The 199,567-nt window shown below is 58.3% G+C and carries 177 protein-coding genes and 3 pseudogenes (1 of these 180 running past the window's edge); 99 read left to right on the forward strand and 81 right to left on the reverse strand.

Annotation, left to right across the window (positions count from 1 at the left end; all coding sequences use genetic code 11):
• From ACM6G4_RS26525 to ACM6G4_RS26545, 5 genes are all read right to left on the reverse strand, one after another.
• Positions 1-789 carry the 5' portion of a GGDEF domain-containing protein gene (locus ACM6G4_RS26525; RefSeq protein WP_414914936.1) on the reverse strand. The gene continues 138 nt to the left of window position 1, outside the view, so only the first 789 of its 927 coding nucleotides appear in the window; the start codon lies at positions 787-789; its stop codon lies beyond the left edge, outside the window.
• Positions 790-1,166: 377 nt separating this feature from the next.
• On the reverse strand, positions 1,167-1,907 hold the full coding sequence (locus ACM6G4_RS26530) for a YciK family oxidoreductase (RefSeq protein ID WP_414914937.1): 741 nt from the start codon (positions 1,905-1,907) through the stop codon (positions 1,167-1,169).
• Between the two features lie 112 nt (positions 1,908-2,019).
• Positions 2,020-2,691, reverse strand: coding sequence for an N-acetylmuramic acid 6-phosphate phosphatase MupP (mupP, locus tag ACM6G4_RS26535; RefSeq protein ID WP_056727168.1), 672 nt, complete (start codon positions 2,689-2,691; stop codon positions 2,020-2,022).
• A gap of 4 nt (positions 2,692-2,695) precedes the next feature.
• Entirely contained in the window at positions 2,696-3,394 is a 699-nt protein-coding gene (ubiG, locus tag ACM6G4_RS26540; protein ID WP_033055822.1) for a bifunctional 2-polyprenyl-6-hydroxyphenol methylase/3-demethylubiquinol 3-O-methyltransferase UbiG, read from the reverse strand.
• A gap of 57 nt (positions 3,395-3,451) precedes the next feature.
• Positions 3,452-4,786 (reverse strand): TRZ/ATZ family hydrolase, encoded by a 1,335-nt coding sequence (locus ACM6G4_RS26545; protein ID WP_414914938.1) that lies wholly within the window; start codon positions 4,784-4,786, stop codon positions 3,452-3,454.
• Positions 4,787-4,894: 108 nt separating this feature from the next.
• Between ACM6G4_RS26545 and mtnA the strand changes: the two genes are divergently transcribed.
• The 21 genes from mtnA (at position 4,895) to ACM6G4_RS26650 (ending at position 33,058) form a co-directional block, all read left to right on the forward strand.
• Entirely contained in the window at positions 4,895-5,971 is a 1,077-nt protein-coding gene (mtnA, locus tag ACM6G4_RS26550) for an S-methyl-5-thioribose-1-phosphate isomerase (RefSeq protein WP_150753948.1), read from the forward strand.
• 424 nt (positions 5,972-6,395) lie between these two features.
• Positions 6,396-9,050: a DNA gyrase subunit A gene (gyrA, locus tag ACM6G4_RS26555; protein ID WP_056727165.1), complete on the forward strand. Its 2,655-nt coding sequence runs from the start codon at positions 6,396-6,398 to the stop codon at positions 9,048-9,050.
• A 219-nt stretch (positions 9,051-9,269) separates the two neighbouring features.
• The gene (gene serC / locus ACM6G4_RS26560) at positions 9,270-10,355 is read left to right on the forward strand and encodes a 3-phosphoserine/phosphohydroxythreonine transaminase (RefSeq protein WP_056727164.1); all 1,086 of its coding nucleotides are present in this window, start codon (positions 9,270-9,272) and stop codon (positions 10,353-10,355) included.
• On the forward strand, positions 10,355-11,449 hold the full coding sequence (pheA, locus tag ACM6G4_RS26565; protein ID WP_007939916.1) for a prephenate dehydratase: 1,095 nt from the start codon (positions 10,355-10,357) through the stop codon (positions 11,447-11,449). The genes serC and pheA overlap by 1 nt, the downstream gene beginning before the upstream one ends.
• Before the next feature lie 13 nt (positions 11,450-11,462).
• Positions 11,463-12,575, forward strand: coding sequence for a histidinol-phosphate transaminase (gene hisC, locus ACM6G4_RS26570; RefSeq protein WP_223541097.1), 1,113 nt, complete (start codon positions 11,463-11,465; stop codon positions 12,573-12,575).
• A 28-nt stretch (positions 12,576-12,603) separates the two neighbouring features.
• Positions 12,604-14,811 (forward strand): bifunctional prephenate dehydrogenase/3-phosphoshikimate 1-carboxyvinyltransferase, encoded by a 2,208-nt coding sequence (locus tag ACM6G4_RS26575; protein WP_056727162.1) that lies wholly within the window; start codon positions 12,604-12,606, stop codon positions 14,809-14,811.
• Entirely contained in the window at positions 14,808-15,497 is a 690-nt protein-coding gene (cmk, locus tag ACM6G4_RS26580) for a (d)CMP kinase (RefSeq protein ID WP_007973641.1), read from the forward strand. The genes ACM6G4_RS26575 and cmk overlap by 4 nt, the downstream gene beginning before the upstream one ends.
• Positions 15,498-15,617: 120 nt before the next feature.
• Positions 15,618-17,309, forward strand: a complete 1,692-nt coding sequence (gene rpsA, locus ACM6G4_RS26585; protein WP_007973639.1) for a 30S ribosomal protein S1 — start codon at positions 15,618-15,620, stop codon at positions 17,307-17,309.
• 373 nt (positions 17,310-17,682) lie between these two features.
• A complete protein-coding gene (gene ihfB / locus ACM6G4_RS26590; protein WP_414914939.1) occupies positions 17,683-17,943 on the forward strand; it encodes an integration host factor subunit beta in 261 nt (86 codons plus the stop codon).
• Positions 17,944-18,209: 266 nt separating this feature from the next.
• Positions 18,210-19,253, forward strand: coding sequence for an LPS O-antigen chain length determinant protein WzzB (locus ACM6G4_RS26595; RefSeq protein WP_414914940.1), 1,044 nt, complete (start codon positions 18,210-18,212; stop codon positions 19,251-19,253).
• 480 nt (positions 19,254-19,733) lie between these two features.
• Positions 19,734-21,011, forward strand: a complete 1,278-nt coding sequence (gene tviB, locus ACM6G4_RS26600) for a Vi polysaccharide biosynthesis UDP-N-acetylglucosamine C-6 dehydrogenase TviB (protein WP_414914941.1) — start codon at positions 19,734-19,736, stop codon at positions 21,009-21,011.
• A 63-nt stretch (positions 21,012-21,074) separates the two neighbouring features.
• Positions 21,075-22,124, forward strand: a complete 1,050-nt coding sequence (locus ACM6G4_RS26605; protein WP_414914942.1) for an NAD-dependent epimerase/dehydratase family protein — start codon at positions 21,075-21,077, stop codon at positions 22,122-22,124.
• A gap of 5 nt (positions 22,125-22,129) precedes the next feature.
• On the forward strand, positions 22,130-23,353 hold the full coding sequence (locus ACM6G4_RS26610) for a hypothetical protein (RefSeq protein ID WP_414914943.1): 1,224 nt from the start codon (positions 22,130-22,132) through the stop codon (positions 23,351-23,353).
• A 115-nt stretch (positions 23,354-23,468) separates the two neighbouring features.
• Complete coding sequence (locus ACM6G4_RS26615; protein ID WP_414914944.1) at positions 23,469-24,680, forward strand: oligosaccharide repeat unit polymerase; 1,212 nt, start codon at positions 23,469-23,471, stop codon at positions 24,678-24,680.
• Positions 24,681-24,714: 34 nt separating this feature from the next.
• Positions 24,715-26,640, forward strand: a complete 1,926-nt coding sequence (asnB, locus tag ACM6G4_RS26620) for an asparagine synthase (glutamine-hydrolyzing) (protein ID WP_414914945.1) — start codon at positions 24,715-24,717, stop codon at positions 26,638-26,640.
• Between the two features lie 24 nt (positions 26,641-26,664).
• The gene (locus ACM6G4_RS26625; protein WP_414914946.1) at positions 26,665-27,801 is read left to right on the forward strand and encodes a glycosyltransferase family 4 protein; all 1,137 of its coding nucleotides are present in this window, start codon (positions 26,665-26,667) and stop codon (positions 27,799-27,801) included.
• Positions 27,802-27,804: 3 nt separating this feature from the next.
• Positions 27,805-29,049 carry a glycosyltransferase family 4 protein gene (locus ACM6G4_RS26630; RefSeq protein ID WP_414914947.1) on the forward strand — a complete coding sequence of 415 codons (1,245 nt, stop codon included), beginning with the start codon at positions 27,805-27,807 and terminating at the stop codon, positions 29,047-29,049.
• Entirely contained in the window at positions 29,046-29,903 is an 858-nt protein-coding gene (locus ACM6G4_RS26635; RefSeq protein ID WP_414914948.1) for a dTDP-4-dehydrorhamnose reductase family protein, read from the forward strand. Before ACM6G4_RS26630 ends, ACM6G4_RS26635 begins: the two co-directional genes overlap by 4 nt.
• 33 nt (positions 29,904-29,936) lie before the next feature.
• Entirely contained in the window at positions 29,937-30,947 is a 1,011-nt protein-coding gene (locus ACM6G4_RS26640) for a polysaccharide biosynthesis protein (protein WP_223456234.1), read from the forward strand.
• Positions 30,940-32,067 (forward strand): non-hydrolyzing UDP-N-acetylglucosamine 2-epimerase, encoded by a 1,128-nt coding sequence (wecB, locus tag ACM6G4_RS26645; RefSeq protein WP_414914949.1) that lies wholly within the window; start codon positions 30,940-30,942, stop codon positions 32,065-32,067. Before ACM6G4_RS26640 ends, wecB begins: the two co-directional genes overlap by 8 nt.
• A 19-nt stretch (positions 32,068-32,086) precedes the next feature.
• Positions 32,087-33,058, forward strand: a complete 972-nt coding sequence (locus ACM6G4_RS26650; protein ID WP_414914950.1) for a UDP-glucose 4-epimerase family protein — start codon at positions 32,087-32,089, stop codon at positions 33,056-33,058.
• Here the strand turns inward: ACM6G4_RS26650 and ACM6G4_RS26655 are convergent.
• On the reverse strand, positions 33,047-33,268 hold the full coding sequence (locus tag ACM6G4_RS26655) for a hypothetical protein (protein ID WP_414914951.1): 222 nt from the start codon (positions 33,266-33,268) through the stop codon (positions 33,047-33,049). The genes ACM6G4_RS26650 and ACM6G4_RS26655 overlap by 12 nt on opposite strands.
• On the opposite strand from ACM6G4_RS26655, the gene ACM6G4_RS26660 reads away from it, so the two are divergent.
• The 3 genes from ACM6G4_RS26660 to ACM6G4_RS26670 all read left to right on the forward strand — a co-directional run bounded on the left by ACM6G4_RS26660 (position 33,261) and on the right by ACM6G4_RS26670 (position 36,683).
• Positions 33,261-34,139 (forward strand): MraY family glycosyltransferase, encoded by an 879-nt coding sequence (locus ACM6G4_RS26660; RefSeq protein WP_414914952.1) that lies wholly within the window; start codon positions 33,261-33,263, stop codon positions 34,137-34,139. The genes ACM6G4_RS26655 and ACM6G4_RS26660 overlap by 8 nt on opposite strands.
• A gap of 101 nt (positions 34,140-34,240) precedes the next feature.
• Positions 34,241-36,235, forward strand: coding sequence for a polysaccharide biosynthesis protein (locus ACM6G4_RS26665; RefSeq protein WP_414914953.1), 1,995 nt, complete (start codon positions 34,241-34,243; stop codon positions 36,233-36,235).
• Between the two features lie 112 nt (positions 36,236-36,347).
• Positions 36,348-36,683, forward strand: coding sequence for a ComEA family DNA-binding protein (locus tag ACM6G4_RS26670; protein ID WP_414914954.1), 336 nt, complete (start codon positions 36,348-36,350; stop codon positions 36,681-36,683).
• Between the two features lie 122 nt (positions 36,684-36,805).
• Here the strand turns inward: ACM6G4_RS26670 and ACM6G4_RS26675 are convergent, their stop codons facing one another.
• Positions 36,806-38,572: a hypothetical protein gene (locus ACM6G4_RS26675; protein ID WP_414914955.1), complete on the reverse strand. Its 1,767-nt coding sequence runs from the start codon at positions 38,570-38,572 to the stop codon at positions 36,806-36,808.
• Between the two features lie 271 nt (positions 38,573-38,843).
• Between ACM6G4_RS26675 and ACM6G4_RS26680 the strand changes: the two genes are divergently transcribed.
• The 3 genes from ACM6G4_RS26680 to ACM6G4_RS26690 are packed head-to-tail and all read left to right on the forward strand — an operon-like array spanning position 38,844 to position 43,307.
• Positions 38,844-40,589, forward strand: coding sequence for a type I secretion system permease/ATPase (locus tag ACM6G4_RS26680; protein WP_414914956.1), 1,746 nt, complete (start codon positions 38,844-38,846; stop codon positions 40,587-40,589).
• 13 nt (positions 40,590-40,602) lie between these two features.
• Positions 40,603-41,925, forward strand: coding sequence for an HlyD family type I secretion periplasmic adaptor subunit (locus tag ACM6G4_RS26685; RefSeq protein WP_414914957.1), 1,323 nt, complete (start codon positions 40,603-40,605; stop codon positions 41,923-41,925).
• Positions 41,922-43,307, forward strand: coding sequence for a TolC family outer membrane protein (locus ACM6G4_RS26690; RefSeq protein ID WP_414914958.1), 1,386 nt, complete (start codon positions 41,922-41,924; stop codon positions 43,305-43,307). Before ACM6G4_RS26685 ends, ACM6G4_RS26690 begins: the two co-directional genes overlap by 4 nt.
• A gap of 91 nt (positions 43,308-43,398) precedes the next feature.
• Here the strand turns inward: ACM6G4_RS26690 and ACM6G4_RS26695 are convergent, their stop codons facing one another.
• A complete protein-coding gene (locus tag ACM6G4_RS26695; protein WP_414914959.1) occupies positions 43,399-44,817 on the reverse strand; it encodes a GNVR domain-containing protein in 1,419 nt (472 codons plus the stop codon).
• A gap of 123 nt (positions 44,818-44,940) precedes the next feature.
• Between ACM6G4_RS26695 and ACM6G4_RS26700 the strand changes: the two are divergent.
• The 8 genes and pseudogenes from ACM6G4_RS26700 to ACM6G4_RS26735 all read left to right on the forward strand — a co-directional run.
• Positions 44,941-45,149, forward strand: a pseudogene (locus tag ACM6G4_RS26700) (SDR family oxidoreductase); the annotation flags it as partial.
• 59 nt (positions 45,150-45,208) lie between these two features.
• Positions 45,209-45,378 (forward strand): annotated as a pseudogene (gene rpsA, locus ACM6G4_RS26705) (30S ribosomal protein S1); the annotation flags it as partial.
• 174 nt (positions 45,379-45,552) lie between these two features.
• The gene (locus ACM6G4_RS26710; RefSeq protein ID WP_414914960.1) at positions 45,553-45,831 is read left to right on the forward strand and encodes a hypothetical protein; all 279 of its coding nucleotides are present in this window, start codon (positions 45,553-45,555) and stop codon (positions 45,829-45,831) included.
• A gap of 146 nt (positions 45,832-45,977) precedes the next feature.
• Complete coding sequence (gene ihfB, locus ACM6G4_RS26715) at positions 45,978-46,274, forward strand: integration host factor subunit beta (RefSeq protein WP_414914961.1); 297 nt, start codon at positions 45,978-45,980, stop codon at positions 46,272-46,274.
• Positions 46,275-47,193: 919 nt separating this feature from the next.
• Positions 47,194-47,313, forward strand: a pseudogene (locus ACM6G4_RS26720) (UDP-N-acetylglucosamine 2-epimerase (non-hydrolyzing)); the annotation flags it as partial.
• A gap of 193 nt (positions 47,314-47,506) precedes the next feature.
• The gene (locus ACM6G4_RS26725) at positions 47,507-49,501 is read left to right on the forward strand and encodes a polysaccharide biosynthesis protein (RefSeq protein WP_414914962.1); all 1,995 of its coding nucleotides are present in this window, start codon (positions 47,507-47,509) and stop codon (positions 49,499-49,501) included.
• 167 nt (positions 49,502-49,668) lie between these two features.
• Entirely contained in the window at positions 49,669-50,646 is a 978-nt protein-coding gene (locus ACM6G4_RS26730; protein ID WP_414914963.1) for an NAD-dependent epimerase/dehydratase family protein, read from the forward strand.
• Entirely contained in the window at positions 50,643-51,761 is a 1,119-nt protein-coding gene (locus ACM6G4_RS26735) for a glycosyltransferase (protein ID WP_414914964.1), read from the forward strand. The genes ACM6G4_RS26730 and ACM6G4_RS26735 overlap by 4 nt, the downstream gene beginning before the upstream one ends.
• 8 nt (positions 51,762-51,769) lie before the next feature.
• On the opposite strand, the gene ACM6G4_RS26740 is transcribed toward ACM6G4_RS26735, so the two are convergent.
• From ACM6G4_RS26740 to ACM6G4_RS26750, 3 genes are read right to left on the reverse strand one after another with little or no spacing between them, the layout of a single operon-like run.
• Positions 51,770-53,467, reverse strand: coding sequence for a hypothetical protein (locus ACM6G4_RS26740; RefSeq protein WP_414914965.1), 1,698 nt, complete (start codon positions 53,465-53,467; stop codon positions 51,770-51,772).
• On the reverse strand, positions 53,464-54,375 hold the full coding sequence (locus ACM6G4_RS26745; protein WP_414914966.1) for a glycosyltransferase: 912 nt from the start codon (positions 54,373-54,375) through the stop codon (positions 53,464-53,466). The genes ACM6G4_RS26740 and ACM6G4_RS26745 overlap by 4 nt, the downstream gene beginning before the upstream one ends.
• A 10-nt stretch (positions 54,376-54,385) precedes the next feature.
• Positions 54,386-55,735, reverse strand: a complete 1,350-nt coding sequence (locus ACM6G4_RS26750; protein ID WP_414914967.1) for a lipopolysaccharide biosynthesis protein — start codon at positions 55,733-55,735, stop codon at positions 54,386-54,388.
• A 604-nt stretch (positions 55,736-56,339) separates the two neighbouring features.
• On the opposite strand from ACM6G4_RS26750, the gene ACM6G4_RS26755 reads away from it, so the two are divergent.
• The 3 genes from ACM6G4_RS26755 (at position 56,340) to fabF (ending at position 58,978) form a co-directional block, all read left to right on the forward strand.
• Positions 56,340-56,672: a ComEA family DNA-binding protein gene (locus ACM6G4_RS26755; protein ID WP_414914968.1), complete on the forward strand. Its 333-nt coding sequence runs from the start codon at positions 56,340-56,342 to the stop codon at positions 56,670-56,672.
• A 206-nt stretch (positions 56,673-56,878) separates the two neighbouring features.
• Positions 56,879-57,673 (forward strand): SDR family NAD(P)-dependent oxidoreductase, encoded by a 795-nt coding sequence (locus ACM6G4_RS26760; protein WP_414914969.1) that lies wholly within the window; start codon positions 56,879-56,881, stop codon positions 57,671-57,673.
• A 30-nt stretch (positions 57,674-57,703) separates the two neighbouring features.
• Positions 57,704-58,978 (forward strand): beta-ketoacyl-ACP synthase II, encoded by a 1,275-nt coding sequence (gene fabF, locus ACM6G4_RS26765; RefSeq protein WP_056727140.1) that lies wholly within the window; start codon positions 57,704-57,706, stop codon positions 58,976-58,978.
• Here the strand turns inward: fabF and ACM6G4_RS26770 are convergent.
• From ACM6G4_RS26770 to rfbB, 6 genes are all read right to left on the reverse strand, one after another.
• Positions 58,975-59,532 carry a TetR/AcrR family transcriptional regulator gene (locus ACM6G4_RS26770; protein ID WP_056727139.1) on the reverse strand — a complete coding sequence of 186 codons (558 nt, stop codon included), beginning with the start codon at positions 59,530-59,532 and terminating at the stop codon, positions 58,975-58,977. The two genes, fabF and ACM6G4_RS26770, sit on opposite strands and share 4 nt — an antisense overlap.
• 165 nt (positions 59,533-59,697) lie before the next feature.
• Positions 59,698-59,865 carry a DUF2897 family protein gene (locus tag ACM6G4_RS26775; protein WP_007985427.1) on the reverse strand — a complete coding sequence of 56 codons (168 nt, stop codon included), beginning with the start codon at positions 59,863-59,865 and terminating at the stop codon, positions 59,698-59,700.
• A 140-nt stretch (positions 59,866-60,005) separates the two neighbouring features.
• A complete protein-coding gene (gene eat / locus ACM6G4_RS26780; RefSeq protein WP_056727138.1) occupies positions 60,006-61,370 on the reverse strand; it encodes an ethanolamine permease in 1,365 nt (454 codons plus the stop codon).
• A gap of 259 nt (positions 61,371-61,629) precedes the next feature.
• Positions 61,630-62,499: a dTDP-4-dehydrorhamnose reductase gene (gene rfbD / locus ACM6G4_RS26785; protein ID WP_414914970.1), complete on the reverse strand. Its 870-nt coding sequence runs from the start codon at positions 62,497-62,499 to the stop codon at positions 61,630-61,632.
• A gap of 46 nt (positions 62,500-62,545) precedes the next feature.
• A complete protein-coding gene (rfbA, locus tag ACM6G4_RS26790; protein ID WP_056727136.1) occupies positions 62,546-63,421 on the reverse strand; it encodes a glucose-1-phosphate thymidylyltransferase RfbA in 876 nt (291 codons plus the stop codon).
• Positions 63,418-64,500 (reverse strand): dTDP-glucose 4,6-dehydratase, encoded by a 1,083-nt coding sequence (gene rfbB / locus ACM6G4_RS26795; RefSeq protein WP_223541086.1) that lies wholly within the window; start codon positions 64,498-64,500, stop codon positions 63,418-63,420. The genes rfbA and rfbB overlap by 4 nt, the downstream gene beginning before the upstream one ends.
• Positions 64,501-64,844: 344 nt before the next feature.
• Here rfbB and kdpF point away from each other — a divergent pair, with 344 nt between their 5' ends.
• The 6 genes from kdpF (at position 64,845) to ACM6G4_RS26825 (ending at position 72,945) form a co-directional block, all read left to right on the forward strand.
• Positions 64,845-64,934, forward strand: a complete 90-nt coding sequence (gene kdpF, locus ACM6G4_RS26800) for a K(+)-transporting ATPase subunit F (RefSeq protein ID WP_007899818.1) — start codon at positions 64,845-64,847, stop codon at positions 64,932-64,934.
• An 8-nt stretch (positions 64,935-64,942) separates the two neighbouring features.
• Positions 64,943-66,646: a potassium-transporting ATPase subunit KdpA gene (kdpA, locus tag ACM6G4_RS26805; protein ID WP_414914971.1), complete on the forward strand. Its 1,704-nt coding sequence runs from the start codon at positions 64,943-64,945 to the stop codon at positions 66,644-66,646.
• Positions 66,647-66,664: 18 nt separating this feature from the next.
• Positions 66,665-68,731 (forward strand): potassium-transporting ATPase subunit KdpB, encoded by a 2,067-nt coding sequence (kdpB, locus tag ACM6G4_RS26810; protein WP_056727134.1) that lies wholly within the window; start codon positions 66,665-66,667, stop codon positions 68,729-68,731.
• A gap of 149 nt (positions 68,732-68,880) precedes the next feature.
• Positions 68,881-69,426 carry a potassium-transporting ATPase subunit KdpC gene (gene kdpC / locus ACM6G4_RS26815; RefSeq protein WP_056727133.1) on the forward strand — a complete coding sequence of 182 codons (546 nt, stop codon included), beginning with the start codon at positions 68,881-68,883 and terminating at the stop codon, positions 69,424-69,426.
• A 120-nt stretch (positions 69,427-69,546) separates the two neighbouring features.
• Positions 69,547-72,198: a DUF4118 domain-containing protein gene (locus ACM6G4_RS26820; protein ID WP_414914972.1), complete on the forward strand. Its 2,652-nt coding sequence runs from the start codon at positions 69,547-69,549 to the stop codon at positions 72,196-72,198.
• Positions 72,199-72,246: 48 nt separating this feature from the next.
• Positions 72,247-72,945 (forward strand): response regulator, encoded by a 699-nt coding sequence (locus ACM6G4_RS26825; protein ID WP_414914973.1) that lies wholly within the window; start codon positions 72,247-72,249, stop codon positions 72,943-72,945.
• A 40-nt stretch (positions 72,946-72,985) separates the two neighbouring features.
• Here the strand turns inward: ACM6G4_RS26825 and ACM6G4_RS26830 are convergent, their stop codons facing one another.
• Positions 72,986-74,023, reverse strand: coding sequence for a patatin-like phospholipase family protein (locus tag ACM6G4_RS26830; protein WP_056727130.1), 1,038 nt, complete (start codon positions 74,021-74,023; stop codon positions 72,986-72,988).
• Between the two features lie 221 nt (positions 74,024-74,244).
• Between ACM6G4_RS26830 and ACM6G4_RS26835 the strand changes: the two genes are divergently transcribed.
• From ACM6G4_RS26835 to ACM6G4_RS26845, 3 genes are all read left to right on the forward strand, one after another.
• Positions 74,245-74,523, forward strand: coding sequence for a hypothetical protein (locus ACM6G4_RS26835; protein WP_007973587.1), 279 nt, complete (start codon positions 74,245-74,247; stop codon positions 74,521-74,523).
• A 100-nt stretch (positions 74,524-74,623) separates the two neighbouring features.
• Entirely contained in the window at positions 74,624-75,382 is a 759-nt protein-coding gene (locus ACM6G4_RS26840) for a CHAD domain-containing protein (protein WP_056727129.1), read from the forward strand.
• A 132-nt stretch (positions 75,383-75,514) separates the two neighbouring features.
• Positions 75,515-76,312 (forward strand): acyl-CoA thioesterase, encoded by a 798-nt coding sequence (locus tag ACM6G4_RS26845; protein ID WP_414914974.1) that lies wholly within the window; start codon positions 75,515-75,517, stop codon positions 76,310-76,312.
• Here the strand turns inward: ACM6G4_RS26845 and ACM6G4_RS26850 are convergent, their stop codons facing one another.
• From ACM6G4_RS26850 to ACM6G4_RS26860, 3 genes are all read right to left on the reverse strand, one after another.
• Positions 76,313-76,678, reverse strand: a complete 366-nt coding sequence (locus ACM6G4_RS26850) for an Mpo1-like protein (RefSeq protein ID WP_056727127.1) — start codon at positions 76,676-76,678, stop codon at positions 76,313-76,315.
• 213 nt (positions 76,679-76,891) lie between these two features.
• Positions 76,892-78,373 (reverse strand): methyl-accepting chemotaxis protein, encoded by a 1,482-nt coding sequence (locus ACM6G4_RS26855; RefSeq protein WP_414914975.1) that lies wholly within the window; start codon positions 78,371-78,373, stop codon positions 76,892-76,894.
• 125 nt (positions 78,374-78,498) lie between these two features.
• Positions 78,499-79,308: a TatD family hydrolase gene (locus ACM6G4_RS26860; RefSeq protein ID WP_056727125.1), complete on the reverse strand. Its 810-nt coding sequence runs from the start codon at positions 79,306-79,308 to the stop codon at positions 78,499-78,501.
• A gap of 237 nt (positions 79,309-79,545) precedes the next feature.
• Between ACM6G4_RS26860 and ACM6G4_RS26865 the strand changes: the two genes are divergently transcribed.
• From ACM6G4_RS26865 to ACM6G4_RS26875, 3 genes are all read left to right on the forward strand, one after another.
• Positions 79,546-80,967, forward strand: a complete 1,422-nt coding sequence (locus tag ACM6G4_RS26865) for a transglycosylase SLT domain-containing protein (RefSeq protein WP_056727124.1) — start codon at positions 79,546-79,548, stop codon at positions 80,965-80,967.
• 103 nt (positions 80,968-81,070) lie between these two features.
• A complete protein-coding gene (locus tag ACM6G4_RS26870) occupies positions 81,071-81,505 on the forward strand; it encodes a DoxX family protein (RefSeq protein WP_056727123.1) in 435 nt (144 codons plus the stop codon).
• Positions 81,506-81,750: 245 nt separating this feature from the next.
• A complete protein-coding gene (locus tag ACM6G4_RS26875) occupies positions 81,751-82,059 on the forward strand; it encodes a hypothetical protein (RefSeq protein ID WP_056727122.1) in 309 nt (102 codons plus the stop codon).
• 3 nt (positions 82,060-82,062) lie between these two features.
• Here the strand turns inward: ACM6G4_RS26875 and greB are convergent, their stop codons facing one another.
• The 3 genes from greB to ACM6G4_RS26890 are packed head-to-tail and all read right to left on the reverse strand — an operon-like array spanning position 82,063 to position 85,782.
• Positions 82,063-82,560 carry a transcription elongation factor GreB gene (gene greB, locus ACM6G4_RS26880; protein WP_007973570.1) on the reverse strand — a complete coding sequence of 166 codons (498 nt, stop codon included), beginning with the start codon at positions 82,558-82,560 and terminating at the stop codon, positions 82,063-82,065.
• Between the two features lie 34 nt (positions 82,561-82,594).
• Entirely contained in the window at positions 82,595-85,099 is a 2,505-nt protein-coding gene (locus ACM6G4_RS26885) for an ABC transporter permease (RefSeq protein ID WP_414914976.1), read from the reverse strand.
• On the reverse strand, positions 85,099-85,782 hold the full coding sequence (locus tag ACM6G4_RS26890; protein WP_046043370.1) for an ABC transporter ATP-binding protein: 684 nt from the start codon (positions 85,780-85,782) through the stop codon (positions 85,099-85,101). The genes ACM6G4_RS26885 and ACM6G4_RS26890 overlap by 1 nt, the downstream gene beginning before the upstream one ends.
• Before the next feature lie 10 nt (positions 85,783-85,792).
• Here ACM6G4_RS26890 and ACM6G4_RS26895 point away from each other — a divergent pair, with 10 nt between their 5' ends.
• The 3 genes from ACM6G4_RS26895 (at position 85,793) to ACM6G4_RS26905 (ending at position 88,714) form a co-directional block, all read left to right on the forward strand.
• Complete coding sequence (locus tag ACM6G4_RS26895) at positions 85,793-86,398, forward strand: arylesterase (RefSeq protein WP_414914977.1); 606 nt, start codon at positions 85,793-85,795, stop codon at positions 86,396-86,398.
• Positions 86,399-86,454: 56 nt separating this feature from the next.
• Complete coding sequence (locus ACM6G4_RS26900) at positions 86,455-86,748, forward strand: hypothetical protein (protein ID WP_007991769.1); 294 nt, start codon at positions 86,455-86,457, stop codon at positions 86,746-86,748.
• A 991-nt stretch (positions 86,749-87,739) separates the two neighbouring features.
• A complete protein-coding gene (locus tag ACM6G4_RS26905; RefSeq protein ID WP_056727119.1) occupies positions 87,740-88,714 on the forward strand; it encodes a L,D-transpeptidase family protein in 975 nt (324 codons plus the stop codon).
• Positions 88,715-88,837: 123 nt separating this feature from the next.
• On the opposite strand, the gene oprI is transcribed toward ACM6G4_RS26905, so the two are convergent.
• Positions 88,838-89,089, reverse strand: coding sequence for an outer membrane lipoprotei OprI (oprI, locus tag ACM6G4_RS26910; protein WP_003199355.1), 252 nt, complete (start codon positions 89,087-89,089; stop codon positions 88,838-88,840).
• A 638-nt stretch (positions 89,090-89,727) separates the two neighbouring features.
• Between oprI and ACM6G4_RS26915 the strand changes: the two genes are divergently transcribed.
• Positions 89,728-90,015 (forward strand): GNAT family N-acetyltransferase, encoded by a 288-nt coding sequence (locus ACM6G4_RS26915; protein ID WP_414914978.1) that lies wholly within the window; start codon positions 89,728-89,730, stop codon positions 90,013-90,015.
• An 85-nt stretch (positions 90,016-90,100) separates the two neighbouring features.
• On the opposite strand, the gene ACM6G4_RS26920 is transcribed toward ACM6G4_RS26915, so the two are convergent.
• Complete coding sequence (locus tag ACM6G4_RS26920) at positions 90,101-91,177, reverse strand: 3-deoxy-7-phosphoheptulonate synthase (protein WP_007973561.1); 1,077 nt, start codon at positions 91,175-91,177, stop codon at positions 90,101-90,103.
• Positions 91,178-91,364: 187 nt separating this feature from the next.
• Complete coding sequence (locus tag ACM6G4_RS26925) at positions 91,365-91,808, reverse strand: PilZ domain-containing protein (protein ID WP_082563014.1); 444 nt, start codon at positions 91,806-91,808, stop codon at positions 91,365-91,367.
• Between ACM6G4_RS26925 and ACM6G4_RS26930 the strand changes: the two genes are divergently transcribed.
• From ACM6G4_RS26930 to cysB, 5 genes are all read left to right on the forward strand, one after another.
• Complete coding sequence (locus ACM6G4_RS26930) at positions 91,807-92,193, forward strand: thioredoxin family protein (RefSeq protein ID WP_056727117.1); 387 nt, start codon at positions 91,807-91,809, stop codon at positions 92,191-92,193. The genes ACM6G4_RS26925 and ACM6G4_RS26930 overlap by 2 nt on opposite strands.
• Positions 92,190-93,143 (forward strand): putative 2-dehydropantoate 2-reductase, encoded by a 954-nt coding sequence (locus ACM6G4_RS26935; RefSeq protein WP_414914979.1) that lies wholly within the window; start codon positions 92,190-92,192, stop codon positions 93,141-93,143. Before ACM6G4_RS26930 ends, ACM6G4_RS26935 begins: the two co-directional genes overlap by 4 nt.
• Positions 93,144-93,168: 25 nt before the next feature.
• The gene (locus tag ACM6G4_RS26940) at positions 93,169-94,074 is read left to right on the forward strand and encodes a 5'-nucleotidase (RefSeq protein WP_110659447.1); all 906 of its coding nucleotides are present in this window, start codon (positions 93,169-93,171) and stop codon (positions 94,072-94,074) included.
• Positions 94,075-94,169: 95 nt separating this feature from the next.
• Positions 94,170-94,673 carry a universal stress protein gene (locus ACM6G4_RS26945; RefSeq protein WP_056727114.1) on the forward strand — a complete coding sequence of 168 codons (504 nt, stop codon included), beginning with the start codon at positions 94,170-94,172 and terminating at the stop codon, positions 94,671-94,673.
• 113 nt (positions 94,674-94,786) lie between these two features.
• Positions 94,787-95,761: an HTH-type transcriptional regulator CysB gene (gene cysB, locus ACM6G4_RS26950; protein WP_015094029.1), complete on the forward strand. Its 975-nt coding sequence runs from the start codon at positions 94,787-94,789 to the stop codon at positions 95,759-95,761.
• 15 nt (positions 95,762-95,776) lie between these two features.
• Here the strand turns inward: cysB and ACM6G4_RS26955 are convergent, their stop codons facing one another.
• Positions 95,777-96,259 (reverse strand): GreA/GreB family elongation factor, encoded by a 483-nt coding sequence (locus ACM6G4_RS26955; protein ID WP_414914980.1) that lies wholly within the window; start codon positions 96,257-96,259, stop codon positions 95,777-95,779.
• Between the two features lie 2 nt (positions 96,260-96,261).
• Positions 96,262-96,672 carry a hypothetical protein gene (locus ACM6G4_RS26960; RefSeq protein WP_223541079.1) on the reverse strand — a complete coding sequence of 137 codons (411 nt, stop codon included), beginning with the start codon at positions 96,670-96,672 and terminating at the stop codon, positions 96,262-96,264.
• Positions 96,673-96,796: 124 nt separating this feature from the next.
• Here ACM6G4_RS26960 and earP point away from each other — a divergent pair, with 124 nt between their 5' ends.
• Positions 96,797-97,939, forward strand: a complete 1,143-nt coding sequence (gene earP, locus ACM6G4_RS26965) for an elongation factor P maturation arginine rhamnosyltransferase EarP (protein WP_414914981.1) — start codon at positions 96,797-96,799, stop codon at positions 97,937-97,939.
• A gap of 48 nt (positions 97,940-97,987) precedes the next feature.
• Positions 97,988-98,557: an elongation factor P gene (locus ACM6G4_RS26970; protein WP_007943632.1), complete on the forward strand. Its 570-nt coding sequence runs from the start codon at positions 97,988-97,990 to the stop codon at positions 98,555-98,557.
• 90 nt (positions 98,558-98,647) lie between these two features.
• On the opposite strand, the gene ACM6G4_RS26975 is transcribed toward ACM6G4_RS26970, so the two are convergent.
• From ACM6G4_RS26975 to ACM6G4_RS26990, 4 genes are all read right to left on the reverse strand, one after another.
• Positions 98,648-99,664, reverse strand: a complete 1,017-nt coding sequence (locus ACM6G4_RS26975) for an alpha/beta hydrolase (RefSeq protein ID WP_056727110.1) — start codon at positions 99,662-99,664, stop codon at positions 98,648-98,650.
• A gap of 33 nt (positions 99,665-99,697) precedes the next feature.
• On the reverse strand, positions 99,698-100,117 hold the full coding sequence (locus ACM6G4_RS26980; RefSeq protein ID WP_056727109.1) for an organic hydroperoxide resistance protein: 420 nt from the start codon (positions 100,115-100,117) through the stop codon (positions 99,698-99,700).
• Between the two features lie 349 nt (positions 100,118-100,466).
• Entirely contained in the window at positions 100,467-100,928 is a 462-nt protein-coding gene (locus ACM6G4_RS26985; RefSeq protein ID WP_414914982.1) for a MarR family winged helix-turn-helix transcriptional regulator, read from the reverse strand.
• Positions 100,929-100,995: 67 nt separating this feature from the next.
• Positions 100,996-101,952 carry a LysR family transcriptional regulator gene (locus ACM6G4_RS26990; RefSeq protein WP_414914983.1) on the reverse strand — a complete coding sequence of 319 codons (957 nt, stop codon included), beginning with the start codon at positions 101,950-101,952 and terminating at the stop codon, positions 100,996-100,998.
• Between the two features lie 126 nt (positions 101,953-102,078).
• Between ACM6G4_RS26990 and ACM6G4_RS26995 the strand changes: the two genes are divergently transcribed.
• Positions 102,079-102,813, forward strand: coding sequence for a sulfite exporter TauE/SafE family protein (locus ACM6G4_RS26995; protein ID WP_056727107.1), 735 nt, complete (start codon positions 102,079-102,081; stop codon positions 102,811-102,813).
• Here ACM6G4_RS26995 and ACM6G4_RS27000 read toward each other — a convergent pair.
• Positions 102,803-103,657 (reverse strand): LysR substrate-binding domain-containing protein, encoded by an 855-nt coding sequence (locus ACM6G4_RS27000; protein WP_056727106.1) that lies wholly within the window; start codon positions 103,655-103,657, stop codon positions 102,803-102,805. The two genes, ACM6G4_RS26995 and ACM6G4_RS27000, sit on opposite strands and share 11 nt — an antisense overlap.
• 95 nt (positions 103,658-103,752) lie before the next feature.
• On the opposite strand from ACM6G4_RS27000, the gene ACM6G4_RS27005 reads away from it, so the two are divergent.
• Positions 103,753-103,968: a DUF1127 domain-containing protein gene (locus ACM6G4_RS27005; RefSeq protein WP_008049076.1), complete on the forward strand. Its 216-nt coding sequence runs from the start codon at positions 103,753-103,755 to the stop codon at positions 103,966-103,968.
• 64 nt (positions 103,969-104,032) lie between these two features.
• Positions 104,033-105,262, forward strand: a complete 1,230-nt coding sequence (locus ACM6G4_RS27010) for a winged helix-turn-helix domain-containing protein (RefSeq protein ID WP_414914984.1) — start codon at positions 104,033-104,035, stop codon at positions 105,260-105,262.
• A 161-nt stretch (positions 105,263-105,423) separates the two neighbouring features.
• Here the strand turns inward: ACM6G4_RS27010 and ACM6G4_RS27015 are convergent, their stop codons facing one another.
• A complete protein-coding gene (locus ACM6G4_RS27015; RefSeq protein ID WP_056727104.1) occupies positions 105,424-106,770 on the reverse strand; it encodes a class II 3-deoxy-7-phosphoheptulonate synthase in 1,347 nt (448 codons plus the stop codon).
• A 150-nt stretch (positions 106,771-106,920) separates the two neighbouring features.
• Between ACM6G4_RS27015 and ACM6G4_RS27020 the strand changes: the two genes are divergently transcribed.
• Positions 106,921-107,676, forward strand: a complete 756-nt coding sequence (locus ACM6G4_RS27020; RefSeq protein WP_414914985.1) for a spermidine synthase — start codon at positions 106,921-106,923, stop codon at positions 107,674-107,676.
• Positions 107,677-107,765: 89 nt separating this feature from the next.
• On the opposite strand, the gene ACM6G4_RS27025 is transcribed toward ACM6G4_RS27020, so the two are convergent.
• Complete coding sequence (locus tag ACM6G4_RS27025) at positions 107,766-108,557, reverse strand: crotonase/enoyl-CoA hydratase family protein (RefSeq protein ID WP_056727102.1); 792 nt, start codon at positions 108,555-108,557, stop codon at positions 107,766-107,768.
• Positions 108,558-108,979: 422 nt separating this feature from the next.
• On the opposite strand from ACM6G4_RS27025, the gene ACM6G4_RS27030 reads away from it, so the two are divergent.
• Positions 108,980-110,653: a DEAD/DEAH box helicase gene (locus ACM6G4_RS27030; RefSeq protein WP_034150150.1), complete on the forward strand. Its 1,674-nt coding sequence runs from the start codon at positions 108,980-108,982 to the stop codon at positions 110,651-110,653.
• Positions 110,654-110,822: 169 nt separating this feature from the next.
• Here the strand turns inward: ACM6G4_RS27030 and ACM6G4_RS27035 are convergent, their stop codons facing one another.
• Positions 110,823-111,590 (reverse strand): DODA-type extradiol aromatic ring-opening family dioxygenase, encoded by a 768-nt coding sequence (locus tag ACM6G4_RS27035; RefSeq protein ID WP_414914986.1) that lies wholly within the window; start codon positions 111,588-111,590, stop codon positions 110,823-110,825.
• A gap of 102 nt (positions 111,591-111,692) precedes the next feature.
• On the opposite strand from ACM6G4_RS27035, the gene ACM6G4_RS27040 reads away from it, so the two are divergent.
• The gene (locus tag ACM6G4_RS27040) at positions 111,693-112,349 is read left to right on the forward strand and encodes a thiopurine S-methyltransferase (RefSeq protein ID WP_056727099.1); all 657 of its coding nucleotides are present in this window, start codon (positions 111,693-111,695) and stop codon (positions 112,347-112,349) included.
• Positions 112,350-112,537: 188 nt separating this feature from the next.
• Here ACM6G4_RS27040 and htpX read toward each other — a convergent pair whose 3' ends face one another.
• Together htpX and ACM6G4_RS27050 are read right to left on the reverse strand one after the other, a co-directional pair.
• Positions 112,538-113,428, reverse strand: a complete 891-nt coding sequence (htpX, locus tag ACM6G4_RS27045; protein ID WP_007973520.1) for a protease HtpX — start codon at positions 113,426-113,428, stop codon at positions 112,538-112,540.
• Between the two features lie 315 nt (positions 113,429-113,743).
• Entirely contained in the window at positions 113,744-114,955 is a 1,212-nt protein-coding gene (locus ACM6G4_RS27050) for a pyridoxal phosphate-dependent aminotransferase (protein ID WP_007973513.1), read from the reverse strand.
• A gap of 226 nt (positions 114,956-115,181) precedes the next feature.
• On the opposite strand from ACM6G4_RS27050, the gene msrB reads away from it, so the two are divergent.
• The 3 genes from msrB to ACM6G4_RS27065 all read left to right on the forward strand — a co-directional run bounded on the left by msrB (position 115,182) and on the right by ACM6G4_RS27065 (position 116,719).
• Complete coding sequence (gene msrB / locus ACM6G4_RS27055) at positions 115,182-115,577, forward strand: peptide-methionine (R)-S-oxide reductase MsrB (RefSeq protein WP_046043423.1); 396 nt, start codon at positions 115,182-115,184, stop codon at positions 115,575-115,577.
• Positions 115,578-115,775: 198 nt separating this feature from the next.
• Positions 115,776-116,261 carry a glutathione peroxidase gene (locus ACM6G4_RS27060; RefSeq protein WP_056727098.1) on the forward strand — a complete coding sequence of 162 codons (486 nt, stop codon included), beginning with the start codon at positions 115,776-115,778 and terminating at the stop codon, positions 116,259-116,261.
• Positions 116,258-116,719, forward strand: coding sequence for a MarR family winged helix-turn-helix transcriptional regulator (locus ACM6G4_RS27065; RefSeq protein ID WP_223541075.1), 462 nt, complete (start codon positions 116,258-116,260; stop codon positions 116,717-116,719). The genes ACM6G4_RS27060 and ACM6G4_RS27065 overlap by 4 nt, the downstream gene beginning before the upstream one ends.
• On the opposite strand, the gene ACM6G4_RS27070 is transcribed toward ACM6G4_RS27065, so the two are convergent.
• Positions 116,703-119,066 (reverse strand): response regulator, encoded by a 2,364-nt coding sequence (locus ACM6G4_RS27070; RefSeq protein ID WP_056727096.1) that lies wholly within the window; start codon positions 119,064-119,066, stop codon positions 116,703-116,705. The two genes, ACM6G4_RS27065 and ACM6G4_RS27070, sit on opposite strands and share 17 nt — an antisense overlap.
• A 123-nt stretch (positions 119,067-119,189) precedes the next feature.
• On the opposite strand from ACM6G4_RS27070, the gene ACM6G4_RS27075 reads away from it, so the two are divergent.
• Entirely contained in the window at positions 119,190-120,080 is an 891-nt protein-coding gene (locus ACM6G4_RS27075) for an ATP-binding protein (protein WP_095944936.1), read from the forward strand.
• Positions 120,077-120,559, forward strand: a complete 483-nt coding sequence (locus tag ACM6G4_RS27080) for a GAF domain-containing protein (protein ID WP_414914987.1) — start codon at positions 120,077-120,079, stop codon at positions 120,557-120,559. Before ACM6G4_RS27075 ends, ACM6G4_RS27080 begins: the two co-directional genes overlap by 4 nt.
• Here the strand turns inward: ACM6G4_RS27080 and ACM6G4_RS27085 are convergent, their stop codons facing one another.
• The 8 genes from ACM6G4_RS27085 to ACM6G4_RS27120 form a co-directional block, all read right to left on the reverse strand.
• A complete protein-coding gene (locus ACM6G4_RS27085; RefSeq protein ID WP_414914988.1) occupies positions 120,560-123,505 on the reverse strand; it encodes an HD domain-containing phosphohydrolase in 2,946 nt (981 codons plus the stop codon).
• Between the two features lie 49 nt (positions 123,506-123,554).
• Complete coding sequence (locus ACM6G4_RS27090; protein WP_414914989.1) at positions 123,555-127,196, reverse strand: transporter substrate-binding domain-containing protein; 3,642 nt, start codon at positions 127,194-127,196, stop codon at positions 123,555-123,557.
• A gap of 8 nt (positions 127,197-127,204) precedes the next feature.
• Entirely contained in the window at positions 127,205-127,831 is a 627-nt protein-coding gene (locus tag ACM6G4_RS27095; protein WP_056727435.1) for a response regulator transcription factor, read from the reverse strand.
• A 245-nt stretch (positions 127,832-128,076) separates the two neighbouring features.
• Positions 128,077-128,469 (reverse strand): response regulator, encoded by a 393-nt coding sequence (locus ACM6G4_RS27100; protein ID WP_414914990.1) that lies wholly within the window; start codon positions 128,467-128,469, stop codon positions 128,077-128,079.
• A 178-nt stretch (positions 128,470-128,647) separates the two neighbouring features.
• The gene (locus ACM6G4_RS27105; RefSeq protein WP_056727090.1) at positions 128,648-129,976 is read right to left on the reverse strand and encodes a deoxyguanosinetriphosphate triphosphohydrolase; all 1,329 of its coding nucleotides are present in this window, start codon (positions 129,974-129,976) and stop codon (positions 128,648-128,650) included.
• A gap of 216 nt (positions 129,977-130,192) precedes the next feature.
• A complete protein-coding gene (locus tag ACM6G4_RS27110) occupies positions 130,193-130,537 on the reverse strand; it encodes a hypothetical protein (protein ID WP_056727089.1) in 345 nt (114 codons plus the stop codon).
• Entirely contained in the window at positions 130,534-130,923 is a 390-nt protein-coding gene (locus ACM6G4_RS27115; protein ID WP_223542441.1) for a phage holin family protein, read from the reverse strand. The genes ACM6G4_RS27110 and ACM6G4_RS27115 overlap by 4 nt, the downstream gene beginning before the upstream one ends.
• A gap of 1 nt (position 130,924) precedes the next feature.
• Positions 130,925-131,239 carry a DUF883 family protein gene (locus ACM6G4_RS27120; protein ID WP_056727087.1) on the reverse strand — a complete coding sequence of 105 codons (315 nt, stop codon included), beginning with the start codon at positions 131,237-131,239 and terminating at the stop codon, positions 130,925-130,927.
• A gap of 328 nt (positions 131,240-131,567) precedes the next feature.
• Here ACM6G4_RS27120 and ACM6G4_RS27125 point away from each other — a divergent pair, with 328 nt between their 5' ends.
• The 4 genes from ACM6G4_RS27125 (at position 131,568) to ACM6G4_RS27140 (ending at position 134,570) form a co-directional block, all read left to right on the forward strand.
• Positions 131,568-132,776: an ammonium transporter gene (locus ACM6G4_RS27125; protein WP_414914991.1), complete on the forward strand. Its 1,209-nt coding sequence runs from the start codon at positions 131,568-131,570 to the stop codon at positions 132,774-132,776.
• 105 nt (positions 132,777-132,881) lie between these two features.
• Entirely contained in the window at positions 132,882-133,118 is a 237-nt protein-coding gene (locus ACM6G4_RS27130) for a glutaredoxin family protein (RefSeq protein WP_008049107.1), read from the forward strand.
• A gap of 172 nt (positions 133,119-133,290) precedes the next feature.
• The gene (locus tag ACM6G4_RS27135; RefSeq protein WP_008020364.1) at positions 133,291-133,608 is read left to right on the forward strand and encodes a hypothetical protein; all 318 of its coding nucleotides are present in this window, start codon (positions 133,291-133,293) and stop codon (positions 133,606-133,608) included.
• Positions 133,609-133,679: 71 nt separating this feature from the next.
• On the forward strand, positions 133,680-134,570 hold the full coding sequence (locus ACM6G4_RS27140; protein ID WP_056727084.1) for a pseudouridine synthase: 891 nt from the start codon (positions 133,680-133,682) through the stop codon (positions 134,568-134,570).
• An 84-nt stretch (positions 134,571-134,654) separates the two neighbouring features.
• On the opposite strand, the gene ACM6G4_RS27145 is transcribed toward ACM6G4_RS27140, so the two are convergent.
• Both ACM6G4_RS27145 and mobA read right to left on the reverse strand, forming a co-directional pair.
• Positions 134,655-134,876 carry a YgdI/YgdR family lipoprotein gene (locus tag ACM6G4_RS27145; protein ID WP_007994800.1) on the reverse strand — a complete coding sequence of 74 codons (222 nt, stop codon included), beginning with the start codon at positions 134,874-134,876 and terminating at the stop codon, positions 134,655-134,657.
• A gap of 77 nt (positions 134,877-134,953) precedes the next feature.
• Entirely contained in the window at positions 134,954-135,556 is a 603-nt protein-coding gene (gene mobA / locus ACM6G4_RS27150) for a molybdenum cofactor guanylyltransferase MobA (RefSeq protein WP_056727083.1), read from the reverse strand.
• Between the two features lie 81 nt (positions 135,557-135,637).
• Here mobA and moaB point away from each other — a divergent pair, with 81 nt between their 5' ends.
• Together moaB and glp are read left to right on the forward strand one after the other, a co-directional pair.
• Positions 135,638-136,177, forward strand: a complete 540-nt coding sequence (gene moaB, locus ACM6G4_RS27155) for a molybdenum cofactor biosynthesis protein B (RefSeq protein WP_223541692.1) — start codon at positions 135,638-135,640, stop codon at positions 136,175-136,177.
• Entirely contained in the window at positions 136,161-137,387 is a 1,227-nt protein-coding gene (gene glp / locus ACM6G4_RS27160) for a gephyrin-like molybdotransferase Glp (RefSeq protein WP_056727081.1), read from the forward strand. Before moaB ends, glp begins: the two co-directional genes overlap by 17 nt.
• 64 nt (positions 137,388-137,451) lie before the next feature.
• Here the strand turns inward: glp and ACM6G4_RS27165 are convergent, their stop codons facing one another.
• Positions 137,452-137,766, reverse strand: coding sequence for a hypothetical protein (locus tag ACM6G4_RS27165; protein ID WP_414914992.1), 315 nt, complete (start codon positions 137,764-137,766; stop codon positions 137,452-137,454).
• Between the two features lie 404 nt (positions 137,767-138,170).
• Between ACM6G4_RS27165 and ACM6G4_RS27170 the strand changes: the two genes are divergently transcribed.
• From ACM6G4_RS27170 to ACM6G4_RS27180, 3 genes are read left to right on the forward strand one after another with little or no spacing between them, the layout of a single operon-like run.
• Positions 138,171-138,998 carry an IclR family transcriptional regulator gene (locus tag ACM6G4_RS27170; RefSeq protein ID WP_414914993.1) on the forward strand — a complete coding sequence of 276 codons (828 nt, stop codon included), beginning with the start codon at positions 138,171-138,173 and terminating at the stop codon, positions 138,996-138,998.
• Positions 138,995-140,011 carry an alpha/beta fold hydrolase gene (locus tag ACM6G4_RS27175; protein WP_414914994.1) on the forward strand — a complete coding sequence of 339 codons (1,017 nt, stop codon included), beginning with the start codon at positions 138,995-138,997 and terminating at the stop codon, positions 140,009-140,011. Before ACM6G4_RS27170 ends, ACM6G4_RS27175 begins: the two co-directional genes overlap by 4 nt.
• 45 nt (positions 140,012-140,056) lie before the next feature.
• Positions 140,057-141,370, forward strand: a complete 1,314-nt coding sequence (locus ACM6G4_RS27180) for an MFS transporter (protein ID WP_056727078.1) — start codon at positions 140,057-140,059, stop codon at positions 141,368-141,370.
• A 129-nt stretch (positions 141,371-141,499) separates the two neighbouring features.
• Here the strand turns inward: ACM6G4_RS27180 and ACM6G4_RS27185 are convergent, their stop codons facing one another.
• Both ACM6G4_RS27185 and ACM6G4_RS27190 read right to left on the reverse strand, forming a co-directional pair.
• Positions 141,500-142,159 (reverse strand): response regulator transcription factor, encoded by a 660-nt coding sequence (locus tag ACM6G4_RS27185; protein WP_056727077.1) that lies wholly within the window; start codon positions 142,157-142,159, stop codon positions 141,500-141,502.
• Positions 142,156-143,049, reverse strand: a complete 894-nt coding sequence (locus ACM6G4_RS27190) for a sensor histidine kinase (protein ID WP_056727076.1) — start codon at positions 143,047-143,049, stop codon at positions 142,156-142,158. The genes ACM6G4_RS27185 and ACM6G4_RS27190 overlap by 4 nt, the downstream gene beginning before the upstream one ends.
• 248 nt (positions 143,050-143,297) lie before the next feature.
• Between ACM6G4_RS27190 and ACM6G4_RS27195 the strand changes: the two genes are divergently transcribed.
• Positions 143,298-143,546, forward strand: coding sequence for a hypothetical protein (locus ACM6G4_RS27195; RefSeq protein WP_414914995.1), 249 nt, complete (start codon positions 143,298-143,300; stop codon positions 143,544-143,546).
• Here ACM6G4_RS27195 and ACM6G4_RS27200 read toward each other — a convergent pair.
• Entirely contained in the window at positions 143,525-143,995 is a 471-nt protein-coding gene (locus tag ACM6G4_RS27200) for a hypothetical protein (RefSeq protein WP_056727075.1), read from the reverse strand. The two genes, ACM6G4_RS27195 and ACM6G4_RS27200, sit on opposite strands and share 22 nt — an antisense overlap.
• A gap of 463 nt (positions 143,996-144,458) precedes the next feature.
• Here ACM6G4_RS27200 and ACM6G4_RS27205 point away from each other — a divergent pair, with 463 nt between their 5' ends.
• Positions 144,459-145,394, forward strand: a complete 936-nt coding sequence (locus ACM6G4_RS27205) for a chemotaxis protein CheV (protein ID WP_056727074.1) — start codon at positions 144,459-144,461, stop codon at positions 145,392-145,394.
• Positions 145,395-145,492: 98 nt separating this feature from the next.
• Positions 145,493-146,299: an MOSC domain-containing protein gene (locus ACM6G4_RS27210; RefSeq protein ID WP_414914996.1), complete on the forward strand. Its 807-nt coding sequence runs from the start codon at positions 145,493-145,495 to the stop codon at positions 146,297-146,299.
• Between the two features lie 82 nt (positions 146,300-146,381).
• Here ACM6G4_RS27210 and ACM6G4_RS27215 read toward each other — a convergent pair whose 3' ends face one another.
• The 8 genes from ACM6G4_RS27215 to ACM6G4_RS27250 all read right to left on the reverse strand — a co-directional run bounded on the left by ACM6G4_RS27215 (position 146,382) and on the right by ACM6G4_RS27250 (position 155,656).
• Positions 146,382-146,666 (reverse strand): pyrimidine/purine nucleoside phosphorylase, encoded by a 285-nt coding sequence (locus tag ACM6G4_RS27215; RefSeq protein WP_007940055.1) that lies wholly within the window; start codon positions 146,664-146,666, stop codon positions 146,382-146,384.
• A 69-nt stretch (positions 146,667-146,735) separates the two neighbouring features.
• Complete coding sequence (locus ACM6G4_RS27220; RefSeq protein WP_056727072.1) at positions 146,736-147,278, reverse strand: exonuclease domain-containing protein; 543 nt, start codon at positions 147,276-147,278, stop codon at positions 146,736-146,738.
• 70 nt (positions 147,279-147,348) lie between these two features.
• The gene (locus tag ACM6G4_RS27225; protein ID WP_414914997.1) at positions 147,349-149,310 is read right to left on the reverse strand and encodes an acetyl-CoA carboxylase biotin carboxylase subunit; all 1,962 of its coding nucleotides are present in this window, start codon (positions 149,308-149,310) and stop codon (positions 147,349-147,351) included.
• 64 nt (positions 149,311-149,374) lie between these two features.
• Positions 149,375-150,172 carry an enoyl-CoA hydratase/isomerase family protein gene (locus tag ACM6G4_RS27230; protein ID WP_414914998.1) on the reverse strand — a complete coding sequence of 266 codons (798 nt, stop codon included), beginning with the start codon at positions 150,170-150,172 and terminating at the stop codon, positions 149,375-149,377.
• Positions 150,169-151,326, reverse strand: coding sequence for a citronellyl-CoA dehydrogenase (gene atuD, locus ACM6G4_RS27235; protein WP_223541684.1), 1,158 nt, complete (start codon positions 151,324-151,326; stop codon positions 150,169-150,171). Before atuD ends, ACM6G4_RS27230 begins: the two co-directional genes overlap by 4 nt.
• Before the next feature lie 25 nt (positions 151,327-151,351).
• On the reverse strand, positions 151,352-152,968 hold the full coding sequence (gene atuC, locus ACM6G4_RS27240) for a geranyl-CoA carboxylase subunit beta (RefSeq protein WP_414914999.1): 1,617 nt from the start codon (positions 152,966-152,968) through the stop codon (positions 151,352-151,354).
• Positions 152,969-152,971: 3 nt separating this feature from the next.
• Positions 152,972-153,841 carry an SDR family oxidoreductase gene (locus ACM6G4_RS27245; RefSeq protein WP_056727067.1) on the reverse strand — a complete coding sequence of 290 codons (870 nt, stop codon included), beginning with the start codon at positions 153,839-153,841 and terminating at the stop codon, positions 152,972-152,974.
• Positions 153,842-153,853: 12 nt separating this feature from the next.
• Positions 153,854-155,656 carry an acyclic terpene utilization AtuA family protein gene (locus ACM6G4_RS27250; protein ID WP_414915000.1) on the reverse strand — a complete coding sequence of 601 codons (1,803 nt, stop codon included), beginning with the start codon at positions 155,654-155,656 and terminating at the stop codon, positions 153,854-153,856.
• Positions 155,657-155,834: 178 nt separating this feature from the next.
• Here ACM6G4_RS27250 and ACM6G4_RS27255 point away from each other — a divergent pair, with 178 nt between their 5' ends.
• The 3 genes from ACM6G4_RS27255 to ACM6G4_RS27265 all read left to right on the forward strand — a co-directional run bounded on the left by ACM6G4_RS27255 (position 155,835) and on the right by ACM6G4_RS27265 (position 158,461).
• The gene (locus tag ACM6G4_RS27255; RefSeq protein ID WP_223541681.1) at positions 155,835-156,461 is read left to right on the forward strand and encodes a TetR/AcrR family transcriptional regulator; all 627 of its coding nucleotides are present in this window, start codon (positions 155,835-155,837) and stop codon (positions 156,459-156,461) included.
• 92 nt (positions 156,462-156,553) lie between these two features.
• Complete coding sequence (locus ACM6G4_RS27260; RefSeq protein ID WP_056727064.1) at positions 156,554-157,372, forward strand: substrate-binding periplasmic protein; 819 nt, start codon at positions 156,554-156,556, stop codon at positions 157,370-157,372.
• A 75-nt stretch (positions 157,373-157,447) separates the two neighbouring features.
• On the forward strand, positions 157,448-158,461 hold the full coding sequence (locus tag ACM6G4_RS27265; RefSeq protein ID WP_056727063.1) for a GNAT family N-acetyltransferase: 1,014 nt from the start codon (positions 157,448-157,450) through the stop codon (positions 158,459-158,461).
• Between the two features lie 75 nt (positions 158,462-158,536).
• Here the strand turns inward: ACM6G4_RS27265 and ACM6G4_RS27270 are convergent, their stop codons facing one another.
• The gene (locus ACM6G4_RS27270) at positions 158,537-159,085 is read right to left on the reverse strand and encodes an RNA polymerase factor sigma-70 (RefSeq protein WP_095946262.1); all 549 of its coding nucleotides are present in this window, start codon (positions 159,083-159,085) and stop codon (positions 158,537-158,539) included.
• 377 nt (positions 159,086-159,462) lie between these two features.
• Between ACM6G4_RS27270 and ACM6G4_RS27275 the strand changes: the two genes are divergently transcribed.
• Positions 159,463-172,461, forward strand: coding sequence for a non-ribosomal peptide synthetase (locus ACM6G4_RS27275; protein ID WP_414915001.1), 12,999 nt, complete (start codon positions 159,463-159,465; stop codon positions 172,459-172,461).
• Between the two features lie 203 nt (positions 172,462-172,664).
• Positions 172,665-173,483, forward strand: coding sequence for an alpha/beta fold hydrolase (locus ACM6G4_RS27280; protein ID WP_414915002.1), 819 nt, complete (start codon positions 172,665-172,667; stop codon positions 173,481-173,483).
• Positions 173,484-173,590: 107 nt separating this feature from the next.
• On the opposite strand, the gene dsbG is transcribed toward ACM6G4_RS27280, so the two are convergent.
• From dsbG to ACM6G4_RS27300, 4 genes are all read right to left on the reverse strand, one after another.
• Positions 173,591-174,358: a thiol:disulfide interchange protein DsbG gene (dsbG, locus tag ACM6G4_RS27285; protein ID WP_056727059.1), complete on the reverse strand. Its 768-nt coding sequence runs from the start codon at positions 174,356-174,358 to the stop codon at positions 173,591-173,593.
• The gene (locus ACM6G4_RS27290; protein ID WP_414915003.1) at positions 174,334-175,188 is read right to left on the reverse strand and encodes a prolipoprotein diacylglyceryl transferase family protein; all 855 of its coding nucleotides are present in this window, start codon (positions 175,186-175,188) and stop codon (positions 174,334-174,336) included. The genes dsbG and ACM6G4_RS27290 overlap by 25 nt, the downstream gene beginning before the upstream one ends.
• Positions 175,188-176,930 carry a protein-disulfide reductase DsbD gene (gene dsbD / locus ACM6G4_RS27295; protein WP_414915004.1) on the reverse strand — a complete coding sequence of 581 codons (1,743 nt, stop codon included), beginning with the start codon at positions 176,928-176,930 and terminating at the stop codon, positions 175,188-175,190. Before dsbD ends, ACM6G4_RS27290 begins: the two co-directional genes overlap by 1 nt.
• Positions 176,931-177,047: 117 nt before the next feature.
• On the reverse strand, positions 177,048-178,016 hold the full coding sequence (locus ACM6G4_RS27300) for a tetratricopeptide repeat protein (RefSeq protein ID WP_414915005.1): 969 nt from the start codon (positions 178,014-178,016) through the stop codon (positions 177,048-177,050).
• Between the two features lie 197 nt (positions 178,017-178,213).
• Between ACM6G4_RS27300 and ACM6G4_RS27305 the strand changes: the two genes are divergently transcribed.
• The 4 genes from ACM6G4_RS27305 (at position 178,214) to ACM6G4_RS27320 (ending at position 182,199) form a co-directional block, all read left to right on the forward strand.
• Positions 178,214-178,894: a response regulator gene (locus tag ACM6G4_RS27305; protein ID WP_414915006.1), complete on the forward strand. Its 681-nt coding sequence runs from the start codon at positions 178,214-178,216 to the stop codon at positions 178,892-178,894.
• Positions 178,891-180,216, forward strand: coding sequence for an ATP-binding protein (locus ACM6G4_RS27310; protein WP_414915007.1), 1,326 nt, complete (start codon positions 178,891-178,893; stop codon positions 180,214-180,216). The genes ACM6G4_RS27305 and ACM6G4_RS27310 overlap by 4 nt, the downstream gene beginning before the upstream one ends.
• A 273-nt stretch (positions 180,217-180,489) precedes the next feature.
• A complete protein-coding gene (locus tag ACM6G4_RS27315) occupies positions 180,490-181,890 on the forward strand; it encodes an aspartate aminotransferase family protein (protein WP_409079365.1) in 1,401 nt (466 codons plus the stop codon).
• An 81-nt stretch (positions 181,891-181,971) separates the two neighbouring features.
• Positions 181,972-182,199 carry an MbtH family protein gene (locus tag ACM6G4_RS27320; protein ID WP_056727052.1) on the forward strand — a complete coding sequence of 76 codons (228 nt, stop codon included), beginning with the start codon at positions 181,972-181,974 and terminating at the stop codon, positions 182,197-182,199.
• A gap of 191 nt (positions 182,200-182,390) precedes the next feature.
• Here ACM6G4_RS27320 and ACM6G4_RS27325 read toward each other — a convergent pair whose 3' ends face one another.
• The 9 genes from ACM6G4_RS27325 to ACM6G4_RS27365 all read right to left on the reverse strand — a co-directional run bounded on the left by ACM6G4_RS27325 (position 182,391) and on the right by ACM6G4_RS27365 (position 189,379).
• A complete protein-coding gene (locus tag ACM6G4_RS27325; protein WP_414915008.1) occupies positions 182,391-183,293 on the reverse strand; it encodes a metal ABC transporter substrate-binding protein in 903 nt (300 codons plus the stop codon).
• Positions 183,294-184,193 carry a metal ABC transporter permease gene (locus tag ACM6G4_RS27330; RefSeq protein WP_056727050.1) on the reverse strand — a complete coding sequence of 300 codons (900 nt, stop codon included), beginning with the start codon at positions 184,191-184,193 and terminating at the stop codon, positions 183,294-183,296.
• Positions 184,193-185,038 (reverse strand): metal ABC transporter ATP-binding protein, encoded by an 846-nt coding sequence (locus ACM6G4_RS27335; protein WP_056727049.1) that lies wholly within the window; start codon positions 185,036-185,038, stop codon positions 184,193-184,195. The genes ACM6G4_RS27330 and ACM6G4_RS27335 overlap by 1 nt, the downstream gene beginning before the upstream one ends.
• On the reverse strand, positions 185,035-185,961 hold the full coding sequence (locus ACM6G4_RS27340; RefSeq protein WP_414915009.1) for a metal ABC transporter substrate-binding protein: 927 nt from the start codon (positions 185,959-185,961) through the stop codon (positions 185,035-185,037). The genes ACM6G4_RS27335 and ACM6G4_RS27340 overlap by 4 nt, the downstream gene beginning before the upstream one ends.
• A gap of 34 nt (positions 185,962-185,995) precedes the next feature.
• A complete protein-coding gene (locus ACM6G4_RS27345; RefSeq protein ID WP_414915010.1) occupies positions 185,996-186,568 on the reverse strand; it encodes a DUF6162 family protein in 573 nt (190 codons plus the stop codon).
• Positions 186,565-186,894 (reverse strand): hypothetical protein, encoded by a 330-nt coding sequence (locus ACM6G4_RS27350; protein ID WP_056727046.1) that lies wholly within the window; start codon positions 186,892-186,894, stop codon positions 186,565-186,567. Before ACM6G4_RS27350 ends, ACM6G4_RS27345 begins: the two co-directional genes overlap by 4 nt.
• Positions 186,891-187,433, reverse strand: a complete 543-nt coding sequence (locus ACM6G4_RS27355; RefSeq protein ID WP_414915011.1) for a thiamine pyrophosphate-binding protein — start codon at positions 187,431-187,433, stop codon at positions 186,891-186,893. Before ACM6G4_RS27355 ends, ACM6G4_RS27350 begins: the two co-directional genes overlap by 4 nt.
• Entirely contained in the window at positions 187,430-188,632 is a 1,203-nt protein-coding gene (locus tag ACM6G4_RS27360) for a PepSY-associated TM helix domain-containing protein (protein WP_223541670.1), read from the reverse strand. Before ACM6G4_RS27360 ends, ACM6G4_RS27355 begins: the two co-directional genes overlap by 4 nt.
• Before the next feature lie 288 nt (positions 188,633-188,920).
• Positions 188,921-189,379: a VOC family protein gene (locus ACM6G4_RS27365; protein ID WP_414915012.1), complete on the reverse strand. Its 459-nt coding sequence runs from the start codon at positions 189,377-189,379 to the stop codon at positions 188,921-188,923.
• Positions 189,380-189,670: 291 nt separating this feature from the next.
• Here ACM6G4_RS27365 and ACM6G4_RS27370 point away from each other — a divergent pair, with 291 nt between their 5' ends.
• The 4 genes from ACM6G4_RS27370 to ACM6G4_RS27385 all read left to right on the forward strand — a co-directional run bounded on the left by ACM6G4_RS27370 (position 189,671) and on the right by ACM6G4_RS27385 (position 193,895).
• The gene (locus ACM6G4_RS27370) at positions 189,671-189,940 is read left to right on the forward strand and encodes a hypothetical protein (RefSeq protein ID WP_414915013.1); all 270 of its coding nucleotides are present in this window, start codon (positions 189,671-189,673) and stop codon (positions 189,938-189,940) included.
• A 101-nt stretch (positions 189,941-190,041) separates the two neighbouring features.
• Positions 190,042-190,656, forward strand: coding sequence for a LysE family translocator (locus tag ACM6G4_RS27375; protein ID WP_414915014.1), 615 nt, complete (start codon positions 190,042-190,044; stop codon positions 190,654-190,656).
• A gap of 207 nt (positions 190,657-190,863) precedes the next feature.
• On the forward strand, positions 190,864-192,021 hold the full coding sequence (locus tag ACM6G4_RS27380; protein WP_409079363.1) for a cysteine desulfurase family protein: 1,158 nt from the start codon (positions 190,864-190,866) through the stop codon (positions 192,019-192,021).
• A 65-nt stretch (positions 192,022-192,086) separates the two neighbouring features.
• The gene (locus ACM6G4_RS27385; protein WP_414915015.1) at positions 192,087-193,895 is read left to right on the forward strand and encodes an aminopeptidase P family protein; all 1,809 of its coding nucleotides are present in this window, start codon (positions 192,087-192,089) and stop codon (positions 193,893-193,895) included.
• A 17-nt stretch (positions 193,896-193,912) separates the two neighbouring features.
• Here the strand turns inward: ACM6G4_RS27385 and ACM6G4_RS27390 are convergent, their stop codons facing one another.
• Positions 193,913-194,833 (reverse strand): LysR family transcriptional regulator, encoded by a 921-nt coding sequence (locus ACM6G4_RS27390; protein WP_414915016.1) that lies wholly within the window; start codon positions 194,831-194,833, stop codon positions 193,913-193,915.
• Positions 194,834-194,937: 104 nt separating this feature from the next.
• On the opposite strand from ACM6G4_RS27390, the gene ACM6G4_RS27395 reads away from it, so the two are divergent.
• Positions 194,938-195,936 (forward strand): zinc-dependent alcohol dehydrogenase family protein, encoded by a 999-nt coding sequence (locus tag ACM6G4_RS27395; RefSeq protein WP_414915017.1) that lies wholly within the window; start codon positions 194,938-194,940, stop codon positions 195,934-195,936.
• Here ACM6G4_RS27395 and ACM6G4_RS27400 read toward each other — a convergent pair.
• Complete coding sequence (locus ACM6G4_RS27400) at positions 195,933-196,523, reverse strand: 2-hydroxychromene-2-carboxylate isomerase (protein WP_056727038.1); 591 nt, start codon at positions 196,521-196,523, stop codon at positions 195,933-195,935. The genes ACM6G4_RS27395 and ACM6G4_RS27400 overlap by 4 nt on opposite strands.
• Before the next feature lie 36 nt (positions 196,524-196,559).
• On the reverse strand, positions 196,560-197,288 hold the full coding sequence (locus ACM6G4_RS27405; RefSeq protein ID WP_414915018.1) for an SDR family oxidoreductase: 729 nt from the start codon (positions 197,286-197,288) through the stop codon (positions 196,560-196,562).
• A gap of 93 nt (positions 197,289-197,381) precedes the next feature.
• Here ACM6G4_RS27405 and ACM6G4_RS27410 point away from each other — a divergent pair, with 93 nt between their 5' ends.
• Positions 197,382-197,942, forward strand: a complete 561-nt coding sequence (locus tag ACM6G4_RS27410; protein ID WP_223541664.1) for a TetR/AcrR family transcriptional regulator — start codon at positions 197,382-197,384, stop codon at positions 197,940-197,942.
• 14 nt (positions 197,943-197,956) lie between these two features.
• Here ACM6G4_RS27410 and ACM6G4_RS27415 read toward each other — a convergent pair whose 3' ends face one another.
• Both ACM6G4_RS27415 and rhtA read right to left on the reverse strand, forming a co-directional pair.
• The gene (locus ACM6G4_RS27415; protein ID WP_008054256.1) at positions 197,957-198,238 is read right to left on the reverse strand and encodes a hypothetical protein; all 282 of its coding nucleotides are present in this window, start codon (positions 198,236-198,238) and stop codon (positions 197,957-197,959) included.
• 168 nt (positions 198,239-198,406) lie between these two features.
• Positions 198,407-199,294 (reverse strand): threonine/homoserine exporter RhtA, encoded by an 888-nt coding sequence (rhtA, locus tag ACM6G4_RS27420; RefSeq protein ID WP_056727035.1) that lies wholly within the window; start codon positions 199,292-199,294, stop codon positions 198,407-198,409.
• Between the last annotated feature and the right edge of the window lie 273 nt (positions 199,295-199,567).

The following is a 199,567-nucleotide window of genomic DNA, read 5'->3' on the forward strand; positions in this document are numbered from 1 at the left end:
GTGACCATTGGCCAGGTACTCTTCAGACTGCACTGCAAACCGCAGCCGCTCACCGACCATGGCCGCGGCCTCGCGACAGGTATTCGACAGCAGGATCAGGAATTCCTCGCCGCCATAGCGGAACACCATGTCCACGTTGCGCAGCTGGTTTTTGATCGAGGCAGCGACCGCCTTGAGCACGTCATCGCCAGTGCTGTGGCCGTGGGTGTCATTGACCAGCTTGAAATGATCAATGTCCAGCATCAGCACCGACAATGGTTGCAGATGGCGCCGGGACAGTTCGATTTCCCTTTGCAGCGTCTGGTCCATGGCGATGCGGTTACCGGCGCCCGTCAGTGGGTCGCGCAGTGCACTTTGGGTGGCGGTGCGGTACAGCAGCGCGTTGCGCATCGGGAAAAGCAGCGCGGCCAGCAGTGATTCGAGATGGCCCTGTTCCAGTTCGCTGAAACGCTGATTGCGACGAAAGATCAGCTCACCCAGGTGTTCGCCTTTGTGGCTGAGGCTGTAGCTGATGGAGTGGTGGCCGCGCTGGCCGAACTCCAGGCGCAGGTCACTGCTCTTGTGCAGGTAGCACAAGGCGTCCAACGGTACCAATCGCTGAATCTCGCGATAGAAAGTCCCAAGAATGCGTTGCGGCTCCAGACTGGTTTGCAACTGCAGGCTCAACTGCTGGCGCAATTGCGCAAGACTGACAGGTCTTTCCAGAAGGGGCGGCTGCTGACCAAAGCCCAGGCGTTGCAATTTGGCGCTATCGAAGTCAATTGCGTTGGTCTGGGAAGGTGGTTTCATAAGGCGTGCGCCCCTAAGCAGTAAGGCTGTCTTACAAGCAGGGTGAGAGCGGCTTAGGGCTGCGCGTCGTACTGGTCCGTCAGTCCCGTAGGACATTTCGTACAAGTTTAATCCGCTTTGTAGAAGATGAGTAATCTCTGCGCTCAAGCTTCACCCCCGTTTGCTTTCACGTTACGTGTCTGAGCAAACTTAGAGCGAAAGTCGTGCCATTCGGTTCATCCGAATAAAATCTGTTGTGAATCAATCGGTTGTTGTTCGTCTTCTACCTGTACGGCACAGCGTGTGACGTTTGTTTGACAGGTGCCTGGCTCTAATCCGAGAGCCTTCGAGTGCCGCGACAGGAAGCTGGCGCGGCACCAGAAAGCGACGTACGGTCGTTACTGGGCGTTGAACGCCTGGCCATTGATGCCGGTGCTGTCCGGGCCCATCAGGTAGAGGTAGACCGGCATGATCTCCTCCGGCGTCGGGTTGTTCAGTGGGTTTTCACCCGGGTAGGCCTGGGCGCGCATGCTGGTGCGGGTGGCGCCCGGGTTGATGCTGTTGGAACGTACAGGGGCCACGGTATCGACTTCGTCAGCCAGTGTTTGCATCAGGCCTTCAGTGGCGAACTTGGAGACACCGTAAGCGCCCCAGTACGCACGTCCTTTGCGGCCGACGCTGCTGGAGGTGAACACCACCGAGGCATCCTGCGACAGCTTGAGCAGCGGCAGCAGTGTGCTGGTGAGCATGAACATGGCATTGACGTTGACTTGCATGACCCGCATGAAGTTTTCGCCGGAAAGCTGCTCGACCGGCGTGCGCGGGCCGATGATCGAAGCATTGTGCAGCAGGCCGTCGAGATGCCCGAATTCGCTTTCGATCATCGCTGCCAGCTCATCGTATTGATGGGGCAGGGCGGTTTCGAGGTTGAACGGGATCACCGCCGGTTGTGGATGGCCGGCGGCTTCGATTTCGTCGTAGACCTGGGTCAGGTTGGCTTCGGTCTTGCCCAGCAGCAGCACGGTTGCGCCGTGGGCCGCATAGGTTTTTGCCGCTGCTGCGCCGATGCCGCGCCCTGCGCCGGTGACCAGGATGACCCGATCCTTGAGCAGTTCGGGGCGGGCGGAATAATCAAACATAAAAAAACCTCAATCCATTACAAAGCTGGAAAAGATCGCAGCCTGCGGCAGCTCCTACGTCGATCGCGGTCCCCTGTAGGAGCTGCCGCAGGCTGCGATCTCTTGACTTTAATCAGCAGCTGCAAAGCGCGCTATCAAGCACCTTGCGCAACTCCAGTGGATGATCGACCACCACGTCAGCACCCCAATGCCGCGGATTATCATCCGGGTGGATATAGCCGAAGGTCACGGCCGCAGTCTTGGTGCCAGCATCACGGCCCGACTCGATGTCGCGCAGGTCATCGCCGACGAACAGCACGCTGGCCGGGTCCAGGTCGAGCATCTTGCAGGCCAGGATCAGCGGTTCCGGGTCCGGTTTGCTGTTCTTCACATGATCCGGGCAGATCAGCAGCGCCGAGCGTTCAGCCAGACCCAGCTGTTGCATGATCGGCTCGGCGAAGCGCAGCGGCTTGTTGGTGACCACGCCCCAGATCAGGTTGGCCTTCTCGATGTCCGCCAGCAGCTCGCCCATGCCGTCGAACAGCTTGCTGTGGACGGCACAACCGACGAGGTAGCGCTCCAGGAACTCCAGGCGCAGTTCCTCGAACCCCGGCGATTCCGGGTCCATGGCGAAGGTCACCGCGACCATCGCCTTGGCTCCGCCGGAAATCTCGTCGCGAATGTGCTTGTCGTTCATCGGTGGCAAGCCACGGTCGGCACGCATCGCCTGGCAGATCGCAATGAAGTCTGGCGCGGTGTCGAGCAGGGTGCCGTCCATGTCGAAAAGAACTGCTCTGATTGGCATCGGCTTATTCCTCGCGCAGGGTCTGGATCATGTAGTTGACGTCCACGTCGGAGGCCAGTTTGTAGTGCTTGGTCAGCGGGTTGTAGGTCAGGCCGATGATGTCCTTGACGGTCAGGCCGGCCATGCGGCTCCAGGCGCCAAGTTCGGAAGGACGGATGAATTTCTTGAAGTCGTGGGTGCCGCGCGGCAGCAGCTTCATGATGTATTCAGCGCCGACGATGGCGAACAGGTACGCCTTCGGGTTGCGGTTGATGGTCGAGAAGAACACCTGGCCGCCGGGCTTGACCATGCGGAAGCAGGCACGGATGACCGACGATGGGTCTGGTACGTGCTCAAGCATTTCCAGACAGGTGACCACGTCGAACTGCTCGGGCATTTCCTCGGCCAGGGCTTCGGCGGTGATCTGCCGGTATTCGACGCTCACGCCCGACTCCAGCTGATGCAGTTGGGCAACCGCCAGCGGCGCTTCGCCCATGTCGATGCCCATCACGGTCGCGCCGCGCTGAGCCATGGCTTCGCTGAGGATGCCGCCGCCGCAACCGACGTCGAGGACCTTCTTGCCGGCCAGGTTGACCCGCTCGTCAATCCAGTTGACCCGCAGCGGGTTGATGTCGTGCAGCGGTTTGAATTCGCTTTCGCGGTCCCACCAGCGATGGGCCAGGGCTTCGAATTTGGCGATTTCGGCGTAGTCGACGTTGCTCATGGTCTAGTCCTCTAAAACTTGAAAAATCCTGTTGCCCCGGGTTGTGCTCCAGGGTGCTTACGATTCGGTGCTGCCGCTGATGCGCTGGCCCCAGGCCTTCGCGATCGTGCTTAGCTGTTGTTCATCCAGGCGTGTCAGGCGACGGTCGTCGAGCAACTGTTTGCCGGCAACCCAAAGGTGTTTCACGCAGTCCCGGCCGGTGGCGTATATAAGTTGCGAAACCGGGTCGTAGACTGGCTGCTGGGCCAGGCCCGAGAGATCGAATGCCACCATGTCCGCCGCCTTGCCGATTTCCAGCGAGCCGGTTTCGGCCTCGATACCCAGTGCCCGGGCCCCGTTGAGGGTGGCCATGCGCAAGGCACGATGGGCATCCAGCGCGGTGGCCGAGCCGGCGACAGCCTTGGCCAGCAAGGCCGCGGTGCGGGTTTCGCCGAGCAGGTCCAGGTCGTTGTTGCTGGCCGCGCCATCGGTGCCGACCGCGACATTGACCCCGGCCTGCCACAGACGCTCGACCGGGCAGAACCCGCTGGCCAGCTTCAGGTTCGATTCCGGGCAATGAATCACATTGCTGTTGCTTTCTACCAGCAGCGCCAGGTCTTCTTCGCTGATCTGGGTCATGTGAACCGCCTGGAAGCGCGGCCCCAGCAAGCCCAGGCGCGCCAGTCGGGCGAGTGGTCGTTCACCGCGCTGCTCGACCGATTGCTGCACTTCGAATGCTGTTTCATGTACGTGCATGTGAATCGAGGCGTCCAGTTCTTCGGCGATCACCCGGATTTTTTCCAGGTTTTCGTCGCCCACGGTGTAGGGTGCATGGGGGCCGAAGGTGACTTTGATGCGCTCGTGGTGCTTGAGGTCGCCAAACAGTTCAACGCCCTGACGAATGGCTTCGTCCGCCGTAGCGGCGCCCGGAATGGGGAAGTCGAGGATCGGAATCGCAATCTGCGCGCGAATGCCGCTGTTGTGCACGCGCTCGCTGGCAACCTTCGGGAAGAAGTACATGTCAGAGAAACAGGTGATGCCACCTTTGATTTGCTCGGCGATGGCCAGATCGGTGCCGTCGCGCACGAAGTCCTCGTCGACCCACTTGGCTTCGGCGGGCCAGATGTGGTTTTCCAGCCAGGTCATCAATGGCAGGTCATCGGCCAGGCCACGGAACAGCGTCATCGCCGCATGCCCGTGAGCGTTGATCAGGCCGGGGCTGAGGAGCATGTCGGGCAATTCGCGGGTTTCGATTGCGTTAAGCTTCAGCGCAGCGGAACGTGGGCCGATAAACACGATGCGTCCATCACGGATGCCCACGCCATGTTCCTTGAGGACAACACCAGCGGGTTCGACGGGTACCAGCCAGGTCGGCAGCAATAACAGGTCGAGCGCAGCGGCAGTGTTCGGCATCGAGGGTCGGTTCCAGTGCTTTTGTATAGGATGGCGAAGTATACCCGAGCGTCTTCGCGGGGGGATCGCTATAATCGGCGGCTTTTGTTCATGAGTGCGGGGTGAGGGATGCGCGATCGACTGTTGGCTGCGGAAAAGGTAAAGGCCATCGATTGGCGTGATGGCGCTCTTCATCTGCTGGATCAGCGTATTTTGCCGTTCGAGGAAACCTGGATTGCCTACACCAGTGCAGCGGGTGTGGCCGAGGCAATCCGCTCGATGGTGGTGCGTGGCGCGCCGGCCATCGGCATTAGCGCCGCTTATGGCATCGTGCTCGCGGCCCGGGCCCGGATTGCCGAAGGTGGCGACTGGTACGCGGCGCTGGAAGAGGATTTCATGCTGTTGGCCGATTCCCGTCCTACAGCCGTCAACCTGTTCTGGGCGCTGGGCCGCATGCACGACCGTCTTGATCGCCTGAAGGACAATGCCGATCCGCTGGCGGTGCTGGAGGCCGAGGCTATCGCCATTCATGAAAGTGATCGCGAAGCCAACCTGACCATGGCGCAACTGGGTGTCGACCTGATCCGCAAGCATCAAGGCAACGCCCAGGCGATCCTGACCCATTGCAACACCGGCGCGCTGGCCACGGGCGGCTTTGGCACGGCGCTGGGGGTGATTCGTGGCGCATTCATCGAGGGCATGGTCGAGCAGGTCTATGTCGACGAAACCCGCCCATGGCTGCAAGGCTCGCGGCTGACCGCGTGGGAGCTGGCCAATGAAGGCATTCCCGTGACCCTCAATGTCGATTCCGCCGCGGCGCATATCATGAAGACCAAAGGCCCTACCTGGGTCATTGTCGGCGCTGACCGAATCACCGCCAATGGCGACGTGGCCAACAAGATTGGCACCTATCAGCTGGCGGTCAACGCCATGCACCACGGCGTTCGCTTCATGGTGGTGGCGCCGAGTTCGACCATCGACATGAACCTGGCCAGTGGCGATGACATTCCGATTGAGGAGCGTGATGGTCGCGAGTTGCTGGAGGTCGGTGGCAAGCGAGTCGGCGCTGATGTCCATGCCTTTAACCCGGTGTTCGACGTGACGCCGGCGGACCTGATCGATGCGATCGTCACCGAAAAAGGCATCGTCGAACGCCCGGATACGGCGAAAATGGCGCAATTGATGTGCCGTAAGCGTCTGCATTAAATCATTAAGGTTGCACGAAATCCCTGTAGGAGCTGCCGAAGGTTGCGATCTTTTGATCTTCCCGGCATAAGTCGGTAGCGGTCCTGAAAAGATCGCAGCCTTCGGCGGCTCCTACAGGTCGGTGTTTACAAGTGAAAAATACGGTTGAATGCCGGTTGATCGCAGCTCTAAGCCTCTCTCGTCCCCCTCAAGCCTGTCACCGGTCAACTAACTACTCTCCATGCGCGTCTGGGGGATAGGTGCGTGGCGGCTCTTGTGATAACATCCGGCGGTTTCCAGGGTTGCCCGAAGTGGCGACCCGTACTGCGCAGATCCATGGCATAACTCGTTGATTTGTTGTAAGCCAATGCATGGCACTGAGCCTGCAGCGGCGAGCTTCGTTGGTCCTGACGAAGTTTCACCAGAAAAAGGAATCAGGCTTCTCATGGGCGAACTGGCCAAAGAAATCCTCCCGGTCAATATCGAAGACGAGCTGAAGCAGTCCTACCTCGACTACGCGATGAGCGTAATTGTCGGGCGGGCACTGCCGGATGCGCGCGATGGCTTGAAGCCCGTGCACCGGCGCGTGCTGTTCGCGATGAGCGAGCTGGGCAACGACTTCAACAAGCCGTACAAGAAATCTGCCCGTGTTGTCGGTGACGTGATCGGTAAGTATCACCCGCACGGTGATACCGCGGTGTACGACACCATCGTTCGGATGGCGCAGCCATTCTCCCTGCGCTACCTGCTGGTAGACGGCCAGGGCAACTTCGGTTCGGTGGACGGCGACAACGCCGCGGCCATGCGATACACCGAAGTGCGCATGACCAAGCTGGCGCACGAGCTGCTGGCTGACTTGCATAAAGAAACCGTGGACTGGGTGCCGAACTACGACGGCACCGAAATGATCCCGGCGGTCATGCCGACCCGTATTCCCAACCTGCTGGTCAACGGCTCCAGCGGTATCGCCGTGGGCATGGCGACCAACATTCCGCCGCACAACCTCGGTGAAGTCATCGACGGTTGCCTGGCGCTCATCGACAACCCGGAACTGACTGTCGACGAGCTGATGCAATATATCCCCGGTCCGGACTTCCCGACCGCCGCGATCATCAACGGTCGCGCCGGCATCATTGAAGCCTACCGCACCGGTCGCGGTCGCATTTACATGCGCGCCCGCTCGATGATCGAAGATATCGACAAGGTCGGTGGCCGCCAGCAAATCGTCATCACCGAACTCCCTTACCAGCTGAACAAGGCGCGTCTGATCGAGAAGATCGCCGAGCTGGTAAAAGAGAAGAAGCTTGAGGGCATCACCGAACTGCGCGACGAGTCCGACAAGGACGGTATGCGCGTCGTGATCGAGTTGCGTCGCGGCGAAGTGCCTGAGGTCATCCTCAACAACCTCTACGCCCAGACCCAGCTGCAAGCGGTGTTCGGTATCAACATCGTTGCGCTGATCGACGGCCGTCCGCGGATCCTGAACCTCAAGGACCTGCTGGAAGCCTTCGTCCGTCACCGTCGCGAAGTGGTAACCCGTCGTACCGTGTTCGAACTACGTAAAGCACGCGAACGTGGTCACATCCTTGAAGGTCAAGCGGTTGCCCTGTCGAACATCGACCCGGTCATCGCCCTGATCAAGGCCTCGCCAACCCCGTCGGAAGCCAAGGAAGCGCTGATCAGCACCCCTTGGGAGTCCTCGGCCGTGGTGGCAATGGTTGAGCGTGCCGGCGCCGATTCGTGCCGTCCGGAAAACCTCGATCCGCAATACGGCCTGCGCGATGGCAAGTACTTCCTGTCGCCAGAGCAGGCGCAAGCCATTCTGGAACTGCGTCTGCACCGCCTGACCGGTCTGGAGCACGAAAAGCTGCTGGCCGAGTATCAAGAGATCCTCAACCAGATCGGCGAGCTGATCCGCATCCTCAACAGCGCCACGCGCCTGATGGAAGTGATCCGCGAAGAGCTGGAAGTGATTCGCGCCGAATACGGCGACGTGCGTCGTACCGAAATCCTCGATGCCCGTCTCGACCTGACCCTGGGTGACATGATCCCGGAAGAAGAGCGCGTCGTGACCATTTCCCACGGTGGCTACGCCAAGACCCAGCCGCTGGCTGCGTACCAGGCCCAGCGTCGTGGCGGTAAAGGCAAGTCGGCGACCGGCGTCAAGGATGAGGACTACATCGCTCACCTGCTGGTTGCCAACAGCCACACCACGTTGCTGCTGTTCTCCAGCAAGGGCAAGGTGTACTGGCTGAAAACCTACGAAATCCCTGAAGCGTCCCGCGCTGCCCGTGGTCGTCCGCTGGTCAACCTGTTGCCGCTGGATGACGGTGAGTACATCACCACCATGCTGCCGGTCGAGGAATACACCGAAGGTCACTACATCTTCATGGCTACCGCCAACGGCACCGTGAAGAAGACCCCGCTGGAATCCTTCAGTCGTCAACGCAGTGTCGGCCTGATCGCACTGGAGCTGGACGAAGGCGACGTGCTGATTTCCGCGGCCATCACCGATGGCGAGCGTGAAGTGATGCTGTTCTCCGACGGCGGCAAGGTCACCCGCTTCAAGGAATCCGACGTTCGCGCCATGGGCCGTACCGCCCGCGGTGTGCGCGGCATGCGTCTGCCGGAAGGCCAGAAGCTGATTTCCATGCTGATCCCGGAAGAAGGCAGCCAGATCCTCACCGCTTCGGCGCGTGGCTATGGCAAGCGCACGGCGATCACCGAGTTCCCTGAGTACAAGCGTGGCGGTCAGGGCGTTATCGCCATGGTCAGCAACGAACGTAACGGCCGTCTGGTCGGTGCGGTCCAGGTGCTCGACGGCGAGGAAATCATGCTGATTTCCGACCAGGGCACCCTGGTGCGCACCCGTGTCGACGAAGTGTCCAGCCTGGGTCGTAACACCCAGGGCGTGACCCTGATCAAACTGGCCAACGACGAAACACTGGTCGGGCTGGAGCGGGTTCAGGAGCCGTCGGAAGTCGAGGGTGAAGAACTCGAAGGCGAAGAGGGTGAAGGGTTTGTCGGTGAAGTCGTGATCGACGACGTTGCCGAAGACCAGCAACTCGACGCTGCCGCTGACGAAGAGCCACAGGAATAAGCGGGTAAGCAGGGGGCGGATGAAAATTCGCCCCCTTGTTGTTTGTCCTCAAGGAACTGTGGAATTGATTTTAATGTAGGAGCTGTCGAGCGAAGCGAGGCTGCGATCTCTTGATCTGGCTCTTGCTATCACTTGGCATTAAAAGATCGCAGCCTCGCTCTGCTCGACAGCTCCTACAGATTTACTGCGTGATACCACCAAATCAGAGCGAGATTGGATGTGAGCAAGAGAGCCTATAACTTCTGTGCCGGTCCTGCGGCGCTTCCCGAAGCTGTCCTGCAGCGCGCCCAGGGTGAACTCCTCGACTGGCACGGCAAGGGTCTGTCGGTCATGGAAATGAGCCATCGCAGCGATGAGTTCGTGTCCATTGCCACCAAGGCCGAGCAGGATCTGCGTGATCTGCTGAATATCCCCTCGAACTATAAAGTGCTGTTTCTGCAAGGTGGCGCCAGCCAGCAATTCGCTCAGATTCCTCTGAACCTGTTGCCGGAAAACGGCTCGGCCGACTATATCGACACCGGTATCTGGTCGCAGAAAGCCATCGAAGAAGCGTCGCGCTACGGCAATGTCAATGTTGCCGGCACCGCCAAGCCTTACGACTATTTCGCCATTCCGGGCCAGAACGAATGGACGCTGTCGAAAGACGCGGCCTACGTTCACTACGCGCCGAACGAAACCATCGGCGGTCTGGAGTTCCAGTGGATCCCGGAAACAGGCGATGTTCCGCTGGTCGCCGACATGTCCTCGGACATCCTGTCGCGCCCGGTGGATGTGTCGCGCTTCGGCATGATCTACGCCGGCGCCCAGAAAAACATCGGCCCGAGTGGCATTGTCGTCAACATCGTTCGCGAAGACCTGTTGGGCAAGGCCCGTTCCCTGTGCCCGACCATGCTCAATTACAAGGTCGCGGCCGATAACGGCTCGATGTACAACACTCCGCCGACCCTGGCCTGGTATCTGTCCGGCCTGGTGTTCGAGTGGCTCAAGGAGCAGGGCGGCGTCGAGGCCATCGGCAAGCTCAATGAAGTCAAGCAGCGCACGCTGTACGGCTTCATTGATGCCAGCGGCCTGTACAGCAACCCGATCAACAAGTCGGACCGCTCGTGGATGAACGTACCGTTCCGCCTGGCTGATGATCGCCTGGACAAGCCATTCCTGGCCGGTGCCGACGAGCGTGGCCTGTTGAACCTCAAGGGGCACCGTTCCGTGGGCGGCATGCGCGCCTCCATCTATAACGCCGTCGACATCAACGCCGTCAACGCGTTGATTTCGTACATGGCAGAGTTCGAGAAGGAACACGGCTAATGTCTGAGCAAGAACTCAAGGCACTGCGCCTGCGCATTGATGCCCTGGACGAAAAGGTCCTGGAGCTGATCAGTGAGCGTGCGCGCTGCGCCCAGGAAGTCGCGCGGGTAAAGATGGCCTCGCTGGCCGAAGGCGAAGTGCCGGTGTTCTATCGTCCTGAGCGTGAAGCTCAGGTGCTCAAGCGAGTCATGGAGCGCAACCAGGGGCCGCTGGGCAATGAAGAGATGGCGCGGTTGTTCCGCGAAATCATGTCTTCGTGCCTGGCGCTCGAGCAGCCGCTGAAAGTGGCCTACCTCGGCCCTGAAGGTACGTTCACCCAGGCGGCGGCCATGAAACACTTCGGCCACGCGGTGATCAGCAAGCCGATGGCGGCGATCGATGAAGTGTTCCGTGAAGTGGCGGCGGGGGCGGTGAATTTTGGCGTGGTGCCGGTGGAGAACTCCACCGAAGGCGCGGTCAACCACACCCTCGACAGCTTCCTTGAACACGACATGGTGATCTGCGGCGAAGTCGAACTGCGTATCCACCATCACCTGTTGGTCGGTGAAAACACCAAGACCGACAGCATTAGCCGCATCTACTCCCACGCCCAGTCCCTGGCCCAGTGCCGCAAGTGGCTGGACGCCCATTACCCGAATGTCGAGCGCGTGGCGGTGTCCAGCAACGCCGAAGCGGCCAAGCGGGTCAAGGGTGAGTGGAACTCGGCGGCGATCGCCGGCGACATGGCGGCCGGCCTGTATGGCTTGACCCGTCTGGCTGAAAAAATCGAGGACCGTCCGGATAACTCCACGCGCTTCCTCATGATCGGCAACCAGGAAGTGCCGCCGACCGGCGACGACAAGACCTCGATCATCGTTTCGATGAGCAACAAGCCGGGTGCGCTTCACGAGTTGCTGGTGCCGTTCCACGACAATGGCATCGACCTGACGCGAATCGAGACTCGTCCATCGCGCAGCGGTAAATGGACCTACGTGTTCTTCATCGACTTCGTCGGCCACCACCGCGACCCGCTGGTCAAGGGTGTGCTGGAAAAGATCAGTCAGGAAGCAGTGGCACTCAAGGTGCTGGGTTCCTACCCGAAAGCAGTTCTTTAAGGGGCGGTAGCAAATGAGTGGCAATTTCCTCGCTCTGGCACAGCCGGGCGTGCAACAACTTTCGCCTTATGTTCCGGGCAAACCCGTGGACGAACTGGCGCGTGAGCTGGACCTCGATCCAGCCAGCATCGTCAAACTGGCGAGCAACGAAAACCCGCTGGGTGCCGGCCCCAAGGCGCTGGCGGCGATCCGCGATGCGTTGGCCGAGCTGACCCGTTATCCGGACGGCAACGGTTTTGCCCTCAAGAGCCTGCTGGCCGAGCAGTGCCGCGTCGAACTCGACCAAGTCACGCTGGGCAACGGTTCCAACGACATCCTGGAGCTGGTCGCGCGTGCCTATCTGGCGCCGGGCCTGAATGCCGTGTTCAGCGAGCATGCGTTCGCGGTCTACCCGATTGCCACTCAGGCGGTCGGCGCCCAGGCCAAGGTGGTTCCAGCCAAGGATTGGGGGCATGACCTGCCTGCCATGCTGGCGGCGATCGATGCCAACACCCGCGTGGTGTTCATCGCCAACCCGAACAACCCGACCGGGACCTGGTTCGACGCCGAGGCGCTGGACGAATTCCTGCAGGATGTGCCGGAGCATGTGCTGGTCGTGCTGGACGAGGCTTACATCGAATACGCCGAAGGCAGCGATCTGCCGGATGGCCTGGACTTCCTGGCGGCTTATCCGAACCTGCTGGTTTCCCGTACCTTCTCCAAGGCCTATGGCCTGGCTGCGCTGCGCGTGGGTTATGGCTTGTCCACGGCGGTGGTTGCAGACGTGCTGAACCGTGTGCGCCAGCCGTTCAACGTCAACAGCCTGGCCCTGGCCGCGGCCTGTGCGGCGTTGAAGGACGAAGAGTATCTGGCGCAAAGCCGTCAGTTGAACGAGTCCGGCATGCGGCAGCTGGAAGCCGGTTTCCGTGAGCTGGGGCTGAGCTGGATCCCGTCCAGGGGCAATTTCATCTGCGTCGATCTCGGTCAGGTCGCGGCCCCGGTGTTCCAGGGCTTGCTTCGTGAAGGCGTGATCGTGCGCCCGGTGGCCAACTACGGCATGCCGAACCACCTGCGCATCACCATTGGCCTGCCGGCAGAGAACAGCCGCTTCCTTGAAGCGCTGACCAAGGTTCTGGCTCGTGGTTGATGTCACTGCGCTGCAATCTGCCGGACCTATGATCGGTCGCCTGGTGGTGGTCGGCCTCGGATTGATCGGCGGTTCGTTTGCCAAGGGTTTGCGTGAAAGCGGTCTGTGCCGCGAAGTGGTCGGGGTCGATCTCGATCCTCAATCGCGCAAGCTCGCGGTCGAGTTGGGTGTGGTGGATCGCTGCGAGGAGGACCTGGGCGTTGCTTGTCAGGGTGCCGACGTCATCCAGCTGGCGGTGCCGATCCTGGCCATGGAAAAATTGCTCGTGCGTCTGGCGGGCATGGATCTGGGGCAGGCGATCCTGACCGATGTCGGCAGTGCCAAGGGCAATGTGGTGCGTGCGGCCACCGAAGCATTTGGCAAGATGCCGTCATGTTTCGTGCCGGGGCACCCGATTGCCGGTTCCGAGCAGAGCGGGGTGGAAGCCTCCAATGCCGAACTGTTCCGTCGCCATAAAGTGATCCTGACGCCGCTGGATCAGACCGATCCCGCAGCCCTGGCGCTGGTCGACCGTTTGTGGCGCGAGTTGGGTGCCGATGTCGAGCACATGCAGGTCGAACGTCACGACGAAGTGCTGGCCGCGACCAGCCATCTGCCGCACTTGCTGGCGTTCGGCCTGGTCGACTCGTTGGCCAAGCGCAATGAAAATCTTGAGATCTTCCGTTACGCTGCGGGCGGTTTCCGTGATTTCACAAGAATCGCCGGAAGCGACCCGGTCATGTGGCACGACATCTTCCTCGCCAACCGTGAAGCTGTCCTGCGCACACTCGATACATTTCGCAGCGATCTCGACGCCTTGCGCGACGCGGTCGATGCAGGGGATGGGCACCAATTGTTGGGCGTTTTCACTCGCGCCCGGGTTGCCCGCGAGCATTTCAGTAAAATCCTGGCCCGCAGGGCCTATGTGGACGCTATGAATTCCAACGATCTGATTTTCCTGGCTCAACCTGGTGGCCGCCTTTCCGGTCGGATTCGCGTACCAGGCGACAAATCGATTTCCCACCGTTCGATCATGCTTGGCTCCCTGGCCGAAGGCGTCACCGAAGTCGAAGGTTTCCTGGAGGGCGAAGATGCCCTGGCGACCTTGCAGGCGTTCCGTGACATGGGCGTGGTCATCGAAGGTCCACACCACGGTCGCGTGACCATTCACGGCGTTGGCCTGCATGGCCTGAAGCCGGCACCGGGCCCGATCTACCTGGGCAACTCCGGTACTTCGATGCGTCTGCTGTCCGGCCTGCTGGCTGCGCAGAACTTCGACAGCACCCTGACCGGCGACGCTTCGCTGTCCAAGCGCCCGATGAATCGCGTGGCCAATCCGCTGCGTGAAATGGGCGCAGTGATCGAAACCGCCGCCGAAGGTCGTCCACCGATGACCATTCGTGGTGGCCATAAACTCAAGGGCCTGACCTACACCATGCCGATGGCCAGCGCCCAGGTTAAGTCCTGCCTGCTGTTGGCCGGTCTGTATGCCGAAGGCAAGACCACGGTCACCGAGCCTGCTCCGACCCGCGACCATACCGAGCGCATGCTGCGCGGCTTTGGCTACCCGGTAACGGTCAATGGCGCAACCGCATCGGTCGAGTCTGGCAACAAGCTGACAGCGACCCACATTGAAGTCCCGGGTGATATTTCGTCCTCGGCGTTCTTCCTGGTGGCGGCATCGATCGCCGAAGGTTCGGAGTTGGTACTGGAGCACGTCGGCATCAACCCGACCCGTACCGGTGTGATCGACATCCTGCGCCTGATGGGCGCCGACATCACCCTGGAAAACCAGCGTGAAGTGGGTGGCGAGCCCGTGGCTGACTTGCGCGTACGTGCAGCTAAACTCAAGGGTATCGAGATTCCCGAGGCGCTGGTTCCGCTGGCGATCGACGAGTTCCCGGTGCTGTTCGTCGCCGCCGCCTGTGCCGAAGGGCGCACCGTGTTACGTGGCGCCGAAGAGTTGCGGGTCAAGGAATCGGATCGTATCCAGGTCATGGCTGATGGCTTGCTGGCATTGGGCGTCAAGTGCGAGCCAACCCCGGATGGCATCATCATCGACGGCGGCCAGATCGGCGGCGGTGAAGTGCACGGTCATGGTGATCACCGTATCGCCATGGCGTTCAGCGTTGCTTCGCTGCGCGCCAGTGCGCCGATCCGTATTCATGATTGCGCCAACGTCGCGACGTCGTTCCCGAACTTCCTGGCGCTGTGCGCGCAGGTCGGTATTCGCGTGGCACAAGAGGCACAGTCGTGAACAACATTGCACCGGTCATCACCATCGATGGACCAAGCGGTTCGGGCAAGGGCACGGTAGCCGGGATTCTGGCCAAGCGCCTGGGCTGGAACCTGCTGGACTCCGGTGCGTTGTACCGATTGCTGGCCTTCGCCGCGCATAACCACGGTGTCGACCTGACCAATGAAGAGCTGCTGAAGAAACTCGCCGCTCATCTGGATGTGCAGTTCATCGCCGCGACGGACGGTCAGTTGCAACGCATCATTCTGGAAGGTGATGAAGTCAGCGATGTCATTCGCACCGAAAGCGTCGGTTCCGGCGCTTCCCAGGTGGCTGCGCTGCCGGCTGTACGCGAGGCGCTGCTGCAACGCCAGCGGGCTTTTCAGGAAGCGCCGGGCCTTGTGGCGGACGGTCGCGACATGGGCACAGTGGTATTTCCCGACGCGCCGCTGAAGATTTTTCTGACGGCCAGCGCCGAGGAGCGGGCACGCCGCCGATATTTGCAGTTGAAGGGCAAAGTCGAGGGTGTTAGTCTGTCGAGTCTGCTAGATGAGATACGTGCGCGCGATGAGCGTGACACCCAGCGAGCGGTAGCCCCGCTCAAACCGGCGGCTGACGCCATACAGCTGGATTCCACGGAATTATCCATCGACCAGGTGCTGGAACGCATCATGAGCGAGATCGCCATTCGCGATATCGCCGGGTGACCAAGAAGGTCGCAGGGGACCAGTCATAGTCCTGCGGTGGCTTCTTTTAAATGAAACTAACCCACACCGTCTGGGGTGTGGAGATGGGCGTATTCTTCGCCCTCATCAACAGGAATTAAAATGAGCGAAAGCTTTGCGGAACTCTTTGAAGAAAGCCTAAAAACCCTGAACCTTCAGGCAGGCTCCATCATCACCGGTGTTATCGTTGATATCGATTACCAGGCTCGCTGGGTAACCGTTCACGCTGGCCTGAAGTCTGAAGCACTCATCCCGCTTGAGCAGTTCTACAACGACGCTGGCGAACTGAACATCAACGTCGGTGACGAAGTTCACGTTGCTCTGGACTCGGTTGAAGACGGCTTTGGCGAAACCAAGCTGTCCCGTGAAAAAGCCAAGCGCGCTGAATGCTGGATTGTTCTGGAAGCAGCCTTCGCAGCCGAAGAAGTGGTCAAGGGCGTTATCAACGGTAAGGTTAAAGGCGGCTTCACTGTCGACGTTAACGGCATCCGTGCGTTCCTGCCAGGTTCTCTGGTTGACGTCCGTCCAGTGCGCGACACCACGCACCTGGAAGGCAAAGAGCTGGAATTCAAGGTCATCAAGCTGGACCAGAAGCGCAACAACGTTGTCGTTTCCCGTCGTAGCGTCCTGGAAGCCGAGAACTCCGCCGAGCGCGAAGCTCTGCTGGAATCCCTGCAGGAAGGCCAACAAGTCAAAGGTATCGTCAAGAACCTCACCGATTACGGCGCATTCGTCGATCTGGGTGGCGTCGATGGCCTGCTGCACATTACCGACATGGCTTGGAAGCGTATCAAGCATCCTTCCGAAATCGTCAACGTTGGCGACGAGATCGATGTCAAGGTTCTGAAGTACGATCGCGAGCGCAATCGTGTTTCCCTGGGCCTGAAGCAGCTGGGCGAAGATCCATGGGTTGCTATCAAAGCCCGTTACCCAGAAAGCACTCGCGTTACCGCGCGTGTAACCAACCTGACCGACTACGGCTGCTTCGCTGAGCTGGAAGAAGGCGTTGAAGGTCTGGTACACGTTTCTGAAATGGACTGGACCAACAAGAACATCCACCCTTCGAAAGTCGTACAAGTCGGCGACGAAGTGGAAGTTATGGTTCTGGACATCGACGAAGAGCGTCGTCGTATCTCCCTGGGCATCAAGCAGTGCAAATCTAACCCATGGGAAGATTTCTCTGGCCAGTTCAACAAGGGCGATAAAATCTCCGGCACCATCAAGTCGATCACCGATTTCGGTATCTTCATTGGTCTGGACGGCGGCATCGACGGCCTGGTTCACCTGTCCGACATCTCCTGGAACGAAGTGGGCGAAGAAGCCGTTCGCCGCTTCAAGAAGGGCGACGAGCTGGACACCGTTATCCTGTCGGTTGACCCAGAGCGCGAGCGCATCTCCCTGGGTATCAAGCAACTGGAAAGCGATCCGTTCTCCGAGTACGTTCAAGAGAACGACAAAGGCGCCATCGTTAAAGGCATCGTGAAGGAAGTTGACGCTAAAGGCGCCATCATCACTCTGGCCGACGATATCGAAGCGACTCTGAAAGCCTCCGAAATCAGCCGTGACCGCGTTGAAGACGCGCGCAACGTTCTGAAAGAAGGCGAAGAAGTAGAAGCCAAGATCATCAGCGTTGACCGCAAGAGCCGTGTAATTCAGCTCTCGATCAAGTCGAAAGACGTTGAAGACGAGAAAGAAGCAATCCAGAGCCTGCGCGACAAGCCAGTAGCTACTGATGCTCCTGTGGCCACCACTCTGGGTGACCTGCTGCGTGCACAAATGGAAAAGCAGAACTAAGTTCTGACTTTCTGTAAAAAAGGGCGACTTCGGTCGCCCTTTTTTGTGCCTGGATTTTACCTGGGTTGAATAGAATATTGGCCTGCAGGGGAGGGGACGTGGAAACTCAGGGCGATTAACGTTGTCTCTTTCTTTAATCGGATCAATCGTTTATTTGCAGCTAGTCTTATGTCTGAAGGAGAACGACAGTCGGGCGGGGTACCTGGCATAAGAATGTGAATGAAAAGGTTCGTCGTGATTGTCGTACTGTACATTGGCGGGTTATACGACTAATGCAAGGACCCATGCGGTAGCGGGGGCTGTTCAAAATCTTCCGGGCGTGCAAAAAGCTCTTTGAAGCGCTGATCTAGCTGGCTGAAAAAGAAGGGGAAGTATGACGAAGTCGGAGTTGATCGAACGAATTGTCACCCATCAAGGGCTGCTCTCATCAAGGGATGTGGAGCTGGCCATCAAGGCCATGCTTGAGCAAATGTCGCAATGCCTGGCCACCGGCGATCGCATCGAGATCCGTGGCTTCGGCAGTTTTTCACTGCACTATTGCGCACCGCGCGAGGGGCGCAATCCGAAAACCGGTCAGTCAGTCGGCCTCGATGGCAAGTTCGTTCCGCATGAGGAAGGTTTCAGTGACGATTAGTTGGCGAGACAGCAGTCGCTTCAGGGGGTTCGTAATCACAGGAATTGTGTTGTTTTTATCAATTGCATGTCTGCTCTTTGTATTGGAACACCAACAGCTTGTTGTCGTCTCCTGGGGGGGCAGTAATACAGGTATTCTGCGCGATCGTTGAGAGGGAGGGGGTTGCTGTTCGGGTTCTGGGTGTTAAATTTTTTCGTTGATGACTCACAAGTGGTCTACATTCATGGAAGTAATTTAATTATTTAAGTATGAAAGGCTAAAAGCATATGCATGTCGACTCAAATAAAAAAACCGGTCTCGATGATTTTGAGTTTCAAAGATTTGTTTGCGCTATTTTTCGGCAAAAGTTTGTTGTTTTAGGTTTTACGATTCTGGGTGCTGTGCTTGCAACTGCCTATGCGTTTCTTGCTACGCCAGTCTATGAGGCGAAGGTGTATGTAGTGCCGCCAACTCAGAATGATGTTGCTAACTTTAATTATGGTCGAATGAAAGAGTCGGAGTTAGTGCCTTACAGTGTTAAATTTGTCTACGATATTTATACGCGGCGTTTGCAGGCAGAGTCGCTGCGTCGAGATTTTTTTCGTAAAGTTTATCTTCAGAGTTTAACTACGGACGAGCGCAAGAGCTCCCAGGATGTTTTGTATTCGAAATTTTCTCAGGTGCTTCGTGTGGTTCCGCCGCTCAAGGAGTCCTCTGACAGATATTCTGTTGTCGTTCAAGCTAATAACCCTGAAAAAGCCAAGGCATGGGTCACTGCGTACATTGAGCAAGCTGGCGATTTGGCCAAGAGCGAAATGATCAAGAACATTGCAACTGAATCTGAAGTTCGTGCACGTAATCTGGAGCAGCAAATAAGTGCCGCCAGAGATAGGAGCCGCAATGAGAGAGAGGATTCGATTGTCAGGCTAGGGGAGGCGCTGCGGATAGCTGAGTCAATTGGTCTGGAACGGCCCCCTGCAATCACGGTGAACCAATCAGCTATTGCGGGGGGAGAAACAGGCCAGCTTACGTACATGCGTGGCTCGAAAGCACTAAAGGCTGAAATAGAGAATTTGCAGGCTCGCAAGTCGGATGACGCGTTTACGGATCGCTTGCGTGATTTGCAGGTTAAATACAATTTTTTCAAGGGGTTGAGGGCTGACGCTGCGCTTGTAGCTGTCTATCGGCAGGATGGGGTGGTCGAACTGCCAGATTACCCTGTCAAGCCTAATAAGGTGCTGATCCTGATGTTGGGTGTGATTTCTGGCCTGATCCTGGGTTTAGCCTTCGTGTTGTTTCGTGGGTTCTTTACCGCAAAACCGAATAGTTGAGTTTCGGTTCGGGGTTTGCTCCGTATCAGTGCTGCGTCACCCAGAGGGGAGGCACAGCGTTTTTTTAGGGGGGGGGCGGCAGGTGCGTTAACTGATCGTCAAGCCGAAAAACAGTTATTCTGCTGGGTCTACTGTTCTGGCAGTTTTGTTAGTGTCAATTTTGACAAGATTTTTTCAGCGGTCTACCTTCTCGCCGGGCTCGCTTCTTTTCAAGGTCCGGGATGTGATCGAGTGTGTGCCCGCAAGCGCTGATCGTAAATTGATTGCTGCGTGCACCAGTCCTCTGCAGCCCAAGGCGCCCAGCGGCTACGCAAGCGAAAAGTGGGACGCTTCTTACGCTTCTTGTTGAAAACGCTTATGGTTCCCAGCGGAGCTTTCGGTATAATTTACAGTTTACGCAGCTATGGCGCTGATTTTTGAGGCGCGAGATGTGAAGTGGTTTGCGATCGACTTAATATTGATGAACGGCAAGGGTAGACAATGCTTAAACTCGAAGATGTAAAGCTGGCTATAGTGGGTCTCGGTTATGTGGGCTTGCCGCTGGCGGTTGAGTTTGGCAAAAAAATGCAAGTAGTTGGATTTGATATCAGTCAACGACGCATCGAAGCGTTGAAAGCAGGTCATGATACTACTCTCGAGGTATCCGACGATGAGTTGTGCTCGGTATCAGGGTTAAGTTTTAGCTACGCATTGGATGAGTTGTCTACATGCAATGTATTTATTGTTACCGTGCCTACCCCGATTGATGACCACAAAAGACCGGATCTTACGCCGTTGGTTAAGGCAAGTGAGTCCATCGGTCGTATTTTGAAAAAAGGCGATATCGTTATTTATGAATCAACAGTCTACCCTGGTGCGACCGAGGAGGATTGTGTTCCTGTGCTGGAAAAAGTATCCGGTCTGAAGTTCAATGTTGATTTTTATGCGGGCTATAGCCCGGAACGGATAAATCCGGGCGACAAAGAACATCGTGTCACTACCATAAAAAAGGTCACTGCCGGATCCACTCCAGAGGTAGCGGATCTGGTCGATGCGCTATATAATACCATTATTGTTGCTGGCACTCATAAAGCCAAAAGCATCAAGGTTGCCGAGGCAGCGAAGGTTATTGAAAATACCCAGCGCGATTTGAACATTGCGTTGATCAATGAATTGGCGCTCATCTTTAACAAGATGGGTATCGATACTCAGGCGGTTTTGGAAGCAGCAGGGACGAAGTGGAATTTCTTGCCATTCCGTCCGGGCCTGGTAGGTGGACATTGCATCGGTGTAGATCCCTACTACCTTACTCACAAGGCACAGTCCATCGGTTATCACCCTGAGATCATTTTGGCGGGTCGCCGTTTGAATGATAGTATGGGGGCCTACGTCGTATCGCAACTTGTCAAGGCGATGCTCAAGCGCAAAATCCACGTTGATGGTGCGCGCGTTTTGATCATGGGCCTGACATTCAAAGAGAATTGCCCGGACCTGCGCAATACTAAAGTCATCGATATTGTGAATGAACTTGCAGAGTTTAATATTACTGTTGACGTGTATGATCCGTGGGTAGACGCGGCTGAAGCAATGCATGAGTACGCGATCACGCCTATCAGCCAGCCACAGGTTGAATCTTACGACGGTATTGTTTTAGCTGTCGCACATAACGAATTCGCTGCCATGGGTGCTGAAAATATTCGGAAGTTGGGTAAGGCTGAACATGTGCTCTATGACCTCAAGTACTTACTGGATGTCTCTCAGTCAGATCTGCGTCTTTAAATTTTAGTGTGTCTGAAAGCCCGGATTCGTTACCGCTGATTAAAGTATCAAGTCGAGAATTACATGACCCATTTCGAAAAAATCAAGGCTGAAATCCAACAATCCCCTAAGGTTTGGCTGGTTACGGGGGTGGCCGGATTTATTGGCTCCAATATATTGGAGGCGCTGCTGCTATTAGATCAGCGCGTTGTAGGGCTTGATAATTTCGCAACCGGACACCAGCGTAATCTCGACGAAGTGCAGTCGGTAGTGAGCCCTGAACAATGGGCGCGATTTGTACTGGTAAACGGCGATATCAGAAATATTGAAGATTGCAGAAATGCGATGGCTTTTCCTGCTGCTACCAATATTTCTGTGGACTATGTTTTACATCAGGCTGCACTCGGGTCGGTTCCTCGTTCCATCAATGATCCAATTACAACGAATAGCACCAATATTGATGGTTTTCTGAATATGCTGGTTGCAGCAAAGGATGCGCAGGTTAAGAGTTTTACCTACGCCGCTTCCAGTTCAACCTATGGCGATCATCCTGCACTTCCAAAAGTGGAAGGCGTTATCGGAAAACCTCTTTCTCCCTATGCTGTCACGAAGTATGTAAACGAACTGTATGCCGAGGTTTTTTCGAGCACATACGGTTTCAATACTATCGGACTACGCTATTTTAACGTTTTCGGTAAGCGTCAGGATCCAAATGGCGCTTATGCAGCTGTTATTCCTAAGTGGACAGCGGCCATGATCAATAACGAAGAAGTTTTCGTTAATGGTGATGGTGAAACGAGTCGGGATTTCTGTTTCGTGGAAAACGCGGTCCAGGCCAATATACTGGCTGCTTGCGCAAGCTCCGAGGCAAAAAACAATGTTTACAATGTCGCCGTGGGTGACAGAACAACTTTGAATGAGGTTTTTGCTTGTATCAAGGGTGCGTTATCCTGCGTCGGTGTCAAGTCTACATCTGAAATGGTCTATCGGGATTTCCGAGCAGGCGATGTAAGGCACTCACAGGCTAATGTTGATAAGGCAAAACAATTATTGGGTTACAGTCCACTTTTTAATGTTGGTGAGGGGATGTTGAAGGCGGCAAGCTGGTATGTCTCGTTCTTTGCAAGAAGTTAATTTCTGTGATTAAAGAGATCTGCGCGCTCACTGTTCTTGCAAACAAACTTTGTATGTTTGTATTGCTTTTCAGCCTGGCACGAATTTTTGGGGTCGAACTATACGGCATATTTTCTTACCACTACGCGATCGTAACTGGCATCGCGGCAGTTGTAGGTGAATGCTTGAGCGTGGCGTTGAGTCGTTATGCGGTCTTGAATGCCGAGAAAGTAGATTACCGAACTTCCCTAAGTCTCATGGCATGGGGCGGCATTGTTGTGGGTGCCCTCTGTGTCGTTGTGTTTTCAGTTTTTCCGGCTCCCGCTTCATCCTATGAAACGAGTACGGGCTACTTAATGGTCGGAGAGTTTTTCCTGGGCTTCGCTTGTGTTTGCAATCTAACCATAACTGGACTGATGTTTTCCCTTAATACCTCAGGGAAATGGGCAGCTGCGCTGGCTGCTCACGGGCTGTTTGGACTGCTGCTGGTACTTGTCATTGCCAGGATCGGGGGCCGAATAGAGGGGGTCGTTCTAGCACTCGCAGTCTGTACGTTGATCGCTCCTGCCTGCGGCTTCTTTATGATAAAGAAAAGCAAATTCGGTCAGGAGAATGGGGGCGGGCAGGAGTCCTTCGCGTTTCGCAAAATAATGGCTTTGCTTTCTGCCTCAGGGGCGCCGGCAATTGTCGGAAGTATGCTTTTGCAGGCGCCTGTCCATATCGTGTGTTTGATGATATTTGCCAGTTCAAGTTTGAATGTGTCTGAGGTTGGTTACTTCAATCTTTTCTTCCTGTTTTATATTCTTGTGACCGTACTGCCAAGCTCGCTTACGTCCTATGCAATTGTGAGGTTGGCAGGGCGCGGCAATAGCAGTAGCAAGTTGTATCTCATGCTTGGGGTGTCAATTTCAGTTTGCCTGCCCTTGTTGATGATCGTTTTACAAGGTTACTGGTTATGTTTCCTCGGTAGTGCTTTTTGCAGTAAAAGTGATCTACTGACTTATGCAGTGCTGGCGGGCGGCATAGGTCTTACGACAACGATAGTCACTCAGATATTGCATAGCAAAAATATGACCAGAGTTGTTTTTTTGGGTAGTTGTGTCTATGCCGTTGTTTATTTGTTGTCGACGCTGTTTGTGGGGCTCAAAGGTGACATGTTAGCGATTGATCTTTTCAGGTCTTTTGTATTGGCGCTTGCGGTTCAAATTATTACGCTTTTGGCCCTTGGCGGGCGTAGGCTAATACAGTGACAGGTGCTCTTGGTGCAGGTTGTTTATGCGCGAGGAGCATGGCTGAAAGTAACATGGGGGCCAGTATTAAATCTGGTTTGCAGTCCTGTTGTTTTGTCTTTGTCGGTTAAGACTAATGGTCATATTTCTGGTTTCGACATGCTTACTGATTTTGATCGCGCAATGCATCCTGTGTCTGATATCCAAGAAGTATCTGGTTGCATTGTACGCCGTGTGTTATTCGGTACCATTTCTTGGTCTTGTGAGCTGCCTGTGGGGCGAGACTATTACGCTATGGCCTATCGGAGACTATGATTTTTACCTGGATGATTTGTTGGTTTACAGGCTCTCGCTCGTCTGGTTTCTTGGCGTCGTTGGCGGACTGGTTGCCTATCTTCTGTCACTCCTGGTGCCTGGCAGAAGCCTGGAGCCACGCGAGACTGCTTTCTTCTCCGCGATAGACTTCAAGCTGGCGGGATTGATCTTTCTTGCATTGGCCATCTTTTTTATTGCTTTCAGGTTCATCAACGCAGACGCGCTGCTCGAGATGTTCGCAGGCGTAGAGTCGGTAGTGGTTTTTTCGATCATCGCGATCACCGCATTGGCATTCGCCTTTCCATCGAAGTTGATGCTCTGGGCTTCTGTGGTGCTGGTGATGGCTTATTGTGTTGCCAACGCGATGACCGGAGATCGTGATTTTGTCGTGCTGGTTGTAGCCTATATTCTTGGTTTGATGTTTCGTTATAACAAGTTTGTCAAACTCAAGGTATTGTTATTGATCACGGCTTTTTTGGTGTTTGTACTGGTCTCTGGTGTGTTTGTTTCAATGAGTCGTATGGATGTTGATTTAACATCGGATAATATTACTCAGTATTTTTTGTTCAACTCATGGAACGCGATAATTCTGCCGTTGGTTCAGCAGTTGACCAGTTTTTGGGATGGCGAGCACCTGCGATATGGTCAGACATATCTCGATATGTTCCTTTCGTTGGCGCCCTCACCAATCTATTCGGCTTTTGGTGTAGAGAAGCCCATCATGATGGATAATCCGGCCCTCTGGTATTACATAACCGGTCTCGGCGGAATACATGTTGCGGGTGTGGCTTTTGAGAACTTCGGCTTGTTCGGTGTTTTTCTCAATGGATTCATAAGCGTCTGCTTCTTGCGTTTGATTGATTCGCGCTGCCGTGATGACGATTTCTTGCGGATTTTTCTATATATGCTTTGTGCGGCATCGGTTATGCATTGGGTTTGGTATGGTGAAATTTACTTGCTGAACTCGTTGGTTTTTTATGTGATGTCATTAGGGTTATTCTTCGCGATGAAACTCGTTCGGGTTTTGAAGTGAGTTTAAAGATTTTCACTGGAGTGAGAAAGTAGGTATGTGCGGAATTGCGGGAGTTGTCGGCTGGAAGCTGGATCAGCAAAGCGCCGTTGCCGTTGGCAAAATGGTGGATGCACTGATACATCGCGGGCCTGACGATGGAGCAGTTTGGTCAGATGCCGCTAGCGGGGTTTCGCTGGGTCACCGGCGGCTTTCCATTCTGGAGTTGTCGGTACACGGCAGTCAGCCGATGGTTTCCGATAGTGAACGGTTCATTATCATCTTCAATGGCGAAATATATAATTTTAATGAGTTGCGTGAAAAACTGATTGAAGCGGGTCTGAAGCGTGTTTGGCGCGGTCACTCTGATACTGAAGTTTTGTTGGCGGCGATAGAAGCGTGGGGTGTGCAAAGAACCCTCGAAAATCTGGTGGGTATGTTTGCCTTTGCCGTCTGGGACAAAGTTAACAAGACGATTACATTGGCACGAGACAGGATGGGCGAAAAGCCCCTCTATTATGGCATCGTGGGCAGCCGCTTTGTTTTTTCCTCCGAGTTGAAGGCAATCAAGGCAGCGTTTAGGAGCGAGTTGCGCATTGACCGTCATGCATTGGCGAAGTTTGTAAGATATGGCTATGTTCCCGCTCCTGAATCAATCTATGAAGGCATTAAAAAACTGGCGCCAGCGCATTATTTGAGTATTGACTCTTTTTCTTGCCAGCAGACACCTGTTTCGTATTGGTCGTTACCGCAAGCCAGTGAGTTAAGGAGTGAACTGTCTCGGGCCAGCGACAAAGAGGTTGTGGACATTGTCGGTGAGCGATTGTCTGCCGCTGTAAAATCGCAAATGATCGCCGATGTTCCTCTGGGGGCATTTCTGTCCGGTGGGGTCGACTCAAGCCTGATTGTTTCGTTGATGCAGTCGCAAAGCACTTCGAGTATCAATACTTACACGATTGGTTTCAACGAGCCTGAGTTTGATGAGGCACCTTATGCAAAGGCGATTGCCAAACACTTGGGGACCAATCACACCGAATTTTATCTGGGGGCCGACGACGCCGTTTCCATAATTCCGCATTTACCGGAAATATACGACGAGCCTTTCGCTGACTCCTCTCAGATCCCAACTATCCTAGTCTCCAGGATGACAAAGCAGCATGTATCGGTTGCACTGTCCGGAGACGGCGGAGACGAACTTTTCGCCGGCTATCCTCGCTATCAAATTACCGCTGGCTTATGGGCGCGGATAGAAAAGCTGCCATTGCCGGCACGGCGAATCATGGCTTATTCTCTGCGGTCGCTTTCGTCCCGAGGTTGGGATAACGTCTGCTCTGTTTTGCCAGGCACCCTGCGAGCAAAAGTGAATGGTCGGCGCATCTACAGAATGTCCGAACTACTCGCCTCGGAGAATCTGGCGCAAATGTACACTGGTTTGATGTCGCAATGGCAACCTACAGACAATGTGGTGCTGGGTATTGACGGTCAGGATCAGGGCGACGTCTCTTGGGAGTCGATGGGCGATTACATCGAAGAAATGCGCCGCTGGGACGTTTCTCAGTACCTGCCGGATGATCTGCTCGTAAAAGTCGACCGTGGTGCCATGAGCGCGAGCCTCGAAACCCGAGCGCCCTTGCTCGATCATCGCGTCGCGGAACTGGCATTTTCTTTGTCTTCAGAGCAGTTGATCAAAAGTGGCGTCGGGAAATGGCCGCTTCGCGAACTGCTTAAGAGATACGTGCCTACCTCGTTCTTCGATAGGCCAAAGACGGGCTTCTCTATTCCACTGGCACAATGGTTGCGTGGGCCGCTGAGAGAGTGGGCAGAGGACTTGTTGGCTGAGGAACGAATCAGGAGTGAGGGCTATTTCGATTGTCAGAAAATTCACTCGGCGTGGCTCCAGCATCAAAACGGAACGTATGATCGTAGTCTTCATTTGTGGAATATTCTGATGTTCCAATCCTGGCTTGATAAAAATAGCCGCTAATTCAGATTGAGCAAAAGGTTTTCCATGAAGATAGTTTTCAATGCGCTCTCTGCCCGCCTAGGTGGAGGTCAGACATATCTGATTAATCTTTTTCAGTTCGTACCCTTCGACGAGGATCTTGATATCCTCGTGTTCGCCCCTTCGTCACTCAAACTGCCGGATCACCCAAGGATCCGTCGAGTCGAACCTGCCTGGCCGACAGAAAATCCGCTTGTCAGAGCCTTGTGGGAAAAGTGGGTGTTACCGGGTATCTTGAAGGCTGAAAAGGCTGATCTGCTGTTTTGTCCCGGGGGAGTAGTGGGCACTCGTGCACCAGCCGGTTGCAAGGTTGCAACGATGTTTCGGAACATGATTCCATTTGATTTGCGCGTACGAAAAAGTTTACCGCTCGGGTTGCAACGGGTCAGAAATTGGTTGTTGAACCGCATTATGCTCAAGAGCATGTCTGAAGCTGATTTAACGATCTTTATTTCAAATTATGCACGAAGTGTCATCGAATCGCTGACCAAGGTTAAAAATGCCGTTACTATTCCTCATGGAATTGGTTCTGTGTTTCGAACACACGGCAAAAGTACTGTTCGCCCGGATTTTTTACCTGGAAGCGAGTACATTTTATATGTGTCGAGATTTGATGTTTACAAGCATCATTTTCAAGTGGTCAGTGCTTACGAGAAGCTACCCAAAGAGCTTCGCGAAAGGTTCCAGCTGATTCTTGTCGGGGAAACAAATCTGCCGGAAGCTGAGCGCGTAAAGGCTCTGATTTCAACGCTAGGCCTTGAAGGCCAAGTCCTGCTGCTGGGCGCTATTCCTTATCAGGAACTTCCTCCTCTGTATCACCACGCTTATCTGAATCTCTTTGCCTCGTCGTGCGAGAACTGCCCGAACATACTTCTTGAAGCGCTCGCTTCAGGTCGGCCAATGATCTGCTCCAATGTTATGCCCATGCCGGAGTTTGGCGCGGACGCAGCATTGTATTTTTCGCCGTTTGATTCCCAAGACATAGCAGGCGTATTGACAGAAGTTTTAACAAATCCGGAACTCTTGAAAAAACTGGCCGTTGCAGCGGTTGCGCAAAGTGATAAATTTGATTGGGAGCAAACCTCAAAAAAAACGTGGTCCGAGTTGCTGGCGCTGGCCAAGTTGCGAAAAGCAGGTGTTTGATAAATGAGAGTTCTCGTGGTGTCGCAGTATTTTTGGCCGGAGTCATTTATTATCAACGACCTGGTCAAGAGCTTGTCTGCTCAGGGACATGCCGTAAAAGTTCTTACCGGCAAGCCGAATTATCCGGATGGTGTTGTGTTCGACGGCTACCATGCTTCCGGATATCAGGAAGAAAGTTACGAAACGACAGTTAGCGTATGCCGTGCACCGCTTAGACCTCGCGGCTCTTCGGGCGCAAAAAACCTGATACTGAATTATTTGTCTTATATCGTAAATGGGCTGAAATTTTATCCGGATGCTGTAAAGGGCGAGCGTTACGACGCAATTTTTGTGTTTGCACCTTCTCCAATTACGTCGGTCATTCCTGCCATCTATTTGAAATGGAAACTCAAGAGTCATCTGGCTGTATGGGTTCAAGATCTCTGGCCAGAGAGTTTGAGTGCGACAGGATTCATCAGGAATAAATCGCTCTTGCGCGTGGTAGGGTGGATGGTCAGAGGCATTTACGCCTGCGTTGACACGTTACTCGTTCAGTCGAGGGCATTCCGCGAGCCGGTTGCTCGCTATGCAGATCCCGGCAAGGTCGTGTATTACCCAAATTGTTATCAGGATACTCCGCCAGGCTCCGAAGAGACCCGGATTCCTGCATCGCTGCTCGCGGAGCTCGAAAACCATTTCTGTCTCGTTTTTGCTGGCAACCTGGGGACCGCACAATCGGTCGAAACCCTGGTTGAGGTAGCAGACAGGCTTCGCCATCTATCCAATCTCCGAATTGTGCTGGTCGGCAGCGGTAGCATGCTGAGCTGGATCGAAAGCCAGAAAAAATCCCGATCATTGGACAACCTTGTCCTCGCCGGCCGGTTTCCGGTAAGTGAAATGCCACATTTTTTCAGTCGTGCCGCGGGATTGTTGGTGACGTTGAAGCAAGATGAGGCGTTCTCCTATACCATTCCCAGTAAAGTCCAGGCTTACCTGGCAGCGGGGAGGCCGATTGTCGCCGCGCTGGATGGCGAAGGGGCTCGGGTCATTCAAGAGGCCAATGCAGGCCTGACGAGCCCGGCGCAAGATGCCGAAGGTATGGCCAGGTGCATTGAGCAACTTTTCCACATGAGTCCGGATGAACGGGAGTCATTGGGGCAGTCGGGCAGGGCGTACTACCTCGAGCATTTCGAAATGGAGCGTCAAAGCCAGCGTCTCGTCGAAATCCTCTGTACCAGGATCAATGAATTGAAAGGTAACTCAAAATGAAAGTACTAGTGTTAGGGGGCACCGGGATGCTGGGGAGCACGGTGTTCAGGCAATTCCATGGAAACCCACGCTATGAGGTGTGGGGCACTTTGCGTAACCCAGGTGGCGCAAAATACTTTTCAGACGAAACTCGCAGTTCGTTGATCAGCAATGTTGACGTGCTGGACCAGGACTCGCTGGTTTCGGTGCTGGCACGGGTCAAGCCGGATGTCGTCATCAACTGCGTCGGCTTGATCAAGCAGCTGGCCGATGCCAAGGATCCCCTTTCAGCGCTTCCCATCAATGCCATGTTGCCGCATCGCATTGCCAAGTTGTGCGAACTGTCTGGCGCTCGCTTGATTCACATCAGTACCGACTGCGTGTTTTCCGGACGTAAAGGGCGTTACACTGAAGAGGATGTCTCCGATGCGGAGGATCTCTACGGCAAGTCCAAGTACATTGGCGAGCTTCATGCCCAGCCGAATGCAGTCACTCTCCGGACTTCAATCATCGGTCACGAACTGGGAAGCCAGTACTCGCTGGTGGATTGGTTTCTATCCCAGAGCGGGTCCGTCAAGGGCTACGAAAAGGCCATTTTTTCGGGGCTCCCTACCGTGGAGCTGGCGCGTGTCATTCGAGATTATGTGATCCCGAACCCGGAGCTTAAGGGCCTTTATCATGTATCGGTGGCACCTATTGATAAATTGTCTCTGCTGAAATTGGTGGCAGAAGTTTATGAAAAGGAAATCGATATCGTCGCTGACAGTGATCTTTCTATTAATCGTTCGCTGGACTCATCAAAATTCCAATCCGCGACCGGTTACGTTCCACCTTCATGGTTGGAATTGGTCAAATCAATGCGCGCAACGCGTTGATCATTAAATACAATCAAGTCTTGGATGGTAGTTATGTTTGATAATAAAATTTTGATGATCACGGGCGGCACAGGGTCATTTGGTCATACAGTGTTGAAGCGTTTTCTTGATACCGACGTAAAAGAAATTCGTGTATTCAGCCGCGATGAAAAAAAACAGGAAGATATGCGCATTGCCCTGTCGAACGACAAGGTGAAGTTCTATATCGGTGATGTTCGCGATCGCGATAGCCTTGATCAGGCCATGGTCGGTGTGGATTACATTTTTCACGCTGCCGCTTTGAAGCAGGTGCCTTCCTGCGAGTTCTACCCTATGGAAGCCGTGCGTACTAACGTCATCGGCACCGAAAACGTTCTGAATGCGGCGATTGCTTCGGGTGTTAAGCGCGTTGTCGTGCTAAGTACCGACAAGGCTGTTTATCCAATCAATGCCATGGGTATTTCCAAGGCCATGGCTGAAAAACTGATGGTGGCCAGGTCGCGGATGATTCCGGCAGCGGGACCTGTGATCTGCGCAACTCGTTACGGCAATGTCATGGCTTCGCGCGGGTCAGTGATCCCGTTGTTTATCAACCAATTGCAAAATGACGAGCCGCTGACTGTCACTGATCCGAACATGACCCGCTTTCTGATGTCACTGGAGGACTCTGTCGACCTGGTGCTGCACGCTTTCGAGCATGCCGAGCAAGGCGATATTTTTGTTCAGAAAGCACCTGCCTCGACAGTCGCGGACCTGGCACAAGCGCTCAAGGAACTGTTCTCCCGTGACAATACTGTCAAGGTCATTGGCACCCGTCATGGCGAAAAACTCTACGAGTCGCTGATTTCCCGTGAAGAAATGGCCAAAGCCGAAGACATGGGGCGTTACTATCGAATCCCGGCGGACAATCGCGATCTGAACTACAAGAAGTTCTTTGTTGAAGGTGAGCAGGAGATTTCCGATCTTGAAGATTACACCTCGCATAATACCGAGCGTCTCGATGTTGAAGGCGTGAAGAAAGTTCTTTTGAATCTGGAATACATTCAGGAGAAACTTGATGCTTAAGGTCATGACGCTGGTCGGCACGCGACCAGAGCTTATCAAGATGAGTCGTGTCATTGCTGAGCTGGATAAGCAAGTCAACCATGTGTTGGTCCACTCCGGCCAAAACTACGACTTCGAATTGAATCAGGTATTTTTCGACGATCTTGAAATTCGAAAGCCCGATCACTTTCTGGGCGCCGCCGGCGATACGGCTGCCAAGACCATCGCCGAGGTGATTTCCAAGGCGGATGAAGTATTTGAAGTTGAAAAGCCGGACGCGCTTTTACTCTATGGCGATACTAATACCTGTCTTGCAGTCATAGCCGCCAAGCGCCGCAAGATTCCCGTATTCCATATGGAAGCCGGCAATCGCTGTTTTGATCAGCGAGTTCCCGAGGAGCTGAATCGCAAGGTGCTCGATCACCTGAGCGATATCAATATGGTCCTGACCGAGCATGCCCGGCGTTATTTGATCGCTGAAGGGATTCGTCCTGAAACCATCATCAAGACCGGTTCGCATATGCAGGAAGTGCTCGACTACTACATGCCGAAAATTCTCACTTCCGACGTGCTGGTTCGAGAGGGACTGGAGCAGGATAAATTCTTCATCGTCAGCGCTCACCGAGAGGAAAACGTCGATACGCCGGAAAACCTCCGGGATTTGCTCAAGACGCTGCGAGCCTTGGCCGACGAGTATAAGTTTCCGATCATCGTGTCCACTCACCCCCGCACCCGCAAACGTCTGGAGGCGATAGGCGAATCGCTGGATCACCCGTTGATCCGCTTTTCCAAACCATTCGGTCTGCTTGACTACATCAAGTTGCAGATGTCGGCGTTTTGCGTCCTGTCCGATAGTGGCACCATCACTGAAGAAGCCTCTCTGCTGAACTTGCCTGCCATTACCATCCGTAATGCACATGAGCGTCCGGAGGGGATGGACGAAGGGACACTCATTATGAGTGGCCTGAAAGTGGATGGCGTTCTCAACGCCGTACGTGTGGTGACCAGTCAGCATGATCGTGATCAGCGTGTCATCCCCGTAGTCAGGGATTACCAGGCGGGTCCGGTGTCCAAGCAGGTGGTTCGGGTCGTATTGAGTTACACCGACTACATCAACCGTACTGTCTGGTCGAAACCCTGAGCGGCGTCGAGGTTTGAAAATGCGTGTTTTGTTGACAGGTGCCACTGGTTTCGTAGGCCGTGCTGTCCTGGGCCGGTTAGCGGCTTCTGAAGATCTGGAGCCGGTGGCCGCCATTCGCGGGCATGCCCTGCCTGACTGTCCGGCGCGCGTTACAACTGTTCAAACCACCGGGCTCGATAGTGATGCCGACTGGTCGCAAGCGCTGGATCGGGTGGAGGTCGTCATTCACAGCGCGGCGCGTGTCCATGTGATGAATGACACCGAGTCCGATCCGCTGGTGGCGTTTCGCAAAGTGAATGTCGAAGGCACACTGAATCTTGCCCGGCAGGCGGCTGACCAGGGGGTTCGACGTTTTGTGTTCATCAGCTCGATCAAGGTGAATGGTGAAGGTACGCCGCTCAATGAACCTTATCTTGCAGATGCTCCACCCGCGCCAGCGGACCCCTATGGCGTTTCAAAAATGGAGGCCGAGCAAGGGTTGCGCGAAATCGCGACCGATTCAGGGATGGAGGTCGTGATTATTCGTCCTGTGCTCGTTTACGGCCCGGGTGTCAGGGCCAATTTCCTGAACATGATGCGCTGGCTGGACAAGGGGGTGCCACTGCCATTCGGGGCTATCCATAATCGACGCAGTCTGGTCGCGCTCGACAATCTTGTTGATTTAATAGTGACCTGTATTCGTCACCCTGCTGCAGCGAATCAGATTTTCCTTGTTAGTGATGGGGAAGATCTGTCCACTACGCAGCTGTTGAGGCGTATGGGGCAAGCGCTGGGCAAGCCTGCACGGTTGTTGCCTGTTCCGAGCGTGCTGCTTGAGCGAGGAGCGCAGCTTTTAGGCAAGCGGGCTTTATCGCAACGGCTTTGCGGGTCGTTGCAAGTCGATATAAGCAAAACTCGAAAACTGCTGGGCTGGACTCCTCCCGTTAGCGTCGATGAAGCTCTGGTGTCGGCTGCGAACTACTACAAGGACAGGCAGCGATTAGCTGGCTAACGGCAGTGCTGGTTCAATTGCAAAATTGATTTTGGCTGTTTCAGGAAGTTGATCTTTGAACACAATTTGGTTGTTGGCTGCTGTGGTTGGTGTTTCATTTTTGGCCACGGGTGCATTGCGCAGATATGCTTTGGCACGCAGTTTGATAGATATTCCGAATTCACGAAGTTCACATTCGGTCCCGACACCGCGCGGTGGAGGTGTGGCCATCGTCCTGAGTTTTCTGATTGCGTTACCGGTGCTTGTCTGGGTAGATGACATGGCCTGGCCCATGGCGTTGGCTCTACTTGGAGCCGGTGGGTGGATTGCAGTCATAGGTTTTCTTGACGACCACGGACACATTGCTGCCCGGTGGCGCCTGCTGGCGCATTTCGCTGGTGCCATCTGGGCATTGTTCTGGATTGGCGGCATGGCCCCGATCAATGTGTTCGGTTACGAAATAAGTCTGGGATGGTTTGGTTATATCATCGGGGCTTTTTTTCTAGTCTGGATGCTCAACCTCTATAACTTTATGGATGGTATTGATGGTCTGGCGAGTGTCGAAGCGATTTGCGCCTGTGTCGGCACTTGCCTGGTGTATTGGATTGGCGGTCATGTGAGTCTCTCCATTGCCCCGTTTGTGCTGACAATGGCCGTACTCGGTTTCCTTGTCTGGAATTTCCCGCCAGCGCGTATTTTCATGGGCGATGCCGGAAGTGGTTTTCTAGGCATAGTGCTGGCGGTTTTGGCCCTGCATGCCGCATGGACTGCACCGGTGTTTTTGTGGGCATGGCTTATCCTGTTAGGAGTATTCATTGTTGACGCCACTTTTACCTTGCTGCGACGCCTGTTGCGTGGTGACAAGGTCTATGAGGCTCATCGCAGCCATGGATACCAGTACGCTTCACGAAAATTCGGCAGCCATCGTGTGGTCACCGTCGCAATAGCTGCTGTCAATTTGTTGTGGTTATTGCCGGTCGCTATATTGGTCGTCATGCAGTACCTGGATGGTGCGGCAGGATTGATTCTTGCCTATGTGCCGTTGGTGGCGCTGGCCTTCAAATTCCACGCAGGCGAGTTGGAAATCGCGAACAATGCGTGATGGTTGCTCTGGCTATCACACAATGCCTTATCCACAAGAGATACCAAAAGCTGTAGTTGCTGTATCAATGCTAGGAGCTTCGAGAAGTGTTTAGAGGGGTTATGGATAAGATTCGGGCACATTTATTAAGTCTGCCAAGACGACATAAGCGCATTCTGCAGGTGCTGACTGATATTTTTCTGGTCTGGATTGCCTTGTGGATGGCGTTTGTTGTACGACTGGGGCTGGACGAGATGGTCAACCCCCTCACTCAGCATGTTTGGCTTTTTGTCAGCGCACCTGTCGTGGCAATCCCCCTGTTCATCCGCTTTGGCATGTATCGCGCGGTGATGCGGTACTTCGGAAATGATGCGCTCATTGCCATTATCAAGGCCGTCACATTATCGTCCCTGATCCTGGGCGTCTTGTTGTACTGGTACAGCAACCATCAGAACGTCGTTCCCCGCTCGATCATATTCAACTACTGGTGGTTGAGTCTTATCATGATCGGGGGATTACGCTTCGCCATGCGCCAGTATTTTATGGGTGATTGGTTCAGCGCGGTTCAGCATGTTCCGTTTACGAGCAGGGATGATGGCTTGCCAAAAGTCGCGATTTACGGTGCAGGGGCCGCCGGCAATCAACTCGTTACCGCCTTGCGGATGGGGAGGGTCATGCGACCTGTTGCCTTTATCGATGACGATAACGGTATTGCCGATAGGGTTATTTCAGGGCTGCAAGTATATAAACCAAAACATATCCAACAAATGATCGACAACACGGGTGCTCAAGAAATTCTTCTTGCCATCCCTTCATCCAATCGTGGTCGCCGCCGCGAGATTCTTGGTTTTCTCGAAGGTTTTCCTCTGCACGTTCGAAGTGTCCCGGGATTCATGGATCTGGCCAGTGGCAGGGTCAAGGTCGACGACATCCAGGAAGTAGACATTGCTGACCTGCTCGGCCGCGATGCTGTTCCGGCTCAGGGGGATTTGCTCGAACACTGCATCAAGGGACAGTCCGTTCTGGTCACAGGTGCTGGAGGCTCCATTGGCTCCGAACTCTGCCGTCAGATCCTGGCGCTCGGGCCCACGACACTTTTGCTGTTTGAGCATAGCGAGTTCAATCTCTACAGCATCTTGTCTGAACTGGAACAGCGAATTGCACGAGAGTCATTGTCGATCCGTCTGTTGCCAATTCTTGGATCCGTGCGCAACCAGGAAAAGCTTCTGGATGTGATGAAATCCTGGCGTGTGGATACGGTGTATCACGCCGCGGCCTACAAGCACGTGCCAATGGTCGAGCATAATATTGCCGAAGGTCTGCTCAACAATGTGATCGGCACGCTGAATACAGCACAGGCGGCACTACAGGCAGGTGTCTCCAACTTTGTACTGATTTCGACTGACAAGGCCGTGAGGCCTACCAATGTAATGGGCAGTACCAAGCGTCTTGCCGAGTTGACGCTGCAGGCGCTCAGTCGAGAGATGGCACCGGTATTGTTCGGTGACACGACCAACGTTTCTCGGGTTAACAAGACGCGTTTCACAATGGTGCGGTTTGGGAATGTTCTGGGATCGTCCGGTTCGGTTATTCCGCTATTTCACAAACAGATCAAGTCGGGGGGACCGCTGACGGTCACCCACCCCAAGATTACTCGATACTTCATGACCATTCCCGAAGCCGCGCAGCTGGTTATTCAAGCGGGTTCCATGGGGCAGGGCGGTGATGTTTTCGTTTTGGACATGGGGGAGCCTGTGAGGATTGTCGAGCTCGCCGAGAAGATGATCCATTTATCTGGTTTGAGTGTCCGCTCGGAAAAAAACCCGCATGGCGACATCTCTATCGAGTTCACTGGCCTGCGTCCGGGTGAAAAACTTTATGAGGAATTGTTGATCGGTGACAACGTGGCTGCCACTCAGCACCCGATGATCATGACTGCCAACGAGGATTACCTGTCCTGGGATGTGTTGAAGGTCAAGCTGAGCGAATTGCTCCGCGCCGTTGATCAAGACGATTATGCGCGTGTTCGCCAGTTGTTGCGCGACACGGTTAGCGGCTACTCCCCGGATGGTGAAATCGTCGACTGGATCTACCAGCAGAGACGCCTCGAACCCTGATTGTTTAATATTTTGCAATGTACATATTTTTGACAGTGCCATGACATAGCCTAAGTTTGAGGAGCAACTTCGGAAAAGCTGCTTTCTAAAACGCCGTCATGGAGCTTCAATTATGCGTACAGGCTATTTCTACTCTCTGGTTTTTGCCCTTCTCACCAGTGTTCCCGCCGTTACTTTCGCTGCTCCAGCGACCAGTCCGGAGGTGCTCAAAGCACCTCAGGTACTGGATGTGGCCGCCAAGGGGCAAGTGGTTAAAATCGATCTTAATCGTGCCGATTCAGCAACGCTGCAGCGTGAACTGTCGGGTATAGGCGAGGCCAAAGCCAAAGCGATTGTTGCATATCGTGAAAGCAATGGACCATTTGCGTCGGTAGATGAACTGCTGGAAGTGAAGGGGATCGGTAAAGCACTTCTGGACAGAAATCGCGAGAGGATCGAATTAAACTAAGCATGTAATTGAACGTGAAAGGCCGATCATTGATCGGCCTTTTTATGTGTTACGAGTTTCAGTTGGGCTGATGCTATTGTCTGTGAATCGTTGACCTGTCGATGTCTTCGCTTACCATGGATCTAGCTCAAGTAAAAGTCCGCGGCATTCAACACGGTAGTCTGGCCGAGTAGCGTGATATTTCCACCGTGAGCGCCATCACCTGCTGTGTCGAACGTTACGACCAACCCACTCTCTTGCAGCGTCTGAGTTACAGCCTTGTCAGCCGTCCAGCCGTAGATGTAGAGGGTGTCTTCACCTTGTTTGAAGTCCTGGATCGTATCTGAGCCAGAGCCTGCATTGAATACGAAAACATCTCGCCCTTTTCCGCCGATCAGGAGATCGTTGCCTGTGCCACCGACGATAAAGTCACCGCCAGCTCCGCCCGCCAACACATCGTCGCCATCTTGCCCATACAGTGAACAATTTGCATTCGAATGGGACTGAATGGAGTCGTTGCCGCTGTTCATCCCGGTTACGCTGCCGGCCAGTTCTGCCCCGAGTGTGCCCGTGTAAAGGATCTTGTCCGCCGTGCTTGTGCCATGAATTTTTTCTGCATAGCCGGATCCGGGGTTGCCGGCAACCGTTGTTGTATTAAAACCTTTGAGCGGATCCGCATTGAACAAAAATGTAGCGTCGCTGGAGGTGAGCAAGGTAGTTCGACCGTCTATCAACATTCCGCCGTCAAAACGTGCATCTCCATCGATGTCATAACTTAGGTAAACGCCATCGGCAGTCAATTTCTGGTCGACTCTGAAATTGAACTCCTGCTCTGAAATCTTTGTCCGCCCCGTGCCACCGGTGCCGGTCACGCCGAGAAATACTAGTTGGTCCGTAGCTGTAACGAAACTATCGATGACGTCGTTAACGCCGTCGCCCTTGGAAAACGCATACTGGTCTGCACCGCCTCCGCCAGAAATGTAATCGTCGCCCGTACCGCCCACCAGCAGGTCGGAATACAGACCGCCGATCAGCACGTCGTTGCCTTGATTGCCGTAAAGCTGGCCACCGGAAAATCGCAAGGCGAGGGTATCATCTCCCGCTCCACCGATGAGTGTGGCAAAAATCGGGCTGCTTGTACTGCCATCATATGAAATGAAATCCGCACCGGAAGTACCGGATATTGTGGCTCTTCCGTTGTTGATGATGGCGTTGCTGTCTGTGAAGTGTGTGACGCTGGGGTCACCGGGAGCGCTCTCTACGGTATAGGTAAAGACTCCACTAAGTGAATTTGAAATACTGTTGAGCAACGTATCGCTTAAACTGTCGTTACTGGTATAGAGCTTATGTTCCGAAGTGATCATCTGGGCCGCATAAAGATTGGCCAGACGCAGGGCATCTGCGCCGGTTTCTGCCCATCCGCTCGTCTGCGAGTTATTGGGAATGAAGTACTCAATATCGGAGGCCTTCATCATGTCCATTACACCGACGCGTTCACCCGTGCGAATATCGGTGTAGTAAACGTTGTAATCTGCGTCCTGGATCTCCCACTTGTTGGTTGTGGTATTAAAGATTTCAATGTAGGTATGACCTTGAAAGAAACCTTGAGAGTCCGAGTAGGTCCAGATGCTGCGTTTTTGCAGGCCGAGTTCCGCGCATAAGCCACTGAACACGTTAACGATATTGCCACACAGCAGTTCTACTGTTTCGGCAGTCGGGTCGCCGATGACGGTTTTGTAAATTTGCTCGGCTGTGTAAAAGGGGTCATTGCCATGAACGGCCCACCAAGCGCCATCGGAGTGAACGGTATTGGTGGCCAATAGTTCGCGGGCTGTATCTTGAATCAGCATGCCAGTTGCAGCTGCTTCTTCTCGGACGATATTTGCGAGTAAAGCGAAATAATTGATCAAAATAGACTCCGCAACGATTGGGTGGCCGTTTCCTGTATCTGAATCCATCGTGGATAGAATCGGCGACCGTGATTTTTCGTATGTTACATTTTTTTGCATCGCGTTTTAAGCAGCATCATTCACTTAACCAAAGCGATCAATCGCCGGATATCGGAAAGGTGTTGAGCGCTGTACGTGAAGGGGCGGGGATTTCATTCAGTCGACGGTGCCCGGGTGGTACACTCGCGCGCTTTGCAAAGCCCGATCAACATTACACATTGGCAGCTTCGAGATGACGCATGAGACGCCCGATAACAACCTCCAGGCGGCCTTGAGAGCCTGCAGATCCAGTTTCATGTCGGTCGGCTTTTTCAGTCTCTTCATCAATGCGCTGATGTTGGTTCCGACCTTCTACATGCTTCAGGTCTATGGGCGAGTGGTTACCGGCGGAAGTCTGGCAACCCTGGCCATGCTCACTATCATCCTCATCTTCCTGCTCGTGACGCAGGGGCTTTTGGAGTGGGTACGCTCCAGGATCATGATTCGTGTCGGTACCCGGCTCGATGTGCTGCTCAGCCACGATGTCTACAGATCCAGCTTCAAGCGGGCATTGGACAGTGGCGGTGCGGACTCTTCGGCGCAGCCGCTCAGTGACCTGACCGGGCTGCGCCAGTTCATGGCGGGTAACGGGCTGTTCGCTTTTTTCGATGCGCCGTGGTTGCCGATTTACATCGCGGTGCTGTTCCTGTTTCACCCATGGTATGGCTGGATGGCTATCGGTTGTGCGGTGGTCTTGCTGATGCTTGCCTATATCAATGAACAACTCACGGGCAAAGTTCTCGCAGAGGCCAATAAGGAGAGCATTGGCGCGACGCTTCAGACCACCAGGAACTTGCGCAATGCCGAAGTGATCGAGTCCATGGGAATGCTTGACTCCCTTATCTCACGCTGGAGTCTGCGTCAAAAGAATGTGCTGTTGCTGCAATCCCGGGCTAGCGATCGCAGTGGAATCATCACAACGATTTCAAAAACTTTCCGTGTGCTCGTACAGTCGCTGATTCTCGGCCTTGGCGCTTACCTCGCGGTCAGCCATGAAATCAGCCCAGGGCTCGTGATTGCGGGTTCAGTGCTGTTGGGGCGTGCTCTGGCGCCGCTGGATCTGATTATTGGCAGCTGGAAAGGGTTTATTGCTGCGCGTTCGCAATATGCGCGGCTCAACAGCGTTTTCGACCAGCAAAAGGCCGAGCCCGAACGCATGCAGTTACCCGCTCCCATCGGTCATGTAACGGTAGAAAACCTCACGTTAGGTGCTCCTGGCTCGAAGACGCCGATCATCAAAGGCATCGGATTCAGTGCACCGGCAGGGACAATGATCGGTATCGTCGGCTCCAGTGCCTCGGGCAAGTCTACGCTTGCCAAGGCCTTGATGGGGGTATGGAAACCGCGGGACGGCGTGGTCCGCCTGGACACCGCTGACATTGCCAGCTGGGATAAAAGTGAACTGGGCCAGTATCTCGGCTATTTGCCGCAAGACATTGAGTTGTTCGAAGGCAGTATCAGCGACAACATCGCTCGCTTCGGTGTCGTTGACTCAAGCAAGGTGGTACTGGCCGCCAGAACCGCGGGCGTACACGAAATGATACTGATGCTGCCCGACGGCTACGATACGGTCATCGGCGCTGGGGGCATCAACCTGTCGGGCGGCCAACGGCAACGAATAGGGCTGGCCCGGGCCATTTATGGCAGCCCGCGGCTGATCGTTCTGGATGAGCCGAACGCTCATCTGGATGAGGTCGGCGAGCGAGCGCTGGCGTTGGCGCTGCAACAGATAAAGCTGACGGGCGCGACGGTTTTCGTCATTGCTCATCGTACATCGATTCTGGCCCAGCTCGACCGCCTGCTGGTAATGAACGCTGGCAAGATCAGTCTATACGGCCCACGGGATCAGGTAATCGCACAACTCGGCGCGCAACCGTTGAGCGCCCAGCAGAAATCCGCCGTTCAGGCCGAAACAGACGTCGCTCCGATCGGCGTTTGACAGGAAGCTATCGATGAATCCCAAGTTCACTCCCCTCTGCGATACTTTCGCGGATCTACCCATGTCCGACGGTTCGATACGCCGGACAGGATTGCTCATCGTGTTTGTGACATTTGGCCTGTTTGGCGGTTGGGCGGCGTTCGCGCCGCTAGATGGCGCTGCTTACGCGCCAGGTGTCGTGACCGTACAGACTTATCGCAAGACGGTGCAGCATCTGGAGGGCGGTATTGTCAGGGATCTGCTTGCCCATGACGGCGATATCGTGAACAAGGGTGACCCGGTCATTGTCCTGGATGACGCACAGTTGCGCTCCGAATATGAGATGACCCGCAGCCAGTTGATTGCCGCCAAGACCATGGAAGTGCGCTTGCTCGCGGAGCGCGATAACCTGTCGACCATCGCGTTCCCCAACACCGCCGAATTCGACAGCCAGCGTAGTGTTGAGGCGCGTTACGGTGAGACGCAAGTCTTCAACGCGCGGCGCACTTCTCGACAGGGGCAAATCTCGGTACTGCAAGAGCGTATCCGGCAATTGAACCAGCAAATCAATGGGACCGACGCCATGATCGGAACCAAGACCAACCTGCAGGAATCCTACAGCGGCGAAATTGCCGAACTGAAAGAGTTGCTGGCCCAAGGTTTCGTCGACAAGCAGCGCATGCTGGAACAGGCGCGCAAGCTTGATTTGCTCAAGTCTGAAGTGGCTGATCACCGCTCGACGAACATCAAGACCAGGTTGCAGATCAACGAAACGCAGCTCCAGATCCTTCAAATCGACAAGGACTTTAGCGCTGATGTAGCCAAACAGTTGGCAGAGACTCAAACCAAAGCCTATGACCTGCAGGAAAAAACTTCGGCATTGGAAGACCGTCTGGGCAGGGTGGTTATCCGCGCTCCGGACGACGGGATGATCATTGGGATGACGGTTCACACCATTGGTGGTGTTGTACGCGCCGCGACCCCCTTGCTGGATATCGTGCCGTCTGTTTCCGATCTTGTCGTGGAAGCCCAGGTTTCGCCCAATGACATTGATCGAATTGCTATCGGAAAGGTGGCGGACATCCGCTTCAGCGCTTTCAATAGTGCCACGACACCGGTCATCGAGGGACGTGTAACGAGTATTTCCGGTGATCGCCTGATCAACGAGAAAACCAGTGCCCCCTACTATTTAGCCAGGGTTAGCGTGACCCAGGCTGGCGCGCAAAAACTGGGTGATCGCAAACTGTTGGCGGGAATGCCGGCAGATGTGTTCATCAACACTGGAAAGCGCACCATGCTGCAATACCTGATGCAGCCGGCACGTAACGTCATCGCCCAGTCGATGATCGAGGAATGATCGTGCGTCTGTTTCCCTGTCTGATTTTGGGATCACTGGCATTGTCTGCCCATGCCATCGAACCTGAGTTAGCTGAACCCTCTGGTGGCACGCTGCGCACCAGCACTATCAGCAAGCAGGACTACTCAGTCGACTTGATGCAGTTGTACCGCGAATCGCGTCTTGAAGATCCTCGGGTAATCGCTTCTTACTCCAAGGCCCAATCGGGTGTCGAACAGGAAAACCAGGCGTTTGGCAGCCTGTTGCCCTCTTTGACTGCGAACGCGGGCTTTAACCGTATCAAGCAGAACAATCTTCAGGTCGATCAGGCATACGACAGTCGCAATTATACGGTGGGGTTGACTCAACCGTTATACAACAAGGCTGCCTGGGAAAATTACCAGCACTTCAAGAGCCTGACCAAACAAGCAGATTCCGAGTCCAGAGAGGCTCAGGCGGAAGCCACCGTTGACCTTGCGCAGCGTTATTTTGCTGCGTTGGCTGCCGATGATGAACTTGAATTGGTGCAGGCCGAACGCAAGGCTACTCAGAAGAACCTCGACAGGGTCAGTGCGCTATACAGTAAACAGTTGGCGATGATCACTGATGTACTGGACCTCAAGTCTCGAGTCGATGTTCTCGCCGCTCAAGAAGTCGATGCGCGTAACCAGGCCAGTCTGAGCCGTGTCGCGCTGTCGGAAATCATCGGTCGTCCAGTCAAGGAGAAGTTGAGTCGGGTGCGCAATGATGTCGAGTTGAAGGTTTCGACCGATAGCCTGGAACGTTGGGTGGACCTGGCAATCACAGCAAATCCGTCGATCAAGGCCAGTGAGAGTGCGCAGGAAGCTGCCGAGGCGGCTTTGCGTGCCGGTAAGGGCGGTCATTACCCTACGGTCAATCTGAACCTGAGCGCACAGCAGACCAACGAGGGTTACAACAATTCGTTGGCGCCGCAGACTGATAGCTATGTGGCCGGCGTCGGGGTGCAGATCCCGATCTACAGCGGCGGCTCAACGTCCGCGCGGGTAAGGCAGTTGTATCAAGACCAGCTGACAGCTGAGCAGCAACTGGTTGCAACTCGTCGTCAAGTGGTCAAGGAAACGACGAGTGCATATTTGAACGCCGACTCAAGCGTGGAAAAAATTCGCGCCAATCGCAATGCTCTGGCCTCGGCTGAGCAATCACGCATTGCAGCAGAAAAAGCGTTCACCTATGGCGTGGTAAATGCCGTTGATGTGTTGAGCGCGGTACAAAACGAATTCGAGGCACGCCGCAATTTGCTCAAGACGCAGTATGACTTCATCACCAATCTTTTCATTCTGAATCGCTGGGCGGGAAAATTGTCCGAAGAAAGCGTTGAAAGTGTAAACGTTTGGCTGAGTAGTAATGTTTATACGAAGTAGTCGCCGCTGAAACGATGATCATTTGAGCGAGGGCGGCCCCCAAAGCCGGGAGCCTTTCTAGTCCCGGCTGCTTGAAGACTACAAATAGCCCCTAGCCCTGGCGATGAGTCGAGCGGAGTGAAAGTATGCTGCGGCGAATGATGGCGACACCTAAGCCGAGCATCACTCCAAAGATCAAGGAAAACCCTACGATCAAGGCTTTCTTTGGTTTTATCGGGGCTTGAGGTTCTGCCGGATCCTTATCAATCTTCACCAGGTCAAATTGATCGAAGTCAACTTTCAGTTGCTTGAGGTGTGTCAATTCGCCACGAATGTCTGCGAAGTCCTTGAGGAATAGCTCAGGTTTATCTCGTTCCTTCAGGATTGTTGCTTCGCGGTTGGTAGCCAGCAGACTGAGTTCTTTTTGAATTTCATCAATGCGTGGTTCAGTAAAATCATCAGAGCGACGGGCTACCAGGGTGGCGCGCTCTGCTTCAAGTGCAGACTGCCCCAAAAAGTACAGTGGTATTTTCTGGTTGTTTACTTCGGTGCGGATCATGTTGCCTTGACGTGCCTGTTCGCCCTCGCCTAGTGCCGACGGCGTAGTGGGCTTGAGAATGCCGAGATTTTTGGCAATGACGATGGCTTCATCAAGCTCCTTGATGCGATTTTGACGGCGGCTTTGCAACTGTTGACGGAGTGCTTTCAATTCGTCTTGAAGCATTTCTTTCTTGAGTTGATCTTTTTCGAGCAAACCGGCGATCTTCGAGTCTTTCTCCGCTTCATACGCAGCTGTTTTGGCGAGCAACTTGTTTTCTATCTGAGCTGTCCGGTTGGCAATCAGCTTTTTCAAGTTTGAAGCCACTTTTTCTTTTTCGCCTCTCACGACGAAACTCGTAAAATCTTTTACGATGCCTACACCATCTACTCCTTGCGGATAGTTAAGGCTGAATTCAATTTTTTCGAATAGGCTATTGCTTTTTTGGGGGTCGACTTTTTGAAGTGAAAATGCTTTTTTGTTAAAGTTATCGAAAGTTTCTTCAATGGATTTTCCCGGTGCCTGTAATGGCGCGAGATACTGGGGGTTGGCTTTGAAAAAATTCAGTCGGATATCATAAGATTGCATAGCGGCGCCGACATTTGTCAGTGCGTCTTTTGGAAGGATTTTGTACAGCCCAGACTCATTCAATTCATCCAGGTCGGCCAGGGCGACCGGTCGGATGTACGTTTCAACTTGGTATTCCGCAGGGGCCAACATAACGTAGACGATGGCGGCGGTGACAGTGAGTCCAGCAAACAACAAGACAATTGCCCTTTGATCCAAAATGCTACGGAGGAGCTCTTTTACTTCAGTTGATTCTTGTTGGAAGCTATCTAGTGCATTTGCTTTGATGTTCATTGCGCGCTCAAATTTTAATCGACAGACGCACAAAATTTCGAGGAAATTACCGTCATGTAGATTTGAAAGTTTATAGATGCTGGTTTTTATATCTTCCAGCATTTGTCGTAAAACGGCAAGACTGAGAATCACTGACGCTCTTGGCACTGAGCAGGCAAGTGTGTGGAGTAGCCGATCCAGACTTTGGAAGGAGAGGGCGCCCTGATGCGCTCGATTTCGTGGCGATGTGTTTTGGGTGCAATTGCGCTACAGGCTCTCAACATTGCTTCAGTGGTTACGTTTTTTTTGAACGCTTCAATGCCACCTGCATTGCGAGCAAGGCCTGTGAATTGAACCTGCCCCTATCGTTGAATGCCGAATTCGATGGCACTGGGGTCAAGGTCCAGGCAGTGCTGCCTGGTGTGAGGCGCACCGAAATCCGGGAACGCTCCAGTATCGATGTTTCACAGATCCCGGGCAAGTTGAACCCACGGGAAGACTTCTCTGGCCAGTTCAGCAAGGGCTAGGAGCTGAACACCGTTGTGTTGAAGGTGCGCGCAACGTTCTGAAAGAAGGCGGAGAAGTAGAAGCCAAGATCATCGGCGTTGACCGCAAAGCCGTGTAATTCAGCTCTCGATCAAGTCGAAAGACGTTGAGGGTGAGAAAGAAGCGGTCCAGAGCCTGCACGACAAGCCAGTAGCTACTGATGCTCCTGTGCCACGACTCCGGTTGAACAGGATATTGGTTCCCCGGGGGGGGGGGGGATTGCAGAAACCCAAGGCGTTTCAGGTTGTCTCTTTCTTTAATCGGATCAGTCGCTTATTTGCAGCTAGTCTTATGCCTGAGGGCGAACGACGGTCAGGCGAGGCGTCTGGCATAAGGATGTGAATGAAAAGGCTCAATGTCGTGATTGCCGTACTGACATTGGCGGGTTGTATGACTAATGCAAGTACCCATGCGGTACGCGGGGTCAGAGGCGTCGAGATTGATTGCTCGGGGCTGGGATCGGGGTGGGAGAGGTGTCAAACGCGAGCTGACAGAGAATGTAAGGGGGCAGGTTACAAGGTGGTGGCAAGGTCCGACGATGCCAAGGATGAAGATGAATACTTCTTTGGCTTCAATCCTGCGGGTTTATTGACACGGACCATGTTGGTTATCTGTAGGTGAGCTGGGTGCCGGGGGGGCGCCCCCTTCTGTATCGGACGCTCATGCAGGGAGAGAATGCGGTAAATGCAATGGGCTGTTCAAAATCGTCAGGGCGTGCTAAAACCTTTGAAGCGCTGATCTAGCTGCTTGAAAAAGAAGGGAAAAATATGACGAAGTCGGAGTTGATCGAACGAATTGTCACCCATCAAGGACTGCTCTCATCAAAGGATGTGGAGCTGGCCATCAAGACCATGCTTGAACAAATGTCCCAATGCCTGGCCACCGGCGATCGCATCGAGATCCGTGGCTTCGGCAGTTTCTCACTGCACTATCGCGCACCGCGCGTGGGGCGCAATCCGAAAACCGGTCAGTCTGTCAGCCTCGATGGCAAGTTCGTTCCGCATTTCAAGCCCGGCAAGGAGTTGCGTGATCGGGTGAATGAGGATGAGGAGGAAATGTCGTGATAGTAAACGGAGTTTGGATTGTTACTGATGCCTAATATTAAACGCGTAATTCTTGCGGTTTTATTGTTGCTATTGATTTTAGTGGTCTTGGTGTTCGTCCTGGAAAATCAACAAGCCATTTCGATGGTGTTTCTTGGATGGACGGGGCCTGCATTGCCCGTATCGGTAATTGTAGTGCTGTCACTGTTGGTTGGGATGCTGTTGGGGCCTCTATTGTTTTGGCTATTGCTTAGGGTCAGGAAGGTGTCACGGACGTCAGCCAAGTAAATTATAAAGATATAAGTGTTCGGTTGGCGGCTCAGTGATGTTTTTCGGCGTATGGGTAATCCATCGTTTTCGCTTTGTTATATCTGCAACGTTTTTTCAATTCGGTAGATAGAGCGGCTTCCCAACAATACAGGAGAAGTGTGTCTACTTGCCTGCCTGCCTGCCTGCCTGCCTGCCTGCCTGCCTTGCTTGTCGATGAGATATAACTTTAGTTATCTGTACTGCTGAGTCTGCGGGCGCAATAGTAGAAACTACCGGGTTGTTAACGCTGGAAGAAAATATTAACATTTGGCAGCGGTAGTATGCTTGAGTGGGTACAGGAACAAAACAATCACTGTTTTGATGATTTGCTATTGTCGGGACGGCGTTCTGTGGGGTGCATGTCAGAAATATTTGAGGGTTTCTCAGTTTTATTGATTGGTTTAAGTGGTGAGGAGATGTTTTCTACGCACTGTGCAGTAAAGTCCAATCACATCTTGCTGCCGGTTACCCTAGCATGACAGCCTTGCGAGGAGTTGGGGCCGCGTGATCGTTGAGTCGGGCGCCGGACTGGTTTGTGATCCTGATAAAAGTTCCGCATTGGCGGGCCTTCTGGATGTGTCTGGTATCAAAGAGCGTCTATTGAAACTGGATTTTATTAAGGGGCAGTTGAATGCTCAAGGTTATTACTCTGGTTGGTGCTCGGCCCGAACTTATTAAAATGAGTTGTGCAATTGCTGAGTTGGATAAGCAATCGAATCATATTTTGGTGCGCTCAGGCCGTGATGGCGATATGGCGGCTTGGGTCATATAATTGCTTATCTTCCATTGGTCGCCCTGGCTAAGGATGTTTCATCCGGGCGAGAAAGAAAAATTCAGCCCAGGCCCAGATGTTCGACTCTTACTGGTGTAAAATGACAGTCGTACGGGAGTGAGCGCATTCTAAGCGTCATAAAAACAGGTGTGGTGGAGAGTTCGAAGGGGTTATGGAAAGATTCCGGGCTTTGTTATTAGGTCTTCCGCGCCGCAGTAAACGACTGATCCAGGTCGCTGCTGATGTCACGTTGGTGTGGCTAGCCCTGTGGATGGCATTTGTTGTCCGATTAGGCATCGATGAGATGGTCAACCCGTTCACTCAGCATCTGTGGCTTTTTTTGAGCGCGCCGTTTGTAGCAATTCCACTATTTTTTCAATTTGGAATGTATCGCGCGGTCATGCGCTATTTTGGTAATGATGCCCTTATTGCGATCATCAAAGCGGTAAGTTTGTCATCGTTAATTTTTGGCGTTGTCGTGTATTGGTATAGTAATCATCAGAATATTGTGCCGCGGTCAATAATTTTTAATTATTGGTGGCTAAGCTTGATCATGATCGGTGGTCTTCGACTGTTCATGCGTCAATATTTCCTCGGTGATTGGTTTTCCGCAGCTCAACATGTTCCTTTCACCAGCCGGGATAACGGATTACCTAAGGTGGCCATTTATGGAGCTGGTGCTGCCGGAAATCAGCTTGTGACAGCTTTGCGAATGGGACGAGCCATGCGTCCGGTCGCTTTTATCGATGACGATAGAAGTATTGCCAGTCGAGTTATTTCTGGCCTGAAGGTTTATAGACCAAAGCATATCCTGGAGATGATTGAGGCTACTGGTGCGCAGGAAATATTGTTAGCGATACCCTCCACGTCTCGTGGGCGTCGTCGAGAAATACTTGGTTTTCTGGAGGGATATCCCCTTCATGTTCGCACTGTCCCAGGTTTCATGGATTTGGCTAGCGGACGCGTAAAAGTCGATGATATCCAAGAAGTAGATATCGCCGACTTATTGGGGCGTGATGCAGTTGCTGCCCAGCATGAGTTACTCGAACATTGCATCAAGCAACAGGTCGTACTTGTTACCGGGGCAGGTGGGTCTATAGGTTCTGAGTTGTGCCGGCAGATATTGTCATTGCAACCCACGGTCCTCTTATTGCTCGAACATAGTGAGTTTAATCTCTATAGTATTTTGTCGGAGCTTGAGCAACGAATTGTTCGGGAGTCGTTGTCTACGAAAATTCTTCCGATCCTTGGATCGGTTCGTGATAGGGCTAAAATTTTAGATGTGATGTCAACATGGCGCGTAGCGACCGTCTATCACGCTGCGGCTTATAAACACGTTCCGATGGTCGAACATAATATTGCCGAGGGTGTACTCAATAATGTAATAGGTACACTTAGTACGGCCCAAGCCGCAATCCAGGCAGGCGTGGCTAACTTTGTATTGATTTCGACGGATAAAGCTGTTCGGCCTACAAATGTCATGGGTAGCACTAAGCGTCTTGCCGAACTGACACTTCAAGCTCTCAGCAAGGAACCGGCACCTGTACTATTTGGTGACACTGCAAGCATATCTAGAGTCAATCGAACCCGATTTACGATGGTCCGTTTTGGAAACGTTTTAGGTTCTTCCGGCTCGGTGATACCATTGTTTCACAAACAAATAAAATCAGGTGGCCCACTCACAGTTACTCATCCTAAAATCACTCGTTACTTCATGACCATTCCAGAGGCGGCGCAACTGGTTATTCAGGCGGGCTCTATGGGAATGGGAGGTGATGTTTTCGTGCTGGATATGGGCGAACCGGTAAAAATTGTTGAGTTGGCAGAGAGAATGATTCATCTGTCAGGTTTAAGTGTTCGTTCAGAAAAAAATCCGCACGGTGATATCTCCATTGAGTTTACTGGGCTACGCCCAGGAGAAAAACTCTACGAAGAACTGCTGATTGGTGACAACGTAGTTGCAACTCAACACCCGATGATCATGAGTGCTCACGAGGATTATTTGGCCTGGGAAGTCCTCAAGGTCAAACTGACGCATCTGCTTGCGGCGATTGAGGAGGATGATTACTCCCTCGTTCGACAATTACTGAGAGAGACAGTCCATGGATACACCCCTCAAGGAGAGATAGTGGATTGGATTTACGAACAGCGGCGTCTTGATCATTAAGCCGGTTATATTACGGATTTTAACTGGAAAAAGCTTGGGATCATGGCGGGCTTAGTAGGTGTGCCGAATAGATGTATTATATGGTTTTTAAGCTTTTTTATATTTTTGATGGCGTTGGTTCGAATACTAGGGCTTGTATTGTGTGTGCATTTAAGGAGTGAGTCATCTTGAATCTTGAGATAAGTGATACTGAATGCGAAGTTCACGCTACCATTGAACAGCGTATCGTGGTGATAGGCGGAACTGGCTTTGTTGGTCAGCATTTACTCAATTCTTTAGTTGATTGCAGCAAAGAGTTCGAAATTATTTTCGCGGTCCATCGAAACGAACCACTTTGGTTAACAGAGTCGCCTATACAGGTTCGACATTTTGACTTGGATGATAGCGCGTCGTTAGAGAAAATTTTGAATTGCGGCAGCATCGTTTTGAATCTGCTGCGGCCAGACGGCGCTGGATGGTTCTTGTCTGCGGTCAAGAATATTTTGCGTGCTTGCGGTAATGCACGTGTTAAACGTTATATCCATGTTTCAAGTATTGACGTTTTTGGAGCAAGCCAAGACAGCATTTGTACTTCTGCGTCACAAATCGTACCTATCACGCCTTATGAACGTGAGCATGCCGCTGCTGAGAAGCTTGTGAGCGCTGTCAATGCCGAGCATTTCGAAACCTTGATTTTGCGCCTTGGCGCGGTATTTGGTGTCGGTGGATTAAATGTTGTTTCATTCGTAAGGGAAGTTTCGAGTGCCCCCGGCTGGAAGCTCGCATTACGCCGTTCATTGTACGGTGCGCGGAGAATGCATTTGGTCAGTGTTGAAAAAGTAGTCGAAGTTTTATTGTTTATTACTACGGCGGCGCCAATAGTTCAGGGGGAAATTATTGTCGTGACGGAAGACGCCGACGCTGATAATAATTTCGCTTATCTCCAGGATTGCTTGCTGGAAGTATTTAACCGTGCTGCAGCATTTCATATACCTTACCTTCCTCCGCGAGTACTGCGTTTGGTATTAAATGCCAGGGGGATTAGTAATACCGATCCAATGCGCCGCTTCCATGAAGATCGATTGTTGCAGCTTGGATTGTCTGATTCTGCACTGTTCACCAATCGCCTTAAAGGTTACTTGAGTCACTTGAGGGCAACGGTATGAATGTTTTATTGGTCAATATTTCTCTTGATGCACAACGTGGAGGAGGAACAGCGGAGCGCACAAGACATTTAGCCAATACCCTTACGGATAAAGGCTGTCGTTGTCAAGTTATCGCGATGTCTGGTGATTCCTGGCAATCAGAATTTGATAGTCGAGGTGTTAAAACCTACATTACTGGCAAAATTGGTCACCGCCTTCCAATCCCCTTGGTCAATTTTATACGTCTGTGGAAAGCGGTGAAGTCTGCTGACATTATCCATATCATGGGCTATTGGAATTTGCTGAGCATTATTACCGGCTTCTTCGCCTGGATCGCGCGGACTCCTTATGTGCTTTGCCCTGCGGGTGAATTCGCTTCCATCGGAAAGCCTCGCCCAGTTATGAAGCTGTTTCATTTGTTGCTTGGTAAAACGCTCATAAAAAGGGCATCGGGGTTTATTGCAATTACTCAGTTAGAACGGATACTAATTGCAGAAGTTACAGGCTTTTTGCAAGATCGTATCCCGGTGTTTCCGAATGGGGTGGCGGAGCCTGCGTTAACTCAAATGCGTACACTGCAGTATCTGCCTGAAGAGCCGTATATTTTATTTATGGGTAGGCTTGCCCCTGTCAAAGGCCCTGACTTGCTAATTAAAGCCTATCTCTCCACAAAGGCAGCTCACCATTATCCTTTAGTGCTTGCCGGGCCAGACTTTGGAATGCAAGCCGAACTTGAAGCCTCTTTGATTGGTCATGAAATAGCTCATCAGATTCATTTTATTGGATTTCTCAATGAGGCCCAGAGAAATGAAGCTTATCAACATGCATTGATGCTTGTCATTCCCTCTAGATCGGAAGCCATGTCACTTGTTGCTCTGGAAGCAGGAATTACAGGTTTGCCGGTGTTACTGACAAGTACATGTGGCTTTGACGAAGTGCAGACGATCAACGGGGGAAGTGTAGTCGAGCCGACAGCCGCAGGCATCAGCAGAGGACTTCAGGTCATGTTTTCAGAAATCGACGATTTGACGCTTAAAGGGCAGCGACTTAAGTCGTTTGTAATCGACCATTATAGTTGGCATGTAATTGTAACTAACATGGTCGATTATTTTGAGGGTTTTATTCAGGATAATTAGAGTGGTTGTTAATGTAAAAAGTTGATGGGTTGCTTTTGTTTATTTAGTATCCATCTCAGTACGATTAAACCTATAAGAAAAGCGGTTATCTCAATTACGAAAAATAGAAATGCCCTGGGAAAATTAATTTGTACTATCAAGTATGCCATTGCAACGCCAATGGTAGCACTTGTCATTACGTTGCTTAGTAATCGCTTGGCGGCAAGCTCGATGCTATAACCCAAGAAGAATAATAGAGCCATGCCAGCAAAAAGCACGAGATAATTGCCGCTGTAATACAGTACTGCTATAGGACCAGGGATTGTCATGAATGTAAAGTTTTCTAATCTTTCATACTGTGCATTTGATATGCGCTGGTATATTGCTTGTGTGCCTTGTGCTGGATCCTCTCTTAAGCCTCTCATAAAAAGATCTAAATCTAGGTGATTTTCGCTTGTTACTGCTAAAACTCCTTCAGCGCCAATCCATCGGTCTACGATTAGCTTGCTCAATTCGTTTGCGATTTGTTTGAACTTCAGTTCGGGTGATAGTTGATATGGAGCGACGGGCGGTTCTGGGGTGACGTCGTGTGTCAAAGCTTTTTCGGATAACTCCAACGACGTGGAATTACTCCCGGATTCCTCCAGGTTTCCTGTCGCGGACGTGGAATTACTCCCAGGCTTTTCCAGGCTTCCTGTCGCGGGCGTGGAATTACTCTCAGGCTTTTCCAGGTTTCCTGTCGCGGACGTGGAACTACTCCCAGGCTTTTCCAGATTTTCTGTCACGGAGGTGGAATTACTCCCGGATTTTTCCAGACTTCCTGTCACGATGGTTTTTTCTGTATAAGGTACTGCCTTTGCAAACGAAGAAAGGCGGTCAACTGATACGGAAATTATTGAAAATGCAAACAATAAAGCGGTCGTCGAAAAAATCTTTATCCAACCGATTTTTGATATGTTCCACTCTAATTTTTTTCCTTGTATCAGGTAAGCAATAAAAGGGACTGAAACATGAAGGATCATTTGTGCACGACTGCCCATCGAAATTGATGTCAGTGCACCCTCAATAATGACGATATAAAAAAGCATGTTGGGGGTTAATTTGCCGTTTTTTACCAACCAGTAAGCCAAGGTAAAAAGAGCAATAGAGTTTCCCCAGGCGATCATGAAGGACAAGATTACGTAAATATAACTATGCAGCTTTAAAGTTGGTTCGTATCCAACTTTGATGATCGAATAGTAATAGTTGAAAATTAGAGAGGCAATTGTGAAGATGATTGCCATGGTCAAGAGCGTTGATAAGAGCTTTGTGTTTATATTGGTTTCCAGCTCTTTTCTTTTTTTCAAGCCGGCCACGACAATGAAGTAACAGATAAGCAGCGCGCTAAATGCTGTGATCAATACTGCAATAGCGTTGTCCCATGCAGTTGGAGATTCATCAAAACCACCTATAGGCTCAATGAAATTGTTTCCAATGAGCAAGTGCAAAGTGATTTTTGCCCAGCAGCCTAAAGTCAAAAAGGAAAATAGAAAAAAAATGAAATAGCTTTTTGGTCGGTTTGTAATCGTGGCGTATATTATGGCAATGCTCAGCGTGCAATAGGTCGCAAATAAAGCGATCATGCCTGGGTAATAGAAGCCTGCCCATATGCTAAGCAAAGTAACTGTAGCGACAATCCATTTTGTTGTCGCTTTATTATCTAAATAGCCTTCTGATATTCCGTTCATTTTTTTACCGATGCGGATTTATATATACCGATTACGTAGCTGATCATCTTGCGAGAAAATATTGATGAAGGGCTTAGTGTCGCGGCCCGAAACATCTGCTTTAAACTGATGAGGTAACGTCCGGAGAAACCATGCATGAACCCTGAAAGCAGATAGGCGTTTGCCATCGCCCTTTTTTTCCAGCGAAGAAACCTTTTGGGTAAACCATTCGTATTATAAAAATCTTTAATAACGGTAACTGGCTCATCTGATCGTTGAGCGCTGGAGGGATTATAGGTGGTCGACCCAGAGTGAATGCGGAAATCTGCCAGCGCCTCGGGTACGCGGATGAATGGGCCGTGTTGGCAAAAACGTAGAAAAAAGTCCATGTCCGGAATGTTTCTTAGCCCAGTATTCCAGTCGCCCACTAGCGCCCATGTTGCCCGTTTGAATAGCGCGCCCGGACCAGGCAAGCATTGGAAATTGGCAATGAGCAGGTTTTCAGAGTATTCGGGGGCTGTAATGGTCCTAACATAATTTGAGTCTTCGTCAATCACGCAAAAGTCCGGGTATGCCAATACTGCTTCAGGTGACAACGCCATTCGCGAGACTATCGTCTCGATTGCATTAGGGTGTAATCGGTCATCAGCACTTAGATAACCCAACAAATCACCGGAGCTTTGTTTCCATCCAAAATTCATGGCAGCGCTTTGCCCTGCATTTTCTTGTCTGAAATGCGAGAACTGCATAGGATGATTCATCAGCAAATTCGGAGTGTCATCTGTTGATCCATCATCAACCACAATCAGTTCGACATTTTGATAAGTTTGTTTTTTGACGCTATCAATTGCATCCAGCAAATATCGAGCAGTATTGTACGTGGGGATGACAATAGTGACTTTCGGTAATGTCGTTATTTTATCTTCCATGGAGGTTCTCTTAGTGAAAATAGGATTGGCTGAATTTAAATATTGATTTAAAGCTGGCGGTAGTTTTCAAGTTGAATATACGATTTACATAATGGATCATCAGGGCGGACTGGATAATGCTGCCCGAGCTATAAACGATCGCTAATCCAATTATGCCGAAATATATGAACGCCACACTTCCTCCGGCGATCATCAATACACCGCTGACAATAGAGATCCGCATGGCGATATGTTGTTTTTGCAGCATGACCAAAACCATGCCGGCGGTTCCCGCAAAGGTCTGAATAACTTGAGCGAAACCGAGGATGATAAATATAAAGTAAGCTTCTGAATACTCCTCTGGCCAGGCTATCGCAATAATGAGTTGACCTAAAACGGCAAATAATAGATAGCCCGTGATTGCCATTCCCGTTGCTGCGCCCGCACCGATACCCATTACTTTTTGCAGGTAACGTTTTTTCCGTCGAACCCACAGGCGCCCAATTGATGGTGCGATCACTGTATTGATTACTGCCAGGGGAATCAGCACCAAGGCAGCAAGCCGTGATGCCAGGCCATAGATTGCCACATCAGCGGTGCTGCCAAAGAAAGCAATGATCCACAAGTCTGCTTGAGCTACGATAAATAGCACGCTTGTAGTCGTAAGGTTAGGTATGGTTTGCCACAGTATTTCGGAATAACCTATAGCTTCTTTGGTTTCCCCATCATGAGTGTTATGCCAGCGCCACAGGGAGTATCCACCCAGTAATGCGGTACATAAAACACCAAGAACTCCCGAGAAGAGAAGGGTATCCAATGAAAGTGTTATTTTTGACTGCCAGGCAATAATAACGGTAGCAGCGCTGGCGACACCAGCGCCAACCACCAGGAAACTCGCCTGAACAAAGTGTCCTAGAACCCGGTGTTGCTCGGATAGTAAAGTTACCGTGGCGGCTAACATCATGCTGATTGAGATAAGTGGCGCTAATTTCTGCAGAGCGCTTACCAACTCAGAGTGCAACAGGTTTTCCAGTACCGTAAGTGTTATCCAAAAAGTAAACGCGAACAGGCTTGCCGCTGAGCATCCAATGATTAAGGTTCGCCGTAAAGTTTGCTTTATCCTGGCAGTGTCTTTATCACCCATAGCTCTGGAGATAATAGCTGGAGCTGTAATGCTTAAGCCTAACTGACCCAAAGTGGCAAGCGCTGCTATTATGGACTGACACAAAAAAAACAAGCCCACGGACTCTTGTTTCATAGTGAGTGGCAGCAAAATTCCGGTCAGAGCCCCCGTACCAAGCAGGAGAAATCGACCGATGATGGCTGCAGCACTCGCAGCCACTGGAGAGGATAGAGCGCTGATATTTTTCTTCGCAGCCATTTATTGAGATTTCGCAGCAGGTCATAAGGCAGCTGCCGATTTTCACGGTTTTTCAATGCCCTGTCTACAGCCATGGTCCCCCAGTTCTAGCCGATCGGCGGAGGCTGTGATTTCTGCCGTGGCTGAGCAAACTTACTCACCTGGAAGATGCAACGGTTGGTGACTCGGCAACCCATAGGCTATTTTAGCAATGCTAAAGGGGGATCAGTTCCACCCTCTGCCTCTTCACGGAGTGCTACCTGGTTTCAATCGTGCCATTGACGTATTGATGGTGCATCTTCTCAAGACGCTACCCGCGACTCTTATAGTTATTCTTTCTGTTTTTATTTAATTTCCCCTATTGCTAGATAATTTATTCGGAAAAATTGGCGATTTAAATAAATTTTGTTCAGACACTCCTCGTTCATCACACAGCTGCTGGAGTCGTACTGCCAACTCCAGCGTTTACCTTTACGACATGTTATCTGGCCAAACTCCTTCATCTCGACCTTTGATTGTTTCATTTTCCGCAACAGACACATTTTTGACATCCTCCCACGTCGCCTGATTTGAGGAAGCCACTTCAGGCAAGCTGCTTCTTCAACCGATGTCATGGAGCGCCATTTTGCGTACGTGCTATTTCTACTCCCAGGTTTTTGCCCTGCTCACCAGCACCTCTATTGCCGCTAATGCAGCGCCTGCAGCGAAGCCGGAGCCTACCAAGGCTCCGGTGGCGATGAAGGCTTCAGCGAATGCGCAATCTGGTACAGCGGGTCTTAGGCCGATGTGCCGACTTTGCAGCGTGAGTCAAGCGATATTGGGGGAGACCAAGGCTCTGGCGATTGTTGTGTATCGCGAAAGTAATGGTCTGTTTGTGTCCTTCGACGAGTTGTTCGAAGTGAAGGGTATCGGCAAGGCCCTTCCAGATAACAATCGCGAGAAGTCTCGGTTGAACTAAGCTTGTAAATCAGCCTTGGAGGCCGGTCATTGACCGGCCTTTTTCATTTTGGCGACTGCTGCGAGGTTTTGACTTCCGTAGGCAATAGAAAAATTATGACTATCATATTACTTTTAAATTGTGTGCATAATAAATAAGCCGTTCGCCCAGGCGCGCTGAGACTCAGGCGCTTATCTATCCCTCTGGCATCTCCCAGGAGCAAAGTCATGACGTCCATTCAGTCCCAAGGCACCGCACTCGTCACTGGTGCTTCTTCCGGTATCGGTGCGATTTACGCGCAACGGTTGGCAGCGCGAGGTTTTGATTTGTTGCTGGTTGCTCGTAAACAAGAGCGGCTTGAAGCTGCGGCAAGCGCGTTGCGCAATGCTCACGGGGTTCAGGTGGAGGTGCTCAAGGCAGATCTGACACAGAAGGACGACGTGTTGAAACTTGAACAGCGTCTGCGTAGCGATTCGAGCATCAGCCTTTTGCTGAACAATGCCGGCGTGGCCGCAGATGGCTTGTTGGCCAACGCCGATACCGATCAACTGGAGCGAATGATTCAGTTGAATGTTACAACGGTGACGCGATTGGCATCGGCCGCGGCGGCCAGTTTTGCCAAGGCGGGCCGGGGTACCATCATCAACATTGCTTCAGTGGTAGCGCTGTTTCCCGAGCGCTTCAACGCCACCTACAGCGCCAGCAAGGCTTATGTATTGAGCCTGACCCAGTCGTTGAACGCCGAACTCGATGGCACCGGGGTCAAGGTCCAGGCCGTATTGCCTGGTGTGACGCGCACCGAAATCTGGGAGCGCTCCGGTATCGATGCTTCGCAGATTCCGGCCGAGATGGTCATGGAAGCGGGGGAGATGGTAGACGCTGCATTGTCGGGTCTGGATCAGGGCGAGTTGGTCACCATTCCTTCGCTGCCGGATGTCGCCGACTGGGATGCTTTTGTTGCGGCACGCCATGTGATGGCGCCCAATCTTTCCAAAAGTAAAGTCGCTGCGCGTTACAAATGAAACGCCCCTAATCGACTGAGGTATTGCGGTATGAGTGATCGTCGAGTGGTTGTAACTGGCATGGGCCTGGTGTCGCCGCTGGGAAGCGGTGTCGAAGCTGTCTGGGCGCGGCTGTTGGCCGGTCGTTCCGGACTGCGCAATTTACCGCAAGAGGTGGTTGCCGATCTGCCGGCCAAGGTCGGCGGTGCAGTGCCCGCGCTGGCGGATGATCCGGAGGCGGGGTTCGATCCGGACCGGGCAACCCCGCCCAAGGAACAGAAGAAGATGGACCGCTTCATTTTGTTCGCCATGGAAGCGGCGCGTCAGGCACTGGAGCAAGCCGGCTGGCAAGCGCTGGATGCCAATGCCCAGGAGCGCACGGCCACCATCATCGGTTCAGGTGTGGGTGGTTTCGGCGCGATCGCCGACGCGGTGCGCACCACCGATAGTCGTGGGCCGAGACGTTTGTCTCCATTCACCATCCCTTCATTCCTGGTCAACCTCGCGGCAGGTCATGTGTCGATCCAGCATGGCTTCAAGGGGCCATTGGGTGCACCGGTCACGGCATGCGCTGCCGGCGTTCAGGCGATTGGCGACGCAGCGCGGCTGATTCGTACGGGTGAGGCGGACATCGCGGTGTGCGGCGGTGCAGAGGCAGCGATCGATCGGGTCAGCCTGGCCGGGTTTGCGGCTGCTCGCGCCTTGTCCAGCGCTTACAACGACACGCCTGAACGCGCTTCGCGACCTTTCGACAGTGGTCGCGATGGTTTTGTCATGGGAGAAGGGGCCGGGCTGCTGGTCATCGAGTCTCTGGACCATGCGCTGGCCCGGGGCGCCCAGCCCTTGGCGGAGCTCGTCGGCTACGGCACCAGCGCCGATGCCTATCACCTGACCGCCGGTCCCGAGGACGGCAACGGTGCGCGGCGGGCGATGTCGTTGGCATTGGCTCAGGCTGGTGTTTCTCCGGCTCAGGTTCAGCATTTGAATGCTCATGCAACCTCGACTCCGGTGGGGGATCTGGGTGAACTGGCGGCGATCAAGGCGTTGTTCGGTGCGCAAAATGGTATTGCCGTGACATCGACCAAGTCGGCGACCGGGCATTTGCTCGGTGCAGCAGGGGGAATCGAGGCGATCTTCACGCTGCTGGCGATCCGAGACCAGGTTGCACCAGCGACACTCAATTTCGAGAACCCGGACCCTGCCACTGAAGGAGTGGATATCGTTCATGGCAAAGCGCGGCCAATGGCCATCGAGTATGCGTTGTCCAACGGCTTCGGATTTGGTGGGGTCAATGCCAGTGTACTGTTCAAGCGTTGGCAGGGTTAATCCTGCGAGTGCTTGAGGTGTTCGCGTGCGATGTCGAGAATCCGTTGGGCAAACCCGACGTCGGCCACGCTGCGCGATAACAGCAAGGCGCCGACCAGCGTAGACATGATGACGATGCTGCGCTCGGCGGTGCGCTCACCCTCAAGGGTATGCTGGATCTGATCGAGTCGCGCCTGGAGCACGACGTCGCTGGTCGGACTCGGTTGACCACGCAGCCCCAGTTCCGAAGAAATGGTCAGCAGCGGGCAGCCTTCGTGGGGAGAGGTTTGATGCCATTCGGACAGGTAAGCGTCGATGAAGGCTTTGAGTGGCTGTTCCTCGGCGAAGATTTGCGCACACAGCTCGTCGACTTGTGCACCGGCCTCCTGCAAGGCTTTCTCTACCAGTTCGTCTTTGGACTTGAAGTGCGAGTAAAAGCCACCGTGAGTCAGGCCCAGTGCTTTCATCAGGGGTTGCAGCCCGGTCGCGCCGATACCGTCGCGTCGGAATCGCGCTGAAGCTTCCTTGATAATGCGTTGGTGGGTCTGGGCTTTATGGTCCTGCGAGTAACGCATCTGATATCTCCGCATCAATGCGCCATATTAACCAATGAAAATTGCATGGTGACTGTACTTCTACTTCTAATAAACATGCAGATGCTTCGATATGGGTGCAAAGCGGCGTGATTTCGGGCGTTTCCACGCAAAAACAAACCCCGCTTTCCAAGGCGGGGTTTTCAGTCAGCGGTCCTGCGCTTCCTTGGCGTCCATTTCCGCATTGCGTTCGGCGACGCGCTTGCGTTGCTCTTCGGTCAGTTCGACCTTGTTGGCGGTGTCGCGCAGCAGCATCAGGCCACCAACGATCGAGCCGATGGCAACGACCAGAATCAACCAGGCATACCAGGGCATAGGACTCTCCTTGAAAAGCAGGCGGTCGGCGAGGGTTCGCCAACCGATCGTGCATACCGTTTTGAGTGATGGGGTTTCATCGCAGTTCCATCGCTATCACCCCATTCTATGCCTGTTGTTCAAGGTTCACTCGAACGCTTTCACAGTCCGGTCAGCATCGCATCCGCCGGGGCGTCTGCGCGCAGTTGTGCGGTGAGCATGAAGTACACGAAACCTGCCGCCATGAAGCCCAGGAAGATCAGGCCGATCAACGTGTTGAACCAGGCCATCGCCACCAGGCATACCACCGCCAGCATCAGTGCAATGAACGGCACCAGCGGGTAGCAGGGGGCGCGGAAGGTGCGTTCCAGGTTCGGCTCGGTTTTGCGCAGCTTGAACAGGCTGAGCATGCTCATGATGTACATCACGATGGCGCCAAACACGGCCATGGTGATCATCGCGGCGGTCAGCGTCATGCCGCCGAGGTTGATCAAGCCGTCGCTGTAGATGGCAGCAATGCCGATCACGCCGCCGGCGATGATCGCCCGGTGCGGGGTTTGAAAGCGTGACAATCTGGCCAGGGAGGACGGCAGGTAACCGGCCCGGGCGAGGGCGAAGAACTGCCGCGAGTAGCCAAGAATGATCCCGTGGAAACTCGCCACCAGCCCAAACAGGCCGATCCACACCAGCATGTGCAACCAGCCCGAGCTTTCGCCGACCACGGTTTTCATCGCCTGGGGCAGCGGGTCATTGATGTTCGACAGGGTGCGCCAGTCGCCGACGCCACCGGCGAAGAACATCACGCCCATCGCCAGCAGCACCAGGGTCAGGATACCGCTGATGTAAGCCTTGGGAATCGTGCGTTTCGGGTCCTTGGCTTCTTCGGCGGCCATGGCTGCGCCTTCGATGGCGAGGAAGAACCAGATGGCGAAGGGGATCGCCGCGAACATCCCGGCAATCGCCGGAGCACCGAATACATCGGAACCGGCCCAGCCATTGAGGGCGAAGTTGCTGAAACTGAATGCCGGGGCGACCACGCCCATGAACACCAGCAACTCGGCGACCGCCAGCACGCAGACCACCAGTTCGAAGGTTGCTGCCAGTTTCACGCCGAGGATGTTGAGACCCATGAATACGATGTAGGCACCGACTGCCGCGTGTTTCGGGTCCAGGGCTGGAAACTGGACATTGAGGTAGGCGCCGATGGCCAGGGCGATCGCCGGCGGGGCGAAGACGAATTCGATCAGTGTCGCCAGTCCGGCGATCAACCCGCCTTTCTCGCCAAAGGCACGACGGCTGTAGGCAAAGGGACCTCCGGCGTGGGGAATGGCGGTGGTCAGTTCGGTGAAACTGAAGATGAAGCAGGTGTACATGGTGGCGACCATGAATGAGGTCACCAGAAAGCCCAGGGTCCCGGCTACGCCCCAGCCATAGCTCCAGCCGAAATACTCACCGGAAATCACCAGCCCGACCGCAATGCCCCACAGGTGCAAGGTGCCCAGCGTGGGTTTGAGTTGTGTGTTCATGGGTTTGCTCCCTGAGTGGTTTGGAACGCTCAGGGGAGGTCAGTGCAGTGGGCGTGCCATTTCACGATTACGCGTCGTAATGGGCTGAAAGCTGTCGTATCGGGGATGTTCGCCACTGGATGCGCGAATATTGTGCGTCAGTCAGGGGCGCGTTTGTTGTAAATGCGGCTTTCGCGAGCAAGCCCGCATACCCGCTCCCCAACACCGCTGCAACGCGCAGGTTGGGTATTTCAATGCAGGTGCGGGCAGCGCTTGATGCTCAGGCTTGCTGAGTGAGGCACTCGCGCAACGCCGTTTGCCAGTCTGGTTGACTGACACCCCAATCGCGCTGCAAGCGACTGCAATCCAGGCGCGAGTTGAGCGGTCGGGCTGCGGGTGTCGGGTAGTCGCTGGACGGGATCGGTAACAGGTCGGCGCAGCGCTTGCCCTGTTGTCGCAGCGCTTCACCGATCGCCTGGGCGAAGCCGAACCAGGAGGTCTCACCTTGAGCGGTCAGGTGATAAGTACCCCAGTTGGCGACCTGGCTCGTCTGCCAGCGCTCAATCAGGGCAAGGGTGCTATCGGCGATTGTACCTGCCCATGTAGGTGCTCCGATTTGATCGGCGACTACACGTAACTCCGGTTTCTCTTGCAGCAAACGCTGCATCGTCAACAGAAAATTGCGGCCATGGGTTGAATAGACCCAACTGGTACGCAGGATCAGGTGTTTACCTTGCACGTCCCTGATGGCTTGTTCACCGGCCAGTTTGCTCTTGCCGTACACCCCGAGCGGATTTGGCGTGTCGTCCTCGTTATAAGGTCCGGCTTTACTCCCGTCGAATACATAGTCCGTGGAGTAATGAATCAACGGGATGTCGAGAGCCAGCGCTTCTTCGGCAAGGATGCCGGGAGCTACCGCGTTTATGGCAAAAGCTGGTTGCGGCTCGCTTTCTGCCAGATCAACCGCTGTATGGGCCGCTGCATTGACGATCAGATCGGGCCGGATGTTTTGCACCTGACGGCGAATCTGATCGGGTTGAGCGAGATCGAGCTGATCGCGACCCAATACGATCAGTTCGCCGACAGCCCCCAGCCGCTGCTGTAATTCATGTGAAACCTGACCGTGTCGGCCATTGATGAGTATTTTCACGGGAACAGTCCAGTCTCGTTACCGGGCGAATCGGGCTCGCACAGGTTCATTGCTCTTCCCCTGCCAGCTTGGCCAGGTACTGGCCATACCCGGTTTTGCCAAAGTACCGGGCGCGCTCCATCAACTGCTCGCGGTCGATCCAGGCATTTTCATAGGCGATCTCTTCGAGGCAGGCGACTTTGAGGCCCTGGCGGTGTTCGATGGTCTGCACGTACTGAGAGGCTTCGAGCAAGCTATCGTGGGTGCCGGTGTCGAGCCAGGCGAAACCTCGACCAAAACGCTCGACCTGCAGATCGCCACGTTGCAGATAGGCATTGTTGACGTCGGTGATTTCCAGCTCGCCACGAGGCGAAGGTTTCACCGCCTTGGCGATCTCGATCACATCGTTGTCGTAGAAATACAGGCCGGTAACGGCATAGCTGGATTTCGGCGCTTTCGGTTTTTCTTCGATCGAAAGGGCACGGCCATCGCTGTCGAAATCAATCACGCCGAAGCGCTCGGGGTCCTTGACCCAGTAGCCGAACACGGTGGCGCCGCGGGTGCGTTTTGCCGCGCTCTGCAATTGTTCGCCAAAGTGCTGACCATGGAAGATGTTATCGCCCAGGATCAGGCACACAGGGTCATCGCCAATGAACTCTTCGCCAATCAGAAACGCCTGGGCCAGACCGTCCGGCGAGGGTTGCTCGGCAAAGCTGAAATTCACCCCGAACTGGCTGCCGTCACCCAGCAGATTGCGATACTGGGGCAGATCCTGCGGGGTGGAGATCAGCAGGATATCCTTGATGCCGGCCAGCATCAGCACCGAGATCGGATAGTAGATCATTGGCTTGTCGTAGACCGGCAACAGCTGTTTCGACACTCCAAGCGTAATTGGGTGCAGGCGCGTGCCCGAGCCACCCGCCAAAACGATGCCTTTCATCATGCGAGCAGCTCCTTGGGATTGATGGCGCCAAGGCGTTCGCCCTGATAGCTGCCGTCTTGAACGCGGCGGCACCATTGCATATTGTCCAGGTACCATTGAACGGTTTTGCGCAGGCCGGTTTCGAAGGTCTCTTCGGGCACCCAGCCCAGTTCGCGTTCAATCTTGCTGGCGTCGATGGCGTAGCGCAGGTCATGCCCGGGGCGATCCTGGACGAACGTGATCAGGTCGGCGTAATGCGCAACGCCCTCAGGCTTGAGCGGTGCCAATTCTTCGAGCAGGGCGCAGATACCACGCACCACGTCGATGTTCTTTTGTTCGTTGTGCCCGCCGATGTTGTAGGTCTCGCCAACGGCGCCGGTGGTCACCACTTTGAGCAGTGCCCGGGCGTGATCCTCGACGAACAGCCAGTCGCGCACTTGCAGGCCATTGCCATACACCGGCAGCGGCTTGCCGGCCAGAGCATTGAGGATGACCAGCGGAATCAGTTTCTCGGGGAAGTGGAACGGCCCGTAATTGTTCGAGCAATTGGTCAGCAGCACCGGCAAGCCATAGGTTCGCTGCCAGGCGCGGACCAGGTGGTCGGACGCTGCCTTGCTGGCGGAGTAGGGCGAGCTCGGCGCGTAGGGCGTCGTTTCCGTGAACAGATCATCGACACCGTGCAGGTCGCCGTAAACCTCGTCAGTGGAAATGTGATGAAAGCGGAAGGCGCTTTTCTCAGGCTCCGGGAGGGCTTGCCAATAGGCGCGGGCGGCTTCGAGCAGGCTGTAGGTGCCGACAATGTTGGTCTGGATGAATTCCGATGGCCCGTCGATGGAACGATCGACGTGGGACTCCGCTGCCAGGTGCATGATCGCGTGAGGGCGGAAACGCGCGAGCACCGCACTGACGGTCGCCTGATCGACAATATCGGCCTGAACGAACTCGTAGCGAGTGTCGTTGGCAATGCTGGTCAGCGATTCGAGATTGCCGGCATAGGTCAGTTTGTCCAGGTTGAGCACATCATGCTCAGTGTGTTGAATCAGCTCGCGGACAAGGGCCGAGCCTATGAAACCGGCTCCGCCGGTAATAAGGATACGCACGTTGGGCCAGCCTTCTTCAGTAATGCGAATAGCGTTAGCTTGCAGGCGCAAGCGGGGAGGCGCAAGAGATCTTGACCCCATTCGCTTGCGTCGCGTCAATCGGGCCGGATTATCCATGACTTGGAGCGTTCACTCACTACCCTGGCGCACAATTTAGAGCGCTATGTACGACACACCCGTTGTTCTCCTGGCCGGAGCACCTTCGCGCACCCTGTAACCCCGGCGTAAACCCACTCTTTACGCGTTCTTTATGCCCCGCAGGCACCCTCGGTCTCGTTCCTTTACAGCCTCCTTTCCGACAATGACTCCACACGCGGCAATACGCCGTAACACGGAGAACTTCCATGAGCGTTCTGGATGGGGTGTCGCTGCTGCTGGCAGTAGGGCTGTTCATTTATCTGTTGGTTGCGCTGCTGCGCGCGGACCGGAACTAGGAGTGGCCATGCACAATTATGACTATTGGCTGATCCTCGGGTTTTTTGCCCTGGTATTAGTCCCGGCGCCGTTTCTCGGGCGCTTCTACTACAAGGTGATGGAAGGGCAGCGCACGTGGCTGACGCCGATTCTCGGTCCTGTCGAGCGCGGTTGTTATCGTCTGGCCGGCGTCGATCCGCAGGCCGAACAGAGCTGGCAGAAGTACGCGCTGGCCTTGCTCGCCTTCAACCTCGCGGGTTTCCTGCTGCTGTTCGCGATCCTGTTGTTCCAGGACCACCTGCCACTGAACCCGCAGAGCCTGCCGGGACAGGAGTGGACGCTGGCGTTCAACACCGCCGTCAGCTTCATGACCAACACTAACTGGCAGGGCTACAGCGGCGAAGCCTCCCTGAGCTACTTGAGCCAGATGGCAGGCCTCACCGTGCAGAACTTCGTCAGCGCCGCCACTGGCCTGGCGGTACTGGTCGCGCTGTGTCGCGGCATCGGCCGCAAATCTACCCGGACCCTGGGCAACTTCTGGGTCGATATGACCCGTGCCACCCTCTACGGCCTGTTGCCGCTGTGCCTGCTGCTGGCGCTGTATCTGGTCTGGCAGGGCGTGCCGCAAACCTTCGCGCAGTACGTGAATGCGGTGACGATGCAGGGTGTTGACCAGGTGATCCCGCTGGGGCCGGCTGCCAGTCAGATTGCGATCAAGCAATTGGGCACCAACGGTGGCGGTTTCTTCGGCGTGAACTCGGCGCATCCGTTCGAGAACCCGACGGCGTGGAGCAATCTGTTCGAAATGGCCTCGATCATTCTGATCCCCGTCGCGCTGGTGTTCACCTTCGGCCATTACGTGAAGGACCTGCGCCAGAGCCGCGCGATCATCGCCTGCATGCTGGCGCTGTTCCTGATCGGCGGCGCAACCTCGCTGTGGGCTGAATACCAGCCGAATCCGGCCCTGAACAATGTCGCCGTCGAACAGACCGCGCCGCTCGAAGGCAAGGAAGCTCGCCTGGGCACCACTGCCACGGTGTTGTGGTCGGTGACCACCACGGCCGCGTCCAACGGTTCGGTGAACGGCATGCACGACAGCCTCAGCCCGCTGAGCGGCATGATGGCGCTGGTCAACATGATGGTGGGCGAAGTGATCTTCGGCGGCGTCGGCGCAGGGCTCTACGGCATGTTGCTCAACGTGCTGATCGCGGTGTTCCTCGCTGGCCTGATGATCGGCCGTACTCCGGAATACCTCGGCAAGAAACTGCAGGCCAGGGAAGTGCAGTTGCTGGTGGTGACGTTGATGGTCATGCCGATTGGCGTGTTGGTGCTCGGCGCGATTGCCGCCAGCCTGCCTGGTCCTGTGGCCGCGGTGAGCAACCCTGGGCCTCACGGATTCAGTCAGTTGCTCTACGCCTACACCTCGGCCAGCGCCAACAACGGTTCCGCCTTTGCCGGCTTCGGTGCCAACACCCCCTTCCACAACCTGATGCTGGGCTTGGGCATGTTGATCGGTCGCTTCGGCTACATCCTCCCGGTCCTGGCCCTGGCCGGCAGCCTGGCGATGAAGAAAACCGCACCGATCGGGCAGAACAGCTTCCCGACCCACGGCCCGCTGTTCGTGACCCTGCTGACCGTGACCATTTTGCTGGTGGGCGGTTTGACCTTCCTGCCTACATTGGCGCTGGGTCCTATCGCTGAACATTTGAGTATGGCTGCTCTTCTGAAATAAGGAGCTAAGGAATCCATCATGAATATGCACGTTCCAGCTTCAAAACCTGCGTCACCGACCAAGTCGGTCGAAGCGCCAAAAACCGCTTTCTCGGCCCTGTGGCGTCCGGCGCTGGTGCAAGCCTTCGTCAAGCTCGACCCAAGGCAATTGCAGCGTGCGCCGGTGATGCTGGTGGTCGAACTGACGGCGATCCTGACCACCGTGCTGTGCTTCATTCCCGACACGGCAGTGCCGACCTTCGTCGCCGCACAAATCGCTGTATGGCTGTGGTTCACCGTGCTGTTCGCCAACTTCGCCGAAGCCCTGGCCGAAGGTCGCGGCAAGGCCCGCGCCGACAGCCTCAAGGCCGGCAGCGAAGGCCTCAGCGCCCGGCGCAGGACCGGCAACGGCAGCTTTCAGGTGGTGCCCGCCGCCAACCTGCGCAAAGGCGATGTGGTGCGCGTCGAGGCGGGAGAGATGATTCCCGGTGACGGCGAAGTGATCGAAGGTATCGCGGCGGTCAACGAAGCAGCGATTACCGGTGAATCGGCCCCCGTAATTCGCGAGTCCGGTGGTGACCGCTCGGCCGTTACCGGCAACACACGGCTGGTGTCCGACTGGCTGCTGGTGAAGATCACCGCCAACCCCGGCGAGTCGACCCTGGACCGCATGATCGCCCTGGTCGAAGGCGCCAAACGCCAGAAAACCCCGAACGAAGTGGCGCTAGACATCCTGCTGATCGGCCTGACCCTGATCTTCCTGCTGGTGGTCGTCACCCTGCAACCGTTCGCCCACTTCGCCAATGGCAGCCTGCCACTGGTGTTCCTGGTGGCGCTGTTGGTCACGTTGATTCCGACCACCATCGGCGGTTTGCTGTCGGCCATCGGTATCGCCGGGATGGATCGCCTGGTGCGCCTGAACGTGATCGCCAAGTCCGGTCGTGCGGTGGAAGCGGCGGGGGACGTGCACGTCCTGCTGCTGGACAAGACCGGCACCATCACCTTTGGTAACCGTCGTTGCTCGGCGGTGTATGCCGCGCCTGGCGTCACTGCCAGGGAACTGGCTGAAGGCGCGTTGTTTGCCTCGCTGGCCGATGACACGGCTGAAGGCAAGTCCATCGTTGAGTACTTGCGTGGCCTTCACCCTCAGCCGGAGCCATCCGCCGAGCTGTTGACCGCTGTGCCGTTCAGTGCTGAAACCCGCTTGTCCGGTGTCGACTATCAGGGGCGCGTGTACCGCAAGGGCGCGGTGGATTCGTTGTTGGCGTTCGTGGACCTCAAGCGCGCTGATCTGGCTGCATCGTTGTCCCGTGAGATCGACAAGATCGCCCAAAGCGGCGGCACCCCGTTGCTGGTGTGTGCCGACGGCAAGTTGCTGGGTGCGATCCACCTCAAGGACGTGGTCAAGCCCGGTATCCGCGAGCGTTTCGCCGAGTTGCGCAAGCTGGGGATCCGCACCGTCATGGTCACCGGCGACAATCCGTTGACCGCCGCTGCCATCGCCGCTGAAGCGGGTGTGGACGATGTGCTGGCCGAAGCCACGCCGGAGAAAAAACTGGCGCGCATTCGTCACGAGCAAAACGACGGTCGTCTGGTCGCCATGTGCGGCGACGGCGCCAACGACGCCCCGGCCCTGGCCCAGGCGGATGTCGGCATGGCGATGAACGACGGTACGCAAGCGGCCCGTGAAGCGGCCAACATGGTCGACCTCGACAGCGACCCGACCAAGCTGCTGGACGTGGTGCAGATCGGCAAGGAATTGCTGGTCACCCGCGGTGCGCTGACGACCTTTTCCATCGCCAACGACGTGGCCAAGTACTTCGCGATCCTGCCGGCGCTGTTCGCTGCCATCTACCCGCAACTGGGCGTGCTCAACGTGATGCACCTGAGCAGCCCGCAGAGCGCGATTCTCTCGGCGATCGTGTTCAACGCCCTGATCATCGTGGTGCTGATTCCGCTGGCGCTGCGCGGTGTGCGGGTTCATGCGGCGAGTGCGGCGGCGTTGCTGCGGCGCAACCTGCTGATCTACGGCCTGGGCGGGATCCTGGTGCCGTTCGTGGGCATCAAGGCGATCGACATGCTGTTGACGGCGTTGCATCTGGTTTGACTGCGTGGTGTGCCAGATAAGCCGCCATCGTCGGAACGCCGCCCGGAGCAAGCTCGCTCCCACAAAAGCACCTCATACCCTGTGGGAGCGAGCTTGCTCGCGATGGATGCGCCACGGTGTACCTGACTTGTGAATTAGAGGATTTTGAAATGTCCACATTGATACGCCCGGCCCTGAGCCTGCTGGTCCTGATGACGCTGATCACCGGCGTCGCTTATCCACTGGTGGTCACCGGCGTGGCCCAGGTCGCGTTCCCGGATCAGGCCAACGGCAGCCTGGTGCGGGATGCCGAAGGCAAGGTCCGCGGTTCCTCGCTGATCGCCCAGGATTTCGTCGGCGACGCCTGGTTTCACCCGCGTCCTTCGGCCGGTGCCTTTGCCACCGTGTCGAGCAGTGCCAGCAACCTGTCGCCGAGCAACCCGGCGCTGGCGACGCGGGTGATCGACGATGCCAGCAAACTGTTGGTGCCAGGGCAGGGGCCGGTGCCATTGGCGCTGCTCACTACATCCGGCAGCGGTCTGGATCCGCACTTGCCACCGGCGGCGATTGCCTATCAACTGGCGCGTGTCGCGACGGCGCGCAACCTGCCGGTCGCAACGCTGCAACAACTGCTGGATGCCCACGTCGAGCAACCACTGATAGGCCCGCCGGTGGTGAATGTGCTTGAGTTGAATCGGGCGCTGGAAAAACTGTAGATCAAAAGATCGCAGGCTTCGCCAGCTCCTACAGGATGTACGCCATCTGGCGTAGGAGCTGCCGCAGGCTGCGATCTTTTAATGCCACACCCAACTATCAAGTCAAACAAGGCAATGAAAATGAGCAACTCCGGCCGCGCCGACGCGCTGTTAGCAGACCTGCCCCGCGATGGCCGTGGCCGGCTCAAGGTATTTCTCGGTGCCGCACCGGGTGTCGGCAAGACCTACGCCATGCTGCAAGCGGCCCACACCCAGTTGCGTCAAGGGGTGAAGGTCATCGCCGGCGTCGTCGAAACCCACGGCCGGGCCGAAACCGAAGCACTGCTCGGCGGCTTGTCGCAACAGCCGTTGGTACGTTCCGAGTACCGTGGCGTGTTGCTCGAAGAAATGGACCTCGACGGTCTGCTCCTCGCCAAACCGAAGCTGGTGCTGGTCGACGAACTGGCGCACACCAACGCTCCGGGCAGCCGCCACGAAAAGCGCTGGCAGGACATTCAGGAACTGCTCGCCGCCGGCATCGACGTGTACACCACGGTCAACGTCCAGCATCTGGAAAGCCTCAACGACCAGGTGCGCGGCATCACTGGCGTGCAGGTCCGCGAGACCCTGCCTGATTGGGTGTTGCAGGAAGCCTACGAACTGCTGCTGATCGACTTGCCGCCACGGGAGCTGCTGGAGCGCCTGCGCGACGGCAAGGTCTATGTGCCGGAGCAGGCGCGGGCGGCCATCGACGCGTTCTTTTCCCAGACCAACCTCACGGCCCTGCGCGAACTGGCGATGCAAGCCGCGGCGGCTCAGGTCGATAACGATCTGGCCCAGGGGTATCGTCAGTTGGGGCAAGCGGCGCCGGCCGTGCGCGGGCGATTGCTGGTGGGGGTCGACGGCGATGCCCAGGCCGAGCGCCTGGTACGCCATGCCAGTCGCGTGGCCCAGCGGCGGCACCTGCCCTGGAGCCTGGTGCACGTGGACAACGGCAGCGTGCGTGACGAGCAGTCCCGCCTGCGTCTGCAGAGCGCCCAGCAACTGGCCGAGCGCCTGGGCGGCGAAGTGGTGCTGCTGCGCGCCGGTGAAGTGGCGAAAACCCTGATCCAGCATGCCGCCGAACGCCGCGCCAGCCTGGTGCTGGTCGGCCAGTCCCGTCCGAGACTACGTCGACGTCTGTTCGGTGGCGGGCTGGCGGCGCGACTGCTGCGTAATGCACGTGGGCTGGAGATCAACGTTCTCGACAGCGATCACCAACAGCTTCAACCCCATCAGCGGTCGATGCATTCACTGGTCTGGTTCGACTATGCATTGGCCGTGGTCGCGACGGTTCTGGCCAGCGCCCTGGCCTGGGCGGTGGCGAGTGTTTTGCCACTGCCGAACATTTCCCTGGTGTTCCTTGCAGCGGTATTGCTGGTGGCGGTGCGCAGCAGCCTCGGGCCGGCGCTGGCTTGTGCGGCGCTGTCGTTCCTGACCTACGACTTCCTGTTCATTCCACCGAATTTCTCTTTCAGCATCCAGCGCGAGGAAGATGTGCTGACCTTGCTGTTCTTCCTGCTGATGGCGGCCCTCACTGGCAACCTCGCGGCGCGCCAGCGCCGGCAATTGCAGGCATTGCGCGATACCCAGGAAGAGACCACTGAACTGCTCGACCTGTCCCGCAAACTCACCGCCGCCACCGACCGCCAGGCCGTGGTCAGCGCGGCTGCCCAGCACCTCAATGGTTGGAGTGATGTGCAACTGTGCCTGCTCAATCGCGACGGGCAAAACGGCTGGCAAGTCGAAACCGGTGGCCCCCTGGAGTTCAGCGAAGCCGAGCGCGGCGCCGCCGATTGGGCCTGGCAGCACGATCAACCCGCGGGTGCGGGCACCGGCACCTTGCCGTTCGGCCGCTGGTGGTGGTGGCCATTGTCGGTGGAGGACGGACCGCTGGCGTTGCTTGGCGTGTGCGCCAGGGAAGGCCAGACTCTGAGCGGCCAGCGCCGACGCTTGTTGACCGCACTGAGCCAGCCGCTGGCCCAGGCGCTGGCCCGGGCGCAACTGGCCGACGATCTGGAAGCGGCGCGGCTGCACGGCGAAACCGAGCAACTGCGCAGCGCCTTGCTGGCGTCGGTGTCCCATGACCTGCGTACACCGCTGACGTCCATGCGCGGCAGTATCGACAGCCTGCTGGCCCTGGGGGAAGCGATCCCGCTGGAGGACAGACGTGAGTTGCTCGAAGGCACCCGCGATGAAGCCGAGCGCCTGGACCGCTACATTCAAAACCTGCTCGACATGACCCGCCTCGGCCACGGTGCCTTGAAGCTGGCACGGGACTGGGTGTCGCCGGCAGACATCGTCGGCAGTGCGCGCAATCGCCTGCGGGCAGTCCTTGCGCCGTTGCAGGTCAGCACCGACGTACCGGCCGAGTTACCGTTGCTGTATGTGCATGCCGCGCTGATCGAACAGGCACTGATCAACGTGATGGAAAACGCCGCGCGGTTTTCGCCACCCCACGGGCGCTTGCAACTGCGCGCCGGGGCCGATGACAGCGAGCTGTTTTTCTCGGTCAGCGATGAGGGGCCGGGGATTCCGGAAGAGGAACGGGCGAAAATTTTCGACATGTTCTACACCGCGGCGCGGGGTGATCGCGGCGGGCAGGGTACCGGGCTGGGGCTGGCGATTTGTCAGGGCATGGTCGGTGCCCATGGCGGTCGCATCAGTGTCGCCGACGGCATCGAGGGGCACGGCACCTGCATCACGTTGCACCTGCCGCTGCAGGCTCAGCCGGGATACGACAGTGAAGCCTGATCGTGCTTGCGCTACTCTCTTGCCACTTCTTTGTGTTGATGTGAATTCATGAGCCAGACCCCGACCATCCTGATCATTGACGACGAACCGCAGATCCGCAAATTCCTGCGCATCAGCCTCGTTTCCCAGGGCTACAAAGTGCTGGAGGCGGGTACCGGCAGCGAAGGATTGGTGCAAGCTGCGTTAAACAAACCGGACTTGCTGGTGCTCGACCTCGGCTTGCCGGACATGGACGGCCAACAGGTATTGCGTGACTTTCGCGAGTGGTCGACGGTGCCGGTGCTGGTGCTCTCCGTGCGCGCCAGTGAAGGGCAGAAAGTCGAGGCCCTGGATGGCGGCGCCAATGACTACGTGACCAAGCCATTCGGCATTCAGGAATTCCTGGCGCGGATCCGTGCGTTATTGCGCCAGGTGCCCGCAGGCGAGGCGCAACCAGCGGCGCTGAACTTCGGTCCGTTGACGGTCGACCTGGCGTATCGCCGGGTGCTGCTCGACGATGTCGAAGTCGCGCTGACCCGCAAGGAATACGCCGTGCTGGCGCAACTGGCGCGGCATCCAGGGCGGGTGATCACCCAGCAGCAATTGCTCAAGGACATCTGGGGGCCGACCCACACCGAAGACACTCACTACCTGCGCATCGTGGTCGGGCACTTGCGCCAGAAACTGGCGGATGACCCGACCCAGCCCAGGTTCATCGTCACTGAGGCAGGGGTGGGGTATCGGTTGTTGGGTGAGGGTAGCCTTTAGATCTTCGTTGCCTGATAGTCACCCGAGAACCTTCAGGCGTTCAGTTCTGCTCATTCTCATACCGGTCCAGCGTATCCCGCGCAATCTCCCGTCCCAGCGCGATCAATTCCGGCGCCTTGTAGAACTCGAAAAAACGGCACACGCGCTTGGGCACGTTGATCAGGATGTCCGGCGGATACCCGGCAATCTTGTACTGCGCCAGCGACGTCTGCATCACCTCGAAACTCTGGTTGATCAAATCCAGCAAGGACGCCGGCCCAACGTTGTCGATGATGAACGAACCGGTGGCGGAGCGGGGGGCGCCACTGGCTTCCGGAGCCGCCGCCGGTTGCTGCGCTTCGGGTTCGGCGGATTCGATCCACGGGTTGAGGTCCGCCCCTTCGGCCCTCAGGGCCTCCTGCTCGAGGATCAACAATTGCTCGGCCTGTTTGCGGCGGAACGGCAGCTTCGAGCCAAGGGAATTGATCAGGCTGTCGAAGCGGGTCTTGAAGGCGGCGGGACGCTGGATGACCGGCAATTGATAGTGGCGCTGATTGGTGGAGTTGAGGTTGACCGCGATGATCAAGTCGCAATGGCTCGACACCACCGGCACGATCGGCAGCGGGTTGAGAATGCCGCCATCGACCAGCATGCGGTTGCCCTGCATCACCGGGGTGAACAGGCTGGGAATCGCCGCCGAGGCGCGCATGGCCTGATGCAGGCATCCTTCCTGGAACCAGATTTCCTGCTGGTTGGTCAGGTCGGCGGCAACGGCGGTGTAGGGGATGCGCAAATCCTCGATGTTGATCTCGCCGACGATCTTGCGGATCTGCCCGAAGACTTTCTCGCCACGAATCGCCCCCAGGCGAAAACTGACGTCCACCAGGCGCAACACGTCGAGATAGTCCAGGCTCTCGATCCAGTCGCGGTAGTCATTGAGTTTGCCGGCGGCGTAGATTCCGCCCACCACCGCGCCCATGGAGCATCCGGCGATACAGGCAATGTCATACCCGCGCCGTTCGATCTCTTCAATGACCCCGATATGTGCATAACCCCGGGCTCCACCCGAGCCCAATACCAGTGCGACGCGCTTTTTCATGAATCGCCCTCGTTTGAATGGTTCAACAATGCACCCATCGAGGGCCATGCTTCAATCGCCATGGTCGTACGAGGGGACAAGAGCGTCGTATTTTCGACACTCCATGGCGGCACATGGTTATTCTCGTCGGCGCTATAGTTTGCACAGCGGACCAACGGCACTTTTCAGATGCCACAACGTCTTACCTGCATGACTGTTGACCTATTCTTGAGGAGTGAATGATGAAAGCCTGGATCTGCGTGCCATTGATTGCCCTGGCGCTCGCCGGTTGTGCCGGCAAAACCGCTTATCGCGACAGCTGCGGTAGTAATCTGGATGCGGCATGGCATGAACTGGACCTGGCCAAGGCCGAAGGGTTCGCCGGGACTGTCAGCTACTCCAAGGCCCTGTCGCTGCTGACCGCGGCCAAGACCCAGCAGCAATTCGAGGGGTTCGAAGGCTGCACCAGGAAAGCCGAGAAGGCTCGTTTCTATATTCGTGAATCGCGCGCGGGGCGTTAAAAGCGAAAAGCGGTTACAAGCTCTAAGCTGCAAGCTGCAAGATCTTTCGAGTTTGCAGCCTGGAGCTTGCAACCTGGCGCTGTTTACGGAGTAAACCCCCATGATCGATCGGTTGGTGGCTCAGGTTCTGGGCCTGGAAGTTCGTCTGCTTGCCTGTCAGGCCCGCTTGAAAGAGCGTACAGACCCTGAAGCGTTACACGACCTGCGCACAACCATGCGGCGGTTACGCAGCCTGTTGCGGCCCTTGCGCGGGCTGCCCGGTGTCGAACAACTGGAAGCGGCCGCCTCCCGGGTGGGCGAACTGAGCACGCCTTTACGCGATCGCGAAGTGTTGGCGGCGTACCTGCTCCAGCACCATCAACCCCAAGCCGCACAGTGGCGCATGGCGCAAATGGCCGAGGCCTATCCGGCCGTGGCAGCCAGTCCCGAGCTCGCGCAAATGCTGATCGTCCTCGATGCGTTTCCACGTTTTCTACGTGCTGCCCAGCGCCAGGGATTGCTCAAGGGGCTGCGCAAGCGCATCGAAAAACGCCTGGGCAAGCAGTGGAAAAAACTCGACGAGGCACTGCACGATCCGACCCATGACCGTCATCGGCTGCGCTTGTTGATCAAGCGCGTGCGCTATGGCATCGACGCCTACCCCGAACTGGACCGTTTGCCGAAAGCGGCCATGCCCCGGTTGAAATCGGCCCAGGGCGCACTGGGTGACTGGCACGATTGCGTGCAATGGCTGGCGATGGCTGAACGGGAAGCGGATTTACAACCCTGTGTTGCTGTCTGGGAAGCCACCATGGCCGAGGCTGAAAGCCGTGCGGATCGGGTGCTGGAAAAACTCGGCAAGGCCTGTTTCAAATCCTGAGACCTCCCCGGATCCATTGTAGGAGCGAGCCTTGTTGGGCTCATCTGTCAGTCAATTTGGCCGGAATAGGCGATGTATCAACTTCGCCAGATGGTTAAGATCCCTTCATCTTTTCCGATCCCAGAGGTTTTCATGCGTTTTTCCGAACTGCTCGACGCTGTCCGCGGCCAGCCGCTGGAGCTGTCTATCCCGGCCTCCTGGGCTCAGGGGCGGGCCAGTTTCGGTGGCCTGGTGGCCGCTTTGCAGTACGAAGCCATGCGCGCCCGGGTTCCGGCGGATCGGCCGGTGCGTTCGCTGGCAATCACCTTCGTCGGCCCGGTTGAGCCCGAGGTACCGGTCAGTTTTGAGGTCGACGTACTGCGCGAAGGCAAGGCCGTCAGCCAAGTGCTGGGCCGGGTAGTGCAGAAGGGGCAGGTGGTGACATTGATCCAGGGCAGCTTCGGTGCCTCGCGGCCCTCGGAAGTGGCGGTGGCCGCTGAACCGGCACCTGAAATGAAGCACTGGGACGAATGCCAGGAGCTGCCTTTCGTCGAAGGCGTCATCCCTGAGTTCATGCGGCATCTGGCGATGCGCTGGAGTGTCGGCGGGTTGCCGTTCAGCGGTAGCACATCCCGGCAAATGGGTGGCTGGGTACGCTTGCGCGGCGACGTAAAGGAAGAGGCCATCGGCGAGGCGCATATCCTGGCGCTGGTGGACGCCTGGCCGCCGGCCCTGATGCCGTTTTTGAAGAAGCCGGCGATGGGTAGCACGCTGACCTGGACCATCGAGTTCGTGCAACCGCTGCTGGACCTGAACACCCTGGACTGGTGTAAATACCTCGTCGAGACCGAATACGCCGCCGACGGCTACGGGCATGCGGCCGCAAAAATGTGGAGCGCGGATGGCCGGTTGATCGCCATGAGCCGGCAGACGGTGACCGTGTTCGCCTGATCAGTGACGGCGGTGGCGCTCACGCCAGGCGCGCCACCAGCCACCGCTGAGGAAGAACCGCGGAAACGTCAGGAACTGCTCGACCAACAGGCGTGATACTGCATCCTTGCGATCGCTGAAGGGTTCGGAGGCTTGGGTCTCCAGGCTGTGGCCGTGGCGTTGCAAGGCCATCGCCGCGATCACACCGATCACGCCGATGGCGATATTTGCCAGGCTCAGGCTGAACACCCCGGTCACAATCAGTAGAAATGCCACGATGAACAGCGGCACCGCGATCAGATGCAGCACCAGATTGGTCGGGTGCTGATGATTGTTCGGGTACGCTCGCCATTGCCAGGCGGGTAGGTTGGGGTGACGTTTACCCATGATGCCGATCCTCGATCCATGTTGAACACATGTTGAACACATGTTGGAAGAATAGGCCCGGTCTATGCTGGCGGCGAATCAAGGCTGGCTATTGGTTTGATAGGCGTCATGTTCAAATTTGATGTGGATTCGACTGACGCCTTCGCTAGCAAGCCCGCTCCCACAGGGGAATGCATTTCAACTGTGGGAGCGGGCTTGCTGGCGAAGAGTCCCTCAAAGCTTCAACTGACCTATCGCCTTGCTCAGTTCCCCGGCCAACGCCGCCAGCTCATTGCTGGTGGTCGCCGACGTCACTGTCTGTTGCACCGTGTTCTCGGTCACGTCACGGATGCTCACCACCGCCCGGTTCATCTCTTCCGCCACCTGGCTTTGCTGCTCGGCCGCCACCGCGATCTGTGTATTGCTTTCACGCATTTGCGCCACTGCGCCGGTAATCTCGGCCAGTGCCGCGCCGGCCTCTTGCGCCTGTTGTACGCAGTCGTCGGCCTTGAACGAACTCTCTTGCATGAAATCCACGGCGTCCCGCGTGCCAGCCTGCAACGCCGAGACCATGAGGGTGATTTCATCCGTGGAAGCCTGTACACGTTTGGCGAGGTTGCGTACTTCATCGGCGACCACCGCGAAGCCGCGCCCCATCTCGCCGGCCCGGGCCGCTTCGATGGCGGCGTTCAGCGCCAGCAGGTTGGTCTGCTCGGCGATGCTGTGAATCACGTTGACCACGCCGTTGATCTTCTGGCTGTCCTCGGCCAGCCGTTGAATCATCTCGGCGGTCTGCTGGACGCCGGTGGACAGTCCGGCAATCGACCGTTGCACCCGTGTCACGACCTCCTGCCCACTGCCGGCCAGGGTATTGGCCGATTGTGAAAGGTCACGGGTGGCGCCCGCGTGTTGGGCAATGTGATAGACCGTGGCGGTCATTTCATTGATCGCCGTGGCGGCCTGATCGGTTTCGCTTTGCTGGCCCAGCATGCCGTGGCGCACTTCATTCATGCTGGCCGCCAGCCGCGCGGCGCCGACGTCCAGTTGCCGGGCGGTGCTGGCGACGGTGTTGACCACCCGTTGATAACCGGCCTGCATGGCGTTGAAGGCGTTGGCCATTTGCCCGACTTCGTCGCTGCAAGCCAATGGCACGCGGGCCGACAGGTCGCCGGTTTTCTCCACGTGCAGCATGACGTCTTTCAAGGTGTTGAGCTGGCTGAGCAGGAAACGGATCAATAACTGCGAGGCACCGAGCATTGCCAACATCAGGATGAACACGGCCAACGCGTAGTTGGCGAAGCGCTCGCTGAACACCTGGCTCAAGCTTGGGCCGTGGGCAATCACGGCGACCCGCTGGCCATCGGCACGGGTAAACACTTCGGCACCCATCAACGGATTGTCACCGAACAGCGGCATCAGGTTGATCTCGACCCAGCCGTTTGCATTGATGAGTTCGGGAATGGGGTGTTCATTCAGCGACGGCGCTTGTCCGCGATTGAACGTCAGCAGGTTGTCGGCGTGGGGTAGCGTTTGCCCGGCGGGCCAGGCTTCGAGCAATCGCGCCTGGGCCCGGGCCGAGGCCTGGACGGCGTCACTGCGGGCCTGCTGTTCGAGCTGCACCGCGTATAGCACCAGCAACAGGGTGGTGACGAAAGCGACGGCGTTGACCGCCCAGAATTTGTATTTCAGCGAGATATTGCTAAGCCAGGCACCCATGGAGGTCTTCTCTGATAGCGGAAACAGTTTTGGCAAGGTGCCAGCATTGTGCCGCTACTCAGGTGGCTGATTCTTGATGCAGATCAACGGCCCCTCAGCATTCCAGCGTGGGAGGGGATTTGTGGTTACTGGGGGATTGATGGCAAGCCGTAGAACGCCCGTGCGCACGCGGTGGTATGCGCCGCCAGATCTTCCTGGCTTTCCCCGCGATGCAGCGCCACTTCGCGCAGTACTTCGGTCAGGTACGCCGGCTCGTTCCGCCCGTTTTTCGGCTTGGGGCGCAGGCTGCGCGGTAGCAGATACGGTGCGTCGCTTTCGAGCATCAGGCGCCCGCGCTTGATTTCCTTGACCAGCGGATGCAAATGCGTGCCTCGGCGCTCGTCGCAGATCCAGCCGGTAATGCCGATGTGCAGGTCGAGGTCGAGGTAGCTGAACAGCGCCTTCTGTTCACCCGTGAAGCAGTGCACCACAGCGGCCGGCAGTCGGTCGCGGAAGTCGCGCAGGATTTCCAGCAAACGCTGGCTGGCGTCGCGTTCGTGCAGAAAAACCGGCAGCTGCAATTCGACGGCCATGGCCAGATGTTCTTCCAGGACCTTCTCCTGCTGCGGGCGCGGCGAGAAATCACGGTTGAAATCCAGCCCGCATTCACCCACGGCCACCACATTCGGTTCGTTGAGCAAGCTGCGCAAACGTCGGGCGCTGTCGGCGTTCCAGTCACTGGCGCAGTGAGGGTGGATACCGGCGGTGGCAAACAGGCGCCGGGCGCTTTTGTCCAGTTGCTGGCACAGCTCAAGGGCCTGTTCACTGCCCTCGACGCTGGTGCCGGTCAGCACCAGTTGGCACACGCCGGCCGCATAGGCGCGGTCGAGTACAGCCTGGTGTTTGTCGGCAAAACTGGCGTTGGTCAGGTTGACGCCGATATCGATGAGTTGCATGGTGCTACCTCGGCCCAAAGGCCGGAAAGCATATCAGAGCCGTGGATTTATAAGAAAAGCCAAGAACTACAACGGGTTAACGCTGTCTCTTGAGCCGCGGACCAGGCTGGGTTGGTAGTTTTGCCATCATTGTGCCAGTCTTTCGCACTTTGCCAGCGCCTTGGGCGCTCTGTTTTTGTCGCCGCGCTTGATGGTTTTCGTCATTGAAGCGGGCCTCATATTCTTTCCGGAGAGTGGATGATTCGTCCCTCGGTTTTGCTACTGCTGTGTTGTTCGCTGCTACTGCCGATGACGGCGGTCGCGCGTCTGCCCGGGCCGCTGCAAGCCGTACCGGCCAGCAAGGTGCGCGACCTTGCCCAAATTCGCAGCAGTCGTGTGCTGCGGGTGTTGGTCAACCAGAGCCGCAACAGTTCCGGCGAAGTCCAGGGGCAGGCGATCGGGGTCGAATACCATCGTCTGAGAGCGTTCGAGCAATACCTCAACGGCCATGCCCGTGACGGCCAGGAAATTACCCTCAAGATCATTCCCAAGGCCAAGGATCAACTGCTCGGCGCATTGCAGCGCGGGGAGGGCGATTTGGTGGCACCAGGCGAGTTGCTCGATCTGCAACCGGGTTTCGCCGTCAGTACCAGTGAGCCGATTGCCAGCAACATCCCGTTGGTCCTGGTAGGCATCAAAGGCGAACGCCGCTACACCAAACTTGAACAGCTTTCCGGCAAGACCCTGGCGTTACCTGCCGGCAGCGCCGCCGGGGATGCCGTCAGCCAGATCAATCAAAAGCTCGCCCTGCACAAACTGCCTCCGGTCATCATCGAATGGGTCGATCCGAGTCTTGCTGTCGAGGACGTACTGGAGATGGTGCAGGGGGGGATCTTCCACCTGACCATCGTCGAGCAGCCGATCGCCGAGCGCTGGGGCAAGATCCTGCCCAAGCTGCGTTTCGACAAGCAGGTACTCATCAGCGAGCCGGGAGAAGAATTCTGGTTCGTGCGCCGTGATGCCTCGATGTTGCGGGCCAGCATTGATCGCTTCCTCACCGGCTACAAAAAACCATCGGATCAGGACGCCGCGTTCCTGCGGATCTATCGTCGTCTCTATCAAGTGCACTATCCACTGGCCAAGGCGGACCGGCAGCGTCTGGAAAAGCTTCGCCCGGTGCTGCAGAAGCACGCCGATGCCCAGGGCATGGACTGGCTGAACCTGGCGGCGCTGGCCTTCAAGGAGTCAGCCCTGCAACCCGCCGCCCGCAGTGGCGGTGGCCCCACCGGTCTGATGCAGATCACGCCATCTGCGGCGCAGCGGGTGGGTGTCAACAATATCCAGGACCTTGATGGCAATGTGCAGGCAGGGGCCAAGTACCTGGCGATGATCCGGCGCAAGTTCTTTGCCAGTCCCAAACTCAACGAGCGCGAACGCATGGCCTTCGTGCTGGCGGCCTACAACATCGGGCCGGAGCGAGTGCAAGGCATGCGGGCAGAAGCCCGGCGGCGAGGCTTGAATCCCAACCAGTGGTTCTTCCAGGTTGAACGCATTGCCATGGAGCAAGTGGGTATGGGCCCCGTCAGCTATGTTAATAGCGTGAACAAGTATTACTTGGCATTCGATCGGGAGCGGGAGTCGTTGGAGCCTCAGGGGCAAAAGGTTGCCTCACGCAAATGATCAACTAATCTGATTGTTATGACGGGTTTTTTGCGCTTTTAACATGTGAATTACTGATTAATATAGCGGCCAACCAACACACACTTACAAGGAATGAAGCAGCATGAGCACTCTGATCAATAAGGTAATGTCTACCCGCGCCGGCTACGGCCTGACCGTTCTGCGCATCGTGGTCGGCATTGTTTTCGCCGCTCACGGCTCGCAGAAACTCTTCGGGGCATTCGGTGGCTATGGTCTGGCTGGAACCGCGCAGTACATGGAAAGCCTCGGACTGACGCCGGGTTACCTGATGGCGGCACTGGCGGGTGGCACCGAGTTCTTCGCCGGCCTGGCCCTGATCATCGGCTTGCTGGTTCGCCCGGCCGCACTGGGCCTGATCTTCCTGTCGCTGGTGGCGATTTTCTCGGTGCACATCAGCAATGGTCTGTTCATGGCCAACAACGGTTATGAATTCGCCCTGGCATTGCTCGGTGGCAGTATCGCGGTATTGATCGAAGGTGCGGGCAAACTCTCGGCGGACCGTGCCATCGCCGGCTGACCCCTCTGGCTCAACAAAAAGGCCCGCATTGCGGGCCTTTTTTGTTGAGTGTCATTCTTGACACTGTCCAGTCAGCTTCTCTAGGATGTTGCTCATGCGCCGATTTAAACAGCTACTTGCGGGGCGCCAGGTGACTCATCCAGTTGCCGATAGAAGCCGGAACAGGCTTCGAAATACCGCTAAAGCGCTGGTTCGGTGTTGCCTCTCACCTGCCATGCAGACTTTTGAGGCAGAGACACGACCCAATGAATGCACTAAACGCCGTTGTACGTCCCGCGCCGATCACGGCACATCTGACCCAGCGCAATCCAAAAATCCTGCTTGGCGGCAAACATCAGCCGACGCTCTTGCGTTATCTCGATGGCTGGCCACGTCGTACCGGAGGTCCCGCTGCCTTCCTGATCCAGTTTGTCGATGACGGTGAGTCGCTCGCTCGTTTTGCCGACGACAGTTTCGACCTGGCAGTGATTCAGTCCCCCAGCCTCGAAGATGCGCCTGAAGTGATCCGGCAACTGACCCGCGTTGCCCGGCAAGGGCTGATCACCCGGCGTTGAAACTCACGGGTAGTCGATCGCCACAATATACACACACTGTTCACCGGTCGGTGTCTGGACCCGGACTTCGGCGTCCAGTGCCTTGCCGATCAGGGCGCGAGCCAAGGGCGAGTCGATGCTGATCAGGCCCTGTTTGAGGTCCAGTTCATCGGGCCCGACAATGCGGTAGCGCGACTCTTTGCCATCCTCGTCTTCGATCGTGACCCAGGCGCCGAAATAGACCTTGTTCGGATCGCTGGGTTTTTCGCTGACAACCTTGAGCGCTTCCAGGCGTTTGGTGAGAAAACGCACGCGGCTGTCGATCTCTCGCAGCATCTTTTTGCCATAGGTGTATTCGGCGTTCTCCGAGCGATCCCCCTGGGCCGCGGCTTCGCTGACAGCCTGGGTGACCTGGGGCCGACGTACATGCCACAGCTCATGGAACTCGGCGCGCATCCGCGCTTCTCCCTCGGGGGTGATCAGCGCGGTGCCAGCGGTGCGGGGAGGGCGGTAACGGCTCATGACAGCTTCTTGTGGTGAGAATGGCAGGAGTCTATCAACCCTCGCGCAGGACTGTCAGCGGGCTGGTGTTCAATGCCCGACGGGTGCCGAACACCCCGGCGCCACCAATGAGCACGGCGCCCAGCAGTGGCAGCACCAACAGCCACGGGTGCGGATGCCACGGCAGGTCAAAGGCGTAGCGGTAGAGCACCCAACTCACCACTTCCGAACCCAGCGCAGCCAGCAAGCCACTGACTGCGCCCAGTAAGCCGAACTCGATACGTCGAGCCTTGACCAGCAGTAGCCGCTCCGCCCCCAGCGCACGCAGCAACGCGCCTTGGCGAATGCGTTCATCCAGCGTCGCTTGCAGGCCGGAGAACAGCACCGCCATCCCCGCCGCCAACACGAACAGCAACACGTACTCCACCGCCAGGGTCACCTGGGCGAGGATGCTGCGCAGTTGCTCCAGCAAGGCTTCTACCTGCAGGATGGTCACCGCCGGGAAGGCGCGAGACAGGTCGACAATCTGTTGGTCATGACCCGATGCCAGATAGAAACTGGTCAGGTAGGTTGCTGGCAGATCCTTGAGGGTGCCGGGCTGGAAGATCATGAAGAAATTAGGCTGGAAGTTGTCCCAGTTGATCTCCCGCAGGCTGGTGACCTTCGCCTCGCGATTGACCCCGCCAACGCTGAAAACCAGGTGGTCGCCGAGCTTGATCTTCAGGCTTTCGGCGACCTTGCCCTCTACCGACACGCCAGGAACATCGTCCGGCGTCTGTTCGTTCCACCAATTGCCGGCCGTGAGTTTGTTGCCCGTCGGCAGGTCCGCGGCCCAGGTCAGGCTCAGGTCGCGCTGGATTGCCCGATCACCTGCCGATTCCTTGGTGACGATTTGCTGCACCGGCTCGCCGTTGATGTTGATCAAGCGCCCGGGTACCACCGGGTACAGCGGAGCCGATTGCGCCGACACGGCAATCAGGTGATCGGTGAAGGCCTGTTTGTCCGCTGGCAGGATGTTCAGCGCAAAGTAGTTCGGTGCGTTTTTCGGCAGCTGGTTCTGCCAGGTGTCCAGCAACTCGCCGCGCAGCAGCGCAATCAGCGCCATCGACAGCAGAATCAGGCCGAATGCCAGGGACTGGCCCGCGGCAGCGAGGGGATGACGCAGCAGTTGGCCCAGTCCCAGACGCCAGGGCAAGGGTGCACGGGCAAGCATGCGCCGCAGACTCTTCAACAGCAGCAGTAACAAGCCGCCCAGCACCAGTGCTGCAATTACGCCGCCGCCGAGCAGGGCAAAGGTCAGCACCAGGTCCAGGCTCAAGCGCCACATGATCAGGCCGAGGGCGCCCAGCGCTGCGCCGTAGACCATCCAGGTGCTGGAAGGGATCGGCAGCATGTCCCGGCGCAGCACGCGCAATGGCGGAACCCGGCCCAGAGCCGCCAGTGGCGGCAAGGCGAAACCGGCCAGCGCCACCAGTCCGGTGCCGATCCCGGCAACTGCCGGAAACAGCCCGCCCGGAGGCACGTCGGTCGGCAACAAGTCATGCAGCAGGGCAAACAACCCCAGTTGGGCGAGCCAACCGAGGAGAGCACCGCTGATGCTGGCCAGCAGCCCGAGCACAGTCAGTTGCAGGCTGAACAACACCATGGTTTCCCGGCGCGACAGCCCGAGGCAGCGCAGCAGGGCACTGGCGTCGAACCGGCGGGTGGCGAAGCGGGTTGCCGACAGCGCTACCGCTACGCCGGACAACAACACTGCCACCAGGCTGGCCATGTTCAGGTAGCGTTCGGCCTTGCCCAGGGCGCCGCCGATCTGTCGATTGCCGTCGCGGGCGTCCTGCAAGCGCTGGTTGGCGGCGAGCCCCGGTTTGATCAGTTGCCGATACGTCTCAAGTACCTGAGCGTTGCCTCGCCATAATTCGCGATAGCTGACCCGGCTGCCGGGCTGCACCACGCCGGTGGCCGCAAGATCGTCGAGGTTGATCAGCACTCGCGGCGTCAAGCTGTAGAAATTGCCGGCGCGGTCGGGTTCGTAAGTCAGCACCCGTGCCAGTTTCAGGGCTTTCATGCCGACATCGATGCTGTCGCCGATCTTCAGGTCCAGGGCGGTCAACAGGCGTGCCTCGACCCAGGCTTCTCCGGGTCGCGGTCCGCCACCGACTGTTTCCGTGGCAAAGGGTGCGGGCGCGCTTTTCAATTCGCCGCGTAGCGGGTAGGTGCCGTCGGCCGCCTTGATGCTGGACAGCTGGATGCCGTTGTCGGTGGCGATGACGCTGGAGAACTCCACCACCTGAGCGTGTTCCAGACCCAGTTCGGTACCGCTTCTTATCTGTTCGGGGCGCGCGGGCGAACTGCCTTCGAGCAGCAGGTCGGCACCGAGGAATTCGGTAGCGCGCAGCATCATGGCGCCGTTCAGGCGGGCTCCGAAATAGCCAATGGCGGTGCTGGCGGCCACGGCCACCAGCAAGGCGAAAAACAACACGCGCAATTCACCGGCGCGGGCATCACGCAGCAATTGGCGGATGGCGAGGCTGAACAGGCGCAACAGCGGCAGACGTGCCATCAAGGCTCCAGAGGGGCGACCAGCAGGCCGGCTTCAAGACGGATCAGGCGCCGGCAGCGGTGGGCCAAGCGTTCATCGTGAGTCACCAGCACCAGGGTCGTGCCGCGCTCCTGGTTGAGCTCGAACAGCAAGTCGCTGATGCGCTCGCCGGTGTGGCTGTCGAGGTTGCCGGTCGGTTCGTCGGCGAACAGCACATCCGGCTCGGCGGCAAACGCGCGGGCAATCGCCACGCGTTGTTGCTCTCCGCCGGAGAGCTGGCGCGGCGAGTGAGTCAGGCGTTGGCCCAGTCCCACCCGTTGCAGCAATTGGGTGGCGCGTTCGCGGGCGTCTTTGCGGCCATCGAGCTCCAGAGGCAGCATGACGTTTTCCAGGGCATTGAGACTGTCGAGCAACTGAAACGATTGAAAGACAAAACCCACGTGCTCGGCGCGGATGCGCGCGCGCTGGTCTTCATCGAGGTTGCTCAGGCCTTGTCCGGCGAGGGTGACTTCGCCGCTGCTCGGCAGGTCAAGGCCGGCGAGCAGGCCCAGCAGGGTGGACTTGCCGGAACCCGAAGCGCCGACGATGGCCAGGCTGTCGCCCTTGTTCAGTTCCAGGCTGAGTTGGTGCAGGATGGTCAGTTCACCTTCCGCGCTGGGAACCACTTTGCTAAGGTCCTTCGCGATGAGAATGCTTGCGCCCATGGAGAGTCCGATGCGTGTCTGGTTTTTGAGTGCTGGCCTGGCCTTGATGTGCATGGCCCAAAACGCAGCGGCGGGTACAGTCCTGATCGTTGGGGATAGTATCAGCGCCGGTTTCGGGCTGGATACCCGGCTGGGGTGGGTGTCGCTGCTTGAGCAACGGCTCAGGCGCGAAGGTTTCGACGACAAAGTGATCAATGCGTCCATCAGTGGCGATACCAGTGCCGGAGGCCAGGCGCGCCTGCCCGCGCTGCTTGCAGAGCATAAACCGGAACTGGTGATCCTCGAGTTGGGCGGCAATGATGGCCTGCGCGGGATGCTGCCAACTCAATTGCAACAAAATCTTGCTTCGATGATCGACAGCTCCCGGGCCAGCGGTGCCAAGGTGTTGCTGCTCGGCATGCAATTGCCACCTAATTATGGTGCGCGTTACACCAAGGCGTTCGCCGAGGTCTATAGCAACCTGGCCGATGAGAAAAAGATCCCGCTGGTGCCGTTTTTCCTCGATGGTGTGGGCGGTCATCCGGACTTGATGCAGGCTGATGGCATGCACCCGGCGGCCGGGGCCCAGGACAAGTTGCTGGAAAATGTCTGGCCTACCCTAAAACCGCTGTTATGAGACTTTTCTAGAGGCAGGCTTTCGGCTAAGGTGGCGCCCCCGATTTGGAGCCCCCGATGCCGCGTCCCGCCTGGTCACTATTTGCCTATCAACTGATCGAGCCTGACGAACAGCTGGATCTGTTCGCCTGCCAGGAAGTGCGGGTGCATCTGGTGACCCGTCAGCTGGAGTTGGGCGGCTCGGCGGACCGGACCCTGTGTGGCAGCCTGTTGCCGGCTTCGCCTCGCTGGTCGAGTGTTGATCGCCGGGTGTTTCAGGACCAGCGGCTGTGTTCGCTGTGCCGGGCCATTCTTGAGTCGCAGAAGCGGGGGACGTCGCCGATCTGGCCTGAACTGCGGTTCGAGCTTTGATCCGTCAGGAGTCGAGGCGGCCTTCGAGCCGACCTGTCTTTTGTTGACCGTGTACATATCCGTTGCTGCGGTAACGGCGACTTATGGTTTCGCCCTTACGGCGAGTCACTTTTAACAAGCGCCTTAAAAGTAACCAAAAGCGCTCGCCCCGAACGTACGGCCCCTCGCTAAGGCTCGGGGTTCCTTCGCTCCGGTATCCATCCGGGGGCATTGCCCTCCGGTCTGCTTCGCGACGACCTACATGCAATGAGTTCGACTGCGTCGAACGGCGCTGCGCGCCCATCCCCGGATGAACACCTCCACTCAGCCTCCCGAGGGGGCGGGTGGATCAAGATCAAGAGCTGCAGGCGAGCTAACGCTCGGCCTGATGAGTGGTGAAGAGCGAAGGTGTACGCCGATCTGCCTTTGCTCTTCTGTGGGAGCAGGCTTGGTCCGGGCGGCGTTCCGACGATGGCGGCCTGACAGCCGACCAATTTTTTTCAGATATACCCGGATCAACTGTGGGAGCGAGCTTGCTCGCGAAGGCGGCCTGCCGGTCACCAGGTACCTCCCAGACGAACGAAACCCGCGAGCAGGTCGGGCCGGTAGGCCGCCTCGGCCGCTTTTGCGGTGTACGCCCCCTCGTGAGGCCGAATGTCAGGGGCAAGAGCGTTTGGTTACTTTGCGCCGGGCCGCGCAGGCTTTTCAAAGTGACCCGCTGTAAGAGCGGAACCGCCAGAGGCCGTTACCGCAGCAACGGATATGTACACCCTCAAAAATCCATGCCGCCTGACACATAGCCATCGTCGGAACGCCGCCCGGACCAAGCTCGCTCCCACAGGGATCCCCAGTGGGCACAAGTCCCGAGTAAAACCGGGGACCCAATCTGGGATCGAGGATAATCGCAAAATCGCCTTGCACTGCCTGCAATCGGGCGATCTCCCCGAAATAACAGACAGCGGTGTACAATCGCGCTCTTATATCTCTGTTGATCATGCGAAGGATTTTCCGGATGTTGCCGCGCTTTCCTGCCGTCACCCGCTGCCTGACTCTTGCCGCCCTCTTTGTGGCCGGTCCAGTCGCAGCATTGGAGTTTCCCCTGCCACCGCCAGGTGAGGACATCATCGGCCAGGTGCAGGTGATCAAGGCCAAGTACGAAGATACCTTCGCCGACCTTGGTACCGCCTACGATCTGGGCTACACGGAAATGGTCGCGGCCAACCCGGGTGTCGATGCCTGGTTGCCAGGCGCCGGCACGGAAATCATCCTGCCGACCCGCTTCATCCTGCCACCAGGCCCCCGTGAAGGCATCGTGATCAACCTGGCCGAGTACCGCCTCTACTACTACCCGAAAGGCAAGAACGTGGTGTACACGTTCCCGCTGGGTATCGGTCGTGAAGGCTGGGGCTCGCCGATTGCCCACACCAGCATCATTGCCAAGACACCTAATCCGACCTGGACGCCTCCGGCTTCGATCAAGGCCGAGCACGCAGCAGACGGTGATCCGCTGCCCAATGTCGTGCCGGCCGGCCCTGACAACCCTCTGGGGCCGTTCAAGTTCACCCTGGGCACACCGGGCTACCTGATCCACGGTTCGAATAAGAAGTTCGGTATCGGCATGCGCACCAGCCACGGTTGCTTCCGCATGTTCAACAATAACGTGCTGGAAATGGCGGGCATGGTGCCGGTCGGTACGTCGGTGCGGATCATCAACGACCCGTACAAGTTCGGCCTGAGTGGCGGCAAGGTCTATCTGGAGGCGCATACGCCGCTGGACGACAAGGGCAACCCGTCGGTGGTCGACAAGCACACCTCCGTCATCAATGCGATGCTCAAGCGTGAAGACATCACCAACAACCTGCGCATGAACTGGGATGTGGTGCGTGATGTGGTCGCCGCTGAAGACGGCCTGCCGGTTGAGATCGCTGTGCCGGGCAACGGCGTTGCGCCGATGGTGTCGAGTATGCCGATCGACCCGCTGCAGTAAGGCTGGCAAAGGGCCCGTCGGCGCGGACCGCGTCGACGGGTTTTTTATTGTCTGGAGAAACGCCAGGCAATAAAAAAGCCGACCCAAAAAATGGGTCGGCTTGATAACAATCCCGAAGGATTATTACTTGCGGCTAGCTTTGTCCAGCATGCGCAGTGCACGCTCGTTAGCTTCGTCAGCAGTCTGTTGTGCTTTTTGAGCAGCAGCCAGAGCTTCATCAGCTTTACGGTAAGCTTCGTCTGCACGAGCCTGGGAGCGAGCAGCTGCGTCTTCAGTAGCGGTCAGACGTGCTTCGGTTTCTTTCGATGCGCTGCTGCAACCGGTAGCCAGAACTGCGGCCAGAGCCAGAGCAGAGAATTTCAGAACGTTGTTCATCGTGTTCCCCTTCAAGGACTTTCTATTAAGTAGCTATCTCCTCCGATTGAGGAAATAGCCGGCGTACATACTACCCATTACTTGTAGTAAGTAAAACTGACGTGACGCAAGAAGCAAAAAAAATTGTAGGCGTTGATTCTTTTTCGAGCAACTTTTAACTGAATTGTTTAAAAAATATCCAGCTGCAAGGCCCGTGGCTGAGCGAGCTGATGAGAAAAAGTTCCTGCGACACGGCGCTGTTTTTCAGTCTGGCTAAAGTCCGCCTACATGGATTCGTCTACACTTTTGTTCGGCTTTTGTGTGGCGCCTCTCAATATCTTTCTCGATGTTCAGGTGACTTTAACAACGGGCGCTCGTCTTAAGTCTCAACATCCGGCAATGTACAGGCTATCGACCCCGAGCGATCTTGGGTCGAACCAATCCTGCGTGATCCGGAGCAGCACCCGCCAACCCGCACGATGACGAGCGCACCTTGAGCATTTCCGCCAATGGTGCCTACTATTTGTACGTGCTCGGTAGCGCGAGATCGGTGCAGCTCTTCTCGGTGTCCATTCAGGCACGGGGTGGCGTAGATGTTCCTTCGCCGGAAAAACATCGGTAAGGTAGGGGTCGGAATTCCAGACCCGCGAGGAGTAGTGATGAGCGAGGCGTTGTCCATCCACCATGACCAGGCTGGTCATCAGTTCGAGACCAATGTGGACGGTCATCGTGCCTATCTGACCTATATGGATCTGGGGAAGCAGACCCTGGATATCTATCGCACCTTCGTGCCCAACGCATTGCGTGGTCGCGGTATTGCGGCAGCCTTGACCGAGAAGGCGCTGGAGTACGCTGACGAAATGGGCTACACCGTCATCCCATCGTGCTCCTACGTCGAGCGCTACATGGAGCGTCACCAGCGGCATGCGACCAAGCTGAGTCAGTGACCTTCAACAAAACGAACGCATAAAAAAACGCCGGGTTCAGCCCGGCGTTTTTTTGTTTGCGCTTTTTGCGCCGCCAGACAGGCGATCAGCTGCGATCGCGTTTAGGCAGCACGTCCTTGAGCTTGGCATGCATGCTGCGCAAGGTGTTTTCGGTCGCGGTCCAGTCGATGCAGGCGTCGGTGATCGACACGCCATATTGCAGGTCGGCGAGGTCTTTCGGGATCGCCTGGGCGCCCCAGTTCAGGTGGCTTTCTACCATCAGGCCGATAATCGACTTGTTGCCTTCGAGGATCTGGTTGGCGACGTTCTCCATCACCAGCGGTTGCAGGGCCGGATCCTTGTTGGAGTTGGCGTGGCTGCAATCGACCATGATGTTCGGCTTGATCTTCGCCTTGTTCAGCGCCTGCTCGCAGAGCGCAACACTGACCGAATCGTAGTTCGGCTTGCCGTTGCCGCCGCGCAGCACCACGTGACCGTAGGCATTGCCCTTGGTGGTCACGATCGACACGCCACCTTCCTGGTTGATGCCCAGGAAGCGGTGCGGGCTGGAAACCGACTGCAGGGCGTTGATCGCCACGGTCAGGCCGCCATCGGTGCCATTCTTGAAGCCGACGGCCGAGGACAGGCCGGAGGCCATTTCACGGTGCGTCTGGGATTCGGTGGTGCGCGCGCCGATGGCCGACCAGCTGATCAGGTCCTGCAAGTATTGCGGGGAGATCGGGTCGAGGGCTTCGGTGGCGGTCGGCAGGCCTTTTTCGGCCAGGTCCAGCAGCAACTGGCGACCGATGTGCAAGCCGTCCTGGATCTTGAACGAGTCGTCCAGGTAAGGGTCGTTGATCAAGCCTTTCCAGCCGACGGTGGTACGTGGCTTCTCGAAATACACGCGCATGACCAGATACAGGGTATCGGACACTTCGGCAGCGAGCACCTTCAGGCGCTCGGCATATTCGTGGGCGGCCTTGATGTCGTGGATCGAGCAAGGCCCGATCACGACGAACAGGCGGTGGTCGGTGCCGTCCAGAATGTTGCGAATGACTTCGCGGCCCTTGGTGACGGTGCGCAGTGCGGCGTCGCTCAGGGGAATATCGCGCTTGAGCTGATCGGGAGTGATCAGAGTCTCGTTGGAGGCGACGTTTAGGTCGTTGATCGGTAAATCAGCCATCGTTTACTCGTCAGGTCACGGGTGCCGGCCGCCAGCGAACCCGCGCGGCGGAGCACAGCAAATTAAGCGCGTCGGGGAGCCGAACCTTAGCGCGTTACACCGTGGCTCGACAATGGGCAGACGCCGGTTTGGTGGGGTTTCGCAGTCAGTTTCCCTGCCGCGAGGCGCAAATCGATCAAGAATGCCTCTATTCCAGCACCGGCTGCGCAAAAGCCTTGCGGACCGAGTCGTGAGAGAACTCGTCGGCATGCTCCTGGACCCATTCGAGGGCCAGGGCCTGGATATCCTGCAAGTCTTCGTGGGTGTCATGCAGGCGGCAGTAGCGTTCGATCTGGCACACCTGCTCGCCCATTCGGGCGCTGAACAGCGTTTGTTCGTCGACGAAAGCGATGCCTACCAGATAACCACGCTTGCGTCGCAGGCACCAGGCCACATAGCCCAGGTAGCGCATGTCCGGGTTCACGGTCGGCATGCGTACCTCCAGCGCCGTGCCGTGGCGCCACGCGCGGTGATAATTGCAAGCCATGCCCCCGAGACTGATAGTGTGCAGCTGTCGTCGCGAAATACACTCAGGTTTCAGTAACGTTAACTCGACAGGCACATCGTCAGGGTGAGGAATGAATCGTCCCATGAACACAGACTCCATGTGTCGGCCATCTGACATTGTTCCCTCCAGTATAGTGGTCGAATTGGAACTGACCGATTTTGACGTCGACCAACGGCTGCTGGCGATGAGCGGTGTATCGCTGGTTATTTTCACCAGTGTCGGCTGCGCCGGTTGCCGTTTTGCCCGCGAGCAATTGCCGACACTCGACCTGGCAGTCGATCGACTGTGCTGGATCGATGCCGGCAACAACGGCGGGGTGGTCGAGCGTTATCAGGTCTTTCACTTGCCGGCGCTGTTTGTCGTTCGCGACGGCGAATTCTTTGGAGCACTGAAATCGCGCCTGACCGACATCGAGCTCAATCGGGCTGTGCGCCAGGCGCTGAGTCGAACAGCAGAGGAGTTGCCATGATGGGAGCAGTTGCCAGGCCGACGGTCGGCATTATCGGGACCGGCGCAATCGGCGGTTTCTACGGGGTGATGCTGGCGCGTGCCGGTTTTGATGTGCATTTTCTGCTGCGCAGCGAGTTTTGCGCTGTGTCCGAGCACGGGTTGCAAGTCGATAGCGCGCCCCACGGTGCGCTGAAACTGAATCCGGTGCAGGCTTATTCGAACGCTGAAGACATGCCGCCCTGCGACTGGCTGCTGGTGGGGGCGAAAACCACCAGCAACGCCGATCTGGCACCCGCCATCCTGCAGGCGGCGGCACCGAACGCCAAGGTACTGCTGCTGCAAAACGGACTGGATGTCGAAGACAGCCTGCGCGCGTTGCTCCCCGATTCGCTGCATGTGCTCGGAGGGCTGTGCTACATCTGCGTCCATCGCGAGGCGCCGGGCGTCATTACCCATCAGGCACTGGGCGCGGTGCATGTGGGTTATCACAGCGGTCCCGCCGTTGGACCGGCACGCAGCGCAATTGTCGAGGAGGGCGTCGGACTTTTTCGTAGCGCCGGCCTCGATTCCCAGGCCATGGCGAATTTACATCAGGCGCGTTGGCAAAAACTGGTCTGGAATATCCCTTACAACGGTCTCTCGGTTTTGCTGGGGGCGAGCACTACACCGTTGATGGCCGATGCCGACAGTCGCGAGCTGGTCAAGGCGCTGATGGCTGAAGTGGTGCAAGGCGCTGTTGCCTGCGGGCACGACGTACCGGCAGGGTATGCCGAGCATTTGTTCATGGTGACCGAGAAAATGCCCGACTACTGGCCGAGCATGTACCACGATTATTTGCACAAGCGACCGCTGGAACTGGCCGCGATTTACGCCCGGCCTTTGGCGGCGGCGAAGGCAGCCGGGTGTGAAATGCCACGCATCGAGGCCTTGTATCGCAGTTTGAGTTTCATTGATCGACGCAACACCTGAGTCGACCGACCTGAGGGGGAAGGGCATGCCAAAGGCAATTGACGACAAGCTGGTGCTGGCGATTTCTTCGCGGGCGCTGTTCGACCTGAGCGAAAGCCACAAGGTCTACCTGTCGAGTGGCGTCGAAGCGTACCGGCAGTATCAGATCGAACACGAAGACGAAATCCTCGAGCCCGGCGATGCCTTCCCGTTGGTGCAGAAACTCCTGAACCTCAACAACAGCCTCGGCCGCGCCCGGGTCGAGGTGATTCTGGTGTCGCGCAACAGCGCCGACACCGGGCTGCGGGTGTTCAACTCGATTGACCACTACGGGCTGGCGATTTCCCGCGCGGCCTTTGTCGGCGGGCGCAGTCCGTATCCCTACCTCAAGGCTTTTGGCTGCGACCTGTTTCTCTCGACCCACGCTGAAGATGTGCGCAATGCGCTGGACGCCGGGTTCGCGGCAGCGACCATTCTGTCGGGCGGTGCCAGCCGTGCGGCCAGCGACGAGTTGCGCATTGCCTTCGACGGAGACGCGGTGCTGTTTTCCGATGAGTCGGAGCGCATTTATCAGGCCGGTGGTCTGGAAGCCTTTCAGGCCAGCGAACGTGAGGCCGCCCGCGAGCCGTTGCGCGGAGGGCCGTTCAAGGGCTTTCTCGCAGCCCTCAATCTGTTGCAACGTGAGTTCCCGGAGGACGCCTGTCCGATCCGTACCGCGCTGGTCACGGCACGATCGGCACCGGCCCATGAGCGGGTCATTCGCACGTTGCGCGAATGGGACATCCGTCTCGACGAGTCGCTGTTCCTCGGCGGCCTGACCAAATCGGCCTTTCTCGAAGCCTTCGCGGCCGACGTGTTTTTCGACGATCAGGCCGGCCACTGCGAATTGGCCCGTGAAGTCGTCGCCACCGGTCATGTGCCCCATGGCATAAGCAACGAGCAAAAGGTTTAAGCCCGCCGTTCAATGCGTTGCGCCGGACGCCGCAGTCGCCAAGGCACTGCTAAGCTGAATCAAATCTGCGCCATGTTGGCAGTCGAGGAGGTCATATGATTCGTTCGATGCTGTATGCCACTGACCTTGGCCTGTACGCGCCCGTGGTGATGCAGCATGCCCTGGAACTGGCCAGGACCTTCAATGCCAGTTTGTATGTCGTGCATGCGGTTGAACCCATGGGGTTGTTTGCCGAATCGGTGCTGCAAAGTTATCTCGATGAACAGGCGCTGAACGAGTTTCACAGCCAGGGCCTGAATACGGTGATCGCCAGTATCGAGCAGCGGGTGCTCGACAGTTTTCGTGAGGAGTTGGGGGATGAGGGGGAGCACGATCTGGAGCGGATTCAGGCTGTACGGGTGCTGCAGGGCGATCCGTCGCAGGTGATTCTGGACCAGGCGCAGAAACTCTCCGTGGATTTGTTGATCGTAGGTAGTCACAGCCACGGTGCCGGTGCGGAAACGCCTTTGGGGCGAACCGCCGCCCGTGTGTTGCAACTGTCCAAGGTGCCGGTCTATCTGGTGCCGCTGGTGCAACGTCGTCGCCAAGGGGACCGCTAGGACACGAATAGTGGCAATCTGATAAAAAAGTTCTAGATTTATTCTTCGTGCCATTAATATAGTTATATATCGTCGCTGATGCCCGTGGCGTCTACCTGCTTTGAGGGATTCATATGAAGCTTCAACAATTGCGCTACATCTGGGAAGTGGCGCACCACGACCTCAACGTTTCCGCTACAGCCCAAAGCCTTTACACCTCTCAACCCGGCATCAGCAAACAGATCCGTCTGCTGGAAGACGAACTGGGCGTCGAGGTTTTTGCTCGCAGCGGCAAGCACCTGACCCGCGTTACCCCGGCCGGCGAGCGCATCATCACCACTGCTGGCGAGATTCTGCGCAAGGTTGAAAGCATCAAGCAGATCGCCCAGGAATTCTCCAACGAGAAGAAAGGCACCCTGTCGATTGCCACCACTCACACCCAGGCGCGTTATGCATTGCCGCCGGTAATCAGCAATTTCATCAAGCAATACCCGGACGTTGCCCTGCACATGCACCAGGGATCGCCGATGCAAATCGCCGAAATGGCGGCTGATGGCACCGTGGATTTCGCCATTGCCACCGAAGCGCTCGAGCTGTTCGGTGATTTGGTGATGATGCCGTGCTACCGCTGGAACCGTTGCGTGGTCGTGCCTCAGGGCCACCCGCTGACCAAACTGTCGAAACTGACCCTCGAAGCCCTGGCCGAATACCCGATCGTGACGTACGTGTTCGGTTTCACCGGCCGTTCGAAACTCGACGAAGCCTTCAGCCATCGCGGCCTGACGCCGAAAGTGGTGTTCACCGCCGCCGACGCCGACGTGATCAAAACCTATGTTCGCCTGGGTCTGGGCGTGGGCATCGTGGCGAAAATGGCTGTCGATACCAAGCTCGACAGCGACCTGGTGGTACTCGATGCCAGCGAACTGTTCGAGTCCAGCGTGACCAAGATCGGCTTCCGTCGCGGCACCTTCCTGCGGGGTTTCATGTGCGACTTCATCGAGAAGTTTGCGCCGCACCTGACCCGCGAAGTCATGGCCAAGGCCATTCAGTGCCACAATAAGCAAGAGCTGGAAGAGCTGTTCGAAGGCGTAGAACTGCCCGTTCACTGACAGCGTTTCTGCCGGTCAAACCACCTCGGTGACAGCGAACTGTTGCCGAGCGCCAGCCACCATGATCTCCACCTCATCGCCCTCGAACTTGCCCAGCAGGCTTTTGCCCAGCGGTGAGCGCGGGGTGATGACGGTAATCAGTTGCCCCACCAGGTCGACCTTCAGCCCGGCTGCATCGGGGGCCAGAAACAGCCATTGTTCGCGCCCCTTTTCGTCCTCCAGCCCCAACAGCGCGCCCACTTCGATGCCCCGCTGATCGTCATACGGGCGCAGGGACAGGTTCTGACAGAGGCTCAGTGACTGGCGAATTTCCTCGACCCGCCTGGCTTGTCCGGCCGCGAGATAGGACGCTTCCAGCCCCAGGGTGTCGTACTTGTTCTCGGCGATGTTTTCTTCGTGGGTTGCCGTTTCGTAGGCGGTTTGCGCGGCGCGCTCGGCGATGTCGAGATCGATCCGCAGCTTGTCGAGAATCAGTTGGTGGACGGTTTGCTTATTCATGATCAATCGCAGAATTGCAGGACGTTGGCGCGGCTTTTTTCGCTGGGTGCAGTCCGGTCCTGTTGCAGCCAGAACTGACAGTTCGGGTTGGCCAGGTTGCGACTGCTGCCGCGTGCCTGATCAAGCCGTTGCTGCTGTTCGTTCTTGCGCAGGTTTTCTTCATATTGCTCGAACAGCGGGCTCTGTGACGGAATGTTCGGCAGCGGTTGAGCCACTGCGGGTGGTTGGGCCAGTTGCTCTACCGCTGCCGCGATCGGGGCGAGTTGCTCGCTGAACAGCAGGCGCGACGCGAGCCAGCAGGTCAACACAATGGCAATGAACCCGAGCCACATGCCGAGGGCGATACTGCCTGTCAGTTGCAGGGCGCTAAGGCTGATCGGGAAGGATCGGCGCGGAGTGGGGCTGTGGGGCATGGTTGCCTCCTGGCGAAAGGTGACTGGCGGGTAGCGATTGTCGCATGAAGAATAATCGCCGTCGGCTCTTCTGCACGGGGTAATTTATGCGGACAATCGGCGCCTTTGCCAACGGGAACCTGGTATGCCTGAAATGAAAACCCGCTGGGATATTTTTTGCACCGTGGTCGACAACTTCGGCGACATCGGCGTGACCTGGCGACTGGCCCGGCAACTGGTGGCCGAACATGGACTGGCGGTGCGTCTATGGGTCGATGACCTGCGAGCATTCGAGCGCCTGTGCCCGGAAATCGACATCGACGCTGTGCAGCAATGGCAGCACGACGTCGATGTGCGCCAATGGCCAGCCGAATGGCAGCCGACCGAAGCCGCCGATGTGGTGATTGCTGCGTTTGCCTGCCAGTTGCCGAGCGCCTATATGGACGCCATGGTCGAACGGGAAAAGCCGCCCCTATGGATGAACCTCGACTATCTGAGCGCCGAGGACTGGGTGATCGGTTGTCACGGCTTACCCTCTGTGAAGTACAAAAGCGTACAGAAGTTCTTTTTCTTCCCTGGATTCCAGAAGGGCACCGGCGGACTGCTGCGTGAGCGAGGGTTGCTGGAACGGCGTCGGCAATTTCAGCAAGACCCGCAGGCTCAAAGAGAATTCCTGCAAGGTATGGGGATTGATCCTGCGCCCGGCGCGCAGTTGATCTCATTGTTTGCCTACGAAAACAGCGGTCTGGCCAGTTGGCTCGATGCAATGGCTGGCGATTCTACGGCCACTCATCTGCTGGTGCCGGAAGGGCGGATTCTCGGCGACGTCGAGCGTTGGCTCGGTGTGCAGGGGCTGGCGGCCGGTGCCGTGCATGTGCGCGACGCCTTGACCGTGCAGGTGCTGCCATTCGTCCGCCAGGACCAATACGACCGGTTACTGTGGTGCTGCGATTTCAATGCCGTGCGCGGCGAAGACTCCTTTGTGCGCGCCCAATGGGCCGGCCGGCCATTTCTCTGGCACATCTATCGGCAGGAAGAAGACATCCACCTGGACAAGCTCGAAGCCTTCCTTGAACTTTATGTAAAAGGGTTATCTGCACCTGCGCGGGAGGCGATCAGCGGTCTCTGGCGGGCGTGGAACGCTGGTGAAAAAATAGCCGACCACTGGCAATTGACCCGTAAACACTGGCCAGAGCTGGAAAAACACGCCGAGGCGTGGTGTCAGGAACAGGCCTTGCAGGCCGATCTTGCCACGGCGCTGGTACAGTTTTATGGAAATTGGATATGATACGCGGCCTAGATTTTTGTAAATCCCATCCAAATTCGGATATTCGCAATGAAAACTGGTAAAGAACTGAAACCCGGGACCGTGATTCGTCTCGAAAACGATCCTTGGCTGGTTCAGAAAGCTGAATTCACCAAGTCCGGTCGTAACAGCGCGATCATGAAGACCAAGCTGAAGAACCTGCTGACCGGTTACAAGACCGAGATCGTTTACAGCGCCGACGACAAACTGGACGACGTAATCCTCGACCGCAAAGAAGCGACCCTGTCCTTCATCAGCGGCGACACCTACACGTTCATGGATACCACCGACTACACCATGTACGAGCTGAACGCTGAAGACATCGAAGCCGTTCTGCCTTTCGTTGAAGAAGGCATGACCGATGTTTGCGAAGCGATCTTCTTCGAAGAGCGTCTGGTTTCCGTAGAGCTGCCGACCACCATCGTGCGTCAGGTTGACTACACCGAAGGTTCCGCTCGCGGCGACACTTCCGGCAAGGTAATGAAGCCTGCCAAACTGAAGAACGGTACCGAGCTGTCGGTTGCTGACTTCATCGAAATCGGCGACATGATCGAGATCGATACCCGCGAAGGCGGTTCCTACAAAGGCCGTGCCAAATAAGCACAGCTTCAGGAATGAAAAAGCCCGACCATTGAGTCGGGCTTTTTTGTGCCTGCAGAATCTGCGTTGACCCCCACATGTTGTTCTGCGTTATTTCTTCAGGTGTTGCTTGAGCTCTTCAGACGCCTGCAACATCGCCGAACGCACCGCTGGCACCTGGCTCACCACGTTGAGCAAACCGTAGTCGTGGATCAGGCCGTTGTAGCGAACCGAGGTCACCGGCACTCCGGCTTCATCGAGTTTGCGGGCATAGGCTTCGCCTTCGTCGCGCAATACGTCGGCTCCGGCGGTCTGAACCAGCGCTGGAGGCAGTCCTTTCAACTGGGCAGTGGTCGCGCGCAGTGGCGAGGCGTAGATCTCGTTGCGCTGCTTGGCATCGGTGGTGTAGTTGTCCCAGAACCACTTCATCATGTTTTTGCTGAGGAAGTGCCCCTCGGCAAACTGGTTGTAGGACGCGGTTTCGAAGTTGGCATCAGTCACCGGCCACAACAGCACCTGGAACCTGATCGCCGGAGTGCCCTTGTCCTTGGCCATCAGCGCAACCACCGCCGCCATGTTGCCGCCGACGCTGTTGCCGGCTACCGCCAGGCGCTGGCCATCGACATTGATCTCTTTGCCGTGCTCGGCCACCCATCGGGTCGCGGCATAAGCCTGGTTGATCGCCACCGGGTAATGCGCTTCCGGCGACGGCGTGTAGTTCACGAACACCGCCGCGGCACCCGAACCCGTCACCAGGTCACGCACCAACCGCTCGTGGGTCGGGAAATCCCCCAGCACCCAGCCACCGCCGTGGAAGAACATGAACACCGGCAGCTCGCCCTTGACCCCGGCCGGCCGGACGATGGTCAGGCTGATCGGTTGGCCGTCGACTTGAATGGTCTTCTGGCTGACATCGGCTTTTGGCAGCGTCAGCTTGACCCCGGACTGAGCGCCTACCAGAACCGCGCGGGCCTCGGCGGGCGTCATTTGCTCCATCGGTTTGCCGGTGCCTGCGTTCAGTACGTCGAGGAATGCCTGGGTGTTGTGTTCAACCCCGTTACCTGCGATCGCATTCCCGATGGACAAGGCGAGAAGGGTACCGGTCAAGACTTTGCTGAAAGTGTTCATGTTCGTTTCCTGTTCGGGCCTGGTAATCAGCGGTTAGACGGTAACGTGCAGACGCACATCGACGTTGCCACGGGTGGCGTTGGAGTACGGGCAGACCTGGTGGGCCGCATCGACCAGTGCTTGTGCATCGGCTTGTTCAAGACCCGGCAGGCTGATGTGCAGGTCGATGTCCAGGCCGAAGCCGCCAGGGATCTGGCCGATGCCGACATGGGCGGTGATAGAAGCGTCGTTGGGAATGCTGCGCCTGGTCTGGCTGGCCACGAATTTCAGGGCACCGATGAAGCAGGCGGAGTAGCCGGCAGCGAACAGTTGCTCTGGGTTGGTGGCTGCGCCGCCGGCACCGCCGAGCTCTTTCGGCGTGGCGAGCTTGACGTCGAGGATGTTGTCGCTGGAAACCGCCCGACCGTCACGGCCGCCAGTGGAAGTTGCGATTGCGGTGTAGAGAGTTTGCATGGTGAAAGCCTCGTTCGGAGTTTGGTTGTTTTGCGCTAAATGTTTGCGCGCTAAGTAAGTGCGAGGTGAATGTATCGCGCAAATATTTAGCGCGCAAGATAAAAAATAAAATAAATTTTCCAGAACAGACGAACGGTTGAGAAGGATTGGCTGGAACTATCGAGTTAGAGCGACTGGAGGTTATGCGGGCGGTTTTCGGAGGGGAAATCGAGTTCTGTGGGACAGCACAAAGCAAATGTGGGAGCGGGCTTGCTCGCGAAGGCGGTGTTTCAGTCAACACAAGAGTCGACTGATCTACCGCTTTCGCGAGCAAGCCCGCTCCCACAGGGGATTTGTGGTGAATTGGAGACTAGAGGCTGTCTTGCAGGTGACGACGCAGTTCCTGCAACTCCGCCTGCAGGTTTTGCAGGCGCTCCACGGTCATCCCGCTGGCGCCGAGGATGCACTGGGGAACATCGCGGGCTTTGTCGCGTAACGCCCGGCCCTGTTCGGTGAGTTCGACGATCACCACCCGCTCGTCTTCGCGGCTGCGGGTTCGGCTGAGCAGGCCTTCGGCTTCCAGGCGCTTGAGCAGCGGCGTCAACGATCCAGGATCGGTCAGCAACCGCGTGCTGATTTCACCTACGGTCAAACCGTCCCTTTCCCATAGCACCATCATCGCCAGGTATTGCGGATAGGTCAGGCCCAGCGCTTGCAGCAAGGGTTTGTAGACCTTGGTCATCATCAGCGAAGTGGAATGCAGGGCGAAGCAGGCCTGATTGTCCAGCAGCAGGTTGTCGCAGTTGTCCGGGGTGTTGCGCTCGGTGCTCATGTTGAAGCCTTGATCTGTGATCTGAAGAATCTAGCGGGCGAATCTTTAATGCGCCAGATAATTTTGATTAGTGCAGTTGCAAATGGGTTTGCAGCACCAGATCCCAGGGCGGAACGGGGCTGAAACGGGTTTTCAGGTACTCCAGCAACAAGCGACTGCGGGAGTTGGGCTGCTGTTCCAGGCGCAAGGCATAGATGCCGGCGCTTTCCGGTTTCGGCAGGCCGCTGTCGCAGAACAGCGGCAGCAACTCACCGCGCAACAGGTACTCGCTGGCCAGCCAGGTCGGCAGATGCGCGATACCCAGTCCGGCCAATGCGCCGCACACCAGCGCCTCGGCATTGTTGGCGCTCATGCGGATCCGCGCCGGCCGGTGCAACTGCATTTGCCCGCCGCGCTCGAAACGCCAGGCGAAGGGGGGAGCCAGGCCATCCCAGTCAAGCCCGTCGTGTTCAATCAGCTGTGACGGCTCGCTCGGCACGCCGCGACGCCGCAAATAATCAGGGCTGGCGCAGGCGATACGCACCATGCTCGCCAGGGGCGTGGCTACCAGCCGGGTGTCGGCCAATTGCCCGGCACGCAATACCAGATCGACCTTGCCGAGGTTCAGGCCCTGCATGTCGACGAAGCTGTCGATCAGGTGCAGTTGTACATCGAGCCCGGGGTAGAGCATCAGGAAATCGGCAATCACCGGTGCCAGGTGCCGGCGCCCAAAGGCTGCCGGCGCATCGATACGAATCAGGCCTTCCGGCGCGCTGCTCAGGGACACGGCCTCGGCCCGGGCCAGGCGCAATTCGGCGACGATCCGCCGTGCGCGCTCGGCAAAGGCCAATCCCGCCGGGGTGGCGCGTACCGCATGGGTACTGCGCAGGAACAGTTGACTGCCGACTGCGCTTTCCAGGCTGTCGATACGTCGAGCCACGGCCGAAGGGGTCAGCGGATGACGGCGCGAGACGGCGGAAAAACTGCCGGTTTCCAGCACGTCGAGGAACAAGGCCAGTTGGTCGGTCAGTTGATTGGGGTTCATGGCAAGTTTGTGCTTGTGCGAATTTGGCACAGCCATTGTGCGATGCTGTGCGTTTCCGCGCCAGCAGCAACTGCGTAGGATCAAAGGCCTGACGGCGATGGGGAAAAGGCTGTGATTGAGTTCTTGATGTATCTGGTGTTTGGCGCTGCGTTGGGCACGCTCGGCGGGTTGTTTGGCATCGGCGGCGGCCTGATCGCCATTCCGCTGCTGGGCGTGCTGTTCGGGCTCGATCAGCAGATAGCCCAAGGCACGGCGCTGGTGATGGTGGTGCCGAACGTGATGCTGGCGCTGTGGCGCTATCATCAGCGCAACCGGATCGAACTGCGCCACGCGCTACCGCTGGCCATCATGGGGTTCTGCTTCGCCTGGCTCGGGTCGATCTGGGCGGTGGGCATTGATGCGCAAACCATGCGCATTGGTTTTGTCGCATTCCTGATCGCGCTGTCGGCGTACAACCTTGTTCGGATGTTCGCCGCCAGCGCTCCGGCGACCTCGCAGATGAACTACTCATGGCCCTGGCTGGGCGTGCTTGGCGCTGCATCCGGCACGATGGGCGGGTTGTTCGGCGTGGGGGGCGCGGTGGTGGCGACGCCGGTGCTGACCAGTCTGTTCGGCACCAGCCAGGTGGTTGCACAGGGGTTGTCGTTGGCGCTTGCCTTGCCGAGTACAGGGGTGACGCTGGTGACTTACGCCGCGCACCATCAGGTCAGCTGGGTGATCGGCTTACCTTTGGCGGTCGGTGGGTTGATGAGTATCAGTTGGGGGGTGAAGGTTGCCCACGCTTTGCCCGAGCGGCTGCTGCGTGGGCTGTTTTGCGGGTTCCTGGTGTTCTGTGCGGTGATGCTCGCCTTCAAAGTTTGAAGCCTTCGACGATGTGCTCGGCCAGGCACTCGGTGATGGGCGACGGGTTATGCAGGTTGCGCACGAGCATGATGCTGGCCTCGGGCAGCAGCGGCAGGTCCTCGGCCTCACCGAGGATGCGCATGTCAGCGGTGATCAGGCTTTCAAGTTGTGCCGTGACGGCCAGGCCGGCGCTGACCACCGCCATGATCGCCGACAGGCTGTCGCTGTTGTACGCCACCCGGTAATCGCGCCCCCGGGCATCCAGGGCATTGCAGGCCCACAGTCGGCAGAAGCAATCACTGTTGAACATCGCCAGCGGCAGCGGCGTCTGCTCATGAGCGCTGTAGCATTGCGCTTGGGCCCAGACAAAACGTTCCTTGCGCAACAACTGGCCGATTTCGCTGCCCGGTTCGCGGGTCACGATGGACAGGTCGAGATCCTGGCGCATCAGCAGTTGTTTAGATGATTCGCAGTGCACTTCTATCTGAATCAGCGGGTAAGACTGGGCAAACCGGCGCAAGATCCCCGGGAGGAACCGCATCACATAATCGTCCGGCGTGCCGATGCGCACGGTGCCGACCATGTCGGGCTCACGCAAGGTATTGAAGACCTCACTGTGCAGCTTGAGGATGCGTCGCGCATAGCCGAGCAACACCTGGCCTTCGGCCGTCAGTCGCACCTGCCGCCCGTCGCGCTGGAACAACTGGCGCTGCAGCACATCTTCTTCCAGGCGTTTCATCTGCATGCTGACGGCAGACTGGGTGCGGTTGACGATTTCGCCGGCGCGGGTAAAGCCGCCCTGGTCGGCGATGGCGACGAAGGTGCGCAACACTTCGGTATCGATACTCGGGTAGGCGGACATCCATCAATCTCCGAGATATGTGACATCAGAAACATTCGTTGGATTGATCTTAGACCCGGCGCGAGACTGGATCCATCCAAACGGAGGGCAACAAGATGAAAGGTCAACACGAGTTCCAGGGATCAGAAAAACACTCGATTCACGTGATATCCGATCTGCTGCACAAGGTCGGCCGCTGGTACGAACTGCATCGCGAGCGCGAACTGCTGGCGAGCTTGAGCGACGAAGCACTCAAGGACATCGGCATGAGCCGTGCGGATGTGGAGAACGAGTCGATCAAGCCGTTCTGGAATGACCCGATGCATAAATGATGAATGCCACGCTACACAAACCCCTTACCGGTGAGGTAGGTTGCGAGCAGACAAGGAGGCACCCATGCCCGCAACGTTGTCCTTTACCCTCAAACAGGCTCGGCGTCTGGCGCTGGCCGCCCAAGGGTTCAACGGGCGGTCGTCGTCAGCGGCGATCAAGGCAGTTGCGCTCAATCGCCTGATCGAACGGCTGGGCATTCTGCAGATCGATTCGGTCAATGCATTGGTGCGTTCGCACTACCTTCCGCTGTTTTCCCGCCTCGGCAATTACTCATCCGATTTGCTCGACCAGGCTGCCTGGAGCCAGGGCCGGCGCCGTACGTTGTTCGAGTATTGGGGCCATGAAGCCTCGTTGTTGCCACTTTCCATGTACCCCTTGATGCGTTGGCGCATGCAGCGTGCGAGCCGTGGCGAAGACATCTATCAGCAATTGGCGCGCTTTGGCCGTGAACAGCAGGACACCATTCGCCGGGTGCTGGCTTCGGTCGAGGAGCAGGGCGCGTTGGGGGCCGCAAGTCTGTCGACCCGTCAGGAGCGGGCCGGCCCCTGGTGGGACTGGAGTGCGGAAAAGCATGCGCTGGAATGGTTGTTCGCTGCCGGTGAAGTGACCGTTGCCGGACGGCGCGGATTCGAAAGGCTCTACGATCTGCCGGAGCGGGTGATTCCCCGGGCGGTGCTTGCGCACCCCATCCTGAGTGAAGGCGAGGCCCAGCGCGGCCTGTTGCGGCATGCGGTAACGGCCTTGGGAGTCGGTACGGAGAAGGACTTGCGTGACTATTTCCGCTTGAACCCTGGGGACAGTCGTCCACGTTTGGCCGAGTTGGTCGAGGCCGGGGAATTGCTGACCTGCGAAGTCCAGGGCTGGCGGCAACCGGCCTATTGTCTGCCCGAGCCGAAAGTGCCGCGCAAAGTCGTCGCCAGTGCATTGCTCTCACCGTTCGATTCGCTGATCTGGGAGCGCAGCCGGACCGAGCGGCTGTTTGATTTCCGCTATCGGCTGGAGATCTACACACCGCAAGACAAGCGAGTGTACGGCTATTACGTCCTGCCGTTTTTGCACAACGAACGGATTGCAGCACGGGTGGATCTTCGCGCGGAACGGGCTGCGGGCCGTCTGGCAGTGCATGCGGTGCATGAAGAGGACGCGGGGCTGGACGAGGAGGGGATGCTGGCGCTGGCGGTCAATCTGCGGCAGATGGCGGATTGGCTTGGGCTGGCGCAGGTTCAGCTCAATTGCCCGCGGGCGAGTGCGGCAAGGTTGAGGGTGGCATTCACAAAAATTGGCGCTGACTGAGCTGGCCTCTTCGCGGGCAAGTCGGATCGCCGCACCGCCGCTCCCACAATGACTGCGCCGGTCACAATTAATGTGTACGACGCGTACCCTGTGGGAGCGGCGGTGCGGCGATCCGACTTGCCCGCGAAGGCGGACTATCAGGCAGCAAAAAGGTTACTGACTCACCGCCGAACCTGCTTCAGAGTTTCAGCAATCAAAAACGCCAGTTCCAGCGACTGATCGGCATTCATCCGCGGGTCGCAATGGGTGTGGTAGCGATCCGATAAGCCATCCTCGGTAATCGGCCGCGCGCCACCGATGCACTCGGTCACGTTCTGCCCGGTCATCTCGATGTGGATACCACCGGCATAACTGCCTTCGGCTTCGTGCACCTGGAAGAACTGCTTCACCTCCCCAAGGATCTGCGCGAAGTCGCGGGTCTTGTAGCCGCTGCTGGCTTTGATGGTATTGCCGTGCATCGGGTCGGAACTCCACAGCACCTGCTTGCCTTCACGCTGGACGGCGCGGATCAGCTGCGGCAAGTGATCACCGACCTTGTTAGCGCCCATCCGCGCGATCAGGTTCAGGCGGCCCGGGTCGTTGTCCGGGTTGAGCACATCGATCAAGCGAATCAGGTCGTCGGGGTTCATGCTCGGGCCGACCTTGACCCCGATCGGGTTGTTCACCCCGCGCAGGAATTCGACGTGGGCACCGTCGAGCTGGCGGGTGCGGTCACCGATCCACAGCATGTGGGCCGAGCAGTCGTAGTAATCGTTGGTCAGGCTGTCGCGACGCACGAAGGCTTCTTCGTAGTTCAGCAACAGCGCTTCGTGGGCGGTGAAGAAACTGGTTTCGCGCAACTGCGGCGAGGTGTCCATGCCGCAGGCGCGCATGAACGCCAGGGTTTCATCGATGCGATCGGCCAGGTGGCTGTACTTCTCGGCCAGCGCCGAGTTGGCGATGAAGTCCAGGTTCCACTTGTGCACCTGGTGCAGGTCGGCGAAACCGCCCTGGGCGAAGGCGCGCAACAGGTTCAGGGTCGCGGTGGACTGGTGGTAGGACTGCAGCAAGCGCTCCGGATCCGGCACGCGGCTTTTTTCGTCGAAGCCGATGCCGTTGACGATGTCGCCACGGTAGGCGGGCAAGGTCACGCCATCGATGGTTTCGTCATTGGCCGAACGGGGCTTGGCGAACTGCCCGGCCATGCGCCCGACCTTGACTACCGGGCAGCCGGCGGCAAAGGTCATCACGATTGCCATCTGCAACAACACCTTGAAGGTGTCGCGGATTTTCGCCGCGGAGAACTCGGCGAAGCTTTCGGCGCAGTCACCACCCTGCAACAGAAACGCGCGGCCCTGGGTCACCTCGGCAAACTGACGGCGTAACTCCCGGGCTTCGCCGGCAAACACCAGCGGCGGATAGCTGGCCAAGGTCTGCTCGACCTGCTGCAAATGCGCGGCGTCGGGGTATCGGGGTTGTTGCTGGATCGGCAGGGCGCGCCAGCTGTCAGGGCTCCAGGGTTGGCTCATCACGGTCTCTAGTGTTTTCGCTCGGACGTCCATGTTATCAGCAAATTAGTGCGTGACCTGTTCCCGTCGCTTCGCCGACAATCTCGCCTTTGCCGCTCTCCACGCGCGGTGTTATTGCGTTGCCGGCCCCGGTGACGATCAGGAGATGAAATGACTGAGGAGCGCGTCGAGCATCTGCTCGCCGAGGTACAGGACGAGTTCGGCGTGATTCGCGTGCTGGAAGTGGCCGATTACCGTTTTCTCGAGTTCGGTGATGCCATCGAGCAAAGCTGCGTGTTCACGGCCGACCCGAGCTGGCTCGAGTACGACTACACCCGGGCGATGCTGATCGGAGCGCTGTGCCACCAGCAACCGGAAAGTGCGCTGTTTCTCGGCCTCGGCGCCGGGACGCTGACTCAGGCTTGCCTCAAGTTCCTGCCGCTGGAAGATGTCGAAGCCATCGAGCTGCGCCCGGATGTACCGCGCCTGGCCATTGAATATCTGGGGCTGGATGACGATCCGCGCCTGTACATCCGTGTTGGCGATGCGCTGGAGCTGCTGGACACCGCTGAGTCGGCGGACCTGATTTTCGTCGACCTTTATACCGACGTCGGGCCGGGTGTCGGTCATCTGGCCTGGAGCTTTCTGGAAAACTGCCAGAAGCGATTGAATCCGGGGGGCTGGCTGGTCATCAATCAGTGGGCTACCGACGATGGCAAACCCCTGGGCGCCGCCTTGTTGCGCGGTTTATACCACCGACATTACTGGGAGCTGCCGGTGAAGGAGGGCAACGTGATTCTGATCGTGCCGTCGGAGCTGGACCAGGAACTGGACATGGACGGCCTGATCGCCCGCGCCGAAACGCTGGCGCCGCGGTTAGGGTATTCGCTGGATTCGTTGATCAAGTGCATTCGCCCGGCCACCTGAGGACCACAGATTCCCCTGTAGGAGCTGCCGAAGGCTGCGATCTTTGAAGATCAAAAGATCGCAGCCTTCGGCAGCTCCTACGCAGATTTTCAGCAACCTTTGAACACTCCGGGCCGTCGCTCCACCATCGACCGCACACCTTCCTTGACGTCCTCGCTGGCCATCAACTTCTTGACCAGCAGCGGCAACGCCTTTGCCGCCGCGGTTTCCCCTTCATATCGGGCCTGTCGCGCCGACATCAGTGTCGCCTGAACCCCAAGCGGTGCCTGGCGGGCGATCCGTTCGGCCAGTTCAATCGCCCGGGGCAGCAAGTCCTCGCTGGCCATGACCTCCTGCACCAGGCCCAGGTGCAAGGCATCACGGGCGTCGAATTCGTCACCGGTCAACAACCAGCGCATGGCGTTCCCCCAACCGGCGACTTGATGCAGGCGCAGGGTCGCACCGCCGAACGGGAAGATTCCCCGTTGCACTTCCATTTGTGCAAACCGGGTATTGCTGGCGCACAGGTTGATGTCGGCGGCCAGCATCAATTCGATGCCGATGGTCAGGCAGTAGCCTTGGGCGGCGACGATCACCGGTTTGCTGACCCTGGGGCCTGCGAACACCGCCCACGGATCACAGCCGCCGGGCGGAACCTGCCAGCCATCTGCCAGTGTGACGCTGGCATTGACCAGGTCGAGCCCGGCGGTGAAGTGCTCGCCATGAGCGAACACCACCGCCACCCGCGCCTCGCTGTCGGCTTCGAACTCGCCATAGGCCAGGCTCAATGCGTTGAGCAGGTCGAGATCGAAGGCGTTGCGCTTGGCCACCCGGTCCAGACCGATCAGGAACACGTGGCCATGCCGTTCGCGGCTGACTCGACTGGAGCTGGGCTGATTCATGGAGCGATCCTCGGGGTGGGAAGGGCGTGCCGGACCGGCGGTCTGCACGGCAAAGGGTGAACCGTTTTAGCGCCATCACCCGCAAGGCCGGGCCTTTGAAAAGTAGACGGCTGACCGATTATTCGCAAAGCCTGTGACACAACGGCGTATCCGGTGGATTTCCGATAAAAAAAGCTCCCTTTTTTGGCAAATTCCGGTATAGTGCGCGCCGGCCTTTAGCCGGGCCGCGTTTAGGTAGAGCAATTCCCCGAAGCCAGCTTCGGCTGCACGTCCGTACTGCGGACTCTCCCTTGACGATTCTTTTCATTCATTCGTTTTCGCAAATCCCCGCCGACAAAGCTGCCAGGGCGACTCTTGAGTCTCAACACGGCACGCGCAGCTTTGGAGCATGGGTCTTTGCGGATGCACTTAGAGGCAGACCCATGACCCAGGAAACCGGCGGCTTCGCCGCTTTTAATCTTAATCCGAATATTCTTGCAGCCGTCACCGCGACTGGCTACGAAGAGCCATCGGCTATTCAGCAGCAATCGATCCCGATCATCATGGCCGGTCACGACATGATTGGTCAGGCGCAAACCGGTACGGGTAAAACCGCTGCGTTCGCCCTGCCAATCCTGCATCGCATCGATCCTGCAAAGCGCGAACCGCAAGCCCTGATCCTGGCACCAACTCGTGAGTTGGCGCTACAAGTTGCAACCGCTTTCGAAACCTACGCCAAGCAAATGCCGGGCGTAACTGTTGTGGCTGTCTACGGCGGCGCGCCGATGGGCCCACAGCTGAAAGCAATCCGTAATGGCGCACAGATCGTTGTCGCCACTCCGGGCCGTCTGTGCGACCACCTGCGTCGCGACGAAAAAGTACTGGCGACCGTGAACCACCTGGTTCTCGACGAAGCCGACGAAATGCTCAAGCTGGGTTTCATGGACGACCTGGAAGTTATCTTCAAGGCTCTGCCTGCAACCCGTCAGACCGTATTGTTCTCGGCCACCTTGCCGCAGTCGATCCGCGCCATTGCCGAACGCCACCTGCGCGATCCGCAACACGTGAAGATCCAGACCAAGACCCAGACCGTTACCGCGATCGAGCAGGCTCACCTGCTGGTTCACGCTGATCAGAAGACTTCGGCCGTTCTCAGCTTGCTGGAAGTGGAAGATTTCGACGCCCTGATCATGTTCGTGCGTACCAAGCAAGCGACCCTGGATCTGGCCAGTGCCCTGGAAGCCAAAGGCTACAAAGCCGCTGCGCTGAACGGTGACATCGCCCAGAACCAGCGTGAGCGCGTAATCGATTCCCTCAAGGATGGCCGTCTGGACATCGTTGTGGCGACCGACGTTGCTGCTCGTGGCCTGGACGTTCCGCGCATCACTCACGTGTTCAACGTTGACATGCCGTACGACCCGGAGTCCTACGTTCACCGTATCGGCCGTACCGGCCGTGCCGGTCGCGAAGGTCGTGCGCTGCTGCTGGTGACTCCGCGTGAGCGCCGCATGCTGCAAGTGATCGAGCGTGTAACCGGTCAAAAGGTTGCTGAAGTTCGCCTGCCGGACGCTCAAGCCGTTCTGGATGCGCGCATCAAGAAACTGACCAACAGCCTGTCGCCGCTGGTGGCCGAGGCCGAATCGACTCACGGTGATCTGCTTGATCGCCTGACCGCCGACATCGGTTGCAGCCCGCGTGCCCTGGCCGCAGCCCTGCTGCGCAAGGCAACCAACGGTCAAGCGCTGAACCTGGCCGCTATCGAGAAAGAACGTCCACTGGTGCCGAACAATGCACCGCGTGGCGATCGTCCAGAGCGTTCCGGTGATCGTCCTGAGCGTGGCGACCGCGAGCGTCGTGCTCCGATGCCACTGGGCGAAGGCCGTGCACGTTGCCGTACCGCGCTGGGCGCGCGTGATGGTATCGCTGCCAAGAACCTGCTGGGCGCCATCCTCAACGAAGGTGGCCTGGCGCGTGAAGCGATCGGTCGCATCCAGGTGCGTGACAGCTTCAGCCTCGTCGAGTTGCCGGAAGATGGTCTGGAGAAGTTGCTGACCAAGCTGAAGGACACTCGCGTTGCCGGCAAGCAGTTGAAGCTGCGTCGCTACCGCGAAGATTGATCCGCTCTCGGGCTGATTGATCGAACATGAAAAATCCCCGACTGGTTCGGGGATTTTTTATGCCTGTAAAAAAGATCGCAGCCTGCGGCAGCTCCTACATGGGGTCACATTCCTCCGTAGGAGCTGCCGAAGGCTCGGGCCGCGTTCGGACGATCTTTTGCCTTATTGGCTAACCGAAGCGATAGATGTCCATGCCCAATGCCCCCATGGTGAACCCCTGATGGGCAACGCTGAACGGCCCCCCGGCAGCGCGGGCAAAATACAACGGCAACAAGTGCTCATCACTCGGATGATTGCGTACAGCGTTTGGCGCCTGCGCGCGATAGTCGTGCAGCGCGTCTTCGTCGTTCGCGGCGAGTTTTTCGATCATCCAGTCGCGAAATGCCCGGGCCCAGGGTTCAACGCTCTCGGGGCCGGCATGCCAGTCCAGTTCCCGCAGGTTGTGAGTGATGCTGCCGGAGCCGATCAGCAGCACGCCATGCTCGCGCAGGCTGGCCAGCGCGTGACCAACACGGGTCTGCAGGGCGGGACCGCCACGGGTGGGCAATGAAACCTGGACAATCGGGATGTCTGCCTGCGGGTACATCAGCGATAAAGGCACCCAGACGCCATGGTCGAAAGGTCGATTGCTGTCGATACGTGCTGCAAAGCCAGCGGTTTTCAGTAATTCGGCAACCTCTGCGGCGAGTCGTGGGTCGCCGGGAGCCGGGTACTGGACTTCGAACAGGACTTTGGGAAAGCCACCGAAGTCATGCCAGGTTTCCGGTTGTGGATTGCCGCTGACCAGCAGCTCATTGCTTTCCCAGTGTGCGGAAACAATCACAATGGCCTTGGGCTTCGGTAATTCGGCGGCCAGGCGGGCGAGTGCCGGCCCGCTGGCGCCGGGTTCCAGGGCGAGCATGGGGGAGCCGTGGGATATGTACAGGCTGGGGAACATGAATGAGCTCCTGAGAGTTAAGATGCAACATCTTCAGTCAGATCATTAATCTAAATCTAATATAAGTTTTAGGGTGTTTTGATCGAATTTTCGGGGTTATTTATGCAGCCGGAGTTTTGGCACAAGAAGTGGGCGGCGAACCAGATCGGCTTTCACCTGCCACAGGTGAACCCTTATCTGAAACGGTTCTGGCCAGCGTTGAGCCTTGAAGAAGGCGCGCGCGTGCTGGTGCCGTTATGTGGAAAAAGCCTGGATCTGCTATGGCTCGCCCATCAAGGCCATGAGGTCTTGGGAGTCGAACTGTCGGAAAAAGCCGTCGAGGAGTTTTTCAGCGAACATGGCTTTGATCCGGCCGTTAGCGAGCAGGGGCCGTTCAAGGTTTATCGGGCAGGTTCCATTGAGCTGTGGTGCGGCGATTTCTTCGAGCTGACGGCAGGCGACGTTGCCGATTGCTCCGCGCTTTATGATCGCGCGGCGTTGATCGCGTTGCCGGCGCAAATGCGCGAGCGCTACGCCGCCCATTTGAAGCGGATTCTGCCGAAGGAGTCCCTTGGCCTGATGATTACCCTGGATTACGACCAGGCGCAAATGCCCGGTCCGCCGTTTGCCGTACTCGATGAAGAGGTGCGACGGTTGTTCGGGGACTCATGGGCGCTGAAGATCCTGGAAGATCAGGATGTGTTGAGCGAGAGCGGGAAATTCCTGGAGGCGGGTGTCACGCGGCTGGAGGAGCGTGTGTATCGGGTTTCCAGTCGGTAGGAACGGTTAGCAGTACTGGCCTCTTCGCGAGCAAGTCGAATCGTCGCACCGCCGCTCCCACATTTGACCGCGATTCCCTGTGGGAGCGGGCTTGCCCACGAAGAGGCCCTGAAAAGCACTGACGCTTTTGAACAGGCAAAAAAAGGCCCGCATCGCTGCGGGCCTTTTCATTTTTGCTGTGAAGTCTCTTAGCCCCGACGACGAGCCAGAGCGTCGATACGCTCTTCCAGTGGCGGGTGGCTCATGAACATGCGGGCGAACCCTTGCTTGATGCCACCGTTAATGCCGAAGGCGTTCAGGGTGTCGGGCATGTGCACCGGCAGGCCTTGTTCCGCCCGCAGGCGTTGCAGGGCGCCAATCATCGCGGCGGTGCCGGCCAGGTTTGCACCGGCTTCGTCGGCACGGAATTCGCGCTTGCGCGAGAACCACATGACGATGGCGCTGGCCAGGATGCCGAGAACAAGTTCGGCGAAGATGGTTGCCACGTAGTAGGCAATGCCTTGGCCTTCTTCGTTCTTGAAGATCACCTTGTCGACGAAATTGCCGATGATTCGTGCGAAGAACATCACGAAGGTGTTCACCACGCCCTGGATCAATGCCAGGGTAACCATGTCGCCATTGGCTACGTGGCCGATTTCGTGGGCCAGGACGGCTTTCACTTCATCCGGCGAGAAGCGCTCGAGCAAACCCTGGCTGACCGCGACCAACGCGTCGTTCTTGTTCCAGCCGGTGGCGAAGGCGTTCGCCTCGTAGGCCGGGAAGATACCGACTTCGGGCATCTTGATCCCGGCTTCGCGGGACAATTGCTCGACGGTTTGCAGCAGCCATTGCTCGTGACGGGTACGTGGCTGGGTGATGATCTGGGTGCTGGTGCTCATCTTCGCCATCCACTTGGAGATGAACAGCGAGAACAGGGAACCGGCGAAACCAAAGACCGCACAGAAAATCAGCAGCTGATTGAGGTTGAGATCAACCCCATTGGCCGCCATGAACCCGTTGAAGCCGAAAAGGCTCAGGGTGATGCTGGCAATCAGCACGACCGCCAGGTTAGTGGCCAAGAACAGCAGGATGCGCATCATGGTTGTAGAAATCTCCTCAAGCTAAAGATGTAGCGTACTGCGGGGTATATAAGGTGCTGCACCGGGGTATTCAACCGGGTGACTATTTCAAACTGTGTCCTACGGCAACAGTCTAGCTGCTTGCAGGGCATTTCCGACAAGTGTGCAGGAAGTGTTTGTCAGTCAATTCGTGCCGAAGGCCCAGCCTTTGTTAGGCGTGGGCAGGCAAGGGGCTGTCCGGTAGCGACAAAGCGACGGCCAGTGGCCCAATGCAAATAAATGTTGCCGGATGAATCACCGTGCGACGTTCGGGGGCATCGCACGGTGACGGACCGCTTACTGGCGGTAGGACTTGAGGAAGCCGCCGATGCGTCCGATGGCCATCTCCAGGTCATCGACACGGGGCAGGGTCACGACGCGGAAGTGGTCTGGCCATGGCCAGTTGAAGGCGGTGCCTTGAACCACAAGCAGCTTCTCGGAGAGCAGCAGGTCGAGGACGAACTTTTCGTCGTTATGGATCGGGCAAACCTTGGGGTCGATCCGCGGGAATGCATACAGCGCGCCCATCGGCTTGACGCAGCTCACGCCCGGAATGTCGTTGAGCAACTCCCAGGTGCGGTTGCGTTGCTCCAGCAGGCGGCCCTGGGGCAGTACCAGGTCGTTGATGCTCTGATAGCCACCCAGGGCGGTCTGGATTGCATGCTGGCTCGGCACGTTGGCGCACAGGCGCATGTTCGCCAGCATGTCGATGCCTTCGATGTAGCTCTGGGCGTGGTGTTTCGGTCCGGAAATGGCGATCCAGCCGGAACGGAAACCGGCCACGCGATAGGACTTGGACAGGCCGTTGAAGGTCAGGCACAGCAGGTCAGGCGCCAGGGAGGCGGTGCAGATGTGCACGGCGTCGTCGTAGAGGATCTTGTCGTAGATCTCGTCGGAGAACACCACCAGGTTGTGCTGGCGGGCCAGTTCCAGCATGCCCAGCAGCACTTCCTTCGAATACACCGCGCCGGTCGGGTTATTCGGGTTGATGATCACCAGGGCCTTGGTGTTCGGGGTGATCTTGGCCTTGATGTCGGCCAGGTCCGGCCACCAGTTGGCTTGCTCGTCGCACAGGTAATGCACCGGATTGCCGCCGGACAGGCTCACGGCTGCGGTCCACAATGGATAGTCCGGCGCTGGCACCAGCACTTCGTCGCCATTGTTGAGCAGCGCCTGCATCGACATTACGATCAGTTCGGATACGCCGTTGCCCAGATAGATATCTTCAATGCCGACGCCTTCCACCTGCTTTTGCTGGTAGTACTGCATCACGGCCTTGCGCGCACTGAACAGGCCCTTGGAATCACTGTAGCCCTGGGCGGTCGGCAGGTTGCGGATCACGTCCTGGAGGATTTCATCCGGTGCTTCGAAACCAAAAGGCGCCGGGTTGCCGATGTTCAGCTTGAGGATGCGATGACCTTCCTCTTCCAGGCGCTTGGCGTGCTTGAGCACCGGGCCGCGAATGTCGTAGCAGACGTTGGCGAGCTTGTTCGATTTGCTGACCTGCATGGCGATGTGTTCCCGAAAATGAACGATCCAGACGGTGTTTGGGCAACCGTGCTGGGAATCCTGCGTATTCACACAGGCCTGACGCCTTGAGATGCAGCACCCATATTTCCGTTTGAATGCGCGTGGTCTGGCTGCCAGACTGGCGTTTGACGAGGCGCAATCATACGTGCCGCCCGATCCGTGGAAAAGGTACAGATCGGGCTTTTTCAGCCGCTGAGGTGTGATGATGGAAAAGTTGGAAAAAACCCTGGAAGAATGGAAGGCGATGCTCGACCCGGAGCAGTACAACGTGTGCCGCCTCAAAGGCACCGAACGTCCGTTTTCCGGCAAATACAACGCCACCAAGACCGACGGTATCTACCACTGCATCTGCTGCAGCGAGCCACTGTTCGACTCCAGGACCAAGTTCGATTCCGGCTGCGGCTGGCCGAGTTTCTACGCGCCGATCGGCGACAGCGCCATGACCGAAATCCGTGATGTCAGCCACGGCATGATCCGCACCGAAGTGGTCTGCGCCAAATGCGACGCGCACCTGGGGCATGTATTCCCTGATGGTCCGCCGCCGACAGGCCTGCGTTATTGCATCAATTCGGTATGCCTGGACCTGGTGCCCCGCGAGTAATGCGAGCCCCGTAGGAGCTGCCGAAGGCTGCGATCTTTTGATTCTTGGCCTCAAGAAAGACCAGGTCAAAAGATCGTCCGAACGCGGCCCGAACCTTCGGCAGCTTCTACAGTTGGTCAGTGTTTTGATTAATTAAATTGCACACAATTAAATTGATCGCTATTTTGTTGTTTCTTCCATTCGTTCGGAACCTCAAACATGAGCGACAACCTGCTGAGCATCCCTTGCACCACGATCAAGGGCGAGCAAAAGACCCTGGCGGATTTCGCCGGCAAGGCCGTGCTGGTGGTCAACACAGCCAGCAAGTGCGGTTTCACTCCGCAGTACAAGGGCCTGGAAGAGTTGTGGCAGACCTACAAGGACCAGGGTCTGGTGGTGCTCGGATTTCCCTGCAACCAGTTCGGCAAGCAAGAGCCGGGCAATGAAGGGGCGATCTCCGAGTTCTGCGAGTTGAACTTCGGTGTCAGCTTCCCGCTGTTCAAAAAGATCGACGTCAACGGTGCCGATGCCCATCCGCTGTTCGTGCAATTGAAAAAGCGCGCACCGGGGGTGCTGGGTTCCCAGGGCATCAAGTGGAACTTCACCAAGTTTCTGATTGGCAAGGACGGGCAACTGGTCAAGCGCTTCGCTCCGGCGACCAAGCCGCAGGACCTGACCCGCGAGATCGAAGCCCTGCTCAAATGAATACCTTGTCAGTCGATTCCCTGAAGCTCGACAGCCAGTTGTGTTTCAAGCTGTACGCGGCTTCCCGGGCGGTGATTCGCGCCTACAAGCCAATGCTCGATCAGTTGGGCCTGACTTACCCTCAGTACCTGGCGATGCTGGTGTTGTGGGAGTGGCAGGAAGCGGCCCCGGAGCAACCGACCGTCAAGGCATTGGGCGAGCGTCTGGCCCTGGATTCCGGCACGCTGACACCCTTGCTCAAGCGCCTGGAACAACTGCAACTGGTGCAACGCCAGCGTTCGGCGCGCGATGAGCGTGAAGTGCACCTGAGCCTGTCGCCAGCCGGCGCGGCCTTGCGTGACCAGGTCGGGCCACTCAAGGCGCGCCTGTTGTGCGACAGCGGGGTCGATCTGAACCGTCTCAACGAATTGCGCGATGGCCTCGATCACCTGTTGGGGCAGATCAAGGCGTTGTCGTAGCGGGGATCCACAGGTCCAGCAGGGCGGCCAGTTCTTCGCGCCGAAAGGGTTTGGCCAGGTAGTCGCTCATGCCCGCGGCACGACAGCGTTCACGCTCCTCCGACATGGCGTTGGCCGTCAGGGCAACAATGGGCAGTTGGGGCCAGCGTCCGTTGCGGCGGATTTGCCGGCTGGCTTCATAGCCGTCCATCACCGGCATGTTGCAGTCCATCAGCACCAGGTCGAAATCCCGTTGTTCGAGTTGGTCCAGGGCCTCGCCGCCATGAGCCGCGGTGGTGACCTCACAGCCGAGTTTGCCGAGCATGCCCTTGGCCACCAACTGATTGACCGGGTTGTCTTCCACCAACAGCACTCGTCCGCGGCGTAGCGGGCATTGAGTGTCGAGCCTGGCCTCATTGATCGGGTGGGTTTGCGGTTGCAGGATCCGCTGCAACGTCTGAAGCAGCGTACTGCGGGCCAAGGGGCGGGCCTGTTGTTGCAGGGGGGCGAGGGCGCTGGCCTCTTCGCTGGGCATGAAGTTGCCGTAAGCGGTGATCAGCAGGATCGGCGCGCTGAGGGTGGGGCGCAAATTGAACAGGCATTCGGGGCAGTCGGTGATGAGCACGTCGGCTGTCAGGCCAAACAGTGGGTCATCCATGGAACGCCGTTCATAGTCCAGCCCCCAGACAGGCAACAGGCTGTTCAACAGTTCCCCCAGACCGCTGCTGGCGGCAGTGATGGCAATGACCTTGCCCTTGAGCGAAACAGCAGGCATTGCGCGAGTATGACTGGGCAAAGGCAAGTCTGCGCAGAACTGGCTGCCAAACCCAGCCTCGGAACTGATCGTCAGGCGTCCTTGCATGGCTTCGCAAAGGTTGTAGGTCAGGGCCAGGCCCAGCCCGGTGCCGCCAAACTGACGGGTAATACCGGCGCCGGCCTGGGTGAAAGGCTGCAGGATCTTGACCTGGGCATCCTGGGGGATGCCGATGCCGGTGTCGCACACTTCGATCCTGACGCCGTCGCCGAACGTCGACAGGCGCACGTCGACCCGCCCGAAACGGGTGAACTTGAGGGCGTTGGACAGCAGGTTACTGACGATCTGCCGCACCCGGGTCGGATCGCCGAGCACCAGTGCCGGGAAATGCGGATCGATCAGGCAGGTCAGTTCGACGCTGGGGGCGGCGTTCTGCGACAACAGGTTGGCGGTGTCTTCGATCAGCGAACCGAGGTCGAAGGGGATGTGTTCGAGTTCGAGTTGGCCGGCATCGAACTTCGACAAATCGAGAATATCGTTGAGCAATTCCACCAGCACTTTGCCCGAGTCATGGGCGATAGACAGTTGCTGCTGTTGTTCGGCATTCAGCGGCCCGTCGAGTGACAGCGCGATCATCCCGAGCAAGCCATTGAGAGGCGTGCGGATTTCATGGCTCATGTTGGCCAGGAACACCGAGCGGGCTTCGGCCATGTCGAGGGCGGTACTGCGGGCGGCTTCCAGTTCCTCGTTGGATTGGCTCAACCGCGCGTTGATCGCCTTGAGTTCGGCAGTGCGGGCCGAGACGATATTTTCCAGTTGGCCGAGGTATTCGGTCAGGCGGTTTTCCGCGTTGCGCCGCTGCTGGATTTCGGTGGCGATGTTCTTGAATTGCTGGTTGGCAACCTTGACCAGCACGCCAATTTCATCGTTGGCGTGTCCGGTGGGACACTCCAGTGAGGTCGATTCGGTGCTGCCCGGGTCGCGACCGCTGAGTTCACGGATGACTCGCACCAGGGGTTTGGTCAGCATCACATAGAACAGCGCCAGCAGGATGCCGGACAGCAGCAGGCTGCGGGCGAAGCCATTGATCAGGGTCACTTCGGCCCGGCGCAGGAATCGGTCGCCGAAGGCGTAAGTATCGACGTTCAGCCGCAGCGTACCCAGGGATTCGTTGGGCATATGATCCAGGTAAAGCCGGTCTTCGAACTGTCGGTTGGCGCCGAACAGGAAGTCACTGAGCATCCGGTAACCGTTTTCCACACCGGGTCGCTTGACGTTGGCCAGAACGGTACCGTTGTTGTCGGTCAGTTTTGCGCCGATGATCGCTGGCGAGCGCAGCAGGCCCAGGGTCAGTTCCTTGGCGAGTTCGGCGTCGATGTTGTAGGCGATTCGCGAGGCCGGGTTGTGGCTGATTTCCAGCAATGAAAGGATTTCACGATTGATGGAGGCGTCTTCACTGGCATAATCGATGCCTATTTGCAGCAGGCTGAGCAGCGTGCCCAGAATGAAACCGACCAGCACAGTAAGCCGGGCTTGCTTGAATGACAGCCGGTTGGTGAATTTGATGTCCATGAGGGGGTGAACCACTTCGGTTTCCTTTCGCTGCTCAAGCATAGTCGATCATGCATGCCTGCTGATGTTCTCGCGAGGCTTGTACTGCGGGGGCCGCCGCTTGTGTGACGCTGTGTTTCGTCGCTGTATCACCATCATTACTGTGAACGTGCCCGAGGAGAAGTCGTGGATTCCCGATTGAATGCTTTTCTTGAACGCGCCGATGCCGTTCTGGCCCGTATCGAGCCGTTGCTGCCGGCCCCCCGGCCAGCCATCGACTGGACCCAATGCCTGGCCGCGCGCTGGCAGCGCGAGTCGCGCGGCGGTTATCTGATGCCGCTGGAGGTCAGCCTCGACATGCGTTTGTCGGACCTGATCGGCGTCGACCGGCAAGTCGAGCAGCTTGGGCGCAATACCCAACAGTTTCTCGACGGCATGCCGGCCAACCACGCCTTGCTCTGGGGCTCACGCGGCACCGGCAAGTCGTCGCTGGTGCGCGCCTTGCTGGCTGAGCACGCTCAAGCCGGATTGCGCTTGATCGAGATTGAACGTGATCACCTGGCAGACCTGCCGCGAGTGGTCGAACAGATCGGCAAACTGCCTCAGCGTTTCGTGTTGTTTTGCGATGACCTCTCGTTCGAGTCGGGCGAGGGTGATTACCGAGTGCTCAAGAGTGTCCTCGATGGCTCGCTGGAACAGGCGCCGGACAACGTTTTGCTGTACGCCACGTCCAACCGTCGCCACCTGGTGCCGGAAAAGGAAAGTGACAACGAAAACTGGAAACGGGTCGACGGCGAACTGCATCCGAGCGAGGCGGTGGAAGACAAGATCGCGCTGTCGGACCGCTTCGGCCTGTGGCTGTCGTTCTATCCGTTTACCCAGGAACACTTCCTCGACGTCGTCGAGCACTGGATCGGCCAGTTGGCCGGCAAGGCCGGACTGGCGTGGCAGCGCACCGAGGAACTGGACATCCTGGCGGTACGCTGGGCCACCGGCCGAGGCAATCGCAATGGGCGTTGCGCCTATCAATTTGCTCGTTATTGGGTCGGGCTGAAACTGTTGGAGCACAAGGCATGATCGATTTACAAAAGAGCGGCCAGGGCCTCGAAGGCTACGGCATGCTGCACGCACAGCTGGAGTCATTGCTGGCGGACGAGCGGGATTTTATCGCCAATGCCGCACAATTCTCGGCGTTTCTGTTCAATCAACTCGATGACTTGAACTGGGCCGGTTTCTACCTCAACCGTCATGAAGAGCTGGTGCTGGGCCCGTTTCAGGGGCAGATCGCTTGCGTACGGATTCCGTTCGGCCGTGGCGTTTGCGGGACGGCGGCAGCCACCCTGCAGACTCAACGAGTCGAAGATGTGCACGCGTTCCCCGGTCACATTGCCTGCGACAGCGCCTCGAACAGCGAACTGGTGGTGCCGTTGGTCAAAGACGGCCGATTGATCGGCGTGCTTGACCTCGACAGTCCGAAACTTGCGCGTTTCACCGCGCAGGACCAAGCCGGGATCGAACAGCTGGCGGCGATTTTCCTGCGCCTGACCGACTGCTGATCAAGACGCCAGGCCGGCCTTGGCCAGCAGGCCGGAGGCGTCCACCGCATCGATCTGCCCGGGGTCGAGGAAGCGCCTGGCGTACTGCAAATAGATTTGTGCCTTGATGAACAGCCCGAACAGCTGCGGGTCTATGTGGGCATCACGGCACATGAACGCCATGATGCTCAGCGCCTCGCTCAGGGTCTTGGCTTTTTTGTATGGGCGGTCGGCGGCCGTCAAGGCTTCGAAAATATCGGCAATCGCCATCATCCGCGCCGGCAGGCTCATCTCTTCTCGCTTCAAGCGTTTCGGATACCCGCTGCCGTCCATTTTTTCGTGATGCCCGCCGGCTATTTCCGCGACGCTGCGCAAGTGCCCGGGGAATGGCAGATGGTTGAGCATCTGGATCGTCTGAACGATGTGGTTATTGATGACATAACGCTCCTCGCTCGTCAGTGTGCCCCGGACGATGCTCAGGTTGTACAGCTCGCCGCGGTTGTATTTGTGGGGCGGAACGTCGAGCTTGAAGCCCAGGGGATTGTCTTGCGGTATCACTTCGTTTTCGCTGCGTTCGAACAGGTGCTCGGGTTTGTCCGCCAGTAAGGGTTCGCTGACGGGCAGGGCTGGGGCAGGCGTTCGGGCCTGACGCCGGTTTTCTTCCCAGGACACGCCCAATCGGTCATCCAGGGTCCGGGTCCAGGTGCGTTCAGCCAGGCGGCGCAGGCGTTGCAGATCTGCGTCGGCCATGGCTTCGCCGCCGAGATTGCAACGGGCCACAAAGGCGAAATCATCATCCAGTCCGGCCAGGCTGGTATTGCGCAGTTCCGCCAGCGCTCGCTCGTCACCGCCCAGGGCAATGGCCTGCCAGTAGCTGATCCAGGCATCGCGCTTGAGCACCTCGAAGCGGGTACGGATCTCGTGGATGCGATCGGTCAGGGTTTCCAGTTTCGTGGCTTTGTCGACAACGTATTCCGGCGTGGTGACCTTGCCGCAATCGTGCAGCCAGGCGGCGATGTGCAGTGCCTCCCATTCATCTTCGGTTGGCTGATAAGCGCTGAAGGCGGGCTCCTGGCTGTCTGCCGCCGCTTGGGCAAGCATCAGGGTCAGTTCCGGCACCCGCTGGCAATGGCCGCCGGTGTAGGGGCTTTTGGCGTCGATGGCGCCGGCCAGCAATTGAATGAAGGCGTCCAGCAGCTGTTTTTGCCGGGCTTGCAGGCGCTGGCTTTCGATACACACGGCGGCCGCGCCGGACACCGTCTGGAGAAACGCAATGCGGTCCGGCCGCAGTTTGTCCAGATCGCTCTGTTCGCCGCTGTCGGCCAACAGCAACACCAGCAGACCCACGGTTTCGTTGTGGCGATTGTGCAGGCGGATTCCGATCAGATGGACCCGGGGGCTTTCCAGCGAGAGCAGGATTTTCCGCAGATCACCTGCCTGCTCGAAACCCAGGTTACTGACGACAGTGTCGACGTTGGCCAACTGGTGCAGCCATGGGGGGCTTTGCGGGTTCTTGAGCGAGTGTCCGCGGATGTCGAAGGCTTGCAGGTTCTCGGCGGTGTTGTTGATCACCAGTCCGTGAGGTTCCATGTGCTCGCCATCACCTTCGCGCAGATAGATCAGGCCGGCCTGGGCCTGACCGATTTTCACGGTTTCAAACAACACCCGTTCCAGCAGTGGGGCGAAGCGGGTTTCGGCGCTGAGGCTGTCTGTGATCTGGAAGAAGCTTGCCAGGGTGTCTTTCATCCGTGCCATCGACACACTCAACTGGTCGACTTCGAGCACTGGCGAGCGACGGGAAAGCGGAAAATTGAAATCGAAGCTGCGAATCGCATCGGCCTCCTGCACCAGGGCGCGCAAGGGCTTGACCAGGACTCTCGACGTCAGCCAACCCAGGGGCACGCATAACAGCAGGATTGCCAGGGTAATGAGCGCACCTTGCCAGCGCATCCGGTACGCGTCGACGAGCAACTCGTCCTCCGGTACCAGCAGCGCCAGTTGCAGGCCTTGGGGGCCGCCTTCCTGCATGCTGCTGCGGGCCACGATCCACTGCCGGCCGCTGGCGTTCAGGTGACTGCCCTGAGGGGGACTGTTGAGCAACGCACCCAGGCTGGGGCTCAGGTCCGCCGCCTTGATCAGGCGGGACGTCTGATCATCGATGATCAGCCTGCGGCTGTCGGGGTAGGCAATGGCATTGCCTTGGGCATCGAACAGCACGATTTCGGTGTTGGGGGTCACGACGTGCTTGGCCAGGGTCGCGCTGAGTTCAGCCAGGGTCAGGTCAGCGGCCAGGATTGCCTTGTCGCCGCTGCGTCGTGCCAGTGTCGTGCCGATGTTGTGGGTGGAAAAGAAAATATAGGGTTCGGTGGTGATCTGGTCATTGTCGCCGCGGGCGCTGGTAAACCAGGCGCGGTCGCGTGGGTCGTACGTATCGTTCAGGTTGTCCTGACGGCTGACAAGTACCAGGTTCCGGTCGAAAAACAATGACTGGGAGCGGGCCTGGCCGCTGCTGTCGTGCTCGATGCTCCAGACCTGGTAAACCGCCGTGTCCGGTGCCTTGACCAGGGCTTTGACCGCTGGGGTGCGCAGCGGGCGGACCATGAAAAAGTCACCATTGTCGTAGCCCAGGTACAGCGAAGCCAGGTTGGGGTTGTCCTCGAGTGACTGGCTGAACGGTTCGAGCAGTGCCAGGCGTTGTTCCAGATCAGGGGACTGGCCCGCCGGATTGAGTGCCAGCAGGCTCAACAGATGACGAATGGGGTCATAGGTCGCGTGCAGGTCCAGCCGGACATCCTGCTCAATGCGGTTGAAGAGTTTTTCACTGCTGGACAAGATGATCTGTGTGGTTTGCCGGTAGTTGAAAAGCCCCAGGGCAGTCCCGGTCAGCAACAGCAGAAGGGTGAACATCACGCTGATATGGACATGCAGCGGAAACCGGCGTGGATCCGTGCGCAGTGGGTCAGGCATTGCGGGTTTCTCCAGGATGGTCAACACACTGCCGAGGGGCCAAGCATAGTTAAGGCTCTGGCATTTTGCCTTCGTCGTAATGCTCGATCTGACGTAGCAACGCGTCCTCCAGTTCGAGCATGGCACGCTCCATGGCTTTGCAGCATCCGGCCACTTTTTCGCGATCGAAATCCTCATGGCAGGCGGCTTCGAGTGCCTCGCAGCAGTCAATCAGGCGGGAGGCCTGTACGATCCGGGCCGCACCTTTGATTTTGTGGGCAATGTCCCGTAGCGCCTGGGTATCCCCGGAGCTGGATAACGACAGCAGCGTTGGCAGGTCCTGGCGGTTGCTGCTGACCAACTCGTTCAGCAATCGTCGGTTCAACATCGGGTTGCCCCCGGTCAGCTGTTTCAAACCGTGAAGGCTGAACGCCGGAGCTGCCTGGCCGGGTTCTATGCCTTGCACCCATTGTCCCAAGGCCCCGAGGCTGAGGGGTTTGAACAGGCAGTCGTTCATTCCGGCCTGTTTGCAGCGTTTTATTTCTTCCGGTTGAGCGTTGGCGGTAAAGCCGAGAACGGTGCAGGGAGGGCGATGGAGTTGGCGTTCATGCTGGCGAATGGCGCGGGCCAACTGGTAACCGTTCATGACCGGCATGTTGCAATCGGCGATCACCAGATCAAAAGGCTGATCTCTCCATGCCTCCAATCCTTCCTGCCCATCGGACGCGACGGTAAATCGATGCCCAAGAAACTCCAACTGCTGGCACATGAGCAATCGATTGGCCGAGTGATCGTCGACTACCAGAACATTCAATGGGGTTGTGGCGACGACAACTTGGGTTTCGACCGCTTGGATCGACTGTTGCAGCGGCAACGTTTCCAGTTGCAACAACACCTCCACTTGGGTGCCGATGCCCGGCTCGCTGCGCAATTGCAGGCTACCGCCCATCATCTCGCAGAGATTGCGGCTGATCACCAGCCCCAGTCCTGCGCCTCCCCTGGCCGATTGCATGGCATGGTCAGCCTGAGCGAAGGGTTCGAACAGGCGTTGTTGATCCTGCTTGCTGATCCCGATGCCACTGTCGTGAACCTGCACCCGCATTTGCACACGCTCAGGTTGCGTAGCCGGGTGCAGTTCGACAATGACCCGGACCTGGCCTTGTTCGGTAAACTTGATGGCATTGCTGATCAGGTTGGACAGCACCTGCTTGAAACGCAATGGGTCCAGCAACACATCGAAGGTCGTATTTGCCGATGAAAACTCCAGCACCAGTTCGAGTTCCTTCTGTCGGGCCAGGCCTTCGAAAATTCGTACGACCGAGGTCACAAGTTCACCCGGATTGACCCGCTCCGGGCTCAGGCTCAAGCGTCCTGATTCGATTCTGGCGATGTCGAGAATGTCGCCGATCAATTCCAGCAACCCTTTCGCCGAGTTGTACGCGACATCGATGGCCGGACGCTCCGGGTGCTGATGATCAAGACGCTTGAGTGTCAGTTCAAGCATGCCGATGATTGCATTCATCGGCGTACGGATCTCATGGCTCATCGTGGCCAGAAACGTGCTTTTGGCCCGGTTGGCGTTATCGGCGCGTTCTTTCGCGCAACGCAGATCATCAAGCAGTTGCCGCCGTTCGCTGATGTCGATCCAGCCACCGATAATGCCTTGCACTTTTGCGCTGGAATCCCGATAGGGAAGAATCCAGTGATAGATCGTCAGCCGCCGGCCACCAATGTGCAGTTCGCGATCGACGATCAACGGTCTGCCTTCGGCCACTACGCGCTGGTAGTCGGCCTGGTACTCCCGGGCTTCGAACACATTGCTCATCGATCCCTGCATGACGCTTTTGCCGATGACATCTTCACGCCGGGCGCAGAACGCTTGCAGGTAACTGTCGTTGCAACTTTGCAGCAGCCCCTGGCGATCACGCACGTAGATCGGATGGGGCGTGCCATTGACCAGTGATCGCATGAACTCGAACTGATCGTTCAGCGCACGCTCGGCGGCCTTGCGTTGCTTGATCTGGCGTCGCATGTAGTCGTTCCACGCAATGGAAATCAGCAATAGCACGCCGGCACCGATGACGATTTGGTAGAACAGTCTTTGATAGTTGCGCCAGGTGCTTTGCGAGGATGCCGAATAGCCGCGCCAGCGACTGTTGATGATGCCCAGTTCTTCCGGCGAGATGCTCAGCAACGCCTTGTCGAGAATGGCGTTCAGCTCTTTGGCGTCCAGAGCGGTGGCAAGGGAAAACGCCGCCTGCTCAGTGCCGATGGCGGTGCTGATTTGCAATGTGTGCTCGAACAGCCGCGAGGAAATGAAGTAATTGGCAATGACCAGTGAGTTCACTGCGCCCTCTGCCTGGCCCTCGGCGAGTAACTCTACGGCACTGAAGGCGTCCGGGGTTTCGATCAACTTGATCCGGGGAAACTCTCTGCGCAGGTAATCCATTATTGGATTGCCGCGGGCAATGGCCAGGCGCTTGTCCTGCAACTGCGCGAGGTTGGCCGGGCTGTCTCCGGCTTTGCGGGTCAGCAGGACGTAGGAGTTTTCCAGAAAGGGGCGGGTAAAGTTCAGTTGAGATTGACGTTGGGCGCTGGGGAGTAATGCGGCGATCACATCGACCTTGTTGTCCTTGATCTGTTTGATCATCTCTTCATCGCTTCGACTGCGCCGGATATCAAAGCGCAAGCCGGTGCGCAGCCTGATCAGCTCAAGCAAATCCGCGGTGACCCCACGAAAATTGCCATTGCTATCGAAAAATGTCAGTGGCGCAAAGGCTTCGTTGACAACAACGCGCACAATCGGGTGGTGGCTCAGCCAGCGTTCTTCCCGCTCAGTGAGTTGCAGCTTTTGATCGGTCAGCAGAATGTCGCTGCCGGCGCTCCAGCGTTTGGCGATGTTTTCTCGTTCACTGGAGGGGATGGCTGTGATCATCGCGTTGATGATGCCGAGTAGTTCGGGATTGTTCCGGTTGACGGCGAAGCTGAAACCAAAGGCTTCATGTTTGCCGAAGTTGGCCATGCGGATGTTGTTCAGGTACCCCTTGTTGATCATGTAGTGAGTTGAAATGGTGTCTCCGAGGAACACGTCCGCCTGATCGAAAGCAACGGCATTGATCGCATTCTGGTAGGACGGATAGGACGTGATGATCGCCTTCGGGTACAACGCCTTGACTTCCGCCAGTGGCAAGTAGTGATACACCATGCTCAGGCGCAATCCGGCCAGGCCATCAGTGAGGGATCGGGTTTCCCCTTCGCGGGTCACCAATACGGGTTGGTCGACGGCATAGGGTATGGACAATGCAATGTCGGCGTTGCCAGCTTCGAATCCATTGGCGGTGCCGAGCAGATCGACTTCACCGTTCTCCAGCGCAGTGATCGCGGCCCCTCGGGAATCGAAACGCTGAACCGTGACGGGCAGACCGGTTACTTTTTCCAGGAGACCGGCGTAATCAGCGGTAAACCCTTCATAGTCCCGACCACTGGTGGTCAGGTCGAATGGTGGATAGTCCGGGGCCGACGTACCGAGCGTCAGCTGTGTTTTTTGTGTTATCCATTGTCGCTGGGATTCATCCAGCCGAACCTCCAGCGCTCCGACCTTCGAGCGGCTGAGCAGCGTGTAGTTTTCATTGCCCGGTGCGCCGAACAACGTGGTGCTCACGCATAGACCTGCGGTCAGTTGAATCAGATAGACCTTCAAACGGCTGGGCATCCAGGTTCTCACACGAGTGCGTTACGTTTAGCCATCTCGATCAGTTCAACCAGGGATTTGGCTTTGAGTTTCTGCATGAGGCGCTTTTTGTAGGTGCTCACGGTCTTGTTACTCAGAAACATGCCCTTGGCGATTTCCTTATTTGTGCGACCTTGGGCAAAAAGTTGCAATACCATCAGTTCCCGGTCATTTACCGACTTGAATAGTTCCAGTTCAATGCAGCGTGTTTCATCTCCGCGGACGGGGTTCAAGGCTTCGCTCGGGAAATAGTTGTAACCTGCAAATACCGCTCTTATGGCGCTGACCAGTTCACTGATGTCCTCTTGTTTGCAGACATAGCCTGATGCACCTGACTGCATGCAACGAATACCGAAAAGTGTCGGGCATTGTGCTGTCAGCACCAGTGTTTTAAGAGGGGTGTTCATTGCATTGAATCGGGATAGCACTTCCAGGCCATCCAGTTTTGGAATGCTGATGTCGAGAATGACCAGGTCCGGCATGCATTCGCGAACCATCTGCATGGCGTCGACCCCATTGTCAGTTTCGCCGACGACTTTGTAACCTTCATGTTCCAGTAACATTCGAACGGCAAGGCGGATAACCGGGTGATCGTCGACAATAAAAACGGAGTTCATAATCAAGTCCCATGCGAGCTCAAATAAAGCGCGCACCATAGCTCAGATACTTGAAGGGGCGCATGAACTGACTGTCCTGTAGCAGCAATATAGGAAAAATCCTACATATTAAAAAGAATAGGACTACGTATTAACTAGGTTTCTTATTAGGAAGGCTGAAAATAGTCCGATGTGCGGGCATACTTTAAAAGGAGGTTGTTTGTAAGTTTTTCACTGTGCATTTATCAGCTTTTATATGTTTTTTTCTATAGTGGTGCTGAGGTCAACAAGTCTCTAAATTCAGATTGTTTCAGTGGTTTTATCAAGTAACCCAATAATGGCAGCCCGTATTCGGTGGCCGTTTTTTCAAGCTCATCCAGTTCAGACGTCGTCAGGCTGCTCAGAATGATCGCCTGCCTGATCAGGCCCCGCTGGCTGGCGAACCGGACCAGTTCGAGTCCCGTCAGATCGGGCAGGCATTGATCGCATAAGAGGATGTCGAACGGTTGGTCTGCCCCGAGCATTTGCAGCAGGGCGCCTTTGGCGCTGTCGGTGGTCGTCAGTCGGGTGAAGCCATAACTTTCCAGCAGGTATTGAGTGGCTATTAGTTGGAAAGGATGGTCTTCCACCACGAGGATGCGTAGATCGTCTTTGGCCATGGGGCGCACTTCATCTGTCGAACAGAAGGGAGGGAGATTGTTTCGCGAGAGTACCGGGCAAGCGATCAGTTTGCTCGCCATGTGCTGTAGGGCGATTCGACGAAGCTTGAATGCTGTTGGATGTTGAAGGGGGGATCAGCCATAACGAATGCCGTAATGGCTGATCAGTCGATTCATCTCAGTGGCTGGCGCGGCCGGTCATTTCCAAGGCCATGTCGCTGGCATAGCTGTCGGTCATGCCGGCAATGAAATCAATCATGCGCAAAAAGGAGGTATGCAACGAGCCGTGAGGATCGGGTGCATTGTTGCCCAGCAGGTCAAGGATGCGGCGGCTCTTGAACGACGGCGTGCGTCCATTATGCTGCTCCAGCGCGGCACCGCAAAAGGCGTTGAGCAGGATTTCCAGCGTGGTGTAGGCGCCGATCTCGTGCAGGGTCTTGCGCTTGTCCTGGAAGATCTTCTTGCGGGCCATGTCCTTGGCATTGAGCACGCAACGCTTGGCGGGACCGTGCATGTGTTCCACCAGATCGCCAGGCAGTGTGCCGGCCAGCAGCGCATCCTGTTGCTCGACGAAGGCGCGGGCCGCGGCATTGGTCAAGTGTTCGATGGCTTTACCGCGCAGGATCGCCAGTTTGCGTCGGCGCGAATCGCCGGGACCGAGCTGGCGATAGGTTTCCGGCAAGTCATCGCCCACCAGGCCAAGCAGCAGGGATTCGACTTCGGCGTATTCGAGCAACTCCATTTCCAGGCCGTCTTCCAGGTCGATCAGCGCATAGCAGATATCGTCGGCGGCCTCCATCAGGTACACCAGCGGGTGCCGCGCCCAACGTTGCTCCTCCACTTGTGGCAGGCCGAGTTTATGGGCGATCTGCTCCAGCAGTGGCAGCTCGCTCTGATAACAGCCGAACTTGTGTTTCTTGTAGCCCAGCGAGTCGGCGTGCCTGGCCGTCCATGGATACTTCAGGTACGTGCCCAGCGTTGCATAGGTCAGTCGGGTGCCGCCGTCGAACTGGTGATACTCCAGTTGAGTGAGTACCCGAAAGCCTTGGGCATTGCCTTCGAAATTCAGGAAGTCATTGCGCTCGGCCTCACTCATGGCATCCAGCCAGCCGCGGCCGGCGGCTTGCTGGAACCAATGACGGATCGCGTCTTCACCGGAATGGCCGAACGGCGGGTTGCCGATGTCATGTGCCAGGCAGGCCGATTGCACCACCATCCCCAGGTCGCTGGGTTCGCACCATTCGGGCAGGGCGCTGCGGATGGTTTCGCCGACGCGCATGCCCAGCGAACGACCCACACAGCTGACTTCCAGTGAATGGGTCAGGCGCGTATGAATGTGATCATTGCTGGACACCGGATGGACCTGGGTCTTGCGCCCGAGGCGGCGGAAAGCCCCCGAAAAAATGATGCGGTCGTGGTCTTTGTGAAAAGGGCTGCGGCCGAGTTCTTCAGGGCTGTGCAGAGGTTTTCCGAGGCGTTCGCGGGTAAGCAGGGTGTGCCAATCCAAGGCGGGTCTCTCCGTCAGGTGACTGATGGCGTAGCTTCCCGTTTCGCGCCATGACCTGCAAGCGGAACTACCACCCGGCGGCGGCGATATCGAGGTCTTTTTGCAAGATCTTTTTTTGGCGGATGCCTGTCGACCGGGTAGGCGCACAGGATTGCGCCCCCCGATAGAGGGGCGCATCCCGTCGATGTTGCAAGGACGCAGCCAGAAAGAAACTGATCAGTCTTTGCGTGAGGAGCCCTGCATGATCAGTTTGACCAGCGGCCCCAGTGTGGTGCCGAGACGGATCAGCCGGGTCAGGCTGCTGAGGCTACCCCCGTTTTTTGCACCCTTGCCGGTCAGAAAGCCCAGCAAGGTAACGGCGGCCACGCCCCAGAGTGGAGCGTGCTTGATGCCAAAGCCGTCCTGCAGGTTTTGTGTCATCCCGCGCACCCGTTGCAAGGGCTGCAGCAGTTGCGCGGATTCGTGGCGGATTTCCTGACGGTGCATTTCCATGCGCAAGCGGATCAGGGCCTTGCGCATTTGCGCGCGCGAGCTGTTTTGTGGCAATTCAGGCAGGCTCATGGCAGCAGGCGCTCCCGATCATTGGCCAACTCTTCCAGGGTGCCATGGAAAGGCGAGGACTCATCGAAAATCGCCGCTCTCAAGCGCATCCCACAGAATATGGCGGCGAGGAAGTAGAACACGCAGAGCCCGATGATGGCGGCCAGGCGGTACGTGTCCCAGAACAGGATAAGCACCAGCGTCGACAGCCCTACCAGCAGCAGCAACGCAAACACCAGCGCCAGGCCGGCAAATAGCAACAGGCTGACGGTGCGGGCTTTTTGTTCCTGCAATTCAATGCCGAACAGCTCGACATGGCTGTGCAGCAACCCAAGGAAGGCAGCACCCAGGCGCCGCGATGAGGAGCTTGTTCCCGTCACGGACGGGCCGGATTCGCCGATCGACATATCAGCGCCGGCTGGCCAGCAGGCCGATCAGGAAACCCACGCCGGCCGCGATCCCCACGGATTGCCAAGGGTTGGCCTGGACATAGTCTTCAGTGGCGGTGACAGCAGCCTTGCCGTGTTCGCGCAGGGAGTCTTCGGTCAGTTTCAGGGTTTCACGGGCACGCAAGAGACTCTCGTGTATCTGCTCGCGCAACTCGTCGGCCTGATCGCCGGCCAGGGTCGCGGTGTGTTCCAGCAAGCGCTCGGTGTCACTGACCAGTGTCTGAAAGTCGTTCATCAGGATTTCTTGAGCAGTCTTTGCCTGGGTGCGGGCCATGATGGATCTCCTTAAGTGGCTATCTGATGCGTTCGAGTATGAGCCTTCGGCGAAGGTTCAGTACAAATGACTGGTACAACTTTTGCTGAGTCTTGGTGCGCCGGTCCGCACCATTGCGCTATTGCCGGGCATGATTCCAGTAAAACCGTAGGACCAACAATCAAAAACTCGCGTAAACGTCCGGGGCGCGTTTTTCCTGGACGGCGTCCGTGCGCCAAAGTGGTTCAGCGAAATCAGTCCACTGATGTCTTGAAGCTGCAACTTGGTGCACGGGCAGTCATCGCGAACTGCTTTGGTGCTTTTTTCTGCCATAAGGTCTGCCCATTCCATGGAAAATCTGCAAAGCGCTGTGGACACCCTGGTCCATAGTTCCAACACGCTGTTCATTCTGATCGGTGCGGTCATGGTTCTGGCCATGCACGCCGGTTTCGCCTTTCTCGAAGTCGGAACCGTGCGACAGAAAAACCAGGTCAATGCGTTGTCGAAAATCCTCAGCGACTTCGCTGTTTCGACACTGGCCTACTTCTTTATAGGCTATTGGATTTCCTATGGCGTGACGTTCATGCAGCCAGCGGCCGTGCTCAATGCCGACCATGGCTACGGACTGGTGAAATTTTTCTTCCTGCTGACCTTTGCCGCGGCGATTCCGGCGATCATTTCCGGTGGGATCGCCGAACGCGCCCGGTTTGTTCCCCAGCTGTGTGCAACCGCGTTGATTGTCGCGTTCATCTATCCGTTCTTCGAAGGCATTGTCTGGAATGGCAACCTGGGTTTGCAAGCCTGGTTGCTGGAGCGCTTTGGCGCCGGTTTCCATGATTTCGCAGGCTCAGTGGTGGTGCATGCCATGGGCGGTTGGCTGGCTCTGGCGGCGGTGCTGTTGCTCGGGCCGCGTAATGGCCGCTATCGCGAGGGTAGGCTGGTCGCATTCGCGCCATCGAGCATCCCGTTTCTGGCTCTGGGCTCGTGGATACTGATTGTCGGCTGGTTCGGCTTCAACGTCATGAGCGCGCAAACCCTGCAAGGTGTCAGCGGGCTGGTGGCGGTGAACTCGTTGATGGCCATGGTTGGCGGTACGGTGGCGGCGCTGATTGTCGGTCGCAACGACCCGGGCTTTCTGCACAACGGCCCGTTGGCGGGGCTCGTGGCAATCTGTGCCGGTTCCGATCTGATGCATCCTGTTGGGGCGCTGGTTACCGGTGCCGTCGCGGGGGCGCTGTTTGTCTGGTGCTTTACCGCGGCCCAAGGCAAATGGCGCATCGACGATGTATTGGGTGTGTGGCCGTTGCATGGCTTGTGCGGCGTGTGGGGCGGCATCGCCTGCGGCATTTTCGGCCAAACCGCTTTGGGCGGGTTGGGCGGGGTCAGCCTGAGCAGCCAGTTGATAGGCACTGCGCTGGGCATCACTGTGGCACTGGCTGGCGGGTTTGCGGTGTATGGCGTGATCAAGGCGTTGCATGGATTGCGCCTGAGTCAGGAAGAGGAGTACTACGGCGCGGACCTGTCGATCCACAAGATCGGCGCCGTGAGCCAGGACTGACCCAGGTCACTTTATCGTCGGTAGCATCAGGGCAGGGGCCTCAATGGCTCGACGGTTTTTCGGGGCAGGCCTAGAATGGTCACTTCATTTACTGGTTGAGCGCTCATGCTTCCCGAATGTCAGCTGTTCGGCACCCTTGGATGCCACCTGTGTGAAGTAGCCGAAGCCATGTTGATGGAGTTCGTCGAGCGCGGTCTGCTGGTGGAGCTGGTGGACATCGCCGACGATGAAACATGGTTCGCAGCCTACAGCCTGCGTATTCCGGTATTGCGGCGCGTCGATACCGGTGCTGAACTGGGCTGGCCGTTCAGTGCCGACCAGGTGGTGGCGTTCCTGCGTTGAGCGGTTCTTGCGCTGGCGGTATGTCCCGCCTGTCGAACTTTGCGATTGATCCCCTTGGCTTATTCGGTGTTGATCGGATACTGTATGTGTATACAGTTATTCGCGGTGCCTGCCTTGCCATTCCAGATTTTTGGGAATGAGCAGGCAAGCCCGGGTGTCAGAGGGATGAATCGTGGTCAATGTCGAACAGTTGAAGAACAGCGTGAACCGGATGTCCGCGGACGTCGTGCGCGAGGCTGTCCTTGAGTTGCGTCTGGATGGTCTGGTGACCGAGGGGAAAACGCCCTTCAACAAAACACATTTCAATACCTGTTTCGCAGAAATCGAAGCCTTGTTTCAGCGCGCGGGTTATCACCGGCAACTCGATGTCGTGGGCTATCAGGGATTGTTGTACGCCCTGTACGACCCCGCTCGCTGGGAGGCGGTCGATGTGCTGCGCTGGCTCAAGGAGTACACCGAAGCGGCAGCGCGCACGCAGATCCCGGCTTGAGTAATCTTAGGGTGCGTTCATTCCCCTTGCTGTTGGATAATGCCGCTCTGCACTGAGGTTAGAGCTTTCGTATGTCCACTTCTTCTTTTTCCGCGGCACACAGTCAGGCCAGTACGCTCTACTTGCCACCTGGCCCGTGGCAGACCGTTGTCGATTGTCTGTGCGAGCATTTCAGCACTATTGGTCGTGAACAATGGCTGGACAGAATCGCCCGTGGCCGGGTCCTCGATGGGCAGGGCATGCCGATTGCACTCGATCTGGCCTACAGGGAAGGTTTGCGGATTCATTATTTTCGCGAAGTGCCGGATGAAAAACCGATTCCGGTGATCGAGTCGATCCTGTACGCGGACGAGCATCTGGTGGTGGCGGACAAGCCGCATTTCCTGCCGGTGACGCCGGCTGGCGAATACGTCGAACAGACGCTGCTCAGGCGCTTGATCCGGCGCCTGGACAATCCGTATCTGGTGCCATTGCATCGCATCGACCGGCACACCGCGGGGCTGGTGCTGTTTTCCGCCAATCCGCAGACCCGTTCGGCTTATCAGTCGTTGTTTCCAACCCGGCAGATCGAAAAGCGCTACGAGGCCATCGCCAAGGCGTTGCCTGGCCTTTCTTTCCCGTTGGTGCATAAAAGCCGGCTGGTCGATGGCGAACCGTTCTTCCGCATGCAGGAAGGTCCGGGGGCCAGTAATACCGAGACGGCGGTCGAAGTTCGGGAGAAACAGGGGGATCTCTGGCGTTATGGTCTTTACCCGGTGACGGGAAAGAAACATCAGCTACGGGTACATATGGCGGCGTTGGGCGCCGGTATCTGCAACGACCCGTTTTACCCCGAGGTGCTCAAGGATGCGCAGGATGACTACGCCAATCCTTTGAAACTGCTGGCTCAGGGGCTGAAATTTGTCGATCCGGTCACGGGCCAGGCGCGTGAGTTCGAGAGTGAAATCACCCTGCAATGGTGATCGGTAAGCGATCCTGAAACGCTGCTCTCCAGGCATGAAAAAGCCCGCATCAAGCGGGCTTTTCTGTATCCGGTGGCACCAGGATTACAGCTCCTTGACGGTCCGAACCTGATCCTTGTTGATGCGGGTCTGTTTGCCATCGAGCTGTTCGAATTCGTAGAAACCGGAATCCTTGTCGAATTGTGGCGTGTCGACGGCCTGGATTTCGCGACCGTCATTCAAGGTGATCACCGTAGGCGATGCGCAACCGGCGAGGGTGGCAAGGCCCAGTGCGAGCATGAAAGTGGCGAGGGTCCGTTGAGTCATGAGTTGTGTCTCCGAATAAGAATTCTGTGGTTGCTGAACTTGAGACGTGCACCGTCTGCGCAAGTTCCTGATCAATGTCAGTCTGACACAGTGTCATGACCGCTTAAAAGTTCCGGCGTGTTGAGGTTGGCCAGTCGCGGGTCGTTGTCCGGGCATTGCAGCGCGGTCGCGCCGAGCTTGCGCATCAACCGGCCAGGGCTGCGCTCACCCTCGTTCCAGGCATTTTCAAATGCTGCCCTGTGCAGCACCGGGATCACACACAACAAGGGTTCCCAGTGGTCATCATGGCGCACCATCAGCGGCTTGTCCGGATGCAGGTTGGCGGCCTCGCGCATAGTGCCGATCAGTGCCGCATCGATGCCCGGAACGTCACAGGGCATGACCAGCAAATGGCTATGGCGAGCAGCTTTCAGGCCCGCGCGAATACCGGCCAGCGGCCCGGGGAAGTCACCTTCATCATCGTGGACCAACTGGTCAGCGTAGGGGGCGTACTTCTCAAGGTTGCGATTGCAGGAGATGATCAGGTCATCGGTCAGCGGACGGGTCTTGCGGTGCAGATGTGCAATCAGGGGTTCGCCGTGCCAGTCCAGCAACCCTTTGTCCCGACCACCCATGCGTTGGCCGCGCCCGCCCGCCAGGAGCAGAATGGAGCAGGGTGGCAATTGTGAATTCGTGGTCATGGCAGGCCTCCATGGGGGCGGCGAAAAAACGGAGCGCTGTGATATAACACCGGGCTGTTTCTCCTACAACTGGACGAGCCTATGAAAGCCAAGGCTGATGTACCTTTCGCACCGCTGAATATTGCAGTGCTGACTGTCAGCGATACCCGCACACTGGAAACCGACACCTCAGGCCAGGCCTTTGTCGACGGCTTGACCGCTGCCGGTCATTACCTGGCTGCTCGGGTGTTGCTCAAAGATGACCTCTACAAAATTCGCGCGCAAGTCGCCAACTGGATTGCCGACGATGTCGTGCAGGTGGTGCTGATCACCGGCGGCACCGGTTTTACCGGGCGTGACAGCACACCGGAAGCCGTCGGTTGCCTGCTGGACAAGCAGGTTGATGGATTTGGCGAGCTGTTCCGCCAGATCTCGGTTGCCGATATCGGTAGCTCGACCGTTCAGTCCCGGGCATTGGCTGGCCTGGCAAACGGCACGTTGGTTTGCTGCTTGCCGGGCTCGACCAATGCCGTGCGCACAGCTTGGGATGGCATACTGGCCGAGCAGCTGGATGCGCGGCATCGGCCGTGCAACTTCGTGCCTCATTTGAAACAGGCCGCGCCTTGTGAATCCCGTGGGTAAGCCTGGCAAGTCTGGCAGTCTGATGCCTGTCGAGCAGGCGTTGGCGCGCCTGCTGGAAATGGCCGAGGCCTCGAGGATTGTCGAGCGTGAACGCTTGCCATTGGCGCAGGTACAGGGGCGCGTACTGGCTGAAGATCTGGTGTCGACGCTTGATCTGCCACCCTGGCCCAACAGCGCCATGGACGGTTATGCCTTGCGCATGGCTGACTGGACGGGAGAGCCGTTGCTGGTCAGTCAGAAGGTGTTTGCCGGCCAGGCCCCCGATCCGTTGCAGCCAGGCACCTGTGCGCGCATTTTCACCGGGGCGCCTGTTCCTGCCGGTGCCGATTGCGTCGAGATGCAGGAGAACGCCGAGGTTCAGGCCGATGAGCGAGTACGTTTCATTCAAGCCTTGACCCAAGGCCAGAACATTCGCCCGCAAGGCCAGGAAACGACCGTCGGCGAACTGATTCTGCCGGCAGGTACACGGCTGGGGCCGATCGAGCAAGGATTGGCGGCCTCCTTGGGATGCGCTGAGCTGGCGGTGGTTCGCAAGGTGCGTGTGGCGGTACTGTCTACCGGCGACGAATTGATTGAACCGGGGCAGGCGCTGGGGCCAGGACAGATCTACAACAGCAACCGGGTGTTGTTGTGTAGCTGGTTGCAGCGTTTGGGGTGTGAGGTCGTCGATGCGGGAATTCTGCCGGACAATCTGGAAACCACTCGCTCCCGATTGGGAGAGTTGAAGGATGTCGACCTGATCCTCTCGACCGGCGGCGTATCGGTGGGGGAAGCCGATTTTCTGGGTATCGCCTTGCGCGAAGAGGGCGAGCTGACGCTGTGGAAGCTCGCCATCAAACCCGGTAAACCGCTGACGTTCGGACATTTTCGTGGTGTGCCGGTGATTGGCTTGCCGGGCAATCCGGCATCGACCCTCGTGACCTTTGCCTTGCTGACCAGACCCTATCTCCTGCGTCGTCAGGGCGTGCAGGACGTTGAGCCGCTGAAGGTCCAGGTGCCTGCCGGGTTTGACTGGCTCCAGCCAGGCAGTCGGCGTGAGTATTTGCGTGGACGTCTGGAAAACGGCAGGGCAACGATCTACAAAAACCAGAGTTCCGGTGTGCTGCGCAGCGCGGCCTGGGCTGATGGACTGGTAGAAGTCCTGGAGGATCGCACGCTGGTTCCGGGCGATAGCGTTTTCTTCATTCCGCTGAGCGAAGTCCTGGGCTGATAGCTTCAGTGGCTTTGTCACACAAGACCCGGTTGATTGAGCCGGGTCTTGTGTGGGTGGCAACTCAATGCGCCAAAAGCAATGAAATGACCTGTTCGAAACGGCTATTGGCGATCCAGCCAAGGAGGCTGAGGATCACGGCTGTTCCGCAGGCGGAATAGACAAGTCGGTGTTTGATGGATTTGACGTCATCCCGGGCTTCTTCCATGTCCCTGCGTATGCACTTGAGGTGTGTTTCCAGCTCGGTGACGCGAGGTTCCATATCAACTTCTCCCGTGGCTTTTGTGCTGTTGCGGCATTCAGCTCGATGGCCTGCATTTTTATTATCTGTGGGCGGCAAGACCGAAATGGTCGGTGACGCGAGGTTCTGGCGTTGCATGGCACGTCCTTGTGATGTCCAGCAGGCTTCTAAAACTCTATCAATTCAGATTTCCGGTCAATTGAGCCGATTCCTCATGTTTTGTAAGAAAAGTCCTGCCGTGTGGGGTGCGGGACCTTCCGACTGGAAATAATTCGTTTTTTGTGGCTTTTAACGGACGCTTCGAGTGGCGAATTGATAGTTTAAAATGTGCAACTCGATGGTTTGTACGATAAGGCGCTTCTATCATAAATTTATTTGTGTAGTGGTTTTTTTTGCTACTTGTCCCGATAAGAGGGACAAGGCTTGATGTGTTCCGATATTTGGAATAAGTGCACTGTTTGAGTAATGGTTTTCTGTTTGCGTGTTTGTAGCGTAAATCTGCAGATGAAATGATTTGTTAAGAAGAGTGAGTCACTTTTAACTTGACTCTTTTCTATGAAGAATTAAATGCTGTGCTTCAAATTGAAACAGTGTTCCAAATACAGGGACAGATAATGTCATTAAAAACTCTCAATATTTCCCTTGAGTTGCTCTCCCGCTTTTCCGCGGAGCGTTTCAGTTGGGGCGTTCGTGAAATGAGCGCAGAGATGGGCCTTTCGCCCTCCGCTGTGCAACGGATCATGTCGACGTTTGCAAAGCAGGGCTTTTTGCGCCAACAAACGGAAACTCGCCGATACGAACTGGGCGTTCGCTTTTGGGAGTACGGGTTGTTGTTTCGCGACCGGTTGCAGTTATCCGATGCGCCCGCTATCTGGCTGCGAGAAGTGGCCACGGAACAAGGCGAAACGGTGTATCTGAATTTCCTGGACGGCCACACTTCTGTGTGTGTGCAGGTAGCCGACAGCACCGAACATGTGCAACTGAACATTAAGCCGGGAGAGCGGACTTCGCTGCATGCGGGCTCCCGAGGCAAGGTGATGCTAGCGTTTTTACCTACGCAGATGCGCAATCTGATTCTCGAAGAGACGTTTGTTTCGTTGCCGATGGACGAGGCCCGGCAACGCCGGTCAAGTCTTCACGCGGACCTCGATAGTGTCCATGAACAAGGCTTTTGCGTCAGTCGCAGTGAGCGGCTGAAGGATGTTGTCGGTTTGAGTTTCCCGCTGTTTGACGCCCGTTCAATCGTAATGGGTTCGGTCACCATCGGCGGCCCCGGTGCGCGTATGACAGATGAAAAGTTACAGGCTTGCATGTCTCCTATGCGCCAGTTGGCTGAACAACTTCAACGTCACTTCCGGAAATTCCTATGAGTACAACTTTTTTACCACACGCCATTAAACGTGTGTCGATGTCGCTGTTGTCGATGGGGTCTTTTTTTGTCGGTGGACATGAGGTCTGCTACAGCGGCGAACCAGAGGAGGCGTATGTACTGGCTCCCAATGGAGTGCCCGTGAACATCAACCCCAACGGTACGTCCTGTGTCGGGCAGATGTATGTGCAGTACTTGCTCAATGCCGAAGGGACACGCCGCCCACCCGTGGTGTTTTGCCATGGCGGCTCGATGACGGGGGCGGTCTGGGAGTCGACCCCTGACGGGCAGGAAGGCTGGTTGAGCGATTTCTTTCGTCAGGGTTGGTCGGTCTACAACGTTGATGCCGTCGAGCGTGGCCGTTCGGGCTGGGCCCCTCGAGATCGCGCTTTTGCCGCCAAACCATTATTGCGCACCGGCCAGGACTGCTTTGTGCAGTTTCGCATCGGTACTGCGGTTCAGGATTGCTCGCTCGACAGCCTGCATGCCGCCGCTTATCCCCACTGCCAATTCCCGCTTCAGGCGTTTGACCAGTTCATGAGGCAGGTGGTGCCGCGTTGGTCAGATACGGACGAACTGACTCTGAACGCTTATGTAGCGATGCTGGATTGTTTGGCACAGCCGGTGATTCTCATTGCCCACTCACAAGGCGGTGCTTTCGCCGTGCGTGCGGCCGAACAGCACCCTGACAAAGTGGCCGCGATTGTCGCCATTGAACCGGCGCAAGCGGGCACGGCAGAAGGGCTTGCGCAAAGGCGGCTGAAAGATACTCCGATCCTGTTGGTCTATGGCGACAATCTGCGACTGGACGCACGCTGGCCCCATATCAGAAAACGTACCGATCACTATTTTGATCAGCTCGCGACTTGCGGTGGTCATGTAACGCTCATGGATCTGCCAGCGCACGGTATTTATGGAAACTCACACCTACTCATGCTCGAACGCAACAACCTGGCTATTTCGGCGCTGATCCAAAAATGGTTGCAAACGCAAGGATTGGCTACTGCTCTCTAATGCTTTCTAACAAGCATCAGCGCATTACACCTGAAGGAGCACTTCATGGAACAAAAACAACAAACAGTTGAAAGCCTCACGATGCGCAAGGTGGCATGGCGAATATTACCTTTTGTGACCGTCGGATATTTTCTTGCCTCTCTGGACCGAGTCAATATTGCCTTCGCCGCATTACAGATGAAGCAGGATATTGCATTGGGAGACGCGGCTTTCGGCTTCGGCGCGGGTTTGTTTTTTATCGCTTACTGCCTGTTCGCGGTTCCTGCCAATATGATGCTGGAACGGTTCGGGCCGGTACGCTGGCTAGCGTTCACCATGGTTTCCTGGGGGCTCATCAGTAGTTGCATGGCTGCTGTGTCGGGACCTCAGTCCTTTTACATCCTGCGTTTTCTGCTCGGGATGGCCGAGGCTGGATTTTTTCCTGGCGTTATCTTCTATCTGACGCTGTGGTTCCCCAGTGGCCACCGCAGCCGTGCGGTCGCGATATTGATGATGGCCTTGCCAGTGTCAAGTGTTCTGGGCTCCCCGTTGTCTGCCTTGTTGTTGCTGACCGATGGCTGGTTGGGCATGCGAGGCTGGCACTGGTTGTTCATCATTGAGGGTTCGCCGGCTATTTTCATGGGCATTCTCTGTTTGTACGTGCTTCCTCACGATGTTAGTCGTGCCAGGTTCCTGACAGCTCAAGAACGGGCATGGATTGCCAGCCAGGTCAGTGAGGTGCCCGGCGAAAAAGTTCGGGGTACGCTCAAGGATCTATGGGGCGTGCTTTGCAACAAGTATGTGTTGGTTTTGACATTGATATATATAGGTGGGACTTCCGTGACCAATGGTCTGTCGCTGTGGCAGCCACAAATCATTAGCACGTTCAATTTGTCGACCATGCAGATCGGTTTCCTCAACGCGCTGCCTTTCGCCCTCGCCAGCTTTGTCATGTACCTCTGGAGCAGCCATTCGGATCGCACCGGTGAGCGTGTAAAGCACTTGGCGCTTCCATTGGCCATCGGCGCGGTTGCGCTGACATGCATCATGTTCGTTGAGTCGTTGCTGGCGACCATTGTTGTGCTATGTGTTGCCATCACCGCCGCGTCGATGATCAAAGGCCCATTCTGGGCACTGGCGACCGAAATGGTCCCGGCGCGCAACGCAGCCATGGCCATTGCGATGATTAATGCCTTGAACAATCTGGGGGTTTTTGCCGGCACCTATCTGATCGGGGTAATCAAAGAGGCCACTGGCAACTTCACCTTTGCGCTGGTGCCTTACCTGGTGATCTCAGTCGTCGCCTGTACCCTGGCGCTTTGGATCGGTCGCCGCCAGGGAATGAACATCGGGAGCGCATCAAGCAAAATCGCTGGCTAGCCATAGCATTCGATGGACGCTGCCAGGCGGAGAAAAGCCCGCGATGGGGAGGGCGGGCTTAAAGGTTTTCGCCAGGCTCTGTACGAAAGTAATGTTGTGAACGCAGCATGGTACAAGCCAGTGAAATACCTAGTCATCAAGGCTGATGATTTGTTCGCGCACGGCAAACAGTACCAGGCCGGCCACATCGTAGATCTGCAGACGCTTCATGATCTGCGAACGGTGGGTTTCGACGGTCTTGACGCTCAACCCCAGGCCGTTTGCGATCTCTCGGGTGGATTTTCCGCGAACGATCAACCGCAGGATTTCCAGCTGACGTGCCGTCAGGTTGTGCGAGTCGGCAGGTTCAGGTGGGCGCTTCTGGTTTCGGGTCAGGGCCTGGTTGATCACCGTGTGGGCAATGGCCGGGCTCAGATAGCGCTCGTTGTTGCGCAAGGCTTCCAACGCGTGTTCAAGTTCAGTCGCCGTAGTGTCCTTGAGCAGGTAGCCATGGGCTCCGGACTCCAGCGCCTGCATGATCAGGGCCGGGTCGGTGTGCATCGAGAGGATCAGGACCTTGCTCTGCGGGCGCACCCGCTTGAGCTGCTGCAGCGCTTCGAGGCCGCCGGTCTGGCGCATCGAAATATCCAGCAAGACAATGTCCGGGGACAGATGCCCGACCATTTCGAGCAACTGCGAGCCGTCACTGGCCTCACCGATGACGGCATAGCCGGGCAGATCCATTACCAGGGCGCGCACGCCAGCCCTGATCAGCGAGTGGTCATCCACCAGAAGTAAATTACAAGTCAATGCATAACCTTATTCGAACTGGCCCGTTCGAGCGCACGGGGCGCCCAGGGAAAAAGAGCTTCGATTTGAGTGCCTTTGCCCGGCTCGCTGGTAACGGTCAGTGTGCCGCCCAGTTGATCGATTCGTTCCGACATCCCGGCCATACCGCGTTGCCCTTCACGACCAGGGTCTGATGCGGGTGCGAAGCCCTGGCCATCGTCGCTGATCTGCAACTTCAGGCCTTGGGGCAGACGCTGCAGGCACACTAGCAGGTTCTTGGCCTGGGCATGTCGCAGGATGTTGGTGACCGCTTCCTGGGTAATGCGGAAAGCCGCCACGGCCATTTCCTCCGGTATGCCGGTCAGGCGCTGCTGGCATTCCAGGCTCCAGTGCACCGGGGTATTGGCCAGGGTCTTGAGCAGGTGCGCCCGCAGACTGGCTTCCAGCCCAAGGCTGGTCAACTGCCGGGGATTGAGAATGGCGGATACGTCACGAACTTTGGCGAGGGTTTCTTCCAGCGTGTCACAGAGGACCGAACATTGTCCCTGGAGTTCTTCGGGCATCCGGCGTTTGAGCCAGTCACTTTGCAGTTTTGCGGCGGTCAGCAATTGACCGATGTCGTCATGCAGTTCGCGGCTCAGTCGGTGACGCTCGTTTTCCTGGACCTGTAATAGCCGGTCGGCCAGTTCCTGGGGCTGGAATTTGATCGATTTGCGCGAGAGGCAATACTGCACGGCAACACTGGTCAGCGCCGCAACGTTGAGCACCAGCAATGACAGGGGGAGCGGAATGGACAAGCCATGGACCAGTAGACTGCCGAGGGTCGAGCAGACGCATAGCAATAGCGTGAATGTGCGTGCATTTTCCCGGGAGGGTGGCCACTTGGCGATTGACTTGAGGCTGGCGTGCATAGCGGATGGAGCCAATGGATGTTCGCTGCGGGCTGACCGGTCATGCTGGCTGACAGGCCCCTGTTTTTTCATGTGGAGCGCCGACGCGTTCAGCTCCGAACTGCAGCGAGCTGTATCCGGCTGCAATCACACTGCCATTAATTGGCGTCAACTAACAGGCGGCATGTTAGCACTTAAGATACCGATGGTCGCGTCCGTATGTATGTCCGAAAAGTCAGGCGCCCAGTCGTCTGGAGGATGATTCCATAATGGAACAAGTTGGTTGTTACCGTCGCAAAATGCCGATTACCTTAGGTTTTTTTGTTGATATCAGGCAACACCCGGGTCAAGGCAGGTGCGCAATTGTCGATGGGCAAGAGTGGTTGTTTAATGATGTCGCTTATAGCTATGAAATATTCATTTGCGACCTGTACGCACTCAAGTTAGAGCGCGATATTGATAACCGGAACACGCCATACGGCATGGTTTGGCAAGTTCAGGCCTGCCGCTCCGAATAGGATACGAGGGTGAAGGGCCTGGCATTGACCGGTGGTTGAAACCGGCTTTGCCCGACTTGAAAGGCAAAGGCTTCGATCAGGGTGGCCTGTTCGCTGTCGTCGAGACTGAGCTGTCCGGTGGTCTGGTCGATGAGTTCAAGTTGCCAGGCAATCAGGGTCAGGCAGTCTTTCAGGGCACTCAGCGCCTCGTCGTGCAGGCTCATGGTGTTCTGTGCGTGGTTCAGCAGGCCATGAATATGCAGGGAGAATTCAGACACGGCCGCCAACGCCAGGGCATCGGCCTTGTTGGCCAGCTTGAGCAGTGTGCTGAGCAGACAGTCGATGGCGTCCTTGTCATTGCTGATGAGTTGCAGATGACTCAGGCATTCCTCGGTTTTAGCCAGGAGTGTTTCAGCCTCGACTAGAAACTCCGGGAGCCTCAGGGCCCACTCTTTACGGTCGTTCGGCATACTTATCTCCACAGCGTCATATCAAATGAGGGGATATCGTGTGTGTCGACGAGGGCGGTCGGAACCCCGGCATTGCCGAGTCGCCGGGTGAACGACTTGCGGCTGGCCCGCAGGCAGGCTGGGGAACACGAGAGGGTGGTTGGCCACTGGCTTGCGATCGCACACAAAAGCCTGACTCCGTTCATGCAATGAGAATGGCGTCACATTAATGGCTATTGGATATTGCGAATATCAGGTTGTACCTGATTGTTGATAGGGGGATCCCTTACGCAGGGGAACCTTTCGCGAGAACCGGGGTCGCGTGGCGCGGAAGTACGGCAGATGTAATCACAGCGCCAGTAAAGCATGATGTTAATGTGACATCAATTGCCGGGCGTGGCATTTTAGAGAGGGTCAAGCTTCGGCAAAAACAGCCGATAACCTTCCTTAAGTGAATTCATCCGAACAAGACCTGGAGTCATTGATGGCCGGCATTCTCGACACGGTAGACCAACGCACGCAACTGGTGGGTGAGAATCGCCTGGAAATTCTCATGTTCCGGCTCGCCGGACGGCAATTGTTCGCGATCAACGTCTTTAAAGTGCAGGAAGTCCTGCAACTGCCAAAGTTGACGCTGATGCCGCAGCGCCATCCGTTTGTGTGCGGCGTGGTCAACCTGCGTGGCCAGACCCTGCCGGTGATCGACCTGTCCCAGGCCATCGGCATGCGCCCGTTGGTGCCGGGGCCAGGCAGCACGATTATCGTCACCGAATACAACCGTTCGGTTCAGGCCTTCCTGGTCGGTGGCGTGGACCGGATCGTCAACATGAACTGGGAAGCCATCCTGCCGCCCCCGAGCAGTGCCGGCCGCCAGCACTACCTGACGGCCATCAGCAAGGTCGATGACCAATTGGTGGAAATCATCGACGTCGAAAAGGTCCTGGCCGAGATCGTCCCTTACAACGCCAAGGTCTCCCGCGCCAAGCTCGAAGATCCGGTGCTGGAACGTGCCCGTGGCCGTGAGGTGCTGCTGGTGGATGACTCCAACGTGGCCCTGACGCAATTGCGCGATACCCTGGGACAACTGGGTGTGAAGATGCACATCGCCAGCGACGGGTTGAAGGCCTTGAACATGCTCAAGGCCTGGGCTGATACCGGCGTGGACATGACCGAAAAACTGCTGATGGTCTTCACCGATGCGGAAATGCCGGAAATGGATGGCTATCGCCTGACCACCGAAATTCGCAACGACCCGCGCCTGCGCGGCTTGTACGTGGTGCTGCACACCTCGCTGTCCGGCAGCTTCAACGACTCGATGGTGAAAAAGGTCGGTTGCGACAATTTCCTTTCCAAATTCCAGCCGGACAAACTCGTCGACGTGGTTCGCCAGCGCCTGATGCTTGACGAAGTACCGGCCTGATCAGGCCTGCCCCCCACCGGGGCAGTGTTTGCTCGTCAGCCTTTGATTCGGCCGTAAAGCTCGTATAGGGTGGCGTTTTTACCTGACAGGGAGTGGCCATGTTGCGACTGAGCGCGCTGTATCGTTATCCGTTGAAGTCCGCCAAGGGCGAGACCTTGCAAGCGATCGGTCTGGATAAGCTTGGGCTGGACGGCGATCGCCGCTGGATGCTGGTGGACGAGGCCAGCGGGCGCTTCCTGACCCAGCGTGCGGTAGCGCAGATGAGCCAGTTGTCGGCACTATGGAATGCCGAAGGTGGCTTGACCCTCAGCGCGCCTGGCCATTCGCCGATCGACATTGCCTTGCCCGGTAACGATGCAGAGTTGCGTGGCGTGACGATCTGGCGCGATACCTTGCGAGTCCCTGATGCAGGCGATGAAGCAGGGGCTTGGGTCAGCCGATTCATCGGCAAACCGACACGCCTGGTGCAAGTGCCGCTGGATCGGGCGCGGATGACGGAGGCTGGCTACGGCAAGGATGACGACCAGGTGGCGTTCGCCGATGGCTATCCGCTGTTGCTGATTGGCCAGGCCTCTCTCGCGGATTTGTCGCAACGGGTCGGGCGTCCGTTGGAGATGCTGCGTTTCCGGCCGAACCTGGTGATCGAAGGCAGTGAGGCGTTCGCCGAGGATGGCTGGAAGCGTATCCGTATCGGCGAAGTCGAGTTCCGCGTGGTCAAGTCCTGTTCACGCTGCATCCTGACCACCATCGACCCGCAGACCGGGGAGCGCAGCGACGACCGCGAACCCTTGGCCACCTTGCAGAAATACCGTGCCCAGGCGGACGGGGCAATGTTCGGCCAGAATCTGGTCAACGATGGCAACGGTCGACTCGAAGTCGGCATGCCGGTGGAGATCCTCGAGTAACTTTGCGCAGAATAAAAAATGCCCGTGTCGAAAAACACGGGCATTTTTATTGCGGCGACTTTTTGGTGCAGGCCCCGCAGGCTTAGCCGCGGTATTCGCACAGGTAAGCGGTGTCGACGGCGACTTTCAGCTGGAACTTGCTGTTGGCCGGTACGTTGAACTGGCTGCCGGCGGCGAAGGTTTCCCAGTCGCTGCTGTCTGGCAACTTGACGGTCAATGCGCCGCTGACCACGTGCATGATTTCACGCTGGCTGGTGCCGAATTCGTACTCGCCCGGTGCCATGACGCCGATGGTCGCTGGACCTTCTGCGGTGCCAAAGGCGATCGACTTGACGGTGCCGTCGAAGTACTCGTTGACTTTAAACATGGGCGATTCCTCGAAAAGGGCTAAAAAGGGCCGGCCAGTATGCACAAGGCCCCGGGAGTCGTCACCTGTCTAAAGCGGAAGAACCAGCGGCAGCAGGCGCGCGGTATTGCGCGCATCCTCCAGCGCCCGGTGTTGCTGGCCGGTGAACTGCAGGCCGGCCAGTTGCAGGGCGCCGTTGAGCCCCAGCGGGCGTTCCAGGCGTCGGGCCTTGGCAAAGCGCTGTTTGAGGTTCATGTGCGGCACGTTGGCCAGCACGCTGGCGAGTCCCAGGCGCTGCCACTCCTGAAGCAGTTGTTTGCGATCGTAATCGCCCCAGCTGACCCAGCCTTCCAGTCGTGTGTGGTGATGGCCAAGCCAGCGCTCAAACGCCGGCCAGACTTCGCCCAGCGGTTGTGCGGCATCGATGTTGGCTTGGGTGATGTGCGTCAGCTCGCGGCAGAACGGCGTCAGTAACGGCCGTCGCAAAGGCCGGACGAAGCGCTGGAAGTGGTCCAGTTCACGTCCCTTGCGGTCCACCAGGGTGGCGCCGATTTCAATGATTTCCATATCTGTTACGGGCCAACCACCCTCATCGGTGGTGGCCTCCAGATCAATGACCAGCCAATGAGGCATTGCAGGGTTCCTGATATCCGCGTCCTGTAGGGTTTGAGCGTAGCCAAACCCGGCGGTTCCGCCTAGCGCCTTATTCGACCTCCAACAGAATCTGCCGGTTTTTCACCTGATCCCCGACTTTGACCTGCAAGCGTTTGAGCACACCGTCGATGCCTGATTTCAATGGGTGCTCCATTTTCATCGCCTCCAGTACCACCAGCAGTTGGCCCTTGGTCACTTTGCTGCCTTCGTTGACCAGGACGTCGACAATCGCCCCGTCCATCGGTGCCTTGAGGGTGCCGGAGCTGACACTGGCCTGGCCGGTAACCTGCGCCTGAGTGCGATCCACGAACGTCAGACTGCCTGGCCGGGTAAACAGCCAGAGGCGCCCGGCCTCCAGGCGATAAGCGTGGCGTTGGCGAACGCCTTCGATTTCCAGGCTGACCCAGCGTCCGTCGCTGTGGATGATCTTCAGTTCGAGGCTGCGCTCGGCGACCTGAATGCACAACGGCTGGCCCGGGATCGCCTGCAACGCTACCGGCCAGTCCTGATCCTCAAGGCCGATGCGATAGTGCAGCGGCACGCTGGCGTTGTTGCGCCAACCGCCAAGCGGGGCCGGGTGAGCCTGTGCCGCCGCCTGATAGAACAGGGCGGCGGCGATGGCCAAGTGCTGCGCGTTTGGGGGCTCGGGATGCAGGCAGGCGTGGTCGGCGAAATGCTGCGCGATGAAACCGGTACTGAAATCTCCACCAGCGAACTGCGGGTGTTCCAGCAGGCTGGCAAGCAGGCGTTGATTGCTTTGCAGCCCCAGCAGCACGCTGTCTTGTACCGCCCGCAGCAATTTGCGCCGGGCTTCTTCGCGGGTGGCACCGTGAGCGATGAGCTTGCCGAGCATCGGGTCGTAGAAGGGACTGATGACCTGGCCTTCGATCAGTCCGTGGTCGATCCGCACACCGTCCTGCAATGCCGGCTCCCAGGCCACGACTCGCCCGGTTTGCGGCAAGAAGCCTTGGGCCGGGTCTTCGGCATACAGGCGCACTTCCATGGCGTGGCCTGTGAGTTGCACCTGTTCCTGGCGCAAGGGCAGCGGTTGCCCTTCGGCGATGTTCAGTTGCCAGGCCACCAGGTCCAGCCCGGTGATCAGTTCGGTCACCGGGTGCTCCACTTGCAGCCGGGTGTTCATCTCCAGGAAATAGAACTGCCCACGCGCATCCAGCAAAAACTCCACGGTGCCCGCGCCCACGTACTTCACCGCTCGCCCGGCCTTGAGCGCCGCTTCGCCCATGGCCTGGCGCAGCTCAGCGGTCATCACCGGGCAGGGCGCCTCCTCAATGACTTTCTGATGCCGGCGCTGCACCGAGCAATCGCGCTCGCCGAGGTAAATCAAGTTGCCATGCCGGTCACCGAACAACTGGATCTCGACGTGGCGGGGTTCGATGAGTGCCTGTTCGAGAATCAGTTCAGCGCTGCCAAAACCGTTCAAGGCTTCGGAGCGCGCGGTGCGAATCTGTTCCAGCAAGTCGCTGGCGTCGTGCACCAGGCGCATGCCGCGTCCACCGCCGCCGGCGCTGGCCTTGATCATCAAGGGATAGCCGATGCGCTCGGCTTCGCGGCTCAGGGTGGCGTCGTCCTGTTCGGCGCCTTGATAACCGTTGATGCAGGGCACACCGGCTTCGATCATGGCGATCTTCGACAGGCGCTTGCTGCCCATCAGTTCGATGGCCTCGGGGCTGGGGCCGATGAAGGTGATGCCGGCATCCCTGCACGCGAGGGCAAACCCGGCGTTTTCCGAGAGGAAGCCGTAGCCCGGATGGATCGCATCCGCGCCTGTGCGCCGGGTTGCGTCGAGGATGGCCGGGATGTTCAGGTAAGACTGTTGCACCGGGGCCGGGCCGAGCTTGACCGCCTCGTCGGCCATCCGCACGTGCAGCGCATCGGCGTCGGCATCGCTGAACACGGCGACGGTGCGATAGCCCAGTGCCTGGGCCGTGCGCTGGATGCGGCAGGCGATTTCACCGCGGTTGGCGATGAGGATTTTTTTGAGTCCGGGCATGGTTAGGCTCTCTGAATTTCGCGGTGTCTGGTCGGGCCTCATCGTGAGCACGCTCGCGAAGCTTTTAAGAGGCCCACCCCGGTTTGCGTTTTTGCAAGAAGGCCATCGTTCCCTCGATGCCTTCGGCTCCGGTCACCGCTTCGCTGAACCATTCAGCCGCTTGATCAAGCAACTCATCCGACGGCTGTCCGGTACTGGCCAGCAAGAGTTTCTTGGTCGCCGCATTCGCCCCCGGCGCGCAACACAACACATGGGCCAACACCTCGTCGAGCCGTTCGGCCAGTGCCTGCGGATCATGCTCGACAAAATGCACCAGCCCCATGCGCCGTGCCTGAGTACCATCAAAACGTGCCGCCGTCAGGGCCAGGCGCCGGGTCTGGGTCAAGCCGATGCGTTGCACCACGAATGGCGCTATCTGCGCCGGCAGCAGGCCGAGGCTGGTTTCCGGCAGGCCGAATTGCGCCTGATGATCGGCCATGGCGATATCGCTGACACAGGCCAGGCCGAGACCGCCGCCGAGTACCGCGCCCTGCAGCACAGTAATCACCACTTGCGGTGCGTGTTGCACCTCCTGCAATAGCGCGCCGAACACCCGGTTCAGGTCCCGGTGCGCAGTTGGGCCTTGAGCGCGGGCATTGGCCATGTCCTTGATGTCGCCGCCGGCACAGAAGTGCCCGCCGACGCCGCCGATCACCAGTGCGCGAACCCCGGGTTTATCGCGTACCACGGCCAGCACCGAGCGTAACTCGGCGACCATCTGCAAGCTCATCGCATTGCGGCATTCCGGGCGGTTGAGGGTGATGTGCAACACGCCGTTGTGCAGTTCCAGCAGCAAAGTCTGGCAAACCGGCAGGTTGTTCATTTCTTTTTCCCCGGCAAAATGCCCATGAGTTTGCAGATGATCCCCAGCATGATTTCGTCGGCGCCGCCGCCGATCGACACCAGACGTACATCGCGGTAAGCCCGGGCCACCGGGTTGTCCCACATGAAGCCCATGCCGCCCCAGTATTGCAGGCAACTGTCACTGACTTCGCGGCCCAGCCGCCCGGCCTTGAGCTTGGCCATGGAGGCCAGGCGCGTGACGTCCTGGCCTTTGATGTATTGCTCGGTAGCCTGATAGACCAGCGCTCGCAGGCATTCGATTTCGGTTTGCAGTTCCGCCAGGCGGAAGTGGATCACCTGATTGTCGATCAGCGCGTTGCCGAAGGTCTTGCGTTCCTTGCAGTATTCGATGGTGCTGTCGACGCAGTACTCCAGGCCCTTGATCATGTTGGCTGCGCCGAACAGGCGTTCCTCCTGGAATTGCAGCATCTGCATCATGAACCCCGCGCCTTCATGGCCGATGCGGTTGCGCTGCGGCACGCGCACGTTGTCGAAAAACACCTGGGCGGTTTCCGAGCTGCGCATGCCGAGCTTGTCCAGGTGCGAGCTCAAGCTGATGCCCGGTGTGTTCATCGGCACCATGATCAGCGACTTGTTGATGTGCGGCTTGTCGTCCGAGGTGTTGGCCAGCAGGCAGATGAAGTCGGCGCTCGGCGAGTTGGTGATCCACATCTTGCTACCGTTGATCACGTAGTCGTCGCCGTCCTTGCGCGCGGTGGTTTTCAGCCCGGCCACGTCGGAACCGGCGCCGACTTCGGAGACGCCGATGCAGCCGACCTGTTCGCCGCTGATGGCCGGGCGCAGGAATTGCTCGCGTAGCTCATCGGAACCGAACCGTGCCAGCGCCGGTGTGCACATGTCGGTCTGCACGCCGATGGACATTGGAATGCCGCCGCAACGGATAGTGCCGAACTCTTCGGCGGCGACGATCGAATAGCTGTAGTCGAGCCCCATGCCGCCGAATTTTTCCGGTTTGGAAATGCCCAGCAAGCCGAGGTCGCCGGCCTTGCGGAAGATGTCGTGGATGGGGAAGCGCCCGGCCTTTTCCCACTCATCGACGTGGGGGTTGATCTCGTGCTCGACGAACTGGCGCACGGTGCGGCGCAGTGCTTCGTGTTCCTGGGTGAAGATCATTTTTATTGTTCTCCTGTTAGTCGGCTTAGAACCGCGCCACACCAAAGCTGTTGGTTTGCAGAGGCCGCACTTCGGCCTCGTGACAGATATCCAGCAGATAACCCAGCAAGGTCCGGGTATCGCGCGGGTCGATCAAACCGTCGTCCCAGAGGTTGGCGCTGCCGTAGAGCGCCGTGGACTGGCTGTCGAGTTTCTGCGCGGTGACCTGTTCGAGCATGTCGAGCATTTTCGGGTCGGGCACCAGGCCGTCCTTGGCCTGTTTGGCCTCGGTGACGATGCGCAGCACCTTGCCCGCTTGCGCGCCGCCCATCACGGCGGTGCGGCTGTTGGGCCAGGCGAAGATGAAGCGCGGGTCGAGGCCGCGTCCGCACATCGCATAGTTGCCCGCGCCGTAGGAACCACCGACGACGATGGTCAGCTTCGGCACCCGGGCGTTGGCCACCGCCTGAATCATCTTCGCACCGTGTTTGATCACGCCTTGCTGCTCCGATTCGGTGCCGACCATGAACCCGGTGGTGTTGTGGAAAAACAGCAGCGGCGTCTGGCTCTGGTCGCACAGCTGGATGAACTGCGCGGCCTTGCTCGCGCCTTTTGGCGTGATCGGGCCGTTGTTGCCGATGAAGCCACAGGCGCGGCCCTGAATTTTCAGATGACCGCACACAGTCTGCTGATCGAACTCGCCCTTGAATTCAAGAAAGTTCGAAGCGTCGGCGAGACGGGCGATGATTTCGCGCACGTCGTAGGGTTTTTTCGGGTCATCCGGGATCAGGCCCAGCAACTCGTCGATGGGGTAGAGCGGCTCCTCCCAGCGACGTTCGGGGAGTGGGGGCAGTTGTTCGTTCCACGGCAACAGGCTGACAATCTCGCGTACCTGGCGCACGCCGTCGGCGTCGTTTTCAGCCAGGTATTCGGCGGTGCCGGCGGTTTGTGCGTGCATTTCGGCGCCGCCCAGTTCTTCATCGGTGGCGACTTCGCCGGTGGCGGCCTTGAGCAGTGGGGGACCTGCGAGAAACAGCTTGGCCTTGCCGCGCACCACCACCACGTAATCCGACAGCCCCGGCTGATAGGCGCCGCCCGCCGTGGCCGAGCCATGCACCACGGTGACTTGCGGCAAGCCCATGGCCGACATCCGCGCCTGATTGGCAAAGCTGCGCGCGCCTTCGACGAAAATCTCCGCCGCGTAATTGAGATTGGCGCCGCCACTTTCGGCGAGGGTGATCACCGGCAGTTTGTTTTCCATGGCGATCTGTTGCAGGCGCAGGGATTTCTTCAAGCCGCTGGGAGAGATGGTCCCGCCCCTGATCGCGCTGTTGTTGGCGACTACCAACACACGTACGCCGGACACATAGCCGATACCGCCGATCAAGCCGCCACCGGCGCAGCTGCCGTCCTTGTCATCATGCAGCTTGTAGCCGGCCAGGCTGGCCAGCTCAAGAAACGGCGCGCCGGGATCCAGCAGCAGATTGAGGCGCTCGCGAGGCAGCAACTGGCCGCGCTTTTCGAACTTCGGCCTGGCTTCGGCCGCCTTGTTCAGCAGGTTCTGTTCGAGCACGCGAACTTGCTCGATGGCGCTCAGCATTGCCGCACGGTTCTGGGCGAACGGCTCGCTGTGGGGGTCGAGTAACGACTGAATCACCGGCATGGGTTATTCCTTGTCCTTCAACACGTCTGGTATATAGGCGCGGTGGAAACCGTTGTACGACTCGCTGTTGGTCGCCTTGTGGATCGGCCAGGCGCGGCCGCCGAGGCTGGCGGCGCCATCGATGCGCAAGGTGCTGCCGCTGACAAACGCCGCTGCCGGGCTGAGCAGGAAAACAATCGCCGCGCTGACTTCCGATTCGGTGCCGATGCGCTTGAGCGGCACATGTTCGCGCAAGGTCGGGATCACGGCCTTGAAGGCGCCTTCGTAGGTGTCCATGCCGCTGGAGGCAATCCACCCCGGCGCCACGGCGTTGACCCGCACCCCGGCATGACCCCATTCGTACGCGGCAGTCTTGGTCAGGTTATCCATGCCCGAACGTGCCGCACCGGAGTGGCCCATACCTGGCATGCCACCCCACATGTCGGCGAGCATGTTGACGATGGCGCCGCCGTGCTTGCTCATGGACTGGTTGAACACTTCCCGGGCCATCAGGAAACCGCCCACCAGATTGGTGCGCATCACGGTTTCGAAACCCTTCTGATTGATCGAGGCCAAGGGCGACGGGTACTGCCCGCCTGCATTGTTGACCAGGCCATGAATGGGGCCATGCTTGCGGATCAATTCGCTGACCAGGTGTTCTACCGATTCTTCCTCGCGGATATCGCAAACCGCCCAATCGGCCTTGCCACCGTCGTCGGCGATCTCCGCCGCAACGGTTTTCAGTTTGTCGGCCTTGCGCCCGACCAGCAGCACATGGGCGCCGAGGGCCGCCAGTTCGTGGGCGGTGCAGCGGCCGATGCCACTGCCACCACCGGTGACGATGATGTTTTGGCCGGCAAACAAATCGGCTTTGAAAATCGAATCGTAGGCCATGGCGGCAATCCTCTAGTTGAACTGGTCGGCGATGCGCTGCGGCACCGGGATCTGGATTTCCAGCAGTTGCTGGGCGAAGGCCTTGCCTTGCGGATCGATGCGCAGGCTGGCGACACCGCCACCGCCGAGGGCGTTTTCCAGCAGGAAATTCAGGCTGTGGCTGGCCGGCAAGTACCAGCGTTCGACCCGCCCGTGGATGGGGTCGAGGAGGTGGCCCATCCAGTCGACGATCACTTCCGGGGTCAAGGCCTCGGCAATCCATGGCAGGAACTCCGGCTCCCGGGCCATGACGCCGATATTGCTGTGGTTACCCTTGTCGCCCGAGCGTGCAACCGCCAGTTTGACCAGGGCCACGCTGGCGTCGGCCAGGCCAAGCGGTTTCGGCGGCGCGAGCGGGGCTGGCAGGTTCAGCGGGTCGAGCACATCGAGGGCGGGCAGGGCACACGGGTGGCGCTGGCCCATGAAATCAATGTCCAGCGTGCAGGCGGTTTTGTCGATCAGGAACGAGAACAGCCGGATCAGCGGATACACCGTCGGCCGGCCACCGACAATGCCGGTCAGCCCCGGCGCCATGCCGGTGGCGGCCTGGGCGATTTCCCTGGAGAACACGATCAATGCCTGCTTGTCCGGATGACGCACCGCGAGTTTGATCACCACTTCGCGGCTGTCATGGCGCTGGCCGTGGGGGCCGTAGGTGGCCTCGCTGCCCAGCAACTCGATACTCACGTCGCTGTAAGGCGCCCAGCCGCGCTGGCGGAACATTTCCGAGGTCTTGTTGATGATCGCGTCACCGACCCGTCGCGCCTTGTCGACGGCATCGATGCCGGCGATCAGGCAACTGGCGGTGCAGCGGAAACCATCGGGGTACGTGGCGCTGACCTTGTATTGAGCGGTCGGCGGCAGGCCTTTGGCGCCGTGCACCTGCACCGCGTTCCTGCCCTGTTGCAGCAGTTTGACCTGAGTGAAATCGCACACCACGTCGGGCAGCAGGTATGCGCGAGGGTCACCGATTTCATACAGCATCTGTTCGCCCACCGTCAGCGGCGTGACCAGCCCACCGGTGCCTTCGGGTTTGCTGACGATGAACTGGCTGTCGGCGCTGACTTCGACGATGGGAAAACCGATGTGTTCGTAGTCGGGCACGGCGCGCCAGTCGGTGAAGTTGCCGCCCGTGCACTGGGCGCCGCATTCGATGATGTGCCCGGCCAGTGCCGCCTGGGCGAGCTTGTCGTAGTCATGCCACGACCAGCCGAACTCATGCACCAGCGCGGCGCTGACCACCGCACTGTCGACCACGCGCCCGGTGATCACGATGTCCGCCCCCAGGCGCAGGGCTTCGACAATGCCGGGTGCGCCGAGGTAGGCATTGGTCGAGACGCACATCGATGGCAGGGGCGCGCCGCTGAACATTTCACGAATGCCCAGGTTGCCCAGCTGTTTGAATTGCGGCTGCAGGTCGTCACCCAGCAGCACGGCGATCTTCAGCGCCACCCCGGCCTTGTCGCAGGCCGCTTGCAGGGCGGCGGCGCAGGCTTGGGGGTTGACCCCGCCGGCATTGCTGATGACCCGGATGTTCTGCTGCGCGAGCTGCCCCAGCAAGGGCGCGAGCACTTCGATGAAGTCGCCCGCATAGCCGGCCTGGGGATCTTTCATCCGTGCGCCGGCCATGATCGACAGGGTGATTTCGGCCAGGTAATCGAAGACCAGATAGTCCAGATGCCCGTGTTCGACCAGTTGCGCGGCAGCGGTCGAGGTATCGCCCCAGAAGGCGCTGGCGCAACCGATGCGAATTGTTTTAGGCGCAGTCCATTCCATAGCCACCTCCAACCGAAGTGCGTCGACATTACCAAGCAAGCGCTTGGTTTGTAAATGACTTGATTTTCTTCTGCCCAAGCGCTTGCTTGGTTGCATCCATGCGCTTAAATTGCCCGCGCAACCCCACTGTTTTCGGGGGGATCGGCGTTATTGATTGAACGACTGTAGGAGAGAACGGGTGGACGAGCAAAAAGCCCTGAGGGTGATGCGCCAATTGGTCGACGACGGCCAACTGACCGACCCGGACAGCGCCCGTGGCAAGCTGCTGCAAGTGGCGGCCCACCTGTTTCGCAATAAAGGCTATGAACGCACGACCGTGCGCGACCTGGCCGGCGCCGTGGGCATTCAGTCCGGGAGTATTTTCCATCACTTCAAGAGCAAGGACGAAATCCTGCGCGCCGTGATGGAGGAGACCATTCTCTACAACACCGCGTTGATGCGTGCGGCCATCGCCGAGGCCGGCAGTGTGCGCGAGCAGGTGCTTGCGCTGATTCGCTGTGAGTTGCAGTCGATCATGGGCGGCAGCGGTGAGGCCATGGCCGTGCTGGTCTACGAATGGCGCTCGCTGTCCGAAGAGGGCCAGGCCAAGGTCCTGGCGCTGCGGGACATCTACGAAGACATCTGGCTGCAAGTGCTGGGTGAAGCCAAGTCCGCGGGGTTTATCCGTGGCGATGTGTTTATCACCCGCCGCTTCCTGACCGGTGCATTGTCCTGGACCACCACCTGGTTTCGTGCCGGCGGCAGCATGAGTCTCGATCAGTTGGCCGATGAAGCGCTGATTCTGGTGCTGGAAGACCGGCAATAAGCTTGTATTGGCCAGCATTAAACTGGCTAACTTGTCGAAACCGCCTAGCTTGAATGCATGGGTACCGTTTTATTGGGGAGTGGGGCGTTTTGATGGGTTCGCCAATTCGGTCAGCCTCGCGGCTTTTGCTGGCGATGCTTACGGCGTCAACGATGATACCGTCCCAGGCTGCGCAACTGGTGCGCATAGGTGCCGCGCACTTTCCGCCCTATACCGTGCGCCCGGAATCCGGGGCCGATACCGGGTTGCTGCCGCAACTGGTCGAGGCCCTGAATGCATCGCAAACTGACTACCAGTTTGTCCTGGTGCCCACCTCCATTCCTCGGCGCTTCGGTGATTTCAAGCAGGGCCGGGTCGACATGGCCATTTTCGAAAATCCCGCCTGGGGTTGGGAAGAGATCCCCCACACGGCCGTCGACATGGGGCTGGAGGACGCTGAGATTTTTGTTGCGCAACGCCTGCCCGATCGACAGCAAAGCTATTTTGCCGACCTGAAAGGCAAGCGCCTGGCACTGTTCAGCGGCTATCACTACGAGTTCGCCAACTTCAATGCCGACCCTCTGTACCTCGCGAAAAACTACAACGCCACGCTGACTTATTCCCATGACAGCAATCTGCTGATGGTTTTACGCGACCGGGCCGACATTGCCCTGGTCACACGTTCGTACCTGAGCGACTACTTCCTGCGCAATGAAAAAGTCGCCGGCAGTTTGCTGGCGTCCCAGCGCGTCGACCAGGTCTATCACCATTACGCCATTCTGCGTCCGACCGCACCCATCAGCGGCGAGGCATTCGGCAAGTTGTTGCAAGGCTTGCGGGACAACGGCCAGATGTTGAAGATTTTCGAGCCGTACAAGATTGCGCTGGTGCCGGTCCAGCGCAATGCACCGGCGCCCCAAGTTGCCAATTGACGGTTTTTGGCTAAATTTCCCGCTCTGGCTCACGTCACTTCGTTGAACTGTCGACGATTATCGTGAGCCCGCCCCATGCCCAATCTCAATGACCTGACTGCCCTGTGTCTGCCGACGGGCAGTCGTCTTGCCGCTGATGAAACCGATTGCCGCCTGAGCCTCAGCCTGGAAGGGCAACCGTTGCCCGCCTTGCGGCTCAGTCGTGGCCGGGAGTTGAACGTGCAACTGGAGGAGCGCTTCAGTCGCCCTGAAGGGCAGGCATTGTGGACGGCCTGTTACTGGCTGTTCGCTCGTGACCCTGACTGTCAGCGTCTGACCTGGCAACTGCAAGAGGTGCCGGACGAAGCCGTGTCCAGCGGTCTGCTGATTCCGACTCCCGTCAGCGGCCAGTATCACTGCGAGCGCACCGTGTTCTGGCAGTTGCCGCCGCCGTGGCTGGGGCATTCCCTGACCGGCAGCTACCCGCAGCAGATGCTCATCACCGACGGCAAGCGCCACCCACGGCGGCCGGTCAAGCCCCGGGGTGAAGTGTATCAACGCTTCGATGCGCGGCTGGGTGCCCGGGTTTCCCTGCGCACGCTGGACATCGAGCAAGACCTGGCACGCTTCAACCGCTGGCAGAACAGTCCGCGAGTCGCGAGTTTCTGGCAGGAGGAGGGCAGCCTCGACCAGCATCGCCAATACCTGAGCAAACTCGTAGCCGACCCGCACACGCTGACGCTGATCGGTTGTTTCGACGACCAGCCCTTCGCTTATTTCGAAGTCTACTGGGCCAAGGAAGATCGCATCGCACCCTTCTATGAGGCCGGCGATTACGACCGTGGCATTCACATGCTGGTGGGCGAAGAAAATCACCGCGGCCCGCACAAGGTGGCGAGTTGGTTATCGGCGCTGGTGCATTACCTGTTTCTCGACGATCCGCGCACCCGGCGCGTGGTGGCCGAGCCCCGTGCCGATAACGCGAAGATGATCGGGTACATGCAGGAGCAGCGCTTTCACTGTGAGAAAGAGTTCGACTTCCCGCACAAGCGCGCGGCCTTGATGGTGTTGGGGCGGGAGCGGTTTTTTGATCGGTGCAGACTGGCTTGAAGCCTGAGACTCAAGATTCGTTGTGGTCTTGAGTCTCAGGCTTGCTCGCGAAGGGCGCGATGCAGATCCTGGATCTTATTGGCGAGCAGCCATATCACCCCGGTTGCCCGACACCTTGCGGCAATGCACCAACGCATCACGGATCATGAAGTTCACCAGGGTTGGCGAGACGCCGAGTTCCTTGGCGATGTCCTTTTGCGGTACGCCGTGCAGGCGATACATCTCGAAGGCGTAGCGGGTGCGGCTCGGCAACTCGGTCAACGCATCGGCAATGTGCTCCAGGGTCGAGAAATTGATGTGCGACGTTTCCGGGGACGCGCCCTGGATCACCACATTCAACCCTTCCTCTTCAGGACCGGAATACTTCTGCTCCAGCGCCTGCTTGCGGTAATGGTCGATCGCCAGGTTGCGCACGATCTGGAACAGGTAGCTGAGCTGGGCCTTGATCGAACTGGTGATGGGCGGGGCCGATTGCAGCCGGAAGAAAGCATCCTGCACAACATCTTCGGCACGTGAGCGGCAACCGGTAATTCGGGCTGCAATCTTCACCAGGATCAGTCGATTGTCGACGAATGCCTGAAGTAGCGGTGTATCGCACCTGCTTGTGGATACTGGTTCCATCATGGAAATCACCCTGCTGCCAAAAGGTTAGTGGGACGGGGAAAAAAACCGGGGGGGCCGTCCTACACATCGAGCGACAAATTAGGCTTAATGATAATTATTGTCAAATGAGAAAAAGAACTAATGCGCTGTAAGAGTGCAGAGTGAGAACTGCGACACGCTGACTCACTTGCGTCCACTTTGCGTTCCAGCCTGGCGACTAATTATTTCCAGACGTCATCCGTTCTCATTGGTGAATGGAACCGGGCAGCAGCCCCGGTCACAACCGCATTGCCAATGCCTTGCGCGGTCGGCGAAGACCGCGTCCTGCGCGCCCTCGATCAGGGTGCGACGTCAGAAAACCGATTCCAATTGCAAGCCGAATTCAGGCAGGAAACCTCATGAGCGACGCGTTCGAACTCCCCAGCACAATGGTCCAAGCCCTTCAGCGCCGCGCGGCCCTGACGCCGGATCGGGTGGCCCTGCGCTTTCTCGCCGAAACCCAGGACCAGGCGGTGCTGCTCAGCTATCGCGAACTGGACCTGCGGGCGCGGACGATTGCCGGCGCGTTGCAGACCCAAACGGATGTCGGCGACCGCGCGGTGTTGCTGTTCCCCAGCGGCCCGGATTACGTCGCGGCGTTCTTCGGTTGCCTGTACGCCGGGGTGATCGCGGTGCCGGCTTATCCGCCGGAGTCGACGCGCCGTCATCATCAGGAGCGCCTGCTGTCGATCATCAGCGATGCCCAGCCACGCTTGCTGCTGACCAGCGCCGGACTGCGCGAAGGGTTGCAGCAGATCGAAGGGGCGCCGCCGCTGCTGTGTGTCGATACCCTCGACGGTGCACTGGCCGAGCGCTGGGTCGCGGTGGACCTGCAGGCCGATCACATCGCCTTCCTGCAATACACCTCCGGCTCCACCGCGCTGCCCAAAGGCGTGCAAGTCAGCCACGGCAATCTGGTGGCCAACGAATTGCTGATTCGCCACGGTTTCGGCATTGACCTGAACCCCGACGATGTCATCGTCAGCTGGCTACCGCTGTACCACGACATGGGCCTGATCGGCGGCCTGCTGCAGCCGATTTTCAGCGGCGTGCCCTGTGTGTTGATGTCCCCGGCGTATTTCCTCGGCCGGCCGTTGCGCTGGCTGGAGGCGATCAGCGAATACGGCGGCACCATCAGCGGCGGGCCGGATTTTGCCTATCGCTTGTGCAGCGAACGGGTCAGCGAGTCAGCCCTGGAGCGGCTCGACCTGAGTGGCTGGCGCGTGGCGTATTCCGGTTCCGAACCGATTCGCCTCGACACCCTGGAACGCTTCGCCGGGAAGTTCGCCACCTGCGGTTTCACCGCGGACAGCTTCATGGCCTCCTATGGTCTGGCCGAAGCCACCTTGTTCGTGGCCGGCACCGCGCGCGGTAAAGGCATTGGCAACCTGCGGGTGGACGATCAGGCCCTGGCGCAGAACCGAGTCGAAGCGGGCGAGGGTAGCGCGATCATGAGTTGCGGTATCAGCCAACCGGCGCACGCGGTGCTGATCATCGATCCGGCCTCCCTCAGCGAACAGGCCGACAACGTCGTCGGCGAAGTCTGGGCCAGCGGGCCGAGCATCGCCTCAGGCTACTGGCGCAACCCCGAGGCGTCGGCCAAGACCTTCGTCCGGCACGCCGGCCAGACCTGGTTGCGCACCGGGGACCTGGGTTTCCTGCGCAATGGCGAGCTGTTCATCACCGGGCGCCTGAAGGACATGCTGATCGTGCGCGGGCACAACCTGTACCCGCAGGACATCGAGCAGACCGTCGAGCGCGAAGTGGAAGTGGTGCGCAAAGGCCGGGTTGCCGCCTTTGCCGTTACGGTTGATGGTCAGGAAGGTATCGGCATCGCCGCCGAAATCAGCCGCAGCGTGCAGAAAATCCAGCCACCGGAATCCTTGATCAAAGCCATTCGCCAAGCCGTCGCCGAGGCGTATCAGCAAGCGCCGAGCGTGGTGGTGCTGCTCAATCCGGGCGCGCTGCCCAAGACCTCCAGCGGCAAATTGCAGCGCTCGGCGTGTCGCAATCGCCTGGCGGACGGCAGTCTCGACAGCTACGCGATGTTCCCGTCGGCCGCCACACAAAGTGCAGGCCGGATCGAGTCGGGCTCCGAGCTACAAAGCCTGATCGGCCAGATCTGGTGTGAGCAGTTGCAAGTGACGCAGGTGGGCGCCGATGATCATTTCTTCCTGCTCGGCGGCAACTCCATAGCGGCGACGCAAGTGGTGGCGCGCCTGCGTGAAGAGCTCGGTCTGGAGTTGAACCTGCGTCTGCTGTTCGAAGCGCCGACCCTCGGCGCATTCGCCGATGTCGTGGCCCGTCTGCAACAGGACGGTGGCCTGGCCCAGGGCTCGATCACGGCGCTGTCGCGCCAGCAACCGATGCCGCAATCGCTGGCACAAAACCGCCTGTGGATCACCTGGCAACTCGACCCGCAAAGCAGCGCCTATAACATTCCCGGTGCCTTGCGCCTGCGCGGCGAACTGGATGAGGACGCCTTGCGCGCCAGTTTCCAGCAGTTGATCGAGCGCCACGAATCCCTGCGCACGCGATTCTTCGAGCGCGACGGGGTGGCGCTGCAACAGGTCGTTGCGGCGGCCGGGTTCAACCTGCAACTGATCGATATCAGCGACCTGCCGACCGCCGAGCGTGAGGCCCGGGCGCAGCAGATCCGGGAGGACGAAGCGCGAACCCAATTCGATCTGGAGAAAGGCCCGTTGCTGTGGGTGACGCTGGTTCGCCTCGACGACGAAGACCATCAGTTGCTGGTGACGATGCACCACATCATCGCTGACGGCTGGTCGCTGAACGTGCTGATCGACGAGTTCTCGCGCCTGTATGCGGCCGCCTCCCAGGGCCAGCAAGCGGAGCTGGCGCCGTTGCCGACGCAATACGCCGATTACGGCAGTTGGCAGCGGCAATGGCTGGCGCAAGGGGAAGGCGAGCGTCAACTGGCCTACTGGAAGGACCGCTTGGGTGATAACCATCCAACCCTGAGCCTGGCCACCGACCATCCACGCGCTGCCCAACAACTGCACAGCGCCGCTCGCCACACCGTGCGTCTGGGCGCTCCCCTGAGCGATGGGATTCGCCAGACCGCCCAGGCCCATGAATCGACCGCCTTCATGCTGTTGCTGGCTGCGTTCCAGACCTTGTTGCACCGCTACAGCGGCCAGGGTGATATCCGTATCGGCGTGCCCAATGCCAACCGTCCGCGCCTGGAAACCCAGGGCCTGATCGGTTTCTTCATCAATACCCAGGTGCTGCGTGCCGAGGTGGACTCGCGCCTGCCATTCGTTGAGCTGCTGGCGCAGACCCGTCAGGCGGCGTTGGGTGCGCAGGCGCATCAGGACCTGCCGTTCGAGCAACTGCTGGAAGCCTTCCCGCAAGCCCGTGAACAAGGTCTGTTCCAGGTCATGTTCAACCACCAGCAACGGGACCTCGGCGCATTGAAGCGCTTGCCGGGGTTGTTGGCCGAAGAGTTGCCCTGGCATAGCCGCGAAGCCAAGTTCGATTTGCAGTTGCACAGTGAAGAAGACCGCAACGGTCGCCTGACCCTGTCCTTCGACTACGCCAGCGAATTGTTCGAGGCCGCCACCATCGAGCGCCTGGCCGAGCATTTCAGCAACCTGCTGCGCGCTGTCTGCGATCAAACGGACACCGCCATCGGTGACCTGCCGCTGTTGACCGCTGCCGAGCACCATCAGCAATCGGACTGGGCCAGCGCACCCTGCGCAGCGGCCAGCCAATGGCTGCCGGAGTGGCTCACTGAGCAGGCGCGCCAGACCCCGCAGCGCATCGCGCTGGTGTGGGACGGTGGCCAGATGGACTTCGTCGAACTGCACACCCGGGCCAACCGTCTGGCCCATTACCTGCGCGACAAAGGCGTTGGCCCGGACGTTTGCGTGGCCATCGCCTGCGAACGTTCGCCGCAACTGCTGATCGGCCTGCTGGCGATCCTCAAGGCCGGTGGAGCCTACGTGCCGCTGGACCCGGAGTACCCGGCCGAACGCCTGGCCTACATGCTCAGCGACAGCGGTGTTGAATTGCTGCTGACGCAAACCCGATTGCTTGAGTGCCTGCCAGCGACTGACGGCGTCAGCGTGATCGCCATGGACACCCTGCACCTGGACGGCTGGCCGAGCCATGCGCCGGGGTTGCACCTGTACGGCGACAACCTTGCCTATGTGATTTACACCTCCGGCTCCACGGGCCAGCCCAAAGGCGTCGGCAACACCCACGCCGCGCTGGCCGAGCGCCTGCAATGGATGCAGGACACTTACCGCCTGAACGAAACCGATGTGCTGATGCAAAAGGCGCCGATCAGTTTCGATGTGTCGGTGTGGGAGTGCTTCTGGCCGCTGATCACTGGCGCACGTTTGCTGATCGCCGGTCCCGGCGAACACCGCGATCCGCATCGCATCGCGCAGCTGGTGCAAGCGTACGGCGTGACCACGTTGCACTTCGTGCCGCCGCTGCTTTCGCTGTTCATCGAGGAGCCGCTGAGCGCTGAATGTACCAGCCTGCGCCGGGTGTTCTCCGGGGGCGAGGCCTTGCCGGCGGAGCTGCGCAACCGGGTGCTGGCGCAACTGCCGGCAGTGCAACTGCACAACCGCTACGGACCGACTGAAACCGCAATCAACGTCACCCACTGGCAATGCTCCAGCGCCGATGGCGAACGCTCGCCGATTGGCCGGCCGCTGGGCAATGTGATTTGCCGCGTGCTCGACAGTGATCTCAATCCCGTTCCGGTCGGTGTGCCGGGTGAGTTGTGCATCAGCGGCGTTGGCCTGGCCCGTGGTTACCTCGGTCGCCCGGCGTTGACCGCCGAACGCTTCGTGGTCGATCCGTTGGGCGAGCCGGGCGCGCGCCTGTATCGCACTGGCGACCGGGCGCGCTGGACGGCGGATGGCGTGATCGAATACCTCGGCCGTCTCGATCAGCAGGTCAAGTTGCGCGGGTTCCGCGTCGAGCCGGAGGAAATCCAGGCGCGCCTGCTGGCCCAGGACGGCGTTGCGCAAGCCGTGGTGCTGGTGCGCGACACCGTGGCCGGGGCGCAGTTGATCGGTTACTACACCGCAGCGAACCATGCCGGGGAGGAAGCCGGGCAAACCGCACGCCTGAAAAGCGCTTTGGCCGCCGAACTGCCCGAATACATGGTCCCGGCACAATTGATGCGCCTGGAACAAATGCCCCTCGGCCCGAGCGGCAAACTCGATCGCCGCGCCTTGCCGGAACCGCAGTGGCAGGTTCGCGAACACGTCGAGCCAGTGACTGAACTGGAGCAACACGTCGCCGGAATCTGGCGCGAAGTGCTGGGCCTGGCGCAAGTCGGTTTGCGCGATGATTTTTTTGCCCTCGGCGGCCACTCGCTGCTGGCCACGCAAATCATCTCCCGCACCCGCCAGGCCTGCGATGTCGAGTTGCCGCTGCGGGTACTGTTCGAACACAGCGAACTCGGTGCATTTGCCGAACAGGTTCGCCTGATCCAGGTCAGTGGCAGCACCAACAAGCAGCCGCCCATTGAAAAAGTCGACCGCAGCCAACCGGTGCCGCTGTCCTATTCCCAGCAGCGCATGTGGTTCCTCTGGCAGATGGAGCCGGACAGCCCGGCCTACAACGTCGGGGGCATGGCGCGGTTGCGTGGCGTGCTCGACGTAGCGCATTTCGAGGCGGCGCTGCAAGCCCTGATCCTGCGTCACGAAACCCTGCGCACCACGTTTCCGAGCATCGACGGCGTCGCCCGCCAGCAAGTACACGGGCAAACCGGCGTGCGCATGGATTGGAAGGATTTCACCGCGCTGGATGCTGAAGTCCGCGAGTGGCAGGTCCAGCAACTGGCCGACGATGAAGCGCACCAGCCATTCGATCTGGAAACCGGACCGCTGCTGCGCGCCTGTCTGGTCAAGACCGCCGAACAGGAACACTACTTCGTTCTGACCCTGCACCACATCGTCACCGAAGGCTGGGCAATGGACATTTTTGCCCGGGAACTGAGCGCGCTGTACGAAGCATTCGTCGATGATCGTGAATCACCGCTGGCGCCATTGCCGGTGCAGTACCTGGATTACAGCGTGTGGCAGCGTCAGTGGCTGGAGTCCGGCGAGCGTCAGCGCCAGCTCGATTACTGGAGCGCGCAACTGGGCCGCGAACACCCATTGTTGGAGTTGCCGACCGACCGTCCGCGTCCGCCGGTGCAAAGCCATCAGGGTGAGTTGTATCGCTTTGACCTCAGTGATGAGCTCGCGGCACGGGTTCGCGTCTTCAACGGGCAAAACGGCCTGACCCTGTTCATGACCATGACCGCCGCCCTGGCCACGCTGCTGTACCGCTACAGCGGCCAGACCGACCTGCGTATCGGCGCGCCGGTGGCCAACCGCATTCGTCCGGAAAGCGAAGGGTTGATCGGTGCGTTCCTCAATACCCAAGTGCTGCGCTGCCAGCTCGACGGGCAGATGTCTGTCGGCGAGTTGTTCGAGCTGGTGCGCCACACGGTGATCGAAGGCCAGTCCCATCAGGACCTGCCGTTCGATCATCTGGTGGAAGCCTTGCAACCACCCCGAAGCGCGGCCTACAACCCGTTGTTCCAGGTGATGTGCAACGTGCAGCGCTGGGAGTTCCAGCAAAGCCGCACCCTGGCCGGCATGACGGTCGAGTACCTGGCCAACGATGCCCGCGCGACCAAGTTCGACCTCAACCTGGAAGTCTCCGACCTCGACCATCGCCTGGGTTGCTGCCTGACCTACAGCACCGATCTGTTCGACGAAGCGCGTATCGCGCAAATGGCCCGGCATTGGCGCAATCTTCTGCAAGCACTGATTGCCGATCCGCAGCAGCGCTTGAGTGAGTTGCCGCTGCTGGCCGGTGGCGAACAACAACACCTGCTCGACAGCCTTGGCGTCGAGCCGGGCGAACATCGGCTGGATCAGTGCATCCATCACCTGTTCGCCGAGCAAGCCTTGACGCGCAAAGACGCTCCGGCCCTGACCTTCGCCGGACAGACCTTGAGCTACGCCGAACTCGACAGTCGCGCCAACCGCCTGGCCTGGATGCTGCGTGAACGCGGTGTCGGTCCGCAGGTGCGCGTAGGCCTGGCACTGGAGCGCTCGCTGGAGATGGTTGTCGGCCTGCTGGCGATCCTCAAGGCTGGCGGCGCCTATGTGCCGCTGGATCCGGAGTACCCGCTGGACCGCTTGCACTACATGATCGAAGACAGCGGCATCGGTTTGCTGCTCAGCGATGCGGCGATGTTCAAGGCTTTGGGCGAGTTGCCGGCGACCGTCGGCCGCTGGTGCCTTGAAGAAGACGCGGCGGCACTGGTCAGTTACCCGGCCACCGAGCTGCCGCTGATCAGCCTGGCGCAGCATCAGGCGTACCTGATCTACACCTCGGGCTCGACCGGCAAGCCGAAAGGCGTGGTGGTGTCCCACGGCGAAATCGCCATGCATTGCCGCGCGGTGATCGAGCGCTTCGCCATGCGCGCCGATGACTGCGAACTGCACTTCTATTCGATCAACTTCGACGCTGCCACGGAGCGTTTGCTGGTGCCGTTGCTCAGCGGTGCGCAAGTGGTGCTGCGGGCTCAAGGGCAGTGGGACGCGGAAGAAATCTGTGGCCTGATCCGTCGTCATCACATCAATGTCCTCGGTTTCACGCCGAGCTACGGCAGCCAGTTGGCGCAATGGCTGGCAACGCAAAATGAAACCCTGCCGGTGCGCATGATCATTACCGGCGGCGAAGCGCTGACCGGTGAACACCTGGCACGCATTCGCGCAGCCTTCCAGCCGAGCCAGTTCTTCAACGCCTACGGCCCGACCGAAACCGTGGTCATGCCGCTGGCCGGTCTCGCCCCTGAAGTACTGGAAGAGGGCGCCGCAAGTGTACCGATCGGCAGCGTGATCGGCGATCGCGTGGCCTACATTCTCGACGCCGACCTGGCGTTGGTGCCGCAAGGCGCGACGGGCGAGTTGTACGTCGGTGGCGCGGGCCTGGCCCAGGGTTATCACCAGCGTCCGGGCATGACCGCGGAGCGCTTTGTCGCCGATCCGTTTGTCGCCGGCGGCGGGCGTATCTACCGCACCGGCGACCTGGTGCGCCAGCGCGTCGATGGCCTGGTGGAATACCTCGGTCGCATCGACCATCAAGTGAAGATTCGCGGCTTCCGCATCGAGCTCGGTGAAATCGAAACCTGTCTGCTGGAGCACGAATCGATCCGTGAAGCGGTGGTGCTGGCGCTCGATGCACCGAGCGGCAAGCAACTGGTCGGCTATCTGGTGACTGACGTCGCAGAGCTTGGCGAGGCGCAGCAGGCTGAACTGCGTGAAGCGCTCAAATCGCATCTCAAGTCGCAACTGCCGGACTACATGGTGCCCACGCACCTTATCCTGCTGGCGCGCATGCCGCTGACCACCAACGGCAAGCTCGACCGCCGTGCTCTGCCGGCACCGGACCCTGAGCTGAACCGTCAGCAGTACGTGGCGCCGAGCAACGAGCTTGAAGTCACGCTGGCGCAGATCTGGTGCGAAGTGCTCAACGTCGAACAGGTAGGTCTCAATGACAACTTCTTCGAACTGGGCGGCGACTCGATCCTGTCGATCCAGGTGGTCAGCCGGGCGCGGCAGCAGGGCATCCATTTCAGCCCCCGCGACCTGTTCCAGCACCAGACCGTGCAGACCCTCGCCGCCGTGGCCAGCCGCAGCGAGCTGGTCAGCGCCGAGCAGGGCCTGATCATCGGCGAGTCGCACCTGACACCGGTCCAGCACTGGTTCTTCGACACCGACATCCCGCAACGCCAGCATTGGAACCAGGCGTTGTTGCTGCACCCGACTGTGGCCCTCGAACCCCATCGTCTGGAGCAAGCACTGCTGGCGGTGATCGAGCAGCACGACGCCTTGCGCCTGCGTTTCAGCAAGGTCGCCGGCCAATGGCTGGCCACGCACCAGTCGATGTCCGAAGCGCCGGTGTTGTGGCAGGTGCGCGTTTCGTCCATGGACAAATGCGCAGCCTTGTTCGCCGATGCCCAGCGCAGCCTCGATCTTGAAGAAGGGCCGTTGCTGCGTGTGTTGCTGGTCGATGGTCCCGACGGTCAGCAACGGCTGTTTATCGCGATTCACCATTTGCTGATCGATGGCGTTTCATGGCGCGTGCTACTGGACGATCTGCAAACCGTGTATCGCCAACTGCACGCGCAGCAGTCGGTGAAACTGCCAGCGAAAACCAGTGCCTTCAAAGACTGGGCCGCTCGCTTGCAGGCCTACGCCGGCAGCGATTCCTTGCGCGAGGAACTGGATTGGTGGCAGGCACACCTGGCCGGACCAATTGCCGATCTGCCCTGCGATCACCCCGAGGGCGGGCGGCAGAACCGGCATGGGCAAAGCGTCAGCGTGCGTCTCGACAGCGAGCGTACCCGGCAGTTGCTGCAACAGGCACCGAGTGCCTATCGCACCCAGGTCAACGACTTGCTGCTGACCGCATTGGCCCGCGTGCTGTGCCGCTGGAGCGGTCAGCCATCGGCGCTGATTCAACTGGAAGGCCACGGCCGCGAAGCGCTGTTCGACGACATCGACCTGACCCGCACCGTCGGCTGGTTCACCAGCGCTTATCCGCTGCGCCTGACCCCGTCGAACATCGAAGAAGCGGCCGGGCAGGGCGCGTCGATCAAGGCGATCAAGGAGCAACTGCGTGCCGTGCCGCACAAAGGCCTGGGCTATGGCGTGCTGCGCTATCTCGCCGATGACCGGAGTCGCCTGTGCATGGCCGGGTTGCCAGTGGCGCCGATCACCTTCAACTACCTCGGCCAGTTCGACCAGAGCTTCGGCGCGGATGCGCTGTTCCATCCACTGGATGAAGCCCTTGGCGCGGCCCACGATGGCAATGCCCCGCTACCCAACGAGCTGAGCGTCGACGGTCAGGTGTATGGCGGTGAACTGGTACTGCGCTGGACTTTCAGCGCAGAACGCTTCGATGGGCAAACCATCAACGAGTTGGCAGATGCCTACCTCGGTGAGTTGAGCAGCTTGATCGAGCATTGCCTGCGCGACGACGCGGGCGGCCTGACGCCGTCGGACTTCCCGCTGGCGAATCTCAGCCAGACGCAACTGGATGCGCTGCCGGTCCCGGCCGCCGCCATCGAAGACGTCTACCCGCTGACCCCTATGCAGGAAGGCATGCTGCTGCACACCTTGCTGGAGCCGGGCACCGGCCTGTACTACATGCAGGACCGCTACCGCATCAACAGCGAGCTCGACCCGCAGCGTTTCGCCCAGGCCTGGCAAGCAGTGATCGCCCGCCACGAAGCCTTGCGCGCGTCCTTCTGCTGGAACGTCGGCGAAGACATGCTGCAAGTGATCCACAAACCGGGCGACACGCCGATCAAATACCTCGACTGGAGCGATCTCGCCGAAGCCGAGCAGGAGCCGAAACTGCAATCCCTGCTCAAGACCGAACGCGAGGCCGGGTTCGGTCTGCTCAACCAGGCGCCGTTCCACTTGCGTTTGATCCGTGTGGGCGAGGCGCGCTACTGGTTCGTGATGAGCAACCACCACATCCTCATCGATGCCTGGTGCCGTTCGCTGCTGATGAACGATTTCTTCGAAATCTACAGCGCCCTCGGCGAAGGCCGGGAAGCGCAGTTGGCGATGCCGCCACGTTATCGCGACTACATCGGCTGGCTGCAGCACCAAAGCCTGGCTGAAGCACGGCAATGGTGGAAAACCAATCTGCAGGGGTTCGAACGGACCACGCCTATCCCGAGCGACCGGCCATTGCTGCGCGAACATGCCGGCGACAGCGGCGGCATGATCGTCGGCGACCGCTACACAAGGCTCGATGTCCGGGACGGCGTGCAATTGCGCGAACTGGCCCAGGCCCATCAGCTGACCATCAATACCTTCGCCCAGGCGGCGTGGGCACTGGTGCTGCGACGCTTGAGCGGGGATCGCGACGTGCTGTTCGGCGTCACCGTGGCCGGGCGTCCGGTGGACATGCCACAGATGCAGCGCACCGTCGGCCTGTTCATCAACAGCATCGCGCTGCGGGTGAAAATGCCCGAGGACGGCCAGCGTTGCAGTGTGCGCCAGTGGCTCAGCGGTCTGCTCGACCACAACATGCAACTGCGTGAATACGAATACCTGCCGCTGGTGAACATCCAGGAGCAAAGCGAACTGCCCAAGGGCCAGCCGCTGTTCGACAGCCTGTTCGTGTTCGAAAACGCCCCGGTTGAAGTCTCGGTGCTGGACCGTGCGCAGAGCCTCAACGCGACCTCGGATTCGGGGCGGACCCATACCAACTTCCCGCTCACGGCCGTGTGCTATCCGGGGGATGACCTGGGCTTGCACCTGTCCTACGACCAGCGCTACTTCGATGAGACCACGGTCGAGCGCATGCTCGGTGAGTTCAAGCGTCTGCTGCTGGCGTTGGTGGAAGGTTTCCATGGCGACATGGCTGACCTGCCGTTGCTGGGGGCCGAGGAGCGGGATTTCCTCATCCAGGGCTGCAACCAGAGCGAACAGGATTACCCGCTGGAGCAGAGCTACGTTGCACTGTTTGAAACCCAGGTTGCCCGGCACCCGCAGCGGATTGCCGCCAGTTGCCTGGACCGCCAGTACAGTTATCTGGAGCTGAACCAGCGCAGCAACCGCCTCGGCCATGCATTGATCGCCGCCGGTGTCGGGCGCGATCAGCCAGTGGCCTTGCTGGCCGAACGCAGCCTCGATTTGCTGGGCATGATCATCGGCAGCTTCAAGGCGGGGGCGGGTTACCTGCCGCTGGACCCGGGTTTGCCGAGTCAGCGTCTGAACCGGATCATCGATCTGAGCCGCACGCCGTTGCTGGTGTGCACGCAAGCGTGTCGTGAGCAGGCGCAGGCCTTGCTTGAGGCGTTCGGCTGCTCCAGCCGGCCACGGCTGCTGGTCTGGGAGGAGGTCCAGACCCTGGCGCTGTCGGCGGACAATCCAGGCCTCTACAGCGGCCCGGACAACCTCGCCTACGTGATCTACACCTCCGGCTCCACCGGTTTGCCCAAAGGCGTGATGGTCGAACAGCGCGGCATGCTCAACAACCAGTTGAGCAAGGTGCCGTACCTGAACCTGAGCGACGCCGACGTGATCGCGCAAACCGCGTCGCAAAGCTTCGATATTTCGGTGTGGCAGTTCCTCGCCGCGCCGTTGTTCGGCGCACGGGTGGACATTGTGCCGAACACCATCGCCCACGATCCCCAGGGGTTGCTGGCCCATGTGCAAAGCCAGGGCATCACCGTGCTGGAAAGCGTGCCTTCGCTGATCCAGGGCATGCTCGCCCAGGAGCGCATGAGCCTAGACGGCTTGCGCTGGATGCTGCCGACGGGGGAAGCGATGCCGCCGGAACTGGCGCATCAATGGTTGCTGCGCTATCCACAGATCGGCCTCGTGAATGCCTACGGCCCGGCGGAGTGCTCGGATGACGTGGCGTTCTTCCGCGTCGATATGGCTTCGACTCGCGGCAGCTACCTGCCGATCGGCACGCCGACCGACAACAACAAGTTGTACCTGCTCGACGGAGCGCTGGAACTGGTGCCGCTGGGCGCGGTGGGTGAGCTGTGCGTGGCGGGGACCGGGGTCGGTCGCGGCTATGTCGGCGATCCGCTGCGCACCGCCCCGGTATTTGTGCCGAACCCGTTCGGCGCACCGGGTGAGCGCCTGTATCGCACCGGCGACCTGGCCCGACGTCGCAGTGACGGCGTATTGGAGTACGTCGGTCGGGTCGACCATCAGGTGAAGATCCGTGGTTACCGTATCGAACTGGGTGAAATCGAGGCTCGCCTGCATGAACAAGCGGAAATTCGTGACGCAGCGGTCAGTGTGCAGGAGGGGGCGAACGGCAAGCATTTGGTGGGCTATCTGGTCGCGGCGGATGTTGCGTTCGATCCGGCTGAACGCCTGGAGCGCATCAAGCAACGCCTGCGTGCCGAACTGCCGGAATACATGGTGCCGCTGCACTGGCTGTGGCTGGACAAGCTGCCGCTCAACGCCAACGGCAAACTGGACCGCAAGGCTTTGCCTGCGCTGGAGATCGGCCAGCTGCAAAGCCAGGATTACCAGGCACCACGCAATGAGCTGGAGCAGGCCCTGGCAGACATCTGGGCCGAGGTGTTGAAGGTCGAGAAGGTGGGCGTTCGCGACAACTTCTTCGAGTTGGGCGGGCATTCGCTGCTGGCCACGCAAATCGCCTCGCGGGTGCAGAAAACCCTGCAACAGGAGGTGCCGTTGCGGGCGATGTTCGAATGCAGCACGGTGGAAGAACTGGCCCGGTACATCGACGGGTTGGCGGCCAGCGAGCTCACCGGGGAGAAGGTGGATCGCTTGAATGATTTGATGGCGGAGCTGGAGGGGCTTTGATTCCCTGGCGTCTGTAATGGCCCCATCGCGAGCAAGCTCGCTCCCACAGTAGTTTGTGGTGATCACATCATCTGTGATCGGCATAAATCGCTATGGGGCGAGCTTGCCCGCGAAGGTGGCACAAACGCATACACTCCAGCGATTGACGAGGGACGGCCTGCCGCTCAGTCTTCCGGCTCCATTTTTACTCGCGGAAACAGTCGATGCCCTTCGTAACGATAGACGGACAGGCCCTTCACTACATCGATCAAGGCACCGGCCCGGCGGTTCTGCTGGCCGGTAGTTACCTGTGGGACCAGGCCATGTGGGCGCCGCAGATTGCCGCGCTCTCGCAGCAGTATCGTGTGATCGCCCTGGACCTGTGGGGGCACGGCCAATCCGGGCCGTTGCCTGTCGGTACGACGTCCCTGGATGACCTGGCGCGTCAGGCCCTGGTCCTGCTCGACCATCTGGATATCGAACGGGTCACGCTGGTCGGCCTGTCGGTTGGCGGCATGTGGGGCGTGCGCCTGGCCTTATCGGCAGCGCACCGGCTCAATGGCCTGGTGTTGATGGACACCTACGCCGGCGCTGAACCGGAGCCGACTCGCCAGTATTACTTTTCACTGTTGAAGCAGATCGAAGAGGCGGGTGTCATCACGCCAGCGCTGCTGGATATCGTGGTGCCGATTTTCTTCCGGCCGGGTATTGATCCGCAGTCGGCGCTCTACCGGGATTTTCATGCTTCCCTGGCGGCTCTACCTGCGGATCGCCTGCGTGAAAGCATCGTGCCGATGGGGCGGATTACGTTTGGGCGCGATGATCAGTTATCGCGTCTGGGCGAACTGGATGCAGCGAACACGCTGGTGATGTGCGGCGATCAGGACAAGCCTCGGCCACCGGGTGAAGCCCGTGAAATGGCCGAGTTGATTGGCTGCCCGTGGGTGCTGGTGCCGGAGGCGGGGCATATTTCCAATCTGGAGAATCCGGACTTTGTCACCCAAGCGCTGCTGGAGTTTTTGGCTGAGCGCAATCCGGCGTAGGGTTTGCAAAAAAGATCGTCCGAACGCGACCCGAGCCTTCGGCAGCTCCTACAGGAATTGAGTGGTCTCTGTAGGAGCTGCCGAAGGCTGCGATCTTTTGATCTTGCTTACTTCGGTCCGAGAATCTTCGCCAGTTTGTCCGGCGACGGCGCGCCTTGCTGCTGTTGCAGATTGCCCTTGTCGTCCATATAGAAAATCGCCGGAGTCGCCTGCAACTCCAGTTCTTCCATCAATTGCATGTTGGCCGCGAACTTTGCCTGAATCGCCGGCGGCACTTCCTTCAAGGCCTTGAGCGAACTGTCCTTGCCGGAGGCTTCGTGGTCCTGCAGGGCTTTTTCCGGGTCCTTGGCTGCGAGCAGTGCGGCGGATTTCCCCGGGCTGTCTTCACGGATGATGCCCACCATGATGTGGCGCAACTGCACCTTGCCAGCCTTGACCCACGGCCGGGCCTGTTCCCAGAACATGTTGCAGTACGGGCAGTTCGGGTCACTGAACAGGTATACCACGCGCGGTGCATCCTTCTTGCCGTCGCCGATCCAGTTGCTGGTTTCGAACTTGGCCCAGACTTCCTTGGCCATCGGGGCATACACCAGTTTCTGCAATGGCGCGCTGCTCAGGTCATTGCCCTCGGCGTCATACAGGTTGCCCAGCAACACGTGTTTGCCATCCGGGGTCAGGTACAGCGCCATGCCGCGGTTCTGATATTGCGCGGCATAACCGCGCAAGCCGTCGGGGGCGTCGAACTGGCCGACGATTTTCGCGCCCTTGGCCTCGATTTTCTTGATCGCATCGGGCAACTCTTCGGCCTGCACCGATGGCAGGTGCAACAGGGCAGCACCGAGGCTCAGGGTCAGCAGGTGGCGGAGGCGGGACATGGCAGTTTCCTTGGAGAGGTGACGGGTACGGTGTCGAAGTTTTCCAGCGCGCGGGCCAGGCTGGCTTCCGACAACTCGCCCAGATGGCTGCCTAGCAGGCGACCCTCGGGGTTGTAGAACAGCGTAGTCGGTAGCGCCATGGAACCGACGGCCTGGCTCAGGCGTCCGCTGCCGTCGAACAGCACGTTGGACAGGCTCAGGCCCTGGGTTTCCAGAAAGGTCGCGACGCTTTGCATGCTTTCCGCCTGATTGACGAACAGGAACGTCAGGTCCGGCCGTTGTTGCTGGGCGTTTTCCAGCACCGGCATTTCCCGGCGGCACGGCGGGCACCAGGTGGCCCAGAGATTGATCACCAACGGGCCGCCCTTGTAGTCGGCCAGTTGCACGGTTTCGCCGGCGGCGTTGCGCAAGGTGATTTCCGGCAGGCGTGTGCCTTGTTCATAAATTGACAGGGAGAACGTCGCCAACAGCCAGAACGCCAGGCCGCTGGCCACGCCAAAGCCCAATGGACGGCGCAGACCCGGGCGACGCCAGCCGCGATACAGCGTGGCGAGCAGCACCACGACCACCCCCGGCCAGGCGAGAAAACCGCCATCGCGCAGGTCGATGACCTGCCACGGATCATTGCGATAGTGCACCCAATAGGCCGCCACGAAACTGATTCGGGCCGCCAGCATGCCCAGCAGAAACAGGCTGAACAGCACCGACTCGGGGTTTTCACCACCGCGCTTGGCAACCCGCCAGCCGACAAAGGTGGCCAGCGCCAGCGCACTGATCAGCAGCAGGTGATTAAGCGCAATGGCAAAGGTGCCGAGGGTGAAGGTCAGCATTAACGGGCGTCTCGGGTGATGGTCCAGCGTTGCAGGAAAGTGTCGGCATCGACCTCGCCGGTGATGCGCTGGCTGCGCCGTTCTTCACCGTCCGCGCCAATCCACAGCAGGCTCGGCGGCCCTGGCACTTTGTAGCGGCCGAGCAGTTCGCGGCTGGCGGCATTGTCGGCGGTGACGTCCAGTCGGAGCAAGCGCACATCGCTCAAGGCTTCGAGGACATGAGGTTTGCCGAAGACCTGCTTTTCCATGACTTTGCACGACACGCACCAGTCGGCGTAGTAGTCCAGCAGCACCCACTGGCCCTGAGCGTGTGCGGCGTCGAGTTCCCGTTGCAGTGCCTGCGGATCCTTGACGGTGGTGAAGGCATCGTGGCCAACCGGCACGGCGGCCACAACCTGGTTCGAGGCGCGGTAGACCAGCAATGGCTTGAACGGATCATCACTGCCAGCGGCCGCACCGATCACCAATAGGCCACCCCATAAACCGAGCAGCAACGAACTGGCGCCAAACAGGTGCGCGATACGACCAAAACCTCCGGACTGTTTCCAGGCGCTGTAGGCCGCGATCAACAGCAGCGCACCGCACAATCCGACCCACAGGGATTCGTCCAGCACCGGGCGCAGCATCAGCAATGCAGTGGCGAGGAACAGGAAGCCGAAAATGCCTTTGACCAGGTTCATCCAGGCGCCGGGCTTGGGCATGAAGCGATTGCCGACGGTCACCAGCAGCAACAGCGGTACACCGATGCCGATGCCCATGGCGAACAGAATCAACCCGCCATGCAGCGCGTTACCGCTTTGCGCGATGTAGAGCAGGGCGCCGGCCAGCGGTGCGGTCATGCACGGTCCCACCAGCAGACCGGACAGCGCCCCCAGCACCCCGGCGCCGATCAGGTTGCCGCCGCGTTGATTGCGCGAGACGTTTTCCAGGCGATCACGCACGGCCACCGGCAGTTGCAGTTCGAAGAAGCCGAACATCGGCAGCGCCAGCAGTACGAATATCGCCGCGAAACTGCCCAGCAGCCAAGGGTTCTGCAACCAGGCTTGCAGGTTCGCCCCGAGAGAGGCGGCCAGTACACCCAGCGCCGCATACACTAGCGCCATGCTGATTACGTAACTGCTGGCCAGGGCGAATCCACGTCTGGGTGTGGCGCCGCTGCCAACGATCAATCCAGCCAGAATCGGCAGCATCGGTAATGAACAAGGCGTGAAGGCCAGCAACAGGCCCAGGCCGAAGAACAGCAAAAGGCTCCAGCCCAGCGCCCGTTGTTGCAAGCTGCTGGCTAGCGCCTGGTCCGGTGCTTCAGTGGCTGCATTCAGCGCATTGGTGTTGCCCAGGTCCACGACCCTGGTCTGTGGCGGATAACACAAGCCGGCATCGGCGCAGCCCTGGTAACTGACCGTGACCTGACCGCTGGCGCCAGCGGGAATCTTCAGCTCCAGGCCTTGGCGGTAGACTTGCTGTTCACCGAAAAACTCGTCGCTGTGCGCTTCACCTTCCGGCAGCGGGGGGTGCTGTTCGACAGGCAATCCGTCGAACTTCAAGCGTTTTTGGTACAGGTAATAGCCGTCGGTGATCTGCCAATAGAGCTGGGTTTCACCGGATTCCAGACGTTCAGAGGTATACGTGAAGGCTTTATCAACCGGGAGAAATTCAGGTTTGGTGTCGAACGGATTGGTTCCGGGCGCCGCTTGAACCAGGCAGGTAAATAGCCAGAGGAAAAAAACAAAAATACCGCGCATCGAAAAAGCCTTAAAAACTGCTATTGCCGAGCACGATGATGGCCGCCGATTAACCGGATGTTAACGAACTGATTCGCGCTGAAAACCGGGTTCACAGCGCGAATCGTCGTCACGGGATTAACGAGGGTCGCTATAGGTCAATCGGTATTCCGACATTGGCGGATGCGTGCGTTTCCACTCCTGTGCAAATGCTTTTCCGGCTGCTTTATCTGTTTCGGACAACGTTTCGGCAATCTGCGAAAAAACATCTGAGATGTTTTGGTATCCCTTGAACTCTTTGTGGCTTTCCATAATCAGCCACATGAGGCCGTAGGCGTTGACTAGATTCTCTTCGAGGCCGTACTCGACATCGATGCCATTTTCATCGTGGTATGCACCGCCAAGCGCATACGCGTAATAGCGCAGAGACCAAACGTCGTTTGTTTCCGTCCATTTAAGCAGCCATTCCTTTCTGACGGGAAGATCATGGCTGATGTGCGGACGATTGCTGTACCAATGTATCGCTTTCGGGAACCCGGCATCGGCTGCACGTTTGAGCCAGCCATCGATAGCCGTTTCGCGTTCACCCGTGTTCGGAATGAGGGAATGATCGTTGTCATAATGCACAGCAAGACTGTATTGCGCTTCGAGAAATCCTGCTTCTGCAGATTTTTTCATCCATTCGATATCTTTGGTTAGTTCATAAAGTTGCAGCATGGCTTCGCTGTCGCCGTGATCGGCGCGCTCCTCTGCAAGCTCTTTCGCTTTGGCAAGCGAGGTTTCATCAGCTAATCGCAGTAAGGCACGGACGTCGCCCTGGGCGCCGGCCTTTACGTACCATTCTCTCTCTGCATGGGTTTTATCCTCCTCTTTGAGACTTCTTTCCCGAAGTGTGATGACCTGTGCGAGTGCATACTGCGAATCGCGGTCCCCTGCGGTGGCGGCAATCATGAGATAGGCCTCCGATTCCCGATATTCCCCCAGGTTGTAAAGTTGCAGACCTTTTTTCCTGGCGGCTTTTTGCTCATCGTTCAGTTGGGTGATCAGTGAGCCAAGCGTGTTGAGCAAATTGAACAAAGACGTCAATGCGTCCGCGTGTATATACATGGTCAATACCTGTGTTGATGGAAGTTTGGGTGGTACGTCACACAGGTTATTCAGGCAGGAGGGTGCAGGTGCGGTACATATTTATAGGATGCCCGACAAACCATCAGTCTTGAGAAATGACTGTCAGCAGCCGGTCAAGGCATAATCCTGGCTTAACCCGGTGTCTTTTTAATCAATGTCTTTCGACAGGGTTTTCCATGCACATACTGGTTTGCGAAGACGATGAATTGATCGCCAGCGGTATCGTCGCCGGCCTGACCGCCCAGGGCCTGACCGTGGAACACGTCGCCACGGCGTCCGCCGCACGGGCGATGCTCAAGGTCGCGGAGTTTGATGTCATGGTGCTCGATCTCGGCCTGCCCGATGAAGATGGCCTCAAGTTGCTGCAGCAGTTGCGTCACCATGGCCTGGAAATCCCGGTGCTGGTCCTCACCGCCCGGGACTCGGTCACTGACCGCGTCGATGGCCTGCAAGCCGGTGCCGACGATTATCTGCTCAAGCCGTTCGACTTGCGCGAGCTCGCTGCGCGCTTGCACACGCTGTTGCGGCGGGTGGCGGGGCGCAGCGTCAACCTGATCGAGCATGGTGCCCTGACCTACGACCCGAGCAGCCGCGAAACCACGCTCGCGGGGCAGCCGGTGGACCTGTCGCGTCGTGAGCAATCTTTGTTGCAGGCCTTGCTGCATAACCGTGGCCGCGTGTTGTCCACCGAGCAACTCAAGGACAGCGTCTACGGTTTCAACGACGAGCTGGAAAGCAACGCCCTCAACGTCCATATCCATCACCTGCGGCGCAAGCTCGGCAACGGCATTGTCGAGACCGTGCGCGGCCTGGGCTATCGCCTGGGGCCGGCTGATGGCGGAGAAGAATCGAAGTGATGAGCCTGCGTTTGCGCCTGAGCCTGACGCTCGGCGCCGCCTTTGCCTTGATCTGGGCCCTGGCCGCGGCCTGGATGCTCAGCGATTTGCGCAATCAAATGATGTTTTCCCTCGACCAGCGGCTGGTGGCGTCGGCGCGCATGGTCGCCGGACTGATGGAGCAACTGCCGCCCGTGCCGAGCAAGGGCGAGGGCACTCATTTCAGCGCCGAACAACTGAACATTCCGGGCGGCATGGCGTGCCAGGTCAGCTCGTTGCGCGGTGAGATCCTCGCCCGCAGTCACACCGATCCGCAGCAGACCCTGGAGGCCGAGAAACTTGGTTTTCACGATCAGATGATCGACGGCGCGCCGTGGCGCAGTTTTACCCTGGCACGTGGCGATCTGCGCATCACCACCGCCGACCGGCAGATCGAGCGCGAGGCGTTGAACATGTCGATTCTGCTGGCCGCTTCGGTTCCGGTGGGCGTGGCGCTGCTCGGTTGCCTGTGTTTGCTCTGGCTGGGCATCGGCCAGGGGCTGGCGCCCCTCAACCGCATGCGCGACGCCTTGATGCGCCGCAGCGCCGACTCCCTCGAACCGTTGCAGATCCAGCCACTGCCCAGCGAGCTGCAACCCTTGCTGGAAACCCAGAACCAATTGCTCCAGCGCATCGGCAAGACCATCGAGCGCGAACGTCGCCTGACCGGTGACGCGGCCCACGAACTGCGCAGCCCGCTGACCGCGATCAAGACCCACCTGCAAGTGGCGCGGATGACTGACGGCAGCGCCCGGGACCAGTCCCTGGCCCGGGCCGAAGAGGGTGCCGACCGCATGCACCGGACCCTCGAACAATTGCTGTTGCTGGCGCGCGTCGAAGGCAGTCTGTCGTTTGACGACGGTGTGCAATGCAACGCCGAGCAAGTGGCGAAGCTGGCGATCCAGGACGCGGCGAGCGGCGATCGCCGGCGCATCAGGTTTCAGGCACCGGGCAAGGTATCCGCCGCGCCGGTACAAATGCCCGCCGTGTTGTCGATTGCCGCGCTGCGCAACTTGCTCGACAACGCACTGCGCCATACCCCCGCCGACAAAACAGTGGAGTTGAGCCTGGAGACCACCGGCAATCGTGTGCAGTTCGTGGTGCGCGATCATGGGGCGGGGATTGCCGAAGAAGACCTGCAACACCTGACCCAGCGCTTCTGGCGCAACGGCCAGAGCACCGGTTGTGGTCTGGGACTGGCGATTGTCCAGGCCATCGTTCAGCGTTGCGGTTGCACCCTGCATTTCGATAGCCGGCCGGACGGCTTGCGGGTTGAGCTGACGATGCCGCTGCAACCGGTCTGAAAAACACCGCTGAACCCTGTGGGAGCGGGCTTGCTCGCGAAGGCGGCGTAACAGTCGACATAAATGTTGAATGTGATGGCCTCTTCGCGAGCAAGCCCGCTCCCACAGGGTATTGTGGTGAACGCCAAGAAAGCGGATTGAAAGTCTAAATCCCCGCCTCGCTGATGCGTTTCCAGAACAGGAAAACCTGACAAGTGCGCCCCTTGACCGGAGCGCGCACCTGCCCGGTGTGCAGTTTTGGTCACTATCCACAGCGTATTGAGGGGTCGAGAGATGTCAGTCGCTACCAGCCTTATCGAAGAGCAGCCGGCGACGTCCGCCGAGACGCTTTATCAATTCAACGAATCGCCGCTTCTGGCCCGTCAGAGCCGGCAGGAATCCAACGCCCGCAGCTATCCACGACGCATTCCCCTGGCACTCAAGCGCGCCAAGGGCATCTACGTCGAGGATGTCGAAGGCCGAACCTTCATCGATTGCCTGGCCGGAGCCGGAACCCTGGCCCTGGGGCACAACCACCCGGTGGTGATCGAAGCCATCCAGCAAGTGCTGAGCGATGAACTGCCGCTGCATACCCTCGACCTGACCACGCCGGTCAAGGACCGGTTCGTCCAGGACTTGTTCGGCTTGCTGCCACCAGCCCTGGCCGCTGAAGCGAAGATCCAGTTCTGTGGCCCGACCGGTACCGACGCCGTGGAAGCGGCACTGAAACTGGTGCGTACCGCCACTGGGCGCAGCACCGTGCTGTCGTTCCAGGGTGGTTACCACGGCATGAGTCAGGGCGCGTTGAGTCTGATGGGCAGCCTGGGGCCGAAAAAGCCTCTGGGCGCCTTGCTCGGCAGTGGCGTGCAGTTCATGCCGTACCCTTACGATTACCGCTGCCCGTTCGGGCTTGGCGGCGTGCAAGGGGTCAAGGCCAACCTGAGTTACCTGGAAAACCTGCTCAACGATCCCGAGGCTGGCGTGCAATTGCCGGCGGCAGTGATCGTGGAAGTGGTGCAGGGCGAGGGCGGGGTGATCCCGGCGGATCTGGACTGGCTGCGCGGTCTGCGGCGGATCACCGAACAGGCGGGTGTCGCGCTGATCGTCGATGAAATCCAGAGTGGCTTCGCCCGCACCGGCAAGATGTTCGCCTTCGAGCACGCCGGGATCATTCCCGATGTCGTGGTGCTGTCCAAGGCCATCGGCGGCAGCCTGCCGCTGGCGGTGGTGGTCTATCGCGACTGGCTCGACACCTGGCTGCCGGGCGCCCATGCCGGGACGTTCCGTGGTAACCAGATGGCCATGGCCGCCGGCTCCGCGGTGATGCGTTATCTGGTCGATCACAAGGTCTGCGAGCATGCCGCCGCGATGGGCGAGCGCCTGGCCGAGCACCTGCGCATCCTGCAGCGGGACTTCCCGCAACTGGGTGACATTCGCGGGCGTGGCTTGATGCTTGGCGTCGAACTGGTCGACCCGACGGGCGCGCTGGATGCCCAAGGCCATCCGCCGGCCTTCGCCCGCCTGGCACCCCTGGTGCAGCGCGAATGCCTCAAGCGTGGCTTGATCCTGGAACTCGGTGGCCGCCATGGCGCGGTGGTGCGCTTCCTGCCGCCGCTGGTGATTACTGCTGCGCAGATCGATCGCGTGGCCGAAATCTTCGGCCGGGCCCTGGTCGCCGCCACTGCCAATCCCTAAATTTCCCGCCCGGCGGAACGTTCTTTCTACATAACGGCTGCGCACACGGCACAGCCCGCCCGAAAACGATGGAGAGACAGCATGACGTCAGTATTCGACCGTGAGGACATCCTCTTTCAGGTCGTGGTCAACCACGAAGAGCAATACTCGATCTGGCCCGACTACAAAGCCGTGCCACAAGGCTGGCGCACAGTAGGCAAAGGCGGGCTGAAAAAGGAATGCCTGGCTTACATTGAAGAGACCTGGACCGACATGCGTCCGTTGAGCCTGCGGCAGAAAATGGACGAGCAGGCGGCTGTGGCGCACTGAACCGTCATGCAAAAAGAAGCCCGCTGGACTGGTGACAGTCAGCGGGCTTTTTCAGGTCTGGAATTTGTGTTGTCTGTAAGACCGCCTTCGCGAGCAAGCCCGCTCCCACATTTGGAATGCGCTGCCCTGTGGGAGCGGCGGTGCGACGATTCGACTTGCTCGCGAAGAACGATAACGCGGTCCAACCGAGGTTACACGCCACTAAGGCCCTTGATGACCAGATCCACATTCCCTTCCAGCTCCGCCACCGGATCCTCGGCATCGGTGCTCAACACCACCAACCGGCTACCCGACCCGGCAATCACCGCTTTGAGTGCATCCGACGGCTGCCGGTGATGCAGCACCACCGCCACGTCATTGTCCTTGAGCGTCGTGGCCAATTGCGTGAGCGCTTCGGGTGTCCACTCGGCATCGGCGCGTGTGTCCTGGCCGATCAATTCCAGATTGAGACTGCCGATCAGGTAGCCGAAGTGATCGCTGAGGCTCATCACACTCAAGTTGTCCGCATTGGCCAGCCGCGCTTCGCTGTCGGCACTGAGCTTGAGCAAACGCTGCTTGAGCGCTGCCAGGTTGGCGTCGATTTTCGGCTTGGCCTCGGGAGCCAGGCGTACCAGGTCCGCCGCCATCACATCGGCCATGCGTCCCATGTTATTGCTGGAGAACCACGGCTGACTGTTCAGCCCGTCGACCTTGTTGTCGGGCTGTACGGCTATGCCGGGCAGGGCGCCGTCCACCGGGCGGGCGGCGTCGACTTCGACGATGCGGATATTGCTGCGCCGGGAGACCGGGTACAGCGGGTCATCCGGCCACAGTGAACGCAGGCCGATCACCGCATCGGCATCGTCCGCCAGCCTGGCCAGTGCCGGGGCGCCACGGCCGGTGAAGTAGGCGGTCTGGCGGCTGCCGGGCAGGTTGGCCGGGGCCGCGCGTTCGAGGCTGACATCGGTGCCCTTGAGCAAGGCTTCGCCCAGGCCATAGGTAATCGGCAAGGAGGCCAGCACGCGCAGCGGTTTACCGTTGTCGGCGGCGCTGGTCGTTGTCGCCAGTCCACACAGGGCGACGGCGAGGGTCAGTTGGCGCAGTGAAAAAGTCATTTATCCAAGGTTCCCTTTCAGGCTGGGGACGACGCCGCGCGCGAGGGCGGCCAGGGCGAAGGCGATACCGGCCACGAGGATGATCGCGGCACCGGAAGGGATCGGCAGGTCAAAGACGATCGGCGCGAGAATCCCGCACAGCGTGCTGACCGTGGCGATCAGCACCGAACACCAGAAAAAGCCCTTCAGCGATTGGCTGAGCAGGCGTGCCGCGGCGGCCGGAATCACCAGCAGGGCGCCCACCAGAATCGCGCCGATGACCTTCACGGCGGCGACGGTGATCAGCGTCACCAGAATCACGAACAGATAATCCAGGGTTTTCACCGCCACCCCGCGTACCGCCGCCAGCTGCGGATTGAAACTGGCGAGCATGATGCGGTTGTACAACGGCAAGGCCAGGGCCATGACCAGCGAACCGACGATGGCCAGCACCAGCAGGTCATTGCCGTTGACCGTCAGCACCGAACCGAACAGTACGTTTTCCAGAATGTGCACGTTGATCTTGCCCGCCAGAATCAGCAGCAGGCTCGCGCCCAGGGCGAGCGACACCGACAGAAACACACCGATCAAGGTGTCTGGCGCCAGGCCGGTGCGGTTGCGCAGGTAATTGAGCAGTATGCCGAACAGCAGGCAGTAGCCGAACAGGCTGCCGTAAGGCCCGGTGTAGGGTTCGCCGAGCAGGATGCCAATGGCCACGCCAGTGAGCGCAGCATGACCGACCGCCTCGGAGAAAAACGCGAAGCGCTTGACCACCACCAGCGTGCCCAGGCCTCCCAGCACCGGGCCGATCAGCAGCCCGGCGATCAAGGCGTTGACCACGAACCCATAGGCCAGCGCCTCGGGCAGATAACCCGACGACGCCCAGCCCTGGACCATCAGGCGAAAAGCTTCGTAACTCATCAGGCAAGGCTCCGTGGGTGGGTCGAGAACAGGGTCAACAGACGCTCTGGTGTCAGCGCCTGTTGCGGCGTGGCGTCGAACAGCACCCGGCGATTGAGCCCGGTGACGTGATCGGCCAGGCGCCCGACCGCTTCCAGGTCGTGCTCGATCCACAGCACGGTGATGCCCGCCGCTCGCCAGTCGCCGAGCAAACGTTCGAACACCCGGATGCCGGCCTCATCGAGGGCCGACATGGGTTCGTCGAGCACCAGCAATTGCGGAGGCGGAATCAGCCCCTGGGCCAGCAACACCCGTTGCCGTTCGCCGCCGGACAGCGCGCCCATGCGGCGCTTGCGTTTGTCCTGCATGCCGACCCGCTCCAGCGCCTCGCCAATCGCCGCCGCGTAGTGTTTGCTCAAGCCGAGAAAGGCCGGGCGACGCTGGCACATGGCGGCCATGAAATCGTCGACGGTCATCGGCAAGCCCCGGTCGAACTCCAACGCCTGTGGCACATAGCCGATGGTCCCTGGTTCAGCGGGCCATTGCAGGCTCAAGCGGCCCTGGTGGGGCATCTGCCCGAGCAGGGTCTTGATCAGCGAACTCTTGCCGCCGCCATTGGGGCCGACCAGTGCGTGCACACTGCCGGGGCGGACCTTGAAGGTCACCTGGTCGAGGATCGTCGTGCGGCCAAGGGTCAGGCAGACGTCAGCAAAATCCACGGTCGGTCCGAGAACCTGTGGGAGCGAGCTTGCTCGCGATTGCGGTGTGTCATTCAGTGATGATGTTGCATGGCCGGACGCCTTCGCGAGCAGGCTCGCTCCTACCGGGGATTCTGCATCGGCCAGAATGGTTTCTTTCGATGTCATTGGCCGGACTCCTGAATCGCCCGCACCACGGTGTCGAGGTTGCCGGTCATTTCCTTTTCGTACTTGTCGGCGCTGTATTCACCGTAGGAGATGTGCGACAGCGGATACAGCTTCACCCCGGATTCACGCTGGATGGTGTCGACGTAAGTGGAAGGGAAGTCCATCTCCGAGAAGATCACCTTTACGTCCAGCTCACGCAGTTGATCGATGGTTTTTTTCAGCTGGCTCGGGCTTGGCTCGATACCGTGGGCCGGCTCGACCACAGCTGTCACTTCGAGGCCGAACTCACGCAGCAGGTAGTCGTAGGCCGCGTGCACCGTGGCCACCCGCAGTTCGGCGCTCGGTGCCTGGGTCAGTTTGGCCAGGGCGTCGGCGCGCATCTTGCGCAAGCGCTTGCCGTAGGCGCGGGCATTTTCGGTATAGGTCTTGGCATTGACCGGATCGAGCTTGCTCAGCTCCCGGGCGATGTTGTTGACCTGGGCAATCGAGGCGCTGATCGACAGGAAGGTGTGCGGGTTCACCACTTTGCCGGCACCGCGAGCGGCCACGCCGGTGGCGGCCAGCAGCGGTACGTTTTCGTTGGCTTCGATCACCGGGACCCTTGGGGTTTCGCTGGCGGCGATCATGCGGTCGGCGAAATCGTCATGACCTACGCCGTTGAGCACGATCACGTCCAGCCCGCTGATGCGCTTGATGTCTTCGGCGCGGGGCTCGTAGGCATGCGGGTTGAAACCGGCCGGAATCAGCGGCACCACTTCGGCCTTGTCGCCGACGATGTTCGCCACGTAGCTGTAGTAGGGATGCAGGGTGATGCCGATGCGCAGACGCTTGGCTTCATCAGCGCTGGCCAGTGAGGGCAGCAGGCAGGCGAGCAAGCCGACCAGCAGCAGGCGTAAAAAACAACGGTGAGATGAATTGGGCATGGAAAGCGGTCTTCTCTCGGAAAAAGGCGAGGGTTCAGTGCTGGTGCTGGCGGGTCACGCCGACATCGAATTGCGCGACGATTTGCTGCCAGCCAGCGCTTTCGAGCGCGGCGTCGCTGAGGTCGGCTGGTGCCGTGAGCTTGCTGGCGCGGTTGAGCCAGATGTCCGGTGCATCATTGGCTACGGCCAGGCGCATCAGGAATGAGCCGGCGACCGTCGGCGCCTGGCTCTGGCCGAAATAGGCCTTGGCGTCGAGCAATTGCCAGGCATGGCCGCCCCGACTGACGGCGCTGGCGTCCCGGGCAAACGGGGCAAACCCTTCCTCGGCCAGCACTTCGGGTGTCGGCAACGTTTGCTGCTCCTGGCGCAGCAGCTGGATCTCGTCCAGCGTCACCCGCAGATCGGCGTAGATACCTTGCTCGGATGCACTGAGGTCACGGCGCGCATCCAGTTGATGGCTGCTGACACTGCTTACCTCATGGGATTCGCCGCGCCAGAGCACCACCGAGCCGGCCACCGCCAGGATCATCAGGCACAGCAACAGAACGTAGAGGGTTTCGTGACCGGCCCCGGCCGGGCGCACGACTTGGGTCGTTGGAGTGCTCATGGTGCCTCGATGTCCGCTTGGTCGATTTCCACGACGTGACCGGGGCCGGCATCGAACAGCACATAGAATTCGGCGCCGGGCTTCTTGAAGGTCAGGGTCGAATCAGGCCCGAGCTTGCCCGGCACCAGAATGGTTTCGTCGTAGCCGATCACATCGAGGGTCACACCCGGAGCACCGCTGCCGTCGGAAAAACCGCCGGTGCACTTGATCTGCTCCGCGTCGATGGCCTTGCACTCGCACATCGGGTTGTGGGCCAGGGCGCTGGCGCTGAAGCCGGCGCAGAGCACCAGCAACATGGCGTTGAGCGGGCGAAGAGGGTTGATCATGGTTTGCCTCCTTGTTTGTTCAACCAGGCGATGGTGGCGGGGGAGGCCTGGCTCAAAGGAATGGATGCCTGATGCATGGCGCCGTCCCAGCCTTCCATGGTGATCCACAGTTCGGCGTCGGCCCTGGTCTTTTCCGGGACGGGCAGCGAAGCGCCCATGCGGTAGGGCGTGCCGAAGAAAATCACCCCGGCGGCGCGCAGGCTGCGGGGCTTGCCGATGCGCAGGTAAGTGGCCTTGACCTGGTCGATACAGGCCTCGCACAGTGCTGCGTTGAAACCCTTCATGTAGCCGGCGGGGCCTTCGAGCATCGGGGCTGAATTGCGCAATTCAGCCAGGCGCAAGCTCCAGGGGCCGATCCGGACTTCGCCGACTTCCCGTTCGCCAAGGCCGCTGTCGCCGCGCATCAATGCCTCGTCGGCGAAGTACTTGGGCATGAAGCCGAGTGGAATCAGCAACAACAGGACGTTCAGGTGAAAGCGCCATTTGTGCCAGAACAGGCTCAGGCGCGAAGGTTGCGGGGCTGCAATGTCTTTGCTCACAGTTCGACCTCCGACACTTCGTGGTTCGTGGCCGGTTGCGCCGCGGTGTCGCGTTGTTTTTTGTTGCTGCGTTTGAAGGCATTGGCCGTGGCCAGCGCCGTGCGCCTGGTCCAGATCAGCAGACCGCTGAGCACCATCATGCTCAGCAGCAGGCCGAAGAATGCCCAGATCAGCTTGATCCACAGTCCGCCGAAGTCGCCGGTGTGCAGCGGGCGCATGGACTCGGTGACGAACTCCAGGGCCGAGCGGTCCGAAATCAGGCGCGAGGCGGCGATTTCGCCGTTGTACGGGTTGATCGTGGCGGTCTGGAACATCAACGGATACCAACCGCGCCCACCGACATCCAAGTGGCTGTAGGCATTGCCCGGCAGGCTGACGAAACTGGCCTCCAGTCCGGAAATTTTCTGTGTGGCGATTTCAACCGCACGGTCAAGGTCGATACGCGGCGGGGGCGAGCCATCGGCTGACAGCGGCACCGCTTCGCGGGACATCGCCGGGATGATCTTTTCCGTGGAAATGGAAATCTGGTTATCGAACAGCAATGCCTGGATCAGGAACCAGGTGCCGGTGACGGAAATCACCGCGATGAACCAGATCGACCAGATGCCGCTCAAGCGATGAAAGTCGCCCCAGAAAATTCGCGCGCCATGACGAATGCGCAGGGTCGGACGGAAGAAGCCTTTCCAGAAGCGTTTGTAAACCACCAGTCCCGTGACCAGCGAAGCCAGCAACGGCAGGCCAAGAAACGACACCAGGTACCAGCCCCAACTGTAGCCATTGGTAAAAGGCACCAGCCACCAGCCGTGCAGCGCCCGGGTGAAGGCGCGGAAGTTGAACTGCGGCGCGACACCCTGGATCACGCCGCTGTACGGATTGACATAAATCACCACCGAGCGCCCGTCGGGGTAGCTGACTTCGACATCCAGGGCGAAGTGCGACTCGTCGGGACGGCTGATGCTCTGCACTACGGTCTGCGGTTCGGCCTTGTTGATGGCCTCGATGACCTGCTGGTAGCTGAGCAGCGGAGCATCGTCCGAGGGTTGGCTGGCGCGCATTGGCGGGTTGGCCAGCCAGACGATCTCCTGGCTGATGACGGCCAGGGTGCCGGTTACACAGACGATCAGCACGAAAAACCAGATCGGCAATGCCAGCCAGCTATGGACCAGGAACCAGATCTTTGAACGGGACTTCTTTGACATGTTGGAGGTCTTGGCTGGATGAGAGGCGGCTCGGCTGCGGGCTTCGCAGGGATGAGCGCCCTGAAGGTCCAGTCGTGGCTTTTGCCTACGCGAAAGGACTGCATCTATGTAGGACGGATGAGCAGGGGAAATCCCGAAAGGGGAAATGAAAGAAAATGTTTCTCATTGCCGACGGCTGTGGGCGGGCTTGCTTGCGCAAGTGATCAGCAAGTCGGCGGTGCTGCTGAAGGCGGGGCCCTTGTGGGAGCGAGCCTGCTCGCGAAGAGGCCCGCTCCATCACCAGGGATTTCAACTCTGGGCGAACATCTCCTTGGCCCGTTGCTCGATCTGCTCCTGGGTCAGGTCTTCCTTGTGCGTGGCCAGGAACCACAGGTGCCCGTAGGGATCCTTCAAGGTCCCTGAACGGTCGCCGTAAAACTGATCCTTGACCTCCGATACAACGGTTGCACCGGCATCGATCGCCTGTTTGTAGGACTTGTCGACATCTGTCACATACAAATGCAGACCCACGGACGGCGAATTGTCCGGGTTGCTCAGCGGCCCCTGATCACACGGTGTGCCCAACATGATCGGGCAATCGCCGATGCGCAGTTCCGCGTGGCCGACACCGCCATCGGGCGTGTCCAGGCGCATGATTTCAATGGCGCCGAAGGCTTTTTTGTAGAAAGCGATGGCTTCGGCGGCTTTGTTGATGCCCAGATAGGGGGTGACGCTGTGATACCCCTCTGGAATGGGTTTGACGCTCATGATGGATCTCCCTGTTGTTGTTTTGTGAATGGAAAGTACCTGTGTCGTTGTACGACCGAATAAATATAGGCCAGCCTCTTTCGCACCCACCGAGTGCCCGACGAGCAGCAGCGCCACACAATTGCCATCAAGTCGGCTCCAACCAGTGCGCGTCCGGCCCGCGTTCTCCCGGCACATCGACAATGATCGCCATTTCTTGATAGCCACTATTGAAAGCGTTGATTTCTGCTGTCCGGGAGGCGCGGGTAGCCTGTGTTCATTGCTTCGAACCCAGTCGCCAGGACGCCAGAAATGAAACCGATGATTGCTGCTTTGCTGATGCTCGCTGTCTCCGTACTCGCCGGATGTGCCAGCCATGTTTCCCCTGAGCTTCGGCCTTACACGGCTGAAGAAAGCAAGGAACTGGCACTGGAGGCGCTGAACCGCCGTGGGTTGTCCTTCGACGAATACCACGCGAAAAAAGCCGAACTGCTCGGCCAGCCGCAAAAGTCGTTCAACTTCGACAACCACGGTGAAATGAACGCCGAGCGGTCTGTACAGCTTCACGGTCGTCCAAGCTGAGGCAAAACTGTACTGCTCCAAGTTTCGCGCAACTGTCCATGGGTTTCGCCCAAGGGGTGCGATAGGGTCAATACCTGACCGACCCTGACGGACTGCCACCCATGACGCTCTCTCTCGACCTGCTGCTGGGCTTCGCCCTGTTTGCCCTCGTTACCTCGATCACACCCGGCCCGAACAACACCATGTTGCTGGCCTCCGGGGTGAACTTCGGCTTCAACCGCACGATTCCGCACATGCTCGGCATCACTTGTGGCTTCTTTGTACTGGTGGTGGCGGTCGGCTTTGGCCTTGGCGCGGTGTTCCAGACTTACCCTTTGCTCTACACCGTGCTGCGTTATGCGGGGGCGGCGTATTTACTTTATCTGGCGTGGAAAATCGCCCATTCCGGACCCATGTCGGAGAATCAGCAGGGCGAGGCGAAACCGATCAGCTATCTGGGCGCCGCCGCGTTCCAGTGGGTCAATCCCAAGGCTTGGATCATGGCCATTGGCGCCATCAGCACCTACACGCCGATGCAGGGTTATTTCACGAATGTGATCGTGATCGCGGCCGTCTTTGCGATCATCAACCTGCCGAGTGTCGGTGTCTGGGCCGCGTGCGGCACGCTGTTGCGCAATGTTCTGAAGGATCGTCGCTGGTTGCGCCTGTTCAATTGGGGCATGGCCGCGCTGCTCGTGGGTTCGCTGTATCCGCTGTTGCTTGAAAGCTTTAGCTGACGCATTGCTTCAACCGGTTGCCCGATGCCTGTTAAGCTGACTTTTCAGGAGCGTTCCTACGCACTTTTAAATGAAGTAATTCTTCTTTAACGGCATCCGATCAGGTATTGGTAGCGTTCTGAAAACAGCGCGCAGCTCACAAGGCTGCGCTTTGCCGTTTGCAGTCACGAGCTTCCTGATCCCGGAACACGCTCTGCGAGTCTTTTTATGAATAAACGTCCGTTGTATTTCGATTACGCCGCCACCACGCCGGTGGATGAGCGGGTCATCAAGGTGATGGTCGAGTGTCTGGGTTTTACCGGCAATTTCGGCAACCCGGCCTCCAGCTCCCACGTCTTCGGCCAGCAGGCCCGGCAATCGGTCGAACAGGCGCGACGCCAGGTCGCCGAACTGGTCGGCGCGACGCCCGGGCAGATCGTCTGGACCTCCGGCGCCACCGAATCCAACAATCTCGCGCTCAAAGGCGTGACCCAGGCCCGCGGCACTGGCGGCGGCCATATCATCACCAGCCAGATCGAACACAAGGCCATTCTCGATACCGCCCGGCAACTGCAGGAGGCCGGAGTCGCGGTGACCTACCTGGTGCCGGACGCCGAGGGCCTGATCACGGCGCAAGCGGTCAGCGAAGCCATGCGCGAGGACACCTTCCTGGTGTCGCTGATGCTGGTCAACAACGAACTGGGCACCCTGAACGACATTCCCGCCATCGGTCAGGTCGTGCGTGATCGCGGGGCGTTGTTCCATGTCGACGCCGCACAGGGCGCGGGCAAAGTGGCGATCGATCTCGCGCAGTGGCCGGTGGACCTGATGTCGTTTTCCGCGCACAAGCTCTACGGCCCCAAGGGCATCGGCGCGTTGTACGTCGGTCCGCGTGCACAACAGCGTTTGCAGGCGCAGATCCATGGCGGCGGGCATGAGGGCGGTTTACGCTCCGGCACGCTGGCGACCCATCAGATCGTGGCCATGGGCGCGGCCTTTGCACTGGCAGCGGCTGCGTTCGATGAAGAGAAAGCTACCATCGTGCGCTTGCGTGAACGCTTGCTCGAGCAATTGCGGAGCATTCCCGGCATACGTCTCAACGGCAGCCCGACCCGGCGTATTCCCCATACCTTGAGCCTGACCTTCGACGAGGGCGAGTTCAACCCGGCGGCGTTACTGGCCTCGATCGCGTTTTCCGCGACCTCGGCCTGCAATTCCGCGAGCAATACCCCATCCCATGTACTGCTGGCCCTGGGGCACGATGCCCGCTCCGCCAGTCGCACCATCCGCTTGAGCCTCGGGCGTTTCACCACCGAGCAGGACATCGACCAGGCGGTTCAACTGATCAAGGCAGCCTGCGTCAGTGCTCCGGCTTTCTGGCAATAGGGCAACGAAGCGCCGACGTTGATCGGCACTCAACAATAATGATGACGTGGTTAGCAGGAGACACGATGAATACGCAGCTTTCGATCAATGGATCGGTGCCCCAGCGCCTGGCGCAAACCCGCGAACTGATGAGCCGGGAGGGCATTCACGCCTTGCTGGTGCCGTCGGCCGACCCGCACTTGTCCGAATACTTGCCGGGTTACTGGCAGGGGCGCCAGTGGTTGTCGGGTTTCCATGGTTCGGTCGGCACCCTGATCGTGACCCCGGACTTTGCCGGCGTCTGGGCCGACAGCCGTTATTGGGAGCAGGCGACCAAGGAACTCAAGGGCAGCGGCATTGAACTGGTCAAGCTGCAACCGGGTCAGCCCGGGCCACTGGAGTGGCTGGCCGAGCAAACCCCCGAGGGGGGCGTTGTCGCGGTCGATGGCGCGGTCATGGCCGTGGCATCGGCACGGACCTTGGGCTCCAGGCTTGAAGAGCGCGGCGCTCGCCTGCGCACCGACATCGACCTGCTGAGCGGTGTCTGGACCGACCGTCCAGGGCTGCCGGACGAACCGATCTATCAGCACTTGCCTCCACAGGCGACCGTCAGCCGTGGCGAAAAACTTGCCAAACTGCGTGAAACCCTTCAGGCGCGGGGTGCCGACTGGCATTTCATCGCCACCCTCGATGACATCGCCTGGCTGTTTAACCTGCGCGGTGGCGACGTGTCGTTCAACCCGGTGTTTGTTTCTTTCGCCTTGATCAATCAGCAACAGGCCACGCTGTTTGTCGCCTTGAGCAAAGTCAGCGCCGAGCTGCGTGCCATCCTCGAACAGGACGGTGTGACCTTGCGCGATTACAGCGAAGTCGCTGCTGCACTGCGTGCCGTGCCGAGCGGCGCGAGCGTGCAGGTCGACCCGGCGCGGGTCACAGCGGGGTTGCTGGATAACCTCGACAGCGGGGTGAAGCTGATCGAAGGCCTGAACCCGACTACCCTGGCCAAATCGCAAAAGAGCCTGGCCGATGCCGAACACATCCGTCAGGCCATGGAGCAGGACGGCGCAGCGCTGTGCGAATTCTTCGCCTGGCTGGACTCGGCGCTGGGGCGCGAGCGCATTACCGAACTGACCATTGACGAAAAACTCACCGCCGCCCGTGAGCGCCGTCCGGATTATGTGTCGCTGAGTTTCAACACCATTGCCGCGTTCAACGCCAATGGCGCGATGCCGCACTACCATGCCACCGAAGAAGAACACGCGGTGATCGAAGGGGACGGCCTGTTGCTGATCGACTCCGGCGGCCAGTACCTGGGCGGTACCACCGACATCACGCGCATGGTTGCGGTGGGCACGCCGACCGATGAGCAAAAGCGCGATTGCACCCGTGTGCTCAAGGGCGTGATTGCATTGTCCCGCGCGCAGTTCCCGAAAGGCATCCTGTCACCGCTGCTCGATGCCATCGCCCGTGCGCCCATCTGGGCGGAAAGTGTCGACTACGGTCACGGCACCGGTCATGGCGTCGGTTACTTCCTGAACGTCCACGAAGGTCCGCAAGTCATCGCTTATCAGGCCGCACCTGCACCGCAAACCGCTATGCAACCCGGCATGATCACGTCCATTGAACCGGGCACCTATCGTCCGGGTCGTTGGGGTGTGCGGATCGAAAACCTGGCGATGAACCGTGAGGCAGGCAAAAGCGAATTCGGCGAGTTCCTCAAGTTCGAAACCCTGACCCTGTGCCCGATCGATACTCGCTGCCTGGAAATCTCTCTGCTGTCGGACGAGGAAAAGCAGTGGTTCAACGCCTACCACACCGAAGTGCGCGAGCGCCTGAGTCCGTTGGTCGAAGGTGCTGCACTTGAGTGGCTGAACACTCGTACTGCGGCTATCTGATCGGTTTGCTGCTATAGCTATTTGTTTATGTGCAGCTCAGGCGCTTTATCCAGCGCCTGAGCCATATAGTCGACAAAGGCTTTGACCCTGGCGGATTGGCGACGATTCGCCGGGGATACGGCATAAATTGGCAGCGACAACGTACTGTAGTCCTGCAAAATCGCGCTCACCCGGCCGGCGCTCAGGTCCTCGCTGAATAGCCATATCGGTGACAGTGCAATCCCCAATCCCCCCAGCACCATTTCGCGGATCGCCTCGGAATTGTTGCTCTGCGCATTGCCCTTGATCCGCACTTCGTGGCGTTGGGTGTCTTTTGTGTACAGCCACAGGTTTTGACTGCTCAACAGGTTGAACATCAGGCAGTTGTGCCTGCCCAGTTCCTCCGGTGTTTGCGGTTGACCGTTTTGCCTGAGGTAGTCAGGTGATGCGACGGTGACACGGTGGGTATTGCCGACAAGGCGAGCAATCAGGCCACTGTCGTTCAGGGCTCCGATCCTGAACGTCACGTCCAGCCCTTCGCTGACCAGATCCTGGTTTTGATCGCTCAGTTGCAGGTCGATCTGTACGTCAGGGTAGTGTTTGAGAAAGTCCGGCAAGCGGGGGGCGATCTGCAAGCGTCCGAAACTGACCGACGAGCCGATTTTCAACGGTCCGGCGGCCCTTTCCCGACCGGATTGAAAGCTATGTTCCGCCGCGTCCACGGCGACGAGGATGAGTCTGCATTCGTTGTAGTACCGCTGACCTTCGTCCGTCAGGGACAACTTGCGGGTACTGCGGGTAATCAGCTTTCCGCCCAATCGGGCTTCCAGTGCTTGCAACACTTTGCTGATGGTCGGCTGGCTGGTCTGCAACTCCCGGGCAACGGCGGAAAAACTGCCCCGTTCGACCACCCGCACGAAAATCGCCATTGCATTGAGTTTGTCCACGGGATCGCTCATTGATGCCGTAATGGAATGATCACTATAGCGGCATGGCGTCTTATCGGCATGAATTGAGCAAGACAAAATCAGTCCTGCATTCACTACTGATGGGACATGGCGAAATGACTGACTTACTGAATATGCGCGCTCTGATGGTTGACTCGGCCAATGCGCCGTTACGTCTGGTTTCCATTGCACGGCCCGTGCCGCAGGCGGGGCAGGTACTGGTCAGGATCAGGGCCAGCGGTGTCAATCCGCTGGACGGCAAAATCCGCTCCGGGCAGGCGACCCATGCGGCTCAACCATTGCCGGCGATAGTGGGGATGGATCTGGCCGGAACCGTAGCGGCGTTGGGGGAGGGCGTCAGCGGCTGGCTGCCGGGAGATGACGTGTATGCGATGGCCACTGGTATTGGCGGTATTCAAGGTTCATTGGCCGAGTACGCGGTGGTCGACGCGCGACTGTTGGCTCGCAAACCACACAACTTGAGCATGCGTGAGGCTGCCGGTTTGCCGCTGGTGCTGATCACCGCTTGGGAAGGTCTGGTCGACCGGGCTCGCGTTCGGTCCGGGCAAAAGGTATTGATCCATGGTGGTGCCGGTGGTGTTGGCCATGTCGCGGTGCAAATCGCCCGCGCTTTTGGCGCAGAAGTTTTTGCTACGGGCTCTGCCGGGCAGCAGTCGATTATCGAAGGGTTCGGCGCGACGTTTATCGATTACCGCAAGTCTTCGGTTGAAGACTATATGGCTGAGCATACGGCCGGTGAGGGCTTCGACATTGTTTATGACACAGTGGGGGGTGAAACGCTGGATGCGTCATTCAAGGCGGCACGGATGTATCACGGCCATGTGCTCAGTTGCCTGGGGTGGGGTCAGCACAGCCTGGCACCGCTTTCCTTTCGGGGAGCGACATACTCCGGTGTCTTCACTTTGCTGCCGCTCCTGACCGGCAAGGGGCGTGAGCATCACGGCGAGATTCTGCACGAGGCGGCGCGGTTGATTGAGGCGGGCAAGCTCGCGCCGTTGCTTGACCCGCACTCGTTCACGCTGGAATCCGCAGAAGCCGCCCATGTACTGCTCTTGTCAGGAGAGGCAAAGGGGCGGTTGGTGGTCGAGATTTAAATCAGGGCTTCGAGCACGAAGTCCAGTCGATCCTGGCCGAAATACAGCTGGTCATCGACAAACATGCTTGGTACGCCGAATACGCCGCGCTGCACCGCTTTCTCGGTGTTGTCCTTGAGCGTTGCCTTGACTGTTTCGTCGGCGGTCAGTGCCAGCACCTCGTTGGGATCGAAACCGTTGTCGCTCAGCACCGCCGCCACGGTGGCCGGGTCATTGAGGTTGCGGCCGTCGACCCACAGGGCGTTGAACAGGCAGTCAATGAAGGCGACAAAACGCTCGGGGTGGTGCAACTGAATGCCGGTCACGGCACGCATCAGCATCAGGGTGTTGATCGGGAAATGCGGATTGAACTTCAGTGGTACGCCGTAGCGCCGGGCATAACGGTCGAGGTCCTGAATCATGTGGCGGCCCTTGGCAGGAATGGTCGCCGGGGAGGCGTTGCCGGTGGCCTTGAACACGCCGCCGAGCAGGATCGGGATGTAGATCAGTTGGCTGTCGGTTTGCTCACAGATTGTCGGTAGCTGGGTATAGGCCAGGTAAGTGGTGGGGCTGCCCAGGTCAAAAAGGAATTCCACGGTTTTGCTCATGTTCGATGCGCTCTGCTTATTGTTGTGGGGGAGGGCTTACCAGCGTTCGCTCCAGGGGCGCAGGTCCAGTTCGAAAGTCCAGGCGTCGCGGGGCTGGCTGTGCAGGTACCAGTAATTCTCGGCGATGTGTTCGGGGTCGAGAATGCCGTCCTGATCCTTGGTCGCGTATTTCTCGGGGAAGCTGTCGCGGATGAAGTCGGTATCGATGGCGCCGTCGACGACGACATGGGCAACGTGAATGTTCATCGGGCCGAGCTCTCGGGCCATGCTTTGCGCCAGTGCTCGAATGCCGTGCTTGGCGCCGGCAAATGCGGCGAACCCGGCTGCTCCACGCAGGCCTGCAGTGGCACCGGTGAACAGGATCGTGCCTCGCTGGCGCTTGGCCATGCGTTTGGCCACTTCACGGGCATTGAGAAAACCGGAAAAACAGGCCATTTCCCAGATCTTGAAATACTTGCGGGCGGTTTCTTCGAGAATGCTGCACGGTACATTGGCGCCGATGTTGAAGACAAATGCCTCGATGGGACCGATCTCGTTTTCGATCTGCTCGACCAGTGCTACCACATCATCTTCCTTGCGGGCATCGCAGGCGAAACCGTGGGCCTCGCCACCGTCGGCCTTGATGGCATCCACCAGTGGCTGGAGCTTGTCCGCACTGCGGCGGGTGACGCAGGCGACAAAACCCTCCTGGGCAAAACGCTTGGCAATGGCGCCGCCCGTGGAATCACCTGCACCGACGACCAGTACGACCTTCTTGTTATTCATGGGTAGATCCCTTTTGGTAAACGATCGTTAACTAAACGAACGTTATGCTATGATTCGACAGACGTCAAGGCGAGCAATTTAGGGAGAAGGGCAATGCGTTATTCGGCCAGTCACAAGCTGGAAACCAGGCAAAGGCTGCTGGAAAGCAGTGCGGTATCGGCCAAGAAGTCTGGATTTTCAACGGTCGGCGTGGACGGCCTGATGAAAGCGATTGGCTTGAGTGGCGGCGCCTTCTATAGCCATTTCTCGTCGAAAGACGAGTTGTTCGCCAGCATCGTCGAGCGTGAGTTGGGGCAAAGCCTGACGCGACTGGGGGAGGGACAGGACCGTGACAAGCTTGAGCGTTGTTTGAAACAGTACCTGAGTATGTCTCACGTCGAGAATCCGGAGACCGGTTGTGCATTGCCGGCATTGGGGGCGGAAATTGCCCGATCCGACCTGATGGTCCGTCAACAGGCCGAGCACTGGATTTGTCGGCTTCAGGAACGTTGGGCGGGTGTTCTGCAAAGCGACAGCCTGGCGTGGGCGATTCTGTCGCAATGTATTGGCGCGCTGGTGGTAGCGCGCATGCTGGCTAGCCCTGATATCCAGCGCACTGTGCTGAAGTCCAGCTACGAGGAAATCGGCCGTCAGATCGCAAGTCCGAGAACCTGAGGCGACGGCCCTGTCTATTTGCAGATGACAATCATGCTGCGGCTGGTATAACCCGCAGGATTGAGACCAAACGGATAATCGCCGGGCTCTTCCACGGCATCTCCCGATTTGGCGATGACCTTGTATCCCTTGGGGGCGCAGGAGTTGGCTGCGCTGGCGTAGCACTTGTCCCAGGATGAAGACAGTCCGGAACAGTTGATGTGTAGCCCTTTCTTACCGTGCTTGATCTGAGTTTCCGAGGTCGCTGCGCAGCCCGCAATTGCAAGTACGGCGACCAGTATCAAAAATCGTTTCATTACTGTCCTTATAGCGTCCCCGGATCTTGTGCCCGGGTCTGGCTGCATTCGCTTTCGCTTGACGCGTACCGATATCCCTATCTGAAATGGTCCATGGCATGACTCTGGGGTGCGGGCTAAACATGGCCTAATTGAGCGGCAAATACCAGAGCCGTGTCATATCTGCTTTCAATCTGCCGCTACTGCTGGCCTGGTGGCAGAGCTCATGGTCATGGTTGCACCGACAGATGCCAGAATGATGCACATGATTGCCATCCATTGTGACAACGAGAGGTATTCATGAAGGAACAGCAAGCCAGATAGCGCGCCGAAGGCAGGCTCGATACTCATCAGTGTGCCGAAGGTTCTGGCCGGCATACGGGTCAGGGCGACCATCTCCAGGGTGTAGGGGAGAGCGGTGGACAAGATGGCGACGCCGAGGGCCACAGGGATCAAAGATGGAGTCAGCAGAGCGGAACCGGCATGGACAATACCGATGGGGGCTACGAAGAGCGCAGCGATCATTACGCCCAGCGCGGCGGTTTGCACGCCATTGTCGGCCCCGGCTTTTTGCCCGAACAAAATGTACAGTGCCCAGCAGACTCCGGCACCCAAGGCATAACCCGCACCTACCAGATCGATGCCGGCGGTCGCTTCTCCCGTCGGTATCAGTAACAGTAAGCCGACGGCAGCCAGGGCGATCCATAAGAAGTCGATCGCGCGACGCGAGGCGTAGATCGCCACCGCCAGTGGGCCGGTGAATTCAAGTGCAACCGCGATGCCCAGCGGGACGGTTTGCAGCGACATATAGAAGAGGAAGTTCATGCCGCCCAGCGCCATCCCGTAGACGATGACGGTGCGCAGGGACCTGGCGGTGAGTTTGGCCCGCCATGGACGCAGTATCAGCATCATGATCACACTGGCAAAAATCAGTCGTAATGTTGTCGTCCCCTGAGGGCCGACAACCGAGAACATGCTTTTGGCCAGGGAAGCTCCGGACTGGATCGACGCCATGGCTATGAGCAGCAGCCCAACCGAGAACAGGGTGGAGGCTAGGCTGCGAGGCTGGTCATTCATTGCGTGGCGTCGTCCGAAATATAGGTATCAAGGGTATTTCTATTTGTGTTGGGCAATATACTGCGCATTCCCTGCAGGCGCGTCTATATATAAGCAGTGTTTTTGCACATATCGGTAGAAACTCGAATCAGTGCTTGACGGCAGATTCTGGAGGCCTATAATTCGCCCCACTTCCGGCGCAGTCGAAACGGAAAACTCCTTGATAAACAAAGAGTTACGCAGTTTTCGACAGCAGGTTGCTTCAGTTCATCGAAGCCGAAAGGAAGTTGAAAA

The organism is Pseudomonas sp. IT-P258, assembly GCF_949767825.1.
Taxonomy (GTDB): Bacteria; Pseudomonadota; Gammaproteobacteria; order Pseudomonadales; family Pseudomonadaceae; genus Aquipseudomonas; species Aquipseudomonas monachiensis.

Coding starts and splice junctions, on each gene's coding strand:
- ACM6G4_RS26530 (WP_414914937.1), bottom strand. CDS start 1,907: ATGTTTGATTATTCCGCCCGCCCCGAACTGCTCAAGGATCGGGTCATC.
- mupP (WP_056727168.1), bottom strand. CDS start 2,691: ATGCCAATCAGAGCAGTTCTTTTCGACATGGACGGCACCCTGCTCGAC.
- ubiG (WP_033055822.1), bottom strand. CDS start 3,394: ATGAGCAACGTCGACTACGCCGAAATCGCCAAATTCGAAGCCCTGGCC.
- ACM6G4_RS26545 (WP_414914938.1), bottom strand. CDS start 4,786: ATGCCGAACACTGCCGCTGCGCTCGACCTGTTATTGCTGCCGACCTGG.
- mtnA (WP_150753948.1), top strand. CDS start 4,895: ATGCGCGATCGACTGTTGGCTGCGGAAAAGGTAAAGGCCATCGATTGG.
- gyrA (WP_056727165.1), top strand. CDS start 6,396: ATGGGCGAACTGGCCAAAGAAATCCTCCCGGTCAATATCGAAGACGAG.
- pheA (WP_007939916.1), top strand. CDS start 10,355: ATGTCTGAGCAAGAACTCAAGGCACTGCGCCTGCGCATTGATGCCCTG.
- hisC (WP_223541097.1), top strand. CDS start 11,463: ATGAGTGGCAATTTCCTCGCTCTGGCACAGCCGGGCGTGCAACAACTT.
- ACM6G4_RS26575 (WP_056727162.1), top strand. CDS start 12,604: ATGATCGGTCGCCTGGTGGTGGTCGGCCTCGGATTGATCGGCGGTTCG.
- rpsA (WP_007973639.1), top strand. CDS start 15,618: ATGAGCGAAAGCTTTGCGGAACTCTTTGAAGAAAGCCTAAAAACCCTG.
- ihfB (WP_414914939.1), top strand. CDS start 17,683: ATGACGAAGTCGGAGTTGATCGAACGAATTGTCACCCATCAAGGGCTG.
- ACM6G4_RS26595 (WP_414914940.1), top strand. CDS start 18,210: ATGCATGTCGACTCAAATAAAAAAACCGGTCTCGATGATTTTGAGTTT.
- tviB (WP_414914941.1), top strand. CDS start 19,734: ATGCTTAAACTCGAAGATGTAAAGCTGGCTATAGTGGGTCTCGGTTAT.
- ACM6G4_RS26605 (WP_414914942.1), top strand. CDS start 21,075: ATGACCCATTTCGAAAAAATCAAGGCTGAAATCCAACAATCCCCTAAG.
- ACM6G4_RS26615 (WP_414914944.1), top strand. CDS start 23,469: ATGGTCATATTTCTGGTTTCGACATGCTTACTGATTTTGATCGCGCAA.
- asnB (WP_414914945.1), top strand. CDS start 24,715: ATGTGCGGAATTGCGGGAGTTGTCGGCTGGAAGCTGGATCAGCAAAGC.
- ACM6G4_RS26625 (WP_414914946.1), top strand. CDS start 26,665: ATGAAGATAGTTTTCAATGCGCTCTCTGCCCGCCTAGGTGGAGGTCAG.
- ACM6G4_RS26630 (WP_414914947.1), top strand. CDS start 27,805: ATGAGAGTTCTCGTGGTGTCGCAGTATTTTTGGCCGGAGTCATTTATT.
- ACM6G4_RS26635 (WP_414914948.1), top strand. CDS start 29,046: ATGAAAGTACTAGTGTTAGGGGGCACCGGGATGCTGGGGAGCACGGTG.
- ACM6G4_RS26640 (WP_223456234.1), top strand. CDS start 29,937: ATGTTTGATAATAAAATTTTGATGATCACGGGCGGCACAGGGTCATTT.
- wecB (WP_414914949.1), top strand. CDS start 30,940: ATGCTTAAGGTCATGACGCTGGTCGGCACGCGACCAGAGCTTATCAAG.
- ACM6G4_RS26650 (WP_414914950.1), top strand. CDS start 32,087: ATGCGTGTTTTGTTGACAGGTGCCACTGGTTTCGTAGGCCGTGCTGTC.
- ACM6G4_RS26655 (WP_414914951.1), bottom strand. CDS start 33,268: ATGGCCACACCTCCACCGCGCGGTGTCGGGACCGAATGTGAACTTCGT.
- ACM6G4_RS26665 (WP_414914953.1), top strand. CDS start 34,241: ATGGATAAGATTCGGGCACATTTATTAAGTCTGCCAAGACGACATAAG.
- ACM6G4_RS26670 (WP_414914954.1), top strand. CDS start 36,348: ATGCGTACAGGCTATTTCTACTCTCTGGTTTTTGCCCTTCTCACCAGT.
- ACM6G4_RS26680 (WP_414914956.1), top strand. CDS start 38,844: ATGACGCATGAGACGCCCGATAACAACCTCCAGGCGGCCTTGAGAGCC.
- ACM6G4_RS26685 (WP_414914957.1), top strand. CDS start 40,603: ATGAATCCCAAGTTCACTCCCCTCTGCGATACTTTCGCGGATCTACCC.
- ACM6G4_RS26690 (WP_414914958.1), top strand. CDS start 41,922: ATGATCGTGCGTCTGTTTCCCTGTCTGATTTTGGGATCACTGGCATTG.
- ACM6G4_RS26710 (WP_414914960.1), top strand. CDS start 45,553: ATGAAAAGGCTCAATGTCGTGATTGCCGTACTGACATTGGCGGGTTGT.
- ihfB (WP_414914961.1), top strand. CDS start 45,978: ATGACGAAGTCGGAGTTGATCGAACGAATTGTCACCCATCAAGGACTG.
- ACM6G4_RS26725 (WP_414914962.1), top strand. CDS start 47,507: ATGGAAAGATTCCGGGCTTTGTTATTAGGTCTTCCGCGCCGCAGTAAA.
- ACM6G4_RS26735 (WP_414914964.1), top strand. CDS start 50,643: ATGAATGTTTTATTGGTCAATATTTCTCTTGATGCACAACGTGGAGGA.
- ACM6G4_RS26740 (WP_414914965.1), bottom strand. CDS start 53,467: ATGAACGGAATATCAGAAGGCTATTTAGATAATAAAGCGACAACAAAA.
- ACM6G4_RS26745 (WP_414914966.1), bottom strand. CDS start 54,375: ATGGAAGATAAAATAACGACATTACCGAAAGTCACTATTGTCATCCCC.
- ACM6G4_RS26750 (WP_414914967.1), bottom strand. CDS start 55,735: ATGGCTGCGAAGAAAAATATCAGCGCTCTATCCTCTCCAGTGGCTGCG.
- ACM6G4_RS26760 (WP_414914969.1), top strand. CDS start 56,879: ATGACGTCCATTCAGTCCCAAGGCACCGCACTCGTCACTGGTGCTTCT.
- fabF (WP_056727140.1), top strand. CDS start 57,704: ATGAGTGATCGTCGAGTGGTTGTAACTGGCATGGGCCTGGTGTCGCCG.
- ACM6G4_RS26770 (WP_056727139.1), bottom strand. CDS start 59,532: ATGCGTTACTCGCAGGACCATAAAGCCCAGACCCACCAACGCATTATC.
- ACM6G4_RS26775 (WP_007985427.1), bottom strand. CDS start 59,865: ATGCCCTGGTATGCCTGGTTGATTCTGGTCGTTGCCATCGGCTCGATC.
- eat (WP_056727138.1), bottom strand. CDS start 61,370: ATGAACACACAACTCAAACCCACGCTGGGCACCTTGCACCTGTGGGGC.
- rfbA (WP_056727136.1), bottom strand. CDS start 63,421: ATGATGAAAGGCATCGTTTTGGCGGGTGGCTCGGGCACGCGCCTGCAC.
- kdpF (WP_007899818.1), top strand. CDS start 64,845: ATGAGCGTTCTGGATGGGGTGTCGCTGCTGCTGGCAGTAGGGCTGTTC.
- kdpA (WP_414914971.1), top strand. CDS start 64,943: ATGCACAATTATGACTATTGGCTGATCCTCGGGTTTTTTGCCCTGGTA.
- kdpB (WP_056727134.1), top strand. CDS start 66,665: ATGAATATGCACGTTCCAGCTTCAAAACCTGCGTCACCGACCAAGTCG.
- kdpC (WP_056727133.1), top strand. CDS start 68,881: ATGTCCACATTGATACGCCCGGCCCTGAGCCTGCTGGTCCTGATGACG.
- ACM6G4_RS26820 (WP_414914972.1), top strand. CDS start 69,547: ATGAGCAACTCCGGCCGCGCCGACGCGCTGTTAGCAGACCTGCCCCGC.
- ACM6G4_RS26825 (WP_414914973.1), top strand. CDS start 72,247: ATGAGCCAGACCCCGACCATCCTGATCATTGACGACGAACCGCAGATC.
- ACM6G4_RS26830 (WP_056727130.1), bottom strand. CDS start 74,023: ATGAAAAAGCGCGTCGCACTGGTATTGGGCTCGGGTGGAGCCCGGGGT.
- ACM6G4_RS26835 (WP_007973587.1), top strand. CDS start 74,245: ATGAAAGCCTGGATCTGCGTGCCATTGATTGCCCTGGCGCTCGCCGGT.
- ACM6G4_RS26840 (WP_056727129.1), top strand. CDS start 74,624: ATGATCGATCGGTTGGTGGCTCAGGTTCTGGGCCTGGAAGTTCGTCTG.
- ACM6G4_RS26845 (WP_414914974.1), top strand. CDS start 75,515: ATGCGTTTTTCCGAACTGCTCGACGCTGTCCGCGGCCAGCCGCTGGAG.
- ACM6G4_RS26850 (WP_056727127.1), bottom strand. CDS start 76,678: ATGGGTAAACGTCACCCCAACCTACCCGCCTGGCAATGGCGAGCGTAC.
- ACM6G4_RS26855 (WP_414914975.1), bottom strand. CDS start 78,373: ATGGGTGCCTGGCTTAGCAATATCTCGCTGAAATACAAATTCTGGGCG.
- ACM6G4_RS26860 (WP_056727125.1), bottom strand. CDS start 79,308: ATGCAACTCATCGATATCGGCGTCAACCTGACCAACGCCAGTTTTGCC.
- ACM6G4_RS26865 (WP_056727124.1), top strand. CDS start 79,546: ATGATTCGTCCCTCGGTTTTGCTACTGCTGTGTTGTTCGCTGCTACTG.
- ACM6G4_RS26870 (WP_056727123.1), top strand. CDS start 81,071: ATGAGCACTCTGATCAATAAGGTAATGTCTACCCGCGCCGGCTACGGC.
- ACM6G4_RS26875 (WP_056727122.1), top strand. CDS start 81,751: ATGAATGCACTAAACGCCGTTGTACGTCCCGCGCCGATCACGGCACAT.
- greB (WP_007973570.1), bottom strand. CDS start 82,560: ATGAGCCGTTACCGCCCTCCCCGCACCGCTGGCACCGCGCTGATCACC.
- ACM6G4_RS26885 (WP_414914976.1), bottom strand. CDS start 85,099: ATGGCACGTCTGCCGCTGTTGCGCCTGTTCAGCCTCGCCATCCGCCAA.
- ACM6G4_RS26890 (WP_046043370.1), bottom strand. CDS start 85,782: ATGGGCGCAAGCATTCTCATCGCGAAGGACCTTAGCAAAGTGGTTCCC.
- ACM6G4_RS26895 (WP_414914977.1), top strand. CDS start 85,793: ATGCGTGTCTGGTTTTTGAGTGCTGGCCTGGCCTTGATGTGCATGGCC.
- ACM6G4_RS26900 (WP_007991769.1), top strand. CDS start 86,455: ATGCCGCGTCCCGCCTGGTCACTATTTGCCTATCAACTGATCGAGCCT.
- ACM6G4_RS26905 (WP_056727119.1), top strand. CDS start 87,740: ATGTTGCCGCGCTTTCCTGCCGTCACCCGCTGCCTGACTCTTGCCGCC.
- oprI (WP_003199355.1), bottom strand. CDS start 89,089: ATGAACAACGTTCTGAAATTCTCTGCTCTGGCTCTGGCCGCAGTTCTG.
- ACM6G4_RS26915 (WP_414914978.1), top strand. CDS start 89,728: ATGAGCGAGGCGTTGTCCATCCACCATGACCAGGCTGGTCATCAGTTC.
- ACM6G4_RS26920 (WP_007973561.1), bottom strand. CDS start 91,177: ATGGCTGATTTACCGATCAACGACCTAAACGTCGCCTCCAACGAGACT.
- ACM6G4_RS26930 (WP_056727117.1), top strand. CDS start 91,807: ATGAACACAGACTCCATGTGTCGGCCATCTGACATTGTTCCCTCCAGT.
- ACM6G4_RS26925 (WP_082563014.1), bottom strand. CDS start 91,808: ATGGGACGATTCATTCCTCACCCTGACGATGTGCCTGTCGAGTTAACG.
- ACM6G4_RS26935 (WP_414914979.1), top strand. CDS start 92,190: ATGATGGGAGCAGTTGCCAGGCCGACGGTCGGCATTATCGGGACCGGC.
- ACM6G4_RS26940 (WP_110659447.1), top strand. CDS start 93,169: ATGCCAAAGGCAATTGACGACAAGCTGGTGCTGGCGATTTCTTCGCGG.
- ACM6G4_RS26945 (WP_056727114.1), top strand. CDS start 94,170: ATGATTCGTTCGATGCTGTATGCCACTGACCTTGGCCTGTACGCGCCC.
- cysB (WP_015094029.1), top strand. CDS start 94,787: ATGAAGCTTCAACAATTGCGCTACATCTGGGAAGTGGCGCACCACGAC.
- ACM6G4_RS26955 (WP_414914980.1), bottom strand. CDS start 96,259: ATGAATAAGCAAACCGTCCACCAACTGATTCTCGACAAGCTGCGGATC.
- ACM6G4_RS26960 (WP_223541079.1), bottom strand. CDS start 96,672: ATGCCCCACAGCCCCACTCCGCGCCGATCCTTCCCGATCAGCCTTAGC.
- earP (WP_414914981.1), top strand. CDS start 96,797: ATGCCTGAAATGAAAACCCGCTGGGATATTTTTTGCACCGTGGTCGAC.
- ACM6G4_RS26970 (WP_007943632.1), top strand. CDS start 97,988: ATGAAAACTGGTAAAGAACTGAAACCCGGGACCGTGATTCGTCTCGAA.
- ACM6G4_RS26975 (WP_056727110.1), bottom strand. CDS start 99,664: ATGAACACTTTCAGCAAAGTCTTGACCGGTACCCTTCTCGCCTTGTCC.
- ACM6G4_RS26980 (WP_056727109.1), bottom strand. CDS start 100,117: ATGCAAACTCTCTACACCGCAATCGCAACTTCCACTGGCGGCCGTGAC.
- ACM6G4_RS26985 (WP_414914982.1), bottom strand. CDS start 100,928: ATGAGCACCGAGCGCAACACCCCGGACAACTGCGACAACCTGCTGCTG.
- ACM6G4_RS26990 (WP_414914983.1), bottom strand. CDS start 101,952: ATGAACCCCAATCAACTGACCGACCAACTGGCCTTGTTCCTCGACGTG.
- ACM6G4_RS26995 (WP_056727107.1), top strand. CDS start 102,079: ATGTATCTGGTGTTTGGCGCTGCGTTGGGCACGCTCGGCGGGTTGTTT.
- ACM6G4_RS27000 (WP_056727106.1), bottom strand. CDS start 103,657: ATGTCCGCCTACCCGAGTATCGATACCGAAGTGTTGCGCACCTTCGTC.
- ACM6G4_RS27005 (WP_008049076.1), top strand. CDS start 103,753: ATGAAAGGTCAACACGAGTTCCAGGGATCAGAAAAACACTCGATTCAC.
- ACM6G4_RS27010 (WP_414914984.1), top strand. CDS start 104,033: ATGCCCGCAACGTTGTCCTTTACCCTCAAACAGGCTCGGCGTCTGGCG.
- ACM6G4_RS27015 (WP_056727104.1), bottom strand. CDS start 106,770: ATGAGCCAACCCTGGAGCCCTGACAGCTGGCGCGCCCTGCCGATCCAG.
- ACM6G4_RS27020 (WP_414914985.1), top strand. CDS start 106,921: ATGACTGAGGAGCGCGTCGAGCATCTGCTCGCCGAGGTACAGGACGAG.
- ACM6G4_RS27025 (WP_056727102.1), bottom strand. CDS start 108,557: ATGAATCAGCCCAGCTCCAGTCGAGTCAGCCGCGAACGGCATGGCCAC.
- ACM6G4_RS27030 (WP_034150150.1), top strand. CDS start 108,980: ATGACCCAGGAAACCGGCGGCTTCGCCGCTTTTAATCTTAATCCGAAT.
- ACM6G4_RS27035 (WP_414914986.1), bottom strand. CDS start 111,590: ATGTTCCCCAGCCTGTACATATCCCACGGCTCCCCCATGCTCGCCCTG.
- ACM6G4_RS27040 (WP_056727099.1), top strand. CDS start 111,693: ATGCAGCCGGAGTTTTGGCACAAGAAGTGGGCGGCGAACCAGATCGGC.
- htpX (WP_007973520.1), bottom strand. CDS start 113,428: ATGATGCGCATCCTGCTGTTCTTGGCCACTAACCTGGCGGTCGTGCTG.
- ACM6G4_RS27050 (WP_007973513.1), bottom strand. CDS start 114,955: ATGCAGGTCAGCAAATCGAACAAGCTCGCCAACGTCTGCTACGACATT.
- msrB (WP_046043423.1), top strand. CDS start 115,182: ATGGAAAAGTTGGAAAAAACCCTGGAAGAATGGAAGGCGATGCTCGAC.
- ACM6G4_RS27060 (WP_056727098.1), top strand. CDS start 115,776: ATGAGCGACAACCTGCTGAGCATCCCTTGCACCACGATCAAGGGCGAG.
- ACM6G4_RS27065 (WP_223541075.1), top strand. CDS start 116,258: ATGAATACCTTGTCAGTCGATTCCCTGAAGCTCGACAGCCAGTTGTGT.
- ACM6G4_RS27070 (WP_056727096.1), bottom strand. CDS start 119,066: ATGCTTGAGCAGCGAAAGGAAACCGAAGTGGTTCACCCCCTCATGGAC.
- ACM6G4_RS27080 (WP_414914987.1), top strand. CDS start 120,077: ATGATCGATTTACAAAAGAGCGGCCAGGGCCTCGAAGGCTACGGCATG.
- ACM6G4_RS27085 (WP_414914988.1), bottom strand. CDS start 123,505: ATGCCTGACCCACTGCGCACGGATCCACGCCGGTTTCCGCTGCATGTC.
- ACM6G4_RS27090 (WP_414914989.1), bottom strand. CDS start 127,196: ATGCCCAGCCGTTTGAAGGTCTATCTGATTCAACTGACCGCAGGTCTA.
- ACM6G4_RS27095 (WP_056727435.1), bottom strand. CDS start 127,831: ATGAACTCCGTTTTTATTGTCGACGATCACCCGGTTATCCGCCTTGCC.
- ACM6G4_RS27100 (WP_414914990.1), bottom strand. CDS start 128,469: ATGGCCAAAGACGATCTACGCATCCTCGTGGTGGAAGACCATCCTTTC.
- ACM6G4_RS27110 (WP_056727089.1), bottom strand. CDS start 130,537: ATGAGCCTGCCTGAATTGCCACAAAACAGCTCGCGCGCGCAAATGCGC.
- ACM6G4_RS27115 (WP_223542441.1), bottom strand. CDS start 130,923: ATGTCGATCGGCGAATCCGGCCCGTCCGTGACGGGAACAAGCTCCTCA.
- ACM6G4_RS27120 (WP_056727087.1), bottom strand. CDS start 131,239: ATGGCCCGCACCCAGGCAAAGACTGCTCAAGAAATCCTGATGAACGAC.
- ACM6G4_RS27125 (WP_414914991.1), top strand. CDS start 131,568: ATGGAAAATCTGCAAAGCGCTGTGGACACCCTGGTCCATAGTTCCAAC.
- ACM6G4_RS27130 (WP_008049107.1), top strand. CDS start 132,882: ATGCTTCCCGAATGTCAGCTGTTCGGCACCCTTGGATGCCACCTGTGT.
- ACM6G4_RS27140 (WP_056727084.1), top strand. CDS start 133,680: ATGTCCACTTCTTCTTTTTCCGCGGCACACAGTCAGGCCAGTACGCTC.
- ACM6G4_RS27145 (WP_007994800.1), bottom strand. CDS start 134,876: ATGACTCAACGGACCCTCGCCACTTTCATGCTCGCACTGGGCCTTGCC.
- mobA (WP_056727083.1), bottom strand. CDS start 135,556: ATGACCACGAATTCACAATTGCCACCCTGCTCCATTCTGCTCCTGGCG.
- moaB (WP_223541692.1), top strand. CDS start 135,638: ATGAAAGCCAAGGCTGATGTACCTTTCGCACCGCTGAATATTGCAGTG.
- ACM6G4_RS27165 (WP_414914992.1), bottom strand. CDS start 137,766: ATGCAACGCCAGAACCTCGCGTCACCGACCATTTCGGTCTTGCCGCCC.
- ACM6G4_RS27175 (WP_414914994.1), top strand. CDS start 138,995: ATGAGTACAACTTTTTTACCACACGCCATTAAACGTGTGTCGATGTCG.
- ACM6G4_RS27180 (WP_056727078.1), top strand. CDS start 140,057: ATGGAACAAAAACAACAAACAGTTGAAAGCCTCACGATGCGCAAGGTG.
- ACM6G4_RS27190 (WP_056727076.1), bottom strand. CDS start 143,049: ATGCACGCCAGCCTCAAGTCAATCGCCAAGTGGCCACCCTCCCGGGAA.
- ACM6G4_RS27195 (WP_414914995.1), top strand. CDS start 143,298: ATGGAACAAGTTGGTTGTTACCGTCGCAAAATGCCGATTACCTTAGGT.
- ACM6G4_RS27200 (WP_056727075.1), bottom strand. CDS start 143,995: ATGCCGAACGACCGTAAAGAGTGGGCCCTGAGGCTCCCGGAGTTTCTA.
- ACM6G4_RS27205 (WP_056727074.1), top strand. CDS start 144,459: ATGGCCGGCATTCTCGACACGGTAGACCAACGCACGCAACTGGTGGGT.
- ACM6G4_RS27210 (WP_414914996.1), top strand. CDS start 145,493: ATGTTGCGACTGAGCGCGCTGTATCGTTATCCGTTGAAGTCCGCCAAG.
- ACM6G4_RS27215 (WP_007940055.1), bottom strand. CDS start 146,666: ATGTTTAAAGTCAACGAGTACTTCGACGGCACCGTCAAGTCGATCGCC.
- ACM6G4_RS27220 (WP_056727072.1), bottom strand. CDS start 147,278: ATGCCTCATTGGCTGGTCATTGATCTGGAGGCCACCACCGATGAGGGT.
- ACM6G4_RS27225 (WP_414914997.1), bottom strand. CDS start 149,310: ATGCCCGGACTCAAAAAAATCCTCATCGCCAACCGCGGTGAAATCGCC.
- ACM6G4_RS27230 (WP_414914998.1), bottom strand. CDS start 150,172: ATGAACAACCTGCCGGTTTGCCAGACTTTGCTGCTGGAACTGCACAAC.
- atuD (WP_223541684.1), bottom strand. CDS start 151,326: ATGATCTTCACCCAGGAACACGAAGCACTGCGCCGCACCGTGCGCCAG.
- atuC (WP_414914999.1), bottom strand. CDS start 152,968: ATGCCGGTGATTCAGTCGTTACTCGACCCCCACAGCGAGCCGTTCGCC.
- ACM6G4_RS27245 (WP_056727067.1), bottom strand. CDS start 153,841: ATGGCCTACGATTCGATTTTCAAAGCCGATTTGTTTGCCGGCCAAAAC.
- ACM6G4_RS27250 (WP_414915000.1), bottom strand. CDS start 155,656: ATGGAATGGACTGCGCCTAAAACAATTCGCATCGGTTGCGCCAGCGCC.
- ACM6G4_RS27260 (WP_056727064.1), top strand. CDS start 156,554: ATGGGTTCGCCAATTCGGTCAGCCTCGCGGCTTTTGCTGGCGATGCTT.
- ACM6G4_RS27265 (WP_056727063.1), top strand. CDS start 157,448: ATGCCCAATCTCAATGACCTGACTGCCCTGTGTCTGCCGACGGGCAGT.
- ACM6G4_RS27270 (WP_095946262.1), bottom strand. CDS start 159,085: ATGATGGAACCAGTATCCACAAGCAGGTGCGATACACCGCTACTTCAG.
- ACM6G4_RS27275 (WP_414915001.1), top strand. CDS start 159,463: ATGAGCGACGCGTTCGAACTCCCCAGCACAATGGTCCAAGCCCTTCAG.
- ACM6G4_RS27280 (WP_414915002.1), top strand. CDS start 172,665: ATGCCCTTCGTAACGATAGACGGACAGGCCCTTCACTACATCGATCAA.
- dsbG (WP_056727059.1), bottom strand. CDS start 174,358: ATGTCCCGCCTCCGCCACCTGCTGACCCTGAGCCTCGGTGCTGCCCTG.
- ACM6G4_RS27290 (WP_414915003.1), bottom strand. CDS start 175,188: ATGCTGACCTTCACCCTCGGCACCTTTGCCATTGCGCTTAATCACCTG.
- dsbD (WP_414915004.1), bottom strand. CDS start 176,930: ATGCGCGGTATTTTTGTTTTTTTCCTCTGGCTATTTACCTGCCTGGTT.
- ACM6G4_RS27300 (WP_414915005.1), bottom strand. CDS start 178,016: ATGTATATACACGCGGACGCATTGACGTCTTTGTTCAATTTGCTCAAC.
- ACM6G4_RS27305 (WP_414915006.1), top strand. CDS start 178,214: ATGCACATACTGGTTTGCGAAGACGATGAATTGATCGCCAGCGGTATC.
- ACM6G4_RS27315 (WP_409079365.1), top strand. CDS start 180,490: ATGTCAGTCGCTACCAGCCTTATCGAAGAGCAGCCGGCGACGTCCGCC.
- ACM6G4_RS27320 (WP_056727052.1), top strand. CDS start 181,972: ATGACGTCAGTATTCGACCGTGAGGACATCCTCTTTCAGGTCGTGGTC.
- ACM6G4_RS27325 (WP_414915008.1), bottom strand. CDS start 183,293: ATGACTTTTTCACTGCGCCAACTGACCCTCGCCGTCGCCCTGTGTGGA.
- ACM6G4_RS27330 (WP_056727050.1), bottom strand. CDS start 184,193: ATGAGTTACGAAGCTTTTCGCCTGATGGTCCAGGGCTGGGCGTCGTCG.
- ACM6G4_RS27335 (WP_056727049.1), bottom strand. CDS start 185,038: ATGACATCGAAAGAAACCATTCTGGCCGATGCAGAATCCCCGGTAGGA.
- ACM6G4_RS27340 (WP_414915009.1), bottom strand. CDS start 185,961: ATGCCCAATTCATCTCACCGTTGTTTTTTACGCCTGCTGCTGGTCGGC.
- ACM6G4_RS27345 (WP_414915010.1), bottom strand. CDS start 186,568: ATGAGCACTCCAACGACCCAAGTCGTGCGCCCGGCCGGGGCCGGTCAC.
- ACM6G4_RS27350 (WP_056727046.1), bottom strand. CDS start 186,894: ATGATCAACCCTCTTCGCCCGCTCAACGCCATGTTGCTGGTGCTCTGC.
- ACM6G4_RS27360 (WP_223541670.1), bottom strand. CDS start 188,632: ATGTCAAAGAAGTCCCGTTCAAAGATCTGGTTCCTGGTCCATAGCTGG.
- ACM6G4_RS27365 (WP_414915012.1), bottom strand. CDS start 189,379: ATGAGCGTCAAACCCATTCCAGAGGGGTATCACAGCGTCACCCCCTAT.
- ACM6G4_RS27370 (WP_414915013.1), top strand. CDS start 189,671: ATGAAACCGATGATTGCTGCTTTGCTGATGCTCGCTGTCTCCGTACTC.
- ACM6G4_RS27375 (WP_414915014.1), top strand. CDS start 190,042: ATGACGCTCTCTCTCGACCTGCTGCTGGGCTTCGCCCTGTTTGCCCTC.
- ACM6G4_RS27380 (WP_409079363.1), top strand. CDS start 190,864: ATGAATAAACGTCCGTTGTATTTCGATTACGCCGCCACCACGCCGGTG.
- ACM6G4_RS27385 (WP_414915015.1), top strand. CDS start 192,087: ATGAATACGCAGCTTTCGATCAATGGATCGGTGCCCCAGCGCCTGGCG.
- ACM6G4_RS27390 (WP_414915016.1), bottom strand. CDS start 194,833: ATGAGCGATCCCGTGGACAAACTCAATGCAATGGCGATTTTCGTGCGG.
- ACM6G4_RS27395 (WP_414915017.1), top strand. CDS start 194,938: ATGACTGACTTACTGAATATGCGCGCTCTGATGGTTGACTCGGCCAAT.
- ACM6G4_RS27400 (WP_056727038.1), bottom strand. CDS start 196,523: ATGAGCAAAACCGTGGAATTCCTTTTTGACCTGGGCAGCCCCACCACT.
- ACM6G4_RS27405 (WP_414915018.1), bottom strand. CDS start 197,288: ATGAATAACAAGAAGGTCGTACTGGTCGTCGGTGCAGGTGATTCCACG.
- ACM6G4_RS27410 (WP_223541664.1), top strand. CDS start 197,382: ATGCGTTATTCGGCCAGTCACAAGCTGGAAACCAGGCAAAGGCTGCTG.
- ACM6G4_RS27415 (WP_008054256.1), bottom strand. CDS start 198,238: ATGAAACGATTTTTGATACTGGTCGCCGTACTTGCAATTGCGGGCTGC.
- rhtA (WP_056727035.1), bottom strand. CDS start 199,294: ATGAATGACCAGCCTCGCAGCCTAGCCTCCACCCTGTTCTCGGTTGGG.